At 46.0% G+C, this 230,686-nt stretch carries 236 protein-coding genes, 1 tRNA gene and 5 pseudogenes (1 of these 242 running past the window's edge); 56 read left to right on the top strand and 186 right to left on the bottom strand.

The genetic code is table 11. The features are described from left to right. Positions 1-909, bottom strand: partial view of a hypothetical protein gene (locus KP014_RS15745; protein WP_036601034.1) — the 5' portion only. Its footprint begins 525 nt before the window's first position; 909 of the gene's 1,434 nt are visible here — the first part of the coding sequence; the start codon lies at positions 907-909; its stop codon lies off the left edge, out of view. After that, entirely contained in the window at positions 902-1,435 is a 534-nt protein-coding gene (locus tag KP014_RS15740; RefSeq protein WP_051500463.1) for a sigma-70 family RNA polymerase sigma factor, read from the bottom strand. Before KP014_RS15740 ends, KP014_RS15745 begins: the two co-directional genes overlap by 8 nt. Before the next feature lie 202 nt (positions 1,436-1,637). Between KP014_RS15740 and KP014_RS15735 the strand changes: the two genes are divergently transcribed. Beyond that, complete coding sequence (locus KP014_RS15735) at positions 1,638-2,297, top strand: L,D-transpeptidase family protein (RefSeq protein ID WP_036601031.1); 660 nt, start codon at positions 1,638-1,640, stop codon at positions 2,295-2,297. Positions 2,298-2,356: 59 nt separating this feature from the next. On the opposite strand, the gene ptsP is transcribed toward KP014_RS15735, so the two are convergent. From ptsP to aroA, 4 genes are all read right to left on the bottom strand, one after another. Further along, positions 2,357-4,108, bottom strand: a complete 1,752-nt coding sequence (gene ptsP / locus KP014_RS15730) for a phosphoenolpyruvate--protein phosphotransferase (protein ID WP_036601028.1) — start codon at positions 4,106-4,108, stop codon at positions 2,357-2,359. Beyond that, positions 4,105-5,988 (bottom strand): glucose PTS transporter subunit IIA, encoded by a 1,884-nt coding sequence (locus KP014_RS15725; RefSeq protein WP_036601026.1) that lies wholly within the window; start codon positions 5,986-5,988, stop codon positions 4,105-4,107. The genes ptsP and KP014_RS15725 overlap by 4 nt, the downstream gene beginning before the upstream one ends. Before the next feature lie 182 nt (positions 5,989-6,170). Then, on the bottom strand, positions 6,171-6,611 hold the full coding sequence (locus KP014_RS15720; protein WP_036601023.1) for a CoA-binding protein: 441 nt from the start codon (positions 6,609-6,611) through the stop codon (positions 6,171-6,173). A gap of 42 nt (positions 6,612-6,653) precedes the next feature. Then, positions 6,654-7,946, bottom strand: coding sequence for a 3-phosphoshikimate 1-carboxyvinyltransferase (gene aroA, locus KP014_RS15715; protein ID WP_090833911.1), 1,293 nt, complete (start codon positions 7,944-7,946; stop codon positions 6,654-6,656). A gap of 113 nt (positions 7,947-8,059) precedes the next feature. Here aroA and KP014_RS15710 point away from each other — a divergent pair, with 113 nt between their 5' ends. Continuing rightward, complete coding sequence (locus tag KP014_RS15710; protein ID WP_036593273.1) at positions 8,060-8,371, top strand: rhodanese-like domain-containing protein; 312 nt, start codon at positions 8,060-8,062, stop codon at positions 8,369-8,371. Here KP014_RS15710 and KP014_RS15705 read toward each other — a convergent pair. From KP014_RS15705 to KP014_RS15695, 3 genes are all read right to left on the bottom strand, one after another. Beyond that, positions 8,368-8,931 carry a shikimate kinase gene (locus tag KP014_RS15705; protein WP_246590512.1) on the bottom strand — a complete coding sequence of 188 codons (564 nt, stop codon included), beginning with the start codon at positions 8,929-8,931 and terminating at the stop codon, positions 8,368-8,370. The genes KP014_RS15710 and KP014_RS15705 overlap by 4 nt on opposite strands. A 153-nt stretch (positions 8,932-9,084) precedes the next feature. After that, a complete protein-coding gene (gene gndA / locus KP014_RS15700) occupies positions 9,085-10,509 on the bottom strand; it encodes an NADP-dependent phosphogluconate dehydrogenase (protein WP_036593268.1) in 1,425 nt (474 codons plus the stop codon). A 211-nt stretch (positions 10,510-10,720) separates the two neighbouring features. Beyond that, positions 10,721-11,317, bottom strand: a complete 597-nt coding sequence (locus KP014_RS15695) for a hypothetical protein (protein WP_036593266.1) — start codon at positions 11,315-11,317, stop codon at positions 10,721-10,723. Positions 11,318-11,600: 283 nt separating this feature from the next. On the opposite strand from KP014_RS15695, the gene KP014_RS15690 reads away from it, so the two are divergent. Further along, complete coding sequence (locus tag KP014_RS15690) at positions 11,601-12,224, top strand: DUF1054 domain-containing protein (RefSeq protein WP_090833910.1); 624 nt, start codon at positions 11,601-11,603, stop codon at positions 12,222-12,224. Positions 12,225-12,322: 98 nt separating this feature from the next. Here KP014_RS15690 and KP014_RS15685 read toward each other — a convergent pair whose 3' ends face one another. Then, a complete protein-coding gene (locus tag KP014_RS15685) occupies positions 12,323-13,606 on the bottom strand; it encodes an MFS transporter (protein WP_051499382.1) in 1,284 nt (427 codons plus the stop codon). A gap of 86 nt (positions 13,607-13,692) precedes the next feature. On the opposite strand from KP014_RS15685, the gene KP014_RS15680 reads away from it, so the two are divergent. Further along, a complete protein-coding gene (locus tag KP014_RS15680; protein ID WP_090833909.1) occupies positions 13,693-15,168 on the top strand; it encodes an aminotransferase class I/II-fold pyridoxal phosphate-dependent enzyme in 1,476 nt (491 codons plus the stop codon). 95 nt (positions 15,169-15,263) lie between these two features. Here the strand turns inward: KP014_RS15680 and KP014_RS15675 are convergent, their stop codons facing one another. Beyond that, positions 15,264-15,623, bottom strand: a complete 360-nt coding sequence (locus KP014_RS15675; protein ID WP_036604771.1) for a DUF1292 domain-containing protein — start codon at positions 15,621-15,623, stop codon at positions 15,264-15,266. Between the two features lie 93 nt (positions 15,624-15,716). Further along, positions 15,717-16,274 carry a hypothetical protein gene (locus KP014_RS15670; RefSeq protein ID WP_036604770.1) on the bottom strand — a complete coding sequence of 186 codons (558 nt, stop codon included), beginning with the start codon at positions 16,272-16,274 and terminating at the stop codon, positions 15,717-15,719. 208 nt (positions 16,275-16,482) lie between these two features. On the opposite strand from KP014_RS15670, the gene KP014_RS15665 reads away from it, so the two are divergent. Further along, positions 16,483-17,220, top strand: a complete 738-nt coding sequence (locus tag KP014_RS15665) for an MBL fold metallo-hydrolase (protein WP_036604768.1) — start codon at positions 16,483-16,485, stop codon at positions 17,218-17,220. Positions 17,221-17,282: 62 nt separating this feature from the next. Here KP014_RS15665 and KP014_RS15660 read toward each other — a convergent pair whose 3' ends face one another. The 3 genes from KP014_RS15660 to KP014_RS15650 all read right to left on the bottom strand — a co-directional run bounded on the left by KP014_RS15660 (position 17,283) and on the right by KP014_RS15650 (position 18,390). Then, the gene (locus tag KP014_RS15660) at positions 17,283-17,519 is read right to left on the bottom strand and encodes a DUF3892 domain-containing protein (RefSeq protein ID WP_036604766.1); all 237 of its coding nucleotides are present in this window, start codon (positions 17,517-17,519) and stop codon (positions 17,283-17,285) included. 80 nt (positions 17,520-17,599) lie between these two features. Then, positions 17,600-18,043, bottom strand: coding sequence for a GNAT family N-acetyltransferase (locus KP014_RS15655; protein WP_036604765.1), 444 nt, complete (start codon positions 18,041-18,043; stop codon positions 17,600-17,602). 104 nt (positions 18,044-18,147) lie between these two features. Beyond that, positions 18,148-18,390, bottom strand: a complete 243-nt coding sequence (locus KP014_RS15650; RefSeq protein ID WP_036604764.1) for a hypothetical protein — start codon at positions 18,388-18,390, stop codon at positions 18,148-18,150. Positions 18,391-18,572: 182 nt separating this feature from the next. On the opposite strand from KP014_RS15650, the gene KP014_RS15645 reads away from it, so the two are divergent. From KP014_RS15645 to KP014_RS15625, 5 genes are all read left to right on the top strand, one after another. After that, complete coding sequence (locus tag KP014_RS15645; RefSeq protein ID WP_036604763.1) at positions 18,573-19,496, top strand: AEC family transporter; 924 nt, start codon at positions 18,573-18,575, stop codon at positions 19,494-19,496. Between the two features lie 34 nt (positions 19,497-19,530). Next, entirely contained in the window at positions 19,531-20,121 is a 591-nt protein-coding gene (locus KP014_RS15640; protein WP_036604762.1) for an AAA family ATPase, read from the top strand. A 208-nt stretch (positions 20,122-20,329) separates the two neighbouring features. After that, a complete protein-coding gene (locus KP014_RS15635) occupies positions 20,330-21,322 on the top strand; it encodes an ABC transporter substrate-binding protein (protein WP_051500683.1) in 993 nt (330 codons plus the stop codon). A 4-nt stretch (positions 21,323-21,326) separates the two neighbouring features. Then, entirely contained in the window at positions 21,327-22,037 is a 711-nt protein-coding gene (locus tag KP014_RS15630) for a GTP-binding protein (RefSeq protein WP_036604761.1), read from the top strand. Position 22,038: 1 nt separating this feature from the next. Then, the gene (locus tag KP014_RS15625) at positions 22,039-22,857 is read left to right on the top strand and encodes an ATP-binding cassette domain-containing protein (RefSeq protein WP_090833908.1); all 819 of its coding nucleotides are present in this window, start codon (positions 22,039-22,041) and stop codon (positions 22,855-22,857) included. 95 nt (positions 22,858-22,952) lie between these two features. Here KP014_RS15625 and KP014_RS15620 read toward each other — a convergent pair whose 3' ends face one another. Continuing rightward, positions 22,953-24,212 (bottom strand): NAD(P)-dependent malic enzyme, encoded by a 1,260-nt coding sequence (locus tag KP014_RS15620; protein WP_051500170.1) that lies wholly within the window; start codon positions 24,210-24,212, stop codon positions 22,953-22,955. A gap of 304 nt (positions 24,213-24,516) precedes the next feature. Here KP014_RS15620 and KP014_RS15615 point away from each other — a divergent pair. Beyond that, positions 24,517-24,588: transfer RNA gene (locus KP014_RS15615), tRNA-Val, on the top strand. A 202-nt stretch (positions 24,589-24,790) separates the two neighbouring features. Here KP014_RS15615 and KP014_RS15610 read toward each other — a convergent pair. From KP014_RS15610 to KP014_RS15405, 42 genes are all read right to left on the bottom strand, one after another. Next, a complete protein-coding gene (locus tag KP014_RS15610) occupies positions 24,791-24,940 on the bottom strand; it encodes a helix-turn-helix domain-containing protein (protein WP_246590765.1) in 150 nt (49 codons plus the stop codon). Between the two features lie 149 nt (positions 24,941-25,089). Next, positions 25,090-25,524: a hypothetical protein gene (locus KP014_RS15605; protein ID WP_036596294.1), complete on the bottom strand. Its 435-nt coding sequence runs from the start codon at positions 25,522-25,524 to the stop codon at positions 25,090-25,092. Between the two features lie 5 nt (positions 25,525-25,529). Beyond that, positions 25,530-25,934 carry a hypothetical protein gene (locus tag KP014_RS15600; RefSeq protein ID WP_036596293.1) on the bottom strand — a complete coding sequence of 135 codons (405 nt, stop codon included), beginning with the start codon at positions 25,932-25,934 and terminating at the stop codon, positions 25,530-25,532. 368 nt (positions 25,935-26,302) lie between these two features. Continuing rightward, positions 26,303-26,596 (bottom strand): hypothetical protein, encoded by a 294-nt coding sequence (locus tag KP014_RS15595; protein ID WP_036596289.1) that lies wholly within the window; start codon positions 26,594-26,596, stop codon positions 26,303-26,305. Positions 26,597-26,609: 13 nt separating this feature from the next. Continuing rightward, positions 26,610-26,891, bottom strand: coding sequence for a hypothetical protein (locus KP014_RS15590; protein WP_036596288.1), 282 nt, complete (start codon positions 26,889-26,891; stop codon positions 26,610-26,612). Between the two features lie 66 nt (positions 26,892-26,957). Next, a complete protein-coding gene (locus tag KP014_RS15585) occupies positions 26,958-27,239 on the bottom strand; it encodes a hypothetical protein (protein WP_036596287.1) in 282 nt (93 codons plus the stop codon). 88 nt (positions 27,240-27,327) lie between these two features. Continuing rightward, on the bottom strand, positions 27,328-27,774 hold the full coding sequence (locus tag KP014_RS15580) for a hypothetical protein (RefSeq protein WP_090833905.1): 447 nt from the start codon (positions 27,772-27,774) through the stop codon (positions 27,328-27,330). A gap of 23 nt (positions 27,775-27,797) precedes the next feature. Further along, entirely contained in the window at positions 27,798-27,992 is a 195-nt protein-coding gene (locus tag KP014_RS15575) for a hypothetical protein (RefSeq protein ID WP_036600956.1), read from the bottom strand. A gap of 28 nt (positions 27,993-28,020) precedes the next feature. Then, complete coding sequence (locus tag KP014_RS15570) at positions 28,021-28,524, bottom strand: hypothetical protein (protein WP_036600953.1); 504 nt, start codon at positions 28,522-28,524, stop codon at positions 28,021-28,023. A gap of 116 nt (positions 28,525-28,640) precedes the next feature. Beyond that, positions 28,641-29,117 (bottom strand): hypothetical protein, encoded by a 477-nt coding sequence (locus KP014_RS15565; RefSeq protein ID WP_036600950.1) that lies wholly within the window; start codon positions 29,115-29,117, stop codon positions 28,641-28,643. Positions 29,118-29,161: 44 nt separating this feature from the next. Continuing rightward, the gene (locus KP014_RS15560) at positions 29,162-29,362 is read right to left on the bottom strand and encodes a hypothetical protein (protein ID WP_175491806.1); all 201 of its coding nucleotides are present in this window, start codon (positions 29,360-29,362) and stop codon (positions 29,162-29,164) included. Beyond that, the gene (locus KP014_RS15555) at positions 29,359-29,982 is read right to left on the bottom strand and encodes a hypothetical protein (protein ID WP_036600948.1); all 624 of its coding nucleotides are present in this window, start codon (positions 29,980-29,982) and stop codon (positions 29,359-29,361) included. The genes KP014_RS15560 and KP014_RS15555 overlap by 4 nt, the downstream gene beginning before the upstream one ends. 2 nt (positions 29,983-29,984) lie before the next feature. Beyond that, complete coding sequence (locus tag KP014_RS15550) at positions 29,985-30,194, bottom strand: hypothetical protein (protein WP_036600945.1); 210 nt, start codon at positions 30,192-30,194, stop codon at positions 29,985-29,987. Position 30,195: 1 nt separating this feature from the next. Beyond that, positions 30,196-30,603, bottom strand: coding sequence for a hypothetical protein (locus KP014_RS15545; RefSeq protein WP_036600942.1), 408 nt, complete (start codon positions 30,601-30,603; stop codon positions 30,196-30,198). A gap of 265 nt (positions 30,604-30,868) precedes the next feature. Beyond that, on the bottom strand, positions 30,869-31,024 hold the full coding sequence (locus tag KP014_RS15540; RefSeq protein WP_216700371.1) for a hypothetical protein: 156 nt from the start codon (positions 31,022-31,024) through the stop codon (positions 30,869-30,871). A gap of 11 nt (positions 31,025-31,035) precedes the next feature. Then, complete coding sequence (locus KP014_RS15535) at positions 31,036-31,443, bottom strand: YkyB family protein (RefSeq protein ID WP_036600939.1); 408 nt, start codon at positions 31,441-31,443, stop codon at positions 31,036-31,038. A 201-nt stretch (positions 31,444-31,644) separates the two neighbouring features. Beyond that, positions 31,645-32,166, bottom strand: a complete 522-nt coding sequence (locus KP014_RS15530; protein WP_051500460.1) for a type II toxin-antitoxin system PemK/MazF family toxin — start codon at positions 32,164-32,166, stop codon at positions 31,645-31,647. A gap of 164 nt (positions 32,167-32,330) precedes the next feature. Beyond that, positions 32,331-33,080 carry a hypothetical protein gene (locus KP014_RS15525; protein WP_036600936.1) on the bottom strand — a complete coding sequence of 250 codons (750 nt, stop codon included), beginning with the start codon at positions 33,078-33,080 and terminating at the stop codon, positions 32,331-32,333. 2 nt (positions 33,081-33,082) lie between these two features. Beyond that, the gene (locus KP014_RS15520; RefSeq protein ID WP_175491804.1) at positions 33,083-33,241 is read right to left on the bottom strand and encodes a hypothetical protein; all 159 of its coding nucleotides are present in this window, start codon (positions 33,239-33,241) and stop codon (positions 33,083-33,085) included. Between the two features lie 250 nt (positions 33,242-33,491). Next, a complete protein-coding gene (locus KP014_RS15515) occupies positions 33,492-34,205 on the bottom strand; it encodes an ankyrin repeat domain-containing protein (RefSeq protein WP_139210565.1) in 714 nt (237 codons plus the stop codon). Between the two features lie 83 nt (positions 34,206-34,288). Continuing rightward, positions 34,289-38,431 (bottom strand): phage tail spike protein, encoded by a 4,143-nt coding sequence (locus KP014_RS15510; protein WP_139210564.1) that lies wholly within the window; start codon positions 38,429-38,431, stop codon positions 34,289-34,291. Then, a complete protein-coding gene (locus KP014_RS15505; protein WP_051500458.1) occupies positions 38,391-45,557 on the bottom strand; it encodes a phage tail tape measure protein in 7,167 nt (2,388 codons plus the stop codon). Before KP014_RS15505 ends, KP014_RS15510 begins: the two co-directional genes overlap by 41 nt. Positions 45,558-45,641: 84 nt before the next feature. Continuing rightward, positions 45,642-46,121 carry a hypothetical protein gene (locus tag KP014_RS15500; RefSeq protein ID WP_036600930.1) on the bottom strand — a complete coding sequence of 160 codons (480 nt, stop codon included), beginning with the start codon at positions 46,119-46,121 and terminating at the stop codon, positions 45,642-45,644. A 105-nt stretch (positions 46,122-46,226) separates the two neighbouring features. Further along, a complete protein-coding gene (locus tag KP014_RS15495; protein ID WP_036600927.1) occupies positions 46,227-46,514 on the bottom strand; it encodes a hypothetical protein in 288 nt (95 codons plus the stop codon). A gap of 18 nt (positions 46,515-46,532) precedes the next feature. Then, positions 46,533-46,952, bottom strand: coding sequence for a hypothetical protein (locus KP014_RS15490; protein WP_036600923.1), 420 nt, complete (start codon positions 46,950-46,952; stop codon positions 46,533-46,535). A gap of 76 nt (positions 46,953-47,028) precedes the next feature. Beyond that, the gene (locus KP014_RS15485; protein ID WP_036600920.1) at positions 47,029-47,808 is read right to left on the bottom strand and encodes a hypothetical protein; all 780 of its coding nucleotides are present in this window, start codon (positions 47,806-47,808) and stop codon (positions 47,029-47,031) included. Between the two features lie 44 nt (positions 47,809-47,852). Then, positions 47,853-48,572, bottom strand: a complete 720-nt coding sequence (locus tag KP014_RS15480; protein WP_036600918.1) for a P-loop NTPase family protein — start codon at positions 48,570-48,572, stop codon at positions 47,853-47,855. Beyond that, a complete protein-coding gene (locus KP014_RS15475) occupies positions 48,572-49,045 on the bottom strand; it encodes a hypothetical protein (RefSeq protein WP_036600916.1) in 474 nt (157 codons plus the stop codon). The genes KP014_RS15480 and KP014_RS15475 overlap by 1 nt, the downstream gene beginning before the upstream one ends. An 11-nt stretch (positions 49,046-49,056) precedes the next feature. Beyond that, positions 49,057-49,569, bottom strand: a complete 513-nt coding sequence (locus KP014_RS15470; protein WP_036600914.1) for a hypothetical protein — start codon at positions 49,567-49,569, stop codon at positions 49,057-49,059. A 26-nt stretch (positions 49,570-49,595) separates the two neighbouring features. Beyond that, positions 49,596-50,810 (bottom strand): Ig-like domain-containing protein, encoded by a 1,215-nt coding sequence (locus tag KP014_RS15465; RefSeq protein WP_036600912.1) that lies wholly within the window; start codon positions 50,808-50,810, stop codon positions 49,596-49,598. After that, on the bottom strand, positions 50,807-51,223 hold the full coding sequence (locus KP014_RS15460; RefSeq protein WP_051500457.1) for a hypothetical protein: 417 nt from the start codon (positions 51,221-51,223) through the stop codon (positions 50,807-50,809). Before KP014_RS15460 ends, KP014_RS15465 begins: the two co-directional genes overlap by 4 nt. A 12-nt stretch (positions 51,224-51,235) precedes the next feature. Further along, on the bottom strand, positions 51,236-51,706 hold the full coding sequence (locus KP014_RS15455) for a hypothetical protein (protein WP_036600910.1): 471 nt from the start codon (positions 51,704-51,706) through the stop codon (positions 51,236-51,238). A gap of 64 nt (positions 51,707-51,770) precedes the next feature. Continuing rightward, positions 51,771-52,757, bottom strand: a complete 987-nt coding sequence (locus KP014_RS15450) for a hypothetical protein (RefSeq protein WP_036600908.1) — start codon at positions 52,755-52,757, stop codon at positions 51,771-51,773. A gap of 38 nt (positions 52,758-52,795) precedes the next feature. Continuing rightward, positions 52,796-53,269, bottom strand: coding sequence for a hypothetical protein (locus tag KP014_RS15445; RefSeq protein ID WP_036600907.1), 474 nt, complete (start codon positions 53,267-53,269; stop codon positions 52,796-52,798). A gap of 47 nt (positions 53,270-53,316) precedes the next feature. Beyond that, a complete protein-coding gene (locus KP014_RS15440; RefSeq protein WP_036600905.1) occupies positions 53,317-54,705 on the bottom strand; it encodes a hypothetical protein in 1,389 nt (462 codons plus the stop codon). A 17-nt stretch (positions 54,706-54,722) separates the two neighbouring features. After that, positions 54,723-56,195: a hypothetical protein gene (locus KP014_RS15435; protein WP_036600903.1), complete on the bottom strand. Its 1,473-nt coding sequence runs from the start codon at positions 56,193-56,195 to the stop codon at positions 54,723-54,725. Continuing rightward, on the bottom strand, positions 56,192-57,856 hold the full coding sequence (locus KP014_RS15430) for a hypothetical protein (RefSeq protein WP_051500456.1): 1,665 nt from the start codon (positions 57,854-57,856) through the stop codon (positions 56,192-56,194). The genes KP014_RS15435 and KP014_RS15430 overlap by 4 nt, the downstream gene beginning before the upstream one ends. Next, complete coding sequence (locus KP014_RS15425; protein WP_051500455.1) at positions 57,849-58,763, bottom strand: hypothetical protein; 915 nt, start codon at positions 58,761-58,763, stop codon at positions 57,849-57,851. The genes KP014_RS15430 and KP014_RS15425 overlap by 8 nt, the downstream gene beginning before the upstream one ends. A gap of 265 nt (positions 58,764-59,028) precedes the next feature. After that, the gene (locus tag KP014_RS15420) at positions 59,029-59,868 is read right to left on the bottom strand and encodes a hypothetical protein (RefSeq protein ID WP_036600900.1); all 840 of its coding nucleotides are present in this window, start codon (positions 59,866-59,868) and stop codon (positions 59,029-59,031) included. Beyond that, a complete protein-coding gene (locus KP014_RS15415; protein WP_051500454.1) occupies positions 59,858-62,572 on the bottom strand; it encodes a hypothetical protein in 2,715 nt (904 codons plus the stop codon). The genes KP014_RS15420 and KP014_RS15415 overlap by 11 nt, the downstream gene beginning before the upstream one ends. A gap of 513 nt (positions 62,573-63,085) precedes the next feature. Next, on the bottom strand, positions 63,086-64,636 hold the full coding sequence (locus tag KP014_RS15410) for a DEAD/DEAH box helicase (protein ID WP_246590511.1): 1,551 nt from the start codon (positions 64,634-64,636) through the stop codon (positions 63,086-63,088). A 216-nt stretch (positions 64,637-64,852) separates the two neighbouring features. Next, entirely contained in the window at positions 64,853-65,227 is a 375-nt protein-coding gene (locus KP014_RS15405; protein WP_036600897.1) for a hypothetical protein, read from the bottom strand. A 150-nt stretch (positions 65,228-65,377) separates the two neighbouring features. On the opposite strand from KP014_RS15405, the gene KP014_RS15400 reads away from it, so the two are divergent. Beyond that, positions 65,378-66,400, top strand: a complete 1,023-nt coding sequence (locus KP014_RS15400) for a tyrosine-type recombinase/integrase (protein WP_036600896.1) — start codon at positions 65,378-65,380, stop codon at positions 66,398-66,400. Positions 66,401-68,127: 1,727 nt separating this feature from the next. Here KP014_RS15400 and KP014_RS15395 read toward each other — a convergent pair. Both KP014_RS15395 and KP014_RS15390 read right to left on the bottom strand, forming a co-directional pair. After that, a complete protein-coding gene (locus tag KP014_RS15395) occupies positions 68,128-68,277 on the bottom strand; it encodes a hypothetical protein (RefSeq protein ID WP_175491803.1) in 150 nt (49 codons plus the stop codon). 239 nt (positions 68,278-68,516) lie between these two features. Next, entirely contained in the window at positions 68,517-68,939 is a 423-nt protein-coding gene (locus KP014_RS15390; protein ID WP_036600894.1) for a hypothetical protein, read from the bottom strand. Between the two features lie 145 nt (positions 68,940-69,084). On the opposite strand from KP014_RS15390, the gene KP014_RS15385 reads away from it, so the two are divergent. Beyond that, on the top strand, positions 69,085-69,324 hold the full coding sequence (locus KP014_RS15385; protein WP_036600888.1) for a helix-turn-helix transcriptional regulator: 240 nt from the start codon (positions 69,085-69,087) through the stop codon (positions 69,322-69,324). A 3-nt stretch (positions 69,325-69,327) separates the two neighbouring features. Further along, positions 69,328-69,567: a helix-turn-helix domain-containing protein gene (locus KP014_RS15380; RefSeq protein ID WP_036600885.1), complete on the top strand. Its 240-nt coding sequence runs from the start codon at positions 69,328-69,330 to the stop codon at positions 69,565-69,567. A 22-nt stretch (positions 69,568-69,589) separates the two neighbouring features. On the opposite strand, the gene KP014_RS15375 is transcribed toward KP014_RS15380, so the two are convergent. The 10 genes from KP014_RS15375 to KP014_RS15330 form a co-directional block, all read right to left on the bottom strand. Continuing rightward, on the bottom strand, positions 69,590-69,832 hold the full coding sequence (locus tag KP014_RS15375; RefSeq protein ID WP_036600883.1) for a hypothetical protein: 243 nt from the start codon (positions 69,830-69,832) through the stop codon (positions 69,590-69,592). A gap of 223 nt (positions 69,833-70,055) precedes the next feature. After that, positions 70,056-70,454, bottom strand: a complete 399-nt coding sequence (locus KP014_RS15370) for a LytTR family DNA-binding domain-containing protein (protein WP_036600880.1) — start codon at positions 70,452-70,454, stop codon at positions 70,056-70,058. Positions 70,455-70,466: 12 nt separating this feature from the next. Next, positions 70,467-70,610, bottom strand: a complete 144-nt coding sequence (locus KP014_RS15365; RefSeq protein ID WP_246590510.1) for an AgrD family cyclic lactone autoinducer peptide — start codon at positions 70,608-70,610, stop codon at positions 70,467-70,469. Beyond that, entirely contained in the window at positions 70,610-71,134 is a 525-nt protein-coding gene (locus tag KP014_RS15360) for an accessory gene regulator B family protein (protein WP_036600878.1), read from the bottom strand. Before KP014_RS15360 ends, KP014_RS15365 begins: the two co-directional genes overlap by 1 nt. Further along, a complete protein-coding gene (locus KP014_RS15355; protein ID WP_051500453.1) occupies positions 71,127-71,753 on the bottom strand; it encodes a hypothetical protein in 627 nt (208 codons plus the stop codon). Before KP014_RS15355 ends, KP014_RS15360 begins: the two co-directional genes overlap by 8 nt. Before the next feature lie 481 nt (positions 71,754-72,234). Next, entirely contained in the window at positions 72,235-72,717 is a 483-nt protein-coding gene (locus tag KP014_RS15350; RefSeq protein ID WP_036600864.1) for a metallophosphoesterase family protein, read from the bottom strand. Next, on the bottom strand, positions 72,714-73,265 hold the full coding sequence (locus KP014_RS15345; protein ID WP_036600863.1) for a hypothetical protein: 552 nt from the start codon (positions 73,263-73,265) through the stop codon (positions 72,714-72,716). Before KP014_RS15345 ends, KP014_RS15350 begins: the two co-directional genes overlap by 4 nt. A gap of 45 nt (positions 73,266-73,310) precedes the next feature. Next, the gene (locus KP014_RS15340) at positions 73,311-73,967 is read right to left on the bottom strand and encodes a hypothetical protein (protein WP_036600862.1); all 657 of its coding nucleotides are present in this window, start codon (positions 73,965-73,967) and stop codon (positions 73,311-73,313) included. 70 nt (positions 73,968-74,037) lie between these two features. Continuing rightward, positions 74,038-74,592, bottom strand: coding sequence for a hypothetical protein (locus KP014_RS15335; protein WP_036600861.1), 555 nt, complete (start codon positions 74,590-74,592; stop codon positions 74,038-74,040). A gap of 70 nt (positions 74,593-74,662) precedes the next feature. Then, positions 74,663-75,115, bottom strand: coding sequence for a hypothetical protein (locus KP014_RS15330; protein ID WP_216700370.1), 453 nt, complete (start codon positions 75,113-75,115; stop codon positions 74,663-74,665). A 270-nt stretch (positions 75,116-75,385) separates the two neighbouring features. Between KP014_RS15330 and KP014_RS15325 the strand changes: the two genes are divergently transcribed. From KP014_RS15325 to KP014_RS15315, 3 genes are all read left to right on the top strand, one after another. Further along, positions 75,386-75,679 carry a helix-turn-helix domain-containing protein gene (locus KP014_RS15325; RefSeq protein ID WP_063619529.1) on the top strand — a complete coding sequence of 98 codons (294 nt, stop codon included), beginning with the start codon at positions 75,386-75,388 and terminating at the stop codon, positions 75,677-75,679. Between the two features lie 173 nt (positions 75,680-75,852). Continuing rightward, a complete protein-coding gene (locus KP014_RS15320; RefSeq protein ID WP_090833903.1) occupies positions 75,853-76,242 on the top strand; it encodes a helix-turn-helix domain-containing protein in 390 nt (129 codons plus the stop codon). 497 nt (positions 76,243-76,739) lie between these two features. Beyond that, the gene (locus tag KP014_RS15315; protein WP_036600855.1) at positions 76,740-77,939 is read left to right on the top strand and encodes a tyrosine-type recombinase/integrase; all 1,200 of its coding nucleotides are present in this window, start codon (positions 76,740-76,742) and stop codon (positions 77,937-77,939) included. Between the two features lie 104 nt (positions 77,940-78,043). On the opposite strand, the gene KP014_RS28845 is transcribed toward KP014_RS15315, so the two are convergent. Then, on the bottom strand, positions 78,044-78,217 hold the full coding sequence (locus KP014_RS28845) for a hypothetical protein (RefSeq protein WP_246590801.1): 174 nt from the start codon (positions 78,215-78,217) through the stop codon (positions 78,044-78,046). Positions 78,218-78,533: 316 nt separating this feature from the next. Here KP014_RS28845 and KP014_RS28835 point away from each other — a divergent pair, with 316 nt between their 5' ends. After that, the gene (locus KP014_RS28835) at positions 78,534-78,698 is read left to right on the top strand and encodes a hypothetical protein (RefSeq protein ID WP_246590800.1); all 165 of its coding nucleotides are present in this window, start codon (positions 78,534-78,536) and stop codon (positions 78,696-78,698) included. Here the strand turns inward: KP014_RS28835 and KP014_RS15305 are convergent. Both KP014_RS15305 and KP014_RS15300 read right to left on the bottom strand, forming a co-directional pair. Then, positions 78,682-79,185, bottom strand: a complete 504-nt coding sequence (locus tag KP014_RS15305) for a hypothetical protein (RefSeq protein WP_090833901.1) — start codon at positions 79,183-79,185, stop codon at positions 78,682-78,684. The two genes, KP014_RS28835 and KP014_RS15305, sit on opposite strands and share 17 nt — an antisense overlap. A gap of 13 nt (positions 79,186-79,198) precedes the next feature. Next, complete coding sequence (locus KP014_RS15300) at positions 79,199-79,618, bottom strand: transposase (protein ID WP_090833900.1); 420 nt, start codon at positions 79,616-79,618, stop codon at positions 79,199-79,201. A gap of 183 nt (positions 79,619-79,801) precedes the next feature. On the opposite strand from KP014_RS15300, the gene KP014_RS15295 reads away from it, so the two are divergent. Together KP014_RS15295 and KP014_RS15290 are read left to right on the top strand one after the other, a co-directional pair. After that, positions 79,802-80,134, top strand: a complete 333-nt coding sequence (locus KP014_RS15295; RefSeq protein ID WP_090833899.1) for an ArsR/SmtB family transcription factor — start codon at positions 79,802-79,804, stop codon at positions 80,132-80,134. Positions 80,135-80,232: 98 nt separating this feature from the next. Beyond that, complete coding sequence (locus KP014_RS15290; RefSeq protein ID WP_090833898.1) at positions 80,233-81,345, top strand: NADH:flavin oxidoreductase; 1,113 nt, start codon at positions 80,233-80,235, stop codon at positions 81,343-81,345. A gap of 268 nt (positions 81,346-81,613) precedes the next feature. Here KP014_RS15290 and KP014_RS15285 read toward each other — a convergent pair whose 3' ends face one another. Then, on the bottom strand, positions 81,614-81,832 hold the full coding sequence (locus tag KP014_RS15285) for a YolD-like family protein (RefSeq protein ID WP_246590764.1): 219 nt from the start codon (positions 81,830-81,832) through the stop codon (positions 81,614-81,616). Here KP014_RS15285 and KP014_RS28830 point away from each other — a divergent pair. Next, positions 81,788-81,940, top strand: a complete 153-nt coding sequence (locus KP014_RS28830) for a hypothetical protein (RefSeq protein ID WP_246590509.1) — start codon at positions 81,788-81,790, stop codon at positions 81,938-81,940. The two genes, KP014_RS15285 and KP014_RS28830, sit on opposite strands and share 45 nt — an antisense overlap. Before the next feature lie 643 nt (positions 81,941-82,583). Here the strand turns inward: KP014_RS28830 and KP014_RS15280 are convergent. From KP014_RS15280 to KP014_RS15265, 4 genes and pseudogenes are all read right to left on the bottom strand, one after another. Then, positions 82,584-83,465 carry a glycosyltransferase family 2 protein gene (locus tag KP014_RS15280; protein ID WP_036604298.1) on the bottom strand — a complete coding sequence of 294 codons (882 nt, stop codon included), beginning with the start codon at positions 83,463-83,465 and terminating at the stop codon, positions 82,584-82,586. Positions 83,466-84,526: 1,061 nt separating this feature from the next. Continuing rightward, on the bottom strand, positions 84,527-85,045 hold the full coding sequence (locus KP014_RS15275) for a DUF3231 family protein (RefSeq protein ID WP_036604295.1): 519 nt from the start codon (positions 85,043-85,045) through the stop codon (positions 84,527-84,529). A gap of 192 nt (positions 85,046-85,237) precedes the next feature. Beyond that, positions 85,238-85,410, bottom strand: a pseudogene (locus tag KP014_RS15270) (acetyltransferase); the annotation flags it as partial. Between the two features lie 2 nt (positions 85,411-85,412). Then, entirely contained in the window at positions 85,413-86,873 is a 1,461-nt protein-coding gene (locus KP014_RS15265; protein WP_036604293.1) for an MDR family MFS transporter, read from the bottom strand. 191 nt (positions 86,874-87,064) lie between these two features. Between KP014_RS15265 and KP014_RS15260 the strand changes: the two genes are divergently transcribed. After that, the gene (locus KP014_RS15260) at positions 87,065-87,481 is read left to right on the top strand and encodes a MarR family winged helix-turn-helix transcriptional regulator (RefSeq protein ID WP_036604291.1); all 417 of its coding nucleotides are present in this window, start codon (positions 87,065-87,067) and stop codon (positions 87,479-87,481) included. Between the two features lie 42 nt (positions 87,482-87,523). Here the strand turns inward: KP014_RS15260 and KP014_RS15255 are convergent, their stop codons facing one another. From KP014_RS15255 to KP014_RS15225, 7 genes are all read right to left on the bottom strand, one after another. Then, entirely contained in the window at positions 87,524-88,153 is a 630-nt protein-coding gene (locus tag KP014_RS15255; protein ID WP_246590508.1) for a C40 family peptidase, read from the bottom strand. A 272-nt stretch (positions 88,154-88,425) separates the two neighbouring features. Then, positions 88,426-88,947, bottom strand: a complete 522-nt coding sequence (locus KP014_RS15250) for a hypothetical protein (RefSeq protein WP_036604289.1) — start codon at positions 88,945-88,947, stop codon at positions 88,426-88,428. A 45-nt stretch (positions 88,948-88,992) separates the two neighbouring features. Next, entirely contained in the window at positions 88,993-89,454 is a 462-nt protein-coding gene (locus tag KP014_RS15245) for a GNAT family N-acetyltransferase (RefSeq protein WP_036604287.1), read from the bottom strand. Between the two features lie 105 nt (positions 89,455-89,559). Beyond that, positions 89,560-91,263: a glycoside hydrolase family 66 protein gene (locus KP014_RS15240; protein WP_036604285.1), complete on the bottom strand. Its 1,704-nt coding sequence runs from the start codon at positions 91,261-91,263 to the stop codon at positions 89,560-89,562. Between the two features lie 5 nt (positions 91,264-91,268). Next, complete coding sequence (locus KP014_RS15235; protein WP_036604284.1) at positions 91,269-92,090, bottom strand: carbohydrate ABC transporter permease; 822 nt, start codon at positions 92,088-92,090, stop codon at positions 91,269-91,271. Between the two features lie 11 nt (positions 92,091-92,101). Further along, complete coding sequence (locus KP014_RS15230) at positions 92,102-92,983, bottom strand: carbohydrate ABC transporter permease (protein ID WP_036604282.1); 882 nt, start codon at positions 92,981-92,983, stop codon at positions 92,102-92,104. 114 nt (positions 92,984-93,097) lie between these two features. Next, positions 93,098-94,429, bottom strand: coding sequence for an ABC transporter substrate-binding protein (locus KP014_RS15225; RefSeq protein WP_036604280.1), 1,332 nt, complete (start codon positions 94,427-94,429; stop codon positions 93,098-93,100). A gap of 184 nt (positions 94,430-94,613) precedes the next feature. Here KP014_RS15225 and KP014_RS15220 point away from each other — a divergent pair, with 184 nt between their 5' ends. The 6 genes from KP014_RS15220 (at position 94,614) to KP014_RS15195 (ending at position 101,162) form a co-directional block, all read left to right on the top strand. Further along, positions 94,614-96,452 carry a sensor histidine kinase gene (locus KP014_RS15220; RefSeq protein ID WP_036604278.1) on the top strand — a complete coding sequence of 613 codons (1,839 nt, stop codon included), beginning with the start codon at positions 94,614-94,616 and terminating at the stop codon, positions 96,450-96,452. Between the two features lie 2 nt (positions 96,453-96,454). Next, positions 96,455-98,086, top strand: a complete 1,632-nt coding sequence (locus tag KP014_RS15215) for a response regulator (RefSeq protein WP_036604277.1) — start codon at positions 96,455-96,457, stop codon at positions 98,084-98,086. A gap of 120 nt (positions 98,087-98,206) precedes the next feature. Beyond that, entirely contained in the window at positions 98,207-98,605 is a 399-nt protein-coding gene (locus tag KP014_RS15210) for a YhjD family protein (protein ID WP_216700369.1), read from the top strand. Continuing rightward, the gene (locus KP014_RS15205) at positions 98,602-99,870 is read left to right on the top strand and encodes a DNA polymerase IV (RefSeq protein ID WP_036604273.1); all 1,269 of its coding nucleotides are present in this window, start codon (positions 98,602-98,604) and stop codon (positions 99,868-99,870) included. The genes KP014_RS15210 and KP014_RS15205 overlap by 4 nt, the downstream gene beginning before the upstream one ends. Before the next feature lie 84 nt (positions 99,871-99,954). Continuing rightward, on the top strand, positions 99,955-100,716 hold the full coding sequence (locus KP014_RS15200; protein WP_281426405.1) for a threonine/serine exporter family protein: 762 nt from the start codon (positions 99,955-99,957) through the stop codon (positions 100,714-100,716). A gap of 23 nt (positions 100,717-100,739) precedes the next feature. Then, positions 100,740-101,162 carry a threonine/serine exporter family protein gene (locus KP014_RS15195; protein ID WP_036595108.1) on the top strand — a complete coding sequence of 141 codons (423 nt, stop codon included), beginning with the start codon at positions 100,740-100,742 and terminating at the stop codon, positions 101,160-101,162. 139 nt (positions 101,163-101,301) lie between these two features. Here the strand turns inward: KP014_RS15195 and KP014_RS15190 are convergent, their stop codons facing one another. Both KP014_RS15190 and KP014_RS15185 read right to left on the bottom strand, forming a co-directional pair. Continuing rightward, positions 101,302-101,817, bottom strand: a complete 516-nt coding sequence (locus KP014_RS15190) for a GNAT family N-acetyltransferase (RefSeq protein WP_036595107.1) — start codon at positions 101,815-101,817, stop codon at positions 101,302-101,304. A gap of 2 nt (positions 101,818-101,819) precedes the next feature. Further along, entirely contained in the window at positions 101,820-103,829 is a 2,010-nt protein-coding gene (locus KP014_RS15185) for a Na+/H+ antiporter (protein WP_090833894.1), read from the bottom strand. Between the two features lie 264 nt (positions 103,830-104,093). Between KP014_RS15185 and KP014_RS15180 the strand changes: the two genes are divergently transcribed. Next, positions 104,094-104,849 carry an MBL fold metallo-hydrolase gene (locus KP014_RS15180; protein ID WP_090833893.1) on the top strand — a complete coding sequence of 252 codons (756 nt, stop codon included), beginning with the start codon at positions 104,094-104,096 and terminating at the stop codon, positions 104,847-104,849. A gap of 113 nt (positions 104,850-104,962) precedes the next feature. Here the strand turns inward: KP014_RS15180 and KP014_RS15175 are convergent, their stop codons facing one another. From KP014_RS15175 to KP014_RS15160, 6 genes are all read right to left on the bottom strand, one after another. Then, entirely contained in the window at positions 104,963-105,598 is a 636-nt protein-coding gene (locus KP014_RS15175) for an NAD(P)-dependent oxidoreductase (RefSeq protein WP_036587237.1), read from the bottom strand. Between the two features lie 283 nt (positions 105,599-105,881). Continuing rightward, positions 105,882-106,538 (bottom strand): IS200/IS605 family accessory protein TnpB-related protein, encoded by a 657-nt coding sequence (locus KP014_RS28820; RefSeq protein WP_090833892.1) that lies wholly within the window; start codon positions 106,536-106,538, stop codon positions 105,882-105,884. Beyond that, on the bottom strand, positions 106,528-107,049 hold the full coding sequence (locus KP014_RS28815) for a hypothetical protein (RefSeq protein ID WP_246590507.1): 522 nt from the start codon (positions 107,047-107,049) through the stop codon (positions 106,528-106,530). Before KP014_RS28815 ends, KP014_RS28820 begins: the two co-directional genes overlap by 11 nt. Next, positions 107,000-107,230 carry a hypothetical protein gene (locus KP014_RS28810; protein WP_139210658.1) on the bottom strand — a complete coding sequence of 77 codons (231 nt, stop codon included), beginning with the start codon at positions 107,228-107,230 and terminating at the stop codon, positions 107,000-107,002. Before KP014_RS28810 ends, KP014_RS28815 begins: the two co-directional genes overlap by 50 nt. 227 nt (positions 107,231-107,457) lie before the next feature. Then, entirely contained in the window at positions 107,458-107,877 is a 420-nt protein-coding gene (locus tag KP014_RS15165; RefSeq protein ID WP_036600409.1) for an Rrf2 family transcriptional regulator, read from the bottom strand. A 149-nt stretch (positions 107,878-108,026) separates the two neighbouring features. After that, a complete protein-coding gene (locus KP014_RS15160) occupies positions 108,027-108,194 on the bottom strand; it encodes a hypothetical protein (protein ID WP_175491951.1) in 168 nt (55 codons plus the stop codon). 191 nt (positions 108,195-108,385) lie between these two features. Between KP014_RS15160 and KP014_RS15155 the strand changes: the two genes are divergently transcribed. Continuing rightward, positions 108,386-108,847 carry an aminoacyl-tRNA deacylase gene (locus KP014_RS15155; RefSeq protein WP_036600412.1) on the top strand — a complete coding sequence of 154 codons (462 nt, stop codon included), beginning with the start codon at positions 108,386-108,388 and terminating at the stop codon, positions 108,845-108,847. A gap of 46 nt (positions 108,848-108,893) precedes the next feature. Here the strand turns inward: KP014_RS15155 and map are convergent, their stop codons facing one another. The 3 genes from map to KP014_RS15140 form a co-directional block, all read right to left on the bottom strand. Continuing rightward, complete coding sequence (map, locus tag KP014_RS15150) at positions 108,894-109,640, bottom strand: type I methionyl aminopeptidase (RefSeq protein WP_036600415.1); 747 nt, start codon at positions 109,638-109,640, stop codon at positions 108,894-108,896. A 35-nt stretch (positions 109,641-109,675) separates the two neighbouring features. Further along, on the bottom strand, positions 109,676-110,416 hold the full coding sequence (locus tag KP014_RS15145; RefSeq protein WP_036600416.1) for a metallophosphoesterase family protein: 741 nt from the start codon (positions 110,414-110,416) through the stop codon (positions 109,676-109,678). Between the two features lie 151 nt (positions 110,417-110,567). Next, a complete protein-coding gene (locus KP014_RS15140; RefSeq protein WP_090834639.1) occupies positions 110,568-111,194 on the bottom strand; it encodes an SGNH/GDSL hydrolase family protein in 627 nt (208 codons plus the stop codon). A gap of 263 nt (positions 111,195-111,457) precedes the next feature. Here KP014_RS15140 and KP014_RS15135 point away from each other — a divergent pair, with 263 nt between their 5' ends. Next, on the top strand, positions 111,458-112,093 hold the full coding sequence (locus KP014_RS15135; protein WP_036590928.1) for a nitroreductase family protein: 636 nt from the start codon (positions 111,458-111,460) through the stop codon (positions 112,091-112,093). 215 nt (positions 112,094-112,308) lie between these two features. On the opposite strand, the gene KP014_RS15130 is transcribed toward KP014_RS15135, so the two are convergent. The 4 genes from KP014_RS15130 to KP014_RS15115 form a co-directional block, all read right to left on the bottom strand. After that, complete coding sequence (locus KP014_RS15130) at positions 112,309-112,551, bottom strand: hypothetical protein (RefSeq protein WP_051499565.1); 243 nt, start codon at positions 112,549-112,551, stop codon at positions 112,309-112,311. Between the two features lie 180 nt (positions 112,552-112,731). Continuing rightward, complete coding sequence (locus KP014_RS15125) at positions 112,732-112,992, bottom strand: hypothetical protein (RefSeq protein WP_036590930.1); 261 nt, start codon at positions 112,990-112,992, stop codon at positions 112,732-112,734. A 205-nt stretch (positions 112,993-113,197) separates the two neighbouring features. Further along, the gene (locus tag KP014_RS15120) at positions 113,198-114,937 is read right to left on the bottom strand and encodes an ABC transporter ATP-binding protein (protein ID WP_090834637.1); all 1,740 of its coding nucleotides are present in this window, start codon (positions 114,935-114,937) and stop codon (positions 113,198-113,200) included. Further along, positions 114,934-116,736 carry an ABC transporter ATP-binding protein gene (locus KP014_RS15115; RefSeq protein ID WP_036591454.1) on the bottom strand — a complete coding sequence of 601 codons (1,803 nt, stop codon included), beginning with the start codon at positions 116,734-116,736 and terminating at the stop codon, positions 114,934-114,936. The genes KP014_RS15120 and KP014_RS15115 overlap by 4 nt, the downstream gene beginning before the upstream one ends. 153 nt (positions 116,737-116,889) lie before the next feature. On the opposite strand from KP014_RS15115, the gene KP014_RS15110 reads away from it, so the two are divergent. Together KP014_RS15110 and KP014_RS15105 are read left to right on the top strand one after the other, a co-directional pair. Then, entirely contained in the window at positions 116,890-117,765 is an 876-nt protein-coding gene (locus tag KP014_RS15110; RefSeq protein WP_036591457.1) for a LysR family transcriptional regulator, read from the top strand. A gap of 77 nt (positions 117,766-117,842) precedes the next feature. Further along, complete coding sequence (locus KP014_RS15105) at positions 117,843-119,792, top strand: NAD(+) synthase (RefSeq protein WP_246590506.1); 1,950 nt, start codon at positions 117,843-117,845, stop codon at positions 119,790-119,792. Positions 119,793-119,961: 169 nt separating this feature from the next. On the opposite strand, the gene KP014_RS15100 is transcribed toward KP014_RS15105, so the two are convergent. From KP014_RS15100 to KP014_RS15085, 4 genes are all read right to left on the bottom strand, one after another. Then, on the bottom strand, positions 119,962-120,630 hold the full coding sequence (locus KP014_RS15100; protein WP_051500227.1) for a YcnI family copper-binding membrane protein: 669 nt from the start codon (positions 120,628-120,630) through the stop codon (positions 119,962-119,964). Positions 120,631-120,747: 117 nt separating this feature from the next. Next, positions 120,748-121,668, bottom strand: coding sequence for a cysteine synthase A (gene cysK, locus KP014_RS15095; RefSeq protein ID WP_090834633.1), 921 nt, complete (start codon positions 121,666-121,668; stop codon positions 120,748-120,750). A 203-nt stretch (positions 121,669-121,871) separates the two neighbouring features. Further along, complete coding sequence (locus KP014_RS15090) at positions 121,872-123,026, bottom strand: acyltransferase family protein (protein WP_036589113.1); 1,155 nt, start codon at positions 123,024-123,026, stop codon at positions 121,872-121,874. Between the two features lie 163 nt (positions 123,027-123,189). Then, on the bottom strand, positions 123,190-124,695 hold the full coding sequence (locus KP014_RS15085) for a DUF4153 domain-containing protein (protein WP_036589115.1): 1,506 nt from the start codon (positions 124,693-124,695) through the stop codon (positions 123,190-123,192). A gap of 112 nt (positions 124,696-124,807) precedes the next feature. Between KP014_RS15085 and KP014_RS15080 the strand changes: the two genes are divergently transcribed. After that, complete coding sequence (locus KP014_RS15080) at positions 124,808-126,568, top strand: ABC transporter substrate-binding protein (protein ID WP_090834631.1); 1,761 nt, start codon at positions 124,808-124,810, stop codon at positions 126,566-126,568. A gap of 24 nt (positions 126,569-126,592) precedes the next feature. Here KP014_RS15080 and KP014_RS29380 read toward each other — a convergent pair whose 3' ends face one another. From KP014_RS29380 to KP014_RS15065, 3 genes are all read right to left on the bottom strand, one after another. Further along, positions 126,593-126,814 carry a sensor histidine kinase gene (locus KP014_RS29380; RefSeq protein WP_090834629.1) on the bottom strand — a complete coding sequence of 74 codons (222 nt, stop codon included), beginning with the start codon at positions 126,812-126,814 and terminating at the stop codon, positions 126,593-126,595. 220 nt (positions 126,815-127,034) lie between these two features. Beyond that, positions 127,035-127,517 carry a hypothetical protein gene (locus KP014_RS15070; RefSeq protein WP_036605072.1) on the bottom strand — a complete coding sequence of 161 codons (483 nt, stop codon included), beginning with the start codon at positions 127,515-127,517 and terminating at the stop codon, positions 127,035-127,037. A gap of 56 nt (positions 127,518-127,573) precedes the next feature. After that, positions 127,574-128,188, bottom strand: a complete 615-nt coding sequence (locus KP014_RS15065) for a TetR/AcrR family transcriptional regulator (RefSeq protein WP_036605073.1) — start codon at positions 128,186-128,188, stop codon at positions 127,574-127,576. A gap of 157 nt (positions 128,189-128,345) precedes the next feature. Here KP014_RS15065 and KP014_RS15060 point away from each other — a divergent pair, with 157 nt between their 5' ends. Continuing rightward, positions 128,346-129,344 (top strand): acrylyl-CoA reductase family protein, encoded by a 999-nt coding sequence (locus KP014_RS15060; RefSeq protein ID WP_090834627.1) that lies wholly within the window; start codon positions 128,346-128,348, stop codon positions 129,342-129,344. A 116-nt stretch (positions 129,345-129,460) separates the two neighbouring features. On the opposite strand, the gene KP014_RS15055 is transcribed toward KP014_RS15060, so the two are convergent. The 16 genes from KP014_RS15055 to KP014_RS14980 all read right to left on the bottom strand — a co-directional run bounded on the left by KP014_RS15055 (position 129,461) and on the right by KP014_RS14980 (position 145,873). Continuing rightward, positions 129,461-130,399, bottom strand: coding sequence for a DMT family transporter (locus KP014_RS15055; protein WP_051500245.1), 939 nt, complete (start codon positions 130,397-130,399; stop codon positions 129,461-129,463). Between the two features lie 157 nt (positions 130,400-130,556). Then, the gene (trpS, locus tag KP014_RS15050) at positions 130,557-131,561 is read right to left on the bottom strand and encodes a tryptophan--tRNA ligase (protein WP_036597413.1); all 1,005 of its coding nucleotides are present in this window, start codon (positions 131,559-131,561) and stop codon (positions 130,557-130,559) included. A gap of 512 nt (positions 131,562-132,073) precedes the next feature. Beyond that, positions 132,074-132,586, bottom strand: coding sequence for a signal peptidase I (gene lepB, locus KP014_RS15045; RefSeq protein ID WP_036597411.1), 513 nt, complete (start codon positions 132,584-132,586; stop codon positions 132,074-132,076). Positions 132,587-132,601: 15 nt separating this feature from the next. Further along, positions 132,602-133,003: a DUF4265 domain-containing protein gene (locus tag KP014_RS15040; protein WP_036597409.1), complete on the bottom strand. Its 402-nt coding sequence runs from the start codon at positions 133,001-133,003 to the stop codon at positions 132,602-132,604. A 73-nt stretch (positions 133,004-133,076) separates the two neighbouring features. Then, on the bottom strand, positions 133,077-133,934 hold the full coding sequence (locus tag KP014_RS15035; protein WP_036597407.1) for an SDR family oxidoreductase: 858 nt from the start codon (positions 133,932-133,934) through the stop codon (positions 133,077-133,079). Positions 133,935-133,975: 41 nt separating this feature from the next. Beyond that, complete coding sequence (locus KP014_RS15030) at positions 133,976-134,770, bottom strand: lipid II flippase Amj family protein (protein WP_036597405.1); 795 nt, start codon at positions 134,768-134,770, stop codon at positions 133,976-133,978. A gap of 191 nt (positions 134,771-134,961) precedes the next feature. After that, complete coding sequence (locus tag KP014_RS15025) at positions 134,962-135,543, bottom strand: putative ABC transporter permease (protein WP_090834643.1); 582 nt, start codon at positions 135,541-135,543, stop codon at positions 134,962-134,964. A 158-nt stretch (positions 135,544-135,701) separates the two neighbouring features. After that, positions 135,702-136,556: a protein phosphatase 2C domain-containing protein gene (locus KP014_RS15020; RefSeq protein ID WP_036601782.1), complete on the bottom strand. Its 855-nt coding sequence runs from the start codon at positions 136,554-136,556 to the stop codon at positions 135,702-135,704. A 67-nt stretch (positions 136,557-136,623) separates the two neighbouring features. Then, the gene (locus KP014_RS15015; RefSeq protein ID WP_036601780.1) at positions 136,624-137,862 is read right to left on the bottom strand and encodes an extracellular solute-binding protein; all 1,239 of its coding nucleotides are present in this window, start codon (positions 137,860-137,862) and stop codon (positions 136,624-136,626) included. Positions 137,863-137,916: 54 nt separating this feature from the next. Then, entirely contained in the window at positions 137,917-139,608 is a 1,692-nt protein-coding gene (locus KP014_RS15010; RefSeq protein ID WP_246590505.1) for an ABC transporter permease, read from the bottom strand. Further along, positions 139,592-140,695, bottom strand: coding sequence for an ABC transporter ATP-binding protein (locus KP014_RS15005; RefSeq protein ID WP_036601785.1), 1,104 nt, complete (start codon positions 140,693-140,695; stop codon positions 139,592-139,594). The genes KP014_RS15010 and KP014_RS15005 overlap by 17 nt, the downstream gene beginning before the upstream one ends. Before the next feature lie 93 nt (positions 140,696-140,788). Then, positions 140,789-141,841 carry an ABC transporter substrate-binding protein gene (locus tag KP014_RS15000; protein WP_036592275.1) on the bottom strand — a complete coding sequence of 351 codons (1,053 nt, stop codon included), beginning with the start codon at positions 141,839-141,841 and terminating at the stop codon, positions 140,789-140,791. A gap of 216 nt (positions 141,842-142,057) precedes the next feature. Further along, positions 142,058-143,299, bottom strand: coding sequence for a response regulator (locus KP014_RS14995; RefSeq protein ID WP_036592274.1), 1,242 nt, complete (start codon positions 143,297-143,299; stop codon positions 142,058-142,060). After that, positions 143,292-145,094 (bottom strand): cache domain-containing sensor histidine kinase, encoded by a 1,803-nt coding sequence (locus KP014_RS14990; protein WP_090834619.1) that lies wholly within the window; start codon positions 145,092-145,094, stop codon positions 143,292-143,294. Before KP014_RS14990 ends, KP014_RS14995 begins: the two co-directional genes overlap by 8 nt. Positions 145,095-145,356: 262 nt before the next feature. Further along, on the bottom strand, positions 145,357-145,542 hold the full coding sequence (locus KP014_RS14985; protein ID WP_036592272.1) for a hypothetical protein: 186 nt from the start codon (positions 145,540-145,542) through the stop codon (positions 145,357-145,359). Between the two features lie 157 nt (positions 145,543-145,699). Next, the gene (locus KP014_RS14980) at positions 145,700-145,873 is read right to left on the bottom strand and encodes a hypothetical protein (protein ID WP_175491950.1); all 174 of its coding nucleotides are present in this window, start codon (positions 145,871-145,873) and stop codon (positions 145,700-145,702) included. A 100-nt stretch (positions 145,874-145,973) separates the two neighbouring features. Here KP014_RS14980 and KP014_RS14975 point away from each other — a divergent pair, with 100 nt between their 5' ends. Both KP014_RS14975 and KP014_RS14970 read left to right on the top strand, forming a co-directional pair. Beyond that, the gene (locus tag KP014_RS14975; RefSeq protein ID WP_216700368.1) at positions 145,974-146,222 is read left to right on the top strand and encodes a hypothetical protein; all 249 of its coding nucleotides are present in this window, start codon (positions 145,974-145,976) and stop codon (positions 146,220-146,222) included. Continuing rightward, positions 146,206-146,943 carry a spermidine synthase gene (locus KP014_RS14970; RefSeq protein ID WP_090834617.1) on the top strand — a complete coding sequence of 246 codons (738 nt, stop codon included), beginning with the start codon at positions 146,206-146,208 and terminating at the stop codon, positions 146,941-146,943. The genes KP014_RS14975 and KP014_RS14970 overlap by 17 nt, the downstream gene beginning before the upstream one ends. A 1-nt stretch (position 146,944) precedes the next feature. Here KP014_RS14970 and KP014_RS14965 read toward each other — a convergent pair whose 3' ends face one another. The 16 genes and pseudogenes from KP014_RS14965 to KP014_RS14890 all read right to left on the bottom strand — a co-directional run bounded on the left by KP014_RS14965 (position 146,945) and on the right by KP014_RS14890 (position 159,494). Then, positions 146,945-147,703 carry a LamB/YcsF family protein gene (locus KP014_RS14965; protein WP_090834616.1) on the bottom strand — a complete coding sequence of 253 codons (759 nt, stop codon included), beginning with the start codon at positions 147,701-147,703 and terminating at the stop codon, positions 146,945-146,947. Next, positions 147,696-148,697 carry a 5-oxoprolinase subunit C family protein gene (locus tag KP014_RS14960; protein WP_090834615.1) on the bottom strand — a complete coding sequence of 334 codons (1,002 nt, stop codon included), beginning with the start codon at positions 148,695-148,697 and terminating at the stop codon, positions 147,696-147,698. The genes KP014_RS14965 and KP014_RS14960 overlap by 8 nt, the downstream gene beginning before the upstream one ends. Then, the gene (gene pxpB, locus KP014_RS14955; RefSeq protein ID WP_036595582.1) at positions 148,694-149,407 is read right to left on the bottom strand and encodes a 5-oxoprolinase subunit PxpB; all 714 of its coding nucleotides are present in this window, start codon (positions 149,405-149,407) and stop codon (positions 148,694-148,696) included. Before pxpB ends, KP014_RS14960 begins: the two co-directional genes overlap by 4 nt. Positions 149,408-149,525: 118 nt before the next feature. Next, entirely contained in the window at positions 149,526-149,726 is a 201-nt protein-coding gene (locus KP014_RS14950) for a hypothetical protein (protein ID WP_036595581.1), read from the bottom strand. After that, the gene (locus KP014_RS14945; RefSeq protein WP_036595579.1) at positions 149,723-151,132 is read right to left on the bottom strand and encodes a sensor histidine kinase; all 1,410 of its coding nucleotides are present in this window, start codon (positions 151,130-151,132) and stop codon (positions 149,723-149,725) included. Before KP014_RS14945 ends, KP014_RS14950 begins: the two co-directional genes overlap by 4 nt. Next, positions 151,129-151,836: a response regulator transcription factor gene (locus KP014_RS14940; RefSeq protein ID WP_036595592.1), complete on the bottom strand. Its 708-nt coding sequence runs from the start codon at positions 151,834-151,836 to the stop codon at positions 151,129-151,131. Before KP014_RS14940 ends, KP014_RS14945 begins: the two co-directional genes overlap by 4 nt. A gap of 47 nt (positions 151,837-151,883) precedes the next feature. Further along, positions 151,884-152,105 (bottom strand): hypothetical protein, encoded by a 222-nt coding sequence (locus tag KP014_RS14935; RefSeq protein ID WP_036595578.1) that lies wholly within the window; start codon positions 152,103-152,105, stop codon positions 151,884-151,886. A gap of 196 nt (positions 152,106-152,301) precedes the next feature. Further along, a pseudogene (locus KP014_RS14930) lies at positions 152,302-152,415 on the bottom strand (hypothetical protein); the annotation flags it as partial. After that, positions 152,415-153,392, bottom strand: coding sequence for a 2-hydroxyacid dehydrogenase (locus tag KP014_RS14925; RefSeq protein WP_036595576.1), 978 nt, complete (start codon positions 153,390-153,392; stop codon positions 152,415-152,417). The gene KP014_RS14925 and the pseudogene KP014_RS14930, both read right to left, overlap by 1 nt. A gap of 75 nt (positions 153,393-153,467) precedes the next feature. Next, complete coding sequence (kduD, locus tag KP014_RS14920) at positions 153,468-154,229, bottom strand: 2-dehydro-3-deoxy-D-gluconate 5-dehydrogenase KduD (RefSeq protein WP_036595574.1); 762 nt, start codon at positions 154,227-154,229, stop codon at positions 153,468-153,470. Positions 154,230-154,307: 78 nt separating this feature from the next. Then, complete coding sequence (locus tag KP014_RS14915; protein WP_051500106.1) at positions 154,308-155,594, bottom strand: MFS transporter; 1,287 nt, start codon at positions 155,592-155,594, stop codon at positions 154,308-154,310. 45 nt (positions 155,595-155,639) lie between these two features. After that, positions 155,640-156,116: a NanQ anomerase/TabA/YiaL family protein gene (locus KP014_RS14910; RefSeq protein WP_051500105.1), complete on the bottom strand. Its 477-nt coding sequence runs from the start codon at positions 156,114-156,116 to the stop codon at positions 155,640-155,642. A gap of 64 nt (positions 156,117-156,180) precedes the next feature. Further along, positions 156,181-156,657, bottom strand: coding sequence for a NanQ anomerase/TabA/YiaL family protein (locus tag KP014_RS14905; protein WP_036595572.1), 477 nt, complete (start codon positions 156,655-156,657; stop codon positions 156,181-156,183). Positions 156,658-156,791: 134 nt separating this feature from the next. Continuing rightward, the gene (locus tag KP014_RS14900) at positions 156,792-157,538 is read right to left on the bottom strand and encodes a 5-deoxy-glucuronate isomerase (protein WP_051500103.1); all 747 of its coding nucleotides are present in this window, start codon (positions 157,536-157,538) and stop codon (positions 156,792-156,794) included. A gap of 169 nt (positions 157,539-157,707) precedes the next feature. Continuing rightward, entirely contained in the window at positions 157,708-158,370 is a 663-nt protein-coding gene (locus KP014_RS14895) for a GntR family transcriptional regulator (RefSeq protein WP_051500099.1), read from the bottom strand. A gap of 233 nt (positions 158,371-158,603) precedes the next feature. Then, on the bottom strand, positions 158,604-159,494 hold the full coding sequence (locus tag KP014_RS14890) for a DMT family transporter (RefSeq protein ID WP_036595569.1): 891 nt from the start codon (positions 159,492-159,494) through the stop codon (positions 158,604-158,606). A gap of 153 nt (positions 159,495-159,647) precedes the next feature. Here KP014_RS14890 and KP014_RS14885 point away from each other — a divergent pair, with 153 nt between their 5' ends. Beyond that, positions 159,648-160,130 carry a hypothetical protein gene (locus KP014_RS14885; RefSeq protein ID WP_036595567.1) on the top strand — a complete coding sequence of 161 codons (483 nt, stop codon included), beginning with the start codon at positions 159,648-159,650 and terminating at the stop codon, positions 160,128-160,130. Between the two features lie 87 nt (positions 160,131-160,217). Here KP014_RS14885 and KP014_RS14880 read toward each other — a convergent pair whose 3' ends face one another. The 9 genes and pseudogenes from KP014_RS14880 to KP014_RS14840 all read right to left on the bottom strand — a co-directional run bounded on the left by KP014_RS14880 (position 160,218) and on the right by KP014_RS14840 (position 167,824). Then, positions 160,218-160,535 carry a hypothetical protein gene (locus tag KP014_RS14880; RefSeq protein WP_139210656.1) on the bottom strand — a complete coding sequence of 106 codons (318 nt, stop codon included), beginning with the start codon at positions 160,533-160,535 and terminating at the stop codon, positions 160,218-160,220. Between the two features lie 250 nt (positions 160,536-160,785). Then, positions 160,786-161,712, bottom strand: a pseudogene (locus KP014_RS14875) (RNA-guided endonuclease InsQ/TnpB family protein); the annotation flags it as partial. A 239-nt stretch (positions 161,713-161,951) separates the two neighbouring features. After that, complete coding sequence (tnpA, locus tag KP014_RS14870) at positions 161,952-162,362, bottom strand: IS200/IS605 family transposase (RefSeq protein ID WP_036595562.1); 411 nt, start codon at positions 162,360-162,362, stop codon at positions 161,952-161,954. Between the two features lie 212 nt (positions 162,363-162,574). Beyond that, positions 162,575-163,813 carry an ABC transporter permease subunit gene (locus KP014_RS14865; RefSeq protein WP_036595560.1) on the bottom strand — a complete coding sequence of 413 codons (1,239 nt, stop codon included), beginning with the start codon at positions 163,811-163,813 and terminating at the stop codon, positions 162,575-162,577. Positions 163,814-163,816: 3 nt separating this feature from the next. Continuing rightward, positions 163,817-164,719 (bottom strand): ABC transporter ATP-binding protein, encoded by a 903-nt coding sequence (locus KP014_RS14860; protein ID WP_343222993.1) that lies wholly within the window; start codon positions 164,717-164,719, stop codon positions 163,817-163,819. Positions 164,720-164,771: 52 nt separating this feature from the next. Further along, complete coding sequence (locus KP014_RS14855; RefSeq protein WP_139210655.1) at positions 164,772-165,557, bottom strand: hypothetical protein; 786 nt, start codon at positions 165,555-165,557, stop codon at positions 164,772-164,774. Next, the gene (locus KP014_RS14850; RefSeq protein WP_036595556.1) at positions 165,493-166,092 is read right to left on the bottom strand and encodes an RNA polymerase sigma factor; all 600 of its coding nucleotides are present in this window, start codon (positions 166,090-166,092) and stop codon (positions 165,493-165,495) included. Before KP014_RS14850 ends, KP014_RS14855 begins: the two co-directional genes overlap by 65 nt. Before the next feature lie 193 nt (positions 166,093-166,285). Continuing rightward, positions 166,286-166,558, bottom strand: a complete 273-nt coding sequence (locus KP014_RS14845) for a hypothetical protein (RefSeq protein ID WP_036595555.1) — start codon at positions 166,556-166,558, stop codon at positions 166,286-166,288. Positions 166,559-166,630: 72 nt separating this feature from the next. Beyond that, positions 166,631-167,824, bottom strand: a complete 1,194-nt coding sequence (locus tag KP014_RS14840; RefSeq protein WP_090834612.1) for an ArsR family transcriptional regulator — start codon at positions 167,822-167,824, stop codon at positions 166,631-166,633. Between the two features lie 175 nt (positions 167,825-167,999). On the opposite strand from KP014_RS14840, the gene KP014_RS14835 reads away from it, so the two are divergent. Together KP014_RS14835 and KP014_RS14830 are read left to right on the top strand one after the other, a co-directional pair. Then, positions 168,000-168,431: a MarR family winged helix-turn-helix transcriptional regulator gene (locus KP014_RS14835; protein ID WP_036603729.1), complete on the top strand. Its 432-nt coding sequence runs from the start codon at positions 168,000-168,002 to the stop codon at positions 168,429-168,431. 115 nt (positions 168,432-168,546) lie between these two features. Next, on the top strand, positions 168,547-170,334 hold the full coding sequence (locus tag KP014_RS14830; RefSeq protein WP_036603737.1) for an ABC transporter ATP-binding protein: 1,788 nt from the start codon (positions 168,547-168,549) through the stop codon (positions 170,332-170,334). A gap of 84 nt (positions 170,335-170,418) precedes the next feature. Here the strand turns inward: KP014_RS14830 and treR are convergent, their stop codons facing one another. The 3 genes from treR to treC all read right to left on the bottom strand — a co-directional run bounded on the left by treR (position 170,419) and on the right by treC (position 175,036). After that, positions 170,419-171,135 carry a trehalose operon repressor gene (gene treR, locus KP014_RS14825; RefSeq protein WP_036603726.1) on the bottom strand — a complete coding sequence of 239 codons (717 nt, stop codon included), beginning with the start codon at positions 171,133-171,135 and terminating at the stop codon, positions 170,419-170,421. A 96-nt stretch (positions 171,136-171,231) separates the two neighbouring features. Continuing rightward, positions 171,232-173,301 (bottom strand): PTS system trehalose-specific EIIBC component, encoded by a 2,070-nt coding sequence (treP, locus tag KP014_RS14820; RefSeq protein ID WP_090834610.1) that lies wholly within the window; start codon positions 173,299-173,301, stop codon positions 171,232-171,234. Between the two features lie 25 nt (positions 173,302-173,326). After that, positions 173,327-175,036 (bottom strand): alpha,alpha-phosphotrehalase, encoded by a 1,710-nt coding sequence (gene treC, locus KP014_RS14815; protein WP_036595613.1) that lies wholly within the window; start codon positions 175,034-175,036, stop codon positions 173,327-173,329. Positions 175,037-175,485: 449 nt separating this feature from the next. Between treC and KP014_RS14810 the strand changes: the two genes are divergently transcribed. Both KP014_RS14810 and KP014_RS14805 read left to right on the top strand, forming a co-directional pair. Then, positions 175,486-176,361: a DMT family transporter gene (locus tag KP014_RS14810; protein WP_036595611.1), complete on the top strand. Its 876-nt coding sequence runs from the start codon at positions 175,486-175,488 to the stop codon at positions 176,359-176,361. A gap of 215 nt (positions 176,362-176,576) precedes the next feature. Next, entirely contained in the window at positions 176,577-177,212 is a 636-nt protein-coding gene (locus tag KP014_RS14805) for an FMN-dependent NADH-azoreductase (RefSeq protein ID WP_036595610.1), read from the top strand. 317 nt (positions 177,213-177,529) lie between these two features. Here KP014_RS14805 and KP014_RS14800 read toward each other — a convergent pair whose 3' ends face one another. The 15 genes from KP014_RS14800 to KP014_RS14730 form a co-directional block, all read right to left on the bottom strand. Then, entirely contained in the window at positions 177,530-178,384 is an 855-nt protein-coding gene (locus tag KP014_RS14800) for a beta/alpha barrel domain-containing protein (protein WP_036595608.1), read from the bottom strand. Positions 178,385-178,488: 104 nt separating this feature from the next. Beyond that, positions 178,489-179,556, bottom strand: a complete 1,068-nt coding sequence (locus KP014_RS14795) for a homocitrate synthase/isopropylmalate synthase family protein (protein ID WP_216700367.1) — start codon at positions 179,554-179,556, stop codon at positions 178,489-178,491. Then, entirely contained in the window at positions 179,553-180,206 is a 654-nt protein-coding gene (locus tag KP014_RS14790) for a pyridoxamine 5'-phosphate oxidase family protein (RefSeq protein ID WP_246590503.1), read from the bottom strand. Before KP014_RS14790 ends, KP014_RS14795 begins: the two co-directional genes overlap by 4 nt. Further along, the gene (locus KP014_RS14785; protein ID WP_036595607.1) at positions 180,203-180,934 is read right to left on the bottom strand and encodes a type 1 glutamine amidotransferase; all 732 of its coding nucleotides are present in this window, start codon (positions 180,932-180,934) and stop codon (positions 180,203-180,205) included. The genes KP014_RS14790 and KP014_RS14785 overlap by 4 nt, the downstream gene beginning before the upstream one ends. A gap of 69 nt (positions 180,935-181,003) precedes the next feature. Further along, positions 181,004-181,453 carry a hypothetical protein gene (locus KP014_RS14780; protein ID WP_036595606.1) on the bottom strand — a complete coding sequence of 150 codons (450 nt, stop codon included), beginning with the start codon at positions 181,451-181,453 and terminating at the stop codon, positions 181,004-181,006. Between the two features lie 107 nt (positions 181,454-181,560). Beyond that, on the bottom strand, positions 181,561-182,934 hold the full coding sequence (gene anfK, locus KP014_RS14775) for a Fe-only nitrogenase subunit beta (protein ID WP_246590502.1): 1,374 nt from the start codon (positions 182,932-182,934) through the stop codon (positions 181,561-181,563). Positions 182,935-182,966: 32 nt separating this feature from the next. Beyond that, entirely contained in the window at positions 182,967-183,320 is a 354-nt protein-coding gene (anfG, locus tag KP014_RS14770; protein ID WP_025696877.1) for a Fe-only nitrogenase subunit delta, read from the bottom strand. A 16-nt stretch (positions 183,321-183,336) separates the two neighbouring features. Then, positions 183,337-184,902: a nitrogenase iron-iron protein, alpha chain gene (anfD, locus tag KP014_RS14765; protein ID WP_036595604.1), complete on the bottom strand. Its 1,566-nt coding sequence runs from the start codon at positions 184,900-184,902 to the stop codon at positions 183,337-183,339. An 18-nt stretch (positions 184,903-184,920) separates the two neighbouring features. Beyond that, positions 184,921-185,748 carry a nitrogenase iron protein gene (gene nifH, locus KP014_RS14760; RefSeq protein WP_036595603.1) on the bottom strand — a complete coding sequence of 276 codons (828 nt, stop codon included), beginning with the start codon at positions 185,746-185,748 and terminating at the stop codon, positions 184,921-184,923. A gap of 455 nt (positions 185,749-186,203) precedes the next feature. After that, on the bottom strand, positions 186,204-186,587 hold the full coding sequence (locus KP014_RS14755) for a NifB/NifX family molybdenum-iron cluster-binding protein (protein WP_036595601.1): 384 nt from the start codon (positions 186,585-186,587) through the stop codon (positions 186,204-186,206). After that, entirely contained in the window at positions 186,584-187,906 is a 1,323-nt protein-coding gene (nifN, locus tag KP014_RS14750) for a nitrogenase iron-molybdenum cofactor biosynthesis protein NifN (protein ID WP_036595598.1), read from the bottom strand. The genes KP014_RS14755 and nifN overlap by 4 nt, the downstream gene beginning before the upstream one ends. A 4-nt stretch (positions 187,907-187,910) precedes the next feature. After that, positions 187,911-189,263 carry a nitrogenase component 1 gene (locus tag KP014_RS14745; protein WP_036595596.1) on the bottom strand — a complete coding sequence of 451 codons (1,353 nt, stop codon included), beginning with the start codon at positions 189,261-189,263 and terminating at the stop codon, positions 187,911-187,913. Between the two features lie 133 nt (positions 189,264-189,396). After that, on the bottom strand, positions 189,397-190,710 hold the full coding sequence (gene nifB / locus KP014_RS14740) for a nitrogenase cofactor biosynthesis protein NifB (RefSeq protein WP_246590501.1): 1,314 nt from the start codon (positions 190,708-190,710) through the stop codon (positions 189,397-189,399). A 394-nt stretch (positions 190,711-191,104) separates the two neighbouring features. Then, positions 191,105-191,338, bottom strand: coding sequence for a ferredoxin (locus KP014_RS14735; RefSeq protein WP_036592242.1), 234 nt, complete (start codon positions 191,336-191,338; stop codon positions 191,105-191,107). A 129-nt stretch (positions 191,339-191,467) separates the two neighbouring features. Next, positions 191,468-192,262, bottom strand: a complete 795-nt coding sequence (locus KP014_RS14730; protein WP_036592241.1) for an SDR family NAD(P)-dependent oxidoreductase — start codon at positions 192,260-192,262, stop codon at positions 191,468-191,470. A 208-nt stretch (positions 192,263-192,470) separates the two neighbouring features. On the opposite strand from KP014_RS14730, the gene KP014_RS14725 reads away from it, so the two are divergent. From KP014_RS14725 to KP014_RS29375, 3 genes are all read left to right on the top strand, one after another. Beyond that, complete coding sequence (locus tag KP014_RS14725; RefSeq protein ID WP_246590763.1) at positions 192,471-193,682, top strand: MFS transporter; 1,212 nt, start codon at positions 192,471-192,473, stop codon at positions 193,680-193,682. Between the two features lie 128 nt (positions 193,683-193,810). Further along, the gene (locus KP014_RS14720) at positions 193,811-194,272 is read left to right on the top strand and encodes a helix-turn-helix domain-containing protein (protein ID WP_090834609.1); all 462 of its coding nucleotides are present in this window, start codon (positions 193,811-193,813) and stop codon (positions 194,270-194,272) included. A 220-nt stretch (positions 194,273-194,492) separates the two neighbouring features. Then, positions 194,493-194,912: an IS3 family transposase gene (locus KP014_RS29375; RefSeq protein ID WP_139210654.1), complete on the top strand. Its 420-nt coding sequence runs from the start codon at positions 194,493-194,495 to the stop codon at positions 194,910-194,912. Here KP014_RS29375 and KP014_RS14710 read toward each other — a convergent pair. Beyond that, complete coding sequence (locus KP014_RS14710; RefSeq protein ID WP_246590762.1) at positions 194,813-196,045, bottom strand: copper amine oxidase; 1,233 nt, start codon at positions 196,043-196,045, stop codon at positions 194,813-194,815. The genes KP014_RS29375 and KP014_RS14710 overlap by 100 nt on opposite strands. Further along, complete coding sequence (locus KP014_RS28805) at positions 196,033-196,569, bottom strand: hypothetical protein (RefSeq protein ID WP_051499687.1); 537 nt, start codon at positions 196,567-196,569, stop codon at positions 196,033-196,035. Before KP014_RS28805 ends, KP014_RS14710 begins: the two co-directional genes overlap by 13 nt. Positions 196,570-196,846: 277 nt before the next feature. Between KP014_RS28805 and KP014_RS14705 the strand changes: the two genes are divergently transcribed. Next, the gene (locus KP014_RS14705; RefSeq protein ID WP_216700365.1) at positions 196,847-198,310 is read left to right on the top strand and encodes an IS1182 family transposase; all 1,464 of its coding nucleotides are present in this window, start codon (positions 196,847-196,849) and stop codon (positions 198,308-198,310) included. A 145-nt stretch (positions 198,311-198,455) separates the two neighbouring features. On the opposite strand, the gene KP014_RS28800 is transcribed toward KP014_RS14705, so the two are convergent. From KP014_RS28800 to KP014_RS29245, 11 genes and pseudogenes are all read right to left on the bottom strand, one after another. Next, entirely contained in the window at positions 198,456-198,692 is a 237-nt protein-coding gene (locus KP014_RS28800) for a group II intron maturase-specific domain-containing protein (protein WP_246590761.1), read from the bottom strand. Continuing rightward, positions 198,658-199,542: a group II intron reverse transcriptase/maturase gene (gene ltrA / locus KP014_RS14700; protein ID WP_090834833.1), complete on the bottom strand. Its 885-nt coding sequence runs from the start codon at positions 199,540-199,542 to the stop codon at positions 198,658-198,660. The genes KP014_RS28800 and ltrA overlap by 35 nt, the downstream gene beginning before the upstream one ends. Positions 199,543-199,682: 140 nt before the next feature. Continuing rightward, positions 199,683-199,817: a hypothetical protein gene (locus KP014_RS29115; protein WP_281426403.1), complete on the bottom strand. Its 135-nt coding sequence runs from the start codon at positions 199,815-199,817 to the stop codon at positions 199,683-199,685. A gap of 754 nt (positions 199,818-200,571) precedes the next feature. Next, on the bottom strand, positions 200,572-202,119 hold the full coding sequence (locus KP014_RS14695) for an MFS transporter (protein WP_216700364.1): 1,548 nt from the start codon (positions 202,117-202,119) through the stop codon (positions 200,572-200,574). A 19-nt stretch (positions 202,120-202,138) separates the two neighbouring features. Continuing rightward, on the bottom strand, positions 202,139-203,383 hold the full coding sequence (locus KP014_RS14690) for a radical SAM protein (protein ID WP_036595314.1): 1,245 nt from the start codon (positions 203,381-203,383) through the stop codon (positions 202,139-202,141). 33 nt (positions 203,384-203,416) lie between these two features. Beyond that, positions 203,417-204,631 (bottom strand): crotonyl-CoA carboxylase/reductase, encoded by a 1,215-nt coding sequence (ccrA, locus tag KP014_RS14685; RefSeq protein ID WP_036595312.1) that lies wholly within the window; start codon positions 204,629-204,631, stop codon positions 203,417-203,419. Between the two features lie 12 nt (positions 204,632-204,643). After that, positions 204,644-205,573 (bottom strand): SDR family oxidoreductase, encoded by a 930-nt coding sequence (locus KP014_RS14680; protein ID WP_036595311.1) that lies wholly within the window; start codon positions 205,571-205,573, stop codon positions 204,644-204,646. A gap of 38 nt (positions 205,574-205,611) precedes the next feature. After that, positions 205,612-206,832, bottom strand: coding sequence for an ISL3 family transposase (locus KP014_RS14675; protein WP_216700363.1), 1,221 nt, complete (start codon positions 206,830-206,832; stop codon positions 205,612-205,614). Between the two features lie 78 nt (positions 206,833-206,910). After that, positions 206,911-208,224: an aminotransferase class III-fold pyridoxal phosphate-dependent enzyme gene (locus tag KP014_RS14670; RefSeq protein WP_051499373.1), complete on the bottom strand. Its 1,314-nt coding sequence runs from the start codon at positions 208,222-208,224 to the stop codon at positions 206,911-206,913. Positions 208,225-208,242: 18 nt separating this feature from the next. Next, on the bottom strand, positions 208,243-209,919 hold the full coding sequence (locus tag KP014_RS14665) for an AMP-binding protein (RefSeq protein ID WP_036588941.1): 1,677 nt from the start codon (positions 209,917-209,919) through the stop codon (positions 208,243-208,245). Positions 209,920-210,011: 92 nt separating this feature from the next. Further along, positions 210,012-210,423 (bottom strand): annotated as a pseudogene (locus KP014_RS29245) (group II intron maturase-specific domain-containing protein); the annotation flags it as partial. 578 nt (positions 210,424-211,001) lie between these two features. On the opposite strand from KP014_RS29245, the pseudogene KP014_RS14655 reads away from it, so the two are divergent. After that, positions 211,002-212,207: pseudogene (locus KP014_RS14655) on the top strand (transposase). Positions 212,208-212,304: 97 nt separating this feature from the next. Beyond that, positions 212,305-213,642 carry a DUF4179 domain-containing protein gene (locus KP014_RS14650; RefSeq protein ID WP_036588938.1) on the top strand — a complete coding sequence of 446 codons (1,338 nt, stop codon included), beginning with the start codon at positions 212,305-212,307 and terminating at the stop codon, positions 213,640-213,642. A gap of 84 nt (positions 213,643-213,726) precedes the next feature. Here KP014_RS14650 and KP014_RS14645 read toward each other — a convergent pair whose 3' ends face one another. Together KP014_RS14645 and KP014_RS14640 are read right to left on the bottom strand one after the other, a co-directional pair. Further along, positions 213,727-214,902 (bottom strand): phosphoribosylaminoimidazolecarboxamide formyltransferase, encoded by a 1,176-nt coding sequence (locus KP014_RS14645; protein ID WP_036588936.1) that lies wholly within the window; start codon positions 214,900-214,902, stop codon positions 213,727-213,729. 216 nt (positions 214,903-215,118) lie between these two features. Then, positions 215,119-215,721, bottom strand: coding sequence for a hypothetical protein (locus KP014_RS14640; protein WP_036588934.1), 603 nt, complete (start codon positions 215,719-215,721; stop codon positions 215,119-215,121). Positions 215,722-215,921: 200 nt separating this feature from the next. Here KP014_RS14640 and KP014_RS14635 point away from each other — a divergent pair, with 200 nt between their 5' ends. Beyond that, positions 215,922-216,689 (top strand): radical SAM protein, encoded by a 768-nt coding sequence (locus KP014_RS14635; RefSeq protein ID WP_051499371.1) that lies wholly within the window; start codon positions 215,922-215,924, stop codon positions 216,687-216,689. A 59-nt stretch (positions 216,690-216,748) separates the two neighbouring features. On the opposite strand, the gene KP014_RS14630 is transcribed toward KP014_RS14635, so the two are convergent. The 4 genes from KP014_RS14630 to KP014_RS14615 all read right to left on the bottom strand — a co-directional run bounded on the left by KP014_RS14630 (position 216,749) and on the right by KP014_RS14615 (position 221,289). Beyond that, positions 216,749-217,741: an aldo/keto reductase gene (locus KP014_RS14630; protein WP_036588932.1), complete on the bottom strand. Its 993-nt coding sequence runs from the start codon at positions 217,739-217,741 to the stop codon at positions 216,749-216,751. A 510-nt stretch (positions 217,742-218,251) separates the two neighbouring features. Next, complete coding sequence (locus tag KP014_RS14625) at positions 218,252-219,688, bottom strand: DUF6179 domain-containing protein (protein ID WP_051499369.1); 1,437 nt, start codon at positions 219,686-219,688, stop codon at positions 218,252-218,254. After that, positions 219,670-220,158, bottom strand: coding sequence for a DUF6323 family protein (locus KP014_RS14620; protein WP_036588930.1), 489 nt, complete (start codon positions 220,156-220,158; stop codon positions 219,670-219,672). Before KP014_RS14620 ends, KP014_RS14625 begins: the two co-directional genes overlap by 19 nt. 255 nt (positions 220,159-220,413) lie before the next feature. Beyond that, the gene (locus tag KP014_RS14615; RefSeq protein ID WP_036588927.1) at positions 220,414-221,289 is read right to left on the bottom strand and encodes a helix-turn-helix transcriptional regulator; all 876 of its coding nucleotides are present in this window, start codon (positions 221,287-221,289) and stop codon (positions 220,414-220,416) included. A 288-nt stretch (positions 221,290-221,577) separates the two neighbouring features. Between KP014_RS14615 and KP014_RS14610 the strand changes: the two genes are divergently transcribed. The 7 genes from KP014_RS14610 to metK all read left to right on the top strand — a co-directional run bounded on the left by KP014_RS14610 (position 221,578) and on the right by metK (position 229,301). Further along, positions 221,578-222,855 (top strand): ABC transporter substrate-binding protein, encoded by a 1,278-nt coding sequence (locus tag KP014_RS14610; protein WP_036588925.1) that lies wholly within the window; start codon positions 221,578-221,580, stop codon positions 222,853-222,855. Positions 222,856-222,894: 39 nt separating this feature from the next. Further along, on the top strand, positions 222,895-223,770 hold the full coding sequence (locus KP014_RS14605; RefSeq protein ID WP_051499367.1) for a carbohydrate ABC transporter permease: 876 nt from the start codon (positions 222,895-222,897) through the stop codon (positions 223,768-223,770). A 15-nt stretch (positions 223,771-223,785) separates the two neighbouring features. After that, the gene (locus KP014_RS14600; protein WP_036588922.1) at positions 223,786-224,616 is read left to right on the top strand and encodes a carbohydrate ABC transporter permease; all 831 of its coding nucleotides are present in this window, start codon (positions 223,786-223,788) and stop codon (positions 224,614-224,616) included. A gap of 432 nt (positions 224,617-225,048) precedes the next feature. Then, positions 225,049-226,218 (top strand): LLM class flavin-dependent oxidoreductase, encoded by a 1,170-nt coding sequence (locus KP014_RS14595; RefSeq protein ID WP_036588919.1) that lies wholly within the window; start codon positions 225,049-225,051, stop codon positions 226,216-226,218. Positions 226,219-226,356: 138 nt separating this feature from the next. Next, the gene (locus tag KP014_RS14590) at positions 226,357-227,565 is read left to right on the top strand and encodes a radical SAM protein (RefSeq protein WP_216700362.1); all 1,209 of its coding nucleotides are present in this window, start codon (positions 226,357-226,359) and stop codon (positions 227,563-227,565) included. Positions 227,566-227,582: 17 nt separating this feature from the next. Next, complete coding sequence (locus KP014_RS14585; RefSeq protein ID WP_036588914.1) at positions 227,583-228,041, top strand: hypothetical protein; 459 nt, start codon at positions 227,583-227,585, stop codon at positions 228,039-228,041. A gap of 42 nt (positions 228,042-228,083) precedes the next feature. Further along, positions 228,084-229,301, top strand: coding sequence for a methionine adenosyltransferase (gene metK, locus KP014_RS14580; RefSeq protein WP_036588911.1), 1,218 nt, complete (start codon positions 228,084-228,086; stop codon positions 229,299-229,301). Positions 229,302-229,434: 133 nt separating this feature from the next. Here metK and KP014_RS14575 read toward each other — a convergent pair whose 3' ends face one another. After that, the gene (locus KP014_RS14575; RefSeq protein ID WP_036588908.1) at positions 229,435-230,592 is read right to left on the bottom strand and encodes an MFS transporter; all 1,158 of its coding nucleotides are present in this window, start codon (positions 230,590-230,592) and stop codon (positions 229,435-229,437) included. Positions 230,593-230,686: the final 94 nt, after the last annotated feature.

Genomic DNA, 230,686 nt, shown 5'->3' with positions numbered 1-230,686 from the left:
CATGTAGGAAGCCAGCGCCGTTTCCTTTTCTCCCTTTCCGGACATAATCGTCGGCTTAATCACACTGAATATTCGTTTGGCATTCTGATCGTCATATACGGCATTCAAGTAAATTCCTGTCGGTCCGATATAGGCTTTTTCGATATGAATCCGCTGTCCGCCGACCGTCATTGTTTCGCCGATATCGATCTCACGGCCGGACTTTTCAATCTCCGCGGTATCCACCGTAAAACCGGTCGTCAGCGAGGTTCTGAATTTGTTCGAGCTGGAAAGTTGAGCCTCAGGAGTATCCGGTATTACGATCACTTCAGCCGTGATCCGTTCAGACAGCTTCTGGCCTTCTTCCAAAGTGAGCTGGACGTAATTATGGGTAATCCCCGGGCTTCTGTCGCCGCCGCTCCAATAGGAAGTGGAAGAAAAATTCGACGGGCCTTTCAACGAAAAGCGGGTGACCGTCGCCTTTTGCGCGCTCCGGTTCTCGAACGTATACAGCAGCAGCATGCCCCGCCGGTCGGCGATCATGCCGTCCAGGATAATTTTGTAGCCGTTTTTCTCCTGCGTTGAAATGTGGAGAGGTATGACCAGTCCGGCGTCCAGCGCCGTTTTTATAGTGATATTGTTCTCCGCGATTGAACGGTATGCTTCAAACTCCCCCCAGTTCTTGGGCTGAACCGCGATAATCTTTTGACCGCCGAGTCCCCCCAGCCATGAGATGATGAACAGCAGGGCGACGGTCAGGATAACGGCGGTTGTGAAAGCATAACGTCTACGGACGTTCTTTCCTCTACGGGTCCCTTCGGCGATACCGGCATGAATCGCTGCGTCCAGCTTCTGCTCGGATACCGGCGACGACTGCCGGTCAGCAGCGTGAAAATAGTCCCGGGCCAGTTTCTCTTCACGTTCAAACATAGCGGTCATCTCCCTTTCCTTTCATTTTGTCCCGCAGCTGCTTCAGGCCTTTGTTCAGCCACGTCTTTACGGTCCCTTCCGGTCTTTCCAGCACTGCCGCGATTTCAGCCAGCGTCATATCCCGGTAATATTTCAGGACAAGCACCTGCCGGTATTTCGGCTTCACGGCATCCAGCGCCCGCTCCATGTCCAGCTTGCGGTCACTCGTCATTTCAATCACCCCGGACTCCCCGCCCTGGATTTCGGAGGGAATCACCCGCTTTCTGCGCTTCAGTTCATCGTTGCAGCAGTTGATTAGAATTCGGATAAGCCATGGGGTGAACCGCCCCTCATCCTTCAGGCTTCTGCGTTTGATCCAAGCCCGGCAGGTCGCCTCCTGCACCATTTCAAGCGCATCCGCCTCACTGCGGAGATAGCTGTGGGCGATGCCATATAACGTTCTTTTGTGCTCAGCCACAAGCCCGAAGAAGCTCTCTTCATCCGACAGGATGACGGTCTGTTCTTTTATCAGGCTCTCCACGTCCATCCCCTCCCCCCTTTATATAGATACTTTGCTATTTCTATGCTACTGATAAAGACTGCGCAGCGGCACAAACGGTTTTGTTTATTTTCCGAATAAAGTTGAGAATCTGCTTTGCAGCCCCTCCTAATGCATTTAGTCATGCAGGGATAGGGCATACTACCTACAAACAACAAATTAAAATGATCGAATGGAGGATTTTTAGAGTATGTTCATGCCTAAGATGCTTTTAATTATTCATTTGTTCATCATTTTAAATCCTAATACCACTGCAAATCCTTCTCAAAATCAAGAAAAGATATCTATAATGGTTGACCCTCTAAAGAACCAACTTTTCTTGTATTCTAACAATCAGCTTATAAAGAAGTATCCCATCGCTCTTGGAAAACCAGAAACGCCGTCGCCTGTGGGCGAGTATGTCGTAATTAACAAATATAAAAATTGGGGGAAAGGGTTTGGAACCAGGTGGATCGGACTTAACGTACCATGGGGAACATACGGTATTCACGGCACAAACAGACCCTATTCTATAGGCCATAATGCCAGTCATGGCTGTATACGAATGCATAACCATGATGTTGAGGAGTTATACGAATTTGTACGGGTGGGGACTAAAATAAGCTTTAGGGGCCATGTTCTTGGTAAACTGGGCGCCAATCCCAGACGTTTAGCAAAGGGAGACAGCGGCGGTGACGTTCAAATCATTCAATACCGTTTGCGAAGCGCAGGATTCTACAATGGTGAATGCAATGGTAAGTTCAACAGCTCAACCGAAATAGCGCTAAAAGATTATGAAAAGAAACACGGACTGCCCGTTGATGGCGTTGCCGGATTTCACGATTATATACACCTCGGCTTGGTTGAATGAATCCGAATAAAAAGTCCGGCAATCTTGCCGGACCCCCCATTCATCTATATTTTCAATTGTTAAGCATCACCCTTCATAACATGCTGAATGATGTGTTTGTCGAGAAACTGAGTGAGCTGCTTCTCGCTCTCCGTAATTTCCCGGTTCCGGAAGCATTGCTTGGCGACTTCCCTTGCCTCGGAGGCCGTCGTATTCAGTGTCCGGTGCTTGACCCTCAGCAGCGCCTGCGGCGACATGCTAAGGTCGTTGACACCCAGTTCCAGCCACAGCGGCAGAGAACGCTCGTCGCCGGCCAGTTCACCGCAGACGCTGACGCCAATGCCGGCTGCCTTCGCGGATTCCACGGTTGTGCGGATCATACGCAGCACTGCCGGATGATACGGATGGTATAAATGCGCAATCTGCTCGTTCATCCGGTCAACCGCAAGCACATACTGCACCAAATCATTCGTTCCAATGCTGAAAAAGTCCACCTCTTCCGCTAAAAAATCGGCGATCATTACCGCGGCCGGCACCTCAATCATAATGCCGACCGGCAGCTTGCGGTCGTATGGAATTCCCTGGCGGTCCAAATCCTGTTTTACTTCCTCGAGCACGGCCTTGGCTTCTCTTACCTCTTCAATCGAAGAGATCATCGGAAACATCATTTTGATATTGCCATGGACGCTTGCGCGAAGGATTGCCGTCAACTGCGTCTTGAACATCTCTTTCTGGTCAAGGCAGATCCGGATGGCCCGGTAGCCCAGGAAAGGATTTTGTTCCTCCGGAAGCTGAAAATAGTCCAGGTGCTTGTCTCCCCCGATATCCAGAGTGCGGATGACAACCGAATGCTCGCCAACCTTCTCCGCCACAAGCTTATATACCTCGTACTGCTCCTCTTCGGTCGGAAACGTCTTCCGGTCCATATACAGAAATTCCGTCCGGAACAAGCCGACGCCCTCGGCTCCGTATTTCAAAGCCATATCCAGTTCCTTCACGGAGCTGATATTGCTTGCGAGCCGCATCCTAACTCTATCCTTGGTCATTGCCTCTACCGAGGACAATAGCTCCAGTTGTTCCCTCTTCTCCCGCTGTCTGTCGCGCACAACGCTGTAATGCTCGGCTGTGGCTTTATCAGGGTTCATGATAAGATTACCGTTATCCCCATCGATGATCAGGAAGTCCCCGGTCTGGATCGGGGTTTGGAGCTTATTCTCCAGGCCGGCCACAAGCGGAATGCCGAGCGCTCGCGCCATAATGGAGGAATGCGACGTTTTGCCCCCCATCATGGTTATGATACCAAGTACATAATTAGGATTTAGATGGGCCAGTTGAGAAGGGGAAAGCTCTTTCGCCACCAGAATGTAGGGTTTTGTATCCGAAGGCAGCGTAACCTCCGGCGCCCCAAGCAGATGCTTCAGCAGCCGGTTGCCGACATCCTTGATATCGACGGCCCGTTCCTTCATATACTCGTCGTCCAGCAGGTCGAACATGGCCACAAAGTGATCGATCGCCTCTTTGACTGCCACCTCCGCCGCTTTGTACTGCCTCTCTATAATTCCGCGGATTTCGCTCATGAATACCGGATCATCCAGAATTGCCAGATGAGCATCAAAAATGCTCGATTCCTCGGGACCGACAACCTCTCTGAATTCTTTTTTAATAAACTCAATCTCGTCCTTGGAGGTTCGAATCCCTTCATACAAACGCTCAAATTCTTTAGCCAGATCTACCGGGTTTACCTGCGTCTCCGGCATGCTCCATTCCCAGTTCGGCAGAACGAAGGCCTTTCCGATGGCAACACCCGCCGCGGCCCCTATACCTTTTATCATGATTCTACCCCTCCAACATTGCTTTCGTGCAATACGACAGACATCACCGAAGACTGTCCTTTTTTCACATTTTTAAACGGAGCGTAGCTCCAGGATTTGACGCGTTCTGGATTGGTAATAACCATTGGGGTGGCCAGCGAAGCGGCATGCTCCTTCAGATAGTCCAAATCAAACCTAACCAACAGCTGACCGGGCTCAACGCTATCCCCCTCTTTGACATCCGACTGGAATGGGCCTTTAAGCTGCGACGTATCGATACCGATATGCATAAGCACCTCCAGCCCTTCCGGCGTGGCTATGCCGATGGCATGCATCGTGGGATAAATGTGCATCACTTTACCGAATACCGGTGAGACCAGCTCTCCCTTTTCCGGGATAAAAGCAACCCCGTCACCGACCAATTTTTGCGCAAAAATATGATCGGGCACCTCTTCGATCGGCAGCATTTTGCCCTGCATGGGAGCGTTGAACAGCACCTGCGGCAGATCGCGCAGCATCAGCTTGTTGATTTCCTCGCGGATCAGCTCGGAGTAAGTGCCGAAGACAACCTGTACATTCCCCCCGCCCAATTTGATGATGCCGGCGGAGCCGAGGCTCTTAAGCGCGCCCGTATCGATCTGGCGGTCATTATACACCGTAAGCCGCAAACGGGTAATGCAGGCCTGGACCTGCACAACATTCTCCTTGCCGCCAAGCGCCTGCAAAATAAGCGGAGCCTGGTACGGTATATTGCCGGCCCAATCGCCAAGCTCAGAGCCTTCCTCCCGCCCTGGCGTCGGAATCTGAAATCGGCGGATCGCCCAGCGGAACAGATGGTAATAGACCATTCCGTACACCAGACCGATCGGAATCAGCAGCCAGGCGCGCCGGGCCAAATGAAGGTTCAATATGAAGTCAATGGCCCCTGCCGAATAGGAGAAGCCGTGATAAATTCCAAGCGCGGACGTAAGCGCCATGGCGAGCCCGGACATGATCGTATGTAGAGCGAACAGATAAGGCGAGGCGAATAGAAAGGCGAACTCGATCTGCTCGGACACGCCTGTCAGGAAGCAGACGAGCGCTGCCCGCAGAAACGTTTTTTTGATCTGGGGCTTCAAATCTTCGCGGGCTTCCTGAATTATGGCAAACGCAATGGCGGGAAGCGCGAACATCATGATCGGAAACAGTCCCGCCATGAAGCTGCCCGCTGTAGGATCGCCGGCAAAAAAACGAGGAAGGTCCCCCTGAACAACTGAGCCATCCGGCGTCGTAAACGTTCCCAGTTGGAACCAGAATACGTTGTTCAAAATGTGGTGAAGCCCAAAGGCCGTCAGCACCCTGTACAATACCCCGTATACAAACAGCCCAAATCCTCCCGTCCGGCCGACGAATTGCAGCAGATCTTCAAGGCCATGCTGAATCAGCGGCGAGACGCCGAGCATGACCCAGGCGAACAGCGCGGAGAACATTCCCATAAAGAGCAGAACAAAACGCGATCCTCCGAAAAACTGGATCGCCTCTGGAAGCTTGATATTTTTTAACCGGTTATGGGCAATGCCGGCGACAATTCCTAGCAGAATGCCGATCAGCGTCGCGGGCTGCAGTGCGCCGTCTCCCAGTTTCATAACAATCCGGTCATAGGTGAACATTCCCGCAAGCGCCGCAAGTCCCGCGGGTCCGGCTTGATTGGATAATCCCCATGCGACTCCGACCGCAAACAGATAAGGCATATAATAAAAAATCCCCTGACCCGCATAGGTCGCTACTTCGGCAACCGAAGCCAGCCCCCAGGCAGACCATGGCAGGCTCCCCAGGCTGAGCAGAATGGCCGCCGCCGGCAGCACCATAGTGGGAAGCATGATGGCTCTCCCAAGCTGCTGCAATGATCCGAGCCAGTTCAAGATGTATCTCTCCTTTCTTACTATATTGAATGGTACGGCCTGTGTTCCGTTTTGTCAAAAGAATAAGCTAGTACATTTTCATATTACCAAAATATACCATGCCGAGTCTATTTGTTCATGGGTACATACGCGCAAAAAACGCCCTTCCCTTTCGGTCAGGACGTTCTTTAGCATATTGTCACTTACTTTACGTTACGGTTCCGCCCATTCATCGTTATCGCTTCCTCGACCTTGATGCAGCGGTCCATGATTGCCGTCATGCCAGCCTCTGCGGCAATTTCCGCAGCTTCCTGACTGACAATCCCCTGCTGCAGCCACAACACCTTGGCGCCGATAGCCGCAGCCTCGCGGGCCGTCTCGGCGCAGAACTCACTGCGGCGGAACACATTCACTATGTCGACCGGCTCCGGAATCTCCGCAAGCGAATGATAGCACTTCTCCCCGAGGATCTCGCCGCTCACCATCGGGTTAACCGGAATGATCCGGTAGCCCTTGAGCTGCATGGCGTAAGCGACCATGTAGGACGTCCGGTCACTCTTGTCGGACAGTCCCACAACGGCAATATTGCCGGCGGAGGCCAGGATGTCCCCGATCTGTTCCCTGGATGGATTCTCAAATGCCATAGGTTTCAGCCTCCTTTGTCTCAGAAATTATCGGCACCGCACTTATTTTACCCACTCAACATCCGCGCCGAGCGCCTGCAAATGGTCAAAATACTGCGGATATGATTTGGCGACATGATGCGCATCCTTAATCAGCAGCGGCTTCGCTGCCCGAAGCCCGACGACCGTTAAGGCCATAATGACGCGATGGTCGAAGTGCGCGTTAATCGTTACGCCGCCGGCGACGCCTTCCGGCATGCCATGAACGATGATCTCGTCCCGCCGTTCTTCGACCTTCGCCCCAGCCTTGCTCAGCTCCGCCAAATAATCGGTGATGCGGTCACATTCCTTATATCGCAGATTCTCCACATTATAAAACCTGGAGGTTCCCTCCGCAAACACGGCGGCGGCAACCATCGCGAGCACGGCATCCGTAGCCGCGTCCCCGTCGAATTCTACGGCCTTCAGGCGTCCGTTCCCCTGCACATGCACCGTTCCGTTCTCATGGGTGAGCGGTACTTCCATCATACGCAGCACATCGATAATTGCTCTTTCCCCCTGCCGGCTGCGCTCAGCCAAACGCTGGATCTTCACGTCGGACTTCGTTACGGCCGCAGCCGCAAGCACGGCTGCCGAACCGGGATAATCACCCTGCACCGTGTACGATTTGGCCTCATAGGACTGCCCGCCCGGCACCTTGAACGACATATAGTCGTCAGCTGCGTGGATGACGATTCCGGCCTGCTCCAGCACCTCCAGCGTCTGCCCTACAACCACTTTCGATTTTAGATCGTTCAGCACAATGATCTCGCTGTCTTCCTCAAGCAGCGGCGTCAAGAACAGCAGCGCGCTCAAATACTGGGAGCTGACGGCTCCGGAGACAGTGATGCGGCCTCCCTTGGGGTTTCCGCCACGGATCGTGATCGGCAGCCGGCCTTCATTATGCTGGACCTCTACTCCAAGCTGGCCGAGGGCGTCGATCAGGTCGTCATGCGGACGCTTGCCGAGCGAGTCGGGGTATGTATTCACAAAGGTCACCTCTGGGCACAGGGAGGCAACCGCCATCAGGAAGCGCAGCACCGCGCCGGCATTGCCTACATTAAGCTCCTTGACGTCAATGGGACGGCGGCCGAAGCCTTTGATGACGATCTTCTCGTCGTCCTCTGTAAGTTCCGCTCCCAGATCGCGGATACAGCGGCGTATAGCGTCGCTGTCCTCGCTGTGCGCCGGATGATAGATCGTACTCGTGCCTTCTGACAGCGCGGCAACCAGCAGATAGCGCGTCGTGTAATTTTTGGAGGACAAAGCTCCGATTTCCCCGTTTAGTACCGGCGTAGGCCTTACAATAACGTCCATATTCCAGTTCTCCTTATAGTTGTATATTGGATGCGGGACACTCCTGGTTTGACAGGGTATTCCGCCCTTATGTTATCATTAAACCATTCTTGTCAAGGAAAGAGGTCATATCCATGAATGGTATTCCCCAAATTACAGCCCCGGAGCTGCGTCAGCGCATTGAATCCGGTGAAGAATTGGTTCTTATCGACGTCAGAGAAGATGACGAAGTGGCTCTCGGTATGATCTCTGGCGCAGAGCATATTCCCATGGGAGATATTCCGTACCGTACCTCCGATATCCCGGAGGATGCCGAGGTTATTTTTATTTGCCGTTCCGGTTCCCGGAGCCAGCGGGTATGCGAATACTTGTATGCCCAAGGCTATAGCGGTGTTGCCAACCTGAGCGGCGGCATGATCGGATGGAACGAACTGCTGGAAAACTAGCCAACGTGCTTAAAAGCTAAAACGCGGTAGTGCATTAAAATATGAAGAGACACTTGTGCCGCTGATAAGTCCGTCGTATCGACCGTGCAATGTGCGAAGCTGTAGGCGTCTTTTCGTTCTTCCAGAATTCGTCTTACGCGTTCTTCCGCATTGCCGGCCAGCAGCGGCCGTTTGTTGTCTCCGGCTACCCGGGATATAATATCCTCCGCCGTGGCGCTGAGTGCCACTACGATTCCATTCTCTATCATCATGCCCCTATTTACCGGCGCCAGCACCGCGCCTCCTCCAGTGGCGATCACCTGCCGACTGCTCTGTACCGTCTGCCGTAAAACTTCCGTCTCCACGGCTCTGAAGTATCCTTCTCCTTCTTCCGCAAAAATCTCGGATACGCTCCGGCCCTCTTTCCGGATAATTTCATGATCCAGATCCACGAGCTCATAGCCAAGCTGCTCGGCTAATACAGCGCCTACACTCGATTTCCCTGTTGCCATCATTCCGATCAGAATCAGATTTCCGGTATTAGCCGGCCTGGTGTTCCACGGCATCTCGTCTCCAGACATACGCTCACCTACTCAATATTTTGGACTTATCATAACACAGTGTGAAAACGCAGCACAATCATTCCTCTGCCCAAGGCGGCGTTATTGTAAAAAAAGCCCGAAAGAATCGCCTGAAGGCGGACTCTTCCGGGCCGTGAAAGCGTGAAAGGCGTGTTATTCCGATTGCGCTTCAGCGATCCACTCGTGGTGGAAGATGCCTTCCTTGTCCACGCGTTTAAATGTATGTGCGCCGAAGTAGTCGCGCTGGGCTTGCAGCAGGTTTGCCGGCAGACGCTCCGTGCGGTAGCTGTCGTAGTAAGCCAGGGCGCTTGCGAAGCCCGGAACCGGGATGCCGCGGGTAACGGCTTCTGCAACCACCTTGCGCCATGCATCCTGGTAAGAAGTCATGATTTCCTTGAAGAACGGATCGAGAAGCAGGTTCTTGAGCTCTGGATTGTTCTCATAAGCATCGGTAATGTTCTGCAGGAAGCGGGAACGGATAATGCAGCCGCCGCGCCAGATTTTGGCCAGATTGCCGTATTTCAGATTCCAGCCGTATTCATCGGAAGCAACGCGCAGCTGTGCGAAGCCTTGGGCGTAGGAAACAATTTTGCTCGCGAACAGCGCTCTGCGGACATTCTCGATAAACTCGGCTTTGTCTCCGTCAAACGCGCCGGCGGCCGGTCCGCTTAGCACCTTGCTGGCTTCCACGCGCTCTTCTTTCATTGCGGAGAGGAAGCGGGAGAATACGGATTCCGTAATCATGGACAGCGGCACGCCCAGATCCAGCGAGCTTTGGCTTGTCCATTTGCCTGTGCCTTTTTGACCCGCGGCGTCGAGGATGACGTCGACCATCGGCTTGCCGGTTTCTTTGTCATACTGCGCGAAGATGTCCTTCGTAATCTCGATCAGATAGCTGTCGAGCTCGCCTTTGTTCCACTCGGCGAAAGTCGCATGCAGTTCTTTTTCATCAAGGCCCACAACGTCTTTGAGGAGCTGGTACGCTTCGCAGATGAGCTGCATATCGCCGTACTCGATGCCGTTATGCACCATCTTCACGTAATGGCCCGCTCCGTCCGGTCCGATATATGTACAGCAAGGTTCTCCGTTCACTTTGGCCGAGATCGCTGTGAGGATCGGTTCTACCAATTCATACGCGCTTTCCTGACCGCCAGGCATGATGGAAGGTCCTTTCAGCGCGCCTTCTTCGCCGCCGGATACGCCGGTGCCGATAAAGCGGAAGCCTTTTTCCTCCAGTTCCTTGTTGCGGCGGATTGTATCCGGGAAGTAGGCATTGCCTCCGTCGATGATAATGTCGCCCTGATCCAAATGTGGAATCAATTGCTCTATGGTCGCATCGGTCGCTTTGCCTGCTTGAACCATGATCAGAATTCTGCGTGGAGTTTCCAGCGACTGAACGAATTCCTCAATAGTAAAAGTGCCGGTGAGATTTTTGCCTTCCGCTTCTTTGAGAAGGTCATGAGTCTTCTCAGGGGAACGGTTGAATACGGATACGGTAAAGCCTCTGCTCTCGATGTTAAGTGCCAAATTCTTGCCCATTACAGCCAGGCCGATAACGCCGATTTGTTGTTTTGCCATCTGGTCCTCCACCCTTTGTACGCTTTTATTTTGTGTGAAGCATTAAGAGATCAATTTCATTGACAAAATGCTTCTATTACGAAATTTAACCCGCAATGTAACTATTCTAACGCTTTTTTCAGCAGAAGTGAACCCCTCCGGAAAATTGCCTTGCAAATCGAAGACACCCCTTTCCCAGAGGTGCCTAATCTTCGCCTAACACTTACTGGATTTACCATTCCAACTTCATTAGTTCCTTCGTTAAAAACACAAGCTTTTCCTTGGAAAGCTTCACCTGCTGCTTATCACCCCGGGCCAAAGCGTCGCTCAGCCGGTCCAGTTCCTCGTCGACTTCCAATCTGCGCTCGCGGACGCGCTCTTCGCCCAGGGTTGAGTAGAACATCTTCGTCAGCTCCTGATCCGACAGCAAAGGTCCTTTCTGATAGAGCACTTTCTGCTGATAGCCCGATATTTCCACGAGGCGGATCACTTCGCCGAACAAAATATTTTCGATGATGATCTGACGGTCGCGAAAACGCTTGACGACGGCATGGCCGCGCATATCGCCAATCAGTTTCTCCATCCACTCGGAAAGACGTGCGTCGCGTATCATGTAATCGCCTACCAGCTTGTAGCCGTCTTTAATCCGTTGAAACCGCAGCTTGACAAGCTTGCGCCCGGTACGGACCGAGATCACAAACAGGCTGTCGCTCTCGCTCCAATACAAGGAATAGCCTTCCTGAATCAGGTCCTTGATCAAATTCTGAATGTGCATCCGGTCAAACCGGAGCTCCAGGTTGCAATACTCCACCTCGTCGTTCTTATTCACGGCACTCCCTCCTTTACGTTTTGCGAATAGCAAAACCGGCACTTGTCATTGGCGTCTTTACCCTTACGGAAGTAGTGACTGCAGCCGATAAAATATAAGCGGACGCAGTGATGATCTTTGCGTTCATCCTACACTTATTTTATACTTCAGTTTATGTAGCGGGAACTTGGTTTATTGACTATTTTTACCCGCTGCACCATCATTCCAAACGCCTTTTTCGCGGATATATGCCGCGCGGCATGATGAATTCAGTACATCCTACTAAGAGGTGACACTACACTATATGTCGTTCAACGGATTTGCAGCAGAAGATTTTGAAGTATTTGGCATTGACGGTCTCGAGCCCAGGATGGACGCCCTAATCTCTAAGGTTCGGCCCAAGCTGACGGCGCTCGGTGACGAAGTTGCCCCGTTTCTATCCGCCCTGTGCGGGGAGGAGATGTTTCCTCATGTAGCCAAGCACGCCCGCCGCACGGTGCATCCGCCGAATGATACCTGGGTGGCCTGGGGACCCGGCAAAAGAGGTTACAAAGCGCTGCCTCATTTCCAGACCGGCCTGTTTCAGAGCCATCTGTTCATCGTGTTCGCGATTATTTACGAGAGCCCGAACAAAGCCATTTTCGCCGACGCGCTGTCCGGCGGCGCAGCCGCAGTCCGGGAGCGGCTGCCGGGCCATTATTTCTGGTCCACGGACCATCTGGACGCGCATGGAACGCCGCAATCGGACATGGACGATGCCCGTGTCTCCGAGCTGGCGCGCCGTCTTAAAGAAGTAAAGAAGGCGGAAGTCACCTGCGGACTGCGGATCGGAAACGAGAATCCGGTCCTCAGGGATGGACAAGCCCTTCTTCAAGTGATTGAACAGACGTTCGAGACGCTGCTTCCCCTGTACCGGATGTCGTTCTAAACGGCCCGCCTACGACGGCCGCCCTCCTCGAACAAAGTAAAACCGCCTGTTCTCCAGATCCCTGGAGAACAGGCGGTTTTATTGTGCCCGGCGAAAGCTTAATGTGATTGTCCGGTTCTCAGCTTCGTGCGGCGCACGATGGCCAGATGCAGGACGAACAGCAGCACCATAACGCATGCACTCGCTACAAAGGGAGTGCCATGGCCGACCGAATCCCACAGCTTGCCGGAAACAATAGGGCCTGCCACCATCCCCGAGCCCTGCAAGGTGAGAAACAATCCCCATACCGTACCGCGCTCGCCTTTGGGCACCTGCTTGGCAAGGAAGGCGTTCCAAGCTGGCAAAATAAAAGCGTAGCTGACTCCGACCAAGGGGACGACGACAAACACGAACGGAAGCCAGCGAACCATAGAGAAGGCCGCGAGCGAAACCGCGGCAAGCAGGAAGCCGACATTGAGAAAAGCTTTCGTGCCGATCCTGTCCACCAGCCTGCCCGCCGGAATCAGGGCCAGCACAGTAATGCCGCCTCCGGCAATCAGCAGCAGATTGAACTGGGACGGTGTCAGGTTCAGCTCCGTCCGGGTAAACAGGGTAACGACCGGGGTCATCAGTCCGATTGCGAATGCCTGCAGGAACAGCGCCGGGTACAACAGCCGGCTGACCTTCAGTGACTGCCTTACCTGAAGCAGCTTTCGCTTCAGGTTCTTTAGCGGGGTCAGCTTCGGATGAGCATTTCCGGGCCCATCTCCGCCTTGGCTAACGGCATGGAACCCGTGGGCAATCCTGGGGGGCAGCAGCAGGGCGACTGCGACCACCGCCACGGCAAAGGCCAGCAGCACGAAGAATACGGCGCGGTAGCTCTGATGGCCATGCTCCATCAGGAAGTTGACCGTAATCGGCCCGATGCCCGTCCCGGCCAGGGAAGCCATCTCCACAGCCCCCATGGCCGCGCCGCTGCTTCCGCTTTTGGTGGAGCCGGCCAGCTCCGTCACGCCGGTCATCACGCAAGGCCAGAGAGGGGATGTACCCATCCCTAAGATCAGGCAGGCCAGCGACAGCGACACCGCGTCTTTGGCATAAATAATGAGAACGACGGCCACCGCGATCATGAGCAGCGCTCCGGTCATCGTCCATCGGTACCCGATCCGTTCCATGATCCAGCCCGAGGGACTGCGGAACAGATTATCGCCCAAGTATTGCAGCGCAAAGGCCAGACCGACCACCGTGACGGACAGCCCGAGTATATTCTCCATATAGACGGGCAGCAGCGCGACAAGCAGCGATCCTTTTACAAATTCAACCAAAAAAATGATAATCCACATCTCGATAATAAACGGCGATGCCAGATTGATATGCATCCGCTGCTCCGTTTTGGTGGGCATTACATCACATCCTAGTATTATGATGATGGTTTTGTTATACTTCTTTTGTTTGCGACTTTACTTGTAGAAAGGTTGTGGGAGTATTAATGGATCAATCGCTTACCCCTCTCTTCACGGCTCTAAAAAAGCACGCTGCCGGAAATCCGGTGCAATTTCATATTCCCGGTCATAAAAAAGGTGCCGGAACCGATCCCGAGTTCAAGGAATTTGTCGGTGATAACATCTTTTCCATAGATCTGATCAATATTGCACCGCTCGACGACCTGCATCAGCCCAAAGGCGTAATCGCCCAGGCGCAGAACCTGGCTGCGGAAGCGTTTGGAGCGGATTATACTTATTTCAGCGTTCAAGGCACAAGCGGAGCCATTATAACGATGATTCTGTCTGTCTGCTCTCCCGGGGAGAAGATTATCGTACCCCGCAATGTTCACAAATCGGTCATGTCCGCCATCATCTTCTCGGGAGCCAAGCCGATCTTCGTCTCTCCGGTGCAGGACGAGAACCTTGGCATCGACCACGGCATTACGACCAGTTCTCTTAAACGCGCCCTGCAGCGCCATCCGGACGCCAAAGGGGTGCTCGTCATCAACCCGACTTACTTCGGGGTATGCGCCGATCTTCGCTCGATTGTAGAGCTTGCCCACAGCTACGGCGTTCCCGTGCTTGTAGACGAGGCTCACGGCGTTCTGATCCATTTCCACGAGGAGCTGCCGATGTCGGCGATGCAGGCGGGTGCGGATATGGCCGCCACAAGTGTTCATAAGCTCGGCGGCTCCATGACCCAGAGTTCGGTGCTCAATGTTAATGCCGACACCGGCCTCATTAACCCGCAGCGTGTTCAGACGATGCTGAGCATGCTGACGACAACTTCAACCTCCTACATTCTGCTCGCTTCCCTCGATACGGCTAGACGCCATCTCGCGATGAACGGCCATGATATGGCGGCTCACGCGATTGAGCTGGCCAAGTATGCCAGAGCAGCGGTTAATGAACTCGAGGGCCTGTACAGCTTCGGCAACGAGATTCTTGGTACGGAAGCCACCTACGATCACGACCCCACGAAGCTGAGCATTCATGTGCGCCATCTGGGCATTACGGGCTGGGAAGCGGAGAACTGGCTGCGTGAGAAGTATAATATCGAAGTCGAAATGAGTGACATGTATAATATTCTTTGTCTAATTACGCCAGGAGATACCCAGCAATCCGTAGACAAACTTATATCGGCGCTCCGGGTATTGTCGGCCATCCATTATGGTAAAGGCGATATCTACGAGCTCAAAGTGCAGGTTCCGGAAATTCCGCAGCTTGCGCTAACTCCGCGGGATGCTTTCTACGCCGATACGGAACTTGTACCGTTCAAGGAATCGGCCGACCGCATTATCGCAGAATTCATATATGTCTATCCCCCGGGTATTCCGATACTGCTTCCCGGAGAAGTTATTACACAGGATAACATCGATTATATCCTCGACCATGTGGAGATCGGCCTGCCCGTCAAAGGACCGGAGGACCGCACTCTAACCCATGTTAAGGTTATCGTCGAGGCCGACCCGATATTCTAAGCTCATACAAAAACCCGATACCTTATCATAAGGTATCGGGTTTTCTTGAGTCGGCGGCTAATATAACAGATCCGACTTCTATATCTTGTCCGAATCTATCCCTGCTTGGCAAGCAGTTCGTTGTAAGCTTGTTCCACAGCTTTCCATTCCGCTTCGTCTTCGATATTGTAAAGCACCATTTCTTCGTCTTCTTCTTCCATGCGCAGAATGATGCCGTCAGCTTCCGGGTTCTCGCGTTCCAGCAGCAGCGCATAGAGCTTGTCGGCTACGTCGAACGTTTCCACCAGCACCATTTCTACATCTTCGCCCTGCTCGTTCGTCAAGGTCAGCACAAACTCCTCGTGCTCATGGTCGTGCCCGCAGCTGCATCCATCGCCATGCTCATGGCTATGCCCGTGATTGTGGCCATGTCCGCCGCAGCATTCTCCGCCATGCTCATGTTTGTGATCGCTCATTAAAATACCTCGCTTTGAATTGAATTATCCTACATTTGGTATGTTAACACGTAAGACAAGTTCAGGTCAATTTACGGGCGTCCGCAAAAAGCATTAATTGATCGCGGTAATCACTTTTTCGGATACCAGCGAATAATCGCCATTCTTGGTCGCTTTCATGTAGAAGCCGATCCTGTATTTGCCGCTGTCCTTGAAATCGTACGTAATTTCCTTTGTCGAGAACCAGAAATTATCCGATTGTTCACTGTCCAAATTTTGGGAATCGAGATCCTTGACATTGCCGGAAGGGTCGGTAATCGATAGCTTGACGCTCGCAATATCGTCGGTGAGGCTGTCCACTTGGCACAGCGCCTTGAATTTCAGCTTGCCCACTCTAACCTTGCCAAACAGAGTGTCTCCCATGAACAAAGATATATGAACATTAGGCTTAATAATTCTTAACTTGCCGGAATCGCTCCAAACTACCAACCCGTCGATTTCCCGCGCGGGAACATAGGTCTTCCCATCGATTAAATATCCGCCGTCCGAAAGCTCCTTGCCGTTACTCCACACCCGCACTTTCTGATAGACCGAGTCGGCAAATAACAATGAACCGCCCATCAGGGAAAAGACCATAACGCAAACCGCAACTTTTCTCCATCTTTTTTTCATAGCCTTGGACCTCCATACTAATTCATGCTGTTAATATATACTTCATACGCATGAGCAAGTTGCGGCTGCCGAGGCAAATTTTTCTTGGGCTCCGCTTGATTAGCGGCGCGTCAGGTTGTTCGTAGAAAAAGAAGGATAATAGCTTCATCATGCGTTTACAAACGGCTGATACTATATATTAGACGGCTAACCCGGGAGGTAATCCATAATGACTGTCAAATTGCAAATGCTCGGAACGGGCAGCGCCTTCGCCAAGAACTACTTTAACAATAATGCCCTTCTGATGGGCAGCGGCTATACCCTGCTGATCGATTGCGGCATCACCGCTCCGCTGGCCATGCACGAACTGGGGCGTTCCTTCGGTGAGGTCGAAGCCACGCTGATTACACATCTGCATGCCGACCATGTCGGCGGGCTGGAAGAGCTTGCATTGACACTGCGCTATAAAACCGGCCGCAAAATGACTCTTTTGCTCCCCGAAGCGCTCGTTGATCCTCTGTGGGAGCACACTTTGATGGGCGGGCTGTACCAGGAGGGCATAATTACCTCGCTGGATGACGCATTTCATGTCCGTCCTCTTAAGCCGGATACGGTGTATACCCTCTCGCCGGAAATCACCGTCCGCCTGATCCGGACACCGCATATTCCGGGCAAAGACAGCTATTCGCTCATGCTGAACGAAGAGGTATTTTACAGCGCCGACATGACGTTTGAGCCGGAGCTCCTGATCAGTCTCGTGCGCAGCGGGGGCTGCCGTAAAATCTATCATGACTGCCAGTTGGAAGGCGCAGGCGTCGTTCATACCACCCTGGAAGAACTGAAAAGTCTTCCCGAGGATATCCGCAGCCGGATTTCCCTGATGCATTATGGCGACGAGAAGCCGGACTACGTCGGGCGGACGTCGGGAATGGATTTTTTGGAGCAGCACGTGGTGTATTATCTTTAAAAAAAAAGACTATCCCCGGCTCTTTCGGCCTCTCGGATAGTCCCCTTACCCTAGCGCTGCAGTTAAAACTGCGGCAGGTGATCAAGATTATTGGTCGGATCGCCGTCGGCATCCCCTCGGATGTGGAGGGCTCCGTCCTTCCCTTTGAACAAGTTGACACCGGCGATAGATCCCGCCTGAACTTCCTGCAGCGCCTGCTCATAGCTTAGCACGCGGCCCGTAGAAGTCCGAAATGAGGTAAGATCTCCGTCACCGTTCTTCTGCACCGCCACAAAACGTTCCCGTTCTCCGTCGATCATATAGACACGCCCCTAAATCCAGATTTGCCAAATACAAGGCACATCATAGATTGTCCAGCGGACGGGACGGATATGCGTTTCTACAATTTTTTTTGCATCCGGACGTGCAGTATCCCGGCATCATAGAACGGCTTCTCTGAGATCACTTCGTATCCAAGCTTGCGGTAGAACTCTTCCGCCTGGCACTGTCCGTCAAGAATGGACGTCTCGAGCCCGAGCTCCCGGGCCAGCTCCTCCAGCGCGAGCAGCAGCACCCGGCCGTAGCCTTTGGCTCTATATTCTTTCAGCACGGCGATCCGCTGCATTTTCGCGGTGCCCTCTCGGTAATATGTTAATCTTCCCGTAGCAGCGGGAACCCCATCGTCAATTAACAGCACATGATGCACATCCGGTCCGATACTGTCAAAATGATCGATTTCTTCCTCTGCGGGAACCTTTTGTTCTTCTACAAATACCTTTTTGCGAATATCCAGCCCCTGCTGCAATTGCTCCTCTGTTATAACGCGCACAATTTCCGCCGCCATTCCTCTGAATGCTCCTCTCTCTATTGTCAAGTTGATCTATTATACTGAATATTATCCTCACTGTATAGCTGAAAGTTCAGCGGAAATAGGCCAGCATTAGGAGGTTACCGGCCATCCATGCCGTCCGAATAGACGTCATCCGGAATGGACTTCGAATATACATCCTTCATAATCGGAGCCAACGGATCGCGCTCTTCTCCAAGCCCCCTCCCGGGGTTTGTGAGACTCGTCATATCAAAGGAAGCGGGACGAGCGTTCTCCGTGGACATTTCATTTCCGGGCATGCAGCCGGTGGCAAGCAGCAGTGCGCTGAAGACTGCCGGCAATCCCAGTTGTCTTTTTTTCATAGTCCGGCTCCTTTCTCTCGATTCACAAAAATGCAGGTTCTTCCAATATCTTTAACGAAGCCGGAATGTTTTATAACCAAGCGCTCTGCCGGAAGACAAATTATGCTATAATGAACTACGTTTGCCCTATGGTTTGCATATTAATAGAACAAATACTTTAACTACTGAAAAGAGAGGATTCAATGATTGGTGAGATTCTGCTTCAGGTTGTGCTTCCGGTTTTTATTCTGATTGGCGCCGGCTCGCTTCTTCAGCGGCTGTTTCGGCTGGATTTGTATACGCTGGCCAAAATCAACTTCTACTACATAACGCCCGCCGCCGTGTTTATGAGCATGTATCTCTCGAAGATGTCGCCCTCCCTGCTCGGAATGGTGGTTGGTTTCTATGCACTTTACATAGGTATCCTTTATATTTTGTCCTTTATCCTTACACGTTCGCTAAAATACAAAACAGGCATGAAGGCCGCATTTACGAACAGCGTGCTGCTGGATAACGCGGGCAACTACGGCATGCCGGTTAATGATCTGGCGTTTCACGGAGATGCTCTCGCCGCTTCGCTTCAATCGCTGATTATGGCGCTGCAAAGCCTGCTCACTTTCACTTATGGGGTCATTTCCATTCAGCGGGCCAAGCTTAAAGGCAATTACCGGATCGTCATTATCGGATTTCTGAAAATGCCCGTTCCTTACGCGCTGGTGCTGGGATTAGCGTTTCACGCTTTCTCCGTGCCGCTGCCTCTGTTCATTTCCAAGCCACTTACCTATGCCCAGGAATCGATGGTTGCGGTCGCGCTGCTTACGCTGGGAGCGCAGATCGTGAAATATCCGCTTCGGCTGGCGCGAGTCGATATTTATCTGAGTCTCCTGCTGCGCTTGCTCGCCGCTCCTACGATTGGCATTCTGCTCGTGCTTGCGCTCGGCATCAAAGGCATACCCGCACAGGCGATGATTATCGCTTCCGGCATGCCGACCGGCGTCAACGCCTCGCTGCTTGCCGAGGAATACAATAACGAGCCGGACTTCGCGGCCCAGACCGTACTGGTTTCGACGCTGCTGAATGTTATTACGATTACCGGTTTAATTTCGCTGGCCCGTACACTAGGTTAAGATCAGGGTAACCACGCACAAGGAGGAATAGCCAATGAATAAGCTCGTATTTTTCCTCGGGGGAGCAGGCGCCGGCAAGACCACGCTGGCAAAAGCATTGGCAGCCAGACGGAAAGCCGCCTTCTTCGATATGGATATCCTTCTGCGGCCGGCTGCGGAAGCGATAATGACGCTCCATGGACTTGACCCCGCCGACCGGGATTCCGCAGATTACAAGAGGCTGTGCCGTGACCTGGGATACCGGATTACGATGGATGCCGCTCTGGATAACGTCAAGCTGGATGTGGACAGCATCGTAGTCGGTCCTTTTACGAAAGAAGCCGAGGATGAAGGGTGGATTGCGCGCGAACTGTCGCGGATCGGCCGATCACTGCTCGACGTCGAGGTAAAGGTGGTCATCGTCAGCCTGTCCGATGAGACACTTTATAAGGAAAGAATTACTGCCAGAAGCTCGAAACTGGACGACTGGAAGCTGCGCAACTGGGACGATTTCCGCTCCTCGCTTGTCAGCCGAACCGTAAAATGGCCCCTTCCCCCCTCCTCCATCCTATACTTTGATAATTCCGGAAATGACCCGGCCCGGGCCGCGGACACAATCGAACGTTTTGTCTATCCAGATGCATAGCTCCCTTCCCGTCGCGCCATACACTTGCCTCGTGTCAATCCTGCGTTAAATATGCTTAACCGGTCTAAATTATGCTGATGTGGGAATGTTTGTAGTATTGTCAAACATTTCGGCCTTGCGCAAATTGTGAATCAAATCACTACTATTTATAATTAAACGTAACTTACAAGCGTATTTTCAAAAAAAGGCAACGAGAGGATGAATTAATATGAATACCGGAACGGCCCAAGAACAAGATAGATTGCCCCGCCATCTGCTTGCCATGCTGCCTTGCCCGCTTAAGGTGCCGATTGAAGAAACATTTCTTCATCAGCAAAGCTTGGGGCTCTGGTCCGACCTGGACCCGGAAGAGCTGGAGTTTGAGGGAAACGCAAATCAGAGCGACTTCTATAAAACAGTAAATGAGTTTCAATCTACCGATGAACTGCCGGATATCGTAATTACGCCGGGAATCAGCAGCTTCTTCCACCGTGACTTCCGTACCCGGTTTCTCGATCAGGATGTATTCGCCGATGCCGCAGGCTACACTCCGAATGAACGATTTGCGGAGATTGAGATGCAGGACCCGACTGGCAGGGTCACGTTAATGTGCGTGAATCCGCTGGTCATTGTGGCCGATACAGCCCGTCTGGGTGATACTCCCGAGCCGCGCTCCTGGAGCGACCTGCTGAACCCCGTATACCGGAAGCAGGTAACGATGAGAGGCCATAACGGCACCTTTTGTGAAACAGTGCTGCTGACATTAGGCGAGAAGTTCGGCGAAGATATGCTGACCGGTCTCGGACGATCGGTTCGCCAGGGACTTCATCCGGGCCAGATGGCAAAGCTGGCGGGAACCGATAACGAAGCCGGAACGGCTCTATACGTGATGCCGTATTTTTATGCAAACATGATCCGCAAGAAGGAAAAAATCAATATTATTTGGCCTGAGGAAGGCGCGATCGCAAGCCCGGTATTCCTGCTGGCCAAAAAGAACGCGTCCGAGGGCGGACGCCGATTGGCTTCCTTTTTCACAAGCGGGGAGACGGCGGAGCTGTGCGAACAGGCTTTCTTCCCATCGCCCCATCCTTCGGCGGCATCCGGGCTCACTCCGCGCAAGCTGCTGTGGATGGGATGGGATCTCGTCTGGAACAGTGATATTCAAGCAAAGACGGATGCCGTGAACGCTGCCTTTAACAAAGGGTTTGAACAGGAGGACTAAGCTTATGAAGCTCATAACCGTGGCGGGTCCGCCGTCGAGCGGCAAAACCTCCATGCTTCTGCGTGTAATTGATTGGTTGAAGGAGCAGGGTCTGAAAGCGGGGGTCGTGAAATTCGACTGCGTTGCCTCCAAGGATGATGAGCGCTACCGTGCCAAAGGAGTGCCGGTGCTTCTCGGTCTTGCCGGAAACCTGTGCCCGGACCATTATTTTGTAACCAATATCGAAGCCTGCGCCCGCTGGGGACAATCGCTGGAACTGGATATTCTGATCAGCGAAAGCGCCGGTCTGTGCAACCGCTGCTCTCCTTTTATCCGCCATGCCCTGGCGGTCTGCGTCATTGATAATTTATCGGGAGTGAATACCCCGACCAAGATGGGGCCGCTGCTGAAGCAAGCCGATATCGTGGCCATTACAAAGGGCGACATTGTCTCCCAGGCCGAGCGCGAGGTGTTTCAGTACCAAGTCCGCAAAGTGAACGCCCGGGCGGAGATTCTTCATATCAACGGCCTGACCGGTCAGGGCAAGGAACGGCTCGGCGTCCTGCTTGCGCAGGCTGAAGATATCGACGATCTCGACGGGCGGAAGCTGCGGTTCTCGATGCCGGCTGCGGTCTGTTCCTACTGCCTGGGTGAAACGAGAATCGGGCACGACTATCAAATGGGCAACGTCAAGAGCATCGCTATTCCGGACGTTCCCCGCCCGGAGGTGAGCTGATATGATGGAGGATATTCAATCCATTACGATCCTTGGCGGCCATTCCAAATCCGGTGAAGCGGAGGATGTCGCCTTAAGGCTGGTGCCTGGCGACCTGGTTGCTGTGGTCGGACCGACAGGCTCGGGCAAGAGCAGGCTGCTGGCGGATATCGAATATATCGCCCAGCGGGATACACCGAGCGGCCGATGCATCCTGATTAACGATCAGCCGCCTGCACCCGAGATCAGATTCGACATGGGGCGGAAGCTGATTGCCCAGCTGTCCCAGAATATGAACTTTGTCATGGACGCTACGGTGGCGGAGTTTATTGCGATGCACGCGGAATGCCGCGACACCAACCTTGGCGAGACGGGGCTGGAGGAACTGATCAACAGCGTCGTCACGCAGGCAAATCGGCTGACCGGCGAGCCGATTGTGCCGGATACCCCGCTGACCGCGCTCAGCGGCGGACAATCACGCTCCCTGATGATTGCGGATACCGCCATTTTATCCGATAGCCCGATCGTGCTGATTGACGAGATTGAGAATGCGGGGATTGACCGCAGACAGGCGCTGGATATTCTTGTGCAAAATCAGAAGATTGTGCTGATGGCGACCCATGATCCGATCTTAGCCCTGCTTGCCCACAGCCGCATTGTGCTGAAGAGCGGCGGCATTGCAGATGTGCTGGAGAGTGATCAGGACGAAACGGCGCTGCTTGAAGAATTGCAAAAAGCGGACGCCGCCATCTTGGCTGTCCGCGAGAAGCTGCGCAAAGGTGAGCGGTTGTCAGGGTCCGCGTTCAGATACGCTGAATTCTTGGCGGCTGACAGTATATAGATGCTCAACAACAGACGAACCGGCCAACGGAAGATTGGCCGGTTCGTTTTCTTTTTTGGATATATATTCTTCGTTAATCGCAGATTGAAAGACGTTTAGTTCACGCTAATAAGCATATTTCTCGCAACCCCGGTTCGGATCGCCGCCTCGGCCACTGCCTTCCGGATGCATTCAACGACCCGCTTGTCAAAAGGGTTCGGAATAATAAACCGTTCGTTCAGTTCGGAGGGATCGACAGATGTGGCAATCGCTTCCGCTACCGCGAGCTTCATTTCATCATTAATGTCGCTTGCGCCGCAGTCGAGAGCGCCTCTGAAGATGCCCGGGAAGCAAAGCACGTTGTTAATCTGATTCGGATAATCGGAGCGGCCCGTCGCCATTACCTTTACGTATGGAGCGGCAAGCTCGGGATCAATTTCCGGCGTCGGATTGGCCATTGCGAAGACAATCGGGTCCTTGGCCATTTTCCGGACATCATCGACCTTCAGCACGTTGGGTGCCGAAACGCCTACAAATACATCCGCACCTACGATGCAATCGGAAAGAGTTCCTTGTTCCAAGTTAGGATTGCTTATCTCCGCAAATTCGGTCCAATGAGGCTTGTCATACACGTTCAGCCGGTTGATGGCGCCTTCCCGGTCCACACCAATCAGATTCTCGGCGCCAGCGTTAAGCAGCATTTTAGCTACTGATATGCCTGCCGCCCCGCAGCCGTTTACGACGATTTTGACATCCCTTATGTCTTTGTCTACCACCTTCAGCGCGTTAAGCAGACCTGCCAGCACTACAATGGCCGTTCCGTGCTGGTCGTCATGGAATACCGGAATATCCAGTTCTTCTTTAAGACGGCGCTCAATTTCGAAGCAGCGGGGAGAAGAAATATCCTCCAGGTTGATGCCGCCAAAGGTGGGAGCCAGCGCCTTGACAATCGCGATAATCTCTTCCGTACTCTTCGTATCCAGGCAGATCGGCACTGCATCCACATCGGCGAACTGTTTGAACAGGGCCGCCTTACCTTCCATAACGGGCATTGCGGCTTTCGGGCCGATATCGCCAAGTCCCAATACCGCAGTACCGTCGCTGATGACCGCCACCGTATTTTTTTTGGTGGTCAGTTCGTAAGCTCTATCCTGGTCGGACGCGATGGCCTGACATACCTTGGCTACTCCCGGCGTATAGACCTTAGCCAAATCCTCCATCGATTCGATCGGATGCTTCAATGTTGTTTCCAGTTTGCCGCCTTGATGCAGCAGCATAATTTCCTCCACATTCATGGTTATCCCTCCAGTTATATGTCCGATCGCGTCCGCAATCTTAGGTCTTGTTCTATTTATCCTGAACCGGGATGACTTCATCCCTGATCAATAATCCGTTATTTTCTATATTATTCTTAATATAATCACATCCCCGGGCAGGTTTCCGCCACATGCGTCACACTGGCCGCAATAACAGAAATCATCTCTCCGATTCTAGCGGATATTTGCGCATACGGCAATACTTTCGTCCGATAAAATGCTAGTATGGCTGCGCCATTCCTCATATGCTCAGATCACCCGGCGGCCTGGTGCAATATTCGCATTTAGGGTATGTACCTGTCTTCAATTTTGAAAAAAACATTTGCATCTCTCCCCTGCCTTATGGTATTATAAATCTCGTTGCAGGACGGTAGCTCAGCGGGAGAGCACTATCTTGACAGGGTAGAGGTCATGGGTTCGATCCCCATCCGTCCTATATTATTATCAAACATATCTCACTCATTAAACCCTTGATTTATAAGGGTTTTTTGTTTGTCCGTATTTTCTATGATGTTAAACTTAACCATTCATTATTTATCGGGTGGCAAAATGGGGGGCGCAAAAATGAGTGCAACTTTTTTGCCTTGATGCAACTTTATTATAAAAATAATGGGGGGCATTGTTAGCCCCCTATAATTTCAATCACCTAAGAACCATTTTACAAAAGTTCTCTTTGGAATTTTATATAATTTCCCTATTCTTACGCTATGGAATTGTTTTGATTCAATTAGATTATATGTTGAATTCTTACTCAACCCTAAAAATTCTTGTATGTCTTTTGGTTCCATTGGTTCAGGCAAATTTCTTAAACGTTTGATTACCTTTTTGTCTATAGTTGACTCATTCATATTCCACCTTTATAACCCTTCCTATGTATTGTTTATTTTACATCTGTTACTTATGTTCTCTATGTATTAAAAGTACCAATTTAGTTTCATCAATACACACCTCTACTGTTCAATGCTGCAATGACCCCATCTGCTGTTCTAGCCCGAATGAGACCTTTTTGAACCAGTTCACTTATTGAACTCTCTCCTTTAATAATCGTCGTGTAATCGTCCTGTAGAACGTCTGTGAGCGCGTTTATAATGTGTTCATATTCCCGCTCATCTTTTGTGACAATATCGGCATATATTTGTATCTCATTGAAAATAAATTCAAACTGTTCGTTGGTTAAGCTTCCCTTACTCAAACAATTTCTCGAATTGTTCAAAAGCATATAACGCCATTCGTGTGATACAGCATCATTAAACAGGTGTAACTCACAATGGATTGGTGGCACTAAATCAAATTTCAATTTTTTAAATAATTCGGTTACTGCGCCATCAACATTATCAATTGAAACGGCAACACTAGTATATGGATCATGCATATGTATTAATTTTCACCTCTATCACGTTGTTTCTTTCTAAAACCACTAATAAGGGTATCACTTTCTAATCTGTCAAAACTTTCAATTTGAACATTGTCGGAAATAATGATTTCGTGTGGTCTATTATGATCAGCTTTCATAATACTCATTGGATTATAAATGTGTTTATAATTATATTTATTTTGTAGTGCGGTTACTCGTTCAATGTCTTTATTAATCACAACACTCAATTTTCGTTTTTTGGCTACTTCAATTAAAATACTTTCAAACAATGGTCTGCAATCAAACCCGTTAATAAAAACAAAATCTCCATTATCTATTCCGTCATTTAGTTTATTTTTTGCAAAGGTTTTAATTTGTGGATACATGGGGTCAAACAGCTTTATTCCCCAATTGATATTATTTTTCATTCTATCTCCCTTGTTTGTTTTAAATTTTGAATGTGGCCCATTGAGAAACACTTGTTACACGGTTTTAATATCAGAAATGTTTATGAAAGTAGTATTAATATTAAGTTGACCGCCCTTTATTTCTGATATGGGATATGTATCAAAATAATCATTAACCACTTTGTTTATGGATTCCGCTTCCTTATCTTTGATGTAATAAGCTTGAAAGTTTTCATTGTCGTTTATGGATAAACCAACAATATACTTATATTTATCTATTGAAATAATCTTCACCTCCTTTCAAGTCAATTAATGAAATTAGTCTTTCATCATGAATCTCACTCCCCAAAGATGGGGAGTCAAAATGGTTCCTCAATTTTGAGGAGCGACTAATCCTCCATTTTTTCATAAATCCATTTTTTATTTTCGCCATCGTCTTCAAGGATTGGAACATACAATAGTTTTGATAGATAACTCGCCACATTAAATGCTTCTTTCTTTTCAAAACTACTGATAACAACTTTTGCTGGTTTATCGTTAATATATCCAACAATAAACACTTCCCCGTATATATTGCCCTTTTCGTCTTCTGCGTTAGTATCCACCAAAATATGATGCACAGAATTATCATATCCAAACCCATACATAGGCGTTCCCATACAATCGTTATAGTTCTCGTTCATTCTATTATCTCTCCTAAACTAATTTCAGTTTCGGTTGATTCAATCTCATATCTGTAATATTTCCAAATTCATCAACTGTACTTGTATACGTCTGAAGCGGTTTTCCCGCGATGTCTTGCAGCATGTCGAAAATGTCTATGCCTTGATTTTTAATCATCTTGAAACATTCATCCATAAAGTAACTAGAAAGTGCATGACTAGTTAGCAATACACTATCACCAGCAGCAAATTGCATAAAAGCTCTTCCGTCAATGATTTCAGCCAAATCATTGACAGCTTCCCCTTTTATCTTCATTTATTTACGATCGGTCAATCTGACGGATCGACTTAAGAACCTAAACGAACTTTATCAAATCGACAATCAACTCTGAATATAATCAATCCGATCAGCCAGCATCCCATGTATAATTAGATTATCTGTACTATGAACACTGCCAAAACGGTCAACCACTTCCTGGATGGTATCAATGCCCTGTTCTTTAAGAATATCCAGCAGAATCATAATGGATTTGTTCAGCAATTCCGGCATTTCCATAGGGATAATTTCTTCGTCCTCAATACTGTCGAACACACTATTAAATACAATATCTACTTCCCGATCCAATTCATCTGTTGTAGCATACTTATAATCTTCAAATTTCATCAACCAATCATCCTTTTGTATGTATTTTTATTTTATTAGCCAGATTCAAAATTGAATCGGGCTTACTCTTAATGAAACTTACCTTTCATCAACCAAAAACACCACAATTAATTGCATCAACAATTTCCTCTGCATCAGCAGATTCACCCTGATATCCAAAAGAATCCGTAACTGTGTATAGGTCTACAAAATACATTCTAACCCTTTGACCATTAATTCTGTGTTCCTCAAAGGCTCTCTCAATTGAATATGTATCAAAATCTAAAGACTCTCCATCTTTCAAATTATCAATGTCTTCAACTGTTACCCCCCCCCCCCCCGAAATTACAACATCCTCTTTTACTTCATCAATAAATTCAACTCCAAGACGTTCAGCAGTTTCTTGTGCATACTTCATTACTGTATCTTTATACTTTCCTTCTTCGAGTACAATATATTTCAGATCACAAATTGCATCTACTACCATCATTGCCGCGTACTTTTCGAACTTATCTGCATATACCAAATTAATACTTTCTACTGTCGGTTTGTTCATTATTCTATCCCCTTTTATTATTTTTACTTTTTAACAAGGTAGTACTTTTCTTCAATCTTACAATATGTCGCCTTTTCCCTGACTTCATCTGTAATGAGATTATCAATAATATGTTGTACTTCATAAAGTGTGGGACGTTCAACAAAAGTACCAAATTCACTTACATGTTTATCGTCCCTATCATAGAATACAATCATTAAGACTTGCACGGCTTCCAATATACCACCCCCTTTCGAGTATTTAGTATTACTTCATAGACGCACTCAACCATGTAATATCATAATTTTTCCATGAACCCACAGAGTTTCTTATGTGCCTAACACACTCTTTCAAACTAAAGTTTGTTTCTTCTTTAATATATGTATATCTATTTTTATCTTTAAGATAATACAATGTTAACTCATATCGTTCACTATTGAATTCTTTAGTACTTAAAATATATTCATTTACAATAGCATAGTACTTATCACGCCCAACTTTAAAGTTTGACAGATATTTATTTGTATATGTCTTTGAGTAAAACGAGATTTCATTAATAAATGACTCAATTTCGTTTGCGGGATAATACTGGCTTAGAAAATCTATTAGAAGTTCTTTATATCTTATATCGCATGAGTACAAAATGAATCTGTTAATAAAATCTTTTGGTTCAATTAAATCAAAATTGTGTGCATATAAAAATTCTAAATATTTGTGAAAATGTTCTGTTAACTCTTTAACTGTTTTTACGTCATCAAGAAAAGACTTCATATATTATCAACACCAATCTTTTTTTGTGTAAAATCAAACAGGAATTTCATGGCAAGTTTATAGCAATTTCGTTCATGGACTATATTGTCATTATTGATCAATTCTTTAGACAATTGTCACTTTACGTCCTTTAGAAAATCAAATCTATGTTCAAGCTCATGAATCAATTCATTATAAGATTCCTCCGCATGACAAGGAAAATCTTCTGTACGTTCAAGCTCCATTTCTTCCTTAACAAGTTCAATAATCTTCTCTTCCATATTGTTAGTTGTAATAATATCAATTAGGATATCAGCAATGTCCTGATTGCGTGTCCATGCTTGATGTGCATCTTCGTAAGCATCTTTATAACTTTCAGCAACAGACTTTATAGTTTTTATTGAATCGAGCAGACTATTTTCGATACTTTCATAGTTGCTTGCTAATTCTTTATACATTCCAGACGTTTCCAATACTGTTTGACTACTTTTTTCTATCATATCGGCCAATTCATCAAGTTCTTTTTCTGTTACTTGATACAATTTAATATTGATGGCTTCCTTAGCTCTCTTTCGTCTGCTGCCTTTAGCAAAATCTAGTACATTGTTATTCATTTCTCTTCTATCTCCTATTCCTTTTTCATTTAAAATTGCTTGTTTTACTTAATGCCAGTTTCAGGATTCCAATCAGTAACTGGCGAAAGAAGACCTAATTTTTTATAATCTCTAACTCCCTCAAGCAATAAATTTGCTGTTCTTTGACAACTTCCACACCAACAAGAATCTCCACCGCATTTTGGGCAAGTATTAATTCCATGTTCGTTGATTGCCAAACAGTCGCAGCATAGATTTACTTTCATAGATCATGTCCTTCTTTCGGTAGTTTTGATTTTTCCATGTGCTCAGAAATTCGAGCATTAAATTCTTTACGTTTTTCTACAAGATTGGCAAATTCGTCACGCATCTTTTCTGCATAAGGCAAAACATTGAAGTATTCACATTCATTTAGGAATTTAACCGTATCACTTAGATGCTCAATAAATTCTTCTTCATGCTCAGAAATAAAATCAAGCATAAGATCATGCTGTGCAAAAACTGTATTCTCTGGCTTTTCTTCTTTAAGAAGCTCGTTAAGCAATTCCATCGGTTCAACATTCATAACTTTCATTTTATTCTCTCCATTTAAATATTTATTTTTATCTTTAAAAATTGCTTGTTTTATTAAATCTTTTATGTGTTCAAATTTATTACTTTCCCTATCCCAAGCACCATAAAATTGCATTGCTGCTGGAGCAAGATCAATAAAAGCACCTTCATCACAGAAAAATTCATTATCATCAAAATAGTCCATTCGAAAGCCCAAATATTGCAATGCACATACGCTTTCCTCATCTAAGTATGTATATACCTTATCCAATATTCCTGTGAAATCTGTTTTAACAATTTTTAAACTGTTGATTATCTCAATCTCTTTTTTCATTTTTATTCCACCAATTCAAATCCATGATTTTGTTTTAGATATTGAAGAATCTTAGAACGCTTTTCTTCGTAATCCTCAATGTCACCTGTTTCCTTATGTGCTTTTAAAATAATATTCTGATAAGATTCATGTTCAAACTTTTCATCATGCCTGATCATTTCTTGTTTATAGGCATTCCCCCTTGTAAAGAATCCAATATGATACAGAAACATTTTATTTCCTCTCCTTATTTTTATTTAATAAAACACAATTTTTATCTTTAATATCCTTTAACCACTCTTCAGCGTAGTCATTTGCTGCCATAATCAAAAACTCGGCGTTCCCCTTGGCGATTCTCGTATATATTGGTTTCCCTTTAACTTCTTCCACATAGATTAATGCAACCTCATACAGTGATTCTTCTGTTTGCTGAAGTAGCAAGTAAGAATTTTGTGTAAGATTAAATCTATAGTCAAATGAATCAATAATGGGATTCCATTTGTCTAAATTTTTCATAATCAATACTCTGGATATAATTTCGATTATTTCAATAGCATAATCATTCGCCACTCTATATTTGCTAACATCTATGGGCTTATTATCACTATGCGACAATTGTAAATTCCCGTTTTTCGGCAACATATGTATGTTATTTTCAACACAAAATTTGAAAAACTCTATTACTTTCTTTTGTCTTGTAAGTGGAAACTTTATATTAAGACTTTTATCTTTGATAAGACTTTCCTCCCTTTAATCCCAACTTTTCTAAGAATTTATACATATAACCTTTTACACTGATTCCAAACTCCTTTGACACTCTAGCAAACTCTTTTTCATATTTCTTAATTTCTTTCTCGGATAGTCCAGCATAATAGCCAAATTGGTGTTCATATTTATTTTCAAGTAATCATTTTAATGACATACAAAATGACCGTAAATCGTTTTCTGTCTTCTCTTTTCCTCCGCCAGCTTCATATAACTTCTCTAACAAAAACTCACTGAAATACTCATCTTCTATTATTACTACAATTGCTTGGTCATAATGAAAGAACGTTTTTATCATCCTATCTATTTTTATTTTAAATATTCGCTTGATACTTTTATTGCTTCAGTTAGTGGTGCTTTAAAAGACGCCCTATTGTTATTACGTTTCTTCCATTCACCTAGATAGGTAAGTGAAAAATCTTCTTCGTTCTCTAAAGGAATATGAAATGATCGTGATGGAAATTTAATGTACACAAAATCAATATCAATACCGTTAGACTTTTTAACTCTATGTATACCATACTTTTTAGCCCATCCATCTTCAATTGCTTTAAGTATCATTTTCTTTTTCAATTCATATAAATAACTATATTTACTTATTAACTTGTCCTTACTACATTTACCTATACGACATTTTGTTCGACTCTCAATATTTTTTAATCTCTTAGCTGCCTTACTGATACGAAAAATCGCCTCTTCTAATTCTCTTTGAACCATAATGTTTTATTAATCACCCCCTTTCGTTAAGTTAAATATACAGCATGGAATATATATATGTCAACACTTTGTTTTGAGTTATTTATATTTACTTTATAAAACAAACATTCTACTTAGAATAAGGCTATCTCTTTTATCAATTAATTGATTTATTTTTTCATGAAGTAAAATTTGTATCATGTGGTAAAACTCTCCTTAATGTTATATGGCTTCATCAACACCGTATGCAATTACAATAGCTCTCATAACTTCTCTTTTTTTATAGTCAGGAATGTCATTCACTAATTTATAGCGCATTCTCCCTCTATCAACCCTCAAAGTTTGTTCCGCCAATACTGTACTGTCCGCTGCAACCCCTACTTCATCTGCGCTCAAAAATACATGTGTAGGTATATTTGCTTTTGTTTTACTCGTTGTTATTGGTGCAACTAACACAGTTGGAGAATGGATATTTCCCTTAGCATTTTGAACAATAATGGCTGGTCTTACTCCGCCTTGTTCACTGCCCATTCTTGGAGGCATCTCAACTAACCAAATTTCATATTTTTTCACAATCTTATTGGCAACCGCCTCACTTTTTTCAAGAATCGCAGCCATGAGCCATTCACTCCTTAATTTTATCTTCCAATCTCTTTCTTTATCCTCATTATACATGTCCGTATATTTTTTATCAAGTATCAAAACCGATATAATTATTTTTATTTTATAAATTGTCAACCCCATTTCACAGGCTACGAATTTTCTTCCAGAATGTGACTTTTTTATCTTGACTTTTTACTAGGTTTAATTATTTACGAAAAAAAATAATCTGACATATCTCCGATTAAGGAAATATATCAGATTATTTAAAAATAAAAGATAACAATTAAATTCTCTTGGATCAATATTTATGCAACTTTTATAATTTTTGTATCAGTAACTCTTGCGATATTTAAATAGTTACTAACAAAATCACCATCAAGCGTAGCAAAATAATCAAAATTATGATGTCGTGAAATTGCCATATGAAAAGCATCATAAATCCCTAACTGTTCGGTACTTGTACTTTCAAATGCTTCCCACATAACTGATTCATCTGAATATGGAAATATAATAGGAATCCCCAAATCATTCCTTAAGCCATTTATTGTCTCGTTAAACTTTAGAGTTGAATCAGAATAATATTGGGTTAAATGTTCAGTATAAGTTGGATATCTAGATTTATATTCTTTAAGCAAAATTTCAATACTATAACTTAATTCATTCCTACTAATTAAGTTCTCTAAAGCTCTTTCAGGAACAATGGATCTCATATAATCAGCAGTTCTATAATCACCAATAATAGACTCTTCTTCTTTGTTGAATGTGTATGGGCGCTTAGTACGAGAAGATTTGTATTTTTTGTATGCCAAACTAAGAACTTGCCTAATTCTATTCTTAAAAATATTGTGGATTACTTCTCCGACAACATGATTACTGATTCCAATATGTTCAATTCCATCATCTGACCATTGATCAAGAATTTCAGCAACCTTATCACCACGAGAATCATCTGAATCTATGTAAGCTAGTAAAAAGCAAGCATCTATATTGACGCTTGCTTGATGAAAACTAATAGTTCTTGCGTCTTCATAGGAAATAACCAGCTCGTCACTCAAAATTATCTTCCTTCCTTAGAAAGCTCTACTAGCCCCTTACCGCTAGTCTTAATTCCAATTTTTTTTCGCAGTTCTTGAGCAGAAGTTTTTTTCTTAGGATTCTTAACAGTAGAAGAAATTGTTGTTGGTGTCATCTTTCTTCCTCCTTTTTTTCTAGTCATTATCATTCACATCCTCTACCAGTTTTGATAGATTATATGTGCATATAGATAATACTAGAACATTCTATAATGTTACTTTGAAAACTCAATCATAGTTCTATAGGTATAATATACCACAAGTTAAGCAGCCTGAATAGACAATTTGTGGATGACTTTGAGACTCCTTGTGGATAAGTCTATTGATAAATAAAAAAGCCAACACGATTAGGTATTGGCTTGGTGAATGATGTATTGTTTTACATCATAAATGTTATTTAATGGTATATATAAATAATGCATTATAATATGAAGAATTTTTCTTCGCATAATCAAGAGCCGTTTTTGAGTTTTTATCTTTAATGGTGGTATCCGCCTTTAACTCATCTAGTATTTCTCCAAAATAAAAATCATTTTCATAAACTACACTTAACATCAACGGTGTTTTCCCATCTTTATTTTGCAAGTTAACATTTAAACCAGTCACTTTAATAACTTGATATACAGCGAAATTATCTTCTAAAACCACGTAATGTAAAATGCTATTTCCTGTTTCTTTATCCTGCGCATTCACTGTAATTTCTCCTGCTTCGATTCCTACCTTAATTTTATCGGCATCTAACTTACCATTTGTTGAGTATTTGTCATGTAATCCTTCCACGTACCGTCCTCCTGTGCTTGATGCTGTTTTACTTCCTATGTTTGTTCCATTACTTACCGAACTAGTGGCAGTTGTTCCTTCTTTAAATGTAACGGTTGAAGATGTTACGCCAGTTACAGAATATCCAAATGAATTCCCCGCGTCTCGAACCGGAACATATAATTTATTGTTTACATTCATAGCTGAAACCGTTGTTGATTTGCCATCTACGACTAATTTTACTGACTTTTGAATTGCGGACAAAGAATTTGAAGCTCCTACAACAGACCCAGCCGTTAAAGTTGCGCCTACTATCAAGCCAAGTGCAAAAGTAGAGATTTTTTTCATAATCATGAACCTCCTGATTATATAATATAGTATGTATTTAATAACAACATATACCATATATATCGGCAATTCTTTTAGGTTATTTAATTTTCAAAATCAAATGATTGTGCTTTCCATTTCATATTCCTTCCAGCTTCTTGAATATAGTCTCTGGTAGCTTTTGTGATTATATCTCCATCTGGTGTCATATGAATTATTGAGCCAGAAGAATGAACTATTTTACATTCTCCATCCTGTATAGTAGCAGTTAAGTCTTTACTCGTGATATTTACCTTTTGACCTTCTGAAATAACATATACTCCACTATCTCTGAAATCAATACTTCTCTCTTTATCGTAATTCCCGCTACCATACCTAATTTTTAGACCACCAAAATATTTATCAAAACGAGCAATTCCTGAGTTGCCAATTCCACCATCACCTTCACCCATTCGCCAATAAGGTTGTGCTGATGCGCCAGAATCATTAAATCCTGCTTCCATTTTTACTTTCTTATTGTCGTCGTCTGGATCATACTTGTAAACAGGCCATGCAGTTACTTCCTTGGTCATTATCCCAGTTTGAGATGAATCTACCCAATACATAAGGTCACCATTAACACTAATATGTTCACCTTGATTAACTCTACCCGTAACCCATTGAATTGTTTTATCTTTAATTTCAATAAAATTTGACCAGTCAGCAATTGCCGCTCTAGTCATTGTAGATAAGGACTTAGCAACAATATCACTGATAATCCCATAATCCGCGCTTACCATAATAGCAGAAATAAGTTGTGCATCAAGAGCCGCAATTCCTGTGGCACTCCACTGATTAAAGTTGATAATTCCTTTTTCACTGTCGATCATCAATCCACCATCAACACCATTTTGAACAAGAAGTTTCTTGGTAATAAGTGTGCCGTCCATTTTTAGCCATGTTGGTGCGTCTGTTGGATTTTCTGCATTTTTTCCTGCCCAAAGCCCCATTTCCAATCCAGGGAATAGTTTCATAACTCCACCATCTGGATCACGAAGGGTAATTGATGAACCATTAATTGCTGCTGCTGTAATATCGCCATTTGTGAAGAATGAACTGTTTAACTTCAATCCTTCTGCATGCAAAACACCACTTAAATCTCCCCATATTAGATCTACCCAATTGGGATTTTCAGCCGTGTTTGTATTACGCTGTAGATAGAAGCCCCTAGTTGCGTTCATAACAGAACGGAACATAGTATCTGAGCGAGTAACTGTAACACCGTTTATCGCGTCTATGATAGTGCCATTGTAAAGTGAGCCAAGCTGTACCGAACTATACTTTATTGAATCATTTATGGCATTTACAATTGCGACCACTTGATCATAGTAATCCTTGAATTTCTGAATAAACTCATCACGATCAATATCTGATGTTTCAGTCATATTAGAGAGTAATGGAGCCAGATAAGCAATTAGATTATTGTAAGCATCCGTAAAAGGTTGAATGTCAATCCTTACGGTATCATCTCTACTTGTTGTCTTATATTGTTCGGCCTGATCAAGTAATTTAATGTATTCAGACATAATTCTTGTCCGTTCACCCAACACCTGTAATTTCTCTATAGCTGTAAGTTTTCCATCAGTGATGATATTATCGAATCTACCAATGTTCATTTCTTTGGTATAGCTATTCAATAGAAGTTGATTGTCTTTATCTACTATTTTCAATGATTTTGCTTCCATATCAACAGTTTTCAAGTAACCGTTATTGTCTACAGAAAATACATCATCGAAAGAATAGCCGTTCCATCTTTGAATTTTAAAGCCATCCTCTGAATTAGCTATAACTTTATTAATCAATGTAGAATTAATGTCATAGCCATCATAACGATTAATAATCATACCGTATAAGTCTGGATTCTCTTCATATAGTCCTAACTTCATAGCCACTCTACCATATCTATCTGTGATAGTAGTTTTCGGGCCTTCCATGAGCCATACACCGTCTGCATCACCGACAACGACACGTTGGGAAAGTACAACTTTGCCGTACAGAGCTTCTGCAACGATTCCATCAGGTGTGATTCCTAACTCGTATCGCTGCCCACCCGATTTCGTCATTCCGATTGTGGCATGTGACAATTTCAGGAAGCGCATAGGATCGTTTGAATCATAGAGTAGAATGCCGCGATTGTCAATAGTCACAGTTTCATTAATACTCATATTGATTTGATTGGTTACTTTATCCCAAAACTGTTCAAAAAGCAAACTCATGTCAGATACATCAGTAACGGATTTCAGCCAATCAGGTTTGTTGGCATCAATAGTGGTTGAAAAGTTTTCATACTTTTTAAGATAATCAAGCATCTGAGAAGCAGCACTACCATCATTCCTGACATTGGCGAGTGTAAGGGAAATCTTTTCACCTTCGAAATCATAGTTGATTTCAATTATTTTTGCTTTAACTTTGACCCCAATGCGTTCATACTTAATTGAAACATCGTCACCAATAACAAGTTTATCCCATTTGGATTGTTCTTCAATGACGCTCAAGAAATAAACAACATCAACATCTATAGTTAATAACGGTACACGAACTTCTTCAAATTTTTTTCTTCCGTCTTTAAGTAAGTCTTCAGCATCAATATATGTATCATCTTTAAAAGTGCTGGCTTTAACAAATCGTTGAAGCTCAATAAGTTGATCAGGAGTGAAATTATTGCTACTCGATAGCAAAGTTTGAAGACTTGTGATTTGAGCAAGAATACTATTTAAATATCCAGTTTGCTCCGCAATCTCAGTATTCTTTACATCAATTTGCATCTGCTTATTGTTGGGGCAATAGCGCTCAATTATTGCATTGTCGTTATTGGTTGCATTGTATTCAGTTTCATTAATTGCTGTAACTTGAATATTAACCGTAGCGTTTCCGTTACCTGTAATTTGAACATTCGATGTAGTTACCGTATTCACTTTACCCAGTAAAGTCCATGTATTGGATATAATAAACTTTTGACTCCCATTAAGTGAAATCTGTACATCAGAGGCACTAGAAACTTTAACCATTACAGCATATGGATACATGGTTTGGAGTTGATTAAAATCAATTGTTTGAGTAGAACCAGTGTATTCAATATTCTCAAAGAACATTGTTGGAATCTTACTTGTATTTAATTGATAGTTATCAACGATGTTATAAATAACCTTCAATTGATTTTGCAGATCAATCAATTCCGAATTCTTTGTACTTATTGTTGATGCATATCCATCTCTAGCCGCTTTAAGTAACTGGAATTGGTCTTTATTTTGCTCAACGAGTTCTTGATAATCTAGAATTGCATTACATAAAAAATCAGACATATAGTTGCTGTGTTCGATTACATTTTTATTTTCATCGCGTTTAAACGGGTACATGAAATAAGAATAGTCTTCAAGATAACTCTGACCCGTTGGTGATATAGCATTAACTGTCAACCCATCTTTTCCTTCGAGGTATAATCTTGTAACCAATTCTTTTGCATCCGACTTTTTGTCAAAACTCTTTAGGAGACTTTCATAAGAAAATGTCAAACCTTTGTCTTGACCAAATAGTTCCATTTTCTTAAAATTTACGGTTTGATTTTCAGTATCGAATTGAACAACAGCGTTATATGTATTTGCTACATCATAAATGGAACCCAGTAACTTATTATCTAGAAATTCAAAACTCCGTTTAGATAATTCAAAATCAACATCAATGTCTCCAATTGACCATGTTGTTTCGCTTAACATTTCTGTCAGTACTGTTCTAGCGCCTTTTGATTCTGCTTTATATCCCTTTAATACTCGTTGTGCCAATTCAATTTCTAATCCGTAGGCCGTAATTTGTTTATAATTTGAATCTTCACTCATAACTTCATTAACTTCCAGAATCGTAAACCATGAAACCGATTTACCAAAAACCATCTTTATTAAATAGTTTTCTTTTACTAAATCAATATTTTTATTTCTCATTAGAACATGATTTATATCAATTAAATATGGGATGCTTAGTGAAAGTTTACTTGTTTCATTAACAGGAATTTTCAAATTATCATTATATGCTTCACTTAATTTGCTTATAATTTCTTTATCTGGTCTAGCTAAAAAGTAGCTTGGTGTATATGGTTTTTTTGAAAAATCTATTTCTCCTAACATATTTCCTCCATATATAAAAGGAATGCTCAAAAGAGCATCCCTGATATTTTTAATTTCCTTGACTAAATTTTTTTTCCCACATTCTTTCAATTGAATCTGTTACAATCTTAGCCCCTTCTTTTGTGCCTTCAACATTGTCAATTCGAATGTTAATAACAGGGTTAGTTACTGAATTACTATTTTTATTATAGACATTAGGTGAAAGCATTCTATTCAGGTTTCCTAAATTACTAGTCATGCTCCGAACAATATTAACCGACTCAAGAATCCTAGATGTATCGAATTTGTTCAGGACTAATTCTTTTTCATGAGCCAGAAGAAACTTGCCCTCTTTGCCAATATTGGCCGGAGTCATACCACCAGTTTCAGCAGAAAATATATCCTTATTCTTTAATTCATCATAACTACCTTCAGGAAACCAAGTATATTGACTACGGATTACATCATTTTTACCCTTAAGAGCATTAAAATCATTCTCTAACTTAGTATATTTAGCCTTATCTTTCTTACTCTTTTCCATATCTTTGCGAATAAGTTCTGCTTGTTGCTTATTGGATAGATATGCTTGCCACGCTGAACGTGCTTGCGGAGTATCCTTTGGATTAGGAATTGGTGAATTAGATGAATTACCACCAACACCAATTTGACCATTGCCAGAAGCAGAGCCATTACCATCAGAAAGAGGGAAGTTTTTAGCATAATCTTTATCTAGTCCAATGGAGTATTTGAGATTTTCAGCAATCTTCGCTCCGTAAACACCTGATTTAGATTCCAAATCTTTAAAGAATGTATCATATGCAGCCTGAACAATATTAAGTTCGTTTTGAACTTTTACCGTATCTTCACTCATCAAGGCTTGCTTCATATTGTAAAAATACTGTTCATCATTCAAAAGACCATCATAGTATTCATCATTCTTTTTCTTAGCATCTTCAATGCCCTTTAGAATGTCCTTATTCTTATCGTCTTCTAGCTTCTTTTCTTTATCTATAGCTTTTTGACGATCTTCAAGTTGATCCTGTAGTCCGTCCTTACGAATAGTAATTTCACGGTCACGTTGAAGTTTGGCGATTTCTTCCTGTTTAGCATCAATTTCTTTTTGTATATCTGCTCTTGCCGCTTTACCTTCAAGAGAATCATCTAATAACTTGCTACTAAATTTAGCGTCTAATTCTGCTTTTTCTTTTTGAAGTTTAGACAATTGATCTTGATAATCTTCCGCTGCAACATCTCTGTCTAAACTTTTGGACTGAGCATTAATTACATCATTAAATCTAGATAGCTCATCATCAAGATTATTCATTCTAGCTTCATGACGAGCATCTTCTGCTTCTTTTTGTTTGTCATAAGCAGCATCTTGAAGTTTTTGCTGTTCTTGAAGCATTTTCTTGTAGTTATCAATAATCTTATCGGCATAATCTGCACGTAAAGACTTAATGGCATCTGAGTAATCATAGAGGCTTAAAGTATATTCTTGAAGTTTCTTTTTGTGGTCTTCTCTGTCAGATGCAGATAGCTCTTCATTTTTAGACTGAATTTCTTCATTAGCAATTAACTCTTTGGTGACGGCAATCTGGTCATTAATAATATTAATCTGATTTTTGGTCTCTTTGTTATACTCGTCTGTTCCTTCTCTAAGACCTTTCATTTTGGCTTTTGACAAATCTAATTGATTATTTAAATCAGAAAGTTTTTGTTCTAAATGATAAGATTTAGAAGCAGCCAATTGTTCATTAAGGTCTTTAACGGTGGATGCGTAATCTTCTTTTTTTAACTCCTGCAATTCTTGAGTATATTTAGCAATTACACCAGGAGCGAGCTTACCGTCTTTGAGAAGATTCTCGTAGAACTGTATCAATTCATCGTTTGCGGATTTTTGTTTCTTCGTTGTGGCGATTTGATAATTTAATTCTTTGTTATATCCTTCTGCACCCACAGCAAATTGAGCCATCTTATTTTTGGATACTTCAATAGAGTCTCCGTAGTCAGTAATTGCTTGTCTGGATTCAGCAATTTGACTATCTAGGTTGGAAACGGCAGTAGAATTTTTATCTGCCTGGATATCTTTCCATTCAGCACTCAACTGTTTTAAGAATTGATCATAATCAGCATTTTGTACCCCAAGATAATTCATCAACCACGTGAGTTCATTTTTCTCGTCATGCTTGATGTTTTGAATGTTACTCTTTAAATTGTTTTGCTTATTATTTTCCTGTCTCCAAGCAACAGAATTTGGGTCTAAAGTATCTTGAACTCGTTTAGAGTCATCAATTTTTCTTTGTTCGTCTGCTATTTTATTTTCAAACTCTAATTTAGTTTCATCAAGCAGTAGAATATATTGTTGATAAAGTAGATCTCCGATTTCATTTGATTTTTGTTTAGCGTTTTCTTTAGCATCTGATTTTTCTTCTGCTGTTGGCCCGTCGGTTTTAACAGTAGTCGATATGTCGCCAGCTTTGACAGTTGTTTTAGCAACCCCATTAGCTGATGATATAGTAGAAGATGTGGACTTCCCTGTGTAGGAATTATATTTTCCTAAAACCTTAGAAGCATACTGCTGTGTTTCTTTAGGTAGTGCAGCAATGGACTTGCCAGTCTTACGCCATTTTTCTATTCTGGATGGGCCACCATTATATGCCATTAACGCAAGTTCTACGTCTCCATCAAACTGTTTCAGCAAACCAGCAAAGTATTTAGTTCCGCCTGCAATGTTTTGTTCGGGATCATAACTGTTTTTTACACCCAAGCTTCTAGCGGTATCAGGCATCAACTGCATAAGCCCTTGAGCACCAGCGTGAGATGTTGCATTTGGATTAAAACTACTTTCTTGAGCTACGATGGCTTTAATCAAATTCGCATCTACTTTATTTGCAGAGGCATTTTTATTAATGATGTCTGAATAATCGCCTGTACTACTTGAACTGTTTCCAGAAGAGTATGAAGAGGAAGAAGATGAACCTCCTCCATTAGTCGTCGTCTTTGTGGTTGTCGTAACTTTAGTGGAAACTAATCTTTCTGGATGCTCATAACCTTCATCATATAATTTTTTCTGTTCTTTAAGTAGAGCAATCTCTTGAAGAATTGATTTTTTATATTCTTCCGTTCCTTTTTTCATTCTGGATTGTCTACTATGAAGTCTATCTAGAGCATCGGCGTTGGCTTTAATTCTTTCTTGAAGGTCAGTTAGTATCTCAACAGTGTCAGAAGTTGAGTCTGTGAATTTATCGGTAGACTTCTTTGCATCATCTAACGATGTTGACCAATCTATATTCCCATTAACGCTTAAATCAATAGGCTTTTCCATAGCTTCTATAGCAGCCAATTGACTCTTTGCCATCTCAGCCCGTTCTTCAAGTTGTTTTTTTAACTCTGGTGATGGGTTTCTGTATTTCATCGGAGCCTGAATAACTTCTTGTAGCGCCAATTTTTCGTTAGCAAAATATTTATTCCAATCAGAACCTATGGCTTGCAATAACAAATCATTTGTCTTTTTCTTGGCATCTGCTACCGTTTTAAAATCCTTGTAATCTTTTTCATAAGCTTTCGCAACAAGAGGCCAAACATTTTTATTACCCTTAATCATATTGCTAAAGAACTGTTCATTTAATGTTAGTTTTTCTTTAAAAGCTTCTTTTTGAACATTTCTTTCATCTTTTATGGCCTTTGACAATTCTCTGTTGAGTGCTTTTTCGTCATCTACATATTTCAGTAAATCTGGGTACTTGGATACCAAATCAAACAAAGTATCAGCAGATAGTTTATGATTCTCTTTTAATTCTTTTTGAGCTTCAGTAAGTGACTTTATTGTATTAGCAGCAGAATCAAACTTTCTTTCGACTTCATTTAAAGCATCTTCTAATGTTTTAAATGAGTCACCCATAGCATCCGTACCATCAATTAAACCAGTTATTCCCGGGACGAGCAATGTTTCCAATGCTTTTTTAACTTCGGGTGCAATTGTTGCTACTCCGGGCAATTTTTCAAATGCAGTAACTAAATCATTAATATTATCTGCCTTAATATTCTTAATGATTTCAAAAGCCTGTTTGAAATTTGAAAAAATAGATGTTTCATTATCGGATGATTTCCCCGCCATAACCGCATAAACTTCTGCTAGTTGTTCTGCTTGCGAACTTATGTTTTGACCAGAGTCCCTAAGACCATCAATATAAATAGCAAATTCACTTTTAAGCGCTTGTGTCTTTTTCTCTACTGATTTTTGAAGTTCGGTATTTTCATCATCAAAAGCTTTTTTCGCAGTTTCTACACCATTGGCAAGATCTTGAGCAATTCTATCCAATTCTTTTGTGGAGAGATTTGAATATTTTCCTTTTGCGCGATCATTTGTGAATGTGGTCTGTTGTCTTTGTGCGTCTACATATGCTTCGTTTAACTTCTCAACTTTTTTGGTTTGTTCTTCAATATTTTTATTAATATCTACTTGTTGCGTTTGATAATCAAGAATCGCTTTTTCACGCATGGTTTTAATTTCTTCTTGCAAAGCAGCCGTTCTATTCTTGATTGCTGCTATATTCGCACCAGTAGCATCCGTTTGACCATTGAGATTAGTTAAACTAATTCCATATGTATTCTGCAATTCAGTTTCAACTTTATCTAATTTTGCTTTTTCATCTGCCGTTAAACTTGTTTTTTTAGAAAGCAATTCATAATCATTGGAGAGATTTTTAAGATTAGATAATTCCGATGATTTTTGATCTAGGTCTTCAAGACTTGTTGTTAAACCATTTGTTGCATCGGTTGTCTTAGCAAAATGATTAATAAGTTTTTCAGCAGCAAACCCAATAACCGCAAAAACAGCACCGATAACTGTTGAAGCCAATAAACCTCTTAGTGCAGCTTTCGCGATATTTAGAGCGCCAGCAACTCCAATAATACCTACTTCGGCGGCAGTTGCAGCAGGAACTACACCAAACAATTTTAAAATTGAAGCAGTTAAGCCAATTGAAAGTTCTCTAAACCCCTTACTTGTTAGAAATAATACTGCATTTAACGCCCCAAATATTAATGGTAGTCCGCCAATGTGCTTTGCTGCAAACTCAAACACTCTACCTAATCCAGACATAAGAGATGTAATGACTGCAATTGTATCTGAAATTACTGATTCACCCATTGCAACACTAAACGATTGCCAAACTGCCTTCATTCTTTCAATTCTTGCCTCAAGAGAATTAATGCGTTTTTCGTTTTCTTGCATTGCCGAACCTTGAGAGTTAAGTGCCGTTTCTGCCGCTTTAACGCTAATGTTATGATTCTGAAGAAGGGCAATAAATCGCGACATGTGGTTGCGTCCTGCAAGGCCAACTGCGATATTTTCCTGTGTTTCTTGATTGAGATGACCAAAATTAGCAGCAAGTTCAGTAATGAGTTGATCGGCGGTTTTTACGTTGCCACTCATATCCTTCATTTTAACTCCGGCTTGAGCCAACAAATCTTCTGACTTATCCATAGTTGTCAATCTACTATAAATTGATTTCAGTGCGTTTCCGACCACTGAACCACTTTCACGAGTAGATTGCTGTATTGCAGTAATATCACCAAGAATATTCTCCATTGAACGACCAAAGACTTTACCAACATTAGCGGTCTTAGTTAATCCAATTGCCAAATCTTTGCTCGTAGTACTGAAGTTATTATCTACCTCATTCAATTCATCAACAATCTTAATACTATCAGAAGCAGTAATATTAAAATTTGTCATTGAAGCAACAATGGCATCAACAGATTCTTTTGCACTCATTTCAGAAATATTCTGAGCAAGAGTAGCCGACTTTGTTAATGAATCAATCTGATCTCCTGAAAACCCCATTCTTCCGAACTCAATAGCGGTATCATTCACAGATTGAAGTGAAATTCCAAACTTCTCTGCCATATCCATATTTTTTTGAAGCATCTCATCGAAGTCCGTGTCACTGTCCATAACACGCTTTAATTGCGTTACTTGACCATCAACTTGGATTATGGTTTGAGTCATTTCTTTAAGAAGATTAATTGAACCATAAAAAACACTACCCACACCCGCATACATAGCCATGTTAGAGAATGCTTTGCTAAGACCATGAACATGTTCAGACGAATTTCTAGCTTCTACACCGATGCGATTGATATTTTGGGTTAGTTGTTGTGCCTTACCTTTAAAATTAGATGTAGATGAATCTAGTGTTTTTAATTGAGATAGAAGAGAGGTTAGTTGATTTTTTGTTTCATCTTTCAAGGATGCACGACTAATTAAATTATTAACCTGTGCTTCGGCGCGTATTTGAGTGGAGAGTAGAGATGCGCTATCTTTCTCCATTTGCTTCTGTCTGGAAGCCAAGTTTCCGAGTGCTTGAATTCTACGTTGAATACCAGCAAGTTCACTTTCGGTTAATTGTATTCCTGAATTCTTAAGTTCATTTACTCGTTGACCAATCTCAGTATATTTACGATTAAGTAAGTCTAGTGCTTTCGTGCTTTCAATGCCAGTTGTTGCACTAGATTTACTATTGGCAATTTTATTATTTAAATTATTATATGTTTTTGTATCCTGAATCTCACGTAGACGAATTGCCTTTAAATAATCTTGCTCATATCTTTGACGATATGCTTGTGTTTTTGCAATTTCATTACGTTCTAAATCTGCATTTTGTTGAATCGCTTTTTGTTGATTTTCATTCCATTGACGTTCAAATTCTCTTACTCTTGTTTCAGATGCAATTCTACCTTGAGCCATTTGTTCAATTATATTTTGTGCGTCTTTTGCGTCTTTCTCGTAATTTTTAATATTGGTAATATCTAAAATTGCGCCATCATTTGCTGTTTTAACTTTTTGAACGTCATTATTAATTGTACTTTTATATGTAGTTGTCTTACCTTTATTATTAACCTTATCCTGTGCTTTAATCCAATTGTTAGTTGCTTTTTCAGCTTCTCTTGTCGCTGAAGTTTGTTCTTTAATACCTTGTGTGGTGTTTCTAATACTATTGCTAACATCATTATTGACTAAGGCTTGTTGTTGAAGTTGGTTAGTAACTTTATTTAGATTTTGCGTTAATGACGACAGACTTTTTACGAAACTTTCGTCAATAGAAATGTTTATTTTTAGTTTCTGTAAAGATGGATGGGAACTTAGTGTTTTTATCCCCTCATTAATATTTTTTAGACTCAATCCAGTGTTGAGTTCTGCACTGATCAATATTCCCAAATTTTCATTTGACATTTATCTATACACATCCTTATAATATTTCGTTTAACGATAAAAAAAGGAGAAGCACCAGCACATGGCACTTCTCCTGATATATAATTAGGCCATTGCTGACTCTTCTTTACTCTTTTCAATAGCACTTCTAACAGCAATTTCTCCGAAAGACTGTCCAATTTGTTCACTGTATGCTTCAAGTTTTTGATGTACTTGCTTTATTTCTGTATCTGAGATTTGATTCATTACTTCTACATAGACTCCACTATTCAATAAATCATGTGTAACCTTAATTAAGCTTGAAACATTGTTCTTTTTGGGAATAGGTAGATCAGTAAATTCACGAAGAATAAGCGTATCCAATAAAACAATCGTGTCTTTAATGATTTCATCATCAATATTCTTTTTGGTTTTAAGTTCTTGTAAAAATTTTATGTACTGAATCGCTACTTTATCAATCAATGCATCTTTAAAATATTTATGAATTTGAACTTCATATTCTCCGTTTAAAATATAAATCTTTTTACGTTCCTCATATTTACTATTAATCTTATTCAAAATACTACTTGTAAGTTTCTTTGCCATTATTTATTATCTCCCTTTTAATATATTTATTTTTACTACTTTCATATCGCAACTCCATATAAATAAAGTGAAGCTACCATATCAAAGTAGCTTCACTCATCACAATTAAATGTGTCTTTCATCATGTATTCTCGTTTCTGCTAATTTAAACAGAATATCTGTAAAATTAATTCCGTTTTCTTTGCAATAATTCATAATGCCCCTTATGCAATCGTCATACATTGTATTCCAATCATTTGCACTAGAAGACCCAAGTTCAAAATCATTAATATCATTTTGCTCATAACCAGAGTAATCACTAAGATTTTGAAGACTCATTTTCAATTCATTTCTAATCCAACAAATTAATGCTCCTTGTTGTTCATAGAAATGGTCAGAGCTACAATATCTCATACTTCCTTCCTTTCATCATTAAGCATTAATATCAATAAGAGATTCAATCTTTTCGATATCTGAAGGATTGAAAAGAGACATGATTTTCTTTAGGTATGATGTTTCTTCTTGTTCAAAAAGAATATCATAAAGATTATTGGTTTGTTTGACGAGTTTATTAATGTCTCTATTAAGAGTTAAATCAAACTTCTCAAATCCAAATCTAGTAAAGTATTTTATAATTAATGCTTCCTTTAATAGTTTGAAACTTGGATCGAGCCTATTTACAGCATTTTTTACCTTATTGTATTCTTCAACTAATTTTTCAATTTCTTGTTCTCGAAAATTTTTATTATAGATTATATAATGTTCACCAAAATAAAATCTGGTTGGCTCAAAACGTTTAGCCATTATGTCAATTTTATTAATAGAAAACTCCTTGTTACTTCCTCGTCCCACATTGTAGACCCCCTATTAAGTACATAAAGGGAGAGTTTGCAATTATCGCACTCTCCCTTTATAAATTTAATTATATTTATTCTTCATCTTCGTAGATAATTTCTTCTTTCATAACTTCTTGACCATTAACCAGTACAGGGAACAAGTCGAATGTCAAACTTAAAGAACTTGGATCTCCTGTAGGTGAATAGGTAACGGTGAAGTTCGGTTGAAGCTTGGCCTTACGGAATACCTGTTGAACAGCTACTACGTCACCAGCTTTTTCATCAGCATAAAGCGTATCGCCAGCAATCCATACATAACCGGGGAACCCTTTAGAAGTGTAGGAAAGCTTTGCTGCATTGGCAGCAGTAAATTGGTAATAAACTTCTACATCTTGTCCAACTTGAATAGTTGAAGCAGAGTCAAGAGTAACATCCTTTCCAGTAACATTGGACACTGTTTGCGGCTCAGAAATAATACCATTTACATAACTGAACACCTTCACACTTTCTGTTCCGTTAATAGGAGCCTTAGAGAGTGTAATTTTCTTACCGCCAGATCCATCACTTTCAACAGTAACAACTTGAGATTTGTAAATATTTTGAGCACCTTTCTCAATAGGTTCTCCTGCCAGCATTGCTAGATGTTGTAGTGTAAATACTTGTGTTTCTACAGCAAGTGTAGAATCCTTATCACCACTCCAGCTAATTCGACGTGGGTTACCGTCTCCGCCTCGGGCATAGACAGTTTCTCCAGTAAATTCATTCGTTGTTGTTGTAGCATAATCGAATGTCATAATTGGAGTAGAAGAAACAAAATCAAAAATTTGTAGATTTAGATTGTTACGAGAACCGTAACGTCCAAGGTTTAGCATTTATAAAATCCTCCTAAAGTATGTACTCATAATTTTTATGTATTCTAAAACTTTGTTTTAGTAATCCATTCTGGTAATTTACTATCTTTATCTAAATGACCATTTGCCCAAACAGGTAGTAGTCTGATAAAGCTTTCCTTGAGATTAACTCTTTCGAACTGTTCATATACTTGATAGATGGTTAATTCTCCAACATTAAAAATAGTGATCCCATTGTCTGGAGCACTAGACAAGATAGATATAATGTCTTTAAGGTCGAGATAATCTTCCTTGCTTTCTTGCTTCTTTGAGAATGCCATCATTTTCTCTAACATTTGCTTTGCCTTATTTGTAGAAGGCTTTAAATTATTCTGTTCTTGAGATAAATTGCCATTAAGCTCTCTGATAACATTTGCTACATCAACATAATTATTTATATCAATAAAACCCATTTCTCCAATTTGAAATGAATTAGTAGCAGGTTCAAACTTAACATCTTCTTTTGTAAAAAAAGACAATGACTCGGTAATATAGTCTCTAATACCAGGATGCGAGGTTAATACCTCATAGTCATTTCCATTGCATATTTGTTCATATTTATGTATGTCAAATTTTAATAAATCAATAAGTATTTTTTCTTTATCAAACGAAGACAGCACTAGATGACAGTAATATGTTTCTTGGCCGATATTAGATACTTCCTTAATTGTAGGGGAATATATCTTTATACCATTCAACATATAAGGATTACCTAAAAATGCATCAAGCCTATTAATTTCAACCATCAATTAAAATCCACAGGTCGATAAGTCAATGCATAACCCTGAAATTTTTCATTAACAGCAAACTCATTTAAAGAATTAAAGGACAATCTCCCTATACCAATTCCATTTTTGGAATTCATCAATTCCTCAACCTTGCTCAATACATAATCAACTCTTGTATACCCATAGTCTGTTTTAAACAAATCTCGATGAGTAAACATATAAATACCTAAAAGCCCATTCTTAAAACTATTGCCAGATGGCCTATAATCTGTACAAGACAAAGTAATAAAAGATTTGGCTTCAATCTTAATATCAGGAATAAATCTATATGGATAGATGTTGTTATAAATCAACATAGACGTATCTTCGATATGTGGTTGACTAAGAAAATCATTACTGTTATAAGAAATCGCTTTACATAAATCCGAATCACTTAATATTCGATTGATTACAGTATTTTTATAATCGGTTATTTCCTTTAGAAATGACACTCATAATCACCTCAACTTACAACAAAATCAGGAATTACCTCACATCTCAAATATCCACCTGTATCAATTTGACGAGTGTCATTGAAGGTTGAAATTACAGTATTACACTGAGTTAGAGAAATTGGGGTTGTCCGATGGATTTCTTCACCCAAAGAGTTTCGGAAAATTGCAATGTACAATCCACCATTAGGAGTTAAATGCCCCAATTCATAGGTGATACTGATACATTTTAGGGCTTCCAACGCACTACCCTTATCTGGATGCTTTGTTTTATTAAATGCAATCTTCAGCTTATTGTCGGTAGAAATTGAATATGCATAAGCATACTGTGGATCAACAGCAACATCCAAATCAGCATCAATAATTTCTACTGTTGGCGTAGCTCCAATTAGAATATCACCATCTAGACCGCTTGAATGTTGCTTTGAAAATGGCAATTCACTGTAAATAAGCCAGTTATTATTAACTCCTTGGACAAAACTTTCAACTTTAAGTTCACCAAATCGAATAATTGCTTGACTCATATTTCACTCTCCTTATAATTATTTTTTTAAAATAGTGATTTAATTCTTAATCTTTTGCTTGTTGAGGATAAACCATTAGTATTTGAAACATGCAATCTAACATATCCCAAAGCTTGTCCCGAAACCTTACAGATATTTTCCGCACTATCTTGATAACTAATGATCGCTAAATTGGTACTAGACACTCCATCATCAGCAGTTAATGTAAAATTACTTTCATCTGGATACTCAACCCCGTTGCGATAAAATTTAACAGTATAGGATTTAGTCATTCCTTTAGCAATTTCATCAGAGCCAATAATTTCACAGGTGTATCCATAGGCAGTTGATTCCGCTATACTTACTTCAATTTGTGTAGACACATTCATGTATGTAGCAGTAACATAAATCGAACCTGTTTTAATTGGTGTAATTAATCCATTGAAATCAATATTAGCTACTTCTGCGTCACTAACGAGGTATTCTATTACGGGGGATTTAACGGGGATATCTCTATTTGTTAAATTAACATTTAATTGAAGCGTTTGATCTTTACTAATTGTTGCAAAAGATCCGTTTAAGATTTCAATCTTATAGTCTGCTATATTATTGTAATAGTCTGCAATCCCTAACTCTAAATTATCATTAGCAGGATTTAAGTCTCCAGACGATTGCAAACTTAGATTGACCAATCCCTCATCACTAACATAATCAATGTCGATTACCTTAAATGCCTCACCGCCAATAATAAAGCGTTTGTCGCGTTTTAACTTAAGCGTATGTTCATTACGTTGCAAAACAATCTGTCTACGTCCATCAGGGAGAGTCATTATGTTTCCTTCATCAATGCCAGAAGTTGAACGAGCATTAAAGTAGAGGACAGATGGATGAGATTGAACGATTCCATTTTCGTCTACCCATTTTAGGTTGATGTTGGTCTTTTCAATTGTTCCTTTATCGTACACAGAGTTAGGGTCACAACTTAGACATATCCATCTTTCTCCATTTTGTCTCTTCAATAAATCTCCAGATTTTATGGTAGTATTCGAATACATAACAACAATTTTAGTTGTTGGTATCTTTGCATCAGATATCATTTGCACACTTGAGAATTCTTCATTATCATTCAAGTACACTTCTTCATAGTTAGGGATATCTTTAAAGGCCGAGGATATGAAACTCTTTGAATCTTCTTCTCTTTCTTCTTTAACACTTCTACCAAGCGATTCATTGTATCTTTTATACTTATCTAAATAACTCATCGTAATTTGCTCAAATCACTATTCAAATATGTATAATCAATCAATAGCTTATTGACTTCATTCTGCTTGTCTTTCTTAATGTCGGACAATTGTTTTAAATGCGCCGCCTGAGAAGTCATGGAAAAATCCTTCGTACTCATTGTCTGTTCCAGATTTTTGAGCGAAATAATTTTAGGAGAAAGATATTCAATAACCATTAAATTACTAAGTATGAGGATGTCCTGATCCGTCAATTCTTCATCAAAGCTGGTCTCTGAACGCTTTTTTAAATTAACCATGCACTTAGGAAATCGAGCAATACTATTTAGAAGATATCTGTATTTAAGCAAGTTGTCTTCATCTGTATTCATAAATTTCGCATCATTAATCTGACTCAAGAATGCATCGTATACCTCTTCAAAGTTTGTAGCCAAAACAAACCCTCCTTAAGAATTCGGGTCTAATTTTTGACCAAGACTCTTCTCGATTGCTCTAATAACAAAATGATCTCTAAGTTTCCCATTGACATATTTATTTCTAGCCAAATCAAAAGCAGAAATTTTTGAATAATCACTATCTAAACCAGTTAGGACTTCTTCAATTTTTTCTGGATCTTCTTCAAACAGTCGCTCAAAATCGTCTTTGGTCAATGTGTTTTTTACATATTTAGAAATATTTAAGAATTGAACCACTTCTTCATTGTCAACCTTAATCCAGCCTTTTTCAATATACTTGGGCTTTTGAGAAAGCATAGTTCTTAGTTGTCCAACTGTCATAGTGTCACTAGCGCCATGATTTTTAAAAAGCCAAGATTCACCAGAACGAGGACATTTATATGTAAGCACTCCATCAAAATTACTTACTACGTAAACAAGAGAGCTTTCTTCTAATTTAGTTTTATTAGTTCGTTGTGCCATTTCTTGATCATTCCTTTCATTTTGATACAGTGAGGAAAGATAACTCTTTCCCCACTACAGAAAATTACTCTAGAATATATACGCCGTATTTTGCTGTTGTCTCAACACCAATACCAAATTTCTTACGGACACTATATTCTTTAGAGTCGTCGGCATTAGTTTTACCTTCGCCATCTTCAATCAATGCTTCGCCCTCCATGACGAACTTCACAATCTTTTCATCGCCGTTCGGCAACACAAGCAAGAAATCGTCATCAATTGCAAAATCAGTTGAACCAATTTTATGAGCTTGTGGAATAATACCAAAAGTAATTCCATCGATAGTCTTAAAGTATCCATCTTGATTGCGTTCGTCTTTCATTTTATCTGAAATGAATTCAGGAACTGCTTTACGGACGGCTTTTCGTGTACCAATTACCATTGGCTTCAATCCACTAACTGCCTCAACATGAGAAACAAGGGTATCGAATTGATCAATGTCCCAAGCGCCACCATATCTATATGGAGCAGACAGGGCGTTATACGCAGCTTTAATCGCAGTAAAAATCTTTTCAGTAATTTCTCTTTTAAAGGAACGCTCCACTTTGTCAACCAATTTTACCCAATCAATGTAACCAGCTAGGAAGCGTTCAAGTTCTTCATAAATCTTAACGCCTTCCCATCCAGTTGTAATTTGATATGGGCGACCATACGTGAGACGTTGACGATTGAGGTTGTTAGTTCCTCCAGCAATTTCTGCGACCTCAAACAGTTCATCAGTTTCAGGTAGAAAAGAGAGTTTATCACCAAATTTCACAGAACGATAATCGACAAATTGTTCAAACTGATCTTTGAGTCCTTCTTCGACTCTAGCATCAATTACTTCTTCTAGGATTTCAAAAATTTCAATTTTGTTCTTACGAAATGCTTTTGCATTAAACTTGCCATCCTCAGAACCCATTAATTTATTCAAAGATTCTCGAAGCTTATCATTCGCCTCTTCTGTCGAATAATTTCCGGTTGTGCCTTTAGAAAGGTCAATGCCCAGTTGAATAAGTTTGTTATTACGCATTTATTATACTCACTCCATTATATTATTTATTTTTATTTTTAGTGTTTGAGAACTTTGTAACGTGTTGCAGGTTCGCCATATAGCATAACTTTTTCAAGTACCAGTGCAGCGAAACGAGCATCTCCCGACAAATCGGCAACAGCTTTCAACTTCGCAGAACCATTCTCGGGAACCAAATATTGATTCTTAACACTAGTGCCATCAATCATATCGTCTGTAATGGTAACTGTATCACCTACAGTATAGTGATAGGCTCGTGCTGGCTTACCAGCCTTATTTACAAAGTCAAGAATATTGTGCTTTTCTGCCTCATATACAATTTCAGGAGATGCAATCAATAGAATCTCTTCAATAGAAACATTCACTGGAGTTGCACCCTGCACAACTTCGCGCTTGCCATCAACAAGACCACCAATTGTTGTGATAGCTCCATTTTCCAAATCAACATTCAAAAGCACACTTTCAATATTACCGCCATAAATGGCTTGCATTTTATCCAATCTAACTGACATTTATAATGTCCTCCTTGTTTTTTCTAATAATTATAGAAATGTGGTTATTATTCATCCCACAAATCGTCATAAACTTTCCCGGAACCTTTTCTCGCATTTTTATTCTGAGTGATATCAATTAGCGATTGTTTATTGGGCTGAAGACTAAATTTGGCTTTCTTTTTTCCCACAATTGCATACAATTGATTTTCCATCTCTTGCAGAGTATATGTATTTTTATTATCTTTTACATCTTTCATTTCTTCTTCTGATAGTTCAGATGCAAAAGATTCAAACAGTATTCTCTCAGCTTCCTCTTTTTCTGCTTGGAGTTTATTGCTGTATTTCGAGTTAACATCATCAAATTCTTGTTGAAGCAGATTAAACTTTTCCTCAATAGCAACAACCTTAACCTCGTAATCAGACTTCACATTTTTCTCTGTGTTTTCTTTTACGGTCTCTGCAAACTTATTAAACGATCCCAAAGTAAAATTGGTATCTGTCTCAATATCCATTGGTGTGTAATCGACTTTAAATCTCTTGATAGAATCTTTATCAAGGCTTAGTTTATCGCCTTCAACACTAAAAGAAGCACCTACTAAGTAATGATTTTGATTGTCAAATGCAATCACATTTGAATTCTCAGTATCAATGTCTACAAGGTAAAAGTTTTGGATATCAAATCCCCAGTATTCATCCGTATAAGTGCCAAGCCCTGCCACTTCTCTTTCTGCTTCTGAAAACAGTTGAGATGCAGTCAAGTTATAATTTTTCTTCTTCAAATCCTTTCCTCCTTGCACAGAGAATTTCAATTCATTTACCATATTACTAAAATCATTCTTAAAATCATTATCAATTAAGGAATATGCAACAATAGAAGCACTCTCGAAACATGGGGCCACATTACCATTTGGATCTGATTCCTTATTAACTCCAAGAATACAAAGACCTGAAAATACAAACTTTTTTACTTCATAGACTTTTTTTCCATCTATCGTTGAAAAGTTGCCCTCAATATTTTTGATTTCCATTGATTGATTATATTCCCGTTCTAATAAATCATTAGCCTCTTCGTATCTGTCAGTCCAAAGATAAGCTCCGTCCACCACATAATATTTATTAATAGTACCATCGTTCTCTTCGACGGATTCCCAATAGATATTAGCCGATTCTGGAACAACTCCATATGCCATTGTAGTTTCAACATACTCAGGTTTGTTTCCTGAAGTATCAATTTTACCGCCATGACCACCGAAATTCTGACTATCTTTGTTATATTCACCTACAATCGGAATGTTAAAAATGCTTGAGGATGCTTCATTGATTGCTTCCTCTGATATGTAAGTGTTATTTCTATTTAGTCCAGCATATAAGACTCTAATTTTACATTTAGAGAAACGCGAATCTACTTTTTCAACATTGTCAATTTTAACGCTAAATCGCATTACCTTATCCATTAATCATTATCACCTCCTTAATCTTCCTTGTTACTTTCGTTATCTCTATTTTTAAGGCCCTTATCCGACAAATCCTCTTCTTTGGTTTTTGGTCTACCATTAAGATCAGATGGTGTAGCAGTATGAGCGGATGACAAGGGAACAAGAACATCTGGAAGTTTAAGGATTTCATTTTCAAGGTAAGAATTCATCAAGGCTGTATTGGGACTATACCCTCTTAAAGCCATAATTTCATTTTTGACTGGCATCCCAGCATTAGCTAGTTTTAATGCACTCTCAATCAATTCATTGCGATTTAGTTTTGTAGCTGGCAAAATATTCAACTTAAAGCTATATTTATAGTTTCCTGTTGCTTGAATATAAGAATTGCACCACTTCTCAATAACTTTGATCAATCTAAAAGCATCAGATTCATCTGTTCCTGTGGAATATTTCAAGGCGGAACTGGTGCTTGCATTTGCACTAAAAAGTAAATTTGACACTCCAGTTTCGTCCCAAAATTGAGTGGTTGCTTGCCCAACTTTATTTTTATCATATGTGTCTTTATCAAATTTAACTGCCGTTATATCCATTGGGCCTGTTGCAACTCCTACTTGTTCAGGAGAAATGTCTAATAAGTTTTCATGGAATGTTTTTACATAATCTTCTTCAATTAAAAACTTATTGGCCTCTTTGCTATCCATAGGTATCTTCTGCAAAAGAAGCATGAAGTTTTCCAGCTCTTCCTTTGTTTTAGCCAATGCCTTAAAATCAGCAATATCCAATATACCTTCAAACACACTAGAAAATGCTGGCACAGGATTAAAATCATATGAAGCCGTTAAACAAATAGCCAATGGGGACTCAATTCTTTCCCACTTTTCTGAAGATGAATTATTTCCTTTCACGCGGTCATAAATTTCTCGGAAATAGTCAGGAAATGAATTTAGCATAGAGGTATTATTGTTAAAATAAGAGAAATCAAATGAATATCCTAACAATCCTGTATCGGGGTCAATGAAAGTAATCTTGCAATAATCTGGATCTAGTTTTTGAAGATAGAAACCATTTTTAGTTGGTCTTGCAAAACCATAAAAGGCGCCATCAACATATGATGTAATTCTTGCCTCCAAGAATGAAGATGAAATATCTATCTTCTCTGCGACTTTTGCATGCTCTTCATAATCTTTTTTAAACTTCTTAGGATTAACACTTCCTATGTCTGTGGTCATTGGAGGTAAAGTATAGTCCATAGTATGTAAAGTTGAGAAATATAATATTAGTCTTTGATAATGACCCGATGCACTTAGTAAATATCGACTTATATTTCTAAGTTTTTTTTGGCTTGCCACATTGCTTCTATTTTTAAGAAATTTCTTAACATCTTCACTCGTATATGTTTCTACAACTGAATTACCTTTATTCTTATTGCTAATATTGATGAAACCAAGCTCTTTAAAAATACTCATAGCTCGAAAATACTGATCTGATTTAGTCTCAATTTGACTCAAAAACTTGCCCCCTTTCTTTTTCCGTATATTTTGGGTTTTCTAGTAAGTGAGAAATTTTTTATATTTATTTCTTTTTCTTCTATAACTTTATTCAAAAAATTTTTAATATACCAAATCCCCATCATTAATGCAGAATATCTATCTTTATCTATCCTTTTTGTTAATTGCTGTACAGTAAGTTTGCCATTATTTTGAGTCACTACTTTTAGATTAGCGATTTCTTCTATTAATCTATCTGTTTGCACAAAAGGATAGATTTCTTCGGCATAATTAGTATCGTCATATTTTATATTTGTGTCTTTAATTAGCAATTGAAGAGTTCCGCTTATTACCATATCTTGAATACTAACTATCCCATCATGGTTTGACGCTTGCGAAACAAAGTTATAAATTACCTTTTCTGCATTTTTAATTTCTGCTTCATGATCTGTATTTATTGTATCCCAGCAGCCAAGATTCTCTTTTGTTGACGGATCTTCAGCGTCTTTTATCAATTCATCTAAAAGACCAGAACCAACACCATTACCATCAATAACGACTATTGTTGCCGAATAACGTCTACGAATTCTTTTAACTTCAATTGCTTGTGCACCAAAAGTAAGGCCATTTCTAAGATTGATTAGATTCACTAAATGAATATTTTTCAATCTTCCTTTTGGTGTTCGTATTAATTTTAGAACAGCAATCGATGTTTGATTGTTATTTTTCTTATGTGATCTCGCTACATCAACCGAAAGTATGTATTCGTGTTTGCCATCATTTTTAAATTCAGCGCATTCTAACACTCTTAGATTAAGTAATTGTTTTATATCAACAATTGAGCCATCTACAGTGCCAACCCATTTCGATTCATAATTTTGAGCAAAAAAAGTTGGCGATAGCCTTGATTTTTTATCAAGTAAAGCTGCTTTTGGTTCACCCCTACCATAATGTACGGCTAATTGCCAATCTGAACCTAGAACAATTTTACCTTTTAATTCAGCCATCTCTTTTATCATCATTAAATTTCGTTCATACTCATCTGTTCCACGCCAACCGCTGGTTGTAAAAAAGTTAATTTGTCCATTTAATTCTTCAGGATTAATAAGTGCATTTTTACCAATAGTTCTGCGCGGTACATTGGGAATTGGTTCAATGCAATCTTGGAATAATTCATTATTTAACAATGCTGACTCTTCTATTTGAAGTCGTTTTCTTCTTTGTCCTTTGCTGCTTTGAGCATTTGCCAAAACATCAATGCGACCACCAGATTTAAAATTAATCTCTGCACTATCTTTTGTAAAAGAAGGCTTTCCCTCTACCTCATTCAACAGCAACGGGTAAAACCTTGTTAACTCTTTCCATTTTTCTTCTACAAGGCTGGAAGCATTTTGCTGAGTTTGTGCGGTCATTGCAATTTCAATCAAAGGAAAGAAAATAGCTGTATGAATCATACCCATCACTTCTTTTAAAGTCTTACCATAGCCCCTTGGGAAAACTCCATATGTACTAATAAATCTAGTGATGGAACGCAAAAAAACTCTCTGATCTAAATCTAGTATCATTCCACCAGTTTCGGGAGTTATCATGTCATACCATAAATCAGGATTCCATCTACACCAACTGATAAGATCTATGTATTTATCGATATTACTGTCTAATGAAGAACGATAATCACTCAAGAATATCACCTTCTTCAAAATTGTGAATTATTTGGTCTTCATAATCTCTTTTTCTCTGTTCATAGAATTCATAAATTTCTTTGTAAGACACTGGTGGCAATGATTCCAAATCTCTTACATAGTTTATATAGCACCATAGAGTAACATCGACTTTATCTTGTGGTCTTTCTATGAATCGTGGCAAAATAGGGATGATGTCAACCGCTTTTTCTACAGCCTTTGTTAGTTCTCCAAAACTATCGACACCATCAGTTAAGTCAGATTTTGATAATTGTTTTGGATTTATCTTTGCATCTTCAGCAGCTTTACTCGCTAATTTTGACCATGTTTCAGCATCTTTAATATTGTTACTCGATAAAGAAAACTCTTCTTTAACAGCATATCTACAATACTTCTTAAGCGCTTCAACATGCATTGCCTTGTTAACAGGATAATCTTTTTTAATAAAATTATATTTACGTTCAAAAGCTAAATATTCTTCAGGCTTAAAACCGTTTCCCCACTTATTTATTAAATCATCATCACTTACCAGTACTTCCTCTTTTTCAGCTTCATTTTTAATATGATTAATTTGTTGTTCTGTGCTATTTTCATAAGTCATATTTTTGTATTGAGGCAAAGAAGATACCATCCTAATATACTCTTTCCACTCTTCACCACTACTTCCCCAAACATCTGCTAAAAATGGTCTGTTCAAATGCTGTAATATCTTTTTAACTCTGTTCAAATACCCAACAGACTCAATTTCATTTAGATAACTGTTAATACATTTACTGCAAAGTGGAAATCTTTGTGTTTGAATAAATGGACTTTTATGTGTATAGAAATTATCACTATTTTCAGTTAATAAATTATTACATTTGATACATTTTATTTTATTTGATGGTTTTTCTTTTTTTACTACCATATTACTCCCTCATTCCTTCTTCCTTTTTTATGTTTTCATGAAATAGTCACCCTGCCAGAATATCTAAATATGAAAACATAAAAAAGAATCCAGCCTAAAGGAGTGTGAACTGGCTGGAAACAATTAAAGGTGATATTTAAAAAAGTTCAAATCTCGCAATTGGCATAACGAGACTTGGGCGAGAGAGGATTAAGAAGAGTCCAATAAAATTAATATATTAACTTCTCTTTCCTCCCTATAAGGATATATACCATTTTAATGCGTCTTAACTATTTTTACTTTTATAATACCTTTTGTTACGTATCTTTCGTTGTTCACTATCAATGATAATTTTGCATTCATTACACCATTTTCTTCTATTGCTTGTTATGCTTATTTCTTCTCCACATCTTTCACAATATTTCTTGATTTCTTCTTTAGGTGTATTGTCTCTAATATAGTGTAACACTTCTCCCCTTAACGAATCTCCAATATAACTAACCAACAAATTATCTTGACTCCACGAATCAACTCTCACTCTGTCATTATCCCATCCATGTTCATTTTCGTATTGGGCAACTGTTTTACATCTTCTAAATATCTTGTGTAGTGCATCATTTATCACACTTTTATACTCTTTCCAACTTAATTCTATCGTCTGATCTTTATGTATACGTTTCGCTTGCTCTATAGATTGAATAATTTCTTGCTCTATATTTTTAACATCCACACCTTTATTTTTCTTTAACTCATCTATAGTTCTGTAATATATGTTTTGTGATGCCCTAAGTAATTCATAATATAACTTATCAAGGTAAACATCATCCCTAAAGTAATATGCATATATATTATTTATTTTTATTCTTATATCATTAATAGGGTCTGTTTCTCCTTTATAAAAACTCTTCCAATAATAATACTCTTGATAATTATATTTGTTAAATAGAACAATTAAATCTTCTTTATTATTTAAAGCTTCATTTATTACCTTATATTTAAAAGTTTTTTTCTTCCTTTCACCCCTATATTCACTTTTCCATATAGCAGAAGCAAAGAGATAAACGATATTCCGTTTATCTTCTTCGCTTGCACTCTGATACTGTTTTATTAAGTTATTAATGTTCACACACAGACTCCTTCTCTACAAGTTTATAAAATTTCCCGAGAAACTCATATGTATCTTTATCGTCTCTTTCTGCTTTAACAATAACCATTTCTTTTTGATTAGATGTATTCTTTCTCAAATTATCCACAATGATATTACCAAAAAGTGACCAGCATAATACTTTGTTTGCACTTATGGTTTCATATGATAGATCAATCAAGTAATTTGCTATAGTCTCAATATTATCTCCAATTTTTTCTAACTCGATTTTGTAACTATCAAATATTTTATCAATTTTGTTATATCTAGTATAAAAGTTTTGCAGATGTCTTCGGTTATTTAACTTTTCCTCTCTAATTTTGTCCATTTCTTTTTTATATTTCTCATTAAAGGAATCATAGATATTCCTAATTTGCTCCCTTAAATCATTATTACTTAAGTCAGCATCATTATTGATTAATAGCTCTTTATCAATAAACGATCTGTTGTTCCACTTTACGTTTTTTGATTCCCATTTACATATAAAATCGCATAGCTCGTTCATTGGAGAAGGTGAGTGATAGGCGTTAGTTGGTATTTTCACTTTTGGAATAGGATTTACTTTTCCTCTTTTCTGAGAGACCAATATCGCTTTTTCGTTGTCCGCTTCAATTTTTTTATTTCTTTCTTGAATTTCTTTATACTTTTTCAACTTCTTTGGATATAAATAAAGTTGAAAATAAGGTATTACGTCTTTATACTTGTGCAAGTACTTTGGAATATATAATCTGACTCCAGTTTTCACATAATCTATCTCTTTGCCCTGTAAGATCCTAAGTAGAGCAATATGTTCAGCATTAATCTTCTTCCATTCTTCATTCTCTGTGTGCTTGTTTAATATCGATGTAGCAATGTTCGTAATTTCTCCAATTCGACTATCACGACTTTTCAATTCATAGTCCAAGATGTTTTCGTCGTTATATATGACAGGTTTAACTGACACTTTATCTTCCGTATCTACTACAATTGGTAAATCAATTTTAGAGTCAATGATTTCTTTTTCATAGCACAGCATCACTGCGTCGCCGTCTTCATCCATGCCCCCTTGCTGTGGTAATGTCAAGTCATACATATTAATCATACAAATATCATGATTAGCAAAGTGTGATAGATACTTATTGGTCAATTCGTTTTCTACAATATCAACAATGTTTACTTCTGACGGATCAACCAAAGGAGAACGGAATGAAGCACATTTACCTAATGGTACTGTTTTAGCATAAAACTCACCAGCATTAAGACATCCTTTAACCTCTAAGCCAGCAGCATATTCTAGATATCCCATAATATCTCCAATGACAATATGATAGAATCCCGGTACATATATTTTACCGTACTTCATTTGATTAATACTATTATTGAGTTTCCAGATAACAGTTTTCTGTATATAGGGGTCATTAAGCATTGCATCATTAATTAGTATTGCTTCATTTATGTACTTGCTTGCCGAATATTTTTTATAAATCTTCTTAGGTTTATCTTCATCATTCTCATTTGAATATAAGATTTCGTTGTCATCTTCTTCAGAGTGATCATTCAATCCCAAGAATTTATATGTATAAAACTTGTCACCATTAATAATCTTTTCATACATGTTTGTTGTATACTTAGCTAAATTAATTATCTTGCCGTGATTTCTTTCATCTAAAATGTCATATTCATTATCTTTATTTTTATATTTTTCAATATACTTTGGATTCCACAAGTCTAAACACTGGAGATATTGAAAGTTCATTCGTGCATACACATTAATATTATCCGTATGATGAATCTCTTTACTTTTTCCCAATTTAAATTGATATTTCTTCACACGCTCCACATATTCATTCCAAGCATTGTTACCAAACTCTTTCTTAAATAACTTATGTCCTTTAAACATTGATGTGTTCCAAATGCAATCAATGTCATCGAGTCTGTGAATATTCCCTAACCAATCTGTTATATATTCAATGGATTCAGGTCTATCTCTGTAGTATTTCTTAAAATCTACTTCGACACTCATCCCCTTGATAAATGGTAAGCCTCGTACTTGAGTAGCTATACCTAAATATTTGCTCATTTCTGGTGTGTGAATTCCGAAACCGTCAAATGGCGATAATTTAATTGCTTTTTTACCTTGTTTAATTCCTTTATTGTTATATGTTTTTCCATCTTTGCCCACAGATTTTACATCATCGACATAACGAATAATCTCAGGATGTAAAGTTTTCTCAAATTCATCAATAATTACGATATAAGGAATTTCACAGTCAGTTGGCTTATATGAACTAAGGATAAGGCAGCGGTAGCTTTCAAACTTAGAGATAATATCTTTCTTGATATGAAGTCCCAAACAACTACGTTCTTGCATTTCTTTGCTTATGACTTCTTTAATAAAAACAGTGATACCGTCTTTAGCTTGTGAAGAGCTTTTTCCAAAACGAACAAACTTAGCGCCATTATAAATGAAACCCTGTCGTAATGCTCGTTTAAGATATGATTCTTTTTTGTTGTCCTTTTTTCCATCGAGAACAATTAAATCATCTAATCGTTCAGCTTGATAACCATTAACAACTGCAAGTTGATCTGTTAACGGTGTTGTCTCCTGTCTGATAATGAATTCTGATTCTTCTTCTGGACTCAGTTTCAAATTAAAATCTGAATCTATAATTTGTTTTAATTTTATTTTTAATACATCAAATAGCAATTTTCAACCTCCATTAATATGTTTATTTTTATTATTTATTTATTATAATTTTATTGTTTCACATCACCACCTTTACAAATACCCTAGCTTAGATGATAGTAGTCAAATTACTTATAAATTAATAAGAAATTGAGACTTAGAATCGATATTAGTGATATAGATTAATTAATTCAAGATAAGCAAGTTGAAGACAGCCACGTAGTGGATGGCTACGGAACACTAACGCATAGCGAAGCGAAGCGTTTTTGTGACGGCTCTTTAGACTTTAATCTCTACTTATAGTTAGCAAACTAATAATTAGGGGTGCTAATACCAACTCGGTCAAGTTTCCAGCCCTGCTAACGCAGAACTGTCAAAATGCCCGACCTGCCGCACCACCCCTCTTGCCTACGGCAATTCACCTCTCACGGCTCAATTAAGATTTGCTTTAGCTAAATTGAAAGTTGGACACCAAATCATGGATAAACATTATATATAATGAAACTCCACAATTTGGTGTCCGATTCTTTTTTATTACTCAAATCTGCTTACTAACCAATACCACTTTCCACGGTTAGGGTTATCACTACCATCATCAAGTTTCTTATTATTATCCTTGAAACTTGCAACTGCATATTTCAAATTGTTAGATCGAAGATATGAGTCAATTTGATTTACATCTTTCTGAATTCTACCACGATAATCTTTAATGGCGATTCGTTCAATTAATTCTTTCTGTTCCTGTTTATATAGTCGCTTTCCTAATAGGGAATCAAGATACTCACCTAAATCCTGTTCCTGATAAATCTTGTCTAAGTCTCTACAACTTTTCATATCCATCAATTCTAAGATATACATCATATAAGCATCGCTCCGACTCTTCTCCCCTAGTCCCTCTCTAATTTTTTTTAGTTCTCGATTGTGATCAAGCATTTCGTTAATAATAGCCAAATCGTTTTGTACCTTCAGATACTTCACTGTAGATATCTTTTTATCGCTCACATATTTATTATCTGGTGAAGGTTGATCATAAATGATATAATTTGATTTTTGAGCAAACCTACCAATAAACTCATTACGTCCTGCTACTCCTTCCTTAAGAAAGATATCTGCTTCTTTGAGCTTATCAACAAATACATTTTTATACCCATTAATAGATTTATTACTATAATTGAATAAAACAATATGTACTTTATCATCATCTGATAATGAACGTTTACGTCCTATACATTGAATCATGGTATTGATATCAAACTCGTCACAGATGATTAATTTGATTTGTTCATCTTTAAGATCATAACCATTATCAAGAACCTTGGTTGTAAAGAGATACTTTCGGTCAAATGTAATCTTCTCGCCATCTGTTATTATTGTGCGATCATTAATTAATTGAAGATATTTTTTGTTGTTTCCGTTATTACTACACAAAAAATATGAATTTGGAAATTCATTATGTAATTTTGCCGCCTTCTTAGTTGATTTACAGAACCATATGATTTTTTCATTCCCGTTAAAATGCTGCTGTATGTATCGTTTGACTGATTCATCCTTCGAATAAAAAGAAAGTGAAGCAACTTGATTGAATTGCCGTTTTCCTCTATACTCCCACACTTTAGTTTTTTTATTAACAGAATTACAAATAAATGAGAATAGTGTTGAGCCAGTAGCCGACATAAATATTCGAATTTTGTTGTTTAGTCTCATAATGGCATTAAACGAAAGATCACTATTATGATTGAATGAACTATCATCTGTAAAGTAATGACACTCATCACATACGATATATGTGTATGGAGTAAAATCATAACAACCGCTATTCGATATTTGATGTTCGATTTCTTGATATGTAGTTGTATGTATTCTGTAATTATTGTTTAATTCAATTTGTTCCTTGTTCTGCTTATGTAATTCTTTCCGGTTGAATATGAATAAAATATCTGATTGTTCATACTCTGCATATGATGATAACTTGTTACGAATAAAATATGATTTACCTGAACCCGTTCCTGTTCCTATTAGAACAATATTTCCAGCCTTCCACTGTTTGTATTCTTCTTTAATAATATCGGACAACCATGTTTTCATTTTACTGCTGTTCATGTGTCGATGGATTTAAACAATTTCTCTTAACAAATCCCCTCGTTTCTTTAGGTGTTGTCTTTCTATCAAATGATTCTTTGTCTAACATTAACTTAAACTTCAAATAATTCTTTTCCTTTCTATGTGTATTCCGAGAACTACTATAATACTCGGTATCTTCATAATAACTCAACAACATTATTTCGTCAACTATATTTATTTTTATCTTATTAAAGTTCCTAAAAATGGTTTTTTCAAATTTCTTAAAGAATAGTAATCAAATTTAATGCTGATATTTCCCTTACTAGTTGATTTTGCTTTAGCCAGCTTCATATTTCTTTCCTCTCTAACCTTCATTTTCTTAATGAATCTTGTTAATTTCAAGACAAATTCTCTAATTAAAAATGATTCTTCATAACTATACCTCTGGTCTGCTGCCTTTTTAATGAATAAATCCAGATAAGCATCCAATTGAACAGAGGAATATATTGTGTTGTACTCTTCTCCCCATACATATGAAGCTAATTCTTTATATCTTCCTCCTTCCATCCATTTAATATACTTCTTTGGATCAATATGTGGTAAAAATTCAATCATTTTTGTCAACTCCTTTCTGCTTGATAATTCAAATTATACATTCCCGTATATTATAAGTCAATATATATAATGTAAATAACTATATTTACTTTTTAAATGCAGTTGGTTATAATGAAGATACGAGATAACAATAGAAACGGAGTGAATGTAATGGAAACAGCAATACATAATGTAGTAGGATTACACGCTGGCTCGGTTTGGGAGGACATTCAAACCTTTATCGGGCAATTTATTAGCAAAAATACACAAGGAAACTATAGTAGAAGTCTAGAACAGTTCTTTATGTGGTATAGAGGAAAAAAATTAAACGAATTGGTTGCTGATGATCTACCTATTAGGAATGCGGATATGATTAAATATCAAAAATATCTTCGGGAACATGAAGCTGATTACACAAACGCTACGATAAATAATGTAATTGAAGCCATAAGAAGTTTATATAGGTTTCTGAAAATTAACGACTATGAAGTTAATCCAGACGCAACAAAAGTTAAACCTCTGCCTAATGATTCCGAAAGATGTGGAGAACTATATGTACATGAGGCCGAAGAATGGGCAAATATTGTACTAGCCACAAAAAAAGGTCAAGAAAAATCTGCTCTGATTAGACTGGCATATACAACAAGTTTTAGAAAAGCAAGTTTGTTGGCAATAGAATGGGATGATATTAAGTTAAATCTATCCGGTAATTATTATGAAGTTACTGTGGTTGGTAAAGGTGGAAAAAAACATACCGTTGCAATTTCAATTGAGCTATACAATGAGTTATTAAAAATTAAAGAACAAAAATATTATGCTCGTTATAACGATAACAAGATATTTCATTTAAGCCTTCACGGAATTCAGGATATGATAGATTATTTACGTGAGGAAACAGGTATTCCCCCAGAGAGAAATATTAAATTCCATAGTTTAAGAAACGTTGCATCAATGTTTGGAACATTGGAGGAAGCAAAGCGACACTATAATCATTCCAGTATTGTTGTGACAGAAAAAAGTTATAGACATAAAGATAAGGATATGAGCAATAGCATTAGTCTTCGAATTGGCAAGGAGATTGATTATGGAGTGTTTGAAGAACTAAGCAAGGACCAACTTATTGAATTGATCAAAGAACAGGAATTTGTAATTCAAATGGGAATGGAAAAACGTGCAAAGGAAGTTGTAAAGTAAAACTTGTTGTTCATGTAGCGAACAGCGATTAATTTTGTCTCGAAATGCATGACTAGCTACCAAAAATTTGTATCGTAAATTACATAATAAAATGTCTAGATCCCTTATAGAATAAGGGATCTTTTGCGTTTATGGATGAAAATATAGCATTTGTATCGCAAAAAGCTAGTGATATCAAGGGATTTGGGCTTGTTTTTGAGTGAATATTGATAGTTTGGAGATAAATTTGATGTGAAATGACGTAAAAAAGTGTTGATTTATAAGGATTTTACGAGACAAATTACGAGACAAATTGAGGTTAAAATGAGGGAAATTGTGCTGGATGAGGATGAGCTTAATCTGAAATAAAAAAATAGTCGCGGAGTAGAAGTGCTATGGGTTATTATTCAAATTTTATCTTAATTTTTGATTTAAAGTACCCCCCATACCCTTTTCTAAATGCTACATAATATATCTTGTATTGCATTTAGACATTGAAGCATCCAACTAGCAGATCATAAGGAACCAGCAGCGTCAACTTGTTCAAATTTGATATAAAAATTTAAAAATTTAGGTAATCACAAACAATTTTTCATCTGTGTACGACACGTACACACGTAGGCGCAAAGTCGTTTCGTTTTCATTATATACTAAACGCGGAAACTGTGACTTATTTATCACAGTTAATATTATCATTATCACTATATATTACGTCATATATCATCATATTCACACTTATTTACGTCATATATATCCATCTACATTTACTTTATTGCGTCATTATTCATCTATATATCACTCACATATGACGTATTTACGCTATCATATCTATCCATTCTAGCCTATCTTTGCCACATTCTATTCACATTTATAAAGATAAAAATAGTTATTTTCCTTAATATTATTGAAATCTATTTATTTTTATCTTATAATTATATATGTAAGGTGGTCAAGCAGAGAGGTAGGTGAAGCCAAATGCTTGAATACATAGCAAAGATTCAGCCTTACATTCCAACCTTTAGCTTAATTCTCTCCTTAATAGCTTACATCACGAATGAGAAACGAGCTAGAAGGAAGGAAAAAGCCGAACGTGAACAACTAGAAGCCAAACAGCACGAAAGCGGTGTTCCACTCCCTCCAAGAAGTAAGAAACACCGCAAACGTTAGGCAAGCAGCTTACAAGGCGAGAACTCGAAAGGGTTCTCTCTTGTATCCCTATTCACCTTTATTATATCACATAATCGTTGACTATATGCAATGAGAAAGGAGAAAATTAAATGAAAACAAGTAAAGCATTATTATATGCAATATACCTGTTCCTTATTGTTGGTTCCATTGTTTCATTAACTACATATCACATGTCCACTTTAAACGTTACAATTTCCATTCTAACGATTGCCGTAAGTGTTCTAGGTATTATCAGAGTTGCCAAAGATAAATACCTTAAATGAAGGATCAAGCCTGTTCTACACACCGATAAGCATATCTATGTGTTTCATATTCCTTTACAAAGGTGCGTTTATTATATGAATACAAATAGAACAATAAGCGCCATAATAGGCGCTTTACTTCTCTTTCTTAGATTATCTAATGTATAATGCAAAAAGGACTGGTCAATGAAGGCCAAGTCCTCTTAATATATCACATTTATATTTATATTTATCTTCATGAATATATCCATTCTACTACTACAAACAACCATACAACACAGCATACAATTGTTCTAATGTTATTACCTATTTTTATTTTCATGCACTCACCTTGATCTCTACAACGTTACCAAAGTAAGACACATAGTCAGTCATGCAACATGTGCATAGTTCCAACACTTTTAAATTATCACCTTTGGTCTGAAGAATAACACTTCCATCACGTTTAATTAATTTAATTATTTTCATTTTATATCTCCTAAAGTTCTACAATTTTAATTTTTTTGTTGGAGTTAAATTTATGAAAGTGTGTACCTCTCGCCTCTTCTGGCGTAAAGCGCCGTTGCTTCTTCTGGAGTATTAACCCATTGACTAAAACCTTTTGTGTGATAGTAATATTGACCGCATTGATTTTGTAAGTACACAGTAATATCTCCTTTGAGTTTATTCCTCCACTCACTCACAAGTGGAGGGTTTACCATTGATTATCAAGCATACTGAACCGATTCAATAGCCATAAACTCTGGGATAAAGGCAATACGGACTCCTGTTTGGTCTTCTTCCCAAATTGCTTCCATTGCTTGACGTTGATCAGTATTATTATATTTATTAAATAACTTTCCTGTTTGTGTGTCTCTTGCTGGAACCAACATAGCGCCAGCTTCAGCACACTTTGCGTCAATCCGTTCTTGATATGATGGTGTTATATATGTATCAACAATTGTTTCTAGGACAAAGCCTTGGGTGTTTGCCCACTTTTGAATGACTTTTTGTTGAGACTCGGGAATGTTTGCAACACTTATTTTAATGTATACTTCGTTATAGTCGCCTCTCAGATTAGCTTTAACCATCACATTATATTTTTCCTTTACAACTTCAACAACTTGCGCCATTACTTGTTTATTATTCATTATTAATCGCTCCCTTTGCTTTAGTGTGTTTCCCTTACCTCTTGATAATATTATAGCATAGTGACTAGCGACTTGCAACTAGTTACTTGAAACTTTTTGTTTTTCTTTTTATAATATAAATAGAACAAAAAAGGTGGGAGAATGAATGCTGAAAGTAACACCGCGATTAAATGAATTACTGGAGGAAAAAGGATATAGTCAAGCGGCATTTGCTAAAAAGTATGGTTTCGCACAAAAAACAATTAATTCTTTTGATGGCAATAAACAACATAGAACGGTATTATTATTTGGTGTGGCAAGAGCATTAGGACTTAATGTTGAAGATTTATTTTTAGTCGAGGAAATTCCAGACACACCAGACACAGAGGGATCAGAAGGAGTTTAATTAATGGCAAGATATAAGTTAACACCAAGATTGACTAAAATATTAAAAGAGCGTGGTATAAAGCAAATTGAAATTGCAAATAAAGCAGACATACCACAACCATATATATCTAGGTTTGATGGGTCTGACAAAGGATTATATGACATATCGAACCTTTACTCAATTGCCAAAGGACTCAATTTAAAAATTGAGGATCTATTCACCATTGAAGAAATAAAAAAGAAACAAGACGGCGATAATTAGTTTGTCTTGTTTCTTTTTTATTTTACATTGCTTTTAGCTTTAACATTTCCTCTACCCCACACATATATGTAATTTCAATTATCTTGATTGTATGCATAACAAATAATTCTTCAATTTCCTGTATGGTTTCTGAAGATACATTATCCATTCGTAGATAATCAATTATACTCATTAGCGCCGTATTGTTAGCTTCTAGTTGTTCATCACAAATATTCTTAATTCGTTCGTCTAATGCTGGTTTCAACCATTTAATTATTTCTTGCATGTAGTAGTCTCTCCCCTATTTATGTATTCTCCTTATCAGATATCATCTAAGTTGTCAAGAATTTTTCCAAGCCTTTGAATTTAATTCCATTATGCCACCTTAGACCCTTGACAAGCAACACTCGTTCAGTATTCTGAAAATAGTTGAGACTTACAGAAATTTAATCAATTTTCGACAACATTTTACATATGGTTTATGCTAAAATATGCCGATAAAAAAGAAGTCACCACGAAGGTGACTCCTTTAGTGAAATTTCATTTACATTTAAATTTCCTTTTTGTTTCACCATTTTATAACCATTTTCAGACAATAGACAATGTTTCTTTCTTTCATCATCGAAAAATGCCCAATTGAAATCCTTATCCAGTGAAACAACATTTTTGACATTGATTAGTGTGTTGCGGTCTGCCCTAACAAAATCGAATCCAGAATTAATTAATAGGTTTGTCCATTGAGTTAGACTACCATTGATATAATAAACATTATCAAGTGTGTGAATGACTACACTTTTTATTGTTTTGTCCAGCTCCATGTATGTAATCTTATTAATATCTAATTCTGCAAGCCCATTTTTACCTTTTGGATCTAGATAAACCGTTATGTTATTGGCTATATCGCTCATATTCACACCTCATTACTTAAGTAGTTCATTGGGCGTATTGCCCTGATAAACATAAATTACACTAGCAGTACTAACAACACAGACTGCAAGAATAGATAAAATAGTCGCTACTCCCACAAACGCCTTAATTGTCATTTTGTTTGCAAGTTTCTTCATTACTTATCACCTCCTTTCAAGCGAATTAAAGTTAACGATTGAAGAAAAAATGCCAGTGCTAGACTACTACTTGATATAAAAAAACTAGTGGATATTAAAATAACCGAAATAATTTTTAACAATGGATAGTACTTTCTTTTGATTCTACTTTGTTTTTCTATATCCGTTGGAGCATAAATGAGAATTAAAATCATGCTAATTATATTTAGTATTAAAATTCCCACCTCATTTAATTGAAATAGCGAAACCAAAGTAAATATAGTGCTGGTAAATAGGACACATTTAACTCCAGAATTTAAATGGAAACCTCCAGAAACTTGTCTTAATAAAGCAAATGCTATCAATAAAACCGTAATTTCATCTGTTCGTTTAGTGAACAACGATATTAACAATGACAAAATGATGATCGACAATGTATTAATAACAAACCCAAGAGAAAAGGCTAACACATTAACACTCGCTGGATGATTTGGGATTCTTCTTTTAATTCCTGTTGCTATATATAAAGCTGCTTTATCAATCATTTTCATGCTCCCGTTTCCGTGAATAATATAAAAGAAATGCCGATATTGGTACAAAAAATAAAATGTGTAGATAAATTTCTTTAAAATACAATAGTACTGATATACCCAACAAAAACGCGATAATAAGAACAAGTAAAATAATATCTTCTATTTTGAATCTTAATTTTTCGATATCAAACGTAAATCCCTTTCCTTTTAAATATATGAAGTAAAAAAATAGAAAGTTGAATGTTGCTGTTATTAATTGAAGGAGATATCCATTAATGTGACTGTTCTCGATAGCAGACTGAGAACCAAAAATGCTCAACATAAAAGCACTTTGAATTAATGCAAAAATGATGAATCCCAAGATTGTAGCCATCATTGAAATGATAATCGGCATCTTAACGACGGATGTGAAAAATATAATAAAAACAATGATAAGAACCAATGAAGCGATATTCCCCATATCTAAATCATTTCGCAAAAGGTAGCTTTGCAAGTTGAGCGGTAAAATTATAAATAAAGCTTGCCAAGCATGTTTTTTCCACTTGAAACGAAACAGGCACATAATCATAAAGTAAAGAGAAAATGTTTCGATGGATGAGAAAATCATGAATAAAATTGGTTCTAACGACATATTTTTCAGCACCGTCCGTCTATTGATAGATTTTGATTACCATTATATTACATGACTACGCAAAATGAATAGGTAAAATATCATAAGGCTTGGATAGTTTGGATTAAAAGTCCTATAACCGTTCCTACAATAAAATTATGTATCATTAATTTATTATTTAGCTGCACACAGCCATTGATGTATATATTAGCTATTTGAATGTAGATACTTAAAATCATTACTCAGCACCTTAACAATGATATCAATCTTCTTTTCTGCGTCCTCTGAGAACTCACAATCTTCGACGCCCCATAGCATTCCATCCTTAAACAATTGAATCGCATGCTTATGTTTGTGGAGGATATGATAAAATGACCATTTCACGCCGTTATTAAAAAAATACTCTAACATTAATATCTTGGATTACTCTTGGATCAACCGTTTTATCTTCGTAAGTTTGTGTCATTGAATCAATTCTCCTTCAATTTTTAGATATTTATTATTAAATATTGAAAACTCTCCACTTTCGTTCTTTCTTTTGTTCATATTTCTCTGACATGCCAAGTGTTCGGAAATTGCATGCAGTTGGGCCAATCCAACGTATGTCTAAATCTTCATAGCCATACTCTTTATTTAAGGCAGAAATCATTTTCCCACCTTCCTTGATATGTTGCAGAGCTTGAAATATGTTTAAACCAGTTATTTCTTTTATCACCGTTATATCGGTTTCCTTATACAGATTGCCAGTTCCACGATAACTATGATGATATCCATGAATTACATTCCACTCGTAATCCTCTTCATGGTCATATCCCTTTGGCGGTTCATTGCTCAGCACGTAATCATTCCGGTCATAGTCAACGATATAGAGAAAGCCCTGTCCTTGATTAATAGCATCAGCCCAGTACTCACATTTATCTAAGCCTTTCATATTGGTGACTGTTTTTGAGTGTGGGATTACTTTTGTTCCGATTGCTGGCTTCATTCGCTTTCTTTCTCTTCTCTGTACCAAGTAAACGCATATTTATTAAGTGGTAACTCACAGTATGATTCCTTATGTTTTTTTGATTCTAGATGTTTAATATACTTAGATTTGAATTCTTCTTTTGAAATACGAGATTTTTCAACTCTACCAATAAGACAATCCGAAACATCTGGATCATAGTAGAATATCCAGTAAGAGTTCTTTGATTCAGACAAAAATACAACATGATCTTCGACAATATCATAATATTGCTGATATCTGTATTCTTTATTAATGATATCGTTATAAATTGCTTCTTTTTGTTCTGCTGTTCTTTTATCGTAGTGTTCAATCATTGCTGCATAGAATACTTTTGTGTATTTCAGTGTTACATCCAAATAATCATACCCTACACAATCAAAACATGTATTTATCGGTACGCCTGTTTCAGCAAGATTTCGAGGGTAATCATCCGTGTCATCAAAAAGGTCAAAAAATTCAGTTCCCACAGTGTAGTTCACTTGCTCCGGTTGATATATGTGTGGTGTTCGCGGATTATTTGCAGTCATTATCATTTCTCCTCATATATTTATTTTTATTTTATATACAACCTATTACAAATATTGCACCTTACCTTTTAGTTCAGCAAAGCTCATTTTGTCTAGTCTTTTTTTTGCCGTTTTCAAAAGAAACTCTCTCTCATTTCTGGTAGTTTCGTCTTCATTTTTTTGTCTTAATAACTTATTTATATCAATAATATCATCAATCGTTTCTGTCGAAGAAGTGCATCGTTCGGTAGTTTGAGTAATATTAATATAGTAATTGTTACTAAGGATAACCAACCCCTCCAACGTTTGAATTGGAAATTCTGGATATTTAGCCACCCTACTATGGTATAGTGTACGATCATTAAAAAATGCAATCATTTCTTTAACGGTAGGTACAAATATCTCATGTGAATAGTCATCGAAATTGAGAGTTGAACAAGATTTTTTAAATTCTTCTTCGAGTGTAGAATCTTGTTCAACTAGAAAGCCTATAAAGTAGCAATCAGTCGGAACTTCCATATGCTCGTAATTTTTAACGATATGTTTATTATTTTTTTGATTTTCGATTTGTCTGTCGTACGCAACTTTACTTTCCCATAGATAAATCTTGTAGGAACAGTCTTTTAATAATTCAAGTTCTACCTGGGTCAGATTTCTAAATTGATAGGTAAGTTTCTCTTCGATGGGAACAATGATTGTCTTTTCTCTGTACATAGTTTTCATTATAAAAACTCCCTTTTATTTGGATTAGATAGCACACTATCATTGATGCTAAGTCTATGCTTGGAAAGATTTATTGCGCTTGTGCTACACTACCAAAGGAAACATATCCGTAAGTATTCTTGAGTGCGTCGAAATACCGTTCAGCAAATCTATTTTTATCAATTCGTCTGAAGTTAAACTCAGTTATTTTAAATGGAGCACTTGTCATGAAGATTTCATTGAGCAGCTTTATATCCTCATTTACAATTGCATAGTCGAGTTCCTCATATGAAACAAGATGATTTCGTTGTTTTTTGCTTCTCATTCCTTTTAATATGGCTTCAGCCCTATGAACGTTCTGAAGATCATTTACTTCAACCTTTTCAATCCACTCAATAAAAGAATCTGCTTCGCACTGATTCATATTGATGCATTTTGCAAGTGACAACAATTCATAAACTTTATTCAGGCTGTATTTTTCCTTGCATACTTTTTGAAATCCGCAGATGTGGTTGTACATTTTAAGTTCAGTTTCAGAAAAGCAACTTACTTGAAACTCTTCTTTGAGTTTTCCCAAATCATACTCATTTGCTTTCGCAATGTAGTCATCACTAGTTAAAGTTTTTTTAATTCCTGCAAATTCCATTATTATTATCTCCCTTTATAAATCGAATGTACGGCATACCGTCATTGAAGAATTTCCGTTGTTATATGAATTATTGAATTGTTACAGTATCTCCATTTACATTTTCAATGAATGCTTTGTACACTCCTTTCTCATTAGTAATCTCCACAAGCTCAGATCCCTTGTTCCAGAACAAATGATACTCTACAGCCTCACTAAAACGCTCTGGAGCGCCTACGGCACGGTACATAGAGTCATTTTCAATCAATTCTCCAGTTACATCCTCTTCATATTCAACATGCCACACGAACTTACCCTGTGGAGTGCAAATGATTACATCTTTATAGGCATTTCCTCCATTAGCTGCATCATTAATATTTGTCCACGTTGCAATGTCATAATCTAAGCCTGATTGATTTGCTTCTTCGATTGTCTGGAATATGTATTCGTTATATACCGTGTTCCCCCTATCTGACAGCCTATCTGTTGCTCCAGCAGCATAATACAAAGTGATTTCCGGTAATACTGGTTGAACAGTTGTCATAGAGGTTATATCAGGAAGTAACTTAGGGATAATGCATTCGCATGATGATTGATTGCTAATGCTGAACGTTGACATTTTTACACTCCTTTATGTGTGGTTTATTTCGCCTAATGCAATTATATTACTCTTAAGAAAATTTGTAAATACCCTAAACAAAATTTAATTACTCTAAGTGAAATTTTATTTATTTTATTGGAATTAAGTTGCGTTGTGAATTATAATGGTATCAATAGTAACCATAGTAACCACTTCACCGAAATGAGGTAAAAAATGATAAAAATTAAAATTGCAGAAATGCTTGGTAAACATAAAATGTCACGTAAAGACTTAGCTGAAGCAACTGGCATTAGACAAGCAACTGTAGGATTACTTTACAATGAAGAGATAAAGCGTATTGAAGTTGAATGGCTTGATAAAATTTGTAAAGTATTTAATTGCTCCTTGACTGATATCATTGATTACTATCCCGATGATATGATCACAGAGGAATCAAGTTACGTCCTACAAAATAATAAGCTAGAAGAACAACCGCATCTAAAACGTATTATCAGAACAAATGAATAAATTATATATTTTCTATTCCCCTCTCAAATTTATTGAGTAAATTCAATATAACTTTATTATAATGATTATATTCAGTATGTCAACTCATTTTATTGAAAATAATCATTATACTGAATATAATCCGTTGTTATGTGATATAATATAAGAAAACTCAATATTGAGGTGCTATCACTTTGACCGATACACTAGGGAAACGTTTAAGAACATTAAGAAAACAACACAATTTAACAATGGCTGAATTAGCAACTAAGATTTACATTCCTGTTTTTGATGATCAAGGAAAAGAAACATTAGATTTTAAACAAATTAATCCCTCGACTATTAGCAACCTTGAGAATGACAAAAATAAGCCCACATCTGATCTGATAATAGCACTTGCAAAATTTTTCAATGTTTCATGCGATTGGCTATTAACAGGAAAAGAATTTGAGCCAGCGACAGAAGAACAAAGAATTAAAAGAGAATTTGAAATGAAACAGTATAACGATTTACTTATGCTCTATAAAAAATTATTAGAACTGAAACCACTTGTTGATGCCTTGGAAATTATAGAAAAAGAATAACATATTAAAAAAGACGTAAAAGCGATATTAATCACTTAAATGCGTCTTTTTATTTTACCACAAATATTTTCCTTTTAAGTAAGCCACGTAGCAAGCTAATCCAAATCCTAATATAGCCAAAACCCATTCCCACCACTTCGGTTTTCTTTCCTTCATAATCCGTTCCCTTGTTGTTTTTGGGGAGATTATACCATTCATATTTGAATTATTATAGCGTTAAGTATATACAATAATTAACATTAAATCCCTGTTGATATTCTATTCCATTCCGAACATGATCATCAGTCTATAATCACCCTTTAAAAGATAAAAATAGTTATTGTATATAAACAAAAATAATGATAACATGGCGTTTATAAGATAAAAATACATAATTAATATTACAATATATTCTATATTTGATGAAGTTCACAAAGTAATTAGTTTTCGACTATAATAAGAGTGAGATATGGATGATAACCCTACCCTCTTATTGTAAATTAATAGGAGGTGGCATCATGCCAGTATATAAAGACGAATCAAAAAAGAAGAATAAATGGTGGTATGAGTTTGAAGCAGGAAAGAAACCAAATGGGAAAAGGAATGTGATTAGGAAGAAGGGATTTTTTACTGAAAAAGAAGCGAAGGCTGCAATGGTTAAAGCTGAGAGTGAATACTATGAAGGAACATACGTAGATCCCTCTAAAACAAAGTTCGGCGTATATTTGCTTGATCAATGGTTGCCTATAAAGTCACTTGCAGGATCAACAAAAGAAATGTATGACAGTTATATTAGGAATCATGTCTTAGGATCACTAATTGCAGAAACACCATTGGCAAATCTAACAATCATCATGATTCAAGACTATATTCAAATGTTAAAGGAAAAAAAGATAGTAATAGGCAAGAAAAAACCAAAAGAATCTTCTTTGTCACCAAACACCATTAAAAAGATTTACTCAATTATTAATACGTCATTGAATGATGCCGTTACGATGAAGAAGTTAAAAGAGAACCCATCTAAAAAGATTATCAATAAACCAGCAAATCAAAAAACTAAATCCACCGTCTGGAACCAAGCGCAAATCAGAAAATTTGTTGAAGAAACAGAGGGAAAAAGTAGGTATAGTTTGGCATTCCGATTTACTTTGATGACTGGATTACGTCAGGCTGAAGTGTTGGGTCTGCGTTGGAAAGATGTTGATTTTGAAAAAAGTGTTATTCGAGTCCAACAAACTATTACTCATGATGGCAAAACATTAAAGGATGGAGCCAAGACTGATAGTAGTGTTAGACCAGTCAAATTAGATGTAAAAACAATGAATACATTAATTAAACACTATAATATGCAACAACTGGAAAGAAAACAGATTGAAACTAAAGTAGCTGAAAAAAAAGCAGCAGGAAAAAGTTTTTATAATGGACGACAATATCGCGACCATGATTTAGTTTTTTGTACAGTATTCGGTACACCATGTACACCCAGAAATTTGTCTAGGGCTTACAACAGCTTATTAAAGGAAATTGATGTTCCGAAGATTACATTTCATGAACTCCGACATACACAGGCCACCCTTCTTTTAACCAAGAACGTACATCCTAAAGTTGTTTCTGAACGATTGGGGCATTCTTCGGTTAAGATTACACTTGATACTTATTCACACATGCTACCAGAGATGCAAGAAGTTGCAGCCGAATGTCTTGCAGATGTGCTTTAAAATTGGTGGTTTTGGGGGGCATTTTGGGGGGCAGGACACGTTAATTCCAGTGAAACTAAGCGATATTAATGCACCTTACGACTCATTTTATTATTGTAAAACCCTTATAAATCGGGACTATTTGATACTAAAAGATCTAAATTGGACAGTTTTTTGAGGGTACACACATTTGACAGGGTAGGGGTCATGGGTTCGATCCCCATCCGTCCTATATAGTACAGATCGGGAAAGCCTTGCTGAGCAAGGCTTTTTTCGTTTGCCGCCAGCTCTGCATTCAAAGACTGAACTCGGAACTGCGGTGCGTAGGCAGCCGATCCGCAGCATGGCCTGTACTTCTTTTGCTGTATAGTAGTGCCTCATAGGATTCCCACGCCAGGTTCGTATACTGCCTTGTCCTGTATGGCGGTGTGGGTCACTTCCGGGCATATTGGCGTCCCTCCTTAATGGATCAAGTTGCTCTTTTTCCGATATCCAGCGATCCAATGCAATTTGTCGGAAGAAGATTTGCCCTCGTTGCCAGAAATGCGGTACACCATCATCTTTGGTCATCCGTCGAAGCGTTTTGTCTGAAACCTTTAAATATTGACTCGCTTCTTGAAGATCAAAGATATTCGCATAAAGCGCCTGTTCAATCTGTGGCTGCAGTTCCGCCATTATTTCATCTCGCAGGGCCTGTTTGATGTCATATCGCAGGGTTCAATGAAAGCAGTTGTCTTAAGCTCCATCACAATCACCTCGGAACTTAGGCTTCCCATCTGACGAAACGTTCACACCTGTGGGGCTCGTCGCTCCATCGAATGCTAAGCTCTGCTGGCTCTTTTTCTGTTTTCAATCCAATGGAAAAGGCCACGTTTAACCACTCGCTTGCTTGTCCTGGTCTTAATGACCGGAATCCCGCCTTCCTCATATTTTCTTGAACACTCCTCACAGCTCTTTCGAGTATATCGCGTGGAAAAACAGACAGGCTGATATAAATCTTCTTAGTTTCCTTGTCGAACCAACCCTTACGATTCTGGTTGATCTCCTTATCATGCTCGCTCATATGGCCTCGGAGAATACGCCCACAGTGGTTTGAAACCTCCCGCCGGAGCGTCGGCACAGACAGGCCGAGAGCGGCAGCACTGGCCGCTTCATCGTCCATGCTAAGGAACACCTGCCGTTTTATTCGACGTTCCCACCAGGAGAGCAGGGACAGCGCACGCTCAATAGGTGCCAGTTGCCGGTTAAGCCTGTCCAGCTCGTTCAACTGCATCGTCTCCTTAAGTCTCGTTAATCAGCTTCTTTAGCTCATCCGTGATCAGGCCGCTATACGGATTATTCACGGCCAAATAACCGCTATGGCGAATCTCTTGCTTGTCCCTCCACTTATCAGGGCAGCGATTCTTCAGCCAGAAGATCGCCGCCGTTACGTCAGGCTGAACCTCTTTCGTGACGCGCTTCACCTCCACGCCGCCTTCCCGGGTCACTTCATCGTAGAAGTAGCCGAGAGCCCGCCGCAGAAGCGCGCTCTCAACCTGCCGGTCTACAACTTCCTTGCCCTTTTTTAAGGCCTGCAAAATCTGCGGATACCGGACCTTCCACTCATACAGCGTGCGAGCGCCTATGCCGACCTTCTCCGCGATCAGCTCGTCCGTCAGTCCATCGCGGGCCCAGCCTTCCAAGAGGGCCAACCCTTCCATCTCCAGCCAGTCAGCTCCACTCTATATCTCCATCCGGAAGCTGCAGTTAAAGTTGCTCCTTGGTTGAAGAAGCAGTGGTGTATTCCGGAAGCTTCGGGCGCAGTTACGCAATCTTTATTATTTTTCTCATGAGCAGGACTTTTGGTATACTGGGAACAAACCAACTAGAAATGGGAGTCAAGAATGAATAATGAAGATATGCTTGCGGTGCTGAAGGCTCTGTCTAATGAAACCCGTCTCAATATCCTTTGCTGGCTGCGGGAGCCGGAAAAGATGAATGAGAATCTGCCGAGCCTCATTAAAGAAGAGTTCCCGGGCGGTGTCTGCGTGGGAAGCATTCAGGAAAAATCCGGTCTGGCGCAGTCGGTCATCTCCTCGTACCTGTCCTCTATGCAGAAGGCCGGATTGGTGGAGTCCCGCCGCTATGGTCAATGGACTTATTATAGACGCAATGAGGAGGCGATCGCCGCTTTTTTGGAGGACTTTGAGGCGGGACTGCAGGCCAAGAAGAAGTAGTTTCAAGAGTTTTCTCCGAAGGGCTTGCGTTTTCATTTGTTAATCCATATATTTATATTTATAGATGAACAAACAACCCTACAGGAGGAGAGAATAAAATGACCCTATCCAAATCAGCAGAGGTTCTGTTCAAGCCATTTGAAGACGGACGGCTGAAGCTTGAAAATCGTATTGTCATGGCCCCAATGACCCGCGGCTTTTCGCCGTCAGGCGTTCCAGGTCCCGACGTGGCCGGATATTACCGGCGGAGGGCCGAAAACGGCGTCGGCCTCATCATCACTGAAGGAACAGTCATTAACCATCCGGCTGCGGCTGCTGATCTCGGCGTGCCGCATTTTTACGGGGAGGAAGCTCTGCAAGGATGGGCGCGTGTCGTCCGCGAAGTGCATGAAGCCGGCGGGAAAATCGCTCCGCAGATTTGGCATACCGGTACGGCCCGCGAGAGGGAGAAATTCCCGGAATCGAATGCCGACCCGATCGGGCCGTCTGGCCTCAGCCTGACTGGCGAACCGGTATCAGAGCCGTTGACGGTTGAGGAGATTCACGGTCTCGTGCAGGCATATGCCCAAGCCGCTGCCGATGCGAAGCGCATCGGCTTTGACGCGGTAGAGATACATGGCGCGCACGGCTACCTCATTGACCAGTTCTTCTGGAACTTCACCAACAAGCGTACGGATAAGTATGGTGGCGATCTCGTTGGCCGCACTCGATTCGCGGTGGAGGTTATCGAGGCGGTGCGAGCCGCGGTCGGCCCCGACTTTCCGATTATCTTCCGCTTCTCCCAATGGAAGCCGGTTGATTACGGCGTCAAACTGGCCGCAAATCCAGAGGAGCTGGAGCACTTCCTCACACCGCTGTCTGAGGCAGGCGTCGATATCTTTCATGCCTCCACGCGCCGATTCTGGGAGCCCGAGTTCGAGGGCTCAGACCTCAACCTGGCGGGCTGGACGCAGAAGCTGACAGGCAAGCCGGCTATTACCGTTGGTTCGGTCGGCCTGGACTCGGATTTCACCAGCCTGTTCGAGGAAGGCAAGGGCGGGCAGACTGCCGGCATCGACACTCTGATCGAGCGTCTGGAGCGCGGGGAGTTCGACCTCGTCGCCGTCGGTCGCGCGCTGCTGAGCGATCCGGCCTGGGCGGCCAAGATCCGCGACGATCGCACCGAAGCGATGCAGCCATTCACCCGGGAGGCTCTTGCCACACTGAGCTGATTCAATGCTGAGTGCCGGGCAGCAGGAACCGGCTTTAACTCCATGGCCATTTCGGATCCAGTCCGAAATGGCCATGTGTACGCTTGACAGCGCATCATGCTAACGGGTTCAAGTCCTCTCGATCGCACCATAACTTAGAATTAACAGGCTCGTAATTGCTAATAGGGCGATTTACGAGCCTTTTTGCATGTTGCGTGCCCAGACAACAGGCTGGGAAGATATCTGAAATACGAAAAAGCCCCGTAGCTTCGGCTGTGGGGTTTGCTGTTTATGTAATTGCAGCAATAATCTCCGACATGTCGATCCAGCCCCAGTCGTCTACTGACACTCTGAGCTTGATACGCTTCAGCTGCCGATCCACTTGCATCACGATGCCGTGGGCCTGTCGATCAACAAACGGATCGAATAATGTCAGCGTGACCGGGGCGTGGTCCTCCATTGAATGATACAGCGCCTGATCGATGAGCTCCCATTCCTGCGGGTCCAGGACCGGCTTATCCCGGCGCGCCGTGTCGTGCTGGTGTTCGAGAATTCGGCGCTCCCGGCTGCCATTCTATATACCTTTCCCGGGCTAGTTCCTGCAGCGCCGCCTTGATCTGTTCTGGCCGCCTGCTGGATTTACGCCGCAACTCCCATATCGGTGGCATACGCCCCCGGAAGTGCTGCCCATGGAATGCATGATGCGCAGGATCTTCCACGCGTTATCCGACAGCATGGCGCGCCCATACCGGCTGCCAAGCGAGGATATTTGTGGTGAGAAAGACACGAGGCATGCCGGTGGTAAGGCAGGTCGCCCGGATGTGGCCGTCCTTTATGCCTTTGACCTCAATCCCGCTGCGTGATCTTGCTGGCCTTATCCATATACACAATTTCCACAATCTGTCCTGTGCGCATGTGCATAACAACCGCCTCCAAAATAAGAACATTTGTTTGTATTATAACCGCCTCAGGGAATTTTAAGCAACGGAAAAATCCGCCAGCATGGGTACTGGCGGAATAAATATCGGTACAATTATTAGGTTTGAAGACCCTATAGGTCACCTGATGGACTATGGTGGGATAGTTGAAGGTTATTCCCAGAGACCATTAGGATTGCTGGAAGTTGGTTTATGCGCGAGCGATTCGAATTTAGAGCATACATAAAACAACCCGTCGGGCTAATGCCTGACGGGATTATCGTTTTTGCCTTCACGTCTTTTTCTTAATGCATCAACTATTTGACGATGTTGGTTACATATTTAGTATGGAACTCTTGATATACATCGGGATAGAGCCATTCTTAATAGATCCTGGTCGAATACATGGTATTGTCGATTTTGATCAACTAGCCAATTCGCAAAACCTGCTGCTGTTCGATAGTCCTCAAAATCTTCAGAATTAACCCTAAACTCAGCTAATTTAACCATTAGTGCGTATTCCTCATCCGATAATTGAATGCCTAGTTGAGAAAGTTGTCTCTGACGGATTCTTCGTGCAGAATTATCTTGTATTACTCGGTGTTTATTAGATATTTGTCCTTCATGAGTCCGGTAATACATTAAATTGTGAGGGAGATTCGCGAATTGCGCGCTTGAGGATAGCCTGTTCCACAGTTCGTAATCCTCTGCATGAGGGTAATTATAATCATAACGAATCCCGAGACGATCTATCGAACTTCGGCGCATCATAACGGAAGGGTGTAGAATGCAGCAGTTAAATAACAGCCAGACCTTAATTTCTTCGTGATGCATAGGATTTAACCTGACAGGCCCGAGATAGTTCGTTGTATATCCTGTTCCGCAAATATCTATGGTGGGATTCTGGTCCATAAAATATGCCTGCACTTCCAAGCGGTTTAGTGCTGCAGCGTCATCGCTGTCCATACGGGCGATGTACTCACCTTGGGCCAGATCGAGTCCTTGATTCAGCGAAGTGACAATACCCATATTCTCAGTATGAAATATCTTTTTTACTCTAGTGTCTTTTATTTCATGTATGATTCCCGCTGATCCGTCGGTTGATCCGTCATCAATTATTATCAACTCTAGGTCGTTTAACGTTTGCAACAAGATTGTGTTAATTGCTTGCTGTAAATAGATTACATTATTGTAGACCGGCATGATTACAGATATTCTTGGCACCAGGCATTCCTCCTAAATACTTGTCTCACATTAACACGTTATGATGAAACACACTAATGCGCGACAAGAGGGTCGAAAAAAGGCATATTCCCAATTGGATCGCGTCCATTCATCCATATAACACCAATTTTCGAATGATAAATTTTCACATCTATAGTACATTGGAATAAAATGTGTGTAGGACATAGGCTAAGCATTAGGGTATAAATCAAAGATTCATTTTGTGAACAAAGCAACTAAGGAAGAACTGATTCATCTTGACAGGGTAGGGGTCATGGGTTCGATCCCCATCCGTCCAGAAAAACATTGAAAAGTGCGACTTGAGAATGGATTGAGAACAGAATTTTTTAAGCGGAAATTCCCTGAAAGAAAAAAAGAGAACCGTAAGGAGATTTTCCTTAACGATTCTCTGATGCTCTAAGATATTTAAAAGATAGTCCTTATTAGGCGTGATGACCTTAACTTTCGTCGGCAAAGGGATGTTTAGAATATTCAAGGCAATTTTACCTTGTATTTAAATATCTCTCGCATATCGGTTTGTCATATGTAATCTCATGAGTTATATCCAATGCATGTTCTCCTTTCAGATAAAAACGACACTCGTTAATTGGTCAACAGAAATTTGCACTGCAAACTCCCTCAAACCAAATACTAACAGATGTGATACATTAAAGATGAAATTTTAATTAAGCTGTGTTACTTAGGGGCGTGTCTGCCAGGACACGCCCCTAGACCATGTTTGATAGTTTTTCCAGGGAACTTTCCTCCAAGCTTCATTGACATGCGTTGGCTTGTCGCAGTGTCGTCCGGATCGTCCGGCAAGCTTCGCGCGGCTGGGATTATCGAGTTGGGAGTCTTGCCTACACACAAGCGAGCTTTTCATGGCGTTGCAAAACAACTGTGACCGGGGAGAATAAGGAGTTTGTCCATCTGGCACCGCGACTACGTGCCCGGCTGAGAATGAGAAACTGGACCAAATCAGGGATGTTGCGTAGTCGGTGTTTACTGAGTTTGTTGTTTGATAAAATAAAATCCCGCAAATTGAGCGGGATTTTATTTTTCTAAGCCTTAACTGTCTCTGGTCGTTTGATTTGAAGTGGCGGAGGAATGAGCCAACCTTTTTCTTTAGTCAAATTAAGAATTCTGACCCCTAATGCTGCTTTAGCTACATGGTACTTAGCAAATAAAGCTCCGATATCAACTCTAATGGATTGTCCCATAACTTGGCTACATACAACCAATCCCGTGGCGACATCCGCCGCTATATGTGCAGCGATTTCAGGGTCGGTAAATCTTGCACCGGCAGGTATATCTTCAAGTTTTACTTCTGGTCTTTTAGGCAATACTGGTGCAGGTGCAATTCCGTTAGCCGTAAGCAATGTATCGCATTCTTTCATTTCCAGTTCCGCTTGATCGATAAGATCATCAAGGATTTTTTTCAGGTCTTTATCACCAGCATGATTCAAAAATGCTTGGTATAGCGACACCACGTCTCTGGCCATCATAGAGCTCTGCCATACACTATAAATTTCACCATAATGCATCGGTTCATCTTTTGGATTACCACTTAAAATACCCAATTAATATCGCTCCTTTTACCATATTTTTTACGGATTTATTATGTCCAGGAACGCAAAATTAATGTAGAACAGAATTTTGATAATTTCGTTTAAAATAAGTACATCTTTTTTACCGGAGACCAACTTTTTGTGCGGACACCTATAACCGTATCCATAGAAGAGCTCTTGTGCAGCAATGGTGGGAACCGGTTGGGGAAGCCCATACTCCGGGCCGGCGATGCGCTCGAAAGGATTGATCGGTTGGGTCGCCGTATCCCCCGATTCGAACTTCGCAAACGTCCAGAATCGTACAATTGAAGTTGGCATAGAGTTTTCTCCGACATGGATGTTATATATCCGTAATCGCACCGAATGTTGGGTTCCAGGCTCAAGTTTTCGCCCGTAGAACGGCGTTAGCCTTGCCAGCTCTCGGTTTTTTTAGGAGAAAGGTTAACGGGATCGCGATGACGCCAATTAATGTAGCGGCCAGGAACACATCCTGAACGCCCATCGCCATGCCCTGAGCCTTCAGCAGAGAAGAACCGGCCTCCGCTCCCCTGGCCAGCGCTTTCAGATGAGTCGCGGATCTCGCGCCCAGCAAAGAGCTGAAGATCGCAATGGCAAGCGCTCCGGTGGCTTGGCGTACCCAGTTCGTTACGGAAGAGGCATGACCGGTATATTCCTTGGAGATGGCGGACATCCCCGCATTGGTAACCGGCATAAAAGCAAGGGCAATCCCTGCATAACGCAGCGTCATCCATGAGGCCACATAGACATGGGTTGCAGCCAGCGTAAGATGACTGAGCTCCCAAGTCGATATTACCATCAGCAGGATACCGCTAAGAATAAGCCAGAACGGACCTACCTTGGTATACAGCTTGCCGACCACCGGTGATAGAAACGCCATCACCAGCGAGCCCGGAAGCAGCACCAGAGCGGTTAATAGCGGAGTGGACTGCTGAATATCCTGCAGAAAAACCGGAATCAGGAACGTCCCGGAATATAATGAGATCGTAATCGTGCAGTTGATGATTAAGCTGAACGTAAAGCGCTTCTGGCGGAACACCTTCAGATTGAGCAGAGGGTCCTTCAGGGAGAGCTCTCTGCGGATGAAGTAGGTCAACATGGACGCCCCTACCACCAGCAAGGATAACGTCTGCCACGACGTCCAGCCCCAGGAATTCCCTTCACTGAAAGCCAGGATAATTGACGCGCTGCTTAGAATAACTGTTATGAAGCCGGGCAAATCAAAGGTTTTGAGCTTGCCGGACTGGCGGTGGTAGGGCAGGCATTTGAGCGCTACCGTAATAGCAATGATTCCGATGGGCAGATTGATGATAAACAGGGATTGCCAGCCGAAATATCCGGTAAGCCAGCCGCCGAGTGTAGGCCCGAACGCCGGGGCAAGCATGGAGGAAAGACTCCATAAGCTCATGGCAAAAGCCTGCTGCTCCTTCTCAATAAACTGATAGATCATTGTCATCGTCGTGGGAATGATAAGGCCGCCGAACACCCCTTGCAGGATGCGAAAGGCAATTAAGGAATGAATGCTCCAAGCGATCGTGGATAGAAAGGAAAAGAGGGTAAATCCAGATAAAGCAAACACATACAGGTACTTATAACTCCACTTATCGCCAAAATAGCCGACGACCGGCGCGACAACCCCGGTTGTCAGCAGATAGCCGGTAATCATCCATTGAACAGTGCCAACCTCCGCTTGAAAGTCCTTCATAAACACCGGAAAAGCCACATTAATCGTTGTGGAGCTCAGGATAGTCATGAAATTGCCGAAAAAAATCGCTAAAATAATGAGCCAGAAGGAAGAATTCCTAGCGGTTTGATTATTCAATGCTTTCTCTCCTCTAAATATAGGTGTAGGATACAATTAATTTAATATAGGTGTATTATACAACTATTATTTTGAAAATCAATATTACTTTTTTCACGTTACTTTCATCTAGGGTTATGTATTTTTACTTGTGGCTGGGTATTTTCACTTATAATATGGAGAAGAGTACAAACTAAAGGGACGGTAGTGCTATGGAAGATAAAAATTTGGATTTCATCAGTAATGAGATGATGACATTGATTCGCCGCGCCTCCCTGGACAAGAAGCATGGCGGACTGGATCGTTCAAGCTATACCCTGCTGTACCATTTGTCCAACCAAGGCAACATTGGGGTTAAGGCTCTGGCGGAGGGACTCGGCCTGGACACCTCCACGATAAGCAGACAGACAAGTGTGCTTGAACATAAAGGATACATAGAGAGAATACCCGATCCGCAGGACGGAAGATCTAGTTATTTTCAGATCACCGAGCCAGGCTCACAAAAGCTTGAGGAGGCAAAAAAAGTCAGATTGGCCAGATACGGGGAAATATTTAAAGACTGGTCGCCCCAGGAATGCCGGACTTTCGGTGACATGCTGGCGAGACTTAACCGTACCCTTGATGAATAGCGCGAACTTCTGCTGCTGTCTGCATCAGCTCCACTGTATCCATCAAACAGCCTGCTCCTCCAATTCGCTTGAAGCTTCTTCCACATTGCGTATGTACTTTAGCCTGTCCCGGTTGAGGAGCGGGTAATCGTACAGAAAGCCCTCGTAAACCGTGTCGAATGCAGGATGGTGAAGAAAATCGTTGGGCGTCACCAGCGTGGATGGCCGATCCCATAAGAAAAGTCCGCTTTTGCGCAGCGCTTCGGATACAAACTGGGAGCAAAAGTAAGCATTTTTCGTCTCAATGTCAAGGTTCATCAGCACTCCTAATAATCCGATCAGATTGTATCGATAGGCTTGTTTCTCCTTCTGAAAAGACCGGATAATCCGAACGGCAGCGTCACGCTGCTGCTTCGAAATCCGCAACCTAAGCAGTACGCAGCGAGTGTCGGGATAATGACGGAAGGTTCCCTCATAGACATCTTCTTTCACAAATCCTCCAGCCCAAGGCTTTTTGGGGTATTTGCGGCCAAAGCTGAACACATCATTCAGCTCCGCGTCGAGCGCCAGGGATGCATGGTTATACGGAGCGGCGGTGAAGCTTTTGATCAATGTTGTGAACAAAGTGCCCGTATCGGTCAACAACACATAAATACTGCTCTCTGAATGGTCGTCTCCCATATAGTTGTTCATTGTGTTCACCCCATTGTTCAAAAAAATTTTACCGAGTTGCTTGATGTGACAATATCTTCTAACAACAGGATAGCAAATGACTAAATTAGCAGTAACTGTCCGAGGTTTAGTTTCGTTCTGGACTTTGGTCGTGGTCACTCATCGGCCAACGGCTGGGAATACACGGCTAACGGTCAAGGAAAATCAATAAGGGGAGTCACGATAAGGGAAATTGGCCGAAAAAAAAACGCCCGCACAGCGGACGCAAAAAACGAGAACTTTATATATAGTGTTCACTCCTCGAACCTCACAAATTCACCGGCATTTGCCCGGATATGGGCGGCGATTGCCTTAAGACTTTCCGGAGAAATCTGCTGAAACTGCCGATATAACCGCTCCACCTCGGCATTCAATTCCTTATCATGATCGAGGTCTGTAATTACGGCATCCTTCCACTCCAAGCCGAGCCTGTGGTTTCGGGTCTCCAGAATCTCTTTCGTTTCTTCCAGCAGTCGGGACATCTCCATATCGCTAAAAAAGCTTAATCCGTTCATCACTCCCGTCCACATGTCCGGATTTTGCAGCAGATGGGAGATCCAGCCGTAATACTCCATTTCCGAATTCTTCGCATGACCGTAAAAGACTTTGAACATGCATAACGCCCGCTGTCCTTCAGAAAGTTCGGATATTACCTTGGCCTTCACCGACATATCCTTCGCGCGGATTTGGCTGAAGGTCGGCTCCATGCATGCCCAGCCCAATCTTTCATCTTCCAAGGAATCGAATTCACGCTTGTTCATTACCGCTAATGCCATAACATCCCTCCTTTCCATATAATACCACAGTATTCCTTGCTGCGGTTACAACAAGTACTCCAGTTCAAGCTCATGTCGGATCGGAATGCCGTCATTCCCGATCAGGGGAATCGACGGCTTAAGCTTGCGCGCCTCTGTAATGGCATCCCGGTGAACGGCCTTGAGATCGAATCCCCTTTTCTGATAAAAGCGGATTGCCCTCGTATTATCATTGGACGTAATGAGCCAGACTCTGGCACACCCTTCCGACCGGGCGCGCGCGGTTACCGCCTCGATGAGCTTCGTGCCTGCACCGCGATTCTCCGCTCTACTCTCCAGCGAGACGATCTCGCACTCCCCGTTCTGCACATTATAGAAGATTGCCGCCAACATGTTCCCATCCCCATCTTCCACGCAGCAGCCGGGCAGTTCCTCCAACCGGTGAATCTTCCCCCGGGAGACCATCAGCGGACCGGCAAGGTTGGCGGCTTCCTTCCTGGCCTGCGCATCCATATCTTTAATCAACATCTACTTGTCCTCTCCCCCGTTCTGATCAATGCCGGCTTTATTATAAAATATCCGGAGGTAAGGGCGCAAAATTCACCTTAGGCCTAACCTTTCCACGGCGCCCGCTCAATGCCCAATCACCAGCATGCTCCATTGATACACGCTGGGTACGGTAACGGATAGCACATATCCCCGATCACTTTCTTCAAGGGAATATTCAAGGTCATGGGGTCTGCCCATGTCAATATCAGGGCTGGCCGTAAATACGGAACGAACCGGCTCGCTGACTTGAACGCGAACGGTCAGATTTTTCACCTCCGCCGGACGGTTCTTCCCTTCATTCCAATAATCTTCGGCGTTATTCGTCAGATTGATGAATTGAATCAATTTCATCTTTTCGTTCTCCCGGACCACGGTCCAGACTTTGCCGGGTTCGCCGTACGTGGAATAAGACGCGCCGCCGAATATATATTCCAAATTATCGCCCTCCACATGCGTCATGGAGACGTCGCGCAAAGACGGATCATACAGCAAATGAACGTAGCGGACCATAAAATCGTAATAAGTCCGAATTTCCCGCATGAAGGCATCGCCCGCCACAGAATAATCGACGTAATATCCCTGGGTGAGCACTCCGTTGTTCTCTCCTAGCAGCAGGTGATAGGCTCCATGGGAGAAAATCACCGCAGACAGCAGCAGCGCAGCGGCATGCGCTCTATCAATGGATTCCGGGGATTCCAGCCGGAAAGGTTTCAAGTAGGCGGCGAGAATGACCGGCTTGCCGTGGCCGAACTGCTGTGCCCAGGCAATGATCTGCTGAATATGATGGTATTTTTCATAAGGATTCCATACCTCGATATATACGGCATCCTGAGCGGCCGCCGCCACCGTATCAACCGGCCAATTGCCTACATTGTTAAAGATCAGGCCGATATCCTCCTTGGACTTGTTCAGCTCCTTGCGGGTATTCTCGATCAGAACCGGGAATTGCTTCTCCAGGCGCTCCACTTTTTCCACGCCGCCAAGTCTTGAAATACCCGTCTTCGGATAACCGTACGTATCCATATGAATGCCGTCGAAACCGACCTGCTCGATCGCCTTTTTGTACTCTCCAATGATATGGCGATGCCAGGGCGACTCCTCGCTGATGTTCATAATCGTAAAAATATCGATGAAATCGACGACTTTTCCGTTGCCGTAATACAGCGCCCAATCGGGATGCTCCCAGTAAAAATCTTTGCTGGCGGCGTAAATCGCTCCATAGGCCATAGCTTTCATTCCGTAGGAGTGGCAGAGCGCGATTTTCTCCTTTACTACTTTAAGGCTGAGCTCTCTGCCCATCAAATCATTGAAGGTCTCCTCCGGTGGAACGAGATCGTCGTGGCGGTACATCCAATCGTAAAATTGCACCAGATTAATATGCAGCTTATTAAGGCTCTCCACATCCTTCGCATCGCCCTGCTCACGCGAATGAAAATCGCTCAAAAAACCGTACCTCGGCGACTGCCGCCAGCTCGAAACGACGTCAAAGGCCGTCGAGAAATGCATCGGCTCCGCTTCGTCCTGCGTAAGCTGCAGGTCAACACCATACCCCCGAAAGGCTTCGTCTGGCGGGCCAAAAGTCAGGAGATGCGTTGAAACAGCGCCCGGAGGAATGACGATATCATGGGCTTGGCTGTCCAGCACGCGGTTCATACACACAAGTTCCACTGTTAGACGAACCCGAACTTCGTGCTGCAGCTGGTTATTCAGTTCAACATTGATACATACCGGTTCTCCGGTTATATATTGGGCTTTGTTTGGATAGGCGTCTTTAATCGTTGGAAACATACGGTTCATCCTTTCACCGCTCCGGCGGTTATTCCTTTGACGAAATATTTTTGGAAGACCAAGAAAGCAACGACAGCGGGAGCAAGCCCGATCACGGCGGCCGCCGCCATCAGATTCCACTGCGCGCCGTACTGCTGAAAGAACATGGACACGGCAAGCGGGATCGTCCTCATGTCTTGGCCTTGCAGGAAAAATACGGCTTGGCCGTAATTATTCCAAATCGCCAGCCCCTGCAAAATGACAACGGCCGCCGTTACCGGACGCAGAAAATGAAACGTGACTCTCCAAAAGGCTGTAAACGGCGTGCATCCATCAATGATGGCGGACTCCTCAATTTCCTTGGGAAGCACTTTAATGAAGCCGGTATACAGGAACACGGAAAAAGGAATGCCGTTCGACGCCATAAGCAAAATCATGGCCCAATGCGTATTGATGCCGCCAATCGATTTCATAAGCGTGTAAAGAGGCACGGTAATAATGATCGCCGGAATCATCATGCAGATCAGCAGCAGATTGAAGACCGATTGATGAAATTTGTTGCTGTACCTTGCGATGGCGTAGCCCGCGGAGCTTGCCGCAAGAATAATCAGGACGGCGCCGCCTATGGTTATAATCAGGGAGTTCAGCGTAGCGAGTCCCATCCTGGACGATTCCCACGCTTCCGAGAAGTTGGAAAAATTGAAATCGGGCAGCAGCGACAGGCCGTTAAACAACGTGCGGGAGGGCTTGTTCAGCGCCAAGTACAGCAGGATGTAAAAAGGGATCAAGGACAGCAGCGACATGCCCGCTACCAAGGCGTATTTACCAAGTGTTCGAGTATTTTTCATAGCGGCGGCCCTCACATTTCAAACTCTTTCTTATTGATATATCTCATAAAGATGAAGACGGGAATAATAATCATGGCGAACAGAACCATCGCTACAGCGGTCGAATAGCCGGTAAAGCTACCGTACAGCATGCGAAGAATATAGATGCTCAGCGATTCCGTACTGTAGCCCGGCCCTCCGTCCGTCAGCGCCATGATAACTTCGAAGACGGACAGGGACCCGATAATATTGGTGACGACATTGATTTTGATCGACTGAACGACCATCGGAATCGTAATGTACCAAAGTGATTTTATATACCCGGCGCCGTCGATCTCACCCGCCTCGTACAGCTCTTTCGGAATGGACTGAAGACCCGCCAGATAGATAATCATCGTCATCCCCACGAACTGCCAGACATTGATGAACACCAGCACGATAAGCGCGGAATGCGCATTGCCCAGCCAGTCGCTTCCGCCGGTGCCCAGATGCAGACTTTCCAGCAAATGATAGAGAAAGCCACGGTCAGGCTGCAGGATAAAATACCAGACATACCCCATAATCAGCGGGCTGATGACCGCCGGCAAATAGACGACCGCACGCACAAACCCTTTTCCCTTAAACGGGCGATCCAGAATCAGCGCATACAAGAAGCCGAATATATTAAGCAAGGGAGCGCTTCCAACCGCAAAGAAGAGCGTATTGTACACATCTTTCTTCGCCCGGGCGTCATGGAAAAAGTCGATAAAGTTCTGTAGTCCGACAAAACGCGGAGCCGACATGCCGTTAGAATCCGTCAGGCTGATCCCGATTCCCTGCGCGAGCGGATAAATAAAGAACAGTCCGAACAACAGGATGGCCGGCAATGCCATAAAAAGATGCAGGTTATTCCATAACTTACGCAGTAGATTCATCCGATTTCTCTCCAATCCGTTGCCGGGACCCGGCTTCTATCTAACGCTTTTCCGTTCCCGGGTCCCGATGTTATCATACTCCCGCAGTCTTACGCTATGAAACCGTAACGCCGCTTATCTGTGCGTCGCTTTCCAAGCTTTGTCCCAGGCGTCTTTGTAGGCTTTGGCAAAATCAACAGAAGTGGAATACTGGCCTGCCAGCAGCTCCTGCACCATTCTGCCGGCATCGTCACCGGAGAAGCCCGAGGGGGAATCCGTGAAAGCGATATTGACGCCGCTGCTCAGGGCCTGATTGGCTTGGTCTTTAAGCGGTCCCCAGTCCGCAGTCACATCGGTAAACGCCGGAGGCGATTTCAGGAACTCGCTGTAGGTCTTCAGATTTTCCGGCTGCAGTAAGAATTCAAGGAATTTCTTCGCTTCTTCCGGATGCTTGGATTCGGCGGTAATGGCATATCTCGAATCGTCGGCGGAAAGTACGACCGGCTTCGTTCCGTCCTGGATGGACGGGTACGGGCTGAACCCGATGTCATTCTGGAAGTCGGGGCTAATTTTGAGCAGATCCGCAACCACCCACATTCCTTGGCTGATCATCGCGGCTTTGCCTGTAGCGAACGCTTCCTTCTGATTGTCGTACGTCGCGGTCAAAGCGTCTTTGTTAATCAGGCCCGCGTCTTGCAGCTCCAGCAGCCGTTTGGCGAAAGTATCGATCGGGCCGTTCTCCTGATCAAACTTCAATTTGTCGGATTCATTGTTGATGAACGCTTCGCGGGAGCTTTTTACGCCCAAATCCTGCTTGATGATGCCGTGAGCAAGGAATTCAATCAGATGTCCAAGCGTCCATGACTCTCTTCCGGCGATAAATATCGGAGTCACATCGGGCTTCTTGTCCTTGACCGTTTGCAGATTCGCTTTAAAGTCGTTCCAGGTCAACGCTTCTTTCAGACCCAGCTCCTGGAATATTTTTTTGTTATAAAAAATACCGGCCATCGTCACGTTTGTCGCAACTTGATACTGTTTGCCGCTCTTTACGTCCGTCGACAGCTCTTTAATCGCCGGCAGTACTCTCGGCCAGAACGGCTCGCTTGAAAGATCCAGGTATTTGCCCTGATCGATATAATCCTGCTCCACAACCGTGGTGATGTCGGGAATATCGCCGGAAGCGAATTTTACTTTAATCACATTGCTTGCGTCCTTCTGATATTCCTGCTCCACTTCGATTCCCGGATTTTCTAAGTTAAATTTCTGGATCAGGTTGTTCATCAAATCGACCGTCTCCACTTTTCCGGTAAAAAACTTCAGCTTCACCGTTTCTTTGGGACCCGTTTCCTGGGCCGTGCCGGCACTGCTGCTTGGGTTCGGTGAATCCGCGCTTTTTCCACCGCATCCTGCCAGTAAGCCGAGCATCATCACGCCGCTGAGCAGCAAACCAAGTTTCTTTCTTCTCATATTGAATCCTCCCTTTTGTTGTCTGGCCCCTGATTGTGTTCCTTGTTACAGTCTCATCATAAGGGGGAATGCGCGGCAGCAAAACACCGCTTTTTTACACAAGGGTGCGATTTTTGCAGATCCCCGAAAAACGAATTGAAGCGCATACAATAAACCGATACACTGATGTTGGGGGGAGTGAGATATGTACAAATGGAAACGCTACCGCTACTGGAGTATTAAAAAAAAGCTGCTCTTTTTCTCCGTATTGTTCATTCTGGGTTCGGTCTTTCTTGCTTCCATTCTGTCCTATTCCAAATACACGATGGACTTTAAACAACAATCCTCCGAGCAGGTGCAGCAAATCATCGCCCAGGTCTCCTATAATATCGATACCTACCTCGACGATCTGTTCCGCCTTACCCTGTCGCCCTATATGAACGATGGCGTGATGCAGACGCTGGAGGAAGATGTGCATGATTCCCATCTAGCCCAACTGAAAAAGCGCCGTTTCATTGATAATTATCTCGAAGAGATGATGATTTATCCACGAAAAGATATCAATCGGGTCTTTATTTTGACGGATGAAATGTATACGGTCGGGCGCATGCCCATCAGCGTGGACTACGACAGCCGGTTTCAGGAATTCGATTGGTACAAACAGGCGATGAATACGCAGGATTCCATCTTTGTGCCCACGCATACGCAGCAGATGGTGAAAAATGGCGGTCCCAAGGTTTTTTCCATCGTGAAGCAGCTTCGGAGCACGCGCGATACGGAGAAAATACTCGGGGCCATCAAGGTGGACGCCAACTATAACGGCATTGCGGTCATTTGCAGCAAAGTGGACATGGGCTCAGGCGGGGGCTTGTTTATTCTGGACAATAACCGCAACGTGATTTACCGGAGTACGGATCGGTTGAACGCCGTATCCTTGTTCAATCAAGTCAAAGCAAGCGGCAAACCGACCATGACGATCAACCAGGGCGGCACCTCCTACCTGCTCAATTCAACGCAGCTCCCGCGCTCCAACTGGACGATTGTGGCCGTCAGTTCCATCAAGGAATTGAATCAAAAAGCCACGGAAACGAGAAATTTCGGCTTCTTCATCGCATTGGCCTGCTCGCTGCTCGCTTTTATCCTGATGTATTTCTTTGTCCGCCGTTTTTTGGCTCCTCTGCTGCATATCGTGAAATTAATGAGAGAGGTGGAGCAGGGCAATTTGCAGGTCTCGTTTCCCGCGCACCGGAATGATGAAATCGGATATCTTGGCACCTCCTTTAACGGTCTGGTGTCCAGAGTACGTGAAATGCTGGGGGAAAATACGCAGCTCGTGAAGCAGGTATACGAAACGGAGCTGCTTCAGAAAGAAGCCCAGGTACAGGCGCTGTACAATCAGATCCGGCCCCACTTTCTGTTCAACACGCTGAATATGATATCGATGCAGATGCAGACAGGCAAGCAGGACAAGGCCATCGACCATCTCCATAAATTAAGCAGCATGCTCCGCAGCATGACCCAAATGGATAAAGACATCCCGCTGCAAAAGGAACTGGATCTCCTGAAAGCTTATTTAAGCATCCAAAGCAGCCGCTACGAAGGCAGACTGGAGTATGAACTGAGGGTCGATCCCGCTTTGTACGACATGCCCATTCCCGCCCTGCTGTTTCAGCCAATCGTCGAGAATGCGGTGATTCACGGCTGCGAAGCCAAACGCGAACAGACCAGCATCCTTATTTCCGGCGAAAAGACCGCGCGCGGCGAGGTTCTGTTCACGATCCGGGACAGCGGGCAAGGCATGAGCCCGGAAACGCTGCTGGAGCTTCGCGGCAAGCTGGAGCAGGCCCCTTCGGACAATCAGTCTGCCGGAGATCCGGACTCAGACGGCGCCCGGACAGGAACCGGCATCGGCCTGCTTAACGTGAATAAACGGATTAAATTAAAATACGGTTTCGGTTATGGAATTAAGGTGGACAGCGTGCAGGGACAGGGAACCGCCGTATCTGTTCTTTTGCCGGATACCGGATTTGGGAAGGAGCGATGAGAATGTATAAAGTGCTGCTTGTGGATGATGAACCGCTCGTACGCGAATATTTGAGATTGCATATCGCCTCCAATCATCCGGATTGGGAGGTTGCGGGGGAAGCCATGGACGGACAGGAAGCCTGGGATATGCTTCAGGATGTGCGGGTCCATCTGGTCATTACCGATATTAAAATGCCTGTCGTTGACGGACTGGAGCTGTGCAGACGGCTGTCCCAATCAGAGAATCCGCCCATTATCCTGATTCTGTCCGGCTTTGATGAATTCTCGCTGGCCCGGGATGCTCTCCGCTTCGGGGTACAGAATTATTTGCTGAAGCCCGTAGTCCATGATGAATTGGCCGAAGCCCTGGCGAAGGTTACCGCTCAGCTGGACCGCAAATTTCATGAAGAGCTTGCCGCTTTGGCTATGGGAAAGGTCTCCAAGGAGAGCCAGACGCAGGTCGTCAGACAATTCCTGAAGTCCCTGGTGAGCGACGACAGCGTGGAGATCAAGGCCCTGTATCCCCTGGTCTTCCGCCTGAAAGTGCAGCTGATTGAAACCGAAGGTCTGATTATGGTGCTGGATCTGGATGAAGACCGGCTAGCCCAAAAAGGGATACCCTATGGCGACATTTCCGTCTTTCGCTTTATTCTCAATCAGATGACGGGCGAGCTGTCCGAAGCAAGCGGCTCGGGATTTGTCTTCCTGGACGAAGATCAGCACACCTGCGTGCTGGTAACGGGTGAAGACAAGAACGATATTGAGCATAAATGCCGTTCGCTCTATGGGAAGGTCTCTTCCGCGATGCTTGCCAATACCGGAATTACCGTCTCCGGCGCCCTCGGAACCTTTGAATCCGAGCTGTTTCATCTGCAATACTCCCATGCCAAAGCGACCGAGACCCTTAATCATCGCTTGTTCATGGAAGAACCTTCCCTGTTCAATGGGTGGAATGAGGACGTTCAGCTTCAGCGTCTTGCCATTCTCGAGCAAACGTTAAGCTCGTTGCAATTTGCCATCCCGGATCGGAATGAGGCAGCTTTTTTAATGGCGGTGAAGCGTTTTTTTGAAAGTCTGCCGCATATTAGCTCCGTTCATGTCATGAAGTTCGGGCTCTATCTGCTAAGGCAGCTTGCGAACGGGCCTTTGGAACGCCAGGGCGGATTTCTGGAAAGCGCCTATCACCATCTCCAGCAGATGCATCGGAATCCGTCCGAGCTATCCATCCAAGCCGTGCTCGGGCTGTTTCAGGAAATATTTCATCGCCTGACCAAAGGCGGCAAAGAGGAGCCTGTACACGAAAATGAACAGGACATCGTCAGCCGGGTCAGAACTTATATCTACTCCCATTATGCGGAGCCTTTAAGCCTTGCCCTGCTCGCCGAAAAGATGGGGATCTCTCCGGGCTATTTAAGCAGTATCTTTCACAAAACGATGCAGGAATCATATATCAAATTTCTGACCCGGGTCCGGATGGAGCAGGCCGCAAAGCTGCTGAAGGCAAACCCTCCCGTGAAAGTATACGATGTCTCGGAGAAGGTCGGTTACGTGAGCGTAAAGCACTTTTCGCATGTATTTAAACAATTTCATCATATGCCTCCGGGCGAATATCAGGAGAAGCATTTGAGCGCTGCGGAATGGCCTGCCCTTTAATCCAGACTGCCGCGGATATCGCCCACCGTAACCCGCCGCTGCGGAGCTAGGTACTCATCCATCCAAAAAATCCCTCTTGCATAACGAACGGATGTTCGGTGTATAATATAAAATACGAATATGCGTTCTCCTCATGGTGGTGTGATTATGGATATGAATTCAAGAATTGAAACAGAAGAAGATTTTCAAGTCATTAAAGAGTACACGTTACTGCCGATTTTGCTGGATATGCTGGCAAGAGATATGAACGAGCTGAAGAAATACAGGGATAAAATTATTTATAATCATGTCCTTATGTACCTGAAAGAAATGGAACAGGCGATTTATCCCGAGCTGCAGAATACCAAGAGAAAAATGAGAACACAAGGTATCCGAATTTTGAACACAGAAATGAATTCACAGGGTATTCGTGTCGAGTATAAAGTTCGCGGATATATCCACCATTTCACGATGCTGCGGAGTTTGGTTAAGGCAGAACTAATGACCATGCTGGTGAATATGCGGAGGCGGTTAGGTTGAGTGAGAAACATGAACGGATTATATTTCTGGCAGATTGTCAAAGCTTCTATGCAAGCGTTGAAAAAGCCGATCACCCGGAATGTAAGGATAAGCCCGTTGCTGTAGCAGGCTCTGTTGAGCGCAGATCAGGAATCATTTTAGCGGCCTGCCCCATTGCAAAAGGATATGGAGTCACTACGGCAGAGCGTCTCGGAGAGGCTTTACATAAATGTCCCGATCTCGTTGTCATTCGTCCCCGGATGCAGCATTATATTGATGTGTCCCTGATGATTACGAAGATTTATGAGGAGTTTACGGATCTTGTTGAAATATTTAGTATTGATGAGCAGTTTTTGGATATTACGGCAAGTCTGCCCATCTTCGGAGATCCTATAACGATTGCCAAAACCATTCAGCAAAAGGTTCTGAGTCAAACAGGAGTGCGGGTGAGGATCGGTATAAGCTCCAATAAAATCCTTGCTAAAATCGCAACGGATATTTGGGCGAAGAAGAATGAAAGTGGCATCTTTACTTTGCCCCAAGCCGAAATCGAAACCCTTCTGTGGCCGCAGCCGGTTCATAAAATGTTCGGCGTCGGTTCGCGTATGACCGCACATTTTACTCGTCTTGGAATAAATACAATCGGAGATATTGCCAGAACGCCTCTACCCCGTCTAAAAGATAAATTTCGTGCCCGCTTTGGCAAGCAATCGGATATTCATGCAGAGGTGATGTGGCGGACGGCGAACGGTCTGGATGATAGTCCAGTTAAACCTGGAACATTTGTTACTCCGCCAAAATCAGTCGGCCATATGATGACTTTACCCAGAGATTATACCGAGTCATGGGAAGTCGATACAGTTTTACTGGAGCTCACAGAGGAGGTATGCCGTGACTGCCGCCGTAAAGGATATATGGGCTCTGTTGTAAGCGTCAGTTGCATGTGCAGCCCCTATGAATCACCGACCGGATTTTCGCGTCAAATGAAGATGCAGGACCCTACAAACCATACCAACACCGTAATTAAGACAGTAAGAATGTTGTTTTATAAATATTGGGATCAAATGCCTGTGCGCCGTGTCGGTGTGACCTTAAGCCAGCTCGTAGACGATCAGAATTATCAGCTCACTCTCTTTGAGGATCAGGTAAAGCTCAGAGCCCTGGATAAAGCTACGGACAGCATAAAAAATCGATACGGCAGCGACGCGATTATAAGAGCCTCATCACTTACCGATGCAGGGCAAGCAAAGGACAGGTCGCTAAAAATCGGCGGGCATTACAAATAACGGATTCATATTTTGGCGCTTGATCTTTTGGCCCGATGCAGGCACAATCAAATATATAACATTCAAGGGGAGGATTAAGAAGGTTTGAACAATGCCGAATCGGGGACAACCTATGAAATTATAGATTTATGCCTGCTGGCCGGAAAAATCATGCTCCAAAACGGCGCGGAGACTTACCGCGTGGAGGATACGATGACGCGTATGGCCGCTGCTCTCGGATTTCCAGGGGCGCACAGCTACGTAACGCCGACCGTCATCATGTTTACGACCAGCCGGACGGAACAGCCCAAGCTGTTCCGCATCGAGGAGCGTACGACCGATCTGCAAAAAGTTGCGGAGGTCAACGACATTTCGCGCTGCCTCAGCCAGCGGCAGATCACATCGGCGCAGGCGCGCGAGCGGCTGGCCTTGGTGGATGATGCGGCGCATGCCTATTCGGTCTGGCTCCAGATTATGGCGGCGGCCCTGGCGGGCGGCTGCTTCACCATCATATTCAAGGGAAGCTTCTGGGACGCTCTGCCCGCACTGTTCGTGTCGGGGCTCGGCTACGCCTCCGTGGTTTATTTGCAAAGGCTGGTCCAGATTAAATTTTTTGCCGAACTCACAGCATCTGCTCTGATTGGGCTGCTGTCCTTCCTGTTCGTTCAAGCCGGCATCGGCTCGGAAACGGATAAGATTATCATCGGCTCCGTCATGCCACTCGTTCCGGGACTGCTGATTACGAACGCCGTCAGAGACTTGATGGCCGGGCATCTTATATCGGGACTGTCCAAGGGAGCCGAGGCATTCCTAACCGCTTTTGCCATCGGAACCGGGATCGGACTTGTGCTGTCCTTCGTTTCATAGCCCTACTTAAGAGGAGAACTATCATGATTCTGCAGCTTATTACGAGCTTTATCGCCTCCGCCATGTTCTGCATCCTGTTTAATACTCCCAGACGTACGCTGCTTCAATGCGGAATTTCCGGAATGCTGGGCTGGATGGTATACCTGCTGCTCGATCCCCACTGGAAATCCGTCGTGGCCACCTTCTTCGCCACGGTCGTCGTTGGGGTGGTCAGCCAAATTTTTGCCAGGTCTTTCAAAATGCCGGTCATCATCTTCAGCGTAGGCGGCATTATTCCGCTTGTTCCGGGCGGCCTCGCCTATGATGCCATGCGCAGGTTCGTCGAAGACGATTATACGACCGCGCTGCAGGCCGCCGTTCAGGCTTTTCTGCTCTCGGGAGCCATCGCCACGGGACTTGTGCTCAGCGAGGTGCTTGGGCAGATGTTCCGCCGCAGCAAGAGCTAGAGCTCTCGCGGAAAGCCAAGCGCGAGCAGAGGAGCCCCTTGCTGATGGCGTCCGCTCTGAAACAACAAGGCCGTCTTTTCCTGGATCAGAATCCAGGGAAAGACGGCCTTACTGTTGTGGACAGGCGCTTCCGTAAATTTCAGGCGGTTACGCCCTCGACTCTTTTTTGATAAACGACGATGTCAAGCCAGCGGCCGAATTTACGGCCAATTTCCTTATAGTAGGCGCTCTGCTCATAACCGCTGCTCTCAAAAAAGGAACGGCTGGGGTTATTCTCCGAACATACAGTGGCCACCAGCGTATGAAAACCGTGTTCGGCGGCTGTCCGCTCGATAAAGACCAATGTTGGCCCTCCCAATCTTTTGCCTGTACATTCCGGCTTCAGATACACGCTGATTTCACCGGTCACGTCATAAGCCTGCTTGTTCTTGTGCCTGGTAATTAATACATATCCCTGCATCTCTCCTTCCAGCATAACTGCGTAGGATTTAAAACGGGGATCGCCGGTCAGCATGTTCCGTTTCATATCCTGTACCGTCAGCCGGTCGGTGTGAAACGACACGGTGGTGTTCAGCACATAATAATTATAAATATCCGTCGCTTCGGCCAGATGCTCCTCTCCGATCTCAACGAAAGACAGCTCTTCGCGGTTCATCTCTAATCCTCCCAAATCGACATTTCCAGTTCATCTACGAACCAGCGCAATTGGGCTGTGGCTCTGCGGCGCAGAGTTCCGTCCTCATACATCCGCTGGACCGCGTCGCGCTGCTCCTGGATCGCTTCAAGCTTCCACTCCAGCTGCCGGCCTTCCTGCTCCGCCACATTCACGGCCGGGCCGTTTTCCAGACGGTCAAGCATCAAGCCGTAGCGGGCAGCCACGCGTCCGTAACCGTCCCGGTTATCATCGTTCATCTCTTCCTGGATGGCGTCTATCGCGGCGCGGCACATCCCGATCCGGGCATCCCGAATGCATCCGTCCGGGAGAACGCCGGAACCTCCGGCTCCTTGCGGAAATTTCGAGAATATTCCGGAGAACAGCCGACCCAGCTTGCCAAGCGACAGTCGGAGCTGTGAATCCAGTCCTCTGGACAGGAATGCTTCTTTATGATCCAGAAGCTCCATAATCGCCTGTCCCGCCTCTGAAGGAATGGACCCGCCTGCGATAAGCCCGTCCAGCTCCCTCCGCTCGGCCTGCAGTCCGGTCAACCGCGCTTTGAGTGCGCACCGCTTGCCGTATTCCTCCTCCGGATTGTTGATAAGCCGGTTATCCTGTATTTCCGGCAGCGCCGGCAGCGTATCCGGGAGTCCTGGAGCAGCCGAAATGGCAGCGACTCGGCTGTCCTCTGCCATCGCCCCGCGGAGTATCGCCATGCTGGCCTCCATAATTCTTGATCTTGCCGCCTGTTCTGATTCTTCCCGGCTGTCTTCCTCTCTGCGGGCGATGAGCGGAAGCAGAACGCTTGCAACCACCAGGGAAGTCAGAATGACGCCAGCAGCCAGAAAAATAATTAGATCACGCTCAGGAAACGGCGAGCCGTCATCCAGCACAAGCGGAATGGAGAAAGCGCCGGCCAGGGTAACCGCTCCGCGTACGCCCGAAACGGAGGTAAGCACCCGCGACCTCATCGACGGCTTGCTTCCGTTCTTAAACTGCGATTTCCCTGTACAGATCAAGTACACCCAGAGGAAACGCAGTACAATCAGCAGAGCCGTGATCGCCAGCACGTATAGGACCACCGTCAGGTTATCGACAGCCGTATCCCGGTATATAACCGACACCACATCCGGAATCGAAACACCGAGAATGAGGAATACCATGCCGTTCAGAATGAACAGCAGCACCGACCATATGCTTGCCGATACGAGCTGGAGTTTGTACTGGGGGGAATCGGTCCGGTCTTTTTCAATGGCCTGAACGACGCCGCCAGCCACCACGGCCAGGATGCCCGACACTCCCAGCTCTTCACTGACCAGGTAGATCAGGAACGGGGTCAGAATCTGCAGCAGAACATGTACTGTGACATCCTCCATCCCCAGCCGCCGGATAAACACGCTTAAGCGAATCAGCAGAAAGGACAGCGCGGCTCCGGCAAGCAGTCCACCGGCGGCGATGAGAATAAAACTGCCAATCGCTTGGGGCAGAGAGAACACGCCGGTGACTGCCGCCGCGACCGCAAACTTAAACGCAACGAGGCCGGATGCGTCATTCATCAGCGACTCGCCTTCCAGCACGCGGTGGATGCTCTTCGGCAGATGGACCCGGCCAGCCAGAGCGCTTACAGCGACCGCATCCGTCGGCGACAATATCGCCGCGAGCGCGAACGCCGCCGCGATCGGTATCGACGGAATCATCCAGTGGATGACATAACCCGCCACCAGTACGGTCGCAAATACCAGTCCAAGCGCCAGCAGCAGAATCGGAGCCCGCAGATTCCAAAGCTCGGCCCGCGGGGTTCGTCTTCCATCATTGAACAGAAGCGGAGCAATGAACAAGACAAAGAACAGCTCCGGTTCCAGCGTCAAGTGAATCCCCCAAGGAAAGGCAGCGACAATAACCCCAAAGCCGATCTGAATAAGCGGTACGGGAACGAAGGGAATGAACCGGTTAACGACTTTGGATAGGCCGATAAGACCAAGAAGGACAAGCACTGCGGTAAATGTCTCCAAAGAACCAGCCCCCCATATATTTTCACATCATTATATCGCAATCGTAAATCTTCATACAGGAGCAGAAAAAAGCGGATAAAGTCCGTTAATGTAAATTAAAACGCAATAAGTTATGAATTCCAGCGATATTCAGCTTCACACGCACTATATTATTACTTGACAAAAATATTTATTCATGATATAATAAATAATTTACGTATTGATTAACATCTCTTCTTCGACTAAGATAGTCACTGCAATGATTATCCGTCTAGGAGGAGTACAATGCAAATCGCCCAAGGAATTGAGATGCTGGAGATTACAGCCGAAGTGATGGGAGGAACAGATACCCTTTATCCTGTCCTGCTGTGGGAAGAAAATCATGCGGTGTTGGTCGACACGGGCTACCCGGGGCTGCTCGATAAATTCAAGGAGGCTTTTGCCCGTGCGGGAGTCGCTTGGTCCAAACTTGACACGATAATTATCACACATCAGGATATTGACCATATTGGCGGGCTTCCCGCAATACTGGGTGAGCCGCACGGGACGATCAAAGTGCTGGCGCATCCAATCGAACAGCCTTACATCGAAGGGGAACGGATGCTGCTTAAGCACACGCCGGAGGCGATTGCCGCAGCCGCAGCCATGCTCCCGCCTCATGTGCCGGAGGAATGGCGGCAGGCCTTTCTGCACCGTCTTGCCCACCCCCCCAAGGCAAAAGTGGATGCCTTGATCGAAGACGGCCAGGAGCTGCCGGTCGCAGGCGGCGTAACGGTCATCGAGACCCCCGGCCATAGCCCGGGGCATGTCAGCCTGTATCATCCTGCCAGCCGCACCCTCATCGCCGGCGACAGCCTGACGTTCAAAGAAGGCGTACTGCATGGTCCAGATCCCCGGGTGACTCCGGATATGGCGACCGCGCTGTCAAGTCTGCGCAGGTTAGCCGGCTATGCAATCGAGACGGTTATCTGCTACCACGGCGGACTGTACCGTGGGGATGCAGGCCGGCGCATCGCCGAATTGGCGGAAGGGCTTCAGTAAGGCTTCGCTGTTTGACGGAACTCCGACAACACCAAGAAGGCAGACAAGCCGCTGTACACGGCCTGTCTGCCTTCTTTATTAAGAGCCATATCCTCAAGCTAAATTACCATCTTTCAGGATTCGGAAACCAGCGTAAACCGTTCGCGGATATGCGCCGGCTGCTCGATCTCGTCCAGCACGGCAACCGCATAGTCTTCATAGCTTACATAGCTCTCGCCCTTGGAGTTGAGCAGCAATTGGTCTTTTCCTTTCACATAAGAGCCAGTCCGCCGGCCCAGAGCAAAATGCGCCGATGGGCTGATAAACGTCCAGAGAAGCGAATCCGTTCCCTGCAAAGTTTCTAAGTTTTTAAACTGATTCAGCGCGGTCGGCTTCACGAAATCCGGGAATTCCGGCGTATCGATAACACGAATCGTCTGAGCTTCGTCCACAAAGAGGCTGCCGGCCCCTCCTACAACGATCAGCCGGGTACCCGGCGCATCCTTCAGCGCCTCAATCAGCACATTGCCGGCATCCACATGCAGATGCTCCTGACCCATCGGCGCGCCAAAGGCATTCACAACGGCATCAAATCCGCTCAAATCGCCGGACGTCAGATCGAAAATATCCTTTTCGACGACGACCGCCCCGCTGCCCGACGCTTTCGACGCGTCACGTACAATTGCCGTAACCTCATGCCCTCTGTCCAGCGCCTCTTTAACGATCCGGCTTCCTGCTTTACCGCTTGCTCCAATTACTGCAATTTTCATAATGATTGCCTCCCTCTAATATGAAGTAGTGATGTGCCTGCGCCTTGAATAGCCGCAAGAGCCTTGCAACATCAGATTCAACCTGTAACTATTATTGTTACAATTGATTGTGTTTAGTATAGCAGGTTCTCTAAAGTTTGTATAGCTACAAAAAAACCCGCCAATCGGCGGGCCCAAGCCATCTGTTTCTATTCAGCTTTCTAGTGAACTCTCCCCCACTTAGCTTACGCATGAGCGGGGGCTTCTGTTGGCATCGATACAGGGTTGCACACGCTTGCGAGCTTCATGATTGAAGGTTCAGCGCCTGTTGCACCCGAATGAGGGAAGCCAACGTCCAATACGTTCGTTTTGTCAATGAAGGGTCTTTTGCCTCCAAAGACAACCACTTCTTTTCAGTTGTGGCTTTGTGTATACTGCGCAACACGTACCGTGCGCCGATGTTATACGAGGCATTAAGGTCCGCGTGATACGTTTTTCCTGTTGCGAATACAGCAACATCACGCTTCGTGTTTCGTTTTACAAATCCACTGCCATCAAAAGCAAGCGCACTTGTATTCGCAGGGTTGACCATGGAAACCCGCATTCCCAAGAAATGCGCCATTTCGGTCACTTTCGTTTGGATGCGCCGTTTCACCCAAAACTGGAGTTTGGCACGAAGCCGCTTGGCTCCCCACGTTCCTTTAGGCAAACGCATCTTGCCTAAAAACTCCATGACAATGACCTCTGCGCTGTGCTTTTGGGCAAAGGCGAGGATTCGATGCGCGGTATCGTGAACGATATGCGTCTGTAAGCCGTTCATCCGCCGCCAGAAATTCGGTTTTACCCCTATACCGGATTGACGCTGGGCTTGTTTCAGTTTGCCTATGATTTGGCGCATCCGATCTTTTTCTTTGGCTTGGTTGATAAAGATCCTCGCCAAGACAGTGCCGTTAGCGTCCATCACGGAACAGACTGCGGAATTCGTTAACCCTAAATCGGGCGGCACATACCCGCTGCTTGGAAAGTTCCGCCTGAGTCAACTTCACATCCCCTTCATAGGCGATATGAAGGGCATAGCGTTTTCCTTTTCGGACCAATGTGGGGCTGCATTCTTTCATGCTCCATACGTTACGTTTGAATAGGTCTTGCCCTTTAAAGGTAATAGGGAGCCATACCCAATCACCTTGATGAAATACCTTGATTTTGGCTGCCCGATCGGAGGTTCGAATGAACATATTGCCTTTGTACAAGCAAGGGAACGCCTGATGCTGAGCTTGTAATTTCGGCGGTTTCTTCGAAAAGCGTTTCCCTTCTTGCTGGGCGTGTTGTTGCTCAGCTTGCCAAAGCTGAAAACGGGAATGATGACTTTTTACAATGCCAAACGCTTCCGCAATGGCACTTCTGCGGAAATACGAAGGAAACTTATAAAAGCGTTGATCGAATTCGGCGTAGAACGGATTCGGATTGTGCACGGTGAGTCAGCCGTTCTACCGCCGTCACCACCGCTTGGGTGGATAACGATTCCAAGGCAATAAACTGCTCTTGAATGACCGTAATCAAGAACGATAACGCCTCTTGATACACATGGAGAGTCGCATCCAGCATGTGGTGGTGAGACGTAATCGGATGTTTGAGTGTTTTGACCACCTTCATGAGACGCGCCTCCATCGCAAGTTTGATGGATCTAGCATAACACAAGAACGTATGTTTGTTAAGCGGACGTGTCTAACCCCCACCTTCGCTGTTGGCTTAGAGGTCGGGGACTGCGACACTAAATCTGTTCAACCGAAAAAGCCGATATCCGTGATACCGGCCGTGCGTCTCCTTACCGGACTCCCACCAGGCCGGCCGGGGCGCGGCGATTTGGAGATCGCCTGCTGTCAGACCGGGATTTGTGAGGCAATCTGCGCCAGCGTCACCTTGCCGAGAATGTCCTCCATCGCCTGCTGGGCGAGCGAAAACACCGGAATGATGGCCCCCGCGATGTTCTGACCGACAGGACAGTCCGGATTCGGATGATCGTGAACAGCGAACAGGGAATCCTGTCCAACGGCATCGACCGCCAAATAAATATCCAGCAGCGTAATCTCTCCGGCGGCGCGGGCCAGCTTGGCGCCTGCGATCCCCGGCCGAACCTCGATAAGACCCGCTTTGCCAAGCATGCTTGTAATCCGGCGGATCACTACCGGATTCGTACCCACGCTTCCCGCGATCCATTCGGAGGTGTTCTTGCCTTCTTTGAAGGTCTCAAGCAGGGCCAGGATATGGATGGCAACCGCAAATCGTGTGCTAATGTTCATAGGATGTCTCTCCTTTGCCGCCCAGTATGAAGAGGCCAATTAGTTGGAACTATCATAGTTACCTTTGCGGATATTGTCAACTATGGCGAGAATGGCCTGAACCTGCGGCCCGTATTTGCGGGTCAGCCGCGATTTTCCGAGATTGGCCTTCACGATTCAGACAACCCGGGGACCGGGGATGCAGGTGAAGCGCTCCAGCAGCGCAAGCCTGCATCCGGCTCGGCGGCCGCGAAGACGCTTAAGGAGTATTCAAGACCTTTGGACAGCACGCGGAACGGCTCCGTCTTCAGCTCCGGCAAGGCTCCGATTCCTTCCATGATTTCACCAGCCAGGTCGAGCGCATACCGCGCGTTGTCCTTTGCCTTCAGCAGCGGCGGATGGGCCAGGGCCGCATTACGCCTCCTCCGCAGGATAGACCGGCATGTCCTGCATTCTTGATATGATATATCTCCATTCGATTATCGCATAAATTAAGTTATAATATGGAAAAAGTTACTGGGAGGCACTCATGGAACACAAGGAACACAAGGAACAATTGGAACAGGTGTTACAGGAAAAAGGAGTCGAATATGAAATCATTAAGCATGAAGGACCGATTAAAACGGCGCAGGAAGGCGCAGCCTTTTTTGGAATCGAAATTGGACAGACCGCGCCAGCTTTGGTTCTGAGAGCCGGAAATGAGTACTTCGCCCTGATTGTTTCCGGCGACCGCGGACGTGTCAACCTGGAAGAAACGGCGGCTCTTATGGGATATGATTCTCTAAAAATGGCAAGCCCCAAGCAGGTTCTGCAGCTTACCGGATATGAAGTGGGCAGTGTATCGCTGATGCTTCCGCTGCCCTGCATTGTGGACCGCAGGCTCTTCCGCTATCCTTTCATTTACGGAGGCACGGGAGAGCCCAGTTCCACCCTGAAAATATCGCCGCAAGCGTTGGAACAACTGAATAAAGTCGTCGCCTACCTGGATTAAAGCTGAATGTCCATTACAGCCCCCGGACAGCAGCCGAAATTAGAGTTCAGGCGCCTGTCAAGATGATGGGCCGTCCCTTGGTTATAATGATCGTATGCTCGAACTGCGCGACCCGGCTGTTATCGGGTACGGTCAGAGTCCACCCGTCCGCCTGCTGGTCTACAAATTCCGCGCCGGTCGATAGAAACGGCTCAATCGTTATAACCTGATTTGGTTTCAGAACGGTTGTCTCGCGGGGGTTGTAATAGGGCAGGATTTCATGCGGCTTATCATGCAGCGTTTTGCCGATCCCGTGGCTGCACAGGTTCCGCACCACTTTGTAACCGCGTTTGCGGGCCTCCGACTCCATCACTCTGCCGATTTCGTTAACCCTCATCCCCGCACGCAAATGGGATATTACGCTCATCATCGTTTCCTCGGCGCTGGCGCACAGGCGCAGCAGCTTCTGGTTGTATGGAGGCAGCTGAAATGACACGGCGGCATCGCCATAGTAACCGTTCAGTTCAGCGGATACATCGATGTTGATAAGGTCACCGGCACGGATCACTTTCGGACCCGGAATGCCGTGCGCCACTTCTTCGTTCACACTGATGCACGTATCGCCCGGAAAATCGTACGTTTCCCTCGGAGCCGACTTCGCCCCGAAACGCTTCAGAATTTCCGCTCCGATCTTGTCAAGCTCCAGCGTTGTCATGCCGGGCTTTACACTTTTTTTCATCTCTGCGATGGTGAACCCGACGACCTTTCCTACGGCTTTCAATCCTTCCAAATCTTGCTCTGTATCACTTGTCATGAGATGTCCATTCCTCTCTTTATTAAATCGGTAAATTACCGTGCTCTACCGCTGCGGATGGCAATCGCATAGTCGGGTCTTCCGTTTCTTTCCGCAATATCGGCTGCCTTATTCCAATCGTATGGGATCAGCTTATGCTCTACGTTCCAGCCTGTTCCTTCCGTCCTGCGAACCATGCAAAAGCTTGCGCAAGGCGTGCCCGATTCCATACTATGGGGAAAAGGAAGATCATCCGCGTAAGCGGGCAAGCCGACGCTGCCCGGATTGACGAGCCATTTGCCATCCGGCAGCGTTAAGGTATGATATACATGGCTGTGTCCGCAGAAAATGCCGCGCTCCTGTATAGTGTGCAGCTCCGCCTGCAACGTTTCCGCTTTTTTATACAAAACGCCGGTTTCGGTTACTTCTTCAAGCAAATACTGTCCATTCGCAAAAGGAGTTCCGTGACAGAACAGCAGGTCCTCATAGCGCCATACGGCTAAATGGTCCGCAATCCATGCTTCCGTGTCGGCATTAAGCAGCGGCTTAACATGGCGGTACGTCAGCGAGTTGCTGTCCTTCTCCAAAAGAATCTCGTCGCAGTTCCCCATGATATTGACGATATCGCCGCGCTGCCTAAGCAGCCTTGCCGTCCCGAGCGGATCTACCGGACCGAACAAACTGTCCCCCAGATTGACGATTAGATCGGTGCCGCTCCGGTCAATGTCCTGCAGAACCGCCTCCAGCGCCAGTGCGTTGCTATGTATGTCCGAAATTACCGCTATAGTGTAGGTCATTCCAACTCCCTCCCGAAACATGCGTTCTCTATATTATAACAGCAAAACCGAAACTGGAGAAATCAGGGACTCCGCCGCCTGCGGAAAAATAAAAGGATGCCCCGGCCCGAGCAGCCAAAAGCATCCTTTCAAGTGAGAAACCGCCAATGAATCAGTTCACTCCAACCGCTTTCAACCACGCTTCGGTAATCAGCGCGTGACCCGCGGGGGTCGGGTGAACGCCGTCTTCGGCCCAGTAGGCCGGGTCGGCCTTCATCGAAGCGGCAGCGAACAGACCGTCAAGCGGCACCAGCAGCGCCCCATACTCGCGGGCCAGCTTCCGCACAACCGCGATTTTCGGGTCCAAATCCTCCCGCCAGTCGCGGTTCAGTCCCTGAACCGGCAGGACGAACGGCTCGATCATGATCAGCTTCGCATCCAGAGACTGCCGCGTGCGGTCCAGCAGATTCCGGTATTGCGCTTCGTACGCTTCCGGCGTCGTCTCATCGCCGCTGTCGTACCGGCACCAGCTCTCGTTGATGCCGACATAGATGGATACCCAGGTCGGCTTCAGCGCAAGGCAGTCCCTGTCCCAGCGCCGCACGAGATCGGCAGCCCGGTCGCCGCCGATGCCCCGGTTGTAGAATGTAAGCTTATTCTCCGGAAACAGCATGCCAAGCCGTCCGGCAACCATCAGGGGATAACCGTTTCCCAGCGAATAAGCGTCGAAGCGGTTGCGGCCAACGTCGGTAATACTGTCGCCCTGGAACAAAATCACGTCGTTTTCTTTAAAGAGCATCTTTGGAAGTCCTCCTTCTTGTTATCCGTCCCGTAATATATTAGACTCTATTACGATTTGGAAATATTGGCAATCCCAAAACCGGCGGTCCCTAGAAAGCAGAAAGCTTGCGGCATTACCGGCAGTTATTCAGGGGTCTGGGAAGATGTGCATCGCATCATTGACGGACGATTGAAGCCATGATATATTATTAAGTAACTATTAGTAAGTATATTAATTTATTAAACTAATTGATTTTTAATCATTGGATGGAGGCAATATCAATGAATACCCAAGCAGCCGTTAACCCTTTTTTAGACATTGTACAAGCCCGCAGATCGGCCATGAATTTCGTGGAGGGTGTCAAAATTCCGCAGAGCGAACTGGAAGAAATCTTCTCCCATACCAGACTCGCTCCTTCGGCTTTCAATCTACAGCACGCTCGTTATAAAGTAATCGCAGACCCGGCGCTTAAGGAACAGATCCGCGAGAGCGCCTACGGACAATACAAAATTCATACCGCCTCCGCAGTCATTGTCGTCCTGGGCGATATGCATGCCTACGAGCAGGCGCCGGAAATTTACGGCGGTCTCAAAATGCTGGGGGCGATGTCGCAGGAGGAATATGACGGGATGATCGGCGCGATCAATCAGGCATACATAGGCAAAGAGGCTTTCCAGCGCGACGAGGCGATCCGCAACGCTTCACTGTCCGCCATGCAGTTCATGCTAATCGCCAAAGACAAGGGCTGGGATACGTGCCCGATGATCGGATTCGATCCGGAGGCCGTCAAGAACGTTCTTGGACTGCCGGACCATCTTGTTCCCGTTATGCTGATCACCATCGGCAAGGACAACCAACGCAAGATCAGACCGCGCGGCTACCGCAAGCCGGTGGGCGAGTTCGTCGATTTTATGTAAGAATGGCATGAAAAAGCTGCTCTCATGGCATGCGCGACAAGCCGGAGGGCGGTTTTTTTAAAGAATCTATAAGATTTCAGCGGAGCTGAACGATTGTTTAATCGCAAGAAAAACAACCGCTTAAAGAGGGATTCGGCAACATCTTCGAGAGCCTCCGATAGGAGTTTTTTATGGAAAAAGATATGTGAGGGCCCGAGATCTCTCTAAAGTTTCGCTTAGCAGATAGAGACCTCACTTCTTGTAATAGTCCCATCTTTGTCATTAACATAATCCGTTCCGTTCTCGCAATTACTTTTTCTTTCCCATGTTACTTTGTACTCATTATTTATGTGTTTTATCGAAATGATTTCGGCTTCACCAAAACTGCTGTTTTTCTCATGATGTTGCTGGACAACGGATTTGGCTTGTTCTGCTGATATTTGAACAACTTCTTTTTTTTGGCGGACTTTGACATCCACTCAAAAGTGCTGTTATAACAACGAATATGAAAGCAAAATTTTTACTCATCTCATGCCGCCCCTTCCTTTCTAAATAACGATACCTTGCCAGATAATGTTGCAGTTGCTTGGTTGTAACAACGTTAATAATGATGCAACCCCTTCCCTTTGCCTTTGGCGCATGTGCTGAAGGAACTTTCATCAACCAAGAAATCTTATTATTAATACGACTACTAGAAAAACCAAAGCAATCCCAGTCGAATATACCCCTCGTCTATTCTTATTCTTCAAATATTCAGACAGCCCGTTAAAAAATAATGAACCGCACAGGGCAAGCATCATCCAGGACATTTTCATCTGAGTTTCAGAGCCGAGATCGCCTTTATTTATCAATACTTGTATAGCCAAAGCTACGGCAGTTAAACTGAACAGGACTCCGATTGTTTTTATCGCTATACGCATATGAGTCACCCCCCCCCTTAATCTGATCGAGTAAAGACAGTATATTCCATTGGTAAGAATAGGTAAATGAACTATTTTACATAAAAATCCATTTGCTAAAAAAAGAACCCCGCCATCCGGCGGGGTAAAGTGACATCTTTGGGGGTCAGGTATATTATATAATCCTTGATGCTTAAAGGTGCATGAAAGTGGGCTGACTGCCCGCTTAAACTGCCGCAAACTGGCTGTTGTACAGCCGGGCGTAATAGCCGTCCTGACGGAGAAGCTGCTCATGGGTTCCGCTTTCCACGATGTCGCCGTCCTTCATGAACAGAATAAGGTCCGACTCACGGATCGTGGACAGCCGGTGGGCGATGACGAAGCTGGTGCGTCCGTCCATCATTTTCAGGAAAGCTCGCTGGATTCGGATTTCGGTCCGGGTATCGATGCTGCTCGTCGCCTCGTCCAGAATGAGCATCGGCGGGTCGGCCAGCATCACACGCGCGATCGTAAGCAGCTGCTTCTGTCCCTGGGACAGGTTGTCGCCGGAGCCGCTGATCACGGTGTTATAGCCGTCCGGGAGACGTTTGATGAAGCTGTGTGCGCTCACGGCCTTGGCGGCGGCAATGACTTCTTCATCGGTCGCCTCCGGCTTGCCGTAAGCGATATTGTCCCGGATTGTTCCGCCGAACAGCCACGTATCCTGCAGCACCATGCCGAAATTGCGGCGCAGGCTGTCGCGCGTCATATCCTTGATGTCCACGCCTCCGATTCTGATCACGCCGCCGTCGACATCATAAAAACGCATCAGCAGGTTAACCAGCGTCGTCTTGCCTGCTCCCGTCTGTCCGACAATTGCGACCCGGGTGCCCGGTTTGACTTCCAGGCTAAAATCCGTAATCAATGGACGTTTGGGATCATAGGCAAACTTGACCTTGTCGAATACAACCGTCCCCTGTCCCGGCTCAGGGTCATACGCATCCAGAGCGTCTGGCTGCTCAGGCTCAAGGTCCAGAACCGCAAAGATACGCTGCGCCGAGGCCGTCGCCGACTGAAGCTGCGTAATGACGCCGGTTATTTCATTAAAAGGCTTGGCGAACAGATTGGAGTAGATCAGAAAGCCGGACAAATCCCCGACGCTCAATCGTCCCGCAATAATGACGATACAGCCGATAATCGCGATAACGGAAAACGTAATGTTGTTGACTAGCCGGGTCGTCGGTCCGGAGAGAGAACCGTAGAACTGCGCATTGACGCCGGCCTGATACAGTTCCCCGTTCAGCCCTTCGAACCGTTCATAGGTATTGTCCTCATAATGGAAAGCCTGAACGATTTTTTGCCCGCCGACCACTTCTTCCACATAACCATTAAGACCGCCGAGAATTTTGGCCTGATCGCGGAAAAGCTGCTGCGAGCGCGTCGTAATGAACCGGGCCATATAGTACGAAGCTGGCGCGGACAACAGCACGACCACAGTCATGAGCGGGCTGATATATAGCATAAGTCCGATCGCGCCAACGATTGTAACGGCGCCGGTAAGCAGAGTCTGAAAGCCTTGGAGCAGACCGTCCGAAACGGAGTCCATGTCGTTCACGAACCGGCTGATCAGGTCGCCCTGAGGGTGGTTGTCATGGAATTTCAGCGGCAGGACGTTCAGCTTGTCGAAAAGGTCGTTCCGCATGCGGTTTACCGTATGATAGGCGAGCCGGTTCGTAAGATAGGTCAGCAGCCAGCCGCACAGGCCACCAGCAAGAAATACAATCGCCAATTCCAGGATGAGCCTCAGCAGCGCATCAAAATCAACCTTCCCCGGTCCGATCATATTATCGACCGCCCGGGCGATCAGCAGCGGACCGATCAGGCTGGCCGCCACGCTGAGTATGGCGCAGAGCGCCGCCAGAATGGCGGAGCTTCTAAACTGCGCGGTATAGATGATCAATCTTTTCCAAACCTGCTTGCCGTTCATAAAGCCGCCTCCTCGCTTGACAGCTGGGAGTTGCAGATTTCTCGGTATACCTCGCAGCTGTACAGTAAATCCTCATGCCGGCCGATGCCGGCAATCCGGCCGTCTTCGAACACGATAATTCTGTCGGCCTGCCGGACGGTGCCGACCCGCTGGGAGACGACAAGCGTCGTCATCCCGGCTCGGGTCTCTTTCAACTCGCGGCGCAGCGCCGCGTCGGTAGCAAAATCGAGCGCGCTGGAAGAATCGTCCAGAATCAGAATGTCCGGACTGCCGACCACCGCCCGCGCGATGGTCAGACGCTGCTTCTGCCCGCCGGAAAGGTTCAATCCGCCTCGGGAAACCTCCGTACCCAGGCCCTCGGGCAGCTTGGAAATGAACTCCTCCGCCTGCGCGACAGCCGCCGCCGCTCGGATTTCGTCTTCGGTCGCCTCCGTCTTCCCCCAGCGGATATTGTCCTCAATCGTGCCCGTAAAGAGCACCGCCTTCTGCGGGACGATGCCGATGGACTCTCTGAGCCGGAGAAGCGGATAATCCTTGACGTTCACTCCGTTCACCCGCACCTCGCCCGAGAAGGCGTCATAAAAGCGGGGGATCAGATTGACGAACGTCGATTTGCCCGAGCCCGTGCCGCCAATCAGACCCACGGTCTCGCCCTGCCAGATCTTCACGGAAATATCGTCCAGCGCAAGCTCTCCGGCCCTGCTGTATCCGAAAGAAACATGGTCGAACTCAATGGCGGGAACCTGAGCGGCTGGCTCGGAACCATCGGTTCGCCCTGCTTGTATGGGAGAGGATGCGGCTGCATCTCCTGTTTCTGCAAATGGCGGAAGTATCGGATGCTCCGGCTCCGTGACCGAACTAGACACCGTCAGCACTTCGTTTACTCTGGCCAGCGACGAATTAGCTTTGGTGAATATAATCACCAAATTCGAGGTGACGATCAGCGCCAGCAAAATCTGGGTGACATAGTTGATAAAAGCGATGATTTCCCCTTGCGAGAGCCGGCCCGCATTAATGTGAACGCCCCCCGCCCATAGAATCACGAGGATGGCCGCATTGACCACCAATGAGGTCAATGGACTGAGCAGAGCGGAAATCCGGCCGACATGCAGAGCGGTCGCCGTTACATCGTCCGCGGCTGCGCCGAAGCGTTCCCTTTCCTTGCGCCGCTTGGCGAAAGCGCGGATGACCCGGATGCCAGACAGATTCTCGCTCAGCACTTGGGCGATTGAATCCAGCTTCTGCTGATACCGGCGGTACAGCGGCGATGAGCGCGAGATGATCCAGTACAGCAATACAGCAAAGACCGGCGCGGCCGCCAGCAGCACAAGCGACAAGCGTAAATCGAGAATCATGGCCATGATAATCGCTCCAATGGCGATAAACGGCGCGCGGATCACAAGCCGGATCAGCATGGCAACCGCCAGCTGCAGCTGATTCACGTCATTGGTAATCCGGTTGATGAGCGAAGGTGTGCCGAACCGGTCAAGCTCCGCATAGGAGAGTGAAGAAATATGCCGGAACATGGCATTCCGCAGCCTTGTCCCGAAGCCCTGGGACGCCCGGGACGCCGAATACTGGCATACCATGGAGCAGGCGAAGCCAAGGATGGACATCAGCAGCATCAGTCCTCCCATCCGGTACACATAAGCGGAGTCATGCGATCCGATGCCCCTGTTCACCATCAGCGCGACGATGGTCGGCAGCAGCAGTTCGAGGATCGCCTCCAGCAGCTTGAAAATCGGACCGATAATCAGCTGTTTCCGGTAAGGCTTCAGAAATACAGTAATCTTATTCATTGCAGCAGTCACACCCATTCAAAGAAATACGTAATATATTTCACAAATATAAAAAGAACAGTTATGATTATGTCATAACTGCATCCATATTAATAATATTGGATTCGTATCACTCCGATACGTTAGTCATATTCCATGGGACGGGGATTCATAATGGACATTAGACAGCTCAAATATTTTTTGACCATTGCCGAGGAAGGCCAGATTACTTCGGCGGCGAAGAAGCTGCAAATGGCTCAGCCGCCGCTCAGCCAGCAGTTAAAGCAGCTGGAAGAAGAGCTTGGCGTCAAGCTGGTCGAACGGGGGCCGCGCAGCATACATCTGACCGACGCGGGAGTGATTTTGCGGAACCGGGCGCAGCAGATTCTCGATTTGGCCGATGCGACGACCAGGGAAATCGGCGATTATGTCAAAGGATTGACGGGAACGCTGTCCATCGGAACAGTCTCCTCCTCGGGCTCCGCCCTGCTGCAGAATCGGCTGTGCGAGTTCCACCGGACCTATGAGGGAGTCAAATTCGAGATTCATGAAGGCAACACATTTAAGATCATCGACCTCTTAAGCAAGGGAATCGTGGAGCTCGGCATCGTGCGCACACCGTTCAATCCGGCCAATCTCGAATGCCGTTATACCGATTCCGAACCGATGATCGCCGTCATGACCCGGGAGCTTGATTTTAAACCCGGCCATGCCATGATTGAGCTAGGCGAACTGGAGGACAAGCCTCTCATTATCTACCGCCGGTTCGAGCAGCTCATTACCGATGCCTGCCTGGAGCATGGCTTCGAGCCGCTGCTGTTCTGTATGAACGACGATGCCCGGACGACGCTGCTGTGGGCCAACGCGGGCCTTGGGATCGGCATTATCCCTAAATCCGCCTTTGGGCTTGTGAGCAGCGGCAATCTGCTCTACAAAGAAATCAGCAGCGACTCATTGCGCACGCGGATTGCCGCTATTATGATGAAGGGAAAATATGCGTCTACCCTGGCGACCAAGTTCTTTGAGAGCTTTGGTCAAGGAGAACGCTGAATCTAGCCAATATTGACACGATTCCTTATTGTGCTAAATTTAATGACAACGAAATTACACTCATATAAAGAGGATAGGTGAACCCATTGCTGAATTTCGGTTTCTCAAGAGTCGCCGCCGCCTCCCCTGAACTTCGGGTAGCCGACTGTGCGTTTAATGCCAATAAAATTATCGAAGTGATTGAACAAGCGTACAAGCAGCAGGTGGAATACCTTGTTCTCCCAGAGCTGTGCATCACCGGCTATACCTGCGCGGATTTGTTCATGCAGCGCCGGCTGCTAGATTCAGCCTTGGAGGCTCTGCTCGCAATCGCCGCCAAAACCGCGGACCTAAGCATGGTCGTGATTGCCGGTCTGCCCATCGACATCAGAGGCCGGCTTTATAATTGCGCCGCCGTTATACAGAGCGGAAGCATTCTCGGGATTGTGCCCAAGACCTGCATTCCCGGTTATAGCGAGTTCTACGAGCCCCGCTGGTTTGCCGGAGCCGAAGAATTGGAGACTTCGGAGCTGCGCATCGGCGGAGCCGCAGTCCCGATCGGCAGCGATCTTATGTTTGTCTGTGACGACAATTCCAATCTGGCCTTCGGCGTGGAAATCTGCGAAGATCTGTGGGTTCCCATTCCGCCGAGCAGCCGGCTGGCACAAGCGGGAGCGGTGCTGCTGTTCAACCCGTCCGCCAGCAACGAACTTGTCGGCAAAGCGGATTATCGGCGGCAGCTTGTCTCGGGGCAATCCGCTTCCTGCGTTGCCGGTTACGTCTATGCCGGCTGCAATACCGGCGAATCGACAACGGACGTCGTCTTCGGCGGCCACTCGCTTATCGCCGAGAACGGACAGATGCTGGCGGAATCCGACCGGTTCACCCATGAGAGCCGGATCACTATCGCCGATATCGACATTCCAAGACTCCATTATTCCCGCATGGCAATGGGAACCTTCCGGGGCGGCCGGGGCGGCGGCGATTACCGTGAGATTTCGTTCGCGAATCCCGTCCGCAAGAGCGATTCTCCCCGGGAGCTCGCCCGCGAAGTGGTCGCAAACCCCTTTGTCCCGGGCAATCCGCTTAAACGGGACGAACGCTGCCAGGAAATACTGTCGATTCAGACCTCCGGCCTGATGAAGCGCATACGCCACATCGGCACCAAGCAGGCGGTTATCGGCATTTCCGGCGGGCTTGATTCCACGCTGGCGCTGCTTGTGGCGGTAAGGGCGATGGAGCTTCTGGGCCGTCCGGCCAGCGACGTGCTCGCCGTTACAATGCCCGGATTCGGAACGACGAACCGGACTTACGATAACGCCGTCGGACTGATCAAGGCGCTGGGCGCTTCGATGATGGTCGTCGATATCAAAGCTGCCTGCCTGCAGCACTTCGCGGACATCGGGCATGACAAAGACGTGCACGACCTGACTTATGAGAATGTTCAGGCCAGAGAGCGTACGCAGATTCTGATGGACCTCGCCAACAAGAACGGCGGCATCGTCATTGGCACCGGCGACCTGTCCGAGCTGGCTCTCGGCTGGTGCACCTATAACGGCGACCATATGTCTATGTACGGCGTCAATTCGGGGATTCCGAAGACGCTGATCAAATATGTCGTCCAGTGGTATGCCGATCATGAAGCGGACGAGACCGCCAGTAAGTTTCTGTACGACATTATCGACACGGGAATCAGTCCGGAGCTGCTGCCGCCTTCACCGGATGGCGAGATCGCCCAGCTCACAGAAGACATTCTGGGCCCTTACGATGTGCATGATTTCTACCTGTATTACATGCTCAGAACGGGCGCTCCGCCCGCCAAAATTCTGTATCTCGCACAGCATGCATTCGGCGATCGCTTCACAAGAGAGCAGTTGGTACAGTGGATGCGCGTGTTCTACAGCCGCTTCTTCACCCAGCAGTTCAAACGCTCCTGCCTGCCAGACGGCCCGAAAGTCGGCACGGTCAGCCTGTCGCCACGCGGAGACTGGCGCATGCCAAGCGACGCCTCCGCCTCGCTGTGGCTGCGGGAAGTGGAAGAATTGTAAGACCAGTAGTAAGGAGAGCATTGGGAGCAAAAGAGAGAGCCGGTTCTTTGTGAACCGGCTCTCTTTACAATGGATAGCTTACTGGAAGGCAACAACAGAATGATTATCTGTACAAAGCCTCCCTTCTCTCTGATAAAGGAGCACCGAAGAGAACCCCAATCAGCCTGGGTTATGCGCGCCGCCGCCTGATCAAACCGATCAGCGACAACGCAAGGGCAAGCAGCGAAATAACAAAAGCAGCATACACCAGCGGCGATACGGATGTAGAGGAGGGAATTTCTTCCATCGCATCGTGATCGCTCATCGAAGAATGATCAGCGCCATCCGCAGCGGAGTGATCTTCGCTCATGCCGGAATGATGGTGATCGCCTTCCGCTCCGCTCGCCTCCGTAATGGACGTCACCGCATGCGGAGTCTCGCTCCCCTCCTCGCCGGACCACTGAACGAGGGTTCCGTCACTATAATGCTGGTAAGCATTCCAGGCAATGTCGCCTGGGGCGGCGGGATTTTTGACAGTAAAGGTAAAACGCTGGAACTGCCCCGGCTCAATGCCGGCGCCGGTCGCCTTCCAAGTGACCTTGTTTCCATCTACTGTAACGTCCCAGCCCGAAACCGGCTCGTACTGCATAAACTGCGCACCCTCCGGGATGCGAAGATCCAATTCAACGGTCGGCGAGTCTTTTTCCGATGGCACTTTCAGCGTGTAGGTCTCCCATGCGCCCGCTGCCGACTGCGCCGGAGCGATGGTAACATGGGCGCTCGCCGTGGCGGCGAACAGAAGCAGTGCGCCAAGCATCGGGGCGGATATAATCCATAGTTTGCGGAATATCGTTTTCAAAATACAGGCCTCATTTCGGATCATAGTTATCATGTCTTAACGGCCGATTTCATAGTCCACAGGCAGGCTAATTTTTCGTGAGGTAATTTCCACGCCCCTGTTCAAACGTATACCGCGTCAAAAAATACCCATGCTCAGATAACGTTCCCCCGAATCCGGGGCAATGCAGAGCACGCGTTTACCGCTGCCCAGTCTTTCCGCCTCTCTCATGGCGGTCCATACCGCCGCGCCGCCGGACGGGCCGATCAGGATTCCTTCCTTGGCCGCCATCGCCCGCACTGTACTCAGGGCATCCTCGTCGGAAACCTGTACAATCTCGTCATACACTTCCGTATTCAAAATAGAGGGCACGAACCCGGGGCTTGTGCCGACCAGCTTATGCGGACCCGGCTCACCGCCGGACAATACAGGCGATCCCTTCGGCTCAACCACAAGAATGCGCAGATCGGGCAGATGCGCCCGCAGCGTCTCTCCCGTACCCGTAATGGTGCCGCCGGTACCCGATGTCGCAACGAATGCGTCCAGATTACCCCGCATTTGATCCAGAATCTCGACCGCTGTCGTCGTGCGGTGGATGTCGGGATTGGCCTTGTTCTCGAACTGCTGCGGGATAAAACTTCCTGGCGTTTCTTTTCCGATCTCCAGCGCCTTGGCGATGGCTCCCGGCATCCGCTCGGCGGCCGGCGTAAGCACTACTTCGGCTCCGTACGCCTTAAGCAGATTGATCCGTTCCTTCGTCATATTGTCCGGCATGACCATTATGGCACGGTAGCCCTTCGCCGCCGCATTCATCGCCAGTCCGATTCCCGTATTGCCGCTCGTCGGCTCGATAATGGTGCCGCCCGGTTTCAGCAGCCCATCCTTCTCGGCCTGCAGAATCAGATTATACGCCGCCCGGTCCTTGACGCTGCCGCTCGGATTGAACCGCTCAAGCTTAACATACAGCTCCGCATCATTCGGCCCGGTTAGACGGTTCAGACGAACAACCGGAGTATCTCCGATCAGCTCCGTAATATTGTTTACTACTCTCGTTGACATAACAGACCTCCCTGGTTCCTGCACGGAACATATTGGGAACATTGTACCGTGTCCAACAGGCTCTGTCGAATACGCAGAATCGGAGAAGGCTTAGCATTCCGGGCTTGCTTATTCTTCGCATTAGAGAGTTATCCTACACAACAGCATAAAAAGAGGAATTCCGCAGCTTGGTCTCAACTGCAAAACATCCTCTTTTTTGGCGCTTAAATATTGCTTTTGTGTTCAATAATCAATGTACTTTCTACTCCATCCCCGGTTTTCATTCCCGGTTGAAAGTTTGTGCTTTTTGGAGTAAATGTGAAGATTGGAGTCAATACCTGCGACAGTTTTTTATAGTTGCAAGCAAAGGCCATGCCCAGAACAGTCTCAGCCAAAACAATGAATCCAATAGAATGCACGATAGCCGGCACCAGTAATATGAGAATCATTAAAGCGAGCCAGACAAGCTTGTAATCAAATATTTTTTCAACATATTTGTTGATCCATAGAACGGCTGTCATCCCGATAAAGGTAGTAAGCAAAACCGCTGCCCAGATAATATAGATGTTTATGGAATACAGCTTTAAATGAGTGATTACAAAGATAATGAATACATGAACGTATAAGAATAGAAAAGAATGCTTCCCGAAAAATATAAGCGGATTCTTCAAAGAATAATGCCGGATCGATCTGAACAGAAAAAACGACATAAACAGAACCAGCAGTGACAAGAAAAAATATCCCAGCGACATGTTGTACTTAACCAAAAATTCCGTATCCCGTGGGGTTAGAAAATAGGCTGCTGCCAGAAGACATCCAGCGAATACGCCGAATATCAAATTTATAAACTGGCTGCTCCGGTAGGCGAACACGCCTAGCAAAAAAATCGAAAACCAAGGGATGAAACTAAAATAGGTATAATCCCCCTCCGGAATAAAGAATTGTTTGCCCGGAAAAGAAGGTATGCGTACCGTAAAAACAAAGTGCAGGGTGAATATCAAGATGGCTAGTACAAGATATACATACCTATTAGGCCTTAGATACTTCTCAAGGAAAATAATGCCTAAAACACTCATGGCAACGATTTGGGGTACGTCTGAAACGGTATCAGACCATATAAAGGGCCTCCACAGCGCATTATACGATAGTCCTATGATGGCAAAAACGAAGTAAAAAGCAAGAAGAGGCAAGAAGTTTTTCTTGCTTTGGAAAATTGAAGTTACACCGGAAACAGTAAAGAATAATGCGGGGGCCAACCCTCCGATGATCTGAAGTGAGCGGCTGCTCCCAGAAAAATCAATGCCGGTGTGAGCCATAATCATCAATAGACAGCTGAACCCTTTGATGGCATCTAATGAATAATCGTACTTTTTCTCCATCTCTCCACTCCTCTTGCATCTTACCCATTGCAACATGGGGATTAGATATTCAAGCATCAAGATTCGTTAGTCGTCTATTTATGTAGGTGAGGCCATATTAACAAGAATATTACACCGTATCAATAATGCATAAGTGTAAAAATTCGGGTACTGCAGAGTTATATTAATTGCCAAAATACTGATCCAGTTCCGCCGCCGCCCTGTGACGGGACAGGTTGAAGGAAGGCCACTTGTCATTCGTATGTACCTGATCCCAGCGCTTCTGCCGCAGGCCGTTATCCAGCATTCCGTTCTGGCTACGGCTGAACTCGATAAGCCGCGGAACCGCGTCATCCGACAGCGTAAACAGGTAAGCCGCATCAAGCTTGCCGCTCGCTTCATACCTCGCAATATTGTTACCTGCAATAATGGCGTCCATCCCGATAAAGTTCATGACCAGGTAGGCCGCCGCACCCAGCACAATATAGTATTTTGCCAAAGGAAGACGCGGAAAGCTGATGCGCAGCGCCGTCGCGATCAGCAGCAGCCCAAGAAAAATCATAAAGCCGTGCACGAGAAACCGGATCGTCGTATAGCCGTAAGCCTCTTCGTAGAGAGCCAGCCGGGTATAGGCCGAATACAGCATCACCGCCGAACAGCCCGCCAGAAGATAGAGCAGCCCGCGAATCGCTTTGTTCAGCTTCTCCGTTCCCTTGGTGCCAAGCAGCAGCAGCCCGAGCAGAATGATAAAATTGATACCCGCCACCATGATCAGCTCGAAAAATCCCCTGCGGGCATATTCGGCATAAGTTTCACCCGAGGGCAGCACGCCCTGCCAGCCGCCGAACAGATAAGAGAACTGCACACAAACAAACAGCACATATACGATGTTAACCGTAGTCAAGACGGTCGCGGCAATGATCGAATCTACTCGAAAATCGGGAAGCTCCACGGATTCCTGCTCCGGCCGTTTCCATGCTCCCGGTACATCCTCTTTTTTATGGGGAAACAGAAATCCCCGCAGAAAACCGAAGAAGAACATCCCGAGCAGCAGCGACCACAGCGTCCGGATGAAGCCTTCCACAAACGATACATTGCTCAGCCAGACCGGGATTTCCGACAGCACGCTGTGAAACACACCGTCCGCCGAAGACAGCAGCATGAGCACGATCAGCAGCAGCGGGAAGGAAATACAGAGACCGATCAGCACCTTGCCGAGAACCCGGCTGTTCCCCCCTTTCTCCGATTGTCCCGAGGCTCTCTTGAAGACATCAACGATCCGGGGCCACTGCCGCAGACTCTGCGGAATCAGATGGTCCAACATGCTGAAGACCAGGGAGAAGCGGTCCCACGCCGGTCTTTCGTCGCCGATCATATAAGCCAGATGAAGCAGGATCGCCACCGGGATGACAAGCTTGTTCAAATTATGAAAAAAATCGTTAGCGAGCAGCCCATAGGTCAGAGAGAGCAAAAAGATATAGGCCAGACCGACATATCCCGCCGCCGCGGGTTTCCGGATTTTGTCCTTGGCAAAGTACAGCATATACGCATAAAAAAGTACGGTGAACAGCGGATACGACACGCCGTAACGGTTATCGAGGAACAGATATTGGTGAATAACGGCCAGCGCAAAACCGGCGGCAGGCAGCGCAAGAGAACGCGCCCACCCGGATGAAACTTCTTCGTTCATGGGTATCCCTCCATATTCTTACTTTCTGCTCCCTATTCTAGATGATAAAATAAGAAGATAAAGAGAAACAAAAAATCATTTATTTCCTATTTTTACGGAAGGATTGAACAAAATGAAGCTGCACGGACAATATATGCGGCTGCGCGCCCATTACGGCAGCACGGATGAAGTCTCCGCCACTCTGGACGAGCTTGCCGCGATACTCGGCTGCACACACCGGAACGTCCTGAATATTCTGGGCAAAATGGCGCGCCAGGGCTGGGTGGCCTGGACGCCAAGCCGGGGGCGGGGACGCCGTTCCCTTCTGAGCTTTATAGCATCCCGGGACGATATCGCTGTCCAGTCGATGATGCAGGCCATGGAACGTCGGGACGCCGTATCGGCCGCAATGGAACAGATCCGTTCCCATGCGGGAGTCTCGGCGCTTCAGGATACGCTGCAAAGCTGGCTGCTGGCCTACTCCGGCCACCACGCTGAAATGCGCAAGGACCGCGTAATCGATACGCTCCGTCTGCCCATCCGCCAGCCTCTCTATACGATTGATCCCCTGCACATGAACCTGCTCGCCGAATCCTTTGTCTCCAGCCATGTATTTGATGGGCTTGTCCGCAGAGGAGCGGGCAGCGAGGAAGTCCTCCCAGGCATTGCGCATGCCTGGGAGACCGACGAGACGCGAACGAACTGGACCTTTTATCTCCGCAAGGAAGTGCTCCTGCATAACGGCGCCATCCTTGACGCGAGCGATGTCGTCTACTCCTTCTCCCGCTTGACCCGGACGCCCCAGGGCAGACTGTACAGCTTTATTTTGCGGGATATTCTTGAAGTTAGGGCGCTGAATCCGCGGACGGTCAGCATCAGGCTCAAGGCCCCGAACGAGCTGTTTCTTTCGTTCCTGTGCACAAGCCGGGCAGCCGTTGTCCCACGCGAGCCGGAGCGGACCGGGGAAAGCCGCCTCGTCCACAAGCCGGTCGGAACCGGACCGTTCAAAATTGCGGAACTGAATAGGGAATTTTGCGTGCTGGAGGCTTTTCCGCATTATTTTCAGGGAAGGGCGCATCTGGACCGGGTGGAAATCTTACATGTTCCTTGGGATGCGGAACCGCCTGTGGCGGACTCGGGTTCTCCTTTTCACATCATTCAGAATCCCCTGCCGGAAGAATCGGCTTCGCTCAGCCGGACTCACACTGAGACTTCCGTCCGCAAGTTCATTACCTGCAACACCAAAAAAGCGGGACCGCTGAGCGATCCCGCCGTCAGGGCGGAGATTCTGTCTTGTCTTGACGGAATTAACGAACCGGACGGTGGCATAGGCGCTACAGGTCCGGATGAAACCGCAAATCGTGCCGTCCTTTCCGGCCGCTCCGGTTCTCACCATCTTTCCGCTGCCGGAAAGACCGCTTCCTTTCGTGGGCTGTCCCTGCGGATTGCCACGATTCCGCAGTATGCAGCGGACGCCGAACTCGTCGCCATGAGACTGGCGCGGCGAGGTATTTCGGCGGCTATCGTCTCCGTACCGCCCGAAGAGTTCAAGGGACAGGTCCGGATGGAATCCGACTTGATCCTGTTCTCCCTCGTGCGCGACCGCGACGAGCAGCTGAGGCTGTTCGACCTGTATCAGACGCTGGCAGAGCATGTCACGCCGCAGATCAGGTCGGAGATCGAGGCCGGGCTTAATTTGATCGCTCGCGAGCCTGACTACACGGCAAGAGCCGAGGCATTCCGCCGAATCGAAGACCGGCTGATACAGGAGCGCGAGCTGCATATTTTGTTCGAAAAACCGGTGGAAACCGCCTACCTGCCGTCCGTCCGGGGAGTCCGGTTCAACAGCCAGGGCTGGATCGATCTGCGGCATGTGTGGTTTCCGCAGCAGTAATAGCCGCGTGCCTCGTGATATCCGTCAGACTAAACCGGACCGGGAATCAAGCTCTAGCTTCACGTTGAACACAGCTCCTCCGTCCGGCGCGTTCATCGCCTTGATGCCGCCTCCGTGGCCTTCGATGACCACTTTGGCAATTGCGAGCCCGATGCCTGTGCCGCACTGCTCTCCCGTATAGAACCGGTCGAATACCTTAACCTCTTCACCGGGCTTGAATCCCCGGCCGTCGTCGGCGCAGACAATTTCGAGCCCGCCGCCGTATCGGCGGCAAACGTGCTCCCCGCTTCACCTACAATCATCAGTCCCGCCATCACTGCTGCAATCTTCTTTTTCGTTTTCATTAGTTTGTCTCTCCTTTTTCACTTCCCTGGTCTAGATTACAGGCTCAGTGTAGCCGGAGAGTATGGAAGATTCGGGTGATAACTGTGGAAAAAGTGTATGAAACTCTGAGGCCTCGGAGGTGCTACCGGTTAGATACGTTAGTGATCTTGATGGCATTTCCGGCCTGAAGATGCATCTCTACCTTGCCCGCTGTGCGCACTCCGACAAATTTAATACGATTCCGGCCTTTGTCCAGCGTCACAATGCTGATGCCGCCGACGCTTCCTTCCTCAATCGTCACCGCCCGATCGCTTGGAGTCACCAGCACAACCTTGAATTCTCCCTTGTCAACAGTCAGGGAATAGTCAATTCGAAGGTCGGCTTTCTTCTCCGCATCCAGACTCCAAATGGTCTCCGTGCCGGAAAAACCTTCAAATTCAAGGTCCGCAATCCGTGTAGAGGTTGAACCGGTTTGCGAAGTATAGGAAAAGCTGTCGCCTTCCTGCACAATATCCGCGTTGCTACCGTACATTTTGTCCTTGCCGTCGTCAATGAAGCCGCAGCCTGCCATCAGCAGTGTGGCGCTTATGGCGCTAACAGTTCCGAGCCGCTTAATTGTTATCATTGAAATCGCCTCCCGCAGCAGATTTCAATAATTTAACATTTTGTCATGTCCGCCGCCTATGACTTTTCCCCCGTCTCCGAAGTCAGCAGCTTCATGACCGCCTTCCGGCAGTAGTCCCTGTATACGGAATGCAGCTCGTCCTGTCCGTTCATCAGCCACTGAATCAGGCAGCCGTCGATGATTGAGCGGATGACCGGGGCGGTCTCCCGCGCCGACAAACGGGTATCGAACACGCCCTCACGCTGGCCGAGCTCCACAATTTCCGCGCTGATCCGTGCACAGTTGTCATAGAACCGGCTGTTGATTTCCCGGTAGGCGGCGCTGCGGCTGGCTCTGGCCAGAAAATCCAGGTACACCCGGTAAAAATCGCGGTTCTTCTCCGGCGACACGAAGACAGAATCGATGTAAGCGTACATTTTGTCCGCCGCATTGGACTTTTCACTCACCGCCGCGGCCTCTTTTTCGTAGATTTTGCCTGTCAGCCAGCTAAGCAGTTCGACCAGCACCGCTTCTTTGCTCTCAAAATAATAATGGACGACGCCTTTGCTGACCTTCGCGCTGTCCGCGATCGTCTGAAGCGTCACCGCATCGTATCCCTGACCCGCGATGGCCTGAAAGGCGGCGAACAGAATTTGCTTGCGTTTTTCCTCGGATTTTTTGTAACGGACCATAGGACTCCCACCTGTATGATAATAATTTTTATAAAAATGTACGTCAGATCATTGACATAAAAAAGTTGACCGGTCAGAATAAAAATATAAACGACAGCTATTGAACAACAATCAGCCTTCGACTGCTTCACATTTCATTAATAAGGAGCGTATCATTATGTCCTCATCCTTTCAAGCCCTGTTCGTAGACAACACGGAACCATTCAGTGTCGCCGTAAAATCGCTTTCGCAGGGCGATCTGCCCGCAGGAGAAGTGGTGATCAAGGTCGCCTACTCCAGCGTGAATTACAAGGACGGCCTTGCCTCCATTCCGGACGGCAATATCGTTAAATCGTATCCTTTTGTGCCCGGCATTGATTTGTCCGGCGTGGTGGAATCCTCAGAGGATGAACGCTTTGTAAAAGGCCAGCCTGTACTTGTTACCGGGTACGGTCTCGGCGTGTCCCATTTCGGCGGTTACAGCGAATACGCCCGCGTCCCCGCAGACTGGGTCGTTCCGCTGCCGGACGGCCTGTCCTTAAAGGAAGCGATGATTTACGGAACCGCCGGCTTTACGGCGGCGATGTCCATTCAAGCGCTCGAAGATAACGGAGCCGCGCCGGATCAAGGAAAAGTGCTTGTCACGGGCGCATCCGGCGGCGTCGGCGGCGCGGCGGTCGCGATGCTGGCGGGGCGCGGCTATCAGGTCGTTGCCGGGACTGGCCGCACATCAGAGAGCGAATACTTGAAGCGGCTCGGCGCGGCCGAAGTGATCTCAAGAAGCGAAATCTACGACCCCGAAGCCAAGCAAAGACCGCTGGACAAGCAGCTGTGGCAGGCCGCCGTCGATCCGGTGGGCGGAAGTCAGCTCGCGGCTATACTCAGCAAAATAGCGTACCGGGGCTCGGTCGCCGTCAGCGGACTTACAGGCGGCACGAAGGTGCCGGCGACGGTGCTGCCCTTCATTCTGCGTGGTGTAAATCTGCTCGGGATCGACTCCGTCTTGTGCCCAGCCGACCTGCGGCTCAAGGTATGGGAACGGATGGCGGGCGACCTGAAGCCTGCAGATCTGGAAGCCCTTGTCGACCGTGAGGTAACGCTGGATGAACTCCCGCAGGCGCTCGCCGATATTTTGAAATCGAACACGCGCGGCCGGGTGCTGGTGAAAGTGTCTTAAATGAACCGCGGAATTCCCGGTTATAACGCTTCATAAACCATAAGCCTGCTCCATTTTTTCGGGGCAGGCTTGTTGTGCATCTCTTTTTTACTTGATCAACTGCCTTCCAAATCCAATTACCCGACCCTCCTGCGCTCCGCCTTTGTCATTCGGCCTTTAGCGCTGCTGAGAATCTTGATCCACAACTGCTGGAAATCGGCTTCCATAAGAATAAGAGAAAGCATAATAAGCATTCCTCCAATAAACAGATTAATTGTGAATGCCTCAAAACCAAAAGCAACTGAAAAAACACTTCCAAAAACGCCTTCAAGCATCATAATCAGTCCGGCAGATGTCGCAGAAGTATGCTTTTGTGCTAAAATTTGAATCGTTTGAGCAACAAATGAACACATGATTCCTATATATAGCAATGGAATTATGGCAGCTGACCAATTGATTTCTGCAAGCTGTTCTCTCTCTACACAGAGGAAAAAAACCAATCCGCCGATAGCTTGTACCGCTGCAAGCATAAAAGCCACAATACTAACATCCGTTGTTCTTGCTCCATAGCTGAGATATACAATCGAGCCGGCATAAAACAGCGCACAAAGAAGAGAGTATGCATCACCTTTATTTATAGTTAATGCTTGGTCTAATACTCCTGTTAGTATTCCCATACCAAGCATACATAAAGAAATGGAAATAAAACTTTTTACTTGGAGCTGCTTTCGATATATAATCCAGGCTATAAAAGGTACAATTACCACATATGTCGCTGAAATAAAGGCATTATTCGATGGAGTGGTGTACTTGACGCCAATGGTTTGCGTAAGGTATCCGCCAAAATTAAGCAATCCGGCAATTAAACCGATTTTAAATTCCTTAAAGGTCATTTTAAATATTTTCTTATTAAAGAAAACAAGCACGAGAACAACAAAGAGAGAGCCCCGAAAAAAGTTAATGAATCCTGCAGACGCGTTTGCGTCCAGGGCTATTTTGGTTACCACAAATCCGGAACCCCAAAGTAAAGAAATGGACAACAGCAGGACATTTGCCATGGATTTTGTCATTTTCATGTACTAACTCTCCTCTTCAATATAAAAAAATCCCGTCTCATTAAGAGACAGGATTGATCCGCTCTTCCATTGTTTGCATTGAACACCCAACGTCTACCAACATACTACACGAACTTCATGAGGTCAACCGGAAATCTTGGATATGGGGTCAGCTTATTCACTGGGTAGATCCGGCAAAATAGTCCAGCCCCATCGCCTCCCGCACCTCCAGCATCGTCTCGCGCGCAATCTCGCGGGCGCGGGACGTGCCGCTCATCAGCAGATCGTCCACTTCCTTGGGCCTGGCCGCATAGTGCGCCCTGCGCTCCGCCATCGGCTCCAGCAGCTGCGCGATGGCTTCCACGGCGCGCCGTTTGCACTCCGCGCAGCCGATCACGCCCTTGCGGCATTCCTCGCCGATCTCTTCCACGCCCTCCTCCCGAAAGCAGCAGTGGTACGCATAGACCGGGCAAATATCCGGATGTCCCGGATCGCCCTTGCGTACGCGCGAGGGATCTGTCACCGCCTTGCGCATTTTAAGCTCAAGCTCCTCCCGGGAGGAGTCGAGAAGAATCGCGTTGCCAAGACTTTTGCTCATCTTGGCGCTCCCGTCCGTACCCACTAGCCGCGGCGTATCGCCGACAAGCGCCCGGGGCAGGGTCAGTACGGGCCGATACAGTTCGTTAAACCGGCGGACGACTTTGCGGGTTAATTCGATAAGGGGAAGTTGGTCCTCCCCCACAGGAATAATCGTCGCTTTGCAGAACGTTATATCCGCCGCCTGGCTGACGGGATAACCGAGAAATCCGTAGTACATCTCCTCTCCGCCGCCGCTTTGGGCTTCCGATTTTATGGTCGGGTTATGGCGCAGACTATTCACGGTAACGAACATGGAATAGAACTGGGTCAGCTCGGCGATTTCCGGAATCATCGACTGGACGAAGATGGTCGCCCGCTCGGGGTCGATCCCCGCCGCCAAATAGTCCAGGGCGATCTCCCGCAGATGCGTTCTAATCAGCCCGGGCTGATGAAAATGGGTGGTCAGCGCCTGAACGTCGGCCAGCATAATAAAGGTGTCGTACTTGTACTGAAGCTGGGTCCGGTTCTTTAGGGTTCCCACGTAATGGCCCAGATGCAGCTTTCCGGTTACGCGGTCCGCGGTTAATACTCTCTCTTGATTCATTGTTCATTCTCCTTTTTCGGTCTTTTTTAATAATGCTTGCAATATCCTCCGTTCCATCACACAGCAACCATCGCCACCAGCCGCCATCCAAGGCCATCACCCCCTTTAAAAATCTTCCTGTAAAGTGAAGAATCGGCTCCGTTTCCTTTAATCAACAAAAAAAGCCCCGTCCTTATAAGGACGAGACTGCTCGTTGTGCTACCTTAAGTTGACCGTTCTATCCGGCATAGCTGCGCGGAATCGGCGGTCCTCGTTAGACGGTGCGGAATCAGCGGTTCACGCCTCTTCGATACCGTTCCCTCTGATAACGGCGGGAAACCCGGCATATCCCTACGACCGGCGGGCCGGGATCGGGACAGCAACTCGGAAGGCCATTCAATCGTATGCGGAACACCGGCTCGCAGCTACCGCCGGCTCTCTGCAAATTCCTGCCATACGTCTACTTACCCTTCGTCTTCGTTGATTCATTCTGCAATATCTTGTATATATTGTAATTGCATACCTTCACCAGGTCAATCCCGCAGCTTATGAAGGGGAATCTCCAGCACGACTTTGCCGATCAGCTTATCCTTCGAGACGAAGGGCGTATCCCATAAATGAGCGTCGAAGCTGATATTCCGGTTATCTCCCAGAAAAAAATAATGATCTTCCGGAACCGTAACCGGCCCGAAGGAGTAATCCATCTTTACGCTAAGGTAAGGCTCATCCACCGTGGCCCCATTGCGGTACAGCGCGCCGTCCTTAATCTGCACAATATCTCCCGGCAGTCCGATCAGCCGCTTAACATACAGCTTCGTCTCACCCTCGACGGGAGGATGGAACACGACGATGTCTCCATGCTTCAGCGAGGTGGCCCACAGCATTTTCTCCACAATCAGCCGGTCTCCCACCTGAATAGTCGGAACCATCGACTCTGTCGGAACGCTCATCGCTTCGGCGACATAGCTGCGAATTAGCAAAGAAAGGACAATAGCAATCAGCAGGGTGGGTACCCAATCTTTAATCAGTTTGGTGAGTTTGTTCATTTTTAATAACCTCCGTCAAATTCCGTGTGTACGGGCAATCTTGCCAAGTTCAGCCTTTAGAGGCTTTTCCACTTCTTTCGGGACGTGAATGATGAGCACCCCGCCAAATACGGTCTCCCATATCCCGCCGCATTTCAGCACCCGCTCTTTGAATGAGGCAAGCTCCAGCGACTGTGCGGCCTCCCGGCTGAGCAGCCTGACCATTTTCACGTAGTCCGATTTCCGCACCGTTTCCACGTAGTAATAGACGCCCCGTTCTTCTTTCACTTTTATGATGTCTCCCAAGGACAAGTCCGGTCTGAACACGGGGGTCTCTTCGATCCGGTATTCGTTCTCGCCGGTGCGGGTCACATCGAGAATTTCAATTTCGCGTCCCGCTTCATCGAAACAAAGCTGGAACTCCATAAAATCAGGCATCGGTTGCCTCCAATCACTGTTATGTACCTAGCTCTACAATAGACCACTACTTAGCAAAATTCAAATACCGTAATTACCTGAGCGCCCGGGCAACAATTCGCTCGAACCAGCTCCACGGCAGCAGATTCCTGCCTCCGATCATCAGCCGGGAGCCTCTTCCGAGCACGTAGCGCAGGCGGGGCGAACGCATCTGCACTATGCGGCCGATCAGGTCGGCAACTTCCTGCGGATCGGGTGCTGTATCGGCGGACTTGCGCGCATAACGAAGGACCGCATCCAGACGCGCTTGGTAAGGAGATCCATCCGAGGTGCTAATCTGCGACAGCCCCTTATTCCATATGGCGGTGCGGTATGCCCCCGGCTCCAGCAGAACGACCTTCACTCCAAACGGCGACATTTCATGACGGAGGCTCTCGCTGAAGCCCTCGACCGCGAACTTGGAAGCCGCGTAAGGTGCAAAGCCCGGGAAAGCGGCCAGGCCGCTGACGCTTCCGATGTTGATAATGAGTCCCGTCCGCCGCTCCCGCATCGCAGGAAGAACGGCTTTCGTTACCGCGACCAGGCCGAAAAAGTTCGTCTCGAGCTGCCTGCGCCACTCCTCCATCGGCACCTCTTCCACAAAGCCGCCCGCCGCATAGCCGGCATTATTGACCAGTACGTCGATCCTGCCGTAAGCGGTCAGCGCTTCCGTGATGGCCTCTTCGATCCCGGCGGAGTCCGTCACATCCATGCGCATCACGTGCAGGCGATCCAGAACGCCCGACCGTTCCGCCAGCCGCTCCAGATCTTCTTTTCTGGATGGATCGCGCATGGCTGCAATGACCGTGAAGCCCTTCTCCGCCAGCTTAACCGCCGTCAGCAGTCCGAAGCCGCTGGAAGTCCCCGTGACAAGAGCGACGGCTTCCTCGCCCCGGTTCTCCGATTGAGTCAATGGAACCTCTCCTCCTATGCAAATAGGGTCTTAATCACCAGTCAGACCATCAGTCTGACAACCATGCTGATCAGATGGGCGGCTGGATCGAGAACGAGCTGGCCGAGCAGCGTGCCCAGAAACCGGGAGCACATGAGCAGCACGTATACCTTGCCCAGCCGGCTGCGGTGTTCAGCGCTGGCCGTCGCCTTGTCGGTAATCAGCCCGAGCTGCGGGTCGATGAAGATCGTCAGCAGAATCGTCGCCATCCCATTAATAATCCCCGAGGCCTGGGAAGCGGTCGTGCTGTACTGCGGAACGAGATGGGCCGCGTACAGCGACGACATGACCCCCACCGTATAAAAAGCCGTAACAAAAATATTCATCACAATCAGCCGTTTCGGAACATCCAGGTACCGGAAATAGTACAGCCGGATTTTTGGCCGTCTGACATATTTCCGGGTATTTTTCAATTGTCCGATGGTGACGCTGGCCAGCAGCTTCGGAATCGACCCCTGGATCTCCAGCTTGGAGATTATGCGCTCGAACAGTCCGATAAATGTGGGAAACAGTCCAATTGCGATCAGCGTTCCCAGCGAGCCGCCCAGCAGGATAATCCTTAAATAATTCTCCAGGTGAAAGCTTGAATCGTTTCTCGCCACATCCACAAACTTGGCTGTCAGCGGAGCCTGAATCAAATTTGCCGTCCTGGATACCAGTACAATAATGCCGGTCAGGGACAGCGCGATCGCGATTTTATTCAGTCTTACTCCGGCGTACCGGACAGAATACGACAACGTCTCGGCGGTATGTATTATCATCGTAAGCAGAAAAACGACAAGCAGACTTCCGGCCATCCGTGTTCCTCCCAAGGCTCCGATCGACCATCCAAGGATATTCGCGGAGTTTTCCATGACTGGGTATTTCATCCATTCATCATTCTAACACACAGAAGCCGCCAAGTCTTTGGCAAAAAAATAACAGGCGGTCCGCTGATAATGGAACCGCCTGTTATAGCTTTTGTTACGAAAGCTTATTGCCCTTAGCGTCAGTAAGTGCCGCCAGTTTCATCGCCCAGCGCCGGGAGTACCGCCTCTCTGCGGCGGATGAGGAAAGTCAAGGCGAGATCGGCGGCGAAGCCAAGGACAGCCATGGGGAGCAGCACACTCCAGATATCCGCCGTAAGCGAATACAGCCTTGTCATCAGCGGATGAACGGCAACGAGGCATACAACCGATAATCCCCACCAGTACAGAGAGAACTGCAGACAGATATGCCCCCCGAGCTGATACGCTTGGCCCGAGTAATCCCACCACCGGCGGCGGAACAGGAGCTTCAGCAGTGCCCCGGTAGCATATTCCACTGCCGACGGTACGACAAATGTGGCGGCTAGAAATAACGGCAGCGGCATGGCTGTAACGCCTAAAGCCAGCAGCAGCAGAGGAGCGAAGCCGTACATCGGTTTATAAGGTCCTTTCATAAGCCCCTCTTTACGAAACGTTCCTATGCTGTACCAATTATACAAACCCTCTATAAACCAGCCCAATATCGAGTAGACGATAAAATAATAAAAATATTCTCCCGGCACACTATGCGCCGCCTCCCGGCTCCAAGACAACAATCCCGTCATGATAATAGTTCCCGCCTTCCTCTCCGATGGAATATCCAATTTCCTGAAATCGGGCATAGTATGCCTTCCTGGAGACGGGAATATGCGCACAAAATTAGCCCCACAAAGTGGGGCTTGTGGGGCTTGGTTAAATCGACTATATGCCGAGACCTCATCTATTATCTCAACCGGATATAAATGCCTGTCTTGTCATCCGATACTTTAAACCGGGGATAGCGAATACATTCAGCATCTTCCCGCTCTAATTGGAGCAGCCATTCCGCATAACGGCTAAGACCTCGCTGCGAGACCTGACGGACCAGCGACTTTACCGCATCTTCCTCGGCGGTTTCACCCTCGTCCGGATAGAACAGGCCGTCCGACACAAGCAGCAGGCTTTGCAGCCTAATCCGATTGATTCTTCCATATTCAAAAAACCGCTCCGCCTCCGCCATCCCGTTAAGCACGGAATACCCTTCGGGCGTATTCATTTTTTGCTTGTTGGCCGCAATCACCGGCTTGACCGTCTCCCATAATTGATCTTTGGAGCGAACTCCCTCCTCAATGCCATTCAGCCATATCCGCTTCGACTCATGATCGATCGCAGCTACATGATCGCGGGTGATCGACCGAATTGCCCCATCCTCATAGATCGCATAAATCATACAATCGCCGACCTGAATGAACTCGATGAAGGCATCGGTTATACGAATAAGGGCTGCTCCGGCAGTCCATAATTCATCCTTCGACTGCGGATTAATTCCGCACCGTTCCATTTCCTGGCCCAGCCGGAAGTTCGCTTCCCGCAGAAGGGCTTCCATTCCTTTAAATTCGGCCGCCGTTACACTTTCAGCGTATTGCTTAATGATTTGGGAAGCAAGCCTGCCGCCGGTCTCATTGCCCTCCCCGCGGTATGGCACAAGCGAAGTGGCGCCGTCTACTACACCATAGAGCTTCAATTCTTCATTCAATATGATGGCATCCTCGTTCCATTCCCCTGTGCCTTGAAGCGAAATCCAATCCATTTCAATCATGTTATCCTTCCCCTGTCCAATATATAATCCTTCCGGCAGTATTGCGTGTCACCGAATACCCTAAGGATTAGGGCATGTACGGCAGTAATTGTGCAGCATATGCATGGAAATCAACTTCCTGTTCCATCTCCAAATGATTAAGGATAAGCGTAATCCGCTCCCAGCGCAGGCGCGCGTCTTCTGAAGGCGCCAGGCTCTCAAGCTTGCCGACCGCGCCCAGGAGCACACTATATTTTCTGTTTAAGGCATAGTTTCGGGAGATAGCCTCAATCGTCTGTGTTCGAACCGGCAAATACCCGGTGGCCTCCAGCACCTTGGCTTGGGCCTCGGAAGATGCGAGGTAGTTCACCACATCCTCCGCCGCACCCGCAGCCTTCTTACCGGCCACGATGCCAAATGAGCTGATGTGGGGCAATAACACACCCCCGCCCGCAAGCGGCGCCGGAAGCATGTCATACTCAAATTTTCCGGCAATATAGTGGTCCAGCCAAGGTGTCATATTCGAATTTGTCATATAGAATAACGTCTTGCCGGATATGAAATCGCTGGGAGCCAGCTGGCTCCGAAGAGGCTTCATGGCCTTCGAATCAAAGACAAGTCCACTCCACACCCGAAGCAGTTGTTCCAGTCTTTGATTTCCGGGCAGGCTGCTTTGCCGTGATTGCTCCCATAAATTCAGCAGGATAAATGGCTTGGAATCATCCATTACCAGCGCTTGCTCCCAGCCTGCCGAATTGCGCGCAGTCAGATCGGCTTTCCATGCCTTTGTTTTGAAGCCAAGCTCTTCCAGGGAATAGAAATCGGTTACTTTATCCACGCCCGTCCATTTCATCAGGTCCTTATTGTAGAACATCACCGGAACGGAGACTCCCGCCGGAACTGCCCATAATCGTTCGCCATAAGTGAATGGCTTCGTTGCCGCAGGCAAAGTCTCTTCGGGGAGAAGAGCTTTGCCGGATACCGGCGCTAACGCATTCGATTGAACCAGTTCAGAAAGTCCGTAAGAGCTGTCCAGCTCAACAATCTGCGGAGCCGTTTGGATCGATAACGCCGCGAGCAGCTCGTTATGCAGTTCTTTATAAGAAGAGAATACTCTCACTTCCAGTTCAACACCCGGATGGGTCTCCTGATACGAACTCAGCAGCTCCGACCAGCCATCCGTGTAGATCCAGCAGACCAGCTTCTCATTTTCCGTGTCATACTGCTCCGGAACCCTCTTCACCTCAGTGAAATAGTTAGAATATACAATGACAGTAACTGCAATAATGACCAATAAAGCCGCCCATACCACACCGTTCTTTGTCATTGTCATCCTCCCTTTCTACCCGGGTCCACAGAGACTTGGAATTCCACGGAATCCTTATAACGATAAGCCCTTTCCGCCGGACAGCTTATTCGCAATGAGCAATGAAATCAATGTACTTAACGTCAGGATGGATGCAAGCGCCGCACCCGTCCCATAGTTGGAGGTGAATACCTCGCTGTAGATCGTAACGGAAATCGTTGCTGTTGCGCCATAATACAACACAAGAGTTGAGCTGAGCTCATTAATGGTTGTAATCCAGCTCAGAATCGCCCCGGATATCACCCCTGGGGCCATCAGCCTCCCCGTTGTCTTAAAGAACGTCTTCATGGGCGGAACACCCAGACTAATTGAAGCTTCCTCCACACTGCGGTCAAGCTGGTGAAGAATGGCTGTGCTGGAGCGTATGGTGTATGGAATTTTACGCACGACATAAGCAATCACAAGAATGATCCATGTTCCCGTCAGCACAATCGGCGGTTTGTTAAAGGCGACAATAAGGCTTATCCCAAGCACCGTTCCCGGCATCACATACGGAATCATCAGAATTCCATCCAGCGCCGCTGTAAGCTTGGATTTGCGCCGCACCAGGATATACGAAATCAACATGCCGCCCGCAACCATAATAATGATTGACAAGATGGAGTAGGAATACGTGTGAATAATCGAACGGGGAACCCGGTACAGCACTTCCCTGTAGCTGTCAAGGCTAAACCCTGACTGGAAGACAGGACCCTTTGTTTTGATAAATGACGTCAAGATTACGGTCAGCTGCGGCAGTATCGAAATACATGCGGGAATAAAGGCGACAATCGTCAGCAATGTCTTCGCCAAGGGTTTAAGCGGAATCAGCTTCGGTGTCCGCATACCCGTCATCGAAAAGTTTTTGCGTGCGACGAAATAGCGCTGAGTAAACAAGACCGATGTGGAGAACAAGATCAGGATGATGCTGAGCGTACTTGCCATAGCCGGGTTGCCGCCCATTTCACTCACGAATTGCTCATAAGCAAGAATCGGAAGTACCTTGAAGCCTTGTCCCAGCAGCATCGGTGTGCCGAAATCCGCGAAGGATGCCATAAATACCATTAACGCCCCCGCCGACAGAGTTGGAAAAATCAAAGGTAAGGTCACGGTGCGAAGACGCTGCCAGGAGGTCATCCCAAGGCTTTCCGACGCTTCCTCCAGCGATGTATCGATGGTCTTCAGTGCGCCGGAGACGTACAGAAAGATATGCGGGTAGAACTGCAGCGCGAATACAAACACAATACCGTGCATCCCGTAGATCGACGGAACCGAAATTCCGAGGTCACGAATAAATCTTGTGATAAATCCGTTATTGCCCATGAGCAGGATCCACGAATAGGCGCCAATGAATGGAGGCGACAGCAGAGACATCACAATCATAATCTGCATAAGACCTTTGAATTTAATCGCATACCGGGTAGATAAATAGGCCAGCGGAACTCCAATCAGGATCGCCCCGATTGTGGCAAGCGCGGATACCATAAAGCTGTTGAGCAGCGCCATACGGTAATATTTCAATGAAATGAAAGTAATATAATTTTCAATGGTAAAGCCGCCTTCTTCACTGATAAAACTGTTGATGAATAAAGTCACCAAGGGGTAAACAACGAAGATGCACAGCAGCAAATAGACCACGAGCGTGACTGCGGTCCAGAAATCCCATTTTTTGAACAACAGTCTCTGCCAGATTACATTGCCCGGATTAGGCTCAACCCTCGCTTGCACGATAGATAACCTCCTCGCCGCTGCCATTGTAAATGACCGACTGGCTCAGTTGAAGATCCAAATATACGGGCTGCTTCGGCTTGTAAATATCCCGCGTATACACCGAATGGTCATGAACCTCAATGGATTCTCCGGACGACATTTTAACCGTATAGCTGACTTTTTCCCCAAGGAATGTTACCTCGTCTACCATCCCTTTATATCCATGTCCCGCAGAGGGCTCCGGCGATATCTTTACCCGTTCAGGGCGAATCGAGAACAGCACCTTCCCGGAATGCGGCTTCAGAAGCGGCAGCTCGGTTTCAAGTCCCATCAGCTTAATATTGGCGGGATTGTTAAGTAAGGCCCCTTCTTCACAGGTTCCGTCCAGAAAATTAGAGGTGCCCATGAAATTGGCGACAAAACGGTTTTGCGGATATAGATAAATCTCTTCCGGGGAAGCAATCTGCTGCACAGTTCCATTATGAAGGACAGCAATGCGGTCGGATACAGCCAGCGCCTCCTCCTGATCATGCGTAACGTAGATGGTTGTAATGTTCAAGTCTTTTTGCAGCTTGCGGATATCCGTACGCATCTTCACTCTCAGCTTCGCATCCAGGTTGGACAAGGGTTCATCCATTAACAATAGTGACGGACGAATGACAATTGCACGGGCCAAGGCAATCCGCTGCTGCTGCCCGCCGCTCATGTTGGAAGGAATACGGTCTTTAAGATGCGTGAGCTCCACCATGTCGAGCGCTTCCAGCACACGGGTACGGATTTCCTCCTTGGACACTTTTCTCGCCTTAAGGCCATAGGCCACATTATCAAATACAGTCATATGGGGGAAAATCGCATAGTTCTGAAACACCATGCCGATATTGCGTTCATGAGTGGGGACATCGTTAATCAATTTGTCGCCAAAATAAATATTTCCTTCTTCTTGTCTGTAGAAGCCCGCTATGGTTCGAAGCAGCGTCGTCTTGCCGCATCCGCTGGGGCCGAGCAATGTGAAGAACTCGCCTTCTTCTATCGTAAAATGCGCATTATTAACCGCCTTTGCCGTACCGAAATATTTTGTTACATGATCGAAAACAACCTTGCTCATGAATATTCCCTCGCTTCCGGTAATGATGTGAACAGCGGCGGCAGCCGGTCATAAGCCCCCTGCCGCCGCTCTCCTCCCTAAATACGTATTGCTTTATTCCTGTCCAGTCGTGATTCGGGTGAACTTTTTAATAATTTCGTCTTTATTCTGAGCGGCCCAATCAAAGTTATAATCGACCAGCTTGATATCGCCTGTCTGAGGCAGGCCCTCCACAGGAGCTACATCCCCCCGTACAGAACGGCGCTTGAATTCTTTTTGAACAAGCTCCTGCGCATCTTTACTAACCAGGAAATCGACGAACTGTTTGGCCTGCTCGAGATTCTTGCTGCCTTTCATAATGGCCGCGCCGTCAGGTACGGCGGAGGTTCCTTCCGCCGGATAAATAATGCCGATTTGCGAGCCTCCTTCAATGTAACGAAGAGCCGCATCCTCAAGGGTAATGCCGAGCGCGAATTCTTTGTCCGGAACGGCACGCTGCACAAGGCTTGAACCGGAGAGGATCTTGCCGTCCATATTTGCCACCAGCTTCTTCACGTAATCCCAGCCCTTGCCGTCTTCTTTGCCGAACGCCGTAAGCATCGTTACAAGCTGGGTATAGGAAGAGCCTGATTTGGATGGGTCGGCAAAAGCGATATTCCCTTTCCACTTCGGATCAAGCAGATCCTCCCAGGATTTAGGCAGCTCAGCTTCAGACACCAGTTCTTTATTGTAGGTAATAACCATTGGCAGCGCGTTGAATGGCGTCCAGTAGGAATTCGTATCTACGTAAGCCGGCAGCAGGTTGTCGAATTCCTTGGTCTTATAGGGCTGGAAATATTCTTTATAGGATTCCAGGGAGTCGGCGCCGCCGGCCCAGAATACATCACCAAGCGGGTTGCCTGCTTCCGCCTGCACTCTTTTCAGCAGCTCTCCCGTACCTCCGGAGATTAAGTCCACCGTAATTCCTGTGCGGTCTTGAAATTCTTTAATAATAGGATTGTTGATTTCCGCCGCATTCGGGGAGTACACCGTTAATTTCCCGCCCCCGGACTTGCTTCCGCCGTCAGAGCCGGCAGTTGCAGCTGTATCTTCTTTAGCCGTGCATGCCGTAATCGTTACTGTCATGAGTGCCATAGCGACTAGACCTTTAAGCCATCTTTTCTTCATTTCTTTCCAACCTCCGCTTGATGTCATGTTTTCTTTCATCGATTGAATCTATACCCACTATACTTACCGGCTTCTGTTCGCTCAATGGGACAAATTTTCGTAACTGTTTAAAAAAACGATCTCCAAAAATAGTAAAATCGCCCTCTTGTCGAGGACGACCCTTGATTTCACTGGCTTTATACTTAACATTAAACTCACATTAAAATGACGCGAAATTCATATGAATTCTCTATCTTTACGGAATTCCGTAGGCGTCTTGCCCGTAGCCTTGCGGAATAACTGGCTGAAATAGCGTGAATCCTGATAACCGACGGCAAGCGATACCTCATATATCCGCGAATCCGGGGAGCACAACAGCTCCATCGCCTTTTCCATTCTCACCTGTGTTACATAATCAATAAAGGTAGTTCCCGTAGCTTTACGGAACAGTCTGCTGAAATGTGCTTCACTCACATGAAACTGGGCAGCGAGCAGTTGCAATGATATCTCTTCCGCATAGCGTGTTTGAATGAATGCCTCCACCTGTTTGAAATTGGCGGCATCAAGAGTTACGGGCTGTTCTCCCCACTGCTCAATATCGCCAAACTCATGTACTCCGCTCTTCTGCCCCGGACCCGGGCGCTTGAAATGGAGCGCGGCGACCGCCTCGCTGTGAGCCTGGCCCATACTGTCGAAGCTTCGATGCGACAAGCTTAGCCCAATAGCCAGCTGACTTTTACCTGAAATCTCTTGAATCCGGCTCCAGAGCTGTTTACCATTATCTCCCGAATCGGCCCCGATCATTAACGCCGCACGGTTCCCGCCCAGCGTCACAGGAGGCCCCATGAGTATATCCCATAACCGGTCATGCAGTTCATCCTTCAGCTGCTCGTGCCAGTAATTATGGTCTTCATACTGAATTAGAGCAATGCGGAAGCCTTCATTGCAAAGCCGATGGTTATCAATAATCTCCGTTAACATCTTCAAGGATTTCGAATTGGAAATCCCCAACAATTGATCGTGGAGAAGCTTCTCCAGTACAATGGTATACCCTGCCGCCACCCATTCTCTAAGCTCCTGTTCGACCGTTTCGTTTTCCCTACTGGCCTTGATTTCCCCACAGACTTTCTCTATGACCTCCAATAACTCGTCTGGATTAGTAGGCTTTAATATAAAATCAGCCACCTTAAGTTTCACTGCCTGCTGCGCATATGTAAAGTCGTCAAATCCCGTTAAAAATATGATGCGAATATTAGGGTGAATCCGCTGTGCTTCTTCCGCGAGCTGCATTCCATTCATAACCGGCATACGAATATCGGTCAGCAATATATCAGGTTTAAAATCCTTGACCGCTTGCAGCGACTGCTCCCCGTTCGAAGCCTCGGCCACAATCTCACATTCGAGTGCTTGCCAGTCAATCGTCTGCTTCAGTCCCTCCCTTATGAGCCATTCATCATCCGTTATCAATACTTTATACAACCCGCTCAACCTCCTTCGGATCGGCAATACAAGGAATACGAATCGTAACCTTCGTCCCATTGCCCGCTTCACTCTCCACATCCAGCTGATACGCTTGCCCAAAATGCAGCTCCAGCCGTTTCTTCAAATTGTGCAGGCCGATCCGCGTCTTCGCGGACTGTGCGCTTTCTTCTTCATGCTCCCACAGCTTCGCAAGCTTGTCCCCGGTCATCCCGACGCCATCGTCCTCCACGATGAATTGTACATTCCCGTCTACGACGCCTGCCCAAATTAATAATTTCCCTTCGCCTTCCTTCATCTCCAGCCCGTGCCCCACCGCATTCTCCACCAGCGGCTGCAGCAAAAGCTTCGGTGTGTAGAAATCCAGAATCTCCTCGTCAATATCAAGCTCTATATTAATTTTGTCACGGTATCTAAGTTGAACAATCGTCAAATAGTTGCGAATTTGCTTCATATCCTCACCAATCGGAATAACCGGATTGCCGCGCCGTATGCTGAACCGAAGCAGGTTGCCCAGCGATAAAGCCACCTTGCTGATCGCATCGATTCCATTGATCCGCGCCATCCAGTTAATGGAATCGAGTGCATTATATAAAAAGTGGGGCGTGAACTGCGCTTGAATCGCCTTGATTTCTGCCTCCTGCACCTGAATCTGCTTCTCATAGCCTTCGTGGATTAATCGGTTGATCTGCCTGAGCATGGTATTAAAACTGCGTCCCAGATGTCCGACCTCGTCGTTATATTTGGATGGGAAGGTAACATCCATTCTGCCCTTCTCCACCTCATTCATCAATAAGCGAAGCTTGCGCAGTGGACGTGTCATATAGTCTGACAGCAAATAAGCAACGCAATAACTGATAAGTATGCAAGAAATTACGATAAATATCGTCAAATTGCGGATACTGTGACTTTCCTTCGTCAATACGCCAATTGGCACGACACTCACCATTTTGAAACCGGAGGAATCCGAGGAGTCATAAATAATCATTTTGTCAGACCCTTCGTCCACTGCGGAAAAATAGCCCTTGGTGCCGCTCAGCACTTCATCCATATAGCTTTTATTCAGACGCGTTCCGACCTGCTGCTTGGAGGGGCTGCTGGAGATGACATATCCGTTCGCATCCAGCAAATACACCTCGCCGCCCGGATACTGATGAGCCTTCTGGTATTTATCCGCCAGCGCGGACTCCTTAATATCCACGATGAAATATCCGAGCGTCTCCCCGGTTTCTATAGATTTCAGAAGCCTTCCCGAGCTTAATACAGCTCCGTAATCCTCAATTTTCTTAAGGGAGTAATGGGTATCCCAAGCAGCGCCGCCGTCCGCAATTCTTGCTTTGCGAAATAACCCCCAGTTCGGCTGGTAGTCACGATAGGCGGGCGGCAAGAAATCGCCTGTGAAATAACGTTCTCCGTTCACCCCGATCACGTAGAGCTGAATGTCCCAGGATTTAAACCCCAGAAAGCTCTTCAAAATCCCGTTTACCGTCTGCTCATCCTCATACTTCTCGGCCACGCTCCGGGATGATGATTTGGATAATATCTCCTGTATTACCTCGTTGCTGTATAAATACATGGATAATTGTTCAATATCCTGCACAAAATCGGTCAAGCTATGATTGACCTGAGACAGATTCTCCAAAATAATTTCGTAGGCCTTGATCTGAATTTCCGTCGAAGCCTTGCGGTACGAGAACATACCAAGCAGTCCGAGGGGCAATATCGTGATGATCAGCAGCAGAAGCATTAATTTCGTCCTTAACCCCATGGAATGGAACTGCTTGATCCGATTCATGCTGTGCGACTCCCTCTCCACCATCAGAATTTGCTGTTAAATATATCACAATCCGCAGAGAGGCGACAACCGAATTCTCGAACCGTACAGGGCTGGATTAACGCAAGAAGAAACGGCTGCGCCGTCCTCGCAGGAGGAGGGCATCCGTTTCTCGTAGAAATATAAGGCCATTTATAAGCGTGAAACTTATAGATTCTTATATTTACAAAAAAACATAACCCTAAGGTTATGTCAGAGTATACGGCCTGCATGCGCCGCATCGTTATTTGGGGTACTGCTCTTTAAGCGCCGGCGAATGGGCCGAACCGTCATTCATCCTTCTCAGGGTTTCCAGCTTCATATCGCTGTGGACCCCGAAATCCGAACCATACTTCTTCTCAAGAACGACTCCAGCAAGAACATCCTGCCGCTTCTGCCGGTAACGGGCGTTTCGATTCCGATCACGCATTTGCATTCTCCTCCTTGGGGGCAAAATGGGTTACAGATCAAGAAAGTGCGACGCCAAACAACAGTATGGAAGTTCCGGTATGTACTTCCAGTATACAAGATGAGCGTGTATAAAAAAACAGGCTGTCCCAATGGAAAGCCTGTTTTTCCTAAAATTTTTATTTTTTCGGCAATGGATCGGGATGGGCGGTTGGAGCCGGTTTGGCTTCCCACTCATCTGCCTCGGGTTCAATATCCACCCCGTTATCCATCTTTTTCAATTCAGCCAGCGAGTCTCCATCTTTATTTTCCCGATTGCGGATGTCCGCTTCATTCTGGATTTGATCTGCCATGCCTATCTCCTCCTTCACAGTTATTCTTGGTTGTCATTCATATCTATGATTACCCGTTGGTGCCATTTGCAAACATCCTAAATGTTCTCTGCGGGCCGGGGTGAAAAACATATCCATGCCAAAAGGAGGCATCAGCTGCGACGTGCTCATCATCGGCGGCGGAAGCTCGGGCGCGCAGTGCGCCCATTATTTGGCGGATTCCAACACCACGCTGATCCATTTGGATTTGTATCGGCCCGTCCGGCATGTTCCGGCGCTAAGATTTGGAGGCTATGATTCGCGAACGTTATCCCTTATCATGGTAGAAAAAGAACGGCAAGGGGACGGGAAGATTGAAGCTGCTTTATAACACCTGCGGAGACGGCCATGCCATTAAGGTATACGATACGGATGAATTATACGGTGAGAAGGGACGTTTCCGGGTGCTGCAGTTCTCGGAAGAAGCGGTTCAAGGAGCGGTGGATTTGGATTGTCCAGAGCGCATCGTGTTCGAGTATCCGAGAGCGATCATTCATTTGATGGAGTTGAATAACCCAGAATTCGAGGATGCTTTCATCATCGGGCATGGCATAGGAACGATTTCCGGCTATTTTTCCGGTAAAAAAATAAAAACGGCCGAGATCGGCAGCCAGATCGAGGAAATCAGCAGAACGTATTTCGGATACAGCGGGGATCATGTAAGAGTTGGCGACGGACGCCGCAAGCTTGAACAAGAGAGGGACGGAGCCTTTGATTATATAGTTCTCGACGCATTCAGCGACAAGGGAACACCCCGGCATTTGATGTCGGAGGAGTTCTTCCGCTTAGTCCGGGCCAAGCTGAATCCCTATGGCATAATGTTAATGAACCTGATGGGAAAAGGTGGAAACGATAGGCTAATTCAAGCGGTTTACACGACGTTGGCGTCTATATTTCCACATACCCAAGCGTTTGTTCTCCCCTCCGAAGGCGCTTCTACCCTTAAAAATATGATTCTCGCCGGCAGCAGCCGGCCTATCGCCTACAAAGCCCGCCAAATGGCGGGCTTTATCGGGACATTGCTCCCTCCCGGGCATATCCTTTCGGACTAAGCTACTGCTTCGGCCTAACTGTGATTCCTTCTGCCTCCAACCGCCGGCGTAGTTCTCTGGCAAATACGGCTGCGCCGGCGCCGTCTCCATGGATGCAGACCGTCTCCGCTTCAAGCGGGACTACCGTGCCGTCCACAGCAGCAACCGTGCCTTCTTTTACCATACGGATCACTTGGCGGACCGACTGCTCCATATCGGTAATGACCGCGCCCGCCTGGCGTCTCGGCGTCAGCGACCCGTCCCGCTGATAGGTACGGTCGGCGAATACTTCGCTTGCCGTGGGCAGCCCCGCCTCGCGGCCGGCGGCAAGCAGCTCGCTTCCGGCCAGGCCGTACAGCACCAGAGACGGGTCGAACCGGTGGACGGCCATGGCTATGGCGTCGGCAAGCGGACGGGATGCCGCAGCCATATTGTACAAAGCGCCGTGCGGTTTGACATGCCGGAGCTTCCCTCCCTCCTGCCGGACGAAGGCCTCCAATGCTCCAATCTGGTAGGTGACGAGATCGAACGCCTCTTCGGGAGTAATGTCCATATTCCTTCTTCCGAAGCCCGTAAGATCGGGCAGGCCCGGATGGGCTCCGATACTCACCCCCGATGCCAGTGCGGACCGGACCGACTTACGCATGACGGAGGGATCGCCCGCATGGAACCCGCAGGCAATATTCGCCGAGGTGACTTCCTGTAACAAATCCTCATCCGCGCCGATTGTATAAGCGCCAAAGCTCTCTCCCATATCGCAATTCAAATCCACCTCAAGCATGATAACCCTCCTTCAGCTTCAGCCTGATCATCGTTTCAAGCCGCTTCAACTTGCGCTCCTGGCGTATATACAGGGCTTCGGCTTCTCCAAGCGTTACTTCCCGAAACAGGATATGTCCTCCCGGCGCAGCCTGGGCCATCACGGGGAGATCCGCGCTTATGACTTGCGCAATCTTCGGATAGCCGCCCAGTGTCTGGCGGTCGGCCATCAGCACAATCGGCTGCCCGTCCGCCGGAATCTGGACCGTCCCAAGCGCTACGGCCTCGGAAAGATACTCACGCGGCGATTCCAGCTCTAGAGACGGTCCGGATAAGCGATAGCCCATCCGGTCCGATTGTGGAGTTACCTTGTAGGATAACTCCATAAAAGCTTGCCGGCTGCGGTGAGTGAAGTCGTCCCACTGGCGGCCCCGGGTGAACCGGATTTCCGGGTTTTGTCTGTAGGCAGGAAGTACCGACCAGGGAACGGCCCAGGAAACCGCATAAAAAGAATCATCTCCCGTGAGCGCCGCCGGAGCCCGCAGTCGGCCCTGGCCTACGGGAAGCTCATCTCCCGCTCTAAGCGCTCTTCCCTCAAATCCGCCGATCCCGGCACGCAAGTACGTACTGCGGCTGCCCATTACCTTGGGAACATCCCATCCGCCGGATACCGCCAAATACGCCCGGCAGCCGGAGACCGGCTGCTTGAGAACCAGCCTGCTTCCTCTTTGAGCGAACACGGGACGCCACATCGGCACCGCCCTCCCGTCGATAACGGGAGCCATATTGCCTCCCGTTATCGCAATCCAGTGATCCTGCTTAAACTCGGCGGCAAAGCCCGAGAGCGTGATCTCAAGCGCCGCCGCTCCATCCCCGTTCCCCGCTAGCCAGTTCGCCGTGCGATGGGCAAAACGGTCCATCGCTCCCGAGACGATTACACCGTATTTCCCATAGCCCGTTCTGCCAAGATCCTGAACGGTCGCAAGCAGGCCCGGTTTATGTATTTCAATGCTCACGGCTGCATCCTTCGCAATCTCAGGTATTCATCCTGTCCGATGGGGCGAAACCGGATATAATCCCCTCCCTGGAGCAGGGTCGGCGGCGATTCGTCCGGCCGAAACAGTTCAAGCGGAGTCCGGCCGATAATCTGCCAGCCTCCCGGCGTCTCTATGGGATAGATTCCGGTTTGGGAACCGGCAATGCCGACCGAGCCGGCGGGAATGCGAAGCCTCGGTGTCTTTTTGCGCGGTGCCGCAATTGTGTCCGGCATTCCACCCAGGTAAGGAAAACCCGGGGCAAAGCCGATGGCATATACAAGATATTGTTCTCCGGCATGAATCGAAACGACCTCCTCCTCGGATAAACCGTTCGATTCCGCCACAAGCCCAAGGTCCGGGCCAAATTCCCCGCCATAGCAGACCGGAATGTCAATGATCCTTGTGCTTTCATCCCGCAGGCCGTCTCCAGTCAACATCAGCTTATCGCGCAGGATAGAACAAACATGGTCAAACGCCGTCCGGTTCCGGTCCGGAATGCGCAGCGCCGCCAAATCATAAAATACGCTTATCGCAGCAAAGGAAGGTACACATTCGATAAAGCCGGGGAAGGGATCTATTTCAATCCGATGTACGGCCGCTCTAATCTCTTTGTGTATCTTTGCACTAATGCTCTGGCCAAATTCAACTGATACCGCCGAGTCTCCCAGAGGATAAAAAGACCAGGCCATCGCTTGCTCCCCCCTTTTTATAGACGCTGTTGTCCGGACCGCAGTCAAACGAATCGCGCCGTCTTTTTCCTTAAGGATAAGGGATGAGCACAGCCGGGTAAACCTTTTTAAGCCGAAATTAACGCTTCTTTCTGAACGCCGCCCATCCGAGGAACAGCAGAAGAAGTACTGCCAGCGTCCCAAAACAGGCGAACACTCTCATCATCCCTACCCCCAAATGCATAAGGGGCATGCTTCGGAAAGAAAGCGCCGAGACGCTCATGCACATCATACCCATTCCGATCAGAAGAACCGCGATCAGCCATTCGATTTTCTTCATAAATGTTCCTCCCGCGGCTCCGGCTCCAGCTCAAAATGAAGCTCGAAACAGGTTCCTTCCCCTAGCCTGCTGGCAACCGTTATTTTTCCTCCGAGCAGTCCCGTCAGCTTGTGAACGATGGACAGCCCCAGGCCGGTGCCGCCATGGCTTCGGGATCGGGATTTTTCCACCCGGTAAAATCGTTCGAATATAAAAGGGAGTTCGTCGGCTGGGATTCCGATTCCCGTATCCTGTACGGCAAGCTTCACCGCACCCGGCTGGAACGACAAACGGACGTTCACCGTTCCCCGCTCGGTGTACCGAATTGCATTTTCCAGCAGATTCAGCACAATTTGCTCCATCCGGGCACCGTCCGTATACATCGGTTCCGGCGTTCCTTGAACGGTAAATTGGAGCTCCAGGCTTTTGTTCCCGGCCTTAAGCTTCGTCTTTTCGACCGCCTGCTCCGTAAGTTCCGCCAAGTCAACCCATTCCGGCTCAAGGCTAATCTTGCCTTCCTCCATCTTGGCCAGCTCGAACAGATCGTCCACAAGATGCTGAATCCGCCGGGCTTCCATATAGATAATGTCAAGATACCGGTCCTTTTCCTCATCCGTCTCGTACAGCCGCTCTTTTACAACGTTCGCATACCCCTCAAGGTAGGTAATCGGCGTCCGAAGCTCATGTGAGATATTGGCAAAAAACTCCTGCCGCGAATCCCGGTAACGCTGAAGATCGACCGCCAAATCGTTAATCGCCCCGGCAAGCGCGCCCATTTCATCCTTGCTCCCGATATCCACTCTCGTCTCCAGCTCTCCGGCGGCAATCTTCCGGGTAGCCTTCTGCATCTGCAGCAGCGGCCTTGACAGAAATTGGGCAATAATCCAGGTGCTGCCCAAAGCGAGCAAAAACGCTCCAATGCCGGAGAGAATCAGCAATTTTCGCACTCCAGCCAACGACCGGTCCATTCTTTCGGTGGAGGCCATAATATACAGAGCGGAGACGACCTTTCCTTCCTTTACTACCGGTTCGCCCGAAACGAAATAACGCCCGCCCGCTGGGTCTTTATAGAGATAACTTACCTTTTGTCCCGAATAAATTGCGTCAACGTCCGAAGCCCGGATAAATGACAGGCACCCGGGGTCTTGAACCCCCGAGTGCATCATGACGTTTCCGTCCCGGCGCACATTATAAATGCCGACGCCCGAAAATTCGGCGAACGTCCCCATCATACCCATGGTATCGCCTTCCGAAGACTCGGCCATGACGCTAAAATGAGAGGCCAGCTCCTCCGTTTCCGTCCGCATATTGGCATAATAAAAGCTGGTGAACATCCGGTCGACAGCGACGCCCAGAAACAGCAGCACGACTAGAAACAGACCGGAAATGACAAGGCCTAGCTTCAAGCCGATCCTATTGTTCTTCATTGGATTTCACCTGGCACTTGGAATTTATAGCCTACTCCCCAGACGGTCTGAACCGGATTGTAGCCAAGGCCGGCTTTTTGCAGCTTTTCGCGAATATTTTTGATATGGGTGTCCACTACCCGGGTTTCGCCCTCGAAGTCCATTCCCCATAATCGTTCCACCAGCTCATCCCGGCTGAAGGCGCGCTGCAGGTTCCCGGACAGAACGGCCAGCAGATCGAATTCCTTCGGCGTCAGCTCAACCCCGCTATCCATAACGGACACCTCGCGGGCATCCGGACGGATGACCAGCCCCTGAAACCTCAGCACATGCTCCCTCGGAACCGCTGACTGAGCCAGGGACGCCCTGCGGATCAGCGAATGCATCCGGGCCACCAGTTCCTCTGGTTCAAACGGCTTGGTCAGATAATCGTCCGCCCCGATCTCAAGGCCCCGGATCTTGTCCTTTGTCTCGGAACGGGCGGTCAGCATGAGAATCGGCACGCTGTTCTTTTTCCTGACAGCCTGGCATACCTGCCAGCCATCCATGTCGGGCATCATTACATCGAGCAGCACGATATCGAACGGTTCTTTATCCATTATGGACAGCGCTTCCCGTCCCGTCGATGCTTCGCTTACCCGAAAGCCTTCCTTCAACAAATAAATACGCAGTAGATTGCGCATATTCCATTCATCATCCACAACAAGCGCACGGAGCTGCGCCATCATCGTCACCTTCTTTTTTCACGGTTACCTATGCTGCACATTCCGTACTATTCCGCTTTTTGATAACCACTTAAGGCTTCAAGCTCCCGCTTCATTTGCGCATTTTGCACTTTCAGCTCGTCAAGCTCCTGCCGGATGCCGGAATCGGATGCGGAAACGCCGTGCGAATCCTTTTTGCCATGCCCGTGTCCATGCGCTCCCTTCATCCCGAGCATCATAACAACCATCATCAGCGGGCATACCAGCACCAGCAGCGAAGACCAATTCATCCTTCATCTCTCCCGTCATTATTATAATATTGAATGGAACAAATTCATTATAAACGCGGGATATGTGGAAATTATGTTGGCTCCGTTAACGGTCAGCCGCCTTCTCATTATCGTTCAACCTTAAGCTGCAATCAATAAGTCATAACAAAAAAGCCATCCCGGGTTAGGGATGGCTTTGCCTGAAGCAGCGGCTAATCTACCATTCGGTATGGAAGACACCTTCTTTGTCCGTTCTCTCATACGTATGCGCGCCGAAATAATCCCGCTGGTCCTGAAGCAGATTCGCCGGCAGCCTTTCTGTCCGGTAGCTTAGGCCTTCACGCCAACTTCCGGATTTACGCAGGTTATCGGCGTTCCTCCGCCTAGCACCGCGAAGATGTTCCGGGCGCACAGCTCGCCCATGGCTACTCTGGCTTCGGTGGTGGAGCTGCCCACATGGGGAGCCAGCACCACATTCGGAAGCTCAGCCAGTCCCGACGCAAGCTCCGGTTCGGACTCGAACACGTCTAGGCCAGCTCCGGCAATAATGCCGTCTCGAAGCGCGGTTACCAGCGCCTGTTCGTCGATAATGGGCCCCCGCGAATCGTTGATCAGGATAGCGCTCGGCTTCATTATGCCCAGCTCATCCGCTCCGATCAGATGTCGGGTGGAAGGCAGCAGAGGCACATGAACGGATACAAAATCCGATTCACTCAGCAGCGTGTTCTTATCTACGAAAATACCGCCCGTCTCCGCCTCAAAATCGGGATTCGGCCGTTGATCGTTGTATAGTATCCGCATATTGAAGCCCTGGGCGCGCTTCGCCACGGCCTTGCCGATCCGGCCTCCGCCCAATATACCGATGGTTTTGCCGCTGACCTGGGCGCCGATCAAATTCATTGGTCCCCAGTTCTTCTTGCCGGCCCGCACGTACAAGTCGCATTCCACAACCCGCCGGGCGGCGGACAGCAGCAGGGCAAAGGCAAAGTCCGCGGTGGCGTCCGTCAGAACGTCCGGCGTATTGCTGACATAAATGCCGTGTCTTGTTGCGGCCTCGACATCAATATTGTTGTAGCCGACACCGTAGTTGGCGAAGATTTTGCAATCGGAAGCAAGCGCCCGGCACACCTCCTCATTAACCCCGGCGGACACTGTCAGAACGGCGTCGAAGCCCCGGGCATTTTCAATCAGCTCTTCCGGGCTCAAGCTCCGCTCCTCCGGATTCATCACCACTTCACATTGTTCGCGCAGCAGAGCCAAAATATTGTCACCCAACGGATATGTAACATAGACACGGGATTTTGACATGAATGATTCACTCCTTTTGATATTTTGAATTTGATCATTTAGCATAAAGCTGGTTATTCCCAGGCCAACCGCAAGCTATCTTGCCATCCAGCCTCCGTCCACGCAAATGATCTGTCCGTGAATATAACGCGCTGCTTCGGAAGCGAGAAAGACAGCAGTTCCGCCCATGTCCTCCGGCGAACCCCAGCGTTTGGCTGGAATCCGGTCCATAATCTGCCCGCTGCGGACCGAATCGCCGATTAGGGCAGTATTCATCTCCGTCGCCATATAACCGGGTGCAATGGCATTGACATTCACTCCGCGGGAGGACCATTCATTGGCCAATGCCTTGGTCAACTGGGCGACCCCTCCCTTCGCTGCCGCATAGGCGGGCACGGTCAAGCCGCCGGAGAAGGACAAGAGAGAGGCGATATTGATGATTTTGCCAGAGCCTCTTTCGAGCATGCGTTTCCCAAATGCCTGGCACAGCATGAACACCGAGCGAAGCTGAACCTGCATTACCAGGTCCCATTCTTCTAATGGAAATTGCTCTGCCGGATGGCGGCGCTGAATACCCGCGTTATTGACCAGAATATCGACAGGACCGAATTGATCCTCAATATTTGCGGCAAGATCTTCCCCCGTCTGCAGCTCTGCCAAATCGCAGGCGACCGCATAACAGCGGCGGCCCAGCGCTTCCACCAAAGCCAAAGTTTCCGGGGACTCCCCGCTTCGCTGAACGGATACGATATCCGCTCCGGCCTTGGCCAGCGCGATCGCCATGCCCTGTCCAAGCCCCCTGTTGCCTCCGGTAACGACTGCCAGTTTTCCTTCCAGTGAAAAATCAGATAAATCCATAGTACGGTTCCTCCATCTCCTGTATTATGCGGGGTTATGAATCCGCTGCGATTCTTACGCCGCTCTCTTTAAGATGCATTAGGCCGCTTTCTTACTCGTTCTCGTTTGAACCGACCGGGGCAGCGTGGCGGTAATAAGCGCAGATACGACCAGCAGGCCTACAAGGCTGTATACTCCAACATTATAATTGAAGATTTGAATCAGAAATCCGACAATATAGGGTCCAAAGAATCCGCCCAGGTTCCCGAGGGCGTTGATGGCTCCCCGGGCTCCGCCAGCAACTTCCTTGCTGAACAAACGCGGAGGAATCGCCCAGAACACCACCCCTGCGGCTTTGACGAAGAATCCGGCTCCGATGAGAAAGATATACGAGAACCAGATATTCCCGTGAATCGTTACAGACAGCAGCAGGCACAGCGCGAATCCCAGCAGCGGAATCATGACGAATTCCCTTCTTCGTCCGGTCCGGTCGGACAGGCCCGAAAACAGCAGCATGCCCGCAATACAAGCAATCCATGGCAAGCTGGACAGCAGGCCCACCATGCCCATTCCGCTGTTGGTCAATTTCTTCAGCATGGTCGGCAGCCACATGGAGAATCCGTAATCGCCCGACTGGTAGCAGAAGTTCAGGGCAATAAGCTTCCACATGGACTTGTTGGGCAGCAGATCCTTAATCGATGCATGCTTCACCTGATTTTCCTGCTCAATCGCCAGCTGCTCCTCTTCCAGCTTGCCGACAATGTACGCTTGCTCTTCCTTGCTGATCCATTTGGCCTGCTGCGGACGATCACTGACCATTAATAGCCAGGGGATAAGGACAATCAGCGAAACAATCCCTTCAATAATGAACATTTCGCGCCATCCGTAAATGGAAATGATGAATCCCGAAATGGGGCCGGTGATGATGGCGGCGATGGGCGCAAACATCAGCACGATGGCGTTCGCCCGGCCTCTTTCCTCATTGGGGAACCAGTTGCTGCACATCGTCAGGACAACCGGCAGCATGCCGCCCTCCGCAACACCGAGACAGAACCGAAGCACCAGCAGCTCAGTCGTGCTCGTTGCCAAGCCACTTAATATGGAAACAACGGCCCAGAAGGGAATCACCCAGGCAATGAACTTTTTGCCGCTGCTCTTAGCGGCGATTTGCCCTCCGGGGATTTGCAGAAACAAATATCCGAAAAAGAATATTCCCGCCGCGAACCCGGCCATGCCGGCAGTCATACCGAGTTCTTTGTCCATCCCGCCGGATATGGCAAAGCTCACGTTCACACGGTCCATAAACGAAATAATGCACACAATCAACAGCGGAGGCAAAATCCGTTTCCAACGGCTGTTAGGTATTTTTCGAGTTTCGCTGATCATTCCCATTGACACCCCTTGTTATAAGAAGTTTCCAAGCGAATAGACCTACATAATGGCTTCGTTGATCTTAATAACTACCCTGCGGATCGATGTCTTGCCGCCATGCTCCCAGATCGGCCGGTGAACATCCTCGGGGAAAAAAATCGCGTAATCACCCGGTTCCAGCACAAGCTCCGCTTCCCTGTCGATCTGGGCGTAAAAGATCGCATCTTTGGTCTCCAGCAGCGTCTCCGTCACCTTGTTCTTGCCCAAATCCACCGCAAAGCCGATTCGTTCCTTCCCCTCCACCGAGTAGTGCAGTTCAACATATTTGCGGTGCACTTCCGGTCTGGCCTCCTCCTTCTGCCTGGTTGTGACATCGAAGACCTGGACAAAGAAATCGTCACCTTCAATCGGATAGATGCCTGTCTCCATATGCTGAAACTCATGCTGATGCTCCTTCAAGTACCGGATGGCCCGGACCACAGGCTCCGTATACTTTTTCTCGATGGCTTCTCCAGTTTCAATGTTGGAAAAGATCATACCCTCTCACGCCTCTCTTCATTAAAATGGGGGTTATCGGTACAGCCGACAGACCGCCGCCCTGTTACAAGGCAGCTGTGCTTACCTTTACGATCACCTTTCGCAAAGCCGCGCCGCCTCCGTTCTCACAGCCCGGACGATGAACATCCTCGGGGAAAAAGACGGCGAACTGCCCGGGCTGCATCAGAAGCTCCATTTCATTCTCCGCCTGCTTATAAAAAATAATGTCCTTCTCCGCCGCCAAATCCTCATCGACAACATTATTTCCCGTGTCCGCCGCAAACCCGATCCGCTCATTGCCTTCCACGGAAAATTGCACATCGATGTATTTCCGGTGCACCTCCGGCCGGGTATCCTCCTTCTTTCTAGTCTCCAGGTTGACGACCTGGGCGTAAATTTGCTGTCCTTCAATCGGGTAAACTCCGGCATCCATGGACAGAAATTGCTCCCGGTTGTCCTTCAAATACTGAAGGGCTCTCACAATAGCCGGCGGATACTGCCGCTTCGTTTGTTCCAATGTTTCAATACTACCGAAATACATAGCATGACCCTCCCGTTTCCTCCGCCGCCTTGACGTACTCTAGTGGCACCGGTTTAGGAAAAGATTGATGATTGCGCTTTCAATTCCCTGCTGTTTGATTAAGCGCTGTGCAGCAACGCTTAACCAAATCATAGTCACCTGTAAATAGGGTGATCCTCGGACGGAGCCCGGCGATCCTCTTCGCTTCCCTTGGCTCCCAGAAACCAGACATATTTCATTCGCGCGCCCGGCGACGCCACCGTAGGATGATAGCCGCTCGGAATAATGACCGCATCGCCCGAACGGACGATCTCCGCCTGCTCGGTTCCGTCCAACAGCATTCCCACATGAACACCGAAGCCGTCTGCGGGAATATCGAAATAGAAGTAGATTTCCTCCAGTGTGTCGGAATGATGATGCGGCGGCCAACTGGTCCAGGCTCCATCCTGCCCTGTGGTGATGCCTGTTACTATGCGGCTCGCCCGGTCGGAACGGGTCAGCAGATTCGCGATATCACGGGTATAGTTATACCTCCCGTGGACTTCCTTCTCCCGGTATGCGCTGCCGTAATCCGCATAAATATACTCCGCGTCGCTCCATGCTTCAGCCGTTGCCATGACGAGCCTGGATTGTTCAGAGACGCCTTCAACCCTGACCGTTTGGCCTCTCGGAACATACAGGCCGTCCCCCGGCAATAACATGTACTCGCTGCTTGCAGCCGTCACCCGTAGCTTGCCTTCGATGCAGACCAGGCTTGCCTCGCTGCCCTCCAGCTCAATGGTTTGCGCCCCGCCTGAAGCCAGGTTCAGCACGAACAGCTCCAACACTTCCAGGCAGCTGTTCTCGCGTCCGACGATCCGGTGCAGTCCCGGCGCGCTTGGCGCAGTAAATTTCAGCTCCATCTTCTCCTCCTCACCAAAGCTTGTGACTGTTCAGCAATTGCTTACATCCGAATTTTAAAATGAAAGCGCATAATTGTCAACAAGTATTTCTGTCGACAATGATAGACAAAAGAATTCCCCCGAGCCCTATCGACTCAGGGGAGCGGTTTGCGTCAGAATTCATTTTTCATCAGAATTCTTTTTTATCAATCCAGCTGTTATAGTGAAAGTGATTGCGAAGCGCAGCCAGAATCTCCTCATTGCTGCCTTCCTTCAGGGCGGCCACAATCTGGCGGTGCTTGTCGACCACCTGGCGCTTGTATTCAAATTCTCCCTTGTCGAACTGGCGGCGCGTTCCCACAATCAGAATCGCCCGGCACAACTTGTCTATGTTCGCCCAGAAGAGCTTGATGAACTTGTGGTCAATCACCTCGAACGCCTTGGTGTGAAACGCGATATCCTGCGCCGCGAACTCGTCGGCATCCTTGTGGCCCAGCGCCAACTCCATTCTGTCAACGGATGTCTCCAGGAAGCGGATAATGGAATCCCGTGCTTCGGGCGGAATGTGGCTGAGCGCAAACGATTCCAGCATGTAGCGGACGTTATAGAACTCGTTGACCTCTTTTTCGGTAAGGACCTTTACGACAGCCCCCTGCTTGGTAATATCCAGCAGACCTTCGTATTCCAGATTGCGGAACGCTTCCCGCACCGGAGCGCGGCTTAATCCATATTCGCTTGCTATCGCGGTTTCCGTCAGCTTCAGCCCATTCTCCAATTGGCCGCCAACGATCTTCATCCGCAAAATATCGGTCAGCTGTTCTCCCAACCCTATGTTAAGCTTCGGATCTATCATCAGGTTTACTCCTTAAAATACATGTCGACATTCAGGTTAAGTGTATCACAACGGGCAAGACTAGCGCTATATAAACTGAACTTTTGTTTTACATAAGGATTGTCGCAGACTGCGAGAAATGCTTGGATTAGGACTGCTGTTTGCGGGTATAAATCCGAAAACAAAGGCGAACGCTGACGCTCCTCCACTTCCAAGCTTTCTCTTCGTCGCTCCGCCTTTTATGATTCTTAAGTTCATTTTATATAGCTTCTTACCCCTTTGTCTTTTCTCCCGGTTATGTATACCCCAGCAAATACAAGCAGCCCGCCGAGCACCTGCGCAAGCGTGACCGGATTGCCGAGCAGCATGCTGAGAATGGCCGTAAACACCGTGATCAGATTCAGATAAATCCCCGCCCGGCTGGCCCCGATCTCGCGGATCGACGCGTTCCAGAAAATAAATGACCCCACCGAAGGAAAAAGGCCGATATACAGAATGCCCAAGGTTGCCTGGTGACTCAGCGGCAGCTTCATGCCCGAAGCCAGGAAGAAAGGAAGAACGAGCACTAGCCCCAGCAGAGCGGAAACCGCAGTAGCTGAGATTGGAGGCAACCCTTTCATTTTCCGTCCCAGGATCGAATAGAACGTCCATACGAGAATCGCGGCCAGCATCAGCAGATCGCCGAGATTGTATTCGGTCTGAAAAATCAACTGAAGCTGCCCTTTGGTCAGCACCAGCAGCACGCCGAGCAGCGATACCAGCAGTCCCACACCTTTGGCAAGCGAGATTTTTTCCCGGAGAAAAAAGGAAGAGAACAACACGATCAGCGCCGGATTCATCGCATTGACGAGCGCGGCGTTCATGGAGGTCGTAAACCGCAGCGCCTCGTATAGCAAAAAGTTATAGCCGACCAGGCCCAGTACGGACATGAGCAGCAAGATCTTCCACTCTTTCAAGACGCTCTTCCAGTTCGGGCGTTCCACGAACTGTGCGATTGGAAACAACAGAAACACCGCGATCAGCCATCTAGAAAACGTCATCTGCACCGGCGTCATCTCCGCCACCACATACTTGCCGAACACATAATTTCCCGCCCAGAACAGATTAGCCAAAATTAAAAACAGATAAGTACGGTACTTGCCCATGATCCTTGCTCGCCTCTTTCTTTCGGTGAAAATGAAAAATTGACTTCATCTATTATAATATACAGGGGCAAGAGGGGCAGCGAGATTGGTTCTATTCATACTTGAAACAATTCCAGAATATGTAACGTCTGATGAAGTAAAGGAGGAATGAAAATGAGATTAAAGAAACTATTTTGGGGGTTGGTTCTACTCTGCGTAATGTTAACAACCGCATGCACGAACACCAATCATGCAAAAGATATGGGAGAATTGTATAGTTTGGCGCTAGATGCATACATGCCCATTGATGAAGGTCTGAACGGCGGTATGAAATTTATTGCAATTGACATGAGTAATTTTAAGGATATTGATGAAACAGACAAGGAACAAATTCTAAAGTTTTTTGCTAAATACAATGTTGAGGTAATGGAAGCGAGTTATGAGCAGCTAAAGGACAAGGGGTTATATGACCCCCAGACAATGGCGCTTAATGGCGTGCTGCTGCGTGTCGAAAAGACTGAAATTTCAGAGAATCAAATGGTGATCGAAGGTTCTAAGTATAGATCTGGCCTCGGAGCAATCGGAACGAAAGTCATTGTTGAATACAAAAACGGAAAATGGCAAGTTACAAAAGCAGACACAACTTGGATAAGTTAATCATATACGAAAGGATCCATACAAAAGAAAGCACATGCTGAACGCCATATGCTTTCTCCTTTCAAACTTCTGCATAATATTAGATAATTATGAATTTTCACCAAATATTTTCTCAATATATTCTTGCAAGTGACCAAGAAAAAATAACGATGATTTATCTTGATTAAAAGCAGCATCACTATGAACCAATATGTAAAAATTAAATAGCGTAGATACCAAATTCTTTGGTATCACGATTTCGCTTTCAACCAAGTTAGATATATCGGCCAGCTCACCGTATAGCTCCTTCTTTTTTTCTTCATTAATTTCTTGTTTAGTAAGAATTAAGACACTAATTTCATCTATCGTGCTCACCAAAGAAGTAAACATAGTTTTATACTTGAGCTCTTCATTTAGCATATCCAACTATCGCTCCTTTTTGTAAAATTTAGCATCTGGTGTTGGACGTAAACAATGACTATTGTCAATGAACCTCCCCAGCTTACACTTCGTTTAGAAGCAGGGGTTTCTTACCAGCCCCTACCGTTACTTTCGATAAGCACATAGGTTGGCTATCTGCTTTCGCTGATTGCGGAAATCTAACGGCAGGGTTCAGTAAGCAACACTTGTTATTTGTCCAAGTGGGTGGGAACTCACCTTCTACTACTTTTCACACTCACGCGATCCGTAGATACTTGATTTCTCTCGTTTCGCCCAAATAACGGATATCTCCATGCAGATATTTAGATAATATCCCCTTGCTCCCGTGTATATCCCGGTGTTCAGTATAGCCGCAGGAACAGTTGTAATTTCGGGTGGATGTCTTTTTTCTTCTTCCGCAACAAGGACATTGTTGGCTGGTGTAGCTCTCATCTATTATTTTTATGGTGCTTCCTTGAGATTCCAATTTGTATTCAAGCTGCTTCTGAATTTTGCCAAAGCTCCAGTTGGACAGCTTTTGATTTATGATCTTTCTCTTCTTCTTTTTCGTGTTCCGCTGTACGCCGTCCACTTGGCCGACAACCGCCTCTTTGACTTCATTTTCTCTACACCACGCTACGAATTGTCTTGTGGTTTTGTGGATGGCGTCATTCAGTTGGCGTTCGCTTTTGCTGAGTATGTATTTTTTAGCCCGATTGTATTTTTTCCATTGCCGGCTGCCTTTTTGGCATTTGCTCATGAGCTTCTGGATCTCGGCCAGCTTCTTGTTTCTCAGCCGGTGAATGCTTCTTACTTTTCTTCCGGTGATGATGATCGACTTGTTTTCGGTGGTCGTTGCCGTGATGGAGTGGATTTCTCCCAGGTCAATGCCTGCGGTCTGGCTGCCATGATTTTCTGCTGCTGCTTGTCCATCATCATAACTCATGGAAATCATCAGTTTCCGGTCATACACCAACTCGATTTCCTTGATGTCCGCAACCGGCATACGCGGGACAGTGATTTTAATCGGCTGCTGGCGTTTGCCGTTTTGAATACCCAGACTTAAGTGGATCGTGTTGCCCTCGATTTTGAATGCTTGGTCTACCCATTTGGTGTTGAAGTGCTTCTTCTTTTTGTAAGGGTATTTGGTACGCATGCCTTGCTTTCTAGCTTGTTTTGCGCTGTCTCTGGCAAAGAGATATTTATGGCAAACTGCCTATATAGACTGGGAATGTAGAGGAAACTGATTTTTAAACTCCCCTTGAAGTTCCGTTTTTCCCATCCATTTTCCATCATGCTGTAGGGCATAGTCTTTAGCCACCGATAGACATTGATTCCAAACTTCCGCTGAAATCCGGTTACACGCAAATAGCCGTTCCAAATCCGTTTTGGAGGTGTGAAACGCTGTTTTGACACATCGGATCACCTGGTCTTCGCTTCCTTCCCTTGATGTTCGATGTACGCCTTCAGTACGTCCAAAGGTGCACCGCCCACAGTAGTTAGGCAGAAGCTTTGAGACCAAAAATATTCTTTCCACAGCTTCGTTTTAACTTCGGGAAAGTCTTTCTTGATGAGGCGAGAGCTAGCACTCTTATAGGCATTGATAAATTTGGATAGTTCGGTTTTTGGATGCGCCTTGAACAGTACGTTGATGTGATCGGTATCGTGGTTCCATTCACGCAGCGAAATATGATAGTTTTCTCCAATGCGTTCAAAAATGTCCCTCGCATACTCGGAGATCTCGTCGGTGAGTACTTTTTTGCGGTATTTAATGCAAAGGATAAGATGGTAGTTCAGGGAGAATACCGAGTGATTATTAGAGTCTAATTTCATTGATACACCAGCCTTATATCTAACTAAGACTGATTATATCAAATGAGCTAATGTAGAGCAATAATTTTCCAAGGTTACCTGGCCGATATTCATCCCCTCCCTGTAGAGGAAGGGGACTTCTCTCGGAATGCTGTTAAATTCGCTTCACAGATAATTATAGAGATTAAAAATAGACTCCAGCGTATCTTAATCTCGTCTTTTAATGGATTACATCAAATAACCTGGTGCTTATTAAATGCTCGATAAGTAAGAGGCACCAGCAGTGCTATAACGATTATTGCAAACCCTACCATGACCTTGTACTCCGGAATCAACTGACCAAAAATATGGAACACTTCGTAACCGGTTACCTTTTCAAAACTGTCGAACATATTGCCCGGCAGCAAATCCATCAAGTGATTAAACAGGCGGTTACTTTTGCTGGCCGAAAAAAACAGCGGACCGAAAAGGAACATGACGATTGCAATGATAACGGGAAAGGGACTCCTTATACGGCTGGACAGCCACAGCGTCACCGCTCCCACAAGCAGACAGGCCAGACCACCAATGAAAACCGCCCACAAGTACGTTTGGAAAACCGTGTAGGGAACAGGCGCCAAAAGTTTAATCATCTGCACACTGGCACTCCCGCCGGTGAATCCATATATCCCCAGCATTACGAGCGTATAGGTCATCAGCGCGAAGACAACCAGCCCCAAAGACACCAGGAAGCTGGCTATCAATTTAGCTGCGATGATCTTATTGCGGCCGTAGCGTGAGGATAGAATGATGGAGTCAGCCCCGCTCTGGTATTCACCGGCAAACACGGGAGCGAGACAGATGGCGATGACGAATGCAGTGAATAAAAAGACAAACTGCAGATTCTCAAACACATTTTCCCAACCGGTAATATAGTCCATTTGAAAAGGAACAGGGATGCGCTCATTCATCTTTAAAAGGAAAGCCTTATCTTCCGGCGAATAGTACCCATCGGAATTTTCAGTATTCAAATATTCGTTAACGTTCTCCATCCGTTTCTGGTAAAACGCTTTTGCGGCGCTTGGCGTCATTCTGTCGATAATATAATGATCGTAATCATGCACATGAGAAAAAGTAAAACGAATCAATCTATCCATCTGTTCATCCTTTACTTCATATTTTATATAGGCCTCATTCGTAATCTCTCCTTTTTCATTCAGATTTTTCGGATCACGCATCACTTTTTGGTGCCGTTCAACCGCATCTGCTACTCTCTCCACGGTTAGAGGACCGGCAAGCTGACGGTCGTATTCCTTACGTAGAGGGATAGCCGCCAGTCCTTTCAATTCCTTACCGTCCTTGCCCGTTATATCTGCAGCCGTGACCAAAGTACTTATCATCAATATGACCACTACTACCAAAATCGCAATCCCTGCATAAAATGATTTCCGGCGCATGATCTTGCGCAGCTCGAACCGAGTCAACGTATCCATCGGTTATGCCCCCTCTTTCTCTTTATCGCTCACTCCAGCCTGATCATCCTGAAAGTGATGCAGATAGAAATCCTCCAGTGTCGGAGCAACCGATGCCGCGTGATTCGCAGGTTTCACCTTGGACACGATGCGCAGCTCAACCTGATCCCCTTCATGCCGCAGATTGCTCACACACCAGCGGGCATTCCATTCCTCCGCTTCCCGGGCTGGTATACGGCATGACCATACGCAGCCTTCCATCGTAGCCGTCAGTTGTTCCACCGTACCGGTCATCAATAGTCCGCCTTGCTTCATCACCAGAATCTGGTCGGCTATGTATTCCACATCCGACACAATATGCGTCGAAAGGATGACAATCTTGTCCCGGGCCAGATCGGCGATGAGGTTGCGGAAGCGTACCCGCTCTTTAGGATCAAGTCCCGCTGTCGGCTCGTCCAGCACCAGCACGCGGGGATCGTTGAGCATCGCTTGGGCAATGCCCAGCCGCTGCTTCATCCCCCCTGAGAAAGTGCGGATTTTCTTGCGGGCTGCCTCCGACAGGGCAACCATCCGCAAAAGCTCTTTGGCTTTGCCCTTTGCCGCGGGCAGCGTCAAGCCCTTCAGCGATCCCACATACCAAAGGAACTCCTCCGCGCTGAAATCGGGGTAATAGCCGAAGTCCTGGGGCAGATAGCCCAGCAGATCGCGATAACGTTCCCCCATGCGGCTGATCTCTTGGCCGTTCATCTGAATTGTTCCCGATGTCGGGTTTAGAATGCCGCAGATCATCCGCATCAGAGTCGTTTTTCCCGCACCGTTAGCCCCGAGTAATCCATATACTCCGCTGTTCAAACGGACCGAAATGCCGTCTACTGCTTTTTTTGCGGAAAATTGCTTGCTTACCTGGTTTAAGGTCAGTTCCAGCATCTTAGGCTTCCTCCTTGTATGTTCATGTCTCTACTGAATACTTTCCAGAATGTCACACAAAAATTTTTGATGCAGTTTCCAGACTCCGGCAAGTCTTGCGCACCCCGCGTACCTCGAAGGCAATTCCTGTGATTGTGAGCATTAGCAACGCCTGCCACACCCCGATTGCCGATGATTCAAACAGCCAGAGGGAAGGATTGAACATCAGAATCGTCTGGATCAGCGCCACCAGACCGCTGTAGATTAGGCAATAATATCCACAGCTTGGGGTACGAACCCGATTCAGCAGCCACAGGCAACCGAAACAAGTCAGATTGAAGGGCACCAGCAAATAGAGCAGTATGACCGAGATTTCCATCTGCATCCAAGCACTCATTAAGACAGCCAAAAGTGCCAGACCTATTAGATCCGCCATCCCGAGCAGACTCATGCGGACCAGCGTCAGCTTCTCCAGAAGATGGCGCGTACTGAGTTCAATCTCCATCATATGGCAGCTTAACGAACGGGTCAGCGTCTGTATCCCCGCTATCACCAAGAGCGGTGCAGCGATAGAGGTCAGCATGACAAGTTGAACGTTTCCATTTTGTTCCTGGATAGATTTGTGCAGCAACAACCCCATGCCTAGAACAATCAGCAATTGTACAGCCCACACCTTCCAACTGATAAAGCGAAGCTGGGTCATATAAAACTCTCCAAAGGACGTTCTCCGGCTCGCTTGTGTTTGGCGCAGCACCTCCGCCGCCCCTTCAACCGTCTCCTCTAGCTTCTGCTGGTCAACGGGGGGCGAGGGGTAGTTCCTTAGGGCGGCGAGGATGGCATGTTTCGATTCCTTGTTCACCGGACTCACTCCTTTCCAAGTAGCGTCTTAATACGCTCAGCCCGCGCTTCACCCGATATTGAACCATGCACACATTCACTCCCGTTATGCGGGCGATGTCGCGGAAGGTCAAATCCAGGCAAAACCGCATAAATACCAGTTCCCGCTGCTCTTCAGGCAACAACTGGAGCATTTCATTTACCAACTGCTCCCTTTCCACCTGCTCCTCTATGGAGCAACTTTTCTGCAAAGTCGCCCGGTCTATTAATTCTTCTGCGTCCTCCCAGGATAGAGGCGGCAACTTCCGCAGATGATCGTTGCATAGATGGCGGGCGATCGTGTATAAGTAAGCGCGGCATTTTCCCGCATTGGTATAACCCTCAATGTGCCGGCAAAAGCGGTAGAAAGTTTCCTGGGTCAAATCCTTCGACTCTTCCTCGTTTCGAACCCGCCAGCGGCAATACTTTTGGATGTCGGCGTAATACCGCTCGATCAGCGGCGTCAAATACTCCGTCTCCCCCTGCCGGATGCGCCGAATCCATTCACCTTCATCCACCACGTCCCCTCCTTTCTATTATATATAACTGATTTTTGCTGCAAAAAAGTGAAATGATATTGTGTCTTTCTTGTAAACAATGTAACTCTGTGTTACTTTCAACAACCTTTAGATATTGTCCATAAAAAAATGACGTGCCGAATCTCCCGATTCGCACGCCATTTTCCCCGCACTCTACCCGCCACATACACGCTTACATCATCGAACTTCCGCTCATCATGCTTCCCATGTTCTTCATCATCCCGGAACCCCCGGACTTCATCATGGTGCCCATGCTGCCGTTATGCTCCTCGCAGGATTTATGCATGTCGTTGAGCTGCTGCTCGGACAGGTTCGGATGCATTTTTTTCATAAAGGGGAGCATCTGTTGAAAGCCCGCGTTCCCCGCATCAGCGGCATAGACCGCCGTACCAATGCCAAGCGTCAGCACGATAACACCAATGCCGATCCACAGTTTCTTTTTCATCGCTTATTCGCCTCCTTTCCCTAAAAAAATTGGCTGCGGCAATTCCTGATCCTCTGCTTACCACACTCCAGCCTAGTGACCGGAATGCGGATTCTCTCCGGAAGCCGGGGAGATCTCCAGCATGTCGTCAATTTCGCTCTGCGTCTTGGCCGTAATAGCCGAGCTGTCGCCGGTAATCCAAGCGTGGTTGTACGGACCTTCCGCCGGGGATTCCTGAAACTTCGGCATTAATTCCATCAGATAGTTCATTACCGAATCCGGCATGCCGGATTTCTCGGTGAACAGCAGCGGAGCATGCTTGCCGAGATGGCTGAACGGAGCAGCCGCAATGGCCAGCGCCGGCGAATCCGTCGTTACGAACGAGAAATTATGCCCTGGCGTCGTGATTCCCCAGCCGAATCCGTTGCCGGAATCTTTGAACTTGGCAAACGCAATCGCATTCTGATAAGGGTCGCTGCCGGAAATCCGGGTAACCGTTCCGTACTGCTTCAGCGCATCCTCAACCTTGGCCGAAACTACCGAATCGGGGCCAAGCAAATAAATGGAGGCCTTGCCGGAACGTCCCTCCAGCGCCTTCGCTGTTGCATCCGGCACACTGTCCTTGGTTACATAGAGCAGCGGCTCCGGCATGTGCGCGATCCAGTTGACGGCTGGCAGGGTATATTCCGGACTGTCGGCCGAGCCGATGACCACGCCCTGCGGCAGCTCGCCGGCGACCTTGGCGTAATACGCGTCAATCTCCGCAGCCACGGCAGCAGGATCGTCGCCTGGAATCTGATCGATCTTCATATTTAAATCATCCAGTTGCTTCTTCGCATTGTCCGAAACCGGACCGACGATAACGATCTGGATGCCGTCATTACCCTCGGCTCCTTTCGGATTCAGCCGCTTCAGCTCGTCCAGCGTAACCTGGGGTACACTGTCTTTGTCAAAAAAGAGCACCGGACCGTTGCTCGGGTGATGAATCAGGTCTGTCGCGGCTGCGGCGATCTGCCAATTAGCCACATCTGTCAGCACGACGCTGGATGGGCGGTTGCCGTCTGACTGCGCTGTCCAGAGAGTTTGCGACACAAGCACTGCTGCCGCTGTGGGATTGGAAGTGTTGATCCGCGTCGTATTTTTCGTTCCGATCCAGGGTACAGCAACAGAAGAAGTGTCCGCAGTATTACCATTCGCTGCTTCATCCGCCTTGCCGCCCAGTGTGCAACCTGCTAGTACCGAGCCGAACAGCAAAGCCACAGCTCCAATTTTCAATAGTTTTTTCATCGATTTCCTCCCGCTTTGAGAATGTCCCTGTCTAATTAAGTCTCTGTCTATTTAAGTTGAGTGTACCTGTAAAATATGTAGAAAATATGAAGGGCTATTTCTCCGTTCGGTTTGCATCCATTTAGTTATTATTGTAAACTGTTTATGTTGATAACTAATGAGGAGTGTAAGAAAAATGGACGATCATTGTCGTACGGCCGAGGTTTACCGTTCCTTTTTTTCCGTTGCCAGACAGCTCAAAAGACTCGCCCACCAAAGCGCCGCCGAGGTCGGACTGACCGTCCATCAGCTCGATATACTCCGGTTGATCCGCACGGTTCCCGGGCTCACCCAGAAGGAAGTGACCGAGCGGCTGCGGGTTCCCAAGAGCAGAGTCAGCTTGCATATTGACGCCCTTGTTGAAAAAGAATTCGCGGTCCGCGAAACCTCTCCGCAGGATCGCAGGGAAACGCTGCTGCGCCCTACCCCCTCCGGGGAAACCTTGTGCGAACATTACGACCGGGAAGATTTATCCCGCAAGGCACTATCCCGGGCTCTTCGCCAGTTCTCACCGGATGAGATCGAGCTGCTGATGATGATGCATGAACGGCTGCTGAACGATCTGTAACTTTTGCTGCTACTTTATGTGCAAGTCTTAGAAACGCCTGCCGGATGCCGACTCCGGTGCTTACACTTCATACCAAAGCTGGTGATACGATATGTCAAGAACTGCTGGACCCACCATGGGGAGAATGAAATTCGACGACTCCCTGGAAAAGCCGGATTTCTCCAAAGCAATGCTGCTGCGGATTTACCGCTATTTCCTTCCTTATTGGAAACAGACGCTGGTCGTGCTTGCGATCCTCATTCTTACTTCCCTGCTTGGACTGCTGCCCCCTCTGCTCATCCAGCAAATCGTCGATCATGCGCTTCCGGGCAAGGATCTGAGGCTGCTGGTCTTCCTGGTTACGGCCTCCCTGGGCGCAACGGTTGCATCTGGCCTGCTGGGCGTGCTGCAGAGTTATTTGAATTCTTTTATTTCGCAAAATATCGTCTATGATATGAAAAATCAGATGTACCGCCATCTTCAAGGCATGCCGCTGCAGTTCTTCTCGAATGTGAAGCAGGGTGAAGTCATCACCAGAATGACCAGCGATATATCGGGGATTCAGGGGGTATTCAGCGGCACGATCGTGAATTTTGCCAGTAATCTGCTGGTACTGATAAGTACGGCGGTGACGCTTTTTCTGATGAACTGGAAGCTGGCCTTAGTTAGTGTGCTTGTTGTCCCGCTATTCGTCGCTCCCACCCGCAAAATGGGCAGCGTCCGCTGGAAGCTCGCCAAACAAACGCAGGAGAAAATTTCCGAGCAGAACCATATTATCGAAGAAACGCTCAGCCTCAGCGGCTACATGCTGATGAAGCTGTTTACCCGGGAGGACACCGAGCAGTCCCGCTTTAGAGAAGTCAGCTTGGCAACAACCCGTCTGCAAATCAGGGAATCCATGGCCGGCCGCTGGTTCATGATGCTGGTCAGTACGTTCGCTTCCATCGGACCTATGCTGATTTATTTGTACGGAGGCTATCTGTTTATTCAAGGCGAGATTACCGTCGGAGCCATTATCGCTTTTGTGGCGCTGCTTGGCAGACTTTACAGCCCTGTGGGGCAGCTTACGAATTTGTATGTGGACATTAAACGGTCGGTCGCTTTGTTCGAGCGTATTTTCGATTATTTTGACATGGAGCCGCAGATTGTAGACAGTCCTCATGCGGTTTCATTGAACGAAGCGAACAGCGGTATCGAATTCCAAAATGTCAGCTTCGCCTATCAACAAGGTAAAGCGGCTCTTCGCGATATCTCATTCAAGGCGGGGCCTGGAACGATGACCGCGCTTGTCGGACCGAGCGGAGCGGGAAAAACAACAATTACGAATCTCATTCCCCGACTGTACGATACCGATTCGGGGAGCATTAGGATCGGCAGCGCGGATATCACTTCGCTCACTCTAAAATCGTTACGGTCGAACATCGGCCTGGTCACCCAGGATACGTATCTGTTCAACGGAACAATACGTGAGAATTTGCTGTATGCGGTCGGCGAAGCCGACGAGAACAAGATGGTTGAAGCCTGCAAGGCGGCTTACATTCATGATTTTATTATGGAGCTTCCGGATGGCTATGACACGGTTGTGGGCAATCGGGGGATCAAGCTGTCGGGAGGCGAGAAGCAGAGGATTTCCATCGCCAGAGTCCTGCTGAAGAATCCGTCGATCATCATTATGGACGAAGCGACCTCGTCGCTCGACACGGTCTCTGAATTTTATGTTCAAGAGGCAATGGCGGTGCTGCTTAAGAATAAGACCAGTCTCGTCATCGCCCACCGTCTGTCCACGATTCTGGCGGCCGACAATATCCTTGTCGTCAGTGAAGGGAAGATCGTCGAGGAAGGCAAGCATGAGCAGCTTTTGGAGAAGAACGGAGTATATAAGGATCTATACGACAAGCAGTTTGGAAAAAAGGCTTTCGCGTGACGGGGGTTCGGCCCGCTGGTGCCTGTCATGTAAATCAAGGAAACGGCGGAGACTCTGCGCCTGACCGCCGCTCTTCCTATTGACCTAATGCGCCCGGCGGGCAAAATCGACGAACTGGAATTTGTCGAGTCTGTGCCGCGACTCCGTATACTGAAACAACATCGTATCTTCCAGATATACGTAGTTACGTACAACTACGACATGGGAAAGATTATTCAGGTCAAGCAGGGCCCGGTCTTCGGGAGTCGCCGGCTCAACCGAAATCTCTTTTTTGGCATAGCTGATCGATAAATTCAAGGTATGTTCTAAATAGTCATAAATGGAGCTTCCGGCGATCTCCGGGGTCAGGACCTCTACCCGTTCCGGCAAAAAATAATCCTTGTCCAGAATCACCCGCTCCCCTTCAATTTCGCGGGAACGAATCACTTCCCACACCGTCGCCCCCTCTTGAAGTTCCAAATGAGCCGCAATGACCCGGGATGCGGGCACCCGCTCCGTTTTATGAACGAGCGTTCTTGATTTCCGGCCCATTTTCTCCGACATTTCCTTAAAGCTGATCAGGCCCGTAATCGGAAACTTCATTCGGCCCAAATCGAGCACAAATGAACCTTTGCCTTTCACTTTGTGGATATAGCCGTTCTGGGAGAGCAGGCCAAGCGCCTTGCGGACCGTTTCCCTTGATGTTCCGTAGCTTTCGGCGAGCTCGCTCTCCGAAGGGATTTTAGCGCCGGCTGGAATGCCGCCGTTCTGGATTTTCTCTGCATAATCATTATAAATATTCCAATAAATATTGCCGTTCACAGGTTATCACCATCCTATCTATAGCATACCCGAAGATAGAAAGAAGCACAGCCCCCTTGGACTGTGCTTCTTTCCTTTATCCACAGCCAATTCTGCTTAGAGACCTTGGGAGGACAAACGAATCTTCAATACAACATCCTTGCCTGCGACTGCTTGATCCAGAAGTTCCTCGGTCACCTGTTCCACAATCTGCTGCCCGTCCGGAACGATGATCGGAGTAATAACCGGAAGTCTGGCCTGAAGGATGGCTTCCCTGTCGAATTCTAGCAGCAGCTGACCGGCCTTAACTTCATCGTCGATTCCGACATGCGTGGTAAAGGGAGCGCCTTTTAAAGACACGGTATTGATGCCGACATGAATCAGGATTTGGACGCCGGTCGCATGTTCCAAAATAATGGCGTGTTTGCTCTTGATCATGTGCACTACCTTGCCGTCGAACGGAGCGACGACCCGGCCATCCGAAGGCTCAATGGCAATGCCCTGGCCCATTTGACGTTCGGCAAAAGCCGGGTCGGGCACATGCTCCAGAGGTACGGCCTTGCCGGAAAGCGGTGCGTAAATATCCAGCACGTTGACAGCGTTCCCGGCTGAGAGAGATGAGGCCGCTTTGGAATCGTTAGCCGGAGCAGAAGCCCGCACAGCGGAACTCGCAGTGGCGGAATTCACAGTATTTTCAGCGGAGACAGCGGCTGCCGCAGCGGTCGCGGTGGAAACGGGTGCCAACGATGATTCATTGTCCGCTACTGTGTTCCCGCTCTTCCGGGCAGCAACTTTTCCATAAGCCGCAGTCAGCAGGAACGGAACGACAAGCACGATAGCCATTCCGATGAAGAAGACGCCCCACTGGTTCGGAAATATGGACAGGAAGCCAGGCACGCCGCCGACACCGATGGATGAAGCCAGAACGTGATTGATGGTCAGCACCAATCCGCCTAAAGCGGAACCGATCATGCCGAAGATGAACGGATATTTATAGCGGATGTTAACACCGAATATCGCCGGTTCGGTTACCCCGAGAAATGCCGAGATAGACGAAGTAACGGCCAAGCCCTTGGACTTTTGCTCGCGGAACACTAACAGCATAGCAAGCGCCGCCGAGCCTTGAGCGATATTGGAAAGCGCCAGCATCGGCCACAGGAAAGTCCCTCCCTTGCTTCCGATGAGCTGAACGTCAACAGCCAGAAACGTATGATGCATTCCGGTTACAACCAGCAGCGCGTAAATACCGCCGTACAGCAGGCCGCCAAGGGCCGGAAGCGTATTGAACACATGCACCAATCCGTTCGTGATTGCGTTTCCGATCGCAAAGGTGATCGGCCCAATGATTGTAAAGGCCAGAAAGCCCGTTACCAGCAGCGCCACCGGAGCGACGACGAGCAGCTTGATGGAATCATGAACCCTTTTATTCAGAAATTTCTCAATCCGTGCGAGCAGGTAAGCGGATACAAGCACAGGAAGGACCTGTCCCTGATAGCCGATTTTCTCCAGCTGCCATCCGAACAGATTCCAGTGAGGAATCGTGCCTTCCTGCGCGGCCTGGGCGTAGCCCCAGGCATTCAGCAGATCCGGATGAACGAGGATCAGGCCGAGCACAATCCCGAGAAGCGGACTGCCGCCGAACCGGTTCACAGCGGACCAGCCGATAAGCGCCGGCAGGAAGGTGAAAGCGGTATTGGCGATCAGGTTGATTATGCCGGCGAAGTCCGTCCATGCCGGGTATTCCTGCACCAGGGACCGCCCTTCAAAGAAGATGCCGGGTCCCGTCAAAATATTATTGATGCCAAGCAGCAAGCCAGCGGTGACGATAGCCGGCAAAATCGGAATAAAGATATCCGCCAGCGTCTTGATCGCCTGCTGCAGCGGATTTTGCTTCTTGCCCGCCAGCTTCTTGACGTCATCCTTGGAGGAACGCTGCCCCCCGGTAATGGTCATCATCTCATCATATACCTTGTCTACGAGCCCGGGTCCGATGACAACCTGGAATTGCCCCTGGGAGGAAAAGTGCCCTTTTACCAGATCGTTCTGCTCCAGCAGCTTTTGATCCACTTTTTTCTCGTCAACCAAGGCGAATCTCAATCTCGTTACACAGTGCGTTGCACCTTCGATGTTGTCCGCTCCGCCGACAGCCCGTACGATCTCTTCCACGCTTGCTCTATTTAATGCCATTCGCTTGTTGCTCCCTTCGTTTATGTTATGCAGTCTGACGAATGATCCACATATAGGAGGAGTACGGTGTTAGTTCAATCCGCGCTTCCAGCGCCGGAGACGGTTTCGTATTACCGGCCAGCAGCTCCGCTATGCCCCCGCCAATGTGCTTTGCCGCAAACTCTTCCGGGAAATTGAAGACAGCGCCGCTGCCGCTGAAATTGGAAACCACCACCACGGTCTCCTCATTGGTAATCCGCGCATAAGCGAACACCTGCGGGTGGCCTTCATCCAGACGCTCATATTTCCCATCGGTCAAAGCATCAATTTCCTTACGCAGCGCAATCAGCTTCTTATAATGGCTGTACACGGAATCCGGATCGTTCAATTGGTTCTGTACATTAATTTCACGGTAGCGTTCATCCACCTTAATCCACGGCGTTCCGGTTGTAAAGCCCGCCTGCGAACCGTCATCCCATTGCATGGGTGTGCGGGAGTTGTCACGGGACCGTTCACGGATAATATCCAGCGCCTCTTCCGGGGTCTTTCCCTGTTCCTGCAGGATGACATACATGTTCAGAGATTCGATATCCCGCAGCTCGCCGATATGGTTCCAGTACGGGTTCGGCATGCCGATTTCTTCACCTTGAAACACGTAAGGCGTTCCCTGTAGACCATGCAGTGTTGTTGCCAGCATTTTTGCGCTTTCCACCCGGTACTCGCCGTCATCGGCGAATCTGGACAATGCCCGCGGCTGATCGTGGTTGTTCAGGAACAGGGCATTCCAGCCGCCCCCCTGCTGCATCCCGGTCTGCCACTCCGACAGCAGCGCTTTGAGCTGCTCGAAATCGTAAGGCATAAGCTCCCACTTTTTTCCGCCGGGATAATCGACTTTTAAGTGATGGAAGTTGAAGGTCATCGAGAACTCCCGTTCCTCCGGATTCGAATACCGTATACAGTGCTCCAGACTTGTGGAAGACATTTCACCCACCGTTACCGTATCAGGGCCGAATACTCTCTGATTCATTTCCTTGAGATACTCGTGAACCCTCGGTCCGTCCGTATAGTACTTCCTTCCGTCTCCCGGCGAAACGCTGCCGTCGTCCTCCGGGAACTCCTGATCCTTGGATATCAGGTTGATGACATCCATCCGGAACCCGGAAACCCCCTTGTTCGCCCAGAAGCTCATCAGGTGGTAAACTTCTTCCCTTACCTTCGGATTCTCCCAGTTGAGATCGGCCTGAGTTTTGTCGAACAGCGTGAGAAAATACTGGCCCGTGCCTTCATCAAACTGCCAAGCGGAGCCGCCGAATTTGGACTCCCAATTGTTAGGGGCGCTTCCATCCGGTTTCGGATCTCTCCAGATATAATAATCACGGTACGGATTGTCCTTTGATTTCTTGGCCTCCTGGAACCACTTATGCTCCGTTGACGAATGGTTGACGACAATGTCCAGCATCAGATTCATGCCTCTGCGCCGGACTTCGGCTGCCAGCTCGTCAAAATCCTCCATCGTGCCGAACTGCGGGTCGATTTCACAATAATCAGCGACGTCGTAACCGTTATCATTTTGCGGTGAAACGTATACCGGCTGGAGCCAAATAATGTCGATTCCGAGATCCTGCAGATAATCCAGCTTCTCCAGCAGCCCCCGGATATCGCCCTGTCCGCTGCCTGTCGTATCCTTAAAGCTCTTAGGGTATACCTGATACACCGTGGAGCGCCGCCACCACTCCTGTCTTTTTACTTCATTCACAGCCTGATCCCCCCAATAATGACCAATTTCTTATAACAATGATTTATAGCGTTTTCAGAAAGCGCTTATTTTAATAAGTGCATCCATTCGCCAACCTGTATATACAGGTTATTTTTCATATCCCTATATTAAACCTGTATATACAGGTTGTCAATGAAAGCGTTCAATTTTTTTAAGAAAAACAATTCCCGAAACACTCAGCTGGCCGAAGGGTTCCTTGAGCATTCGATAAGCGCCGCAGTTTGTCTATTCAAAAACAGAATCATCTGCTACTATGAAACAATGTATATCTCCATTTAGATTAGACTAGAGGTGAATCTGCATGTATTTGGCTCCATTATTTGAAAACGATGTACCTGCAGCACTCTTCCGCCCTTAGTGGAGTGAAGGTGACTGCACCTCTCCGTTAGGGGCATTTCGCTGCCTAAATAAACACGGAGGGTACGAAGATGAAAAACACTTGGTTAGGTTCTATATATTTAGCTTTAGCCGCCAGTATTTGGGGTGGTATGTACGTTGTTGTTAAAATCGTCGTAGCGGTCATACCGCCGCTTGAACTTGTATGGATGCGCTATTTAGTGGCGATTGTCGCCCTTCTCGCGATCGGCTTGATCACACGGCAACAATGGCGAATTCATAAGCGTGACTTCTTACTCATCATCGCCATTGGAATTATCGGCAACGGGATTTCGATAGTTACCCAGGAAACGGGTACAATGCTGTCCTCAGCACAGACGGGAGCCATTATCACATCCTCAACACCGGCATTTATGGTTATTTTTGCCCGGCTGCTGCTTAAAGAACGATTGACTGTAAAAAAAGGACTCTCCGTTTGTCTGGCGACCATTGGAGTTTTTCTCATTGTTGGAGCTGATCATGTGGATATGTCCAGTAAACTTGGCGGCATTGCACTGCTTATAGCAGCTTTAACATGGGCGCTCATGTCTGTTCTTGTGAAGCGCGTGCCGGGCGATTATTCACAAATTGTGGTGACGACCTATTCCATCCTGGTGGCCCTAATTGTGTTGACCCCTTTTGTTTTGGGACGGCTGCACGCCATGAATACCGCTCAATTGACACACCCTGCGATCGGGGGAGGAGTCTTGTATTTGGGCATTGTCTCAACGGCAGGCGGATTTCTGCTGTGGAACCGCGGATTACAAATGCTTAATGCCTCAAGCGGGGGGTTATTTTTCTTCTTTCAACCCGTGGTTGGAACATTGCTCGGATGGCTTATTCTAGGCGAGAACATAGGTGTGACGTTTTGGATCGGCTCTATCCTGATTCTCAGCGGGGTTCTATTCGTTATCTACGAGAAAAAATAGGCTTTAACAACCCCTTCAGTTGCGGCTGAAGGGGTTTTGCTCATACGGGCAGACCTTAATAGTGTAAAGGAAGAGGATAATCATGCAAAAGCGCGGAAATAAAATCCAAATTGCTAATTATACACTTTATGTAAGTGAATTTATATTTGCTATTTACTATAAAAATGATATAATCAGTCTAAAGACATCTCCATAAGAGAAAGGAAGATTTAATCATGTCAACTGTACTATACATTACTGCCCACCCTAACGATCATCATACCTCCTACAGCCTTGCGGTAGGGAAAGAATTTATTGAAGCTTACCGTGAAGCCAACCCGGCCGATGAAGTCATTCATCTGGATCTGTACAAACTGGATATTCCGACAATTGATGCTGACGTATTTAGCGGTTGGGGTAAATTGCAGTCAGGAAGCGGTTTTGACCAGCTGTCTGCTGCCGAACAAGCAAAAGTAGCGCGTCTCGGTGAAATTGTGGATCAATTCGTGGCTGCCGATAAGTATATTTTTGTTAGTCCAATGTGGAATTTCTCCTTCCCGCCTGTTATGAAGGCTTATATTGATGCCGTTTCTGTAGCAGGTAAAACCTTCAAATACACCGAAAATGGTCTGGTTGGCCTGATGACCGGCAAAAAAGGCATCCACATTCAGGCTAGCGGCGGAGTATACTCTGAAGGCCCCTCTGCCGGATTTGAAAGTGGCTATAGCTACCTGAAGAAAATTTCCCAATTCTTTGGCATGGCTTCATTTGAGGGCATCTTTGTAGAAGGTATGAATGCAATGCCAGAGAAAGCTCAGACCATCAAAGAAACCGCAATCGCCAAAGCCAAGGAAGTAGCAGCTCAGTTCTAAGATTAATCAATAAAAAAGAAAGCGATGGACGATGTCCATCGTTTCAGACTGTCGACAAATGCCTCAGGTTGCATAAGCAACCGGGGCATTTTTGTGTAAAAGGGCGTTTGGAATACGCGTTCAATCGTTCTTTCCGTTTGGCGTACAGCTGCTTGTTCTCCGGGTTACAGATGTGCCGGGTCACTCGTTTTATCGCAGCTTTGCTCTCGTTACACTGGCCTCGCAGCATGCAGTTTCTACAGACATTCGGATCGGAACGATACTGCGTCTTTATGAAGTTCAGTCTATAACTAACCCCGATTTCGGCACGAAGCCCGCTATCCGTTAATGGCCGTAAATACCGACCGGTAATGAGTATCCGGCCTGCCGCTGGCCTCGGAAACAAGACGTGTTAGTTCAGGCAGAGATTCCATGCGAATGTCCGCTCCAAGCTGGTACAGATAGGCCATGGAAGCCGCGACTTCCTCAAGAGAAGCATTGCCCGCCCTTTCGCCGATCCCGGTAACCGTCACACTGGCCAGCGCCGCGCCTCCATGGAAGGCAGACAGCGTATTCGCCGTGGCTAGCCCGAAGTCGTTATGACCGTGAAATTCGACCGGCAGCAAGCAGCGCTCAGTCAAATGCCGAATCCGCCGGAACGTCTCAAAAGGGTCCAGGCAGCCGACCGTGTCGGCATATCGCAGACGCTCCGCCCCGCAGCTTGCCGCCGTATCGGCATAGCGCAGCAAAAATTCCGGATCTGCCCGGGAAGCATCCTCCGCTCCGACAAATGCGGTGCAGCCCAGACTTTTGGTAAATCCCAGCACTTCCCGCAGCCTCTCCAGAACCCATTCCCTGCTCTTCCCGAGCTTATGCTCGATATGCAGGTCCGAAACCGGCAAAGACATATGAATATAGGAGAAGCCGCAGGCGACCGAGGCCTTGATATCATCCAAGTTCGCACGGTTCCAGGCAATAAGGATGGAATTCAGAGGCAAAGACAGCAGCTGACCCAGCGTTTCCCGCTCCCGTTCTCCCATAGCCGGAATACCGGCTTCAATCCACCGGATTCCGGCTCGGTCCAGCGCTTTTACGATATTCATTTTTTCCTCCGGCGAAAATACAACACCCGCCGTCTGTTCTCCATCCCGCAATGTGGTATCCACCAGCTCAAACTGAACGCCCGATTGCATCCTGCTCTTCTCCTCCTTTTTCCCAAATTTATGTATGCATGGGTCCGGTCGCAAGGCCGGCCCGGGTCAGCGGTCTTCTCTATTCAAGCCTCTATTCAAGCTCTCTATTCAAGCCCGTTCTGCCGCTTATATATTTCCATTAGCTCGTTATCATTGATCGGCCGTTTCCGGCGCTCTGCCAGTTCCCTCACCTGTTCCAACAGCAGCACTGCCTCATCTGAGGCGAGCTCCAGATCCCATTCCCGAAACTTGTGCTTCAAAGAAGCGGTTCCCGAGTGCTTGCCGATGAACAGCTTGCGGCCAAGGCCTACTTCTTCCGGCCGTATGACTTCGTACAGCTCGGGATTTTTGGCGATGCCGTCCACATGAATGCCGGATTCATGCGCAAAGACATTCCGTCCGATCACCGCTTTGTCCACCGGCAGCTTGATGTTCATGGCGGATAAAATGGCTTCGCAATCATCGGCTAAGGTGTGGGGGGAAGGTCCTTGTGTCTGCTTCCACAGCACCTTAACGGCCATCAGCACTTCTTCCATCGCCGCCTTGCCTTTGGAGCCAACCCCCGCTACCGAGACACCGATATGCTTCACGCCCGCTTTCAATGCCGCAAGGCTGTTGGCTGTCGCCAGGCCGAGCATATTGGCGCCGCAGAACTCAAGGGGACAAGTAGCGCTCTCCAGAAGTCCGGCAAGATTGCTGCGGGCAATTAACGGGTCAAGCTTGCTTTTGCTGTCGGAATAAATGACCCGTGTGACCCCATAGCGTTCGACGAGCGGCCAATAGACGTCAAACCCGGGGTAATGGGTAGCGGACAGGTCTTCAATGTATAAATAGGTTTCTTCCGCAAACTCCCTCGCAGCCTTGAGCGCGGCATCCAGCTTGAATAACGGCATCTGGACGCTCGTATTGGACCAGAGGATCGCCACTTTGTTGAACCCCATCGACCGGGCCAGAGACAAATCATCGGCGGTAGGGCGAACCCGGCAGCGAATTCGTTCCGCAAGCCCGGCACTGGCAATAGCGCTCCGGTAGGCATGGATATGCCTGAGATACACGTCAAAGATGTTTAAACCATAGCGCTGCAAAATCCACGATATTGCACCGATTTCCTCCAAATCTACAGAACGGCGAAACGCTTCATCAACGGTATAATCGATCAGTTCGGTCATCATAGGCCCATTCCGGGTGGATGACCCGGATGACCGCCGGGGAAGCCGCCGGGATGGCCCGAAGGTCCGGGGTGGCTTCCGGTCTGACCCGGATCGTCCACATGACCGGGGCGACCTCCCGGGTGGCCATGACCTGCTGCAAAGTCCGGAACCGCATCGTTTTCTTTGCCGGTAATATGCACAGGCGTAATCCGGATGACAGCCACGGCGTTGCCGTCCATCGCCGAGCGGTATCTCTCTACCATTTTCTCTGAAATACCCTGCTTATAGAATCCGGGAGTAAATTTGTCAAGGACCTTCTGCAGCACTCCGGTCGCCTCGCGGATATCGGTCACTTTTTCCGCCTTCCCGAATACCATGACGCTCATGTAGGAAGTATCCGCCTTGCAGGGGACCGGGTCAGAGATGGTGCCGTTCTCCCGGTATACGGTGAAGCTGACGGACGGGTTGTCTGCGAGGAGACGCAGCTTTTTGCCAGAACCCATGCCATGAAAATAGACCGCACCCTCATGCCAGACATAATTGACAGGCACGGCGTATGGGTACTCATCGCCTTCGATCCCAACGATTCCCACCCGGGACTCGGACAGAAATTGTTCGATTTTAGCCTGGTCGCGGCAGTCTCTTGCCTTGTAGCTCACATGTTCCATCATCCGGTTATATACTTCCTTTCTTTTGCCGCAAGTTCCGTTTGTACCAGTCTTGTGAGAAATTCCGCCATCCAGACGTTGTTCTGCGCAAGATATTCCGGATGGCTCAGCACTTCTTCCGGCGATTGCACATAGGCGGCAGGGATCATCTCATTTCCGCTTTCCTCAATATAGCCCTGTAGAAGCTGCGGCGTGTTCTCCAGATGGAACTGAAATCCGAACACACGCTCTTTGTATACAAAAGCCTGATGGCTGCACGCCTCGCTCTCGGCAATGACCTCCGCCTCGGGTGGAAGCACGCTGAACGTATCGTAATGCCACTCGAACACCACAGAATCTTGAGGGAAGAACGAGAACAGCGGATCGCTTTGCGCTTGATCGCTCCACCGGATCGGAATCCAGCCGATTTCCGGCTGACCGTTCTTCGTTACTTTACCGCCAATAACGTCGGCAATCAGCTGAGCGCCCAGACAAAGACCCAGCACAGTTTTGCCTTCGGCAATAGCGCCGCGGATCAAATCCTTCTCCTGCACCAGCCAGGGATAGCTTTCTTCCTCATAAATGTTCATGGGACCGCCCATAATCACCAGCCAGTCGAAGTTCTCCAGAGCCGGAAGCGGTTCACCATTATAAAACTTGGTGTGTGTGACAGTATGACCATTTGCATCAGCCCATTCAAGAATACTGCCCGGGTGTTCAAGCTCAATATGCTGCAAATAATGAAGCCGCATGTTCTCCCTCCTTTTACTTCCCATGCAAATACCTTTTATATAGGGCGGCAGTCAACCCGCGCCTAAGCGTTAATCGGCCTTACCGGCCGCACTTTCGCCAAAAGCCGCGCGGACCTCCGCAATCCTTTCTTGATCGAACAGATCGCGCACCGAGGCGCATATAGACAGAACCCGTTCTGCATCCGCCGGTTCAGGAGTACCGTGAAAATAATCGTCAAGCGAACAAATGCCGAAAATGAAATCCAGCGACCGGATCTCCTTGTTTAGTTCCTTCGGAAAATCCACTGCAGTCTCCACAGCGTTCATGAGACAAATATAATTATGATTCAAGGGCGGCGTGTCATATAGATAGCACATGGCTACCAGGTAGCTCTCCAGCGCAACGCAGGCGACGTTGAATACAAGACTGTGCCGCTGGTTCTCGCGCTGAAACTGTTCCGCACGCCGGTGATAACCAAGGGCGTCCCGGTACTTCTCTTCAAACGTCTCCAGATCATACTCGTTAACCGTCAAAGACATGCCGGATTTCCCCCTTATATTGAAATACTGCCGAACCCTCATAGGCCTCGGGTCCGGCAGATTCATTAAATACAGATCAGAGCAGATTATCGGTTTGCTGCATTATCCTACCAAACATTCAGCAGCCATTCTTTGTTCTTTTTGTATTCCATGTCGGTGAACAGCGTGTTCGCCATTTCTTCGGCAAGCCAGATCGCGCCTTTGTAGCCGACAACCGGATGACGGTACAATCCCGCGCGGTCATAAGTCGGGAACCCTACACGAACCATCGGCACTTTGTAGTCGATGGAGATGAACCGGCCTTTGGAATGTCCCAGAATAAGATCCAGTTCAAGTCCGTTCTGCAGGCGGCTTTCCAAATCCATAAGGTCAGCGTTCATAATGATTTCCATATCAAACTCTACATTTTCCTGAAGAGCTTTGATCCGGGGATCGGTTTTGTAGCCCCCGTGATCGTCGCCCAGCAGCAGAAGCACAGGCTTCATTTCGAGGTCTAGACAATATTCGGCAAGTCCGATAACAAGATCCGGGTGTCCGTAAATGGCAACTCTCTTATCAGCCAGGAACATGTGCGTGACGTCGGTGATAGCGTCGATCGCGACACCGCGTTCTTTCACGAGCGATTGCGGAATCGGTTTGCCCGTCATGTTCTTCAGATTTTGCAGGAAAGTATCCGTGTTCCGGATACCAATCGGAGTCGGTCCGACGATTGCCTTGACATCGAATTCATTTTCCAGATATTTAGCTGCTTTTCCGCCTTCATACCGGTTAAGGGCGATCGTGCCGATGGCGTTCGCCGTGCCTTGCAGATCCTCAATCGTAGTAGTGCCGTGGGATTCGCCGCTCTTGTCCGGCAGCAGCGGGGAATCGAATTCTTCGATTTCGAACAGAACCGTGGCGTCGATGTCCATAGCGGACAGCAGACCTTTCAGCACCGTTACATCGCCTGGGTTAACCCAGCCGGTGATCAGGTTCAGCTTGCCGTTCGGCTCGCCTTTCTTGGCAAAGTATTGGACGAAAGCATCCAATGCCACATCGTAGCCCGTTACATGGCTTCCCACGAAGCTAGGCGTATGAATGGCAACCAGATGAACTTCGCGGTCGGCATATTTTTCCTTAATCAGTCCGGCATTAAGCTTTCTGATTACACCGTCAACATCATCGCCGATAACTTCCGTCGAGCATGTGGTGATAATTGGGACAACCTTTACATCCGGGTAACGCATCAGCAGTACGTCAACCGCAGTTTCCACACGGTCAAGTGCGCCGAATACCGCGCCGTCTTCATGCACCGAGGACGAAGCCATGAGGAAGTTATCCTTGAAATGCTGGGAGAACCACAGGCGGACGAACATTACGCAGCCTTGTCCTCCATGGACGATTCCGATACAGTCTTTGATGCCGATGCTGGCAAACTGCGCGCCGGCTGGTTGGCATGTGAAAATCGGATTGATCACACCGGCGCGATCTTTGGGTTTCAAATCACAAGACATCCGTATTGCTCCTCTCGGGGTTAGTATTGTTTAACGGTCAACTCTTCGTTCAGCGACCCCGTAATGGTCACATAGTCAATCCGTTCTTTCAATGCGGCCATAACCTCTTTGATTTCGGCTACGTTCAGTGTATTAATCCAATCAAACCGCTCTTTATATGCATCCGCCAGACAAACAGCGTCAGCATAGTAGCATCTGTCTTCAGCCGTTTCTTTCGCAACCGGCTCGCCGCACAGAATTTGCATGGTTTTGCCCAGAATGTTCTCATTCTGTCTTTCCCGGTCCCAGGCACGGGAGTGGAACTGCCAGAGGCATTTTTTCAAAATATGGTCTTCCAGCTGAGCGACCCGTTCTTTCAGCACGTTCTCTTCCACTTACGTTTCCTCCCTCTTAAGCTTCTACGCTGGCAGCCCGTTGCTCCAGGTACGGATAAGTCTTGTTCCGCAGCTTGGACACGGAGTCAAATCCGCCGGTATATTGTCTGAGCGTTTCCGAGTTCTTGACTTCTTCGGGCAGATTCGCATCAGACACCAGTCTTTGCGTGCTGAAGCCTTTATCCGTCGCAATTTCGTCCTTGCTGATGTCAATACCTGACAGCTGATGGATTGGCGAGTAAATCGCATTGTAGATATCGCGTGCGAAACGAACCCATCCTTCGTAGCCTTTGTAAGGTCCATTGTGGTATGCATGCGCGTTCAGATACGGCACACGGACTTTCTTGGCAACTTCACCTGGACGTTTACCGGTAAAGATAACATCCGGTTTCAGTTTCTCCATCGCTTCCAGACCCTCCAATTCATTCGGATCGTCAATGGCCAGCGCGCCTTCTTCACAGCGGGCAATACCTTTCTCCATGTCGCCTTGGTGGCCGAATTTCGTATACACGGATACGACTTCTAGGCCCATTTCTTCATGGATAACGTTCGCCCAGTGCCACAGCTTGGAGCCGCCCGGCCACAGGCAGACTTTCTTGCCTTTCAGACGTTCCTTGTACCACTCCAGCTCAGGCTTCCATCTTGCAGTTTCTTCGTCGATGATCGCTTGGGCGCGGTCTTCGATGCCGAAGAAGATCCCAATCTTCCGCAGGGAAGAGGAGAGCGGCTCGAAGCCGAAACCGTCAATGTCCAGACGAGGAATGTTATATTTCACGCGCAGCTCGTTACAGATATATTCCGCTGAACGCGCGCATTCCAGAACATTCAGATGAGCCTTATGCATCGCTCTCAGATCGTCATAGGAGCCATTGCCAGTAAAGGTGGACAGAACTTGAATGCCCATTCTTTTGAAATAGTCCTGCATCACTTCCTGGTCGCCCTGGATGTTATATTCACCGACATAGTTAATTACATAGTCGCTGTAAATTTCAGGTTCAACCGTTCCAACCTTATTCTTGACCCAAGCGATGTTGATTTTGTGGTGACCGCCGGATTGGCTCGGTCCCGCAAAGCCGGGGGAGTTACATACGAAGATATCCACATCGGGCATTTCTTCCATGACTTCATCCGCAACCGCACCGATGTCGTCGCCGATCAGGGCAGTGGCGCAGGTTTGATAGATGGTCATGCGCTTGATGTCCGGGAATGCTTTGAAAGCTTCAATAATATTTTGCTTCAGCAGCTTTTCGGCACCGAATACGATATGCTTTTCCTTAACGTCCGTGGCAAAAGTGTTCTTCAACTGGAAGTTGTCGTTATCACTGATATAACGCTTCGTTTGCCAGGTGTCGTAGGTACAACCAACCGGTCCGTGGCTGATGTGGATAACGTCCTTCATCGGCGTTCCGATTACGTGCTTGGCTCCGCAGTAGGCGCAGCCGCGTTCGGAGATCGTTCCTGGAATCGTGTTAAGATAGCCAAGAGGAAGGGCATCCGTCAAATCTTCGCCCGGGCCTTTGACGACGGCGTGCTTCTCTCTTTCAGGAATGCATTCACTGCATTCAAAACGATGATGTGGCATAGGTTCGTCCCTCCTTTTTTAGTCGACAATACCGTATTTGGAAACCATCGCTTCCAGTTGATCCATGCTCAGCGGCTTAGGAATAACGAACATTTCATTTTCAATGATTTTGCGTGCCAGTTCGCCGTACTCATGAGCTTGTTCATGTTCCGGATCGAATTCGACAACCGTCTTTTTGTTAAATTCGGCTTTTTGCACGATGTTGTTACGAGGCATGAAGTGAATCATTTGAGTTCCGATAGCGGCTGTGAACTCTTCCAGGAACTCTCTTTCTTTATCAACGTTACGGCTGTTGCAGATGATGCCGCCGAGGCGAACTCCGCTTTGTTTTGCATATTTTACAAGACCTTTACAGATATTGTTTGCTGCGTAGATGGCCATCATTTCACCGGATGCTACGATGTACACTTCCTGAGCTTTACCGTCGCGAATCGGCATTGCGAAACCGCCGCATACAACGTCGCCGAGTACGTCGAAGAATACAAAGTCGAGGTCGTCAGTATAAGCTCCGTTAGCTTCCATCAGGTCGATAGCGGTGATAACGCCGCGGCCTGCGCAGCCTACTCCTGGTTCCGGACCGCCGGACTCAACGCATTGGATGTCCAGGTAACCGGCTTTTACTACCTTTTCCGTAGTGATGTTTTCCGCGCCGTCATCGCGAAGCATATCCATCAGCGTCTTTTGGTTCATACCGCCGAGAATCATCCGTGTGGAGTCAGCTTTCGGGTCGCAGCCATGGATGAAGATTTTTTTGTTATGATAATAAGCCATTGCCGCTGCAGTGTTTTGTTGAGTTGTGGATTTACCGATTCCGCCTTTACCGTAGATAGCGATTTTTCTTGTCATTTTAAAATTTCTCCTCTCGTTTTTCGGATCTGCCAACCAACCTTACCGTTTCCGCCCGTTTACGGACGTCCGATACCTTCCGCACACCTCCGTAATCTGCGTAAGTTATTCTGACGCTTTCTGTTATTTCGCTTGCGTCTTAAGTACATAGTAGCCTGCCCTGCGACATCGCATCAATAAATTCGGCATATTTCGTAAAGCGAAAAACAGTTTATTCAAAATTAATGTTAGATAATATAACACAAGTTGGTTTTTGCCTGATTTATCGCATTTTCATAGCGTTTTCATAAAAATTCACTCCGTTCATGCACCAGCAAATATCGGCACTCCGGATAGAATAATCGCGATAAAAAAAGAGAAAAGCCTCGCCGGCGAGTCTGCAAATCCTTGACGGACTGCGGATCACAAGCGAGGCTGCACTTTATTTACAATCATGTATATCCATATTCCCATATCTATTCGGACCATTCTCCAGCCCGGCGCAAAGATTTGATCAGCCACAGCGGAGGACGTTCACGCATCAGGTTCAAGAGCCTGTCCATCTGGGGGATGACCTCCGACTCCGGTTCCACTTTCAAGATCATGATTCCATCCTTCATTAACTGTTTCATGGCATCGTTGCCTATACTGCATACGAACAGCAGCGTACAGTCCCCGATCGCCTCCACCCTATGGGCAACCCGGCTCTCATGCTCTTCTGTTTCGTCCTCTGCGTACACCGTCCGCGATTCCAGCCACTTATACTTTTCCACGTTCAGTTCAAATATTGAAAATGAGCGGCATTGTCCAAAATGCTCATCGATATGCTTCCCATCCTTGGAAGCAAATGCGACCCTCATTTATGCACTCTCCTCTCCGCCCTGAGCAGCGCGTTGCCGATCCGGCCCAGTATTTCCGTCGTACCCCGGTAACCGACGCTGACAGTCAAGAAGCTGCCCAGCCTGTTAAATATGGGGAAGCCCATTGGCTCAAATGCAATCCCTCGACGCAGCGCTCCCTGTTCGCTGAGAGAGCTGCCGATCCACAGGTCCGCACCATCTTCAGCCAAGAGTTCCATATCCTCCAGATCACCGATCTGCACTTCTCCTTTGATTTTATCCAGCACAGGCGATGACGACGGCGACACGGCGCGAAAGGACCTCACACCAATCTCTCCAAGCCAGCCGGACAATCCCAGCAGATGGTCCGGTTCCAATGCGGCAATAATGCGTTTTCCCCGGTAGGCGTTACGTGCATCAAGCATACTGTCGAGCAGGATCTGCCGCTGCCAGCGGTACTTTACCTGCACTTCGGTCCGGCTTTGCTTGCGCAGAAACTCAAAGAAATCATCAGAGGCCTGAAGCCCGGTCAGACTTGGAAACACATGGTATGGAATACCGGATGACTGCTCAATTGCACGGGCAGCACCTTCCATACATTCCCCGACCGCAACCGTACATCCAGATGTCATCATCTTGTCCAGATAATCAAGTGGCACCCCGCCTCTTGACAGCTTGGTATTCCCGATAAGCAGATGGCCGCAGAGCGATGAGGAGAGGTCCGGCAGGGTGATGACTTCGAGTCCAAAAGAGGATATAATCTCCCGAAGCTCCATAACATCCCCGGGAGTCAAATGAGGTCCTGCAAGTAAATTAATGCGGTTGCGGCGTTTTTTGCGGTTCGTTCCTCCAGATAATCTGACCACCGCTTCCACAATCCGCTCCGTCATTCGGGCATATCCCGTTTCAAGCGATCCTTCGTAATCCGGCATTTGAAGCGACAAGACCAGGCAGTTTCCGAGTGTTCTGCTGTGTTTCTTAATGAACAGCTTCACATCATTTTCCAAATCCTCGCCCACCATCTCCGTCAGTGAAGTGCCGATCAGCACGATCAAATCGGGCTTGTAACGGGACATCGCCAATTCCAGCGCATCCTGGGCGCTTTCGCTTCCGCCAAAAATCAAATTCGAATCATGGACGCTCACATTTTGAAGCGCAATCGGTTCCTGATAATGCTGCGACAGCATCTCCCCAACCGCTTCCACACAGCCATGCGCTCCGTAAATAATAGGCAGCGACCGAAAAAATCCCTGCAGAGCCAGCACGCCACCGACAGCCTGGCTGACGCGGAACGGATTGACTGACAAAGGCTTGCTCAAATTCTCTCTGTACGGATTCATGACATTATCCTTCCCAAGGAGCGCTCTTGCCGCTGGTTACCCATACCGGCTGCTCCAAAGTTCCAAGCAAATCTTCCGCAAAATTACGCACCCCGGTATATCCGGCATAAGAGACATGCCGATCCCAGCCTACACTGAGGAAAGGGATGCGCTCCTTCAGCGGCACAAATTCGTTCCGCCCGCTGACAATCATCAGATCAGCCTTGCGTTCACGGTAGACTTGCAAAATTTGGTGGTCATCGCAGTCATTGATAATGACGGTCCCTTCATTCAGCCGTTCCCTGATCCGGGACATATCTTCCTGGGCATTTCGATTCGTTCCAATTGCGGCAATTTTGAGACCCAGCTCCTGGAGCATGGTCAGATATGTCCAACTCTCCAACCCGTCGGTGTATAATACAACCATCTTCCCCTTCAGCGCCCTGCGGACGGGAGCAATCTCGACGCGCAGCCGCTCTTCTTCTTTGCGGATATAGCGGAGCAGGCGTTTGTCCAGATCGGCGTTAGCAAAGTGAAACCCGATTTGCCGCATGGTGAACCGGATCTCGCGCTCTCCATAAAAAGAGCCTTCAAAATAGGGTATATCGTATTTATCCTTCATTTTCCGTGCCAGAGTAATCATCGAACGGCTGCAAACCACCATGTTGACTTTCGCCAAATGCGCACAGCTTACTTCAGCAAAGTGGCTTTCCTCCGTTATTTTCGCAAGCACACGAATACCAGCCTTGGCAAGCAGCGCTTCAATGCTCTTCCCTTCTTCCTGGCCATGGTACTCCCCAATTAAATTAATATCGAATTCCGTGAGTTTATCTTGCTGTGGCGCCCCTTTCCCAATCACCCTGTCCATAAGCGCCTCGCCGGCGAGCCGTCTCCCCATATTGCTGCTGCTGCCGCTGAAGCCGGGACTATGAACCGGAATAACCGGTATCCCCCAAATCTCCTCCGCCTCTTCGCAAATGGAATCAAGATCCTCCATCGACAGCACCGTTATGCATGTGGCGTACACGAATATGGCTGGAGGGTTGTAATTGGAGGCGATATAACCGATCGATTGGAGCAATTTTCTCTCGCCGCCCATAGCCATATCCTGTTCGGTTAATTGAGTCGAGAAGCCATAACCGGACAGATGGCTGAAATCGATCCGGTCCCCGAATTTGCCCCACCGGCTTTCCAGGCAGGCGGCCGTCCCGTGAACCAGGTGCGCCGCATCCGCAATTGGCATAAGCGCAGTGAGCGAACCGGCACAGGGGCATCCGCGTGACACATCACCGGGCCTCGGCCGGGCACACCCCTTTTTCTCCTGTCCGTTGTGTTCGCAATCGGGTTCCACAAAAAGATTGTTCTTTCCTTTCGGCATAAAACATCCTCCCTTCACAGGCGTACGCTCAGTTAGGCGGACCCTCAGATTTGGATACCGGTCGCCGATGTACAAAATACGGGTACAGATGTACCCGTATTTGCAGCCTTACTCAATATTTTTTTATGAGAAGCTACTGGGCAAAATAATTTAAATACTTCACATTCTTCTTCAATTGTGTATCGATCTCGCCCTTGCAGACGATCGGCATAATTCCGGCATACTGCAGTTTGCTGGCCGGAGCCTTACCGATGCCGGAACAGAGCAGGAGCGCGCAATCCTTAAGCATTTGAACCGTCTCCGAGAACACGCGGGCCCCACCGTCTCCGTCCTCACCGCACTCTGCCGTACCATTGCAATAGGCCTGCACCTTACGAACGCCGATTAACCGGGACTCGCCCAAGCCATTGACTTCGTAGACAAGGAACTCCTTGGCATGTCCGAAATGCTGATTGATCTCGCCCGAGCCTCTGGTGGCCACAGCTACCCGGACCGCGCCGCCCCAATCTCCCTTAGGCTCGTCATGCCGCTGCTTCATCCGGGATAATAGCTGCTGCTGGATTTCATCCCGTGCTGACTTATCAAAATACCGCTCAGCAGGCATCATTTCAGGCGTCTGGCTCAGATCGCCGCCAAGCATTCCGACCGCATCCGCTCTGCACTGGCGGCAGTGGCGCATGACCGGCATGATCTCCGCGGAGGCGCGCTGCACCTCAATCGATTCCTCATTTGTCGGAACGCGGAAGCCTTTCTTCTCAAAGAAACTCCCGGGGGACAAAATCAGCGGCATAATATTGTGGCTGAAGGCTCCAAGCTCCTTGACCTTACGGGTTACTTCCCGCAAATGTTCTCCATTGACTTCCGGGATATGCACGGAGTTGACCTTGCACAGCACCCCGGCCTTTGCAAGCATTTCGATCCCAAGAAGCTGCCTTTCGATCAGCAGTGCGGCTGCTGCCTCATCGCGGTAGACTTCCCCTTGATAGAAAATGTTCGAATAAATGCGAGCCCCAATCTTCGGATCAATCGCATTCATCGTAACCGTCACATGCCGGATACCCAGTTCTTTTATCTCCTCCACATAATCAGGCAGCATAAGTCCGTTCGTGCTCAAGCACAGGTGAAGATCGGGATCAAGCGACGCCAGGTTGCGAAAGGTGCGGAAAGTTGCCTCGGCATTTGCCAGCGGGTCACCGGGTCCGGCGATTCCAACCACCGATAAATTGGGCAGCTGCGCCATTGTACGGGAAACCCGGTCGCTGGCTTCTTCCGGCGAAAGCACCTCACTGACGACACCTGGGCGGCTCTCGTTGACACAATCGAATTTGGGATTACAGTAGTTGCATCGTATATTACACTTAGGCGCTACGGCTACATGCATACGCGCAAAATGGTGATGCGCTTCTTCATTGTAGCAAGGATGTTTCAACAAAGCCGATTCCGACACAATCGCTTCTCTCCCTTCGTAAAGAAACTCACTTCCATCACACGCTGCATTAGATAACTAGTTGGAGTATAGTTCCTCTAATTTTTAACAATCATACTTCCAATAAAAGAAAGAGGTCAATTAGGTATGCCGCTATGTATGAGTTTTTTAAGAACTTTGTCAGCATTGATGTCAAATAAGATCACTCATTGCTGACATAAATCGTTTTCACAGATAAAATGAAAGGTTTTCAGAATGCAGTATATTATCGAAAAGTATATAAAAATGAAGAGTTGCTGCCGGAGTGGATGTTGAATCGAGTGTGCCCCAAATTAAAAATCCTCCCCGGTTGCTCTGTCCAAAATGAACAAACAACCGGAGGAGGATTAAGCGTTAACGTACAGTTTCCAGCAGCTTATGCAAAAGCATTAGCCGAAGTCTTGATACAGCTTGTCGGACAGCTGTCGATGGCATCCTGCAGATCTTCCTGCAAATCAGCTGCAATCAGCGTCACACCGCGGTTGTTGTCTCCCTCGTAAATCACTTCCGCCAAACCGTCATCGTCGAAATCAAAAATATCAGGAGCCGAAGCACCGCAGCTTCCGCAAGCAATACAAGAATCCTTTTTAACCTTTACATATTTTCCCATTAATCCCACTCCTCTATAATATATGATTAGTCATATTATAAAAGTGAAATTTCTAGTAGGGATGTGATTTAGTTTATAGTTATTATGATATTCTCTCATATGTGTCTATTTTATGGGGATTAATAGAATCTAAAAAACACTTCTCACCAATCCTCCGTCAATCCGCAAAGCTGCGCCGTTGATTGCCGAGGACAGCGGACTGCTTAAGAAGGTGACGAAATTAGCGATTTCTTCAGGCTTGATCAAACGTTGAATAATGGAGGTCGGCCGATTTTCTTTCATGAACTTGGTTTCCGCCTCTTCTATGCTAAGGCCTTCACCCGGATATAAGGAATTGAGCATGGTCTCAACCCCTTCGGTAAGTGTCGAACCTGGCATAACGGTATTCACTGTTACGCGCGTACCTGTGGTCAGTTCGGCCAAGCTCCGGGAGAGCGACAGCTGCATCGTTTTGGTCGCGCTATAGTGAGCCATTTCCTGAGAAGGCATAATGGCGGCTTCGCTCGCGATAAAGATTACTCTTCCTTCATCTTTTTGCAGCATTTGCTGAAGGTAGTGCCGCGTCAGCCTGACTCCGCTCATAATATTCACTTCGAAGAACTTAAACCATTCTTCGTCCGGAATCTCGAAATACTCAGCCGGCTTAAAAATCCCTAAGTTGTTGACGAGGATATCAATTTCAAAACCCCGATTAATCAGTTCCTGACAGCCGCTTTCCGTCCCCAGATCAGCGGCGGCGGGCTGAGGATTCGACTTCGGGTACAATTCCTTTATTTCTTGTACAACTTTGGAGACCTTATCTGCATTGCGTCCGTTGATCAGTACAGATACGCCTTCTTTTGATAATGCCTCGGCGATCGCTCTGCCGATTCCTTCCGTCGAACCGGTGACAAGCGCTGTTTTTCCTTCTAAATTAAGCTCCATTATTAATCACCCTCCTCCACAACAGGATATCCTATTAATCCAGTTAAATCCAGCAAGCCTAATCTTCTAATCAATAAGCTTAATCGCAGGACATTAATTCCTTTAGGGAAACTATATGAATAAAAAGATACTACTTCCAAAAATGAATTTACTATATATAATAACATTGAAAACGATCTTCCTATCCCAAAACAAGGAGGTAATTCAAATAAACACAGAAACTCAACGAAGCAAGCTGCCTTTAGCGCTTATTGCGCTCCTGATCAGCGCGTTCGCGATTGGTACAACGGAATTTGTCATCATGGGCATTCTACCGGATGTAGCTAGTGATTTGCACGTCACCTTAAGCGCGGCGGGATTACTGGTTACCGGATATGCGCTGGGCGTCGCCATCGGCGGTCCGGTGATTACTGTATGTACGGGCCGTCTGTCACGCAAGTCACTGCTGTTCAGTCTGATGCTTATCTTCGTCGCAGGTAATCTCCTGGCGGCACTGGCACCCAATTATCTCATTTTGATGCTTGCCCGCGTTCTAGCCTCCTTTTCCCATGGCACATTCTTCGGAGTCGGTTCTATCGTTGCAACACGTCTCGTCCCCCGTGAAAAACAAGCGAGCGCAATCGCCATGATGTTCGCAGGGCTTACACTCGCTAACATACTCGGTGTCCCTTTCGGCACCTTTATCGGACAACTATGGGGGTGGCGTTCCACCTTTTGGGTTGTAACGGCTCTGGGCATCCTTTCCCTAATCGGGATTGCCCTTCTCCTTCCGCGAATGCAAGGAGATACGCTTTCAAATTTTCGCCAAGAAATTCGCGTTCTTCGCAACAAACAGGTCATGCTGGCACTGCTAATGACGGTACTGGGGTTTGGCGGAGTATTCACAGCCTTTACGTACATCGCTCCGATATTAACCGATATCACTGGATTTGGCGCTGGTGCGGTAACTCCGATCTTGCTCCTATTCGGCATCGGCATGACCATCGGCAACATCATCGGAGGCAGGCTGGCGGATTGGAAGCTGATGCCGTCAATCGCAGGGATGCTGGCGCTCTTGACCGCTGTTCTGGCAGTGTTTTCGCTAACCAGCAGCTATAAAATCCCCGCCGTACTCACAGTATTCTTCTGGGGGTTTGCCTCATTTACGATCGTTCCGGCTTTCCAAATGCGGGTACTGGCAAAAGCAAACGGCTCTCCGAACATCGCTTCCGCTCTGAACATCAGCTCATTTAATCTGGCCAATGCCGGAGGAGCTTACCTGGGCGGATGGGTGATCGACAGCGGCCCGGGGCTTAGCTCATTGCCATGGGTAGCTGCAATCGTTACTGCCGCCGGGCTCTTGGTTACATTAATCAGTTGGTCGCTGGATCAGCGGGAGACTTCCTCTTCAATGCCTGTTGAGCATGCGCAGAACTTATAACTGAAGAAACATCATGATTCTGCTTGCAGATTCCCTGCAAAAATAGGGGTTGTCCCTCAGTTGATATGCTCCCCATATGGTAGACAGTTGAAATAATAAAACCTGCTACTGTAAAGGGGAGCTTTTTCATGCCTAAAGAAAAATATTGTACGTCGGAAAAACTCGCTATCCTTGGTGAAATAGCAAGTGGCGAGATCGGCGTTAAGGATGCAGCAAAGAAATACGGCATCACCAAAACGACCTTGGCGAAGTGGCGGCGTCGTTATAAGGTGTATGGTTATGAAGGGCTAGAGCGTCGTACTCATAATCGAAGCTACAGTGCTGAACTTAAGTTTCAAGCGGTAAAGGATTACCTGGAGGGGGGATTATCCCAGTATCAGGTCATCGATAAATACAAGATTGCAAGTCGAACGCAGCTTTCCCACTGGATTAAGCAGTATAATCATCATAGTAGCTTGACAGCGTATTCAGGGGGAGCGAAAGCGATGACGAAGGGGCGTTCTACGACTTGGCAAGAACGGATCGATATTGTTCACTATTGCCTTGCACATCAGCATGACTACCGCAAGACGGCGGTCAAGATACGTTAAAGGATGGTCGGGGACGAAAGAAAGCGCCGGAGGAGATTACGGAGGCCGAACATCAGAAGCTCGAGACGAAGAAGCTCGAATATGAAATTGAGCGGCTTCGAGCGGAAAATGCATTCTTAAAAAAGTTACGGGAAATCCAAAGGAGGCGAAGCTAAGCCAGTATCGCCAAGAGAACATCTATCTTGCCATTCAAGCGCTTCGGGCAGAAACGTCATTTAGCGTGCAGCTTTTGTGTGAAACGGCCAAAATTCCACGTTCAAGCTATTACAAATGGCTAAATCGTAGGCCCAGCTCTCGCGAACAGGAGAACGAGGAGCTGACACTTGTTATGATGTCCATTTATGAGAAAGTGGAGCGTATCTTTGGCTACCGTCAACTAACCTTGCACCTACGTGAACAAACCGGTAAAACGATTAACCCTAAGCGCGTGTATCGCCTGATGAAGGTGAAGGGAATCCAGTCCGTCATCCGCAGGAAGAAAAAGAGATACGCACATTCCACACCGCAGCAGGTAACCGAGAACGTATTAAACCGTAATTTTCATGCAGCAGCACCGAATGAGAAGTGGGTAACGGATGTAACCGAATTCAGTTGTACCCAGGAACTTAAACCCGCCCCGCCTGCATGCTGGTTTGGATAGTCGCCGGAAGCGTATTTTTCTTCTGCACGGTACGGCGTGCACCACAAATGATGCTTCAAAAAACCCGCCCGTTTGATCAGGCTGGAGTTGTCGCTGGCAAAAGGAAAAGCGTTTTCTCCCGGGAACAATTTGTATCCCACAGGGTCGCCGACGTGATTTTTCTTGCCCGGATTTACGATTTTCCAATAGCGCGAAGAGCGAATGTCCATGTCTCGAACCGCTTCGGTCTCGGTCGTGAGCTGGGTCGATACCGGAATAAAGCCATTCTCGTAAGGATTATCCGGTCCCGGCGGCATGCTGGACGTATTGACTTCATAGATGGAATTGCCCACTCCATCGATCATCATATCCATCCGTACATTGAAGAAATGCTGGTGATGGGCCGCCACCAATTGAGGTGCGATCAGATTGCCGTAAGGCACTCTTTCACCAGGCTCCAGCGCTTGGGTATGGAGAATCCCTGTCAGCTTGACCTCAAACTGAATCGTTCCGTCCTGATAAAAATACCAGAAAAAGCCGTACTCGTAATTCCCCACCGTCGAAATGCTCGATAGCACGAGCCGCCTGGAACGGCGGACTTCGACCTGCCCCGTTCTCCAATCCGTATGCTTCCACAGAATGCCGAAGTCTTCTTCATGTAGGCAGACGGCATTTTTAATCACGATAGCATTCCCTTCTCCGTCTACGAGATTGGCGCTAAAATACTTGATTTCGCCCAAGCAATCACACCCGAGCTCCAGCGCGTTAGCCAGCGCGCCGATGCCGTACTCGCCCGCGTCAAAGGCGTTATTGCGGTTAACCGGAGCGGTCGGGTCCCCATAGGGCACAACCATTTCCGATAACGAAGCCCGGTACAGGATTGGGCGCAATTCATCCTTATCCAAGTAGCTCACCGTATGCAGCACCAAGCCTTCGCGGCTCGTGAAGCCGAAGCGGATTTTCCACTTTTGCCAATTGATTTCATGTCCGTTAATCGTAAAGCTCGGCCCTTCCGGCTGAACGATTTCGAGCGGCTTCAGGTCGGTTCTGAGCGGCCCTACCTTGTCCGGTGTATAATTGCCGTCCAGCGGCGGCAGCGGAACCGGGCCTTTGTCGACCACCTTCATGACTCGCAGCCGGTTCAGGTCAAAAATCGCGTACAGACCGGATAAAGGCCGCGCATAACCATTGTCGTTATCCGAAGTTTGATCGCGCGAACGAGACGAACCCCCATTTCTTCTTCGATTCCAAAGTTCCCCGCCGACCAAGGGTCCACCATAACCCGGTCAAAATCCGTGATCCCGCGCTTGCGAAAAGCCGCCTGCATCTCCGGATGCTCCTTGACGATTCGCTGGCAGGCCTCAAATTCCTGCAGGAGAATCCCGGGCTGCATGCCAGGAATATGCGTCCACGACTTCACTTTATTGTCCGACAAGGATACGACGGCTTCGAATGTCTGGTTCTCCTTATAATTCAAGACGATGCAAAATGCTTCCCGCTCAAATGAATCGCCGGGGTTGAACCGCAGCACCAGCTCCTTGCAAGGTTCAAGCAGATTAACACTCGCGAATCGGTAGAACTCGCCCAAATCCTTCTCCGCCCTCAAAATGCGAACAGCGGCTGTAATCTCTTCCGCGGTCAAAGGCTCCAATGGATGCTTGCTTGTCGAAATGATCATACGTTTCACTGCTCCTCTTTTTACGAATTTGGCATGATAGGTGAACCGCTAACGATTACATCTTATTGAAGATTGAGCGGCTTGTATTGGAAATAACGGAAAGCAGGGCAGAGCGGAGCCATTGAACGCACCCAACGCTTCAATTTTTGTTCATATGAATCGAGGAAGCCCATGCGTAAATGCATGGGCCTCTCACAGATCCGTACGTCAGACTGTCTAACAATTATGAAAATAGATGACCTTTGTCGAAACTCTACATCAAAGGAGATGAGCGTGTATGCCTTATATCGAAGGTGAAGATAGACATCAAATTCATTTACTGCCAAATACGTTGGACGACTTTGTAGAAGAAGAAAATCCTGTCCGAGTCATCGATGCTTACGTCGATAGTTTGGCCCTGGAAGAATTGGGGTTTCAGGTGTATTCGGGCACCAAATCGGGGCAAAAACCTTATCGCAGGGAAGATCTTCTCAAGCTCTATCTTTACTGTTATATGAACGGCATCCGTTCCTCTCGCAAGATGGAAACCGAAACGAAAAGAAACATTGAACTGATGTGGCTAATTGGCAAGCTCCATCCGGACCACGGTACTTTATCTGCTTTCATGAAGAATAACCAAACGGCTATAAAAAAGCTGTTTAAAGGGTTCACCTTACTGTTAAAAGGTTTCGGGTTGATTGATGGTCAACTTGTCGCGATTGACGGCACAAAATTAAAGGCGAACTGCTCTAAAAAGCAACACTTTAATGCTAATATTGTCAGTAAGAAGCTAGAGTATATCGATGAAAAAATCGATGCCTATTTGCATGACTTTTTAACGGAGGACAATCGCCAAAAAAAGCAGGAAATCACGGAAAAGTTAGAGGTCTATCAAGAGAGAATGCACGAGTTGCAGGTAATTAAACAAAAACTCAAGAAAACAGGTGAAAAACAGCTTTGTGTTACCGATCCGGATGCCAAATCAATGAAAAACAACGGGAAGCATGAAGTTTGTTTCAATGTTCAAACTGCGGTGGACAGCAAGTATAAACTGATCGTGGACTGCGATACGGTCAATGATGTCAACGATCAAGGACAGCTGTCCAATATGGCGGAGAAAACAAAGCAAGTTTTCCATGATCAAAAAACTACAATTCTGGCTGATACAGGCTATTATAATTATCTTGAAATCATCGACGTTGTCGACGAAAGCACCGAACTCTTAATTAAGCCGCAAAAGGGAAAGCAAAACAAAGTGGCAAGCGGATTTGATAAAGAGAACTTTGAATATGACGCCATCAACGATAGATATATTTGCCCGTTGGGTTATGAATTACCCTTCAAATGGAATGGAAAACAAAATGGAAAAGAGTATAGGCGTTACACTTGCGAAGCCTTCGATATTTGCGGACAAAAAGAGTCCTGCACGTCTGCCAAAGGCGGAAGGGCGGTAACCAGACTTAAAGACGAAGAAGTGATCGAGAAGATTACCGAAAATACACGTAGTCAAAGTAATATTTATAAGCAAAGAGCGGCAATCGTTGAGCACCCTTTCGGGACGATGAAACGTCACTTGGGCTATACATACTTTTTAACACGAGGGTTGGCATCAGTAGGCACTGAGACCAATTTGATTTGTCTTGCCTATAATTTCAAGAGAATGATCAAAATAAAGGGCGTGAAGGACCTCATACGTCTTTTCAGTGACCAAGCTCGTTCAAAATCTAATATGCAGGGCGTTTATTTGAGCAAAATTGCATAAACCCACGTTTTAAAGCGTGCTCAGCAATCAGTTGTTAGACAGTCTGACGTGCGGGTCATCGCATACGGCTCCTCCGTTTTTATCCCCTTTGGGGATGAAGGGACTTACAAAGCTCACTTAGACTGCATAGTTCAATCTCTTTAAATCAAGAATTGGGCATTACATATTGCGCATATGTTGAGTGAGAGCTTCTCCATGCTGTCATTCGCAGTCCAGGCAGTTCGCTGTCCCATCCCCTACGTCGCATTTCCCGATGGAGTTTCCTTATTTTCTTCCAGCTTCTTAGTTGTACACTCCGCAACCGCCGCCGTATCCACGCATCATACTCCCGGAATTTGCTCTTTACATCACCTGTTCCGTAGTAGTTGCCCCAGCCTCTCAGGTACGGATTCAGCTTCTTTTTTTACGAGTTGCTGCACATCCACGGTCTGGTTTCTCCGCGTAATCTCTTTCACCCGTTCTTTAAACTTCTTTATCGCTTTAGCGGAGGGCTTCATCCGCTTGCCTGGGCTAAATTCATGCCCCAAGAACACGAATGTATCCCTCCGGCTATTCACGATTTTCGTTTTCTCTGGGTGTACCGTCAACCCCAGCTCTTTTTCCAGTAGCCGGACGACGGATTGCAGGACTCGCTTTGCTCCCTTTTCCGTACGGCAGCAGATGACAAAGTCGTCCGCGTACTGCGTGAGTCTGTGTCCGCGCCTCATCATCTCCCGATCCAGCGGATGGAGATAGATATTCGCCAAGAGCGGGCTAATCACTCCGCCTTGCGGTGTGCCCTGTTCGCTCAGTTGGAAGCTACCTCCCTCCAGTACGCCTGCCTTCAGGAAACTCTCCAGCAGCCACAGCACACTTCCGTCCACTACCTTTTCCTTGACCTGGGCGAGGAGTCGCTCGTGCGGGATGGTGTCAAAGTACGACTTCAGATCGGCGTCAATCACGTAGCGATACCCGTCATCCAGATCCTGTCGGATCTTGTGCAACGCCATATGTGCGCTTCTTCCGGGTCGGAATCCGAAGCTGCAATCCAGAAATTCAGCTTCGTAGATCGGCTCCAGCACGCGTCTTGCTGCTGCTTGTACCACACGGTCTTCCACTGTTGGAATACCGAGCGGCCTTTGCGTTCCGTCCGCTTTGGGTATATATACCCGCCGGACTGGCTTCGGCTGGTAGGTCTTCTTCCGCAGCTTTTGCTGAAGCACTTCTAGGGTGGTGCTCCAACTCTTCCCCATACGCCTTTACCGTCTTACGGTCAATTCCTGCCGCGCCACGGTTTCGCTTGACCTCCGCAAAGGATTCCTCTAGGTTCGGCATAGCCCATATCTTGTCGATGAGACTGTACCATTTTCGTCCTTCTGCTTGCTTTGTTCCTTCACATGAGAGCTTGTCCTGCCTTGGTTCCTCCATGCTCGTTCTCCTTCCCTTTCAGCAGCGCGGTTTGTAGCCTCACGGCAATCTCCGCTTCTGCTGTCGGTACTCGCCCCAGACGGCTTCTCCTTATGTTCATTCCCCGGATCTACGCACTCCTTAACTCCCCGGCTCCTGTCTGGCACATGGCTTTCCTCATGCTCTCTTCTTTCACGGTTCGGGTTTCACGCCAAGTCCCTGCCTTTTGGGTCAGGGCTTGCACCGGCTTTTTTTCTCGTACCGGTTCACACGCCTTTGCGGCCTTTCCAGCGTGCTTCTTCACTACTATCCCTACCTCTGACTTCCAACCATCCGTAATCCCGACTTGACCGTCACGGCCTTGTACAGGAGTTACCGCTTTGCGGGGACGGCCGGATCTCCTTGGGTCACGTCAACCGACTTTCCCCCAGAATCCAGTCCTCCTAACTTCCGAGACCAATGATGGTATTGGACATTCCCTTCCTTTGCAGGGTTATCCGATCTCGTCAGCCAACTTGGTTTAGCCGCCTGTTCCGGGCTTTGCCTTCAGGCCCTCTGCACGCATCCTGTTGGACTGCGCACTGCCTGTCAGCTATGCATTTCCGCCATCTGCGGCATGCTGGAGACTTTCACTCCTTAGTCGATTGCGCTGCCAAGCGCACAAAAAGCCGCCAAACACACGAAAGTGTTTAGCGGCACCACTGCCAATTCAAAAATAATCTAGTCTGCAACCGAAATTTCCCAATGATAAATTTTGATCCTCGAGTTTTCCACAGTCACATGAATGGCTTTCCATAGGATTGAGCATTCATTACAGGAATAGCTCCTCTTAAGTATTTTAGTTTCGTCACCAAAAAATTCTTCAAAATACTCACTTAACAAATTGTTTTTCCAGTTGACTTTTCTATTTGTCTACTTTCAACTCTACGTGGAATAAAAATTAAACCTAAAATGATATTAATAAGTATTATTATAATACCTACAAATAAGCCTTTGTGAAATGAATATAAAAATATATCTTCTCCTCTCTTTAAAATTTGATCAACTAATTCTGGATTAAAATTTCCGTTTTTGAAAAAGTTAATAGTTTGGCTATATGACTCCCTTGAGAATTTATCAAGCTCAACGTTACTCTCAGATAAGACTAAATTTATGCTTTTTTGATATGATATAGAATATATTGTACCAAGTACTCCAACCCCCATGATCGATGTTACACCCCGAATTGTATTTGATAATCCCGCCCCAGAGCCATATTTATTTTGAGGTATTTCAGACATTGTAAAGAAAGTCGTTCCTCCCATTGCAATTCCCATACCTAGCCCTATTAATAAAAAAAAAGCCTCAATTAAAAAATTATCAGTAGTTCCATCAGAAATGTAAAACCCTATGAATCCTAGCAGTAATAAAAAACAACTCATTATTATTGTGAATTTGGCACCCTTAAGATTTAACATTCGTTCACTGAACAAAGAGCCTATGATTGATCCAATTGCAAACGGCAACATCATTAAACCTAATTCAAAAGGAGTGCTTTTTTTTACTAGTTGGATAAAAAAAACAAATAAATATGTTCCACCTGAAATTGTAAAATAGGATAATGAAATTGATATAGTTCCAGAAGTAAATATTCTATCGCATAATAATGATAGTTCCAACATTGGATTATTTATTTTATATTCATATTTTAATAAAAACAGTACTATAATTATCCCAATTATAATAGCTCCACCTGTATTTATTGTGAAAATCTTATTAAGTTCACCGCTTTTTATTATTCCATATAAAATTAGACTAACACCTAAAACTGATAATATCATTCCAATTAAATCTAATTTATTTTTATGCTTATCTGATGTATTTGGAACAAGTTTCATAATAATTATTAAACATATCAATCCAATCGGCAAATTAATAGTAAACACACTGTACCATGGGTACATTTGCAACAAAAAACCTGCAATTATAGGCCCTATCGCAATAGATGAACCTCCAAATGCTGACCAAACTCCTATCGCTTTAGCTTGATCGTATTTTTTATATGTTTCTTTAATAATAGCCAATGTTGTGCTAGGTACAACTGCCCCTCCTAATCCCATTAACCCCCTTGCTACAATTATTTGCATAGTACTTTCACTAAATGCAATAAGTCCAGAAGATAAAATAAAAACGATTAATCCGAGCATCATTACTTTTTTTCTTCCGTATCTATCAGAAAGAAATCCAGCCGGCAATAGTAAAGAAGCATATAAAATTTCGTAAGAAGATACCATCCATTGTAATTCAGCATTACTTGCATTAAAATTAACTTGAATCGTTTGTAGAGCAACATTTATTATAGTGTAATCCATCATTACAATAAAATTAGCCAAACTAATAGCTATAAGTATCAGTCTATTTGTTTTTTGATTTATCTCTTCCATTATCATTTTTCATTTCTTTCTACAATACTTTTTCTAACATTAATTCAAGAGACTCTTTTACATCTTCTCTTATAAAAATACATTGTGGATCAGAGGCTTCAGGGTTATGATAGATGTTATTAGCATTACCTCTACAACCTGCTTCACAACCAGAAATATTATACAATTCACATACAGAACACGGTCCCTTAATATGATCGGTCTGTTCAGAGAATATTTTTGTTTCTGCTTTATGTTTGATGATACTCTCCAAAGAATCTGATACAATATTTCCATGTGCTATATCTTGTCCACAACAAGAAGTGACATTCCCAAATCCTTCTTCTGTAAATGTCACATGTAAACTATCTTGTATTAATTTACATGGGTTATTTATTGCTGGTGGCAAATAATAGCGTACTTTACCTAAAGGAGTATCATTAACATAATTATGAGCAAGATCGTACTGATAAACTTTATCTGCAATATTTATAATATCTTGTGCGTCTAGCATGTACTTTTCGTTTGATTCAGAATCGTTTGACATTCTCATGAATTCAAAAAATGGTTCAATGCCATTTTCTCTGCAATATTTATATGATTCAAATGCATAATCGATTGAAGCTTTATTCACCACGAAATCACCAACAATTTCAAAACGATGTCTTTCTTTTCTAATTTCAACTAAATTTTCTATAGCTTGAAACAGTCTACTGGAATAAATTCTATTTTTCGATAGTTTATTTAATTTCAAATTTGTTTCTTCATTATTAGGACAAAACGGAATATGAGTAACAATTTTAACTCCATTAAGACATATTTTTTTTGCATATTCATTATTTGCTAATTTCAGTGAATTTGTAACCACAATTGGCTTTAAATTATTCTCTAAAGTGTAGTGAATCATCTTCTCAAGATCTTTATTTAACGTAGGCTCTCCCCCCATAAATACTACGATTGAAAATAATTTAACGTTATTAATTCTGTTGAACTCATCGATCTTATCAATGATTTCTTTAAATTGTTCAAACGATATTGGTTTATTTTTTCTCCCTCTCTTATTTTGGTTAATATAGCACCACTCACATGACAAGTTGCAATAGTTTTGCTGAGTGATTTCTATTGCGAGGCTTTGATAAATTGAATTATCTTCATTTTCTCTAAATGAGAATTGTTTATCATTTTCACTAATATTTATTTGTTGTATTGATTTGATAAGACTATAATAATCATCTGTAAAATAATCTATTCCGCTTTGCTTATATATTTCCTTTATTAAATTCATTTTCGTCCCCCACTTCATAATTAAAAATTAAGCTCAATCAAAAACTATAGCGCTATTGCCACAAGGATGCCTGTTTTCTGCCATTTTTTGATGTGCTTCTATTGCTTCTTCGAAAGTATATGTTCTTGTTAAGCAGGTTTTTATAATACCTTCTGACACCAACTTTATTACTTCAACACATTGTTCTCTCGTAGCAAAATGGGATCCTTGAATTCTTTTCTGATAAACCCATAATTGCCTTAAATCGAAATTCCCATAATAACCACTTGTACCGCCACAAGTAACAACCATACCTCCTTTATCAGCTATAGCTACAGAAGCAGCAATTGTATTTTCCCCTGGATGCTCAAATACCACTGTTGGGCTCTTTTTTTCCCCTAGTGATTCCCAAAAACAGCTTCTGAATTTCTTTATATTACTTCGCCATTTATTAAATTCATCTTTATCATTTAAATCCGGCATTTTTTTTGATATATCAATTTCACTTCTATCGATTATGCCATTTGCTCCTAGATCCAAACAAAATTCTTCTTTTTCTTTATTTGATACCACAGCTATTGGTCTTGCACCAATCATTTTTGAGATCTGAATCGCCATGCTACCAATCCCACTTGCTCCACCCCAAATTAAAACTGGATCATCCTTTTTTATCTCATTGGGTTTCCAACTAAGCAGCATTCTATAAGCTGTCCCAGCACTCACTAAAAAGCATCCAGATTCAGCCCAAGTCAAATTATCAGGTTTTTTTAAACATTGATAAGATTGCACTTTTGTAAATTGAGAAAAAGATCCACCATTAACTTCATAACCCCAAGCTCGAATATTTGGTAAATCACCTTTTTTTTTGTGCCTAAAATCTTTTTCTAATCCTAAATATCCACTCTGAATTATTACCTCATCACCAACTTTAAACTCAGAGACTTTACTACCGATTTTCCAAACTACTCCAGAACCATCACTACCCGGAATAAAATAATTTCTTTTATCATTATCAATTTTTTGACTGTTACTAATTACATCAATTGGAATAGAGCGCCCCGCCCAAATTGCATTATGATTTATACCTGCTGCCATTACTTTCACTAGAATTTCATATTCATTTAACTCTGAAGGAACTCTTACAGTTTCTATTCTCATTGAATCTTTTGGTTCACCATATCTTTCCTTTCTCAAGGTTAATGCATACATATTCTCCGGAACTACTCCAACAGGTATATTTTCGCCAATATCAAATATTTTTTTATTCATCAACTACTCTCCTTATTTGCCCAAAAAATTCGCTAGTTGTTTCAATTTTGTACCATCTTTATATGGACAATTAATATAGAACTCACAGTCTCTTATATCCCATTCTTCCTCATTAATGACAGTATCATTAAAGTTTCTTGCTAATTTAGGCTTAATATATTCTTCATCGCTTGTATTACATAATACCCAGCTAATAAATAATGCCGCTTGGTCTGGTGAAAGTATTCTGATTGACTTATTGCTAGATAAAAATTCTTTCATATCTTTTCTCAACTCTATAATCTCAGGTATTTTTGAAGCCTCCATCCCTTTTGCTGTCTTTGTGCCATATACTGTACCTGGGTAGACACTGCTTATTAATAAACTTTCAGCATACTCCTTTTTCATTACTTTATGCAAAGTGAACATCGCTTCTTTAGAAACTGAATATAACCCCATACCCTTTTGTATATTGTATCTACTACTTGAACTTACCATCAAAATCCTAGTGTTTTTTTCGAACATATTTGTTTCCATTAAACCTTTTACTAACATCAAAGGTGCTTTTACATTAACATTCATAGATTCATCAAACTGCTCTTCTGTTATATCCTTCAGTAGGGATAGATTTTGTACAGCGGCATTGTTTACAAGATAATTTAATTTAGTGTTTCTCTGTGAAACAGCCTCAACTATTTTTTTTATTCCATCTGCTTTTGACAAATCTGCCTTAATAAAATCAATATTAGAGCATTCTTTTACTATATCCTTCATTTGCTCTTCATTCCTACCAACAATCAGTACTTTATATTTGTATTTCTCTGAAACAATCTTGGCTAAAGCCTTCCCTATTCCCGCGCTTCCTCCAGTTATTAACACCGCTTTCTCCACTATTCTTTGTCCTCTCTCTATTGAGTTGTCTATTAATTCCATTTCCTTAATTTTTTTTAAAAAACACTCCATTTCATATGGCTCAATCTAAAAATTAGCGGTTGAACTTTTCAACCAGACGAACGGTGACGATTACATTCGATTAAAATGCCATCTTTGTAACACTTGTGATTGCGTGTAAAATAGTGCCGGCGTTGATAAGCCTTGATCCGATTGTGCCGTCCTTCGACGGTTGCATTGGTCCACTGGCATCGATGGTAGTTCACGATTTCGTCTTCCCAATTACGCACCGCATCATGGTCAATACATTCGCCTTGCTGACACCAACGGTTAAAGCCAAGGCTGGCGACATGGACATTTGGTGAATAATCATACCAGCGAGAGAACGCTTCTTTCCATTCCCAAACCTTGCGTAGTAGCGGAGAGAAGCTAAGTAGTAGGTCTAACTGGGCTTTGCTCTGTTCAGGTAGAAAATCGGCTGGCGGATTGAGCAGTCGATGATGACTTTTCAGGATGGCTTTAGCCCGAGGCACAAGGGTGGACTGAACCGACTTGCGTACCGCCTGGACACTTTGGGTGACATAACCGTGAACATGGAAACGATCTGCAATGCGGAGGGCACGCGGAAAGCATTCGCTAATCCATGTGTGATACGCCTGAGCTAGATCCATAACCACCGCTTTGGGGTTCAACGCCAGAAAGTCAGGATGCTGGCGGGCATAGGTCCGCAGGGCTTCAAGTTTGCGACCAGGCAGTAAGTCCAGCATGGTTTCGCCCCTAAGATTGTGAATGCCGGTATTGTAAGAGTGTCCCTTTTTGATTGCAAAGTCGTCGATACCCAGCACCAGACCCTCGGTAGTTTTGGCTTTACGCCAAGCCTGCTGCGCGAGGCGTTCGCTCTGGGCAGGAAGAGCTTCCTGATGCATTCGCTGTACCGTACTGGCAGGCGCTTCTTGCATCCTTGCACTATGCGCCGCGGTAGAGCCAAGGGCCTGCTCTACCGTTTGCAAGCGGAACAAGCGACTGTAACGCTGCTTAGGACCCACAAATTCATAAGACCAAACGAAGCCGACACTGCACCGTGAGCAGGCTAACCGAAGGGAGGGCACATGCAAATAGCTTTTTCTGCCAAAGACCGCCAAATGCCGAATCTTCCGCAGTTTGTTGCGGCCATCCCGCTTGACGTATTGTTCCGAGTGGCAAACGGGACAGGGCTGTTTGTCGGTCACAGGCGATGCCTCCAGATGAACTTGATGAGCGTCCATATAGATGATTTTATGAAGTTGTAGCTCTGGTAATCCGAGCATCTCATTGATATACTGGAGTGGCATCTGTCATTTCCTTTTGTTGTTTGGTAGGACTTACAACAATACAGGATTTGCAGATGTTTTTCCATTTTCATCCTCGTTTCACGCTCGTATCGATTCGTCTACCGCTAATTTCGGTTTTGAGCCTTTCATATATAAATCTTCCAATACACTATCCAATATATTTAAACTTTCCAATAATTGTTCTCGATTAATAATTAGAGGTGGGGCAATCATCAATATATTTCTTCTACCCAAGGTCCAAAAACCTTTTTCTTCAAGTAGATTTATTAAATATGCTATATTTACTGAATCACGCTTTCCCATCACATTATCCTTAAACTCAATTGCTGCGAATAACCCTTTGCATCTTATATCACCAATTGAATGATATTTCGATTTCATTTTGTTTAACTCCACGTTAAGCAACTTCCCCAATAACTCTGAATTCTCTATCAAATTCAACTTCTTGTATACCTTAATAGAAGCAACTGTTGCAGCACACCCAAGTAAATGTGCATAGTTTGTAGAACCGCACATAAGTACATGATTATCAAAGTATTTTGCTATATGTTCATTTACAACTACAACTCCGAAAGCAACATAAGAACTAGTCATTCCTTTGGAGGTGGTAATTATGTCTGGCTTAATATCCCAATGTTCAAAAGCAAACCATTTACCTGTTCTTCCCCATCCAGTCATTACTTCATCACATACCATTAGAATTTTAAATTCATTACAAATTTCTCTTATTCCTTCCAAATAATTATCGGGAGGAATTATTACTCCATTTCCCCCAATTATTGGCTCCAAAAATATCGCAGCAATATTATTTTGCCCTTCATCAATGATTTGCTCCCTAAGCAAATCTAAATAAAAGTTGCTCATTTCCTTATCTGATCTAAACTGCCCCTTAGAATGATACTTATCAGGAAAATTGAACTTGATAAAACCTACTTGTCCCGGCTCACATGCTAACCTTCGTTGATCACCTGTTAAATTTCCAGCACCAATTGTTGATCCGTGATAAGAATTATACGAGGAAAAGATCTTTTGTTTTCCAGTATACATCCTCGCTAATTTAATTGCATTTTCATTTGCTTCTGAACCAGAATTTGTAAAATAAACTTTTTTATATATATTAGGTAATACGCCTAAAACATCTCTTGCTGCTTCGTCCATTATTGGATTAGAAAAACCAGAATAAATATAAGGTAGTTTTTCACATTGCTCCTGTATTGCTCTAATTACTTCAGAATTTCTATGTCCAATGTTTACGTTTATGCTTTGTGAAGCCATATCAAAACATTTTTTTCCGTCTATCCATATGTATATACCATCTGCATCAGTTATCTTCTTACCTTGGAAATCATTCTGTTTCATCCAAGGATGAAACAACGAATTAGCGTTTTCCATACCATTTCTCCTCGTCTATTAAGATATTTCTTTTGTTCCTATTTTTTTGTAAATCTCACTGCATTTTAATCTTTGAATTTTTCCATTCATTGTTCTTGGAATCTGTCCCTCTTTTAGAAAGATCACCTCATTTATTTTCAAATTAAGATATATTTTAATTGAATTCTTTATTTCATCTTGTAATTTTTCTATTTTCTCTCTTGAAAAATCCTCCAATATTTCTTGAAACAATACTATCTTTTCTTCTACTGAGAACACAGCACCATCACCTAATAATTTTGTATCGCTTATTTTTTTTGCACATTTTTCTATTTCATATGGTGAATAATTTTTTCCTTTTGAAATTATTATTTCTTTCTTTCTCCCAGTTATATAGAGTTGTCCTTCTTTCAAAAATCCTAAATCTCCAGTTTTAAAATAACTTTCTATTTCTCCATTATTTCCAGGTATTAATCTAAAACTATCTTCATTATCTCCGTACATATACCCATTGCAGAGAGAAGGAGAACTTATTAATATTTCTCCAACTTCTTTTCCACATAATTCCCGCCCGCTTTTAGTATCAACAACCATAATCTTTGTTCCAATAAGAGGTGTACCGACGCTTACAATTTCGCAAGAGAAATTGGTTACTTGTTCTACAATTTTATTTTGAGTCAATGCCTCATTCATAACATTAACCTTAAAGTATTTGTCTGATGGTAATAATGAACTTACTACTCCTGAGTTTTCTGACATACCGTATGAAGGTGAAAAAGCTCTGAAATCAAACTCATGTTTTTTGTATTTTTCATAAAAGTTTTTCAATGTAGAATGCTTAACTATCTCTCCTCCAATTGAGGCTACTTTCCAGGTTCTTAGATTCAACCCTTGAACCCTTTCTTTATCATAATTTTCCCAACATTTTTGGAATGCAAAGTTTGTTCCTGCACTATGTGTCGCTTTAAATCTTGAAATATGCTCAAGCCATAGAACAGGATCTTCTGAAAAATCAGAAGGTTTCATTATAACCGAGGTTCCTCCTGTATATAAAGGTAGCAGATACCCTGTTACCAATCCAAAAATATGAGAATGTGGAGCCCAAGTGACTGTCGTAGATTCCTCATTAACACTCCACATCTTTTTGCACTGATTAAGATTAGCAAAAAGTTGCTCATCCCTAATTTTAACCAGTTTTGAATTCTTCATTGATCCAGATGTCAATTGAATTATATCTGCATCAATTTTTGTTTCATTAACTCTATTAATATTTTTAATTATCCGGTCACATTTTTCAGTCTTCACATTCATAAAATTAATTTTATTTCTTTTACATTCTTCTGACAGATTTAATAAATCTTCAGCTACTAGCACACATCCGATATTCCTAACTTCTTTCACTAAATCAAAAAATTGTTTATAGAAACCTTTTTCATTTAAATTAGGACTTATGGTTCTTAATATTGGAATTACTCCTGCACTAAAACATGCTAAAAGAGTTGCAACTACATCTATACCCGATTGAAAATATAAAAGACATATTGTATTTCTCAAGCCATTATTCTCTAGTTTTTTTTCAATAATCGATATTTTCTCAAACAACTCTAGATATGTTACTCTTTTTTTTACAATCATTTTTTCAAGCTCGATAAACGCAATTTTTTCTTTGTATTCATTTTTCACACTTTCAATTTCTCTAACAATCCTGTTACGCAAAATTAATCACCTCATTTTATTCGCTAATGTACTACTCTTAAACTTGACCCAACTAATTAATCTAACTCCAACTCCTGTCAAAAAAAGGTTAACCAAGTGCTTCGCCGGGAGTTCGCCATGACAAATACTGCCCATTCAGGGACGCCCAGCGCCTGGATTTCGCGATCCGTGTTCTCACGCGTTTCCACTGTTTCCATAGACAAATTCGCAGTCTCCTTCGAATCCACTTATCCAACGCTTCGCAATGTTTCTTCGCTGAGGCGAGCCGGAAATAACCCATCCATCCCATCACATTTCCGGTTTAGCCGTGTAATGCATTCTTCCATCGAAATGGACCATATCCGGTTTGTGAGTTTACGAATCCGCTCTTTAAAACGTGAGATTATCTTTGGAGCTAGTCGGAGGGTTGCCTGTTTGTTCGCCAGGAAACTAAATCCCAAGAACCACTGCGCTTTTGTCCCAATTCACTTTTAGTTTCAGCTTTCCTTCCACAAAGCGAGTCACCCATACTCTTGGCTAAAGGTAGACGCTTGCCAGCCTCTATTCCGGACTTTCACTGTAGAGATGACGCCCATGCTGGACTTACTCAAAAAAATTGGAGCAACGATACCGTTACTCCAATTTGATAATAAAATCAACCCTGATCTGACATAGACCAGTTTAATCCTTGAAGAACTACACGTCCTTCGTATGTTCCCTTAATCACTCTCAGTTGATTAATTAGTTTTTCTAAAGGATTCCCAACTTCGATTTCTTTTTTCCATTTCTATCACCTAATTTTAAATTGCAAAAATGAATTAATTTTACATATTATCTTCTCATATCCTAGTATCTGCAAGATAATGTTTTTTGTCAACATTATCTAAGGATATTTATGGATTAATTCATTAAATATGTACTTTTATTTACGATTTAATTATTTATTGAAAATGTGGCATTCTGCTCTTTTGATATTTGAGCATTTTGCATTAAACTGAGCCCTTGCTAGGCAAGGAGATTTTGAGCATAAAGAAGGACTTCACCCCAACTTAGAGAAGTTTTTTGGTAACCACACCAAAACACCCAAGAGGAGGAAGTCCCCTTTGTATATTCTCCAAGAAAGTCTGTTTTCCTTTGAGGAACTGCAAAAACTTGAATCTAACGAACGGCTGCCCATCTTTTTCAGCGCCCTGGACTTGCAGCCTTATGCGAAAGAACTAAGGAGTTCTTCACCCCGAGGAGCCGATGGACACTGCCGCCAAGGCATTCTTCGTGCCTTGCTTGCAGCTCCTTTGGAGCATATCGATACCTTTACCGACTTAACAACGTAGACTCCAATTCGATTTGCGTTTTCGTTACCAATGCGGACTGCGGCTGGATCGCTCCCCCTCGATCTCCACCTTGAGCCGTGTGTTTGCTGAGATCACGCAAAAAGGCATGGCTCAGCGCTTGTTTGAAAATCTTGTCCTTCAGTGTCAGGAAGCCAAAATAGGAAGCCAAAATTATGGACGGAATCCATGTCGCTATTGATAGTACGGCGATCCAAGCCTACGAGAGAAAACAGCCCAAGTCGAAAAGTGAGCTCACCGGCAACGCCAATTGGGGCGTGAAGCTCGATTCCTTTGGCAACAAGGTCAAATGGTTTGGCTACAAACTGCATCTAGCCGTGGATACCCAAAGCGAACTGCCCTTGGCACTGAAGGTTACGCCAGCCCATATCAATGATGGCGAGGAAGGTCCCGCGCTCATGGAACAGGCTGCTGCTAAAAACCAAGGTGCGATTTTTCATGCTGGATGCGGGCTATGACCAGTTGAAAAACTACGAAGCCGCCCGAGATCTTAAGGCTCAGGCCATTATCCCGCTTAATCTTCGAAACGAGAAAGAGCCGCCTGCCGGGATGACCAGCAAAGGCACCCCATGTTGCTCCATGGGGTTTCCCATGACCTATTGGGGGCTGGAAAACGGACGTTTGAAGTTTCGCTGTCCGCACGCCACGGGTAAGGTCGATTGCCCGCTCGGCATGACGGCTTGTTCCAATTCGAACTACGGCATGGTCGTCAAGGTAAGCGGCCGGGACGATCTACGCCGCTACTGCCTGCCTCACCGGGAAAGCCGGGGCTGGAAGGACCTGTACAACAAACGGACCAGCGTGGAACGCTGCAATTCAAGGCTGAAGGATGACTTAACCGCCAACCGATTACAGGTGTGGGGCATTCAAAAAGTCACGACTCACCTCTATCTGAATGCCATTGTTCTACTTGTATCGGCGCTCGCTGTCGCAAAACAGCACAAGATAAGCGCCGCATAATTTTTTGAGACTTCTGAAAATTCTGCTCGTCTGTCCTTTTTTCATTTTACTTCACTAACGAAAGCATTTTCGTTTGCCTTTAAGAAAAAAATGAATTATGCAAAATGCTCATTTAAATACCAGCAGATCATTAATCTATGCAAATCCATCAATAGCGGAAATTGTTCGGTCCATGTTTTCGTCTGATGCTGAACTTGACCCTGGACTGCAGCAGTCCAGAAAATTAGGACTCATTCAAGATCCAGGCATAAATGTTAGCAGTCACGGCTACAGAATTCAGGTGAACGAGGTTTCAGCAGATGCGTCTCGACTCACAATAGCTGTAAAAGTCACCGATCGGTTTGGCAAACCGGTTCTGCAAGGATTTAATTGGGAGCAAATCAGTATTAAGGATGAACGAGGGAATGAAATTGGCTTAGGGAGATTTGGAAGCGGAAATAGCGGCGTAGATGTTTTTACCTATATCTATAAAGGGGAACTCACTTCTCCAACAATTACTGTAGAGAGCCGTATTGATAAGATCAAAGAAACAAAAGGAAACTGGAAATTTTCTTTCCCGGTCGATTTGACTCAAGCAGATTCTCTGACTACTGTAGATGAGCTGAATGAACACTATGTTACTCCAGAAGGCCTGACTATACAAATAGATAAACTGACCCATACTCCGAGCGGAGTGAAATTTGAGCTTACAACGTCACTGAGCCAACAGGCAAGAAATAAAGTTCCGGCTAATATGGAAGAGATGCAGAAATTAATGTTTCATTTTGAAGATGAACAGGGAAATATAATATCACAAGTTAATGGAATGCACTCGATTTCTATGTTAGCGGGAGCAACATCCAAACGTACGGAACAAGGGATCCACTGGGTGTATACCTTTATTGATCTGCCTTATGACTCACAGCACGTAAAAATGGTGTTGGATGGATACTCCATACCTGAGAAGAGTGAGGGTTCCGTAGTCATTTATCCATCCAGACTGAATAAAGAAAATGCGGTATTTAGTAATTCAGGCGATAAAGTATGGTTTAACGCCTTTAAGATTACTCAAGATCCTGATCAACAAGCAGCGATAGCGGCTGGAGTTATTGAGAATCAAGAAGCGAAATCGGCAGGAGTAGTCAAAATTAAGGGTAAATACATGAATATAGCCAATCCTGCAGTTGATCAATGGCAGGCCATTGATGATAAAGGCAATAAATACCCCATAGAGTTTCGAGGGACCAGGGATCTTGATAAAAAAACTCTGGACGGCAGTTTTATCATCAAAGGATTATCCTACACTCCTACGAAACTTACCCTGATTCGTAGTATTATTGATCGGTATTACTCAGATGTTCAATGGTCTTTTGACCTCCCGAAAGGCAAACCAATCCCTGGACTTGAGAATAACGAACCCATTAAATATTGGGAAGATATTTTACCTGACCGTTAATATTGTAAGGCTGCCGTATCTCCTCGGCAGCCTATATCAGTATTCGGAATCGGATATTTGGACGTGAATCTGATGCAGACAACCTTAGTGATGAAACAACCGAGTGTTGGAGAACGCCATCACCATTCCATATTCGTTACACGCGTTAATAACCTTATCGTCCCTAATTGAGCCGCCTGGTTGGACAATGTATTTCACACCACTTTTTTGAGCGCGATCGATATTGTCCCTCTGAGGGAAAAATGCATCAGAACCAAGGGAAACGCCATCCAAATTCTTCAGCCAATCGTTTTTTTCTTCCTGGGTGAGTCTTTTTGGAATATTTACAAAGACATCTCCCCAATCTTTCATTTCCTCAGCTGTTGTATTGTTCCCCAGGAACTGGTCAATTGAAATATCTTTTTCTGTTCTCGAAACGCCTTCCTTAAACTGTAAGTTCAACACCGCTGGATGCTGACGAAGGAACCAGAGGTCAGCTTTTTCTCCAGCGAGACGAGTACAATGAATTCTGGACTGCTGCCCAGCTCCACATCCAATAACCTGTCCATTCAAGGCATAACAAACTGAATTAGACTGGGTATATTTTAAAGTTATCATTGAAACGATCAAATCACGGACAGCTTCATCAGGCAGATTCTTATTTTCAGTTAAAATATTATGTAATAAATCCTTATTAGGGATTAGGCTATTCCGGTGCTGCTCAAAAACAATTCCATAAATTTTCCTTGTATCTAAGGCATCAGGTTCATAGTCCGGATCTATTTTTATAATATTGAAGCTGCCTTTGCGCTTTTGTTTAAGAATTTTCAAGGCTTCGACGGAATAATCAGGGGCAATGATACCGTCTGATACTTCCTTTTTGATAAGCAAAGCAGTTGCCTCATCCACCTTGTCGCTTAGAGCGATCCAATCTCCAAAAGAAGAAATCCTGTCCGCACCTCTAGCCCTTGCATACGCGGCAGCTAATGGACTTAATTCCATACCCTCAACAAAATAAGCCTTCTTTAGTTTTTCATCAAGTGGCAGCCCTATTCCACTGCCTGCCGGGCTTACATGCTTAAAGGAAGCTGCCGCAGGGAGTTTCATGGCAATTTTAAGCTCTTTAACCAACTGCCAAGAATTAATAGCATCCATAAAATTGATGTATCCCGGATTCCCGTTTAATACTTCGATAGGCAATTGATCTGTTTCGGAGAAAATCCTTGACGGCTTTTGGTATGGATTAATTCCATTTTTCAAAATAATTTCTTTTTGCTTCATTGTCTTGTCCTCCTGTCAAAAAAATACTTACATATATTTCTATATATCATATTTCTCATTACTCGGCTTGTCCAGGTATGAAAAAAACGAAGGTATTTGCATCGGAAGCATCCCCAACGGCTCACTTGCCCCGCCAAAATGTTAAGCAGCGCCTGATCCTGGACTCCGAAATTTGACAAGCATAGCGTCTGCGTCCCCTTCACACTCGGATATTGATCAATTATTCTTAATTGGATACCATTTTAATGTCGTTGTATCCGTTACATTCTCCTGAGCAAAGCGGTATTCATACAACGGTTTGTCCTCAGATGATAATGCTATGGGTTTTAATGAAGACCCGATAAATGCTTTAGGCCACCATACTAATAACGGTTTGTTAGGTTCTATTTGCTTTTTAACACGATCCGTTCCTTCACCGACTTCGATCCATGCAACTTGCGGGTCACTTGTAATTACATCAATAAGTGCTATTGATTCTGGAGAGGTCCCGCCTGAGTACTGATAATTAAGCCAACCGACAGTCCTTACTGGATCGGAAGCATTCGCAGGATTGAATGTAGTTACCAAATTACAAAACCACAAAGGTCCCTTCTTACGAACAACCGCCGTTCGTTCCCCGTTAGGAGTATCTAGTAAAAACACTTTTCCCCATGGTAAGTCTAATTGATCAAAGACGACTGCATCCATTCCTACAGATGATTGTGCATTCGCGGCGGCAATCGCAGTAAAGCGCCACCCATCTATTAAGCTGATACAGGAATACCCGCCGACTATACACAAGATAATGATAAGAAGAATTACTGCTTTAGTTTTTGTCATCTTATCTCCTCAATCCCCCCAAATACACCTATTTGATATATCCATAATTCACAATATAATGAATAACAAAAAATATAAAACCCAAAAGACGTTGGTATTATATTTCACAACCTGGTGAATATATCTAGAATGACGAATGTGATTCATTTCGTTTATTTGATAGTTCAGGTTGTCCGGGGATCATTATAAGGAGGAGTCTTGTGATAACGAGTAACGCAAGCGCTTGCATTCGTGACATACAGAAACACAGCACCCAGGACGGTTCCGGTACCCAAACGGTCGTCCACCTAAAGGGCTGCCCTCTCTACTGCACTTGGTGCCCCAATCCGGAGCTTCGCAATCCTGGAGTCAGGTTGCTGTGGGACCCGGTTAGAACCAGACATTTCGAGGACGGACGGATTTATTCCGTTCAGGAGGTAATGGAGTTGTGCCTCGACAATCCTGATTCCTACGGAAAGACAGCAAATGGGGTCATGTTGACTGGCGGAGAGGCCATGATGCAGCATTCCTTTGTCTATGAACTGCTGTCACGCTTGAAGGAACGGGGAGTGCATACCGCCGTTGAAACTACCGGATATGTAACAGAGACTCAATTTGCCAAGGTAGTTCCCTTAATCGGTCATCTTATATTCTACTTAAAACACTATGAACGTGAAGCGCACAGAAAAATAACCGGGGTTTACAATGATTTAATTATTGAAAATTTGCGGAACTCTCTCCTAAGTCCAAGCGAGGTTGAGGTTCGGCTTACCCTTATTCCCGGATTGAACGACCGACCGGAAGATGCGGAAGGATTTGCCAGACTGCTTCAGCGTATAGGTGTAAAACAGGCTCAGCTTCCTCCCTTTATCAACCAGGCAGCTCCGTCAGGGCGGCACAATGCTCCAGACAACGCTTCACCGTTATCTGAGATGGAATTGACCGGATACCAGGATGCCCTTCAGTCTCATCATATGGATTGCTCCTAATGAACAAAATCTCATTACGAAAAGACAATCCCCCTGAGGAAGGAAGATTGTCTTTTTCCTTACAAAGACCGGCTTGGAGGTGCCATAAATTCCGGGCCGACCGGTTCCTTCACGGTTTCTTCAATAATACGATCGATTTCTTCTAAAGCACTTTGATCCAGTGACCAGCCCATTACTTCATCCACCGGGGTCAATTGCTCAGGCTTCCGCGCTCCCCAAAGCGCGATGCTGGCGCCGGGTTGAGCCAGAATCCACCGGACAGCCAGATGAATCACACGTTTTCCGTAATTTTGCTGAGCAAATTGATCGAGTTTCTGCACGGCATCTAGATATTGCCCGAAACGCGGGGCTTGAAACTTCGGATCCACCTTGCGTAAATCGTCGCCTGTAAACTCTGCATGTGCTTGCATGCGTCCGCTTAATAAGCCGCGGCACAAGCTTCCATAAAGCAGCGTAGTGATTTGATGTTCCGCGCAATAAGGCAAAACGTCCTTTTCAATTTCACGCTCAAACAAATTATAGGGAGGCTGGTCCGTATGCAGCGGTGCAATCTTTCGGAATTCTTCCATCAGAGCGGTTGTGAAATTACTAACGCCAATAGCGCGGATTTTCCCCTGCTCCAATAATTGCCGCATCGTTTCCGCTGTTTCTTCTATAGGAACTAACGGGTCCGGCCAATGAATTTGATAAATGTCAATATAATCGGTCTTCAAACGCTGAAGAGAGTCATCGATTTCTTTCATGATGCGCTGTTTCGTCGCGTTGCGGTGGACGCTGCCATCTGCCCACTCCAGCGCCGCCTTGGTCGCGATCAGGATGCGATCCCGTTTCCCATAGGATTGAATCGCTTGTCCAACAACTTCCTCAGAATGGCCAAAACCGTATACGGGCGCCGTATCGATCACATTAATTCCGCGATCCAATGCAGCATGAATGGTGCGAACGGACTCGGCATCATCGCTTCCGCCCCACATCCAGCCGCCGATTGCCCAAGTGCCCAAACCAATTCGAGAGGCTTGAAGCCCGGTATCGGATACCTGTACAAATTCCACTTTGTCCTCATCCTTTCTGTGAGTTGTATGGGAAAGTTACCCAAAAAACCTAACCAGGTCATTATAACATATACGAATTACCCTTCAAAAAACACCTAAAGAATTTCGTAACCAAACGGCTGTAAACTCTCTTAATCTCTCGATAAAAAAAGGGAATTGTTTGCGCGGCTCGGACAAAATGGCGCTGGAAAATATGCTTTAATGCTGCCGCATCTCTGTTGGGTGCTGGGGTATGCCATCTGATCCGATGAAATTTGAGGAGTAAGCCCTGGCATGATTCTAATTTTATTGGATGCGAGTATGTGCCCGTTAACGTAGCTCGGCTGCCGATCATTTCCGGGACAGCCTCATTGCGGAGCTTAATCCAGATATTTTCGCACTTCCTTTAACAAGATAAACAGACCTGATAGAGAGTTCCCGCATCAGGTCTGTTTGTCTGTGATCTTGCATAAAAGTTTAAAATTTCTTTTTCGATAAAGTCACTTTTATGAAATAAAAGATAATTACTGTTCAGTAGAATCTCATTTGTTCATAGTCCATCTCGCCCATATACTTCTCGACGGCTTGCAGCCGCTCCCGGCTCATCCCCTGCAGGCACTGGACAAATTGCATTTGCCAATCCATCGTATACTCATTCTTAAGTAACAGCATGGACGGCAGATCCAAAGACTCGCTTCGCAGCTCTTCATAGAATACGATTTTCGCCAAAATTGCCAGCTCCATATCGCCAAAAGCATGGAAAAGCGCATCATACTCATCCCCATACAAGCAGTCGGATTCAAGCATATCGAGGAAGTCGTGGAAGGAATGAAAGCTCGATAAGATCAGCCTCACTTTGTCCTCCTTCCGCTCGCAGGCCATAATCTCATCCAGCCGTCTTCTTAACTCTACATCGCTCATTCTGTCGTCTTCGCCCAAGACAATGACGATGGACTTCACTTCCGCCTCCCGCTCTGTAATAATAACAGCCCGTAAGCTGCTGTGCTTTGCGGCATTCGCCACCCGCTGAACGAGGTCCTCTCTGCACCCGTCCATATACTCCTTCAATTGCGGATGAATCGGCAATTCTTGCTGAAGCCTTCCCATCCCACCGTAGATGACGGACCTGATTTGCGGTTCAGTAAGGCTCATGAATTGTCGTTCTAACCGTTCGTATTGACTCTCGGAAATTCGGATTTCATCGGCATCTCCCCCTGATAAAACCGAGAAAATCGCATTATTCAGCACAATCTCATATATATTGAACAACTCAATCCGGTAGTTAAATCTGCATTCCCTTCCGTAGTGCACCAGCAAATCCAGCAGCTCCCGCTGATCGAACATCGCGCAAAATTCGGTCTCCAGCTTCAACCGTTCCAGATACTGCTTGATATAAAAAACGCCCTGAAGCCGCATGTCATCGGAAGCCAGCGGGTAATCGATACTCGCCATCGTATTGTGGGCATCAAAGATGATGCCGTATTTCCTTAGAAAGACAGGCAGGGACTCATCGATGGTCATGTTATAGGCGTCGACCGGAACCTCCAGCTTGTTAACCATGATTTCCTTATATAGCTCCTTGGTCTCTTCCAAGCATTGAGTGACCTTTTCCACGCCTCGTTCATAGATTTGGCGTAAGTCAACCGTTTTGAGATACGTAATCGCCTTCTCCGGCTCCTCAAAGCTGAACAGATACGCATCGGCCGCATACATGATCGAAGTCAGGAGGCTTTCGGCGGTTTCCGTGGTCACCGAAGTGCTTTCGCCCCGGGTGTATTTCTTGATCATCTCCTGCAAGAACTGCATGAACGCATTCTGAATGCGCGTCATTTCCTGGCCCGTCAGCAGCCCCGCCCGCAAGCCTTCGTTCATTAAGGAGATCGTATATTGATTGCGCTGCAGCCGAGATTTGCGAATGCCGCCCTGAACGGTCAACTCGCTCCCGTTATTTATATGTTCAGGTCCCAATATTCATCTTCTCCTTCAAATAAAGAATCGTTCTTCTGCAAATCTCTCCGGAACTCTTCGGCATACTCTTCGAGTCTGCTTTTTAACAAGTCCAATGAGCCCTCGCAATCCTCTTCGAACACTTCCTTCATCCTGTGGAGGAGCTTCATGTCGCTGATTTTGTCTTCTGTTTCATTTTTCAGATAATAAAAAATCTCATGCAGTTCATTCAGCGTATCCGCATAGTTCTCCTGGTTGATAAACGAGGACGCCGAGAATACCTCGATGAGCGCCTTGGTCACTTCAATACTCAATTCCACCCGCCCGTAGCTGTACAGGACCTGGTTTCTCGCCGCCATCATCAGTTCAACGTCCTGCGGGGTCAGGATCAGGCCATATTCCTTCGTCTTCTCGTTCAATTCCAGTAATTCGGTTATACATTGTTCCTGCATAGATACGTTCAAGGAGTTGAAAAGGCGGGGTAAATACATGCCGGTATCCTCCCTCATTAATTTTTCTAAGAAAAAAATATAGAAAATAGTTGACTTTTTCTTTGTTTTATGTTATAATCTATATTAATTTTGTTTCACGCTATATTTTATCACTATTTCCATCGATGTCAATTGAAACTGACAATAAAACAGTAGTTTGTTTACATAGAGAAAGGTTGGGCAGAAGATGATTCTGACCCAACCTTTTTTTGTGCTTCCGTGTTCTTCTTCATAGTTACTCACACCATACCTGACTCATTTCTGCTGCCCGCTTTTGATTTTCGTATCCCGATACTGAGTGGGTGCGACACCAAGACGCTTCTTGAATGCTTTCGAGAAGGAGAAGATATCAGGGTAGCCGACAGAGTGAGCAATTTCGGACAAGGTATAGGAGGTCTGCTCCAGCAATGACCGGGCTTCCTTCATTTTCAACTCCTGGATAAACTGAATGGGAGTGATTCCGTAAGCCTTGCGGTACTGTTTGGTAAAGTGAGTGCGGTCTATGCCGACATACTCTGATACTCTTTCGACTGTGATGCCCTCCGCATAGTGAATCTCCATATATTCATGCCCTTTTTGCAGCCACGAGACATCCCGCCGATCATTACGGGCAGAACCGTCAATCGCAGCAGAGAGATGATCGAAGATACGGTGGAATAAGATTAGCCGTCCCAGGTCCGTGTCGTTATCTGAATTCACCAATCTGAAGAAATCCCACATCAGTTGAATCGCTTCGGGTGTCAATACACCCGCTGCATGCGGGCTGTGCATAGTCAGTCCAATCTTCTCAAGCAGACTCAAAGCCTGTCTCCCGTCAAAAGCAAGAAATACTTTGCGGAGCGGATCATCCGCACGTGTGTAATATTCATGAATGACCTGTGGAAACAGACAAAAAATATCATTTTTACGGAGCTCAAAGGTTTGTTTGTTTTGATTAAACGTCCCTTGCCCTTCCAGCACAAAAATTAAATAATAATAAGGGGTCGTCCGGGGGCCAATGTGATAATTCGGTTTGGCAATATTATGTCCAAGGCGAATCGGCCAAGCGGCTCCGGACTTTTCGTATACGGAAGGGGTAAAGAGGCATAACTCCAAAAACTCATGATTATCCTCTATCATCTTGTCTTTCATTTAACATACCTCTTTTTATAATGCGATCTCATTTTTATAAATAATATATAATTTCTACAAGGTTCACAATGCCTTTCATTCACTCTTTTATTCTGCAGCAATCATTCACCATGACTTAAAATGACATGCACGAACAACTTAAAATGACATTTACTTGTGAAGATTCGGCTTGATAATATATAAAGCATAGTAAACCAAGTTAATTTATTGGACATTGACTAGACCACTAGAGAGCTAATAATATCATACTGTTTGCTAACTAATAACCATTTAAGGAGTGTACATACGATGAAAAAGAGAACTCTCCTGCTTACGCTGCCTGCGATCTTGCTCGTCTTTTCCATACTGCTAAGCGCGTGCGGAGAAAACGCGAAAAGCGGCGAAGCATCCGAAATCGAAATCAAATTCCCCAGCATATGGGTAGCGAAAGATTCCAAAGCCGCCACGTTCGCTCAAATTGTCAAAGATTTCAACGAACAGAATCAAGGCAAAATCAAAGTCGTCGTTGAAGAGATTCCCGATTACGCCGCTTACAAGGATAAGATCCGCACCAATATTACGACGGGGACAACACCGGATATTTTTTCCTTCGATAATCCTGCGGACGGGGAGTTCTATTACAAATCGGGAAATTTAGCCGATCTTACTCCTTATCTGGACGAGCAGTGGAAAAGCACGTTCCTGGATCATGCCTTTGACAATGCCACATACGACGGCAAAGTGTACTCGATTCCGTTCGAGTTCGGCGTAACCCCGGTATTATACAATACCAAGCTGTTCAAACAAGCGGGCATCACCGGATTCCCCAAAACATACACCGAGCTGTTCGCCGCTTTTGATAAATTGAAAGCCGCAGGCATCGCTCCCGCCACGCAAATGACCGGAGGCGATGGTTGGGTTTCCATGCTGTGGTACTCCCAGCTCGTGTCCGCGATTGGAGGGCCGGATGTGTACAAACACGGATTGGACGACCCCGCCTTTGTACAAGCCGCCGAGGTATTGAAAAAGCTCTTTGATTACACTACGGGAGATGCGGTCGGATTGGACAATGCAGGCGGTCACTTTTTAAATCAGCAAACCGCCGTGCTGCTCAACGGGCCCTGGTTTATCGGTCGAATCAAAAAGGAAGGCATTGATCAATTGTACGATTCCGTCGAGGTTGCGCCTGCCCCCGTTTACGAAGGAGGCAAAGGACAACCCGGGCAGTATGTCGGCTTTACGCAGGCAAGTCTGGCAGTAGGTAAACAAAAGGATAAAAAGAAAGAAGAAGCCATTGTGAAATTCCTTAAATATTTGACCTCTCCGGACAATGTGAAGAAAATATCGCTCGATTCCGGATCATTGTTCGTCATTAAATACGAGGTTACAAAGGATGATAAAGTGGAACGCCTGCAAACCGAGATGAAAAAAGGAATGGAAGCCGCGCCATACATCATCCCTCATTTCCGGGCAAGCGTGAGCCCCGCCGTCGGCGCGGAATTCCCGCAAGCGTTGAGCGGTCTGGTGCTTGGAAAATATACGCCGGAACAATTCGTAGAGCAGCTTAAACAAGCCGAATCCAAATAAATCCGGCTCGCTGGAAACTGGAGTAAAGGAGGGCAGAACTTGCAGCGAACAACCCATTTCCGTACAGGCGCTATACTTTTTCTACTGCCGGCCTTACTGCTCTTTGCCGCCTTTTTTCTATATCCCGTCGGATATGTCGTCGTTGTCAGCCTATTGAATTGGGATGGTATGAGCAGTCCCGGGTTTGCCGGCCTCCGAAATTACAGCGCCTTGTTTCATGATGAAGTATTTCGGATTTCCATTCGCAATAATTTGATCTGGGCCTTCGCGGAGGCGTTGATTCAGGTACCGCTTGCCATCGTAGTCGCCCTGCTGCTGGCCCGAAAGCCGAAGGGCTGGAAGCTGCTGCGTACGATTTACTTTTTCCCCCATGTCATCTCGGGTATCGCAATCACGATGTTGTGGGGAGCCATCTATAACAATGAACGGGGATTGCTTAACGGCTTCCTCCGTTTGATAGGATTGTCCGAATGGGAACATAACTGGCTCGGCGGGCTGGGCAGCGCGTTCCCTTCCGTACTCGTGTACGGACTGCTGTATATCGGCTATTTCATGGTCATTATTTTGGCGGACATCTCCTCGGTTTCGCAGTCCTACTACGAAGCTGCAAGCATTGACGGAGCGACACGCACGCAGCAGGATTGGCATATCACATTGCCACTGATTAGAGGAACCATAGCTACCTGCGTAACGCTTGCGATGGTTAACGGGCTTCGGCAATTCGAACAGGTTCTGCTGCTGACAAACGGCGGTCCGGCCAACAGCACCTCGGTCCTTGTACTTTATTTATATAAAGAACTACAGAACTTCCACTATGGGACGGCCAATGCTTTGGGCACGGTGCTGATTGTTCTCGGCGGCCTGGTCATTCTAACGGTACGCAGATTATTTAACGCCGCCAAATATGACATGTAATTCAGGAGAAGTCTTATGAAAATAAATGCGCTGCTTGAAAAGTTACTATCCCGGGCCATTTTGTCCTTGTTTCTTGTGTACACACTCTTCCCCATGCTCTGGCTTGTAATGGCTTCGCTCAAAACGAATGTCGAACTGCTTGGCGATCCTTTCCGGTTTCCCGCCCCGCCGCAGTTCGGCAATTATGTGAATGCGTTCAAGTCGGCGCATTTGGCTCTGTTATTTTCAAATTCCGTTATTATCAGCTTTTCGGCAACTGCTTTGAACGCGCTGGTTGCATCCATGGCCGCCTATGTGCTCTCCAGATATAAGTTCAGGTTCGGACCGGTTATATTTTCAACCCTGATCACGGGGATACTAGTGCCGGTTAGCGCTCTCATGGTTCCGTATTTTACTTTAATTCGGACACTCGGCCTCTATGACACAAAGCTGGCGCTGATTTTAACGTATACGGCAATCTCGCTTCCGCTGTCCGTCTTTATTATCAAAGGCTTTATGGATTCGATTCCTGCGGAGCTCGAAGAAGCCGCGCTGCTGGACGGGTGCGATTTCTACCAAAAGTTCTTCAGGGTGATTGTGCCGATTTCCCGTACAGGCATCGTAACCGCGGCCACGTTTCAATTCTTAAGCAGCTGGAACGAGTTCCTGTATGCGATGCTGCTGACTTCCTCCGAACAGGTGCGGACTCTGCAAATGGGCATTCGTTTTTTCGCCAGCCAGTTTACAACCGATTTCACCTCGATGTTCGCGGCGATTGTCATCAGCATTATTCCAAGCGTTGCGATGTACAGCCTGTTTCAAAACCAGATCATTTCCGGACTTACACAAGGCTCCGTTAAAGGCTGAGGGGTTCGGTACATCCTGCTCGAAAAAACAAACAGGGGGCCCTAAGCCATTTCAATTCGATGGCTTTTGGATCCCCCTTTTTTATTCCGCTAAATCTTGCTTTTGATTCAGTATCCATCGATTTACAGACCTCTTTTTGCCAAGTTCATTTTAAATATAGAACCACTTTCCCTATTAATAAAACACAACTTTATTCAAGTTATTATCCACTCTTTCCTCTCTACTCCTCTCTTTTTACCATCTATTTCTCATTAATAGAAAAGACGTAAATTTACAAATGAAAGTTGACGCGAATTGACATTCCCGATAACTGAAACGCTTGTTACAATCAGAATATAAATTTAATCCTATAAGTTTTATAGGAATTCGACCGGTTCACCGGAGAAATAAATCAGCAATGGTGTCATCAAGATACGACATAAGGAGGCTAACATGGGCTTGCATACAGAAGAGATTCGATTTGGCTGGTTTTTACCGACATCCGGCGACGGCCGCTATGTGGGGACTGATCCGGAGAGAGAACCCTCGCTTAATTATTTAATTGAGGTGGCGCAGATGGCGGAACGCTCCGGCTTTGAGTTCGTTCTGATTCCGACAGGCGGATCATGCCTGGATTCATGGGTAGTCGGATCAGCGGTGATGAGCCACACGACACGGCTTAACGCCCTCGTAGCGATCAGACCCGGATTGATTGCCCCGGTGCTCGCAGCCCGCATGGCCGCTTCTCTTGATCAATTGTCAGGGGGGCGGGCCATGATCAATGTCGTGACCGGGAGTTCGGTTCAGGATCTGGAGCAGCTCGGCGATCCACTCGCCCATGCCCATGATGACCGGTACGATCGGGCGATGGAGTACATGCAGGTGATGAAGCTTGCCTGGACCGGATCGGCCGGATCAGCGTTATCTGAATTCTCAGGCCAAGCTGAACATGGCTCTGCAGCAGCCGCAGATTCTTTTGAAGGCAAGTATTTTCAGTTTCGCGGCCCGGTTCACACACCGATTGCGGTACAGTCTCCGCATCCCCCGCTTTATCTGGGAGGAAGCTCGCTGATCGCCAAGCAAGCTGCGGTCCAGCATGCGGACACCTATCTGATGTGGGGCGAGCCGCATGAATGGATTGCCGAGCAGATTGCCGAGATGGAGGATGTTCGAAAGGAGGTCCTCAGGACTACAGGAATTGACCGCAAACCGAGGTACGGATTAAGGGCGCAGGTGCTTATACGCGACACCGAGGAAGAAGCCTGGACGGCTGCGTGGAGCTTGATCAGCCGCGTCTCATCAGACACGCTGCAGCAAGCGCAGCAATCTTTTGCAAAGACGGACGCTGCCAACCAGAGCAGACAGAACGAGCTCAGGGAACAGTCCGCAGCGAATGACTTCGTCTTAGGGCCTAATCTGTGGAGCGGCTTATCCCTCGTTCGCTCGGGAGGGGCGATGCTGATTGTCGGTACAGCGGAGCAGGTTGCGGATGTGCTAATCCGCTATGCGGAAATCGGTGTAAGCACCTTTATTCTTTCCGGTTACCCCCATTTGGAGGAAGCAGAGAATTTTGGACAAAAGGTACTCCCGTTGTTTCGAAAACAGTGGAGTCAGAGGCATTAGCCTTTAATTTAACAGGGCTGATGCCGCGTGAATTTGGAAGACATTTTTCTAAAAAAATGAAAGCTGGGGTGAATGCGGATGTGTGCAGTTACGACTCACGCTTCTGGACAGACAAGAGAATTAACATTACGGGAAGTTATGGATAAATACAATGATGTATCCCCTTTTGTCATTATCAAATCGGATGTTACCCGCAGGTCCTTTATCTATACGGACCGGGCGCTGGGAGCGCTGGACAAAAGCAAGCATCAGTATCAGCAAAGAGTGCTGATCGGCTCCAACGGAGGTGAGAACGCCGCCGTTCCGGTCTCGCTCCTGCTCAGGGACGGAACGTCGATTATCGGCATGCCTTCCAAGACGGCCAAGAATCCTTACGTGGTAGATCAGATCGACGGCAAGCTGGTTCTGACCGACCAGGGCGAAATCGTGGAAGAGGTACACTATTGGTACAAACCGGATTATTATGACAAGTTCACCAGCTCCGGTACTCCGATGTGGCAGGTGGCCTCTTCCCGGCCGCAAAGGCTCGACATTGATCCCAACAGCCACTGCCACTTCTGGAACAAAGGGAACGGCTGCAAATTTTGCAATATCAACGCCAACTCCGCGCAAAGCGAGAAAGAATGCAATATGTCGAAGCAGCTAACAGCGCAGGATGTATACGAGACGGTGAAAGAGGCTCTGAAGCAGCCAGGCGCTTTTACCAATCTCAAAATGAGCTCCGGCTCCATTCTCAGCGGCGCGGAAATATTCGATGACGAAGTGGATATGTACATTGAAATGCTGCAGGCCGCCGGAGACAATTTCAAAGACAAGAAATTCCCCAGCACAATAGTTGCCTCGGCTTTCAGCGAGAAACAGCTGGCTAAACTTTATGAGAACACCGGACTGATGACCTACACTTCGGATATTGAAATCCCGAACGAGGCGTTGTTCGCCTGGATTTGCAAAGGCAAGCATGAGGAAGTCGGGTATGCCGAGTGGAAGCGGAGAATCATCCGGGCCGTCGATATTTTTGGCGCCGGAAATGTCAGCAGCGGTATCGTCGGCGGATGCGAAATGGCGCAGCCCCATGGATTTACCAATGAGGATGACGCCTTGAAAGCTGTGCTGGAAGAGGCGGAGGATTTTGCGAGCCAGGGGGTTAGCATCGTCCACTGTGTGTGGGTGCCCATGCATGGTTCGGCCTTCCATAACCAACAGAACCCTTCACTTGAATACTATGTGCGGTTGGCCAAGGGCTTAAGCGACTTAAGAAAGAAATACCTTTTGAATGTCGATATGGACAACTACAGAAAATGCGGCAACCATCCGGACTCGGATCTGGACAGAGGAAATTTAGAATAAGGAGGAACGATGAGCCCATGTCTATTTTAAATGATAGAATTCAAGCACTTCTTCAAGATCCCGAGGCGGCCAAAGTTCTGGCAACCGTCGATAATCAAGGCATCCCTCATATCGTATCGGATAATACCATTACGGTAAACGACGAAGGACAGATTATTTATCTTGAGCTGATCGAAACGTCCCGGAACAGTGTGAATCTCGTGAACAGCATCTGGTTCAAGCGCAAGGTCGCTATTCATCTCTCCAAGGGAGAAGAAAGCTATCAGATTAAAGGCTATCCGGCCTACTCGGTGATTTGTGGCCCGGTGTTTGAGCATTACTACAAGCTCTCCCTGGAAAGAAATCCGGAGTTCGATTTATCTACAGTATGGATCATTGAGCCCGATGAGATTACGGATGATACTTACGCTGCCCGCAAAAATAAAGAACGCGAGAAGCATCCGCTTATTACGCATCTGGATCGGCTGGCAAAATAGTTTCGGCAGCAGTATACAATCTTTCAGTTGGAGGCTAAGCTTATGTCTGTAAAAGGTAACTATCTCTTTACATCCGAATCTGTAACGGAGGGTCATCCGGATAAAATATGCGACCAGATTTCCGACGCTGTCCTGGACGCATTTCTGGAGAATGATCCCCATGCCCGCGTTGCCTGTGAGGTCTCCGTGGCTACCGGTCTTGTGCTGGTCATTGGAGAAATCAGCTCGAGGTCCGGGTATGTGGACATCCAGTCCATTGTCCGCAATACGATCAGGGAGATCGGCTATGAGCGGGCCCAGGATGGTTTTAATGCCAATAACTGCGCAGTGCTGGTCTCGCTGAATGAGCAATCCGCCGATATCGCCATGGGTGTAAATGCCGCTCTGGAACATCGGGAACCTGCGGCGGTGGCGGAAGAAACCGCGAATATCGGAGCGGGCGACCAAGGATTGATGTTCGGATTCGCCACCAATGAGACACCGGAACTAATGCCGCTGCCTATCGCTCTATCCCACCGGATCGCGCGCCGTTTGTCTGAAGTCCGCAAGAACGGATTGCTGGACTATCTGCGTCCCGACGGAAAAACACAGGTAACGGTTGAATATCAGGACGGCAAACCGAAACGTATCGATACCATCGTCGTTTCCACCCAGCATGCCGAAGAGATTTCCCTGGAGCAGATCCAAGCGGATATCAACGAGCATGTCATTTTGCAGGTGGTACCGCGTGAGCTGCTTGATCAAAACACGAAATATTTTATTAACCCGACCGGGCGGTTCGTCATCGGCGGACCTCAAGGGGATGCCGGTCTGACCGGACGCAAAATCATCGTTGATACCTACGGCGGTTATGCCCGCCACGGCGGCGGAGCCTTCTCCGGCAAGGACCCGACGAAAGTGGACCGTTCCGGAGCCTATGCCGCCCGTTATGTCGCCAAGAATATTGTAGCCGCTGGCCTCGCCGATACATGTGAAATTCAGCTGGCTTATGCCATCGGAGTGGCAAATCCGGTGTCGATTCACGTCGATACCTACGGGACAGGCCGCATTGGCGAAGACAAGCTGGTGAAGCTGATCCGCGACAACTTCGATCTGCGTCCGGCAGGCATTATTGCGATGCTGGACCTTCGTAAGCCAATTTACAAGCAAACCGCAGCCTATGGTCATTTTGGCCGGAAGGATCTGGATCTCCCTTGGGAGAGAACGGATAAAGCCGAGCTTCTGAAATCGCAAGCAGGCCTGGAAGTATTTCAGAAGTAAAAATAGAATGGCTTGGCTTTAAAATGAAGACACCCGCATATCAGCCGGACACCGCATTCAGGCGTACGGAGGATAGCGGGTGTTTTGATTTCCCGGGAGTGATACAATCTTGCCTGCGTTCAGACCACTTGCTTTATGCAGTCACTCGTTTTGATTGTGCAACACGACTTCTTCTTCCCCCAAGAAAATAATTACTGCTTAACGCCAATAAAATAAAACCTACCGTCGTAACCACGATGCCGGACCAATGAAAATGTCTCCACAGGATTCCAGGAATCCACGCGCCCAAGCTTCCCCCTAAATAAAAGAAACACTGGTACAAGGAAGTGGCCGCACCCTTCGAATGAGTGACAACATCCGTTATATACGCAGTGGCTGAAGATTGGGAACAAAATTGGCCTAAAGTCAGTATCGAAGCGCCTAAAATAAGCGCATATGGAGAAGGAATCAACGTAACCAATATCCCTGTTGCTCCCACAAGGTGTCCGACGGCAATCGTTGCTCTTCGGCCAAACCGGTTAGAGACCATCCCGGTAATTAGCGAAGATACAATGCCCCAAATATACGTAAGATAGAGAAGCGAGGTTTGGGCGACTGAATAATTAAAAGGCGCTTGACTGGCGTAAAAAGGCAAGTAATTGAAGAATCCTACAAAAGCGAAAAAATGAGAAAATCCAATAAAGAAAGTTGAAAGCAAAGGCAGATTTTTGAAATGATCCGTGAAGTTCTGTTTACCGCTTTTTATCTGCCCAGTCGATTCCGATAAAAAGAAATAGATCAAGAGACTGACGACAGTTGTCATAACCGTTGTTACAAAAAAGAACCATTCCCAATTGAAGTGTTCTGTAATAAATCCGCATAATACCCGTCCTAGAAGTCCTCCTGCCAATGTGGCGCTAACATATGTGGCCAGCACCATCCCTTTTTTCTTAATGGGAAATTCTTCAGCCGCATAGGTCATTAGGATCGTCGTTACTCCGGTGATCAAGGTTCCCTGTACAAATCGAAAGACAAGCAGCCAACTGAACGAATGGGTAAAAAACAAAGCCAGACTGGGAATGATCAGAAGAAGGTTTGAGACCAATATCACTTTTTTACGGTCCCACTTATCTGAAAATACAGCCAAAAACAGCGATGAAAACACAATGCCGAGTATCGTTAACGAAATCGACAAGCTGGCCGTTGAAATGGATATGCCAAATTCCTGCATGAATAATGGAAGAACGGGCTGTGGACCGTAGATGATGATAAAAGCGTTGGTCACGGAAAGAAAAATAATGAGCAATCTCATGAAAAGGGACACTTCCTTCATTCAGGCTAAAATTCATTCTTAAATTGAATCTTAGAGCCTTCATGAATAATTGTAAAATACAATATATCGTGAT

This window comes from Paenibacillus sophorae (assembly GCF_018966525.1).
GTDB classification, from domain to species: Bacteria; Bacillota; Bacilli; order Paenibacillales; family Paenibacillaceae; genus Paenibacillus_AQ; species Paenibacillus_AQ sophorae.
Note: the sequence above shows the minus strand (reverse complement) of the source record. Positions and strands in the feature narration are given on the sequence as shown.

Bases quoted from the DNA above. Each gene is read 5' to 3' on its own strand.
- KP014_RS15680 (WP_090833909.1), top strand. From the start codon at position 13,693: ATGGATCAATCGCTTACCCCTCTCTTCACGGCTCTAAAAAAGCACGCT.
- KP014_RS15540 (WP_216700371.1), bottom strand. From the start codon at position 31,024: ATGATAAAAACGTTCTTTCATTATGACCAAGCAATTGTAGTAATAATA.
- KP014_RS14835 (WP_036603729.1), top strand. From the start codon at position 168,000: ATGGACGATCATTGTCGTACGGCCGAGGTTTACCGTTCCTTTTTTTCC.
- KP014_RS15585 (WP_036596287.1), bottom strand. From the start codon at position 27,239: ATGAAATTTGAAGATTATAAGTATGCTACAACAGATGAATTGGATCGG.
- KP014_RS15465 (WP_036600912.1), bottom strand. From the start codon at position 50,810: ATGAGTTATTTAGATAAGTATAAAAGATACAATGAATCGCTTGGTAGA.
- KP014_RS14675 (WP_216700363.1), bottom strand. From the start codon at position 206,832: ATGCCACTCCAGTATATCAATGAGATGCTCGGATTACCAGAGCTACAA.
- KP014_RS15665 (WP_036604768.1), top strand. From the start codon at position 16,483: ATGACTGTCAAATTGCAAATGCTCGGAACGGGCAGCGCCTTCGCCAAG.
- KP014_RS15565 (WP_036600950.1), bottom strand. From the start codon at position 29,117: ATGAATAACAATGTACTAGATTTTGCTAAAGGCAGCAGACGAAAGAGA.
- KP014_RS15560 (WP_175491806.1), bottom strand. From the start codon at position 29,362: ATGAAAGTAAATCTATGCTGCGACTGTTTGGCAATCAACGAACATGGA.
- KP014_RS14600 (WP_036588922.1), top strand. From the start codon at position 223,786: ATGAAAATAAATGCGCTGCTTGAAAAGTTACTATCCCGGGCCATTTTG.
- KP014_RS14885 (WP_036595567.1), top strand. From the start codon at position 159,648: ATGAGATTAAAGAAACTATTTTGGGGGTTGGTTCTACTCTGCGTAATG.
- KP014_RS15530 (WP_051500460.1), bottom strand. From the start codon at position 32,166: ATGGGGTTGACAATTTATAAAATAAAAATAATTATATCGGTTTTGATA.
- KP014_RS14785 (WP_036595607.1), bottom strand. From the start codon at position 180,934: ATGCGGCTTCATTATTTGCAGCATATTGAGCTTGAACACCCGGGCAGT.
- KP014_RS15300 (WP_090833900.1), bottom strand. From the start codon at position 79,618: ATGGAAGGGTTGGCCCTCTTGGAAGGCTGGGCCCGCGATGGACTGACG.
- KP014_RS14935 (WP_036595578.1), bottom strand. From the start codon at position 152,105: ATGAATTGGTCTTCGCTGCTGGTGCTGGTATGCCCGCTGATGATGGTT.
- KP014_RS14610 (WP_036588925.1), top strand. From the start codon at position 221,578: ATGAAAAAGAGAACTCTCCTGCTTACGCTGCCTGCGATCTTGCTCGTC.
- KP014_RS14915 (WP_051500106.1), bottom strand. From the start codon at position 155,594: ATGATCAGCGAAACTCGAAAAATACCTAACAGCCGTTGGAAACGGATT.
- KP014_RS14945 (WP_036595579.1), bottom strand. From the start codon at position 151,132: ATGAAGAACAATAGGATCGGCTTGAAGCTAGGCCTTGTCATTTCCGGT.
- KP014_RS15120 (WP_090834637.1), bottom strand. From the start codon at position 114,937: ATGAACGGCAAGCAGGTTTGGAAAAGATTGATCATCTATACCGCGCAG.
- KP014_RS15370 (WP_036600880.1), bottom strand. From the start codon at position 70,454: ATGAGCGATATAGCCAATAACATAACGGTTTATCTAGATCCAAAAGGT.
- KP014_RS15345 (WP_036600863.1), bottom strand. From the start codon at position 73,265: ATGACTGCAAATAATCCGCGAACACCACACATATATCAACCGGAGCAA.
- pxpB (WP_036595582.1), bottom strand. From the start codon at position 149,407: ATGGCCTGGTCTTTTTATCCTCTGGGAGACTCGGCGGTATCAGTTGAA.
- KP014_RS14615 (WP_036588927.1), bottom strand. From the start codon at position 221,289: ATGAAAGACAAGATGATAGAGGATAATCATGAGTTTTTGGAGTTATGC.
- KP014_RS14720 (WP_090834609.1), top strand. From the start codon at position 193,811: ATGCCTAAAGAAAAATATTGTACGTCGGAAAAACTCGCTATCCTTGGT.
- KP014_RS14595 (WP_036588919.1), top strand. From the start codon at position 225,049: ATGGGCTTGCATACAGAAGAGATTCGATTTGGCTGGTTTTTACCGACA.
- KP014_RS14730 (WP_036592241.1), bottom strand. From the start codon at position 192,262: ATGGAGCTTAATTTAGAAGGAAAAACAGCGCTTGTCACCGGTTCGACG.
- KP014_RS14780 (WP_036595606.1), bottom strand. From the start codon at position 181,453: ATGTCTTTGACGGTTAACGAGTATGATCTGGAGACGTTTGAAGAGAAG.
- KP014_RS15025 (WP_090834643.1), bottom strand. From the start codon at position 135,543: ATGACGGGATTGTTGTCTTGGAGCCGGGAGGCGGCGCATAGTGTGCCG.
- KP014_RS15030 (WP_036597405.1), bottom strand. From the start codon at position 134,770: ATGGCCGGAAGTCTGCTTGTCGTTTTTCTGCTTACGATGATAATACAT.
- KP014_RS14620 (WP_036588930.1), bottom strand. From the start codon at position 220,158: ATGTATTTACCCCGCCTTTTCAACTCCTTGAACGTATCTATGCAGGAA.
- KP014_RS15535 (WP_036600939.1), bottom strand. From the start codon at position 31,443: ATGGTTCAAAGAGAATTAGAAGAGGCGATTTTTCGTATCAGTAAGGCA.
- KP014_RS15735 (WP_036601031.1), top strand. From the start codon at position 1,638: ATGTTCATGCCTAAGATGCTTTTAATTATTCATTTGTTCATCATTTTA.
- KP014_RS14890 (WP_036595569.1), bottom strand. From the start codon at position 159,494: ATGGGCAAGTACCGTACTTATCTGTTTTTAATTTTGGCTAATCTGTTC.
- KP014_RS15135 (WP_036590928.1), top strand. From the start codon at position 111,458: ATGAATACCCAAGCAGCCGTTAACCCTTTTTTAGACATTGTACAAGCC.
- KP014_RS14640 (WP_036588934.1), bottom strand. From the start codon at position 215,721: ATGACAAAAACTAAAGCAGTAATTCTTCTTATCATTATCTTGTGTATA.
- KP014_RS15650 (WP_036604764.1), bottom strand. From the start codon at position 18,390: ATGAAAAAAAGACAACTGGGATTGCCGGCAGTCTTCAGCGCACTGCTG.
- KP014_RS15690 (WP_090833910.1), top strand. From the start codon at position 11,601: ATGTCGTTCAACGGATTTGCAGCAGAAGATTTTGAAGTATTTGGCATT.
- KP014_RS14795 (WP_216700367.1), bottom strand. From the start codon at position 179,556: ATGATGACCGAACTGATCGATTATACCGTTGATGAAGCGTTTCGCCGT.
- KP014_RS15080 (WP_090834631.1), top strand. From the start codon at position 124,808: ATGAAGCTGCACGGACAATATATGCGGCTGCGCGCCCATTACGGCAGC.
- KP014_RS15220 (WP_036604278.1), top strand. From the start codon at position 94,614: ATGTACAAATGGAAACGCTACCGCTACTGGAGTATTAAAAAAAAGCTG.
- treP (WP_090834610.1), bottom strand. From the start codon at position 173,301: ATGGCATTAAATAGAGCAAGCGTGGAAGAGATCGTACGGGCTGTCGGC.
- KP014_RS14810 (WP_036595611.1), top strand. From the start codon at position 175,486: ATGAAAAACACTTGGTTAGGTTCTATATATTTAGCTTTAGCCGCCAGT.
- trpS (WP_036597413.1), bottom strand. From the start codon at position 131,561: ATGAATCAAGAGAGAGTATTAACCGCGGACCGCGTAACCGGAAAGCTG.
- KP014_RS15710 (WP_036593273.1), top strand. From the start codon at position 8,060: ATGAATGGTATTCCCCAAATTACAGCCCCGGAGCTGCGTCAGCGCATT.
- KP014_RS14895 (WP_051500099.1), bottom strand. From the start codon at position 158,370: ATGATAGATCCGAAGCTTAACATAGGGTTGGGAGAACAGCTGACCGAT.
- KP014_RS15685 (WP_051499382.1), bottom strand. From the start codon at position 13,606: ATGCCCACCAAAACGGAGCAGCGGATGCATATCAATCTGGCATCGCCG.
- KP014_RS15390 (WP_036600894.1), bottom strand. From the start codon at position 68,939: ATGAATAATAAACAAGTAATGGCGCAAGTTGTTGAAGTTGTAAAGGAA.
- KP014_RS28820 (WP_090833892.1), bottom strand. From the start codon at position 106,538: ATGGACGCTAACGGCACTGTCTTGGCGAGGATCTTTATCAACCAAGCC.
- KP014_RS28830 (WP_246590509.1), top strand. From the start codon at position 81,788: ATGATACAGCGCCTGATCGATGAGCTCCCATTCCTGCGGGTCCAGGAC.
- KP014_RS14690 (WP_036595314.1), bottom strand. From the start codon at position 203,383: ATGAATTTAATAAAGGAAATATATAAGCAAAGCGGAATAGATTATTTT.
- KP014_RS15555 (WP_036600948.1), bottom strand. From the start codon at position 29,982: ATGAAAAAAGAGATTGAGATAATCAACAGTTTAAAAATTGTTAAAACA.
- KP014_RS14845 (WP_036595555.1), bottom strand. From the start codon at position 166,558: ATGAAAAAGAAACTGTGGATCGGCATTGGTGTTATCGTGCTGACGCTT.
- KP014_RS15440 (WP_036600905.1), bottom strand. From the start codon at position 54,705: ATGGATAAGGTAATGCGATTTAGCGTTAAAATTGACAATGTTGAAAAA.
- KP014_RS15385 (WP_036600888.1), top strand. From the start codon at position 69,085: ATGCTGAAAGTAACACCGCGATTAAATGAATTACTGGAGGAAAAAGGA.
- KP014_RS15115 (WP_036591454.1), bottom strand. From the start codon at position 116,736: ATGAATAAGATTACTGTATTTCTGAAGCCTTACCGGAAACAGCTGATT.
- KP014_RS14585 (WP_036588914.1), top strand. From the start codon at position 227,583: ATGTCTATTTTAAATGATAGAATTCAAGCACTTCTTCAAGATCCCGAG.
- KP014_RS15470 (WP_036600914.1), bottom strand. From the start codon at position 49,569: ATGAGTCAAGCAATTATTCGATTTGGTGAACTTAAAGTTGAAAGTTTT.
- KP014_RS14790 (WP_246590503.1), bottom strand. From the start codon at position 180,206: ATGATGGAACATGTGAGCTACAAGGCAAGAGACTGCCGCGACCAGGCT.
- KP014_RS15290 (WP_090833898.1), top strand. From the start codon at position 80,233: ATGACCCTATCCAAATCAGCAGAGGTTCTGTTCAAGCCATTTGAAGAC.
- KP014_RS15065 (WP_036605073.1), bottom strand. From the start codon at position 128,188: ATGGTCCGTTACAAAAAATCCGAGGAAAAACGCAAGCAAATTCTGTTC.
- KP014_RS15625 (WP_090833908.1), top strand. From the start codon at position 22,039: ATGATGGAGGATATTCAATCCATTACGATCCTTGGCGGCCATTCCAAA.
- KP014_RS15580 (WP_090833905.1), bottom strand. From the start codon at position 27,774: ATGAACAAACCGACAGTAGAAAGTATTAATTTGGTATATGCAGATAAG.
- KP014_RS15255 (WP_246590508.1), bottom strand. From the start codon at position 88,153: ATGAACAACTATATGGGAGACGACCATTCAGAGAGCAGTATTTATGTG.
- KP014_RS15515 (WP_139210565.1), bottom strand. From the start codon at position 34,205: ATGAAAAAAATCTCTACTTTTGCACTTGGCTTGATAGTAGGCGCAACT.
- KP014_RS15720 (WP_036601023.1), bottom strand. From the start codon at position 6,611: ATGGCATTTGAGAATCCATCCAGGGAACAGATCGGGGACATCCTGGCC.
- KP014_RS15620 (WP_051500170.1), bottom strand. From the start codon at position 24,212: ATGAAGTCATCCCGGTTCAGGATAAATAGAACAAGACCTAAGATTGCG.
- KP014_RS14965 (WP_090834616.1), bottom strand. From the start codon at position 147,703: ATGCTTGAGGTGGATTTGAATTGCGATATGGGAGAGAGCTTTGGCGCT.
- ptsP (WP_036601028.1), bottom strand. From the start codon at position 4,108: ATGATAAAAGGTATAGGGGCCGCGGCGGGTGTTGCCATCGGAAAGGCC.
- KP014_RS14830 (WP_036603737.1), top strand. From the start codon at position 168,547: ATGGGGAGAATGAAATTCGACGACTCCCTGGAAAAGCCGGATTTCTCC.
- KP014_RS14650 (WP_036588938.1), top strand. From the start codon at position 212,305: ATGCAAAATGCTCATTTAAATACCAGCAGATCATTAATCTATGCAAAT.
- KP014_RS15395 (WP_175491803.1), bottom strand. From the start codon at position 68,277: ATGAAAATAATTAAATTAATTAAACGTGATGGAAGTGTTATTCTTCAG.
- KP014_RS14735 (WP_036592242.1), bottom strand. From the start codon at position 191,338: ATGGGAAAATATGTAAAGGTTAAAAAGGATTCTTGTATTGCTTGCGGA.
- KP014_RS15635 (WP_051500683.1), top strand. From the start codon at position 20,330: ATGAATACCGGAACGGCCCAAGAACAAGATAGATTGCCCCGCCATCTG.
- aroA (WP_090833911.1), bottom strand. From the start codon at position 7,946: ATGGACGTTATTGTAAGGCCTACGCCGGTACTAAACGGGGAAATCGGA.
- KP014_RS15350 (WP_036600864.1), bottom strand. From the start codon at position 72,717: ATGAAGCCAGCAATCGGAACAAAAGTAATCCCACACTCAAAAACAGTC.
- KP014_RS15410 (WP_246590511.1), bottom strand. From the start codon at position 64,636: ATGAAAACATGGTTGTCCGATATTATTAAAGAAGAATACAAACAGTGG.
- KP014_RS15190 (WP_036595107.1), bottom strand. From the start codon at position 101,817: ATGAACCGCGAAGAGCTGTCTTTCGTTGAGATCGGAGAGGAGCATCTG.
- KP014_RS15400 (WP_036600896.1), top strand. From the start codon at position 65,378: ATGGAAACAGCAATACATAATGTAGTAGGATTACACGCTGGCTCGGTT.
- KP014_RS15675 (WP_036604771.1), bottom strand. From the start codon at position 15,623: ATGAGCGATCACAAACATGAGCATGGCGGAGAATGCTGCGGCGGACAT.
- KP014_RS15015 (WP_036601780.1), bottom strand. From the start codon at position 137,862: ATGACAAAGAACGGTGTGGTATGGGCGGCTTTATTGGTCATTATTGCA.
- KP014_RS14800 (WP_036595608.1), bottom strand. From the start codon at position 178,384: ATGCAATCGGGCGTTCAGTTTGAGCTGGTGGATACCACATTGCGGGAT.
- KP014_RS15445 (WP_036600907.1), bottom strand. From the start codon at position 53,269: ATGTCAGTTAGATTGGATAAAATGCAAGCCATTTATGGCGGTAATATT.
- KP014_RS15180 (WP_090833893.1), top strand. From the start codon at position 104,094: ATGCAAATCGCCCAAGGAATTGAGATGCTGGAGATTACAGCCGAAGTG.
- cysK (WP_090834633.1), bottom strand. From the start codon at position 121,668: ATGTCAACGAGAGTAGTAAACAATATTACGGAGCTGATCGGAGATACT.
- KP014_RS15250 (WP_036604289.1), bottom strand. From the start codon at position 88,947: ATGGCATTAGCGGTAATGAACAAGCGTGAATTCGATTCCTTGGAAGAT.
- KP014_RS28805 (WP_051499687.1), bottom strand. From the start codon at position 196,569: ATGATCATTTCGACAAGCAAGCATCCATTGGAGCCTTTGACCGCGGAA.
- KP014_RS15360 (WP_036600878.1), bottom strand. From the start codon at position 71,134: ATGATTGATAAAGCAGCTTTATATATAGCAACAGGAATTAAAAGAAGA.
- KP014_RS15570 (WP_036600953.1), bottom strand. From the start codon at position 28,524: ATGAAGTCTTTTCTTGATGACGTAAAAACAGTTAAAGAGTTAACAGAA.
- KP014_RS15325 (WP_063619529.1), top strand. From the start codon at position 75,386: ATGATAAAAATTAAAATTGCAGAAATGCTTGGTAAACATAAAATGTCA.
- KP014_RS14575 (WP_036588908.1), bottom strand. From the start codon at position 230,592: ATGAGATTGCTCATTATTTTTCTTTCCGTGACCAACGCTTTTATCATC.
- KP014_RS14805 (WP_036595610.1), top strand. From the start codon at position 176,577: ATGTCAACTGTACTATACATTACTGCCCACCCTAACGATCATCATACC.
- KP014_RS14990 (WP_090834619.1), bottom strand. From the start codon at position 145,094: ATGAATCGGATCAAGCAGTTCCATTCCATGGGGTTAAGGACGAAATTA.
- KP014_RS15380 (WP_036600885.1), top strand. From the start codon at position 69,328: ATGGCAAGATATAAGTTAACACCAAGATTGACTAAAATATTAAAAGAG.
- KP014_RS15295 (WP_090833899.1), top strand. From the start codon at position 79,802: ATGAATAATGAAGATATGCTTGCGGTGCTGAAGGCTCTGTCTAATGAA.
- KP014_RS14745 (WP_036595596.1), bottom strand. From the start codon at position 189,263: ATGCCGAAAGGAAAGAACAATCTTTTTGTGGAACCCGATTGCGAACAC.
- KP014_RS15455 (WP_036600910.1), bottom strand. From the start codon at position 51,706: ATGGCACAACGAACTAATAAAACTAAATTAGAAGAAAGCTCTCTTGTT.
- KP014_RS14670 (WP_051499373.1), bottom strand. From the start codon at position 208,224: ATGGAAAACGCTAATTCGTTGTTTCATCCTTGGATGAAACAGAATGAT.
- KP014_RS15605 (WP_036596294.1), bottom strand. From the start codon at position 25,524: ATGCATGATCCATATACTAGTGTTGCCGTTTCAATTGATAATGTTGAT.
- KP014_RS14860 (WP_343222993.1), bottom strand. From the start codon at position 164,719: ATGCTGGAACTGACCTTAAACCAGGTAAGCAAGCAATTTTCCGCAAAA.
- KP014_RS14695 (WP_216700364.1), bottom strand. From the start codon at position 202,119: ATGGAAGAGATAAATCAAAAAACAAATAGACTGATACTTATAGCTATT.
- nifH (WP_036595603.1), bottom strand. From the start codon at position 185,748: ATGACAAGAAAAATCGCTATCTACGGTAAAGGCGGAATCGGTAAATCC.
- KP014_RS14900 (WP_051500103.1), bottom strand. From the start codon at position 157,538: ATGGAGCTGAAATTTACTGCGCCAAGCGCGCCGGGACTGCACCGGATC.
- KP014_RS15545 (WP_036600942.1), bottom strand. From the start codon at position 30,603: ATGTTGCCGAAAAACGGGAATTTACAATTGTCGCATAGTGATAATAAG.
- KP014_RS15005 (WP_036601785.1), bottom strand. From the start codon at position 140,695: ATGAGCAAGGTTGTTTTCGATCATGTAACAAAATATTTCGGTACGGCA.
- KP014_RS15020 (WP_036601782.1), bottom strand. From the start codon at position 136,556: ATGATTGAAATGGATTGGATTTCGCTTCAAGGCACAGGGGAATGGAAC.
- kduD (WP_036595574.1), bottom strand. From the start codon at position 154,229: ATGGATTTATCTGATTTTTCACTGGAAGGAAAACTGGCAGTCGTTACC.
- KP014_RS15230 (WP_036604282.1), bottom strand. From the start codon at position 92,983: ATGAATCTACTGCGTAAGTTATGGAATAACCTGCATCTTTTTATGGCA.
- KP014_RS15260 (WP_036604291.1), top strand. From the start codon at position 87,065: ATGGAAGATAAAAATTTGGATTTCATCAGTAATGAGATGATGACATTG.
- KP014_RS15705 (WP_246590512.1), bottom strand. From the start codon at position 8,931: ATGTCTGGAGACGAGATGCCGTGGAACACCAGGCCGGCTAATACCGGA.
- KP014_RS15195 (WP_036595108.1), top strand. From the start codon at position 100,740: ATGATTCTGCAGCTTATTACGAGCTTTATCGCCTCCGCCATGTTCTGC.
- KP014_RS15210 (WP_216700369.1), top strand. From the start codon at position 98,207: ATGCGTTCTCCTCATGGTGGTGTGATTATGGATATGAATTCAAGAATT.
- ltrA (WP_090834833.1), bottom strand. From the start codon at position 199,542: ATGGGGAAGAGTTGGAGCACCACCCTAGAAGTGCTTCAGCAAAAGCTG.
- tnpA (WP_036595562.1), bottom strand. From the start codon at position 162,362: ATGAAATTAGACTCTAATAATCACTCGGTATTCTCCCTGAACTACCAT.
- KP014_RS15090 (WP_036589113.1), bottom strand. From the start codon at position 123,026: ATGGAGAAAAAGTACGATTATTCATTAGATGCCATCAAAGGGTTCAGC.
- KP014_RS14705 (WP_216700365.1), top strand. From the start codon at position 196,847: ATGCCTTATATCGAAGGTGAAGATAGACATCAAATTCATTTACTGCCA.
- KP014_RS15520 (WP_175491804.1), bottom strand. From the start codon at position 33,241: ATGACTAGAAAAAAAGGAGGAAGAAAGATGACACCAACAACAATTTCT.
- KP014_RS15375 (WP_036600883.1), bottom strand. From the start codon at position 69,832: ATGCAAGAAATAATTAAATGGTTGAAACCAGCATTAGACGAACGAATT.
- KP014_RS15070 (WP_036605072.1), bottom strand. From the start codon at position 127,517: ATGATAACAATTAAGCGGCTCGGAACTGTTAGCGCCATAAGCGCCACA.
- KP014_RS15335 (WP_036600861.1), bottom strand. From the start codon at position 74,592: ATGGAATTTGCAGGAATTAAAAAAACTTTAACTAGTGATGACTACATT.
- KP014_RS14590 (WP_216700362.1), top strand. From the start codon at position 226,357: ATGGATAAATACAATGATGTATCCCCTTTTGTCATTATCAAATCGGAT.
- KP014_RS15160 (WP_175491951.1), bottom strand. From the start codon at position 108,194: ATGGAAGGAATCGGAGCCTTGCCGGAGCTGAAGACGGAGCCGTTCCGC.
- KP014_RS14980 (WP_175491950.1), bottom strand. From the start codon at position 145,873: ATGGCAGATCAAATCCAGAATGAAGCGGACATCCGCAATCGGGAAAAT.
- gndA (WP_036593268.1), bottom strand. From the start codon at position 10,509: ATGGCAAAACAACAAATCGGCGTTATCGGCCTGGCTGTAATGGGCAAG.
- KP014_RS15145 (WP_036600416.1), bottom strand. From the start codon at position 110,416: ATGACCTACACTATAGCGGTAATTTCGGACATACATAGCAACGCACTG.
- ccrA (WP_036595312.1), bottom strand. From the start codon at position 204,631: ATGAATAAAAAAATATTTGATATTGGCGAAAATATACCTGTTGGAGTA.
- KP014_RS28810 (WP_139210658.1), bottom strand. From the start codon at position 107,230: ATGAAGGTGGTCAAAACACTCAAACATCCGATTACGTCTCACCACCAC.
- KP014_RS15505 (WP_051500458.1), bottom strand. From the start codon at position 45,557: ATGTCAAATGAAAATTTGGGAATATTGATCAGTGCAGAACTCAACACT.
- KP014_RS15060 (WP_090834627.1), top strand. From the start codon at position 128,346: ATGTCCTCATCCTTTCAAGCCCTGTTCGTAGACAACACGGAACCATTC.
- KP014_RS15355 (WP_051500453.1), bottom strand. From the start codon at position 71,753: ATGTCGTTAGAACCAATTTTATTCATGATTTTCTCATCCATCGAAACA.
- KP014_RS15450 (WP_036600908.1), bottom strand. From the start codon at position 52,757: ATGCGTAATAACAAACTTATTCAACTGGGCATTGACCTTTCTAAAGGC.
- KP014_RS15340 (WP_036600862.1), bottom strand. From the start codon at position 73,967: ATGAAAACTATGTACAGAGAAAAGACAATCATTGTTCCCATCGAAGAG.
- KP014_RS15225 (WP_036604280.1), bottom strand. From the start codon at position 94,429: ATGAGAAGAAAGAAACTTGGTTTGCTGCTCAGCGGCGTGATGATGCTC.
- KP014_RS15640 (WP_036604762.1), top strand. From the start codon at position 19,531: ATGAATAAGCTCGTATTTTTCCTCGGGGGAGCAGGCGCCGGCAAGACC.
- KP014_RS15660 (WP_036604766.1), bottom strand. From the start codon at position 17,519: ATGATCGACGGAGAACGGGAACGTTTTGTGGCGGTGCAGAAGAACGGT.
- KP014_RS15655 (WP_036604765.1), bottom strand. From the start codon at position 18,043: ATGGCGGCGGAAATTGTGCGCGTTATAACAGAGGAGCAATTGCAGCAG.
- KP014_RS14940 (WP_036595592.1), bottom strand. From the start codon at position 151,836: ATGGCGCAGCTCCGTGCGCTTGTTGTGGATGATGAATGGAATATGCGC.
- KP014_RS14645 (WP_036588936.1), bottom strand. From the start codon at position 214,902: ATGAAGCAAAAAGAAATTATTTTGAAAAATGGAATTAATCCATACCAA.
- KP014_RS15315 (WP_036600855.1), top strand. From the start codon at position 76,740: ATGCCAGTATATAAAGACGAATCAAAAAAGAAGAATAAATGGTGGTAT.
- KP014_RS15485 (WP_036600920.1), bottom strand. From the start codon at position 47,808: ATGCTAAACCTTGGACGTTACGGTTCTCGTAACAATCTAAATCTACAA.
- KP014_RS15645 (WP_036604763.1), top strand. From the start codon at position 18,573: ATGATTGGTGAGATTCTGCTTCAGGTTGTGCTTCCGGTTTTTATTCTG.
- KP014_RS14840 (WP_090834612.1), bottom strand. From the start codon at position 167,824: ATGAAAAAACTATTGAAAATTGGAGCTGTGGCTTTGCTGTTCGGCTCG.
- KP014_RS14910 (WP_051500105.1), bottom strand. From the start codon at position 156,116: ATGATCTTTTCCAACATTGAAACTGGAGAAGCCATCGAGAAAAAGTAT.
- nifN (WP_036595598.1), bottom strand. From the start codon at position 187,906: ATGAATCCGTACAGAGAGAATTTGAGCAAGCCTTTGTCAGTCAATCCG.
- metK (WP_036588911.1), top strand. From the start codon at position 228,084: ATGTCTGTAAAAGGTAACTATCTCTTTACATCCGAATCTGTAACGGAG.
- KP014_RS15330 (WP_216700370.1), bottom strand. From the start codon at position 75,115: ATGACAACTGTTCAACCAGTATTACCGGAAATCACTTTGTATTATGCT.
- KP014_RS14865 (WP_036595560.1), bottom strand. From the start codon at position 163,813: ATGGATACGTTGACTCGGTTCGAGCTGCGCAAGATCATGCGCCGGAAA.
- KP014_RS14950 (WP_036595581.1), bottom strand. From the start codon at position 149,726: ATGAAGAAAATCGAATGGCTGATCGCGGTTCTTCTGATCGGAATGGGT.
- KP014_RS15600 (WP_036596293.1), bottom strand. From the start codon at position 25,934: ATGAAAAATAATATCAATTGGGGAATAAAGCTGTTTGACCCCATGTAT.
- KP014_RS15175 (WP_036587237.1), bottom strand. From the start codon at position 105,598: ATGAAAATTGCAGTAATTGGAGCAAGCGGTAAAGCAGGAAGCCGGATC.
- KP014_RS14755 (WP_036595601.1), bottom strand. From the start codon at position 186,587: ATGAGGGTCGCATTTGCTTCCAAGGATGGGAAGCATATCGATGAGCAT.
- KP014_RS15240 (WP_036604285.1), bottom strand. From the start codon at position 91,263: ATGTTTCCAACGATTAAAGACGCCTATCCAAACAAAGCCCAATATATA.
- KP014_RS15040 (WP_036597409.1), bottom strand. From the start codon at position 133,003: ATGCCTGATTTTATGGAGTTCCAGCTTTGTTTCGATGAAGCGGGACGC.
- KP014_RS15140 (WP_090834639.1), bottom strand. From the start codon at position 111,194: ATGCTCTTTAAAGAAAACGACGTGATTTTGTTCCAGGGCGACAGTATT.
- KP014_RS15000 (WP_036592275.1), bottom strand. From the start codon at position 141,841: ATGAAGAAAAGATGGCTTAAAGGTCTAGTCGCTATGGCACTCATGACA.
- KP014_RS15500 (WP_036600930.1), bottom strand. From the start codon at position 46,121: ATGGCAAAGAAACTTACAAGTAGTATTTTGAATAAGATTAATAGTAAA.
- KP014_RS15405 (WP_036600897.1), bottom strand. From the start codon at position 65,227: ATGATTGAATTTTTACCACATATTGATCCAAAGAAGTATATTAAATGG.
- KP014_RS15425 (WP_051500455.1), bottom strand. From the start codon at position 58,763: ATGGTAGTAAAAAAAGAAAAACCATCAAATAAAATAAAATGTATCAAA.
- KP014_RS15480 (WP_036600918.1), bottom strand. From the start codon at position 48,572: ATGGTTGAAATTAATAGGCTTGATGCATTTTTAGGTAATCCTTATATG.
- KP014_RS15550 (WP_036600945.1), bottom strand. From the start codon at position 30,194: ATGTTTCTGTATCATATTGGATTCTTTACAAGGGGGAATGCCTATAAA.
- KP014_RS15085 (WP_036589115.1), bottom strand. From the start codon at position 124,695: ATGAACGAAGAAGTTTCATCCGGGTGGGCGCGTTCTCTTGCGCTGCCT.
- KP014_RS14925 (WP_036595576.1), bottom strand. From the start codon at position 153,392: ATGTCAAAATCCCGTGTCTATGTTACATATCCGTTGGGTGACAATATT.
- KP014_RS15595 (WP_036596289.1), bottom strand. From the start codon at position 26,596: ATGAACGAGAACTATAACGATTGTATGGGAACGCCTATGTATGGGTTT.
- KP014_RS29115 (WP_281426403.1), bottom strand. From the start codon at position 199,817: ATGAACATAAGGAGAAGCCGTCTGGGGCGAGTACCGACAGCAGAAGCG.
- KP014_RS15630 (WP_036604761.1), top strand. From the start codon at position 21,327: ATGAAGCTCATAACCGTGGCGGGTCCGCCGTCGAGCGGCAAAACCTCC.
- KP014_RS15165 (WP_036600409.1), bottom strand. From the start codon at position 107,877: ATGAACATTAGCACACGATTTGCGGTTGCCATCCATATCCTGGCCCTG.
- KP014_RS15610 (WP_246590765.1), bottom strand. From the start codon at position 24,940: ATGGAACCAAAAGACATACAAGAATTTTTAGGGTTGAGTAAGAATTCA.
- KP014_RS15125 (WP_036590930.1), bottom strand. From the start codon at position 112,992: ATGCGTATAGCGATAAAAACAATCGGAGTCCTGTTCAGTTTAACTGCC.
- KP014_RS14905 (WP_036595572.1), bottom strand. From the start codon at position 156,657: ATGTATTTCGGTAGTATTGAAACATTGGAACAAACGAAGCGGCAGTAT.
- KP014_RS15590 (WP_036596288.1), bottom strand. From the start codon at position 26,891: ATGAAGATAAAAGGGGAAGCTGTCAATGATTTGGCTGAAATCATTGAC.
- KP014_RS15235 (WP_036604284.1), bottom strand. From the start codon at position 92,090: ATGAAAAATACTCGAACACTTGGTAAATACGCCTTGGTAGCGGGCATG.
- anfD (WP_036595604.1), bottom strand. From the start codon at position 184,902: ATGCCACATCATCGTTTTGAATGCAGTGAATGCATTCCTGAAAGAGAG.
- lepB (WP_036597411.1), bottom strand. From the start codon at position 132,586: ATGAACAAACTCACCAAACTGATTAAAGATTGGGTACCCACCCTGCTG.
- KP014_RS15245 (WP_036604287.1), bottom strand. From the start codon at position 89,454: ATGTTGATTAAAGATATGGATGCGCAGGCCAGGAAGGAAGCCGCCAAC.
- KP014_RS15495 (WP_036600927.1), bottom strand. From the start codon at position 46,514: ATGAGATATTGTAGCTCTGACCATTTCTATGAACAACAAGGAGCATTA.
- KP014_RS15670 (WP_036604770.1), bottom strand. From the start codon at position 16,274: ATGAAAAAAAGATGGAGAAAAGTTGCGGTTTGCGTTATGGTCTTTTCC.
- KP014_RS15740 (WP_051500463.1), bottom strand. From the start codon at position 1,435: ATGGACGTGGAGAGCCTGATAAAAGAACAGACCGTCATCCTGTCGGAT.
- KP014_RS15365 (WP_246590510.1), bottom strand. From the start codon at position 70,610: ATGAAGAAACTTGCAAACAAAATGACAATTAAGGCGTTTGTGGGAGTA.
- map (WP_036600415.1), bottom strand. From the start codon at position 109,640: ATGACAAGTGATACAGAGCAAGATTTGGAAGGATTGAAAGCCGTAGGA.
- KP014_RS14680 (WP_036595311.1), bottom strand. From the start codon at position 205,573: ATGGAGTGTTTTTTAAAAAAAATTAAGGAAATGGAATTAATAGACAAC.
- KP014_RS14985 (WP_036592272.1), bottom strand. From the start codon at position 145,542: ATGCGTGATCGGAATCGAAACGCCCGTTACCGGCAGAAGCGGCAGGAT.
- KP014_RS15215 (WP_036604277.1), top strand. From the start codon at position 96,455: ATGTATAAAGTGCTGCTTGTGGATGATGAACCGCTCGTACGCGAATAT.
- KP014_RS15055 (WP_051500245.1), bottom strand. From the start codon at position 130,399: ATGAAAATGACAAAATCCATGGCAAATGTCCTGCTGTTGTCCATTTCT.
- KP014_RS15110 (WP_036591457.1), top strand. From the start codon at position 116,890: ATGGACATTAGACAGCTCAAATATTTTTTGACCATTGCCGAGGAAGGC.
- KP014_RS15155 (WP_036600412.1), top strand. From the start codon at position 108,386: ATGGAACACAAGGAACACAAGGAACAATTGGAACAGGTGTTACAGGAA.